General features: G+C 62.6%; 214 protein-coding genes, 1 tRNA gene and 1 pseudogene (2 of these 216 running past the window's edge). 120 read left to right on the top strand and 96 right to left on the bottom strand.

The features are described 5' to 3' along the window. Nucleotides 1-4, bottom strand: partial view of a DNA-processing protein DprA gene (gene dprA, locus ACIPZG_RS12310; RefSeq protein ID WP_400713898.1) — the 5' portion only. The gene continues 1,094 nt to the left of window position 1, outside the view; the window shows 4 of its 1,098 coding nt (coding positions 1-4); the start codon lies at nt 2-4; its stop codon lies beyond the left edge, outside the window. 206 nt (nt 5-210) lie between these two features. Here dprA and def point away from each other — a divergent pair, with 206 nt between their 5' ends. The 5 genes from def to ACIPZG_RS12285 are packed head-to-tail and all read left to right on the top strand — an operon-like array spanning nt 211 to nt 4,732. Further along, nucleotides 211-717, top strand: coding sequence for a peptide deformylase (gene def, locus ACIPZG_RS12305; RefSeq protein ID WP_008096558.1), 507 nt, complete (start codon nt 211-213; stop codon nt 715-717). 60 nt (nt 718-777) lie between these two features. After that, nucleotides 778-1,710: a methionyl-tRNA formyltransferase gene (fmt, locus tag ACIPZG_RS12300; RefSeq protein ID WP_400713895.1), complete on the top strand. Its 933-nt coding sequence runs from the start codon at nt 778-780 to the stop codon at nt 1,708-1,710. After that, entirely contained in the window at nt 1,707-3,017 is a 1,311-nt protein-coding gene (rsmB, locus tag ACIPZG_RS12295; RefSeq protein ID WP_400713893.1) for a 16S rRNA (cytosine(967)-C(5))-methyltransferase RsmB, read from the top strand. The genes fmt and rsmB overlap by 4 nt, the downstream gene beginning before the upstream one ends. 21 nt (nt 3,018-3,038) lie before the next feature. Further along, nucleotides 3,039-4,412: a Trk system potassium transporter TrkA gene (trkA, locus tag ACIPZG_RS12290; protein ID WP_400713890.1), complete on the top strand. Its 1,374-nt coding sequence runs from the start codon at nt 3,039-3,041 to the stop codon at nt 4,410-4,412. An 11-nt stretch (nt 4,413-4,423) separates the two neighbouring features. After that, on the top strand, nt 4,424-4,732 hold the full coding sequence (locus ACIPZG_RS12285) for a tetratricopeptide repeat protein (RefSeq protein ID WP_400713887.1): 309 nt from the start codon (nt 4,424-4,426) through the stop codon (nt 4,730-4,732). A 117-nt stretch (nt 4,733-4,849) separates the two neighbouring features. Here the strand turns inward: ACIPZG_RS12285 and ACIPZG_RS12280 are convergent, their stop codons facing one another. Next, on the bottom strand, nt 4,850-5,737 hold the full coding sequence (locus tag ACIPZG_RS12280) for a lysophospholipid acyltransferase (RefSeq protein ID WP_400638580.1): 888 nt from the start codon (nt 5,735-5,737) through the stop codon (nt 4,850-4,852). 41 nt (nt 5,738-5,778) lie between these two features. After that, entirely contained in the window at nt 5,779-6,330 is a 552-nt protein-coding gene (locus ACIPZG_RS12275; RefSeq protein ID WP_400638581.1) for a DNA-3-methyladenine glycosylase I, read from the bottom strand. An 83-nt stretch (nt 6,331-6,413) separates the two neighbouring features. Here ACIPZG_RS12275 and glyQ point away from each other — a divergent pair, with 83 nt between their 5' ends. The 4 genes from glyQ (at nt 6,414) to ACIPZG_RS12255 (ending at nt 10,775) form a co-directional block, all read left to right on the top strand. Continuing rightward, entirely contained in the window at nt 6,414-7,361 is a 948-nt protein-coding gene (gene glyQ / locus ACIPZG_RS12270) for a glycine--tRNA ligase subunit alpha (protein WP_008096545.1), read from the top strand. Further along, nucleotides 7,358-9,412 (top strand): glycine--tRNA ligase subunit beta, encoded by a 2,055-nt coding sequence (gene glyS, locus ACIPZG_RS12265; RefSeq protein WP_400713884.1) that lies wholly within the window; start codon nt 7,358-7,360, stop codon nt 9,410-9,412. The genes glyQ and glyS overlap by 4 nt, the downstream gene beginning before the upstream one ends. Before the next feature lie 3 nt (nt 9,413-9,415). Then, complete coding sequence (gene gmhB, locus ACIPZG_RS12260) at nt 9,416-9,943, top strand: D-glycero-beta-D-manno-heptose 1,7-bisphosphate 7-phosphatase (RefSeq protein WP_400713881.1); 528 nt, start codon at nt 9,416-9,418, stop codon at nt 9,941-9,943. A 61-nt stretch (nt 9,944-10,004) separates the two neighbouring features. Beyond that, the gene (locus tag ACIPZG_RS12255; protein ID WP_400713878.1) at nt 10,005-10,775 is read left to right on the top strand and encodes a lysophospholipid acyltransferase family protein; all 771 of its coding nucleotides are present in this window, start codon (nt 10,005-10,007) and stop codon (nt 10,773-10,775) included. A 286-nt stretch (nt 10,776-11,061) separates the two neighbouring features. Here ACIPZG_RS12255 and ACIPZG_RS12250 read toward each other — a convergent pair whose 3' ends face one another. Both ACIPZG_RS12250 and ACIPZG_RS12245 read right to left on the bottom strand, forming a co-directional pair. Continuing rightward, nucleotides 11,062-12,681, bottom strand: a complete 1,620-nt coding sequence (locus tag ACIPZG_RS12250; protein WP_400713875.1) for an MFS transporter — start codon at nt 12,679-12,681, stop codon at nt 11,062-11,064. 97 nt (nt 12,682-12,778) lie between these two features. Next, nucleotides 12,779-14,425 (bottom strand): GMC family oxidoreductase, encoded by a 1,647-nt coding sequence (locus ACIPZG_RS12245; RefSeq protein WP_400713872.1) that lies wholly within the window; start codon nt 14,423-14,425, stop codon nt 12,779-12,781. Nucleotides 14,426-14,654: 229 nt separating this feature from the next. On the opposite strand from ACIPZG_RS12245, the gene ACIPZG_RS12240 reads away from it, so the two are divergent. Further along, nucleotides 14,655-15,542, top strand: a complete 888-nt coding sequence (locus tag ACIPZG_RS12240) for a LysR family transcriptional regulator (RefSeq protein WP_400713869.1) — start codon at nt 14,655-14,657, stop codon at nt 15,540-15,542. Here ACIPZG_RS12240 and ACIPZG_RS12235 read toward each other — a convergent pair. The 3 genes from ACIPZG_RS12235 to ACIPZG_RS12225 are packed head-to-tail and all read right to left on the bottom strand — an operon-like array spanning nt 15,531 to nt 18,538. After that, complete coding sequence (locus ACIPZG_RS12235) at nt 15,531-16,349, bottom strand: sulfite exporter TauE/SafE family protein (RefSeq protein ID WP_400713866.1); 819 nt, start codon at nt 16,347-16,349, stop codon at nt 15,531-15,533. The genes ACIPZG_RS12240 and ACIPZG_RS12235 overlap by 12 nt on opposite strands. Further along, entirely contained in the window at nt 16,346-17,614 is a 1,269-nt protein-coding gene (locus ACIPZG_RS12230; RefSeq protein ID WP_400713863.1) for an FAD/NAD(P)-binding oxidoreductase, read from the bottom strand. Before ACIPZG_RS12230 ends, ACIPZG_RS12235 begins: the two co-directional genes overlap by 4 nt. Nucleotides 17,615-17,653: 39 nt before the next feature. Next, nucleotides 17,654-18,538, bottom strand: coding sequence for an MBL fold metallo-hydrolase (locus ACIPZG_RS12225; protein WP_400713860.1), 885 nt, complete (start codon nt 18,536-18,538; stop codon nt 17,654-17,656). Between the two features lie 221 nt (nt 18,539-18,759). Between ACIPZG_RS12225 and ACIPZG_RS12220 the strand changes: the two genes are divergently transcribed. Then, the gene (locus ACIPZG_RS12220) at nt 18,760-20,058 is read left to right on the top strand and encodes a sigma-54 interaction domain-containing protein (protein ID WP_400713857.1); all 1,299 of its coding nucleotides are present in this window, start codon (nt 18,760-18,762) and stop codon (nt 20,056-20,058) included. Nucleotides 20,059-20,129: 71 nt separating this feature from the next. Here ACIPZG_RS12220 and gyrB read toward each other — a convergent pair whose 3' ends face one another. Genes gyrB through dnaA form a run of 4 tightly spaced genes read right to left on the bottom strand, consistent with a single transcriptional unit; the run spans nt 20,130 to nt 26,348 of the window. Continuing rightward, nucleotides 20,130-22,550: a DNA topoisomerase (ATP-hydrolyzing) subunit B gene (gene gyrB, locus ACIPZG_RS12215; RefSeq protein WP_400713854.1), complete on the bottom strand. Its 2,421-nt coding sequence runs from the start codon at nt 22,548-22,550 to the stop codon at nt 20,130-20,132. Between the two features lie 4 nt (nt 22,551-22,554). Beyond that, on the bottom strand, nt 22,555-23,658 hold the full coding sequence (gene recF, locus ACIPZG_RS12210; RefSeq protein ID WP_176511753.1) for a DNA replication/repair protein RecF: 1,104 nt from the start codon (nt 23,656-23,658) through the stop codon (nt 22,555-22,557). A gap of 13 nt (nt 23,659-23,671) precedes the next feature. Continuing rightward, the gene (dnaN, locus tag ACIPZG_RS12205; protein WP_008092209.1) at nt 23,672-24,775 is read right to left on the bottom strand and encodes a DNA polymerase III subunit beta; all 1,104 of its coding nucleotides are present in this window, start codon (nt 24,773-24,775) and stop codon (nt 23,672-23,674) included. A 40-nt stretch (nt 24,776-24,815) separates the two neighbouring features. Next, the gene (gene dnaA / locus ACIPZG_RS12200) at nt 24,816-26,348 is read right to left on the bottom strand and encodes a chromosomal replication initiator protein DnaA (RefSeq protein ID WP_400713849.1); all 1,533 of its coding nucleotides are present in this window, start codon (nt 26,346-26,348) and stop codon (nt 24,816-24,818) included. 584 nt (nt 26,349-26,932) lie between these two features. Here dnaA and rpmH point away from each other — a divergent pair. From rpmH to ACIPZG_RS12085, 23 genes are all read left to right on the top strand, one after another. Next, nucleotides 26,933-27,067, top strand: a complete 135-nt coding sequence (gene rpmH / locus ACIPZG_RS12195; RefSeq protein WP_003253163.1) for a 50S ribosomal protein L34 — start codon at nt 26,933-26,935, stop codon at nt 27,065-27,067. 13 nt (nt 27,068-27,080) lie between these two features. Continuing rightward, nucleotides 27,081-27,485, top strand: a complete 405-nt coding sequence (rnpA, locus tag ACIPZG_RS12190) for a ribonuclease P protein component (protein WP_008092213.1) — start codon at nt 27,081-27,083, stop codon at nt 27,483-27,485. Then, complete coding sequence (gene yidD / locus ACIPZG_RS12185) at nt 27,478-27,723, top strand: membrane protein insertion efficiency factor YidD (protein WP_078477749.1); 246 nt, start codon at nt 27,478-27,480, stop codon at nt 27,721-27,723. Before rnpA ends, yidD begins: the two co-directional genes overlap by 8 nt. A 2-nt stretch (nt 27,724-27,725) precedes the next feature. Further along, entirely contained in the window at nt 27,726-29,408 is a 1,683-nt protein-coding gene (gene yidC / locus ACIPZG_RS12180; RefSeq protein ID WP_400713846.1) for a membrane protein insertase YidC, read from the top strand. Between the two features lie 86 nt (nt 29,409-29,494). Next, nucleotides 29,495-30,865, top strand: coding sequence for a tRNA uridine-5-carboxymethylaminomethyl(34) synthesis GTPase MnmE (gene mnmE, locus ACIPZG_RS12175; protein ID WP_400713843.1), 1,371 nt, complete (start codon nt 29,495-29,497; stop codon nt 30,863-30,865). 439 nt (nt 30,866-31,304) lie between these two features. Next, on the top strand, nt 31,305-33,197 hold the full coding sequence (mnmG, locus tag ACIPZG_RS12170) for a tRNA uridine-5-carboxymethylaminomethyl(34) synthesis enzyme MnmG (protein WP_008092217.1): 1,893 nt from the start codon (nt 31,305-31,307) through the stop codon (nt 33,195-33,197). Continuing rightward, nucleotides 33,194-33,844: a 16S rRNA (guanine(527)-N(7))-methyltransferase RsmG gene (gene rsmG, locus ACIPZG_RS12165; protein ID WP_400713840.1), complete on the top strand. Its 651-nt coding sequence runs from the start codon at nt 33,194-33,196 to the stop codon at nt 33,842-33,844. Before mnmG ends, rsmG begins: the two co-directional genes overlap by 4 nt. An 18-nt stretch (nt 33,845-33,862) precedes the next feature. Then, nucleotides 33,863-34,654 (top strand): ParA family protein, encoded by a 792-nt coding sequence (locus tag ACIPZG_RS12160; RefSeq protein WP_008092220.1) that lies wholly within the window; start codon nt 33,863-33,865, stop codon nt 34,652-34,654. Between the two features lie 9 nt (nt 34,655-34,663). Continuing rightward, nucleotides 34,664-35,536, top strand: coding sequence for a ParB/RepB/Spo0J family partition protein (locus tag ACIPZG_RS12155; RefSeq protein WP_008092222.1), 873 nt, complete (start codon nt 34,664-34,666; stop codon nt 35,534-35,536). A gap of 149 nt (nt 35,537-35,685) precedes the next feature. Continuing rightward, on the top strand, nt 35,686-36,093 hold the full coding sequence (locus tag ACIPZG_RS12150; protein WP_008092225.1) for a F0F1 ATP synthase subunit I: 408 nt from the start codon (nt 35,686-35,688) through the stop codon (nt 36,091-36,093). Nucleotides 36,094-36,109: 16 nt separating this feature from the next. Continuing rightward, a complete protein-coding gene (gene atpB / locus ACIPZG_RS12145) occupies nt 36,110-36,979 on the top strand; it encodes a F0F1 ATP synthase subunit A (RefSeq protein WP_400713837.1) in 870 nt (289 codons plus the stop codon). A 143-nt stretch (nt 36,980-37,122) separates the two neighbouring features. Then, nucleotides 37,123-37,380, top strand: a complete 258-nt coding sequence (gene atpE / locus ACIPZG_RS12140) for a F0F1 ATP synthase subunit C (protein ID WP_003097235.1) — start codon at nt 37,123-37,125, stop codon at nt 37,378-37,380. A gap of 56 nt (nt 37,381-37,436) precedes the next feature. Next, nucleotides 37,437-37,907 carry a F0F1 ATP synthase subunit B gene (locus ACIPZG_RS12135; RefSeq protein WP_008092228.1) on the top strand — a complete coding sequence of 157 codons (471 nt, stop codon included), beginning with the start codon at nt 37,437-37,439 and terminating at the stop codon, nt 37,905-37,907. A 12-nt stretch (nt 37,908-37,919) separates the two neighbouring features. Next, nucleotides 37,920-38,456, top strand: coding sequence for a F0F1 ATP synthase subunit delta (locus ACIPZG_RS12130; RefSeq protein ID WP_400713834.1), 537 nt, complete (start codon nt 37,920-37,922; stop codon nt 38,454-38,456). Nucleotides 38,457-38,477: 21 nt separating this feature from the next. Continuing rightward, the gene (gene atpA / locus ACIPZG_RS12125) at nt 38,478-40,022 is read left to right on the top strand and encodes a F0F1 ATP synthase subunit alpha (protein WP_400713831.1); all 1,545 of its coding nucleotides are present in this window, start codon (nt 38,478-38,480) and stop codon (nt 40,020-40,022) included. 48 nt (nt 40,023-40,070) lie between these two features. Further along, nucleotides 40,071-40,931, top strand: a complete 861-nt coding sequence (atpG, locus tag ACIPZG_RS12120) for a F0F1 ATP synthase subunit gamma (protein ID WP_008092234.1) — start codon at nt 40,071-40,073, stop codon at nt 40,929-40,931. A 27-nt stretch (nt 40,932-40,958) separates the two neighbouring features. After that, entirely contained in the window at nt 40,959-42,335 is a 1,377-nt protein-coding gene (gene atpD / locus ACIPZG_RS12115; protein WP_008092236.1) for a F0F1 ATP synthase subunit beta, read from the top strand. Nucleotides 42,336-42,378: 43 nt separating this feature from the next. Continuing rightward, nucleotides 42,379-42,798: a F0F1 ATP synthase subunit epsilon gene (locus tag ACIPZG_RS12110; protein ID WP_008092237.1), complete on the top strand. Its 420-nt coding sequence runs from the start codon at nt 42,379-42,381 to the stop codon at nt 42,796-42,798. A 122-nt stretch (nt 42,799-42,920) separates the two neighbouring features. After that, nucleotides 42,921-44,288: a bifunctional UDP-N-acetylglucosamine diphosphorylase/glucosamine-1-phosphate N-acetyltransferase GlmU gene (gene glmU / locus ACIPZG_RS12105; protein WP_400713828.1), complete on the top strand. Its 1,368-nt coding sequence runs from the start codon at nt 42,921-42,923 to the stop codon at nt 44,286-44,288. A gap of 201 nt (nt 44,289-44,489) precedes the next feature. Continuing rightward, entirely contained in the window at nt 44,490-45,266 is a 777-nt protein-coding gene (locus tag ACIPZG_RS12100) for a DeoR/GlpR family DNA-binding transcription regulator (RefSeq protein WP_400713825.1), read from the top strand. A 2-nt stretch (nt 45,267-45,268) separates the two neighbouring features. Then, nucleotides 45,269-47,104: a glutamine--fructose-6-phosphate transaminase (isomerizing) gene (gene glmS, locus ACIPZG_RS12095; protein ID WP_400713822.1), complete on the top strand. Its 1,836-nt coding sequence runs from the start codon at nt 45,269-45,271 to the stop codon at nt 47,102-47,104. Between the two features lie 220 nt (nt 47,105-47,324). Beyond that, nucleotides 47,325-49,613: a 5-methyltetrahydropteroyltriglutamate--homocysteine S-methyltransferase gene (gene metE, locus ACIPZG_RS12090; RefSeq protein WP_400713819.1), complete on the top strand. Its 2,289-nt coding sequence runs from the start codon at nt 47,325-47,327 to the stop codon at nt 49,611-49,613. A 38-nt stretch (nt 49,614-49,651) separates the two neighbouring features. Further along, a complete protein-coding gene (locus tag ACIPZG_RS12085; RefSeq protein ID WP_400713816.1) occupies nt 49,652-50,200 on the top strand; it encodes a histidine phosphatase family protein in 549 nt (182 codons plus the stop codon). Here the strand turns inward: ACIPZG_RS12085 and ACIPZG_RS12080 are convergent. Together ACIPZG_RS12080 and lpdA are read right to left on the bottom strand one after the other, a co-directional pair. Then, complete coding sequence (locus ACIPZG_RS12080) at nt 50,161-51,210, bottom strand: ABC transporter substrate-binding protein (protein ID WP_400713813.1); 1,050 nt, start codon at nt 51,208-51,210, stop codon at nt 50,161-50,163. The two genes, ACIPZG_RS12085 and ACIPZG_RS12080, sit on opposite strands and share 40 nt — an antisense overlap. A 104-nt stretch (nt 51,211-51,314) precedes the next feature. Further along, on the bottom strand, nt 51,315-52,715 hold the full coding sequence (lpdA, locus tag ACIPZG_RS12075; protein WP_400713810.1) for a dihydrolipoyl dehydrogenase: 1,401 nt from the start codon (nt 52,713-52,715) through the stop codon (nt 51,315-51,317). A 202-nt stretch (nt 52,716-52,917) separates the two neighbouring features. Between lpdA and cfaB the strand changes: the two genes are divergently transcribed. Then, nucleotides 52,918-54,102, top strand: coding sequence for a C17 cyclopropane fatty acid synthase CfaB (gene cfaB, locus ACIPZG_RS12070; RefSeq protein ID WP_400713807.1), 1,185 nt, complete (start codon nt 52,918-52,920; stop codon nt 54,100-54,102). 39 nt (nt 54,103-54,141) lie between these two features. Here the strand turns inward: cfaB and cls are convergent, their stop codons facing one another. Continuing rightward, nucleotides 54,142-55,581: a cardiolipin synthase gene (gene cls, locus ACIPZG_RS12065; protein WP_400713804.1), complete on the bottom strand. Its 1,440-nt coding sequence runs from the start codon at nt 55,579-55,581 to the stop codon at nt 54,142-54,144. A 131-nt stretch (nt 55,582-55,712) separates the two neighbouring features. Between cls and ACIPZG_RS12060 the strand changes: the two genes are divergently transcribed. After that, nucleotides 55,713-56,240: a DUF3617 domain-containing protein gene (locus ACIPZG_RS12060; RefSeq protein WP_400638638.1), complete on the top strand. Its 528-nt coding sequence runs from the start codon at nt 55,713-55,715 to the stop codon at nt 56,238-56,240. Between the two features lie 3 nt (nt 56,241-56,243). On the opposite strand, the gene folE2 is transcribed toward ACIPZG_RS12060, so the two are convergent. Continuing rightward, on the bottom strand, nt 56,244-57,131 hold the full coding sequence (gene folE2 / locus ACIPZG_RS12055) for a GTP cyclohydrolase FolE2 (protein ID WP_400713801.1): 888 nt from the start codon (nt 57,129-57,131) through the stop codon (nt 56,244-56,246). Between the two features lie 135 nt (nt 57,132-57,266). Here folE2 and zigA point away from each other — a divergent pair, with 135 nt between their 5' ends. Both zigA and ACIPZG_RS12045 read left to right on the top strand, forming a co-directional pair. Next, a complete protein-coding gene (gene zigA / locus ACIPZG_RS12050) occupies nt 57,267-58,457 on the top strand; it encodes a zinc metallochaperone GTPase ZigA (RefSeq protein WP_400713798.1) in 1,191 nt (396 codons plus the stop codon). 101 nt (nt 58,458-58,558) lie between these two features. Further along, nucleotides 58,559-59,536 (top strand): CobW family GTP-binding protein, encoded by a 978-nt coding sequence (locus ACIPZG_RS12045; RefSeq protein ID WP_400713795.1) that lies wholly within the window; start codon nt 58,559-58,561, stop codon nt 59,534-59,536. Here ACIPZG_RS12045 and ACIPZG_RS12040 read toward each other — a convergent pair whose 3' ends face one another. Continuing rightward, nucleotides 59,537-59,929 (bottom strand): DUF3301 domain-containing protein, encoded by a 393-nt coding sequence (locus ACIPZG_RS12040; RefSeq protein WP_008092261.1) that lies wholly within the window; start codon nt 59,927-59,929, stop codon nt 59,537-59,539. Nucleotides 59,930-60,049: 120 nt separating this feature from the next. Between ACIPZG_RS12040 and pdxY the strand changes: the two genes are divergently transcribed. Continuing rightward, nucleotides 60,050-60,922 carry a pyridoxal kinase PdxY gene (gene pdxY / locus ACIPZG_RS12035; RefSeq protein WP_400713792.1) on the top strand — a complete coding sequence of 291 codons (873 nt, stop codon included), beginning with the start codon at nt 60,050-60,052 and terminating at the stop codon, nt 60,920-60,922. Here pdxY and ACIPZG_RS12030 read toward each other — a convergent pair. Then, on the bottom strand, nt 60,919-61,404 hold the full coding sequence (locus ACIPZG_RS12030; RefSeq protein WP_400713789.1) for an acyl-CoA thioesterase: 486 nt from the start codon (nt 61,402-61,404) through the stop codon (nt 60,919-60,921). The genes pdxY and ACIPZG_RS12030 overlap by 4 nt on opposite strands. Nucleotides 61,405-61,746: 342 nt before the next feature. On the opposite strand from ACIPZG_RS12030, the gene ACIPZG_RS12025 reads away from it, so the two are divergent. Then, nucleotides 61,747-63,507, top strand: coding sequence for a cation:proton antiporter (locus ACIPZG_RS12025; RefSeq protein WP_400713786.1), 1,761 nt, complete (start codon nt 61,747-61,749; stop codon nt 63,505-63,507). Between the two features lie 135 nt (nt 63,508-63,642). Here the strand turns inward: ACIPZG_RS12025 and ACIPZG_RS12020 are convergent, their stop codons facing one another. From ACIPZG_RS12020 to zwf, 5 genes are all read right to left on the bottom strand, one after another. Continuing rightward, entirely contained in the window at nt 63,643-64,050 is a 408-nt protein-coding gene (locus ACIPZG_RS12020; RefSeq protein WP_400713783.1) for an SMI1/KNR4 family protein, read from the bottom strand. 114 nt (nt 64,051-64,164) lie between these two features. Further along, entirely contained in the window at nt 64,165-65,025 is an 861-nt protein-coding gene (locus ACIPZG_RS12015; protein WP_400713780.1) for a Tim44 domain-containing protein, read from the bottom strand. Between the two features lie 164 nt (nt 65,026-65,189). After that, the gene (gene uvrD / locus ACIPZG_RS12010; RefSeq protein ID WP_400713777.1) at nt 65,190-67,373 is read right to left on the bottom strand and encodes a DNA helicase II; all 2,184 of its coding nucleotides are present in this window, start codon (nt 67,371-67,373) and stop codon (nt 65,190-65,192) included. A 139-nt stretch (nt 67,374-67,512) separates the two neighbouring features. Next, the gene (locus tag ACIPZG_RS12005; protein WP_400713774.1) at nt 67,513-67,830 is read right to left on the bottom strand and encodes a hypothetical protein; all 318 of its coding nucleotides are present in this window, start codon (nt 67,828-67,830) and stop codon (nt 67,513-67,515) included. Nucleotides 67,831-67,918: 88 nt separating this feature from the next. Next, complete coding sequence (gene zwf / locus ACIPZG_RS12000; protein ID WP_400713771.1) at nt 67,919-69,361, bottom strand: glucose-6-phosphate dehydrogenase; 1,443 nt, start codon at nt 69,359-69,361, stop codon at nt 67,919-67,921. Between the two features lie 103 nt (nt 69,362-69,464). On the opposite strand from zwf, the gene hexR reads away from it, so the two are divergent. Continuing rightward, a complete protein-coding gene (gene hexR / locus ACIPZG_RS11995) occupies nt 69,465-70,331 on the top strand; it encodes a transcriptional regulator HexR (protein WP_008092286.1) in 867 nt (288 codons plus the stop codon). A 154-nt stretch (nt 70,332-70,485) separates the two neighbouring features. Then, a complete protein-coding gene (locus ACIPZG_RS11990) occupies nt 70,486-70,704 on the top strand; it encodes a PA3496 family putative envelope integrity protein (RefSeq protein ID WP_008098220.1) in 219 nt (72 codons plus the stop codon). Here ACIPZG_RS11990 and ACIPZG_RS11985 read toward each other — a convergent pair. Next, on the bottom strand, nt 70,646-71,608 hold the full coding sequence (locus ACIPZG_RS11985; protein WP_008098222.1) for a LysR family transcriptional regulator: 963 nt from the start codon (nt 71,606-71,608) through the stop codon (nt 70,646-70,648). The genes ACIPZG_RS11990 and ACIPZG_RS11985 overlap by 59 nt on opposite strands. 188 nt (nt 71,609-71,796) lie before the next feature. Here ACIPZG_RS11985 and ACIPZG_RS11980 point away from each other — a divergent pair, with 188 nt between their 5' ends. After that, nucleotides 71,797-73,212, top strand: coding sequence for an acetyl-CoA carboxylase biotin carboxylase subunit (locus ACIPZG_RS11980; RefSeq protein ID WP_008098223.1), 1,416 nt, complete (start codon nt 71,797-71,799; stop codon nt 73,210-73,212). Nucleotides 73,213-73,223: 11 nt separating this feature from the next. Continuing rightward, entirely contained in the window at nt 73,224-75,035 is a 1,812-nt protein-coding gene (oadA, locus tag ACIPZG_RS11975; protein ID WP_008098225.1) for a sodium-extruding oxaloacetate decarboxylase subunit alpha, read from the top strand. Nucleotides 75,036-75,149: 114 nt separating this feature from the next. On the opposite strand, the gene ACIPZG_RS11970 is transcribed toward oadA, so the two are convergent. Genes ACIPZG_RS11970 through ACIPZG_RS11960 form a run of 3 tightly spaced genes read right to left on the bottom strand, consistent with a single transcriptional unit; the run spans nt 75,150 to nt 76,917 of the window. Continuing rightward, entirely contained in the window at nt 75,150-75,821 is a 672-nt protein-coding gene (locus ACIPZG_RS11970) for a GNAT family N-acetyltransferase (protein ID WP_400713768.1), read from the bottom strand. A gap of 7 nt (nt 75,822-75,828) precedes the next feature. Continuing rightward, nucleotides 75,829-76,275 carry a GNAT family N-acetyltransferase gene (locus ACIPZG_RS11965; protein ID WP_400713765.1) on the bottom strand — a complete coding sequence of 149 codons (447 nt, stop codon included), beginning with the start codon at nt 76,273-76,275 and terminating at the stop codon, nt 75,829-75,831. A 12-nt stretch (nt 76,276-76,287) separates the two neighbouring features. Continuing rightward, on the bottom strand, nt 76,288-76,917 hold the full coding sequence (locus ACIPZG_RS11960) for an FMN-binding negative transcriptional regulator (RefSeq protein WP_400713762.1): 630 nt from the start codon (nt 76,915-76,917) through the stop codon (nt 76,288-76,290). Between the two features lie 90 nt (nt 76,918-77,007). On the opposite strand from ACIPZG_RS11960, the gene ACIPZG_RS11955 reads away from it, so the two are divergent. Continuing rightward, nucleotides 77,008-78,534, top strand: a complete 1,527-nt coding sequence (locus ACIPZG_RS11955) for a PLP-dependent aminotransferase family protein (protein WP_400713759.1) — start codon at nt 77,008-77,010, stop codon at nt 78,532-78,534. A 135-nt stretch (nt 78,535-78,669) separates the two neighbouring features. On the opposite strand, the gene ACIPZG_RS11950 is transcribed toward ACIPZG_RS11955, so the two are convergent. The 4 genes from ACIPZG_RS11950 to aspA all read right to left on the bottom strand — a co-directional run bounded on the left by ACIPZG_RS11950 (nt 78,670) and on the right by aspA (nt 83,607). After that, the gene (locus ACIPZG_RS11950; RefSeq protein WP_400713756.1) at nt 78,670-79,773 is read right to left on the bottom strand and encodes a polyamine ABC transporter substrate-binding protein; all 1,104 of its coding nucleotides are present in this window, start codon (nt 79,771-79,773) and stop codon (nt 78,670-78,672) included. After that, nucleotides 79,773-80,816: a histone deacetylase family protein gene (locus tag ACIPZG_RS11945; protein ID WP_400713753.1), complete on the bottom strand. Its 1,044-nt coding sequence runs from the start codon at nt 80,814-80,816 to the stop codon at nt 79,773-79,775. Before ACIPZG_RS11945 ends, ACIPZG_RS11950 begins: the two co-directional genes overlap by 1 nt. Before the next feature lie 216 nt (nt 80,817-81,032). Further along, nucleotides 81,033-82,025, bottom strand: a complete 993-nt coding sequence (locus tag ACIPZG_RS11940) for an AraC family transcriptional regulator (RefSeq protein ID WP_008097256.1) — start codon at nt 82,023-82,025, stop codon at nt 81,033-81,035. 157 nt (nt 82,026-82,182) lie between these two features. Continuing rightward, nucleotides 82,183-83,607: an aspartate ammonia-lyase gene (gene aspA / locus ACIPZG_RS11935; protein ID WP_043273933.1), complete on the bottom strand. Its 1,425-nt coding sequence runs from the start codon at nt 83,605-83,607 to the stop codon at nt 82,183-82,185. A 182-nt stretch (nt 83,608-83,789) separates the two neighbouring features. Between aspA and ACIPZG_RS11930 the strand changes: the two genes are divergently transcribed. The 5 genes from ACIPZG_RS11930 (at nt 83,790) to ACIPZG_RS11910 (ending at nt 87,456) form a co-directional block, all read left to right on the top strand. Then, the gene (locus ACIPZG_RS11930; protein WP_400713750.1) at nt 83,790-84,704 is read left to right on the top strand and encodes a LysR substrate-binding domain-containing protein; all 915 of its coding nucleotides are present in this window, start codon (nt 83,790-83,792) and stop codon (nt 84,702-84,704) included. 231 nt (nt 84,705-84,935) lie between these two features. Beyond that, entirely contained in the window at nt 84,936-85,427 is a 492-nt protein-coding gene (gene purE, locus ACIPZG_RS11925) for a 5-(carboxyamino)imidazole ribonucleotide mutase (RefSeq protein WP_400713747.1), read from the top strand. A 10-nt stretch (nt 85,428-85,437) separates the two neighbouring features. Further along, a complete protein-coding gene (locus ACIPZG_RS11920; protein ID WP_400713744.1) occupies nt 85,438-86,520 on the top strand; it encodes a 5-(carboxyamino)imidazole ribonucleotide synthase in 1,083 nt (360 codons plus the stop codon). A 108-nt stretch (nt 86,521-86,628) separates the two neighbouring features. Next, the gene (locus ACIPZG_RS11915; RefSeq protein WP_400638657.1) at nt 86,629-86,874 is read left to right on the top strand and encodes a GlsB/YeaQ/YmgE family stress response membrane protein; all 246 of its coding nucleotides are present in this window, start codon (nt 86,629-86,631) and stop codon (nt 86,872-86,874) included. Between the two features lie 48 nt (nt 86,875-86,922). Then, nucleotides 86,923-87,456 carry a DUF3299 domain-containing protein gene (locus tag ACIPZG_RS11910; protein WP_008097242.1) on the top strand — a complete coding sequence of 178 codons (534 nt, stop codon included), beginning with the start codon at nt 86,923-86,925 and terminating at the stop codon, nt 87,454-87,456. Nucleotides 87,457-87,577: 121 nt separating this feature from the next. On the opposite strand, the gene ACIPZG_RS11905 is transcribed toward ACIPZG_RS11910, so the two are convergent. Next, a complete protein-coding gene (locus ACIPZG_RS11905; RefSeq protein ID WP_400713741.1) occupies nt 87,578-88,474 on the bottom strand; it encodes a D-hexose-6-phosphate mutarotase in 897 nt (298 codons plus the stop codon). A gap of 71 nt (nt 88,475-88,545) precedes the next feature. After that, nucleotides 88,546-88,944: an acyl-CoA thioesterase gene (locus ACIPZG_RS11900; protein ID WP_003253317.1), complete on the bottom strand. Its 399-nt coding sequence runs from the start codon at nt 88,942-88,944 to the stop codon at nt 88,546-88,548. Nucleotides 88,945-89,299: 355 nt separating this feature from the next. On the opposite strand from ACIPZG_RS11900, the gene ACIPZG_RS11895 reads away from it, so the two are divergent. The 8 genes from ACIPZG_RS11895 (at nt 89,300) to ACIPZG_RS11860 (ending at nt 99,707) form a co-directional block, all read left to right on the top strand. Next, nucleotides 89,300-90,589, top strand: coding sequence for an MFS transporter (locus tag ACIPZG_RS11895; RefSeq protein ID WP_400713738.1), 1,290 nt, complete (start codon nt 89,300-89,302; stop codon nt 90,587-90,589). A gap of 204 nt (nt 90,590-90,793) precedes the next feature. Beyond that, complete coding sequence (locus ACIPZG_RS11890; protein ID WP_008097234.1) at nt 90,794-91,792, top strand: phosphate ABC transporter substrate-binding protein PstS; 999 nt, start codon at nt 90,794-90,796, stop codon at nt 91,790-91,792. Between the two features lie 139 nt (nt 91,793-91,931). Then, entirely contained in the window at nt 91,932-94,220 is a 2,289-nt protein-coding gene (locus ACIPZG_RS11885) for an ABC transporter permease subunit (protein WP_400713735.1), read from the top strand. A 17-nt stretch (nt 94,221-94,237) separates the two neighbouring features. Next, nucleotides 94,238-95,908 carry a phosphate ABC transporter permease PstA gene (gene pstA / locus ACIPZG_RS11880; RefSeq protein WP_400713732.1) on the top strand — a complete coding sequence of 557 codons (1,671 nt, stop codon included), beginning with the start codon at nt 94,238-94,240 and terminating at the stop codon, nt 95,906-95,908. Nucleotides 95,909-95,980: 72 nt separating this feature from the next. Beyond that, nucleotides 95,981-96,814 (top strand): phosphate ABC transporter ATP-binding protein PstB, encoded by an 834-nt coding sequence (pstB, locus tag ACIPZG_RS11875; RefSeq protein ID WP_008097229.1) that lies wholly within the window; start codon nt 95,981-95,983, stop codon nt 96,812-96,814. Nucleotides 96,815-96,877: 63 nt separating this feature from the next. Beyond that, entirely contained in the window at nt 96,878-97,648 is a 771-nt protein-coding gene (gene phoU / locus ACIPZG_RS11870; protein WP_400713729.1) for a phosphate signaling complex protein PhoU, read from the top strand. Between the two features lie 93 nt (nt 97,649-97,741). Further along, nucleotides 97,742-98,629 (top strand): response regulator, encoded by an 888-nt coding sequence (locus tag ACIPZG_RS11865; protein WP_400713726.1) that lies wholly within the window; start codon nt 97,742-97,744, stop codon nt 98,627-98,629. A gap of 175 nt (nt 98,630-98,804) precedes the next feature. Continuing rightward, nucleotides 98,805-99,707, top strand: coding sequence for a M23 family metallopeptidase (locus ACIPZG_RS11860; RefSeq protein ID WP_400713723.1), 903 nt, complete (start codon nt 98,805-98,807; stop codon nt 99,705-99,707). A 6-nt stretch (nt 99,708-99,713) separates the two neighbouring features. Here ACIPZG_RS11860 and ACIPZG_RS11855 read toward each other — a convergent pair whose 3' ends face one another. The 3 genes from ACIPZG_RS11855 to phoB form a co-directional block, all read right to left on the bottom strand. Continuing rightward, nucleotides 99,714-101,054 (bottom strand): hemolysin family protein, encoded by a 1,341-nt coding sequence (locus ACIPZG_RS11855; RefSeq protein ID WP_400713720.1) that lies wholly within the window; start codon nt 101,052-101,054, stop codon nt 99,714-99,716. Between the two features lie 218 nt (nt 101,055-101,272). Then, entirely contained in the window at nt 101,273-102,580 is a 1,308-nt protein-coding gene (gene phoR / locus ACIPZG_RS11850; RefSeq protein WP_400713717.1) for a phosphate regulon sensor histidine kinase PhoR, read from the bottom strand. 47 nt (nt 102,581-102,627) lie between these two features. Then, a complete protein-coding gene (phoB, locus tag ACIPZG_RS11845) occupies nt 102,628-103,317 on the bottom strand; it encodes a phosphate regulon transcriptional regulator PhoB (RefSeq protein WP_003253341.1) in 690 nt (229 codons plus the stop codon). Nucleotides 103,318-103,491: 174 nt separating this feature from the next. Here phoB and ACIPZG_RS11840 point away from each other — a divergent pair, with 174 nt between their 5' ends. Beyond that, nucleotides 103,492-103,863: a hypothetical protein gene (locus ACIPZG_RS11840; protein WP_043273100.1), complete on the top strand. Its 372-nt coding sequence runs from the start codon at nt 103,492-103,494 to the stop codon at nt 103,861-103,863. 94 nt (nt 103,864-103,957) lie between these two features. On the opposite strand, the gene ubiA is transcribed toward ACIPZG_RS11840, so the two are convergent. Next, nucleotides 103,958-104,848 carry a 4-hydroxybenzoate octaprenyltransferase gene (ubiA, locus tag ACIPZG_RS11835; RefSeq protein ID WP_400713714.1) on the bottom strand — a complete coding sequence of 297 codons (891 nt, stop codon included), beginning with the start codon at nt 104,846-104,848 and terminating at the stop codon, nt 103,958-103,960. After that, on the bottom strand, nt 104,848-105,405 hold the full coding sequence (locus tag ACIPZG_RS11830; RefSeq protein WP_400713711.1) for a chorismate--pyruvate lyase family protein: 558 nt from the start codon (nt 105,403-105,405) through the stop codon (nt 104,848-104,850). Before ACIPZG_RS11830 ends, ubiA begins: the two co-directional genes overlap by 1 nt. A 131-nt stretch (nt 105,406-105,536) precedes the next feature. On the opposite strand from ACIPZG_RS11830, the gene ACIPZG_RS11825 reads away from it, so the two are divergent. The 4 genes from ACIPZG_RS11825 to ACIPZG_RS11810 all read left to right on the top strand — a co-directional run bounded on the left by ACIPZG_RS11825 (nt 105,537) and on the right by ACIPZG_RS11810 (nt 107,902). Beyond that, nucleotides 105,537-105,704 carry a rubredoxin gene (locus tag ACIPZG_RS11825; RefSeq protein ID WP_008091623.1) on the top strand — a complete coding sequence of 56 codons (168 nt, stop codon included), beginning with the start codon at nt 105,537-105,539 and terminating at the stop codon, nt 105,702-105,704. A gap of 38 nt (nt 105,705-105,742) precedes the next feature. Then, complete coding sequence (locus tag ACIPZG_RS11820; RefSeq protein ID WP_400713708.1) at nt 105,743-106,891, top strand: NAD(P)/FAD-dependent oxidoreductase; 1,149 nt, start codon at nt 105,743-105,745, stop codon at nt 106,889-106,891. A gap of 188 nt (nt 106,892-107,079) precedes the next feature. Then, nucleotides 107,080-107,379, top strand: coding sequence for an HU family DNA-binding protein (locus ACIPZG_RS11815; RefSeq protein ID WP_008091621.1), 300 nt, complete (start codon nt 107,080-107,082; stop codon nt 107,377-107,379). Nucleotides 107,380-107,527: 148 nt separating this feature from the next. Beyond that, the gene (locus ACIPZG_RS11810; RefSeq protein WP_400713705.1) at nt 107,528-107,902 is read left to right on the top strand and encodes a helicase; all 375 of its coding nucleotides are present in this window, start codon (nt 107,528-107,530) and stop codon (nt 107,900-107,902) included. Between the two features lie 119 nt (nt 107,903-108,021). On the opposite strand, the gene ACIPZG_RS11805 is transcribed toward ACIPZG_RS11810, so the two are convergent. The 6 genes from ACIPZG_RS11805 to exbB form a co-directional block, all read right to left on the bottom strand. Beyond that, nucleotides 108,022-109,425: an HDOD domain-containing protein gene (locus tag ACIPZG_RS11805; protein ID WP_400713702.1), complete on the bottom strand. Its 1,404-nt coding sequence runs from the start codon at nt 109,423-109,425 to the stop codon at nt 108,022-108,024. Between the two features lie 78 nt (nt 109,426-109,503). Continuing rightward, nucleotides 109,504-111,582 carry an ATP-dependent DNA helicase RecG gene (gene recG, locus ACIPZG_RS11800; RefSeq protein ID WP_400713699.1) on the bottom strand — a complete coding sequence of 693 codons (2,079 nt, stop codon included), beginning with the start codon at nt 111,580-111,582 and terminating at the stop codon, nt 109,504-109,506. 3 nt (nt 111,583-111,585) lie between these two features. Then, complete coding sequence (locus ACIPZG_RS11795) at nt 111,586-112,512, bottom strand: hydrogen peroxide-inducible genes activator (RefSeq protein WP_008091613.1); 927 nt, start codon at nt 112,510-112,512, stop codon at nt 111,586-111,588. 94 nt (nt 112,513-112,606) lie between these two features. Then, on the bottom strand, nt 112,607-113,341 hold the full coding sequence (locus ACIPZG_RS11790; RefSeq protein ID WP_008091610.1) for an energy transducer TonB: 735 nt from the start codon (nt 113,339-113,341) through the stop codon (nt 112,607-112,609). Continuing rightward, complete coding sequence (gene exbD, locus ACIPZG_RS11785) at nt 113,338-113,766, bottom strand: TonB system transport protein ExbD (RefSeq protein WP_008091608.1); 429 nt, start codon at nt 113,764-113,766, stop codon at nt 113,338-113,340. Before exbD ends, ACIPZG_RS11790 begins: the two co-directional genes overlap by 4 nt. Before the next feature lie 3 nt (nt 113,767-113,769). Continuing rightward, the gene (gene exbB, locus ACIPZG_RS11780) at nt 113,770-114,741 is read right to left on the bottom strand and encodes a tonB-system energizer ExbB (protein WP_400713696.1); all 972 of its coding nucleotides are present in this window, start codon (nt 114,739-114,741) and stop codon (nt 113,770-113,772) included. Between the two features lie 190 nt (nt 114,742-114,931). Here exbB and ACIPZG_RS11775 point away from each other — a divergent pair, with 190 nt between their 5' ends. Beyond that, nucleotides 114,932-115,789: an SDR family oxidoreductase gene (locus ACIPZG_RS11775; RefSeq protein WP_400713693.1), complete on the top strand. Its 858-nt coding sequence runs from the start codon at nt 114,932-114,934 to the stop codon at nt 115,787-115,789. A 63-nt stretch (nt 115,790-115,852) separates the two neighbouring features. Here the strand turns inward: ACIPZG_RS11775 and ACIPZG_RS11770 are convergent, their stop codons facing one another. The 5 genes from ACIPZG_RS11770 to ACIPZG_RS11750 all read right to left on the bottom strand — a co-directional run bounded on the left by ACIPZG_RS11770 (nt 115,853) and on the right by ACIPZG_RS11750 (nt 120,603). Then, nucleotides 115,853-116,575 (bottom strand): hypothetical protein, encoded by a 723-nt coding sequence (locus tag ACIPZG_RS11770; RefSeq protein ID WP_400713690.1) that lies wholly within the window; start codon nt 116,573-116,575, stop codon nt 115,853-115,855. Nucleotides 116,576-116,630: 55 nt separating this feature from the next. Further along, the gene (locus ACIPZG_RS11765; protein ID WP_003253379.1) at nt 116,631-117,011 is read right to left on the bottom strand and encodes a RidA family protein; all 381 of its coding nucleotides are present in this window, start codon (nt 117,009-117,011) and stop codon (nt 116,631-116,633) included. A gap of 23 nt (nt 117,012-117,034) precedes the next feature. Continuing rightward, a complete protein-coding gene (spoT, locus tag ACIPZG_RS11760; RefSeq protein WP_008091596.1) occupies nt 117,035-119,143 on the bottom strand; it encodes a bifunctional GTP diphosphokinase/guanosine-3',5'-bis pyrophosphate 3'-pyrophosphohydrolase in 2,109 nt (702 codons plus the stop codon). A gap of 59 nt (nt 119,144-119,202) precedes the next feature. Further along, complete coding sequence (gene rpoZ, locus ACIPZG_RS11755; protein ID WP_008091595.1) at nt 119,203-119,466, bottom strand: DNA-directed RNA polymerase subunit omega; 264 nt, start codon at nt 119,464-119,466, stop codon at nt 119,203-119,205. A gap of 264 nt (nt 119,467-119,730) precedes the next feature. Next, nucleotides 119,731-120,603: a LysR family transcriptional regulator gene (locus tag ACIPZG_RS11750; protein ID WP_400713687.1), complete on the bottom strand. Its 873-nt coding sequence runs from the start codon at nt 120,601-120,603 to the stop codon at nt 119,731-119,733. 246 nt (nt 120,604-120,849) lie between these two features. On the opposite strand from ACIPZG_RS11750, the gene ACIPZG_RS11745 reads away from it, so the two are divergent. The 3 genes from ACIPZG_RS11745 (at nt 120,850) to ACIPZG_RS11735 (ending at nt 124,600) form a co-directional block, all read left to right on the top strand. Then, nucleotides 120,850-122,193 (top strand): glutamine synthetase family protein, encoded by a 1,344-nt coding sequence (locus ACIPZG_RS11745; RefSeq protein WP_400714084.1) that lies wholly within the window; start codon nt 120,850-120,852, stop codon nt 122,191-122,193. A gap of 4 nt (nt 122,194-122,197) precedes the next feature. Then, nucleotides 122,198-122,977, top strand: a complete 780-nt coding sequence (locus tag ACIPZG_RS11740) for a gamma-glutamyl-gamma-aminobutyrate hydrolase family protein (protein WP_400713685.1) — start codon at nt 122,198-122,200, stop codon at nt 122,975-122,977. A gap of 84 nt (nt 122,978-123,061) precedes the next feature. Beyond that, nucleotides 123,062-124,600: an APC family permease gene (locus ACIPZG_RS11735; protein ID WP_400713682.1), complete on the top strand. Its 1,539-nt coding sequence runs from the start codon at nt 123,062-123,064 to the stop codon at nt 124,598-124,600. 35 nt (nt 124,601-124,635) lie between these two features. Here ACIPZG_RS11735 and gmk read toward each other — a convergent pair whose 3' ends face one another. Both gmk and ACIPZG_RS11725 read right to left on the bottom strand, forming a co-directional pair. Then, nucleotides 124,636-125,256, bottom strand: coding sequence for a guanylate kinase (gmk, locus tag ACIPZG_RS11730; RefSeq protein WP_400638682.1), 621 nt, complete (start codon nt 125,254-125,256; stop codon nt 124,636-124,638). A 13-nt stretch (nt 125,257-125,269) separates the two neighbouring features. Beyond that, nucleotides 125,270-126,133 (bottom strand): YicC/YloC family endoribonuclease, encoded by an 864-nt coding sequence (locus ACIPZG_RS11725; protein WP_400713679.1) that lies wholly within the window; start codon nt 126,131-126,133, stop codon nt 125,270-125,272. A 228-nt stretch (nt 126,134-126,361) separates the two neighbouring features. Between ACIPZG_RS11725 and rph the strand changes: the two genes are divergently transcribed. Next, the gene (rph, locus tag ACIPZG_RS11720) at nt 126,362-127,084 is read left to right on the top strand and encodes a ribonuclease PH (protein WP_008091585.1); all 723 of its coding nucleotides are present in this window, start codon (nt 126,362-126,364) and stop codon (nt 127,082-127,084) included. Between the two features lie 23 nt (nt 127,085-127,107). Further along, nucleotides 127,108-127,476: a DUF4870 domain-containing protein gene (locus ACIPZG_RS11715; protein ID WP_008091583.1), complete on the top strand. Its 369-nt coding sequence runs from the start codon at nt 127,108-127,110 to the stop codon at nt 127,474-127,476. 125 nt (nt 127,477-127,601) lie between these two features. Here ACIPZG_RS11715 and ACIPZG_RS11710 read toward each other — a convergent pair whose 3' ends face one another. Beyond that, nucleotides 127,602-128,381 (bottom strand): exodeoxyribonuclease III, encoded by a 780-nt coding sequence (locus tag ACIPZG_RS11710; protein WP_008091582.1) that lies wholly within the window; start codon nt 128,379-128,381, stop codon nt 127,602-127,604. Nucleotides 128,382-128,461: 80 nt separating this feature from the next. On the opposite strand from ACIPZG_RS11710, the gene pyrE reads away from it, so the two are divergent. Further along, nucleotides 128,462-129,103, top strand: a complete 642-nt coding sequence (pyrE, locus tag ACIPZG_RS11705) for an orotate phosphoribosyltransferase (RefSeq protein ID WP_008091580.1) — start codon at nt 128,462-128,464, stop codon at nt 129,101-129,103. Nucleotides 129,104-129,245: 142 nt separating this feature from the next. Here pyrE and argB read toward each other — a convergent pair whose 3' ends face one another. The 4 genes and pseudogenes from argB to coaBC form a co-directional block, all read right to left on the bottom strand. Then, a complete protein-coding gene (gene argB / locus ACIPZG_RS11700; protein WP_008091578.1) occupies nt 129,246-130,151 on the bottom strand; it encodes an acetylglutamate kinase in 906 nt (301 codons plus the stop codon). Nucleotides 130,152-130,181: 30 nt separating this feature from the next. Next, nucleotides 130,182-131,558: pseudogene (locus ACIPZG_RS11695) on the bottom strand (phosphomannomutase/phosphoglucomutase); the annotation flags it as partial. Nucleotides 131,559-131,689: 131 nt separating this feature from the next. Further along, nucleotides 131,690-132,145, bottom strand: coding sequence for a dUTP diphosphatase (gene dut / locus ACIPZG_RS11690; RefSeq protein WP_008091574.1), 456 nt, complete (start codon nt 132,143-132,145; stop codon nt 131,690-131,692). Between the two features lie 5 nt (nt 132,146-132,150). Continuing rightward, entirely contained in the window at nt 132,151-133,362 is a 1,212-nt protein-coding gene (gene coaBC / locus ACIPZG_RS11685) for a bifunctional phosphopantothenoylcysteine decarboxylase/phosphopantothenate--cysteine ligase CoaBC (protein WP_008091572.1), read from the bottom strand. A gap of 128 nt (nt 133,363-133,490) precedes the next feature. Between coaBC and radC the strand changes: the two genes are divergently transcribed. After that, nucleotides 133,491-134,171 carry a DNA repair protein RadC gene (radC, locus tag ACIPZG_RS11680; RefSeq protein WP_400713674.1) on the top strand — a complete coding sequence of 227 codons (681 nt, stop codon included), beginning with the start codon at nt 133,491-133,493 and terminating at the stop codon, nt 134,169-134,171. Nucleotides 134,172-134,301: 130 nt separating this feature from the next. On the opposite strand, the gene ACIPZG_RS11675 is transcribed toward radC, so the two are convergent. Then, complete coding sequence (locus tag ACIPZG_RS11675; RefSeq protein WP_400713671.1) at nt 134,302-135,891, bottom strand: ABC transporter substrate-binding protein; 1,590 nt, start codon at nt 135,889-135,891, stop codon at nt 134,302-134,304. 360 nt (nt 135,892-136,251) lie between these two features. On the opposite strand from ACIPZG_RS11675, the gene rpmB reads away from it, so the two are divergent. Both rpmB and rpmG read left to right on the top strand, forming a co-directional pair. Then, nucleotides 136,252-136,488 carry a 50S ribosomal protein L28 gene (gene rpmB / locus ACIPZG_RS11670; protein WP_008091535.1) on the top strand — a complete coding sequence of 79 codons (237 nt, stop codon included), beginning with the start codon at nt 136,252-136,254 and terminating at the stop codon, nt 136,486-136,488. Nucleotides 136,489-136,498: 10 nt separating this feature from the next. Further along, nucleotides 136,499-136,654, top strand: coding sequence for a 50S ribosomal protein L33 (gene rpmG, locus ACIPZG_RS11665; RefSeq protein ID WP_003253507.1), 156 nt, complete (start codon nt 136,499-136,501; stop codon nt 136,652-136,654). Nucleotides 136,655-136,798: 144 nt separating this feature from the next. Here the strand turns inward: rpmG and ACIPZG_RS11660 are convergent, their stop codons facing one another. Beyond that, nucleotides 136,799-137,158, bottom strand: a complete 360-nt coding sequence (locus ACIPZG_RS11660) for a cupin domain-containing protein (RefSeq protein ID WP_008091526.1) — start codon at nt 137,156-137,158, stop codon at nt 136,799-136,801. A 196-nt stretch (nt 137,159-137,354) separates the two neighbouring features. Here ACIPZG_RS11660 and ACIPZG_RS11655 point away from each other — a divergent pair, with 196 nt between their 5' ends. After that, a complete protein-coding gene (locus ACIPZG_RS11655) occupies nt 137,355-138,848 on the top strand; it encodes an aldehyde dehydrogenase (protein WP_400638689.1) in 1,494 nt (497 codons plus the stop codon). 139 nt (nt 138,849-138,987) lie between these two features. Beyond that, nucleotides 138,988-140,127: an MFS transporter gene (locus ACIPZG_RS11650; protein WP_400638690.1), complete on the top strand. Its 1,140-nt coding sequence runs from the start codon at nt 138,988-138,990 to the stop codon at nt 140,125-140,127. 21 nt (nt 140,128-140,148) lie between these two features. Here the strand turns inward: ACIPZG_RS11650 and ACIPZG_RS11645 are convergent, their stop codons facing one another. Together ACIPZG_RS11645 and ACIPZG_RS11640 are read right to left on the bottom strand one after the other, a co-directional pair. Then, on the bottom strand, nt 140,149-141,699 hold the full coding sequence (locus ACIPZG_RS11645; protein WP_400713668.1) for a phospholipase D family protein: 1,551 nt from the start codon (nt 141,697-141,699) through the stop codon (nt 140,149-140,151). A 60-nt stretch (nt 141,700-141,759) separates the two neighbouring features. After that, complete coding sequence (locus ACIPZG_RS11640) at nt 141,760-143,190, bottom strand: PLP-dependent aminotransferase family protein (protein WP_400713665.1); 1,431 nt, start codon at nt 143,188-143,190, stop codon at nt 141,760-141,762. Between the two features lie 178 nt (nt 143,191-143,368). Here ACIPZG_RS11640 and ACIPZG_RS11635 point away from each other — a divergent pair, with 178 nt between their 5' ends. Continuing rightward, nucleotides 143,369-143,599: a DUF1127 domain-containing protein gene (locus ACIPZG_RS11635; protein WP_400713663.1), complete on the top strand. Its 231-nt coding sequence runs from the start codon at nt 143,369-143,371 to the stop codon at nt 143,597-143,599. A gap of 116 nt (nt 143,600-143,715) precedes the next feature. Here ACIPZG_RS11635 and ACIPZG_RS11630 read toward each other — a convergent pair whose 3' ends face one another. Further along, entirely contained in the window at nt 143,716-145,008 is a 1,293-nt protein-coding gene (locus ACIPZG_RS11630; protein WP_400713660.1) for an NAD(P)/FAD-dependent oxidoreductase, read from the bottom strand. Between the two features lie 166 nt (nt 145,009-145,174). Here ACIPZG_RS11630 and ACIPZG_RS11625 point away from each other — a divergent pair, with 166 nt between their 5' ends. Further along, nucleotides 145,175-145,528 (top strand): YkgJ family cysteine cluster protein, encoded by a 354-nt coding sequence (locus ACIPZG_RS11625; RefSeq protein ID WP_400713657.1) that lies wholly within the window; start codon nt 145,175-145,177, stop codon nt 145,526-145,528. Nucleotides 145,529-145,530: 2 nt separating this feature from the next. On the opposite strand, the gene dadR is transcribed toward ACIPZG_RS11625, so the two are convergent. Beyond that, nucleotides 145,531-146,019, bottom strand: a complete 489-nt coding sequence (gene dadR, locus ACIPZG_RS11620; protein ID WP_003258963.1) for a transcriptional regulator DadR — start codon at nt 146,017-146,019, stop codon at nt 145,531-145,533. Between the two features lie 156 nt (nt 146,020-146,175). On the opposite strand from dadR, the gene dadA reads away from it, so the two are divergent. From dadA to ACIPZG_RS11595, 5 genes are all read left to right on the top strand, one after another. Beyond that, entirely contained in the window at nt 146,176-147,480 is a 1,305-nt protein-coding gene (gene dadA / locus ACIPZG_RS11615; RefSeq protein ID WP_400713654.1) for a D-amino acid dehydrogenase, read from the top strand. Between the two features lie 113 nt (nt 147,481-147,593). Further along, nucleotides 147,594-148,667 carry an alanine racemase gene (gene alr, locus ACIPZG_RS11610; protein WP_400713651.1) on the top strand — a complete coding sequence of 358 codons (1,074 nt, stop codon included), beginning with the start codon at nt 147,594-147,596 and terminating at the stop codon, nt 148,665-148,667. Nucleotides 148,668-148,777: 110 nt separating this feature from the next. Then, nucleotides 148,778-149,326 (top strand): cupin domain-containing protein, encoded by a 549-nt coding sequence (locus ACIPZG_RS11605; protein ID WP_016489803.1) that lies wholly within the window; start codon nt 148,778-148,780, stop codon nt 149,324-149,326. Nucleotides 149,327-149,480: 154 nt separating this feature from the next. Continuing rightward, nucleotides 149,481-149,885 carry a cytochrome c5 family protein gene (locus ACIPZG_RS11600; RefSeq protein WP_043274129.1) on the top strand — a complete coding sequence of 135 codons (405 nt, stop codon included), beginning with the start codon at nt 149,481-149,483 and terminating at the stop codon, nt 149,883-149,885. A gap of 165 nt (nt 149,886-150,050) precedes the next feature. Beyond that, nucleotides 150,051-151,910: an acetyl-CoA hydrolase/transferase C-terminal domain-containing protein gene (locus tag ACIPZG_RS11595; protein WP_400713648.1), complete on the top strand. Its 1,860-nt coding sequence runs from the start codon at nt 150,051-150,053 to the stop codon at nt 151,908-151,910. 94 nt (nt 151,911-152,004) lie between these two features. Here the strand turns inward: ACIPZG_RS11595 and ACIPZG_RS11590 are convergent, their stop codons facing one another. Together ACIPZG_RS11590 and rep are read right to left on the bottom strand one after the other, a co-directional pair. Further along, on the bottom strand, nt 152,005-152,577 hold the full coding sequence (locus tag ACIPZG_RS11590; RefSeq protein ID WP_400713645.1) for a xanthine phosphoribosyltransferase: 573 nt from the start codon (nt 152,575-152,577) through the stop codon (nt 152,005-152,007). A gap of 71 nt (nt 152,578-152,648) precedes the next feature. Then, nucleotides 152,649-154,658: a DNA helicase Rep gene (rep, locus tag ACIPZG_RS11585; protein WP_400713642.1), complete on the bottom strand. Its 2,010-nt coding sequence runs from the start codon at nt 154,656-154,658 to the stop codon at nt 152,649-152,651. A 295-nt stretch (nt 154,659-154,953) separates the two neighbouring features. On the opposite strand from rep, the gene ACIPZG_RS11580 reads away from it, so the two are divergent. Continuing rightward, the gene (locus ACIPZG_RS11580) at nt 154,954-156,618 is read left to right on the top strand and encodes a putative bifunctional diguanylate cyclase/phosphodiesterase (RefSeq protein ID WP_400713639.1); all 1,665 of its coding nucleotides are present in this window, start codon (nt 154,954-154,956) and stop codon (nt 156,616-156,618) included. Nucleotides 156,619-156,736: 118 nt separating this feature from the next. On the opposite strand, the gene ACIPZG_RS11575 is transcribed toward ACIPZG_RS11580, so the two are convergent. After that, nucleotides 156,737-158,125: a NorM family multidrug efflux MATE transporter gene (locus ACIPZG_RS11575; RefSeq protein ID WP_400713637.1), complete on the bottom strand. Its 1,389-nt coding sequence runs from the start codon at nt 158,123-158,125 to the stop codon at nt 156,737-156,739. Between the two features lie 155 nt (nt 158,126-158,280). Here ACIPZG_RS11575 and ACIPZG_RS11570 point away from each other — a divergent pair, with 155 nt between their 5' ends. After that, the gene (locus tag ACIPZG_RS11570) at nt 158,281-159,207 is read left to right on the top strand and encodes a LysR substrate-binding domain-containing protein (RefSeq protein ID WP_400713634.1); all 927 of its coding nucleotides are present in this window, start codon (nt 158,281-158,283) and stop codon (nt 159,205-159,207) included. A gap of 123 nt (nt 159,208-159,330) precedes the next feature. Here ACIPZG_RS11570 and ACIPZG_RS11565 read toward each other — a convergent pair whose 3' ends face one another. Continuing rightward, entirely contained in the window at nt 159,331-160,725 is a 1,395-nt protein-coding gene (locus ACIPZG_RS11565) for a VOC family protein (protein ID WP_400713631.1), read from the bottom strand. 224 nt (nt 160,726-160,949) lie between these two features. Next, nucleotides 160,950-161,840, bottom strand: coding sequence for a LysR family transcriptional regulator (locus tag ACIPZG_RS11560; RefSeq protein WP_400713629.1), 891 nt, complete (start codon nt 161,838-161,840; stop codon nt 160,950-160,952). Between the two features lie 136 nt (nt 161,841-161,976). Between ACIPZG_RS11560 and ACIPZG_RS11555 the strand changes: the two genes are divergently transcribed. Beyond that, nucleotides 161,977-163,467, top strand: coding sequence for an aldehyde dehydrogenase family protein (locus tag ACIPZG_RS11555; RefSeq protein WP_400713627.1), 1,491 nt, complete (start codon nt 161,977-161,979; stop codon nt 163,465-163,467). A 167-nt stretch (nt 163,468-163,634) separates the two neighbouring features. Then, the gene (locus tag ACIPZG_RS11550) at nt 163,635-164,921 is read left to right on the top strand and encodes an NAD(P)/FAD-dependent oxidoreductase (RefSeq protein ID WP_400713625.1); all 1,287 of its coding nucleotides are present in this window, start codon (nt 163,635-163,637) and stop codon (nt 164,919-164,921) included. Between the two features lie 95 nt (nt 164,922-165,016). Here the strand turns inward: ACIPZG_RS11550 and ACIPZG_RS11545 are convergent, their stop codons facing one another. The 5 genes from ACIPZG_RS11545 to ACIPZG_RS11525 all read right to left on the bottom strand — a co-directional run bounded on the left by ACIPZG_RS11545 (nt 165,017) and on the right by ACIPZG_RS11525 (nt 169,183). Continuing rightward, a complete protein-coding gene (locus ACIPZG_RS11545; protein ID WP_400713623.1) occupies nt 165,017-166,444 on the bottom strand; it encodes a mechanosensitive ion channel domain-containing protein in 1,428 nt (475 codons plus the stop codon). A 132-nt stretch (nt 166,445-166,576) separates the two neighbouring features. Then, nucleotides 166,577-167,077, bottom strand: a complete 501-nt coding sequence (locus ACIPZG_RS11540; protein ID WP_008090508.1) for an outer membrane beta-barrel protein — start codon at nt 167,075-167,077, stop codon at nt 166,577-166,579. Between the two features lie 40 nt (nt 167,078-167,117). Beyond that, nucleotides 167,118-167,801 (bottom strand): DUF3313 domain-containing protein, encoded by a 684-nt coding sequence (locus ACIPZG_RS11535; protein ID WP_400713621.1) that lies wholly within the window; start codon nt 167,799-167,801, stop codon nt 167,118-167,120. Nucleotides 167,802-167,912: 111 nt separating this feature from the next. Further along, a complete protein-coding gene (locus tag ACIPZG_RS11530; protein WP_400713619.1) occupies nt 167,913-168,392 on the bottom strand; it encodes a hypothetical protein in 480 nt (159 codons plus the stop codon). Further along, on the bottom strand, nt 168,392-169,183 hold the full coding sequence (locus tag ACIPZG_RS11525; protein ID WP_400713617.1) for a transcriptional regulator: 792 nt from the start codon (nt 169,181-169,183) through the stop codon (nt 168,392-168,394). Before ACIPZG_RS11525 ends, ACIPZG_RS11530 begins: the two co-directional genes overlap by 1 nt. Before the next feature lie 352 nt (nt 169,184-169,535). Between ACIPZG_RS11525 and ycaC (ACIPZG_RS11520) the strand changes: the two genes are divergently transcribed. The 3 genes from ycaC (ACIPZG_RS11520) to ACIPZG_RS11510 all read left to right on the top strand — a co-directional run bounded on the left by ycaC (ACIPZG_RS11520) (nt 169,536) and on the right by ACIPZG_RS11510 (nt 172,690). After that, nucleotides 169,536-170,165, top strand: coding sequence for an isochorismate family cysteine hydrolase YcaC (gene ycaC, locus ACIPZG_RS11520; RefSeq protein WP_400713614.1), 630 nt, complete (start codon nt 169,536-169,538; stop codon nt 170,163-170,165). A gap of 116 nt (nt 170,166-170,281) precedes the next feature. After that, entirely contained in the window at nt 170,282-170,572 is a 291-nt protein-coding gene (locus tag ACIPZG_RS11515) for a hypothetical protein (RefSeq protein WP_400713611.1), read from the top strand. Nucleotides 170,573-170,848: 276 nt separating this feature from the next. Then, nucleotides 170,849-172,690, top strand: a complete 1,842-nt coding sequence (locus ACIPZG_RS11510; protein ID WP_400714081.1) for an amidohydrolase — start codon at nt 170,849-170,851, stop codon at nt 172,688-172,690. A 142-nt stretch (nt 172,691-172,832) separates the two neighbouring features. On the opposite strand, the gene ACIPZG_RS11505 is transcribed toward ACIPZG_RS11510, so the two are convergent. Beyond that, entirely contained in the window at nt 172,833-173,744 is a 912-nt protein-coding gene (locus tag ACIPZG_RS11505; protein WP_008090523.1) for a LysR substrate-binding domain-containing protein, read from the bottom strand. Nucleotides 173,745-173,877: 133 nt separating this feature from the next. Here ACIPZG_RS11505 and ycaC (ACIPZG_RS11500) point away from each other — a divergent pair, with 133 nt between their 5' ends. The 3 genes from ycaC (ACIPZG_RS11500) (at nt 173,878) to ACIPZG_RS11490 (ending at nt 175,248) form a co-directional block, all read left to right on the top strand. Next, nucleotides 173,878-174,507: an isochorismate family cysteine hydrolase YcaC gene (gene ycaC, locus ACIPZG_RS11500; RefSeq protein ID WP_400713608.1), complete on the top strand. Its 630-nt coding sequence runs from the start codon at nt 173,878-173,880 to the stop codon at nt 174,505-174,507. A 299-nt stretch (nt 174,508-174,806) separates the two neighbouring features. Further along, nucleotides 174,807-174,950 (top strand): type II toxin-antitoxin system RelE/ParE family toxin, encoded by a 144-nt coding sequence (locus ACIPZG_RS11495; protein ID WP_400713605.1) that lies wholly within the window; start codon nt 174,807-174,809, stop codon nt 174,948-174,950. Between the two features lie 13 nt (nt 174,951-174,963). Then, a complete protein-coding gene (locus tag ACIPZG_RS11490) occupies nt 174,964-175,248 on the top strand; it encodes a HigA family addiction module antitoxin (protein ID WP_400713603.1) in 285 nt (94 codons plus the stop codon). Nucleotides 175,249-175,251: 3 nt separating this feature from the next. Here the strand turns inward: ACIPZG_RS11490 and ACIPZG_RS11485 are convergent, their stop codons facing one another. Then, nucleotides 175,252-177,039, bottom strand: a complete 1,788-nt coding sequence (locus ACIPZG_RS11485; RefSeq protein WP_400713600.1) for a monovalent cation:proton antiporter-2 (CPA2) family protein — start codon at nt 177,037-177,039, stop codon at nt 175,252-175,254. A 124-nt stretch (nt 177,040-177,163) separates the two neighbouring features. Further along, complete coding sequence (locus ACIPZG_RS11480) at nt 177,164-178,654, bottom strand: YifB family Mg chelatase-like AAA ATPase (protein ID WP_400713597.1); 1,491 nt, start codon at nt 178,652-178,654, stop codon at nt 177,164-177,166. Between the two features lie 253 nt (nt 178,655-178,907). Here ACIPZG_RS11480 and ACIPZG_RS11475 point away from each other — a divergent pair, with 253 nt between their 5' ends. Further along, on the top strand, nt 178,908-180,932 hold the full coding sequence (locus ACIPZG_RS11475; protein WP_400713594.1) for a DUF4034 domain-containing protein: 2,025 nt from the start codon (nt 178,908-178,910) through the stop codon (nt 180,930-180,932). A gap of 11 nt (nt 180,933-180,943) precedes the next feature. Here ACIPZG_RS11475 and ACIPZG_RS11470 read toward each other — a convergent pair whose 3' ends face one another. Continuing rightward, nucleotides 180,944-181,372 (bottom strand): molybdopterin-binding protein, encoded by a 429-nt coding sequence (locus tag ACIPZG_RS11470; RefSeq protein WP_400713591.1) that lies wholly within the window; start codon nt 181,370-181,372, stop codon nt 180,944-180,946. 28 nt (nt 181,373-181,400) lie between these two features. Then, nucleotides 181,401-181,664 (bottom strand): accessory factor UbiK family protein, encoded by a 264-nt coding sequence (locus tag ACIPZG_RS11465; protein ID WP_008091866.1) that lies wholly within the window; start codon nt 181,662-181,664, stop codon nt 181,401-181,403. A 364-nt stretch (nt 181,665-182,028) separates the two neighbouring features. Between ACIPZG_RS11465 and glnK the strand changes: the two genes are divergently transcribed. From glnK to sutA, 3 genes are all read left to right on the top strand, one after another. Next, entirely contained in the window at nt 182,029-182,367 is a 339-nt protein-coding gene (glnK, locus tag ACIPZG_RS11460; protein WP_002555808.1) for a P-II family nitrogen regulator, read from the top strand. Between the two features lie 47 nt (nt 182,368-182,414). After that, nucleotides 182,415-183,746: an ammonium transporter gene (locus ACIPZG_RS11455; protein ID WP_400713588.1), complete on the top strand. Its 1,332-nt coding sequence runs from the start codon at nt 182,415-182,417 to the stop codon at nt 183,744-183,746. Nucleotides 183,747-184,174: 428 nt separating this feature from the next. Next, a complete protein-coding gene (sutA, locus tag ACIPZG_RS11450; protein WP_008091863.1) occupies nt 184,175-184,504 on the top strand; it encodes a transcriptional regulator SutA in 330 nt (109 codons plus the stop codon). A 165-nt stretch (nt 184,505-184,669) separates the two neighbouring features. Here the strand turns inward: sutA and ACIPZG_RS11445 are convergent, their stop codons facing one another. From ACIPZG_RS11445 to ACIPZG_RS11420, 6 genes are read right to left on the bottom strand one after another with little or no spacing between them, the layout of a single operon-like run. Further along, nucleotides 184,670-185,365 carry an HAD family hydrolase gene (locus ACIPZG_RS11445; protein ID WP_400713585.1) on the bottom strand — a complete coding sequence of 232 codons (696 nt, stop codon included), beginning with the start codon at nt 185,363-185,365 and terminating at the stop codon, nt 184,670-184,672. Beyond that, entirely contained in the window at nt 185,362-186,261 is a 900-nt protein-coding gene (xerC, locus tag ACIPZG_RS11440; RefSeq protein ID WP_400638716.1) for a tyrosine recombinase XerC, read from the bottom strand. Before xerC ends, ACIPZG_RS11445 begins: the two co-directional genes overlap by 4 nt. Continuing rightward, a complete protein-coding gene (locus ACIPZG_RS11435; protein ID WP_008097786.1) occupies nt 186,261-186,971 on the bottom strand; it encodes a DUF484 family protein in 711 nt (236 codons plus the stop codon). Before ACIPZG_RS11435 ends, xerC begins: the two co-directional genes overlap by 1 nt. A gap of 13 nt (nt 186,972-186,984) precedes the next feature. Further along, on the bottom strand, nt 186,985-187,815 hold the full coding sequence (gene dapF / locus ACIPZG_RS11430) for a diaminopimelate epimerase (protein ID WP_008097788.1): 831 nt from the start codon (nt 187,813-187,815) through the stop codon (nt 186,985-186,987). 4 nt (nt 187,816-187,819) lie between these two features. Next, entirely contained in the window at nt 187,820-189,067 is a 1,248-nt protein-coding gene (gene lysA, locus ACIPZG_RS11425) for a diaminopimelate decarboxylase (RefSeq protein ID WP_400638717.1), read from the bottom strand. A 9-nt stretch (nt 189,068-189,076) separates the two neighbouring features. Further along, on the bottom strand, nt 189,077-189,280 hold the full coding sequence (locus ACIPZG_RS11420; RefSeq protein ID WP_400638718.1) for a lipoprotein: 204 nt from the start codon (nt 189,278-189,280) through the stop codon (nt 189,077-189,079). Nucleotides 189,281-189,468: 188 nt separating this feature from the next. Here ACIPZG_RS11420 and cyaY point away from each other — a divergent pair, with 188 nt between their 5' ends. The 3 genes from cyaY to rnk all read left to right on the top strand — a co-directional run bounded on the left by cyaY (nt 189,469) and on the right by rnk (nt 190,558). Next, nucleotides 189,469-189,801, top strand: coding sequence for an iron donor protein CyaY (cyaY, locus tag ACIPZG_RS11415; protein WP_400638719.1), 333 nt, complete (start codon nt 189,469-189,471; stop codon nt 189,799-189,801). Nucleotide 189,802: 1 nt separating this feature from the next. Beyond that, nucleotides 189,803-190,015 (top strand): DUF1289 domain-containing protein, encoded by a 213-nt coding sequence (locus ACIPZG_RS11410; RefSeq protein ID WP_008097795.1) that lies wholly within the window; start codon nt 189,803-189,805, stop codon nt 190,013-190,015. Between the two features lie 132 nt (nt 190,016-190,147). Continuing rightward, the gene (gene rnk / locus ACIPZG_RS11405) at nt 190,148-190,558 is read left to right on the top strand and encodes a nucleoside diphosphate kinase regulator (protein WP_400713582.1); all 411 of its coding nucleotides are present in this window, start codon (nt 190,148-190,150) and stop codon (nt 190,556-190,558) included. Nucleotide 190,559: 1 nt separating this feature from the next. Here rnk and ACIPZG_RS11400 read toward each other — a convergent pair whose 3' ends face one another. The 3 genes from ACIPZG_RS11400 to ACIPZG_RS11390 all read right to left on the bottom strand — a co-directional run bounded on the left by ACIPZG_RS11400 (nt 190,560) and on the right by ACIPZG_RS11390 (nt 194,234). Continuing rightward, the gene (locus ACIPZG_RS11400; protein WP_400713579.1) at nt 190,560-193,424 is read right to left on the bottom strand and encodes a class I adenylate cyclase; all 2,865 of its coding nucleotides are present in this window, start codon (nt 193,422-193,424) and stop codon (nt 190,560-190,562) included. 192 nt (nt 193,425-193,616) lie between these two features. Continuing rightward, the gene (locus tag ACIPZG_RS11395) at nt 193,617-193,862 is read right to left on the bottom strand and encodes a TIGR02647 family protein (RefSeq protein WP_008090821.1); all 246 of its coding nucleotides are present in this window, start codon (nt 193,860-193,862) and stop codon (nt 193,617-193,619) included. A gap of 69 nt (nt 193,863-193,931) precedes the next feature. Then, a complete protein-coding gene (locus ACIPZG_RS11390) occupies nt 193,932-194,234 on the bottom strand; it encodes a hypothetical protein (RefSeq protein WP_008090823.1) in 303 nt (100 codons plus the stop codon). A 111-nt stretch (nt 194,235-194,345) separates the two neighbouring features. On the opposite strand from ACIPZG_RS11390, the gene ACIPZG_RS11385 reads away from it, so the two are divergent. Further along, nucleotides 194,346-195,008, top strand: a complete 663-nt coding sequence (locus ACIPZG_RS11385) for a glutathione S-transferase (RefSeq protein WP_400713576.1) — start codon at nt 194,346-194,348, stop codon at nt 195,006-195,008. A 119-nt stretch (nt 195,009-195,127) separates the two neighbouring features. On the opposite strand, the gene argH is transcribed toward ACIPZG_RS11385, so the two are convergent. Then, the gene (gene argH / locus ACIPZG_RS11380) at nt 195,128-196,522 is read right to left on the bottom strand and encodes an argininosuccinate lyase (protein WP_008099466.1); all 1,395 of its coding nucleotides are present in this window, start codon (nt 196,520-196,522) and stop codon (nt 195,128-195,130) included. A gap of 309 nt (nt 196,523-196,831) precedes the next feature. On the opposite strand from argH, the gene ACIPZG_RS11375 reads away from it, so the two are divergent. From ACIPZG_RS11375 to ACIPZG_RS11345, 7 genes are all read left to right on the top strand, one after another. After that, complete coding sequence (locus tag ACIPZG_RS11375; protein ID WP_008099465.1) at nt 196,832-197,575, top strand: LytTR family DNA-binding domain-containing protein; 744 nt, start codon at nt 196,832-196,834, stop codon at nt 197,573-197,575. A 202-nt stretch (nt 197,576-197,777) separates the two neighbouring features. After that, entirely contained in the window at nt 197,778-198,719 is a 942-nt protein-coding gene (hemC, locus tag ACIPZG_RS11370; RefSeq protein WP_400713573.1) for a hydroxymethylbilane synthase, read from the top strand. Next, nucleotides 198,716-199,483: a uroporphyrinogen-III synthase gene (locus ACIPZG_RS11365; protein ID WP_400713570.1), complete on the top strand. Its 768-nt coding sequence runs from the start codon at nt 198,716-198,718 to the stop codon at nt 199,481-199,483. Before hemC ends, ACIPZG_RS11365 begins: the two co-directional genes overlap by 4 nt. Before the next feature lie 45 nt (nt 199,484-199,528). Then, complete coding sequence (locus tag ACIPZG_RS11360; protein WP_400713567.1) at nt 199,529-200,629, top strand: uroporphyrinogen-III C-methyltransferase; 1,101 nt, start codon at nt 199,529-199,531, stop codon at nt 200,627-200,629. Beyond that, nucleotides 200,626-201,864, top strand: coding sequence for a heme biosynthesis protein HemY (locus ACIPZG_RS11355; protein WP_400713564.1), 1,239 nt, complete (start codon nt 200,626-200,628; stop codon nt 201,862-201,864). The genes ACIPZG_RS11360 and ACIPZG_RS11355 overlap by 4 nt, the downstream gene beginning before the upstream one ends. Nucleotides 201,865-202,086: 222 nt before the next feature. Next, nucleotides 202,087-202,590, top strand: coding sequence for a disulfide bond formation protein B (locus ACIPZG_RS11350; protein WP_400713561.1), 504 nt, complete (start codon nt 202,087-202,089; stop codon nt 202,588-202,590). 230 nt (nt 202,591-202,820) lie between these two features. Continuing rightward, nucleotides 202,821-203,291: an Rsd/AlgQ family anti-sigma factor gene (locus tag ACIPZG_RS11345; RefSeq protein WP_008099451.1), complete on the top strand. Its 471-nt coding sequence runs from the start codon at nt 202,821-202,823 to the stop codon at nt 203,289-203,291. An 8-nt stretch (nt 203,292-203,299) separates the two neighbouring features. Here ACIPZG_RS11345 and ACIPZG_RS11340 read toward each other — a convergent pair whose 3' ends face one another. Next, nucleotides 203,300-203,965, bottom strand: a complete 666-nt coding sequence (locus tag ACIPZG_RS11340) for an FKBP-type peptidyl-prolyl cis-trans isomerase (protein ID WP_400713558.1) — start codon at nt 203,963-203,965, stop codon at nt 203,300-203,302. Between the two features lie 223 nt (nt 203,966-204,188). On the opposite strand from ACIPZG_RS11340, the gene ACIPZG_RS11335 reads away from it, so the two are divergent. Then, a complete protein-coding gene (locus tag ACIPZG_RS11335; RefSeq protein ID WP_400713555.1) occupies nt 204,189-205,262 on the top strand; it encodes an AlgP family protein in 1,074 nt (357 codons plus the stop codon). On the opposite strand, the gene ACIPZG_RS11330 is transcribed toward ACIPZG_RS11335, so the two are convergent. Further along, nucleotides 205,238-205,720 carry a TIGR02444 family protein gene (locus tag ACIPZG_RS11330; RefSeq protein WP_400713552.1) on the bottom strand — a complete coding sequence of 161 codons (483 nt, stop codon included), beginning with the start codon at nt 205,718-205,720 and terminating at the stop codon, nt 205,238-205,240. The genes ACIPZG_RS11335 and ACIPZG_RS11330 overlap by 25 nt on opposite strands. Before the next feature lie 50 nt (nt 205,721-205,770). On the opposite strand from ACIPZG_RS11330, the gene ACIPZG_RS11325 reads away from it, so the two are divergent. Beyond that, nucleotides 205,771-207,681, top strand: coding sequence for an ATP-binding cassette domain-containing protein (locus ACIPZG_RS11325; protein WP_400713549.1), 1,911 nt, complete (start codon nt 205,771-205,773; stop codon nt 207,679-207,681). Nucleotides 207,682-207,884: 203 nt separating this feature from the next. After that, nucleotides 207,885-208,517 (top strand): LysE family transporter, encoded by a 633-nt coding sequence (locus ACIPZG_RS11320; RefSeq protein WP_400713546.1) that lies wholly within the window; start codon nt 207,885-207,887, stop codon nt 208,515-208,517. Nucleotides 208,518-208,631: 114 nt separating this feature from the next. On the opposite strand, the gene ACIPZG_RS11315 is transcribed toward ACIPZG_RS11320, so the two are convergent. Together ACIPZG_RS11315 and ACIPZG_RS11310 are read right to left on the bottom strand one after the other, a co-directional pair. Next, a complete protein-coding gene (locus ACIPZG_RS11315; protein ID WP_400713543.1) occupies nt 208,632-209,384 on the bottom strand; it encodes a slipin family protein in 753 nt (250 codons plus the stop codon). 2 nt (nt 209,385-209,386) lie between these two features. Then, entirely contained in the window at nt 209,387-210,733 is a 1,347-nt protein-coding gene (locus ACIPZG_RS11310) for a nodulation protein NfeD (protein WP_400713540.1), read from the bottom strand. A 97-nt stretch (nt 210,734-210,830) separates the two neighbouring features. Between ACIPZG_RS11310 and ACIPZG_RS11305 the strand changes: the two genes are divergently transcribed. The 3 genes from ACIPZG_RS11305 to ACIPZG_RS11295 all read left to right on the top strand — a co-directional run bounded on the left by ACIPZG_RS11305 (nt 210,831) and on the right by ACIPZG_RS11295 (nt 212,305). Further along, entirely contained in the window at nt 210,831-211,289 is a 459-nt protein-coding gene (locus tag ACIPZG_RS11305; RefSeq protein WP_008099435.1) for an aminoacyl-tRNA deacylase, read from the top strand. Between the two features lie 62 nt (nt 211,290-211,351). Next, nucleotides 211,352-211,594 carry a DUF2789 domain-containing protein gene (locus ACIPZG_RS11300; protein WP_008099433.1) on the top strand — a complete coding sequence of 81 codons (243 nt, stop codon included), beginning with the start codon at nt 211,352-211,354 and terminating at the stop codon, nt 211,592-211,594. Between the two features lie 72 nt (nt 211,595-211,666). Next, nucleotides 211,667-212,305, top strand: a complete 639-nt coding sequence (locus tag ACIPZG_RS11295; RefSeq protein ID WP_400638735.1) for an NADH:ubiquinone oxidoreductase subunit N — start codon at nt 211,667-211,669, stop codon at nt 212,303-212,305. A gap of 6 nt (nt 212,306-212,311) precedes the next feature. Here ACIPZG_RS11295 and ACIPZG_RS11290 read toward each other — a convergent pair whose 3' ends face one another. The 3 genes from ACIPZG_RS11290 to ACIPZG_RS11280 all read right to left on the bottom strand — a co-directional run bounded on the left by ACIPZG_RS11290 (nt 212,312) and on the right by ACIPZG_RS11280 (nt 214,925). Then, entirely contained in the window at nt 212,312-212,749 is a 438-nt protein-coding gene (locus tag ACIPZG_RS11290; RefSeq protein WP_400638736.1) for a CBS domain-containing protein, read from the bottom strand. 238 nt (nt 212,750-212,987) lie between these two features. Beyond that, nucleotides 212,988-214,715: a dipeptidase gene (locus tag ACIPZG_RS11285; protein ID WP_400713537.1), complete on the bottom strand. Its 1,728-nt coding sequence runs from the start codon at nt 214,713-214,715 to the stop codon at nt 212,988-212,990. Between the two features lie 133 nt (nt 214,716-214,848). Then, a tRNA-Arg gene (locus ACIPZG_RS11280) sits at nt 214,849-214,925 on the bottom strand. 231 nt (nt 214,926-215,156) lie between these two features. Between ACIPZG_RS11280 and ACIPZG_RS11275 the strand changes: the two genes are divergently transcribed. From ACIPZG_RS11275 to ACIPZG_RS11255, 5 genes are all read left to right on the top strand, one after another. Beyond that, nucleotides 215,157-215,906, top strand: coding sequence for a GntR family transcriptional regulator (locus tag ACIPZG_RS11275; RefSeq protein ID WP_008096638.1), 750 nt, complete (start codon nt 215,157-215,159; stop codon nt 215,904-215,906). After that, entirely contained in the window at nt 215,903-217,627 is a 1,725-nt protein-coding gene (locus ACIPZG_RS11270) for a fumarate reductase/succinate dehydrogenase flavoprotein subunit (RefSeq protein WP_400713534.1), read from the top strand. The genes ACIPZG_RS11275 and ACIPZG_RS11270 overlap by 4 nt, the downstream gene beginning before the upstream one ends. A 132-nt stretch (nt 217,628-217,759) precedes the next feature. Further along, complete coding sequence (locus ACIPZG_RS11265; RefSeq protein WP_400638742.1) at nt 217,760-218,005, top strand: ferredoxin family protein; 246 nt, start codon at nt 217,760-217,762, stop codon at nt 218,003-218,005. A gap of 24 nt (nt 218,006-218,029) precedes the next feature. Beyond that, nucleotides 218,030-218,995 carry a HEAT repeat domain-containing protein gene (locus ACIPZG_RS11260; protein ID WP_400713531.1) on the top strand — a complete coding sequence of 322 codons (966 nt, stop codon included), beginning with the start codon at nt 218,030-218,032 and terminating at the stop codon, nt 218,993-218,995. Continuing rightward, a complete protein-coding gene (locus tag ACIPZG_RS11255) occupies nt 218,995-219,270 on the top strand; it encodes a DUF971 domain-containing protein (RefSeq protein WP_400713528.1) in 276 nt (91 codons plus the stop codon). The genes ACIPZG_RS11260 and ACIPZG_RS11255 overlap by 1 nt, the downstream gene beginning before the upstream one ends. 109 nt (nt 219,271-219,379) lie before the next feature. Here the strand turns inward: ACIPZG_RS11255 and ACIPZG_RS11250 are convergent, their stop codons facing one another. Both ACIPZG_RS11250 and ACIPZG_RS11245 read right to left on the bottom strand, forming a co-directional pair. Then, nucleotides 219,380-220,243, bottom strand: coding sequence for an ABC transporter ATP-binding protein (locus ACIPZG_RS11250; RefSeq protein WP_400713525.1), 864 nt, complete (start codon nt 220,241-220,243; stop codon nt 219,380-219,382). Further along, entirely contained in the window at nt 220,240-221,838 is a 1,599-nt protein-coding gene (locus tag ACIPZG_RS11245; RefSeq protein WP_400713522.1) for an ABC transporter permease, read from the bottom strand. Before ACIPZG_RS11245 ends, ACIPZG_RS11250 begins: the two co-directional genes overlap by 4 nt. Nucleotides 221,839-222,135: 297 nt before the next feature. Between ACIPZG_RS11245 and ACIPZG_RS11240 the strand changes: the two genes are divergently transcribed. Further along, on the top strand, nt 222,136-223,179 hold the full coding sequence (locus tag ACIPZG_RS11240) for an ABC transporter substrate-binding protein (protein WP_400713519.1): 1,044 nt from the start codon (nt 222,136-222,138) through the stop codon (nt 223,177-223,179). A 37-nt stretch (nt 223,180-223,216) separates the two neighbouring features. Continuing rightward, a protein-coding gene (locus ACIPZG_RS11235; RefSeq protein WP_400713516.1) for a TauD/TfdA dioxygenase family protein crosses the window boundary here: on the top strand, nt 223,217-223,678 show its 5' portion. The gene runs 444 nt beyond the window's last position; only the first 462 of its 906 coding nucleotides appear in the window; the start codon lies at nt 223,217-223,219; its stop codon lies beyond the right edge, outside the window.

The following is a 223,678-nucleotide window of genomic DNA, read 5'->3' as shown; positions in this document are numbered from 1 at the left end:
ACATGGGGATCATCCTTGATCGAAAGAGGGCCAATTACGTGGCACAACCTGTGGATAACTGTGTGGGTAACAGTTTGAAAAGCTGTCCATGAATTGGACGCTATCAAGCCCATAGACACCCTAGTCGAGCTTGCCAGGTGCCGAAATCGTCGATTCCCTTTATTATGTGTGCTCAGTTTTCAACCGAACGCACAGTGACTGCCTGACCTTATGGCCATCTTGAACATTCTCGAATTCCCGGACCCGCGCCTGCGCACCATTGCCAAACCGGTGACGGAGTTCGACGACGCCCTGCGTCAGCTGATCGACGACATGTTTGAAACCATGTACGAAGCCCCGGGCATCGGCCTGGCCGCTACCCAGGTCAACGTGCACAAGCAGGTTGTGGTCATGGACCTGAGCGAAGACCGCAGCGAGCCGCGCGTCTTCATCAACCCCACGGTCGAAGAGCTGACCCACGACATGGGCCAGTACCAGGAAGGCTGCCTGTCGGTGCCTGGCTTCTACGAGAACGTCGACCGCCCGTTGCGCGTGCGGGTCAAGGCCCAGGACCGCGACGGCAAGCCGTTCGAGCTGGAATGCGAAGGCCTGTTGGCGGTGTGCGTGCAGCACGAGTTCGATCACCTCAACGGCAAGCTGTTCGTTGACTACCTGTCGCAACTCAAACGCGACCGGATCAAGAAGAAGCTGGAAAAGCAGCACCGCCAGCAAGCCTGATCCCTACCTTCCAGAAGGCTTGCTCCGGCAAGCCTTTTTCTTTTTTGAAGCGAGAACTCCATGCGCATCGTCTTTGCAGGCACTCCAGAGTTTGCCGCCGAACACCTCAAGGCCCTGCTCGACAGCCCTTACGAGATCGTGGGCGTCTATACCCAGCCCGATCGCCCCGCCGGCCGAGGCCAGAAGCTCATGCCGAGCGCGGTCAAGGCACTGGCCGTGGCCCATGACATCCCGGTGTTCCAGCCGCCAACCCTGCGCAACGAAGACGCCCAGGCTGAACTCGCCGCGCTCAAGCCGGACCTGATGGTGGTGGTCGCCTACGGCCTGATCCTGCCCCAGGTGGTGCTGGACATCCCGCGCCTGGGCTGCATCAACAGCCACGCCTCCCTGCTGCCACGCTGGCGCGGTGCGGCGCCGATCCAGCGCGCCGTGGAAGCCGGCGACGCCGAGAGCGGCGTGACCGTGATGCGCATGGAAGCGGGCCTGGACACAGGCCCCATGCTGCTCAAGGTGGTCACCCCGATCAGCGCCGACGACACCGGTGGCAGCCTGCACGACCGCCTCGCCGAAATGGGCCCGCCTGCCGTGGTGCAGGCCATTGCCGGCCTGGCCGACGGCAGCCTGCAGGGCGAGGTACAGGACGATGCCCTGGCCACCTACGCACACAAGTTGAACAAAGACGAAGCGCGCATCGACTGGAACCGTCCAGCCGTGGAGCTTGAGCGCCTGATCCGTGCCTTCAACCCCTGGCCGGTGTGCCACAGCACGCTCGATGGCGAGAGCGTGAAGGTCCTCGCCGCCAACTTGTCCACAGGCAAGGGCGCCCCAGGCGAGATCCTCTCCTCCAGCAAGGACGGCCTGGTGGTCGCCTGCGGTGACCAGGCCCTGAGCCTGACCCGCCTGCAACTGCCCGGTGGCAAGGCGCTGGCCTTCAGCGACCTGTTCAACAGCCGCCGCGAGAAGTTCGCCAATGGCAAGGTGCTGGGCCAATGAACCCACGCCTCGCCGCCGCCCGTGCCTTGGCCGCTGTACTCAGCGGCAAGGCCTCGCTGAACAGCTCGCTGCCAGCGCAACTGGACAAGGTCGATGAACGCGACCGTGGCCTGACCCAGGACCTGGCATTCGGCACCGCCCGCTGGCAGCCACGCCTCGACCTGCTCGCAGAACAGCTGCTGCAAAAGCCGTTCAAGGCCGCCGATGCCGATGTGCAGGCACTGCTGCTGGTCGGCCTGTACCAGCTGTTCTACACGCGCATCCCGGCCCACGCCGCCATCGGCGAAACCGTCGGCTGCGCCGACAAGCTGAAGAAGCCGTGGGCCAAAGGCCTGCTCAACGCCGTGCTGCGCCGCGCCCAGCGTGAAGGCGAGGCGCTGCTCGCTGGCATGGAGCGTGACCCGGTGGTGCGCACTGCCCACCCGCGCTGGCTGCAGAAGTCGCTGAAAGCCTTCTGGCCGGAGCAGTGGGAAGCGATCTGCGCCGCCAACAACGCTCACCCGCCGATGATCCTGCGGGTCAACCGCCGCCACCACAGCCGCGACGCCTACCTGGCGCTGCTGGCCGAAGCGGGCATCGGCGCCAGCGCCTGCCAGTACAGCCGCGACGGCATCGTCCTGGCCGAGGCCAGCGATGTACGTGGCCTGCCGGGCTTCGCCGAAGGTTGGGTCAGCGTGCAGGACGAAGCCGCGCAGCTGTCCGCCGACCTGCTCGAACTGGCCCCCGGCCAGCGCGTGCTCGACGCCTGCTGCGCCCCGGGCGGCAAGACCTGCCACCTGCTCGAAGCCGAAGCGGGCCTGGCGCACCTGGTGGCCATCGACCTGGAGGCCAAGCGCCTGACCCGCGTGCGGGAAAACCTCGACCGCCTGCAGCTGGATGCCGAGTTGATCGCCTGCGATGCCCGCGACACCGCCAGCTGGTGGGACGGCAAGCCGTTCCAGCGCATCCTGCTCGACGCCCCGTGCTCGGCCACCGGCGTGATCCGCCGCCACCCGGACATCAAGCTGACCCGCCAGGCCGATGACATTCCGGCCCTGGCCGCCTTGCAAGGCGAGCTGCTCGATGCCCTGTGGCCGACCCTGGAAGTCGGCGGCATGCTGCTGTACGCCACCTGCTCCAGCCTGCCGACCGAGAACACCGAAGTGATCGGCGCCTTCCTCGCCCGCACCCCAGGTGCCCGTGAGCTGGACCTGGCCACCGAAGCCGGCCTGCGCCAGCCCCACGGCCGCCAGTTGCTGGCCCAGGAGGGCGGCCACGACGGCTTCTACTATGCCAAGCTGATCAAGATTGCCGCCTCGCGCGGGTAAGCCAACGTTAGGGAGTAACGGATGAAGATCATCATCCTCGGCGCAGGGCAGGTGGGCGGGACGCTGGCGGAGCACCTGGCGAGCGAAGCCAACGACATCACCGTGGTCGATACCGACGGCGAGCGCCTGCGCGACCTTGGCGACCGCCTCGACATCCGCACCGTGCAGGGCCGTGGCTCGCTGCCAACGGTGCTGCGCCAGGCCGGTGCCGACGACGCCGACATGCTGGTGGCGGTGACCAACAGCGACGAAACCAACATGGTCGCCTGCCAGGTGGCCTATTCGCTGTTCCACACCCCGACCAAGATTGCCCGGGTGCGCGAGTCGGCTTACCTCACCCGCGAGGAGCTGTTCGACAACGACCATATCCCGGTGGACGTGCTGATCAGCCCCGAGCAGGTCGTGACCAACTACATCAAGCGCCTGATCGAGCATCCCGGCTCACTGCAGGTGATCGACTTCGCCGAAGGCAAGGCGCAACTGGTGGCGGTCAAGGCGTACTACGGCGGCCCACTGGTGGGCCAGCAATTGCGCCAGATCCGCGCGCACATGCCCAACGTCGACACCCGCGTGGCAGCCATCTTCCGCCGCGACCGGCCGATCACCCCACGTGGCGACACCGTGATCGAAGCTGACGACGAAGTGTTCTTCATCGCCGCCAAGAAGGACATTCGCGCCGTGATGGGCGAACTGCGCCGCATCGACGAAACCAACAAGCGCATTGTCATCGCTGGCGGCGGGCAGATCGGCGAACGCCTGGCCGAAGCCATCGAGAGCCGCTACCAGGTGAAAATCATCGAGATGAACCCGGCCCGCTGCCGGCACCTCTCCGATACTCTGGAAAGCACTGTGGTGCTACAGGGCAGCGCCTCGGACAAGGACCTGATGCTCGAAGAGAACATCGCCGACGCCGATATTTTCCTGGCCCTGACCAACGACGACGAAGCCAACATCATGTCGTCGCTGCTGGCCAAGCGCCTGGGCGCGGGCAAGGTAATGACCATCATCAACAACCCGGCTTATGTCGACCTGGTACAGGGCGGTGATATCGATATCGCCATCAGCCCGCAGCTGGCCACCATCGGTACCTTGCTGGCGCATGTTCGCCGGGGCGATATCGTCAGCGTGCACTCGTTGCGCCGCGGGGCGGCGGAGGCCATCGAGGCGGTGGCGCATGGTGATGCGAAGTCGAGCAAAGTGGTCAGCAAGGCCATCGAGGACATCGCCCTGCCGCCCGGCACCACCATCGGTGCGATCATCCGCGATGAACAAGTGCTGATCGCCCATGACGACACGGTGATCGAGTCGGGGGACCATGTGATTCTGTTCGTTGTGGATAAAAAGCATATTCGGGATGTGGAGAAGCTGTTCCACGTCGGCTTGAGTTTCTTCTAGGAGAAGAGGGCATGCGCGAATCGCTGGAGAAGATGCTGGCCAAGGGTGTGGATAACCCATTGCTGAGGTTCGGCTTGGGCAAGGCCTGGCTGGATGAGGGCAATGGTGCTGAAGCGGCTGTGCACCTGGCGCGCTGTGTGGAGCAGGACCCGAAATATTCGGCGGCGTGGAAGCTGCTGGGCAAGGCCTATCAGTTGCAGGGTGACCTGGCAGCGGCGCGCAAGGCCTGGGAAGACGGGATCGTGGCGGCGCAGGCCCATGGGGACAAGCAGGCCGAGAAGGAGATGGCGGTGTTTCTCAAGAAGTTGAACAAAGGCTGAGATTGCTGGGGCTGCTTTGCAGCCCTTTCGCGACACAAGGCCGCTCCTACAGACGACCGTGATCCTTTGTAGGAGCGGCCTTGTGTCGCGAAAGGGGCGCAAAGCGCCCCCAAATCCTCAATACCAGCGCGCCTCACCAGCAGGGCGCTTCTTGAAGCGCTTCATGCTCCACATGTACTGGCTCGGATATTCGCGCACATACCGCTCGACCACCTTGCTCATGGCCGCCGCCGACACGTTCACATCCGTGCTGTACATCTCCTCCGGCGCCGCCTCCAGGAACACCTTGAAGCCCGAACCATCCGGCAGCCGCAGCGCATGCAGGAACACCCCCACCGCCTTGCCCCCGGCCAGCATGTTCGGCACGAACTTGCTGGTCAGCGCCTGAGTCCCCAGGAACGGCACGAACACCCCGGCAGACTCGGCCGGCTCCGGGTCGGCCGGAATCCCTACCTGCCCACCGCGGCGCACTTCCTTGATCACGCTGAGAATGCCTTCCTTGGTCGAAGGCGCCACACGGTTGCCCATCTGCACACGCTGCTCGCGCAGCAGGTCATCCACTGCCTTCAGCTTGGGCGGGCGGTAGAAGATGATCGGTTTGCACTGACTGCAGTAGAAGTGGTTGAGCACTTCCCAGTTGCCCAGGTGGCTGGTGATACCGACCACACCCTTGCCCGAGGCCAGGGCCTGCTCCAACACTTCCAGACCGTGAACCTCCTTGACCAGCTCCAGCGAACGCTGCGGCGGCCAGATCCAGGCGCAGGCACTTTCGGTAAAGGACTTGCCGATATCTTTCAGTGCACGGCCTACCAGTTGCTCACGCTCGGCCGGGTCCATCTCCGGGAAGCACTTGGCCAGGTTGATGCGCACGACGTTGCGCGACCCATTGGGGATCTTCCACATCAGCCAGCCGATCCCGGCACCAACGCGCTGTACAGCGCCCCAGGGCAGCTTGGCAAACAGACGCAGCACCCCGACCATCAGGGCGCCCTTGAACTTTTCCACAGGCGAATTCCTTATTTCAGCAAGGCGCGCATTGTAACCCCTCAGCGCAGCAAGGCGGCGTAGCGATCGCAATCGGTGGTGTGGTCCATGACCATCCCGGTGGCCTGCATGAAGGCGTAGCAGATGGTCGGGCCAACAAAGGTGAAGCCGGCTTTCTGCAAAGCCTTGCTCATTGCCTTGGCCTCGTCGGTGACCGCCGGCACATCGCTGCGGCTGTTGAAGTGATTGATCTTCGGCGCGCCACCCACGAACGACCACAGCCATTCGGCAGGGTTATCCACAGCCAGCCAGGCCTGGGCATTGCGCCGCACGGCCTTGAGCTTGAGGCGGTTGCGAATGATGCCGGCATCGAGCATCAACTCCTCGACCCGTTCGTCGCTCATCTGCGCCAGCTTGTGCGGGTCGAAGCCGTGCAGTACCTCACGATAACGCTCGCGTTTGCGCAGCACGGTGATCCATGACAACCCCGCCTGGAACCCTTCGAGCAAAAGCATCTCGAAGAGCAACGCCGGGTCACGCTGTGGCGTTCCCCATTCCTGGTCGTGGTAGGCCTGGTACAACGGATCGTCGGTACACCAAAAGCAGCGTGGCATAAGGCTCCAATGAGTAGAGGGCGAGGCGAATCAGGTTATACTCCCGCTCTTTACATCCGCATCCCCAGATACAGGTGAATTTCGTGAGCCAGCCTACGCCAGCCGTGCGTACCTTCCAAGACCTGATCCTCGCCCTGCAGAACTACTGGGCAGACCAAGGTTGTGTGGTGCTTCAGCCCTACGATATGGAAGTAGGCGCCGGCACATTCCACACCGCTACATTCCTGCGCGCCGTGGGTCCAGAAACCTGGAACGCCGCCTATGTGCAGCCTAGCCGTCGCCCTGCCGACGGGCGGTATGGCGAAAACCCCAACCGCCTGCAGCACTACTACCAGTTCCAGGTGGTGCTCAAGCCGAACCCGGCCAACTTCCAGGAGCTGTACCTCGGCTCGCTGAAAGCCATCGGCCTGGATCCGCTGGTCCACGACATTCGCTTCGTCGAAGACAACTGGGAATCGCCGACCCTGGGCGCCTGGGGCCTGGGCTGGGAAATCTGGCTCAACGGCATGGAAGTGACCCAGTTCACCTACTTCCAGCAAGTGGGCGGCATCGAGTGCTACCCGGTCACCGGTGAAATCACCTACGGCCTGGAGCGCCTGGCCATGTACATCCAGGGCGTCGACTCGGTGTACGACCTGGTATGGGCTGACGGCCCGTTCGGCAAGGTCACCTACGGCGACGTGTTCCACCAGAACGAGGTGGAGCAGTCGACCTACAACTTCGAGCATGCCAACGTCGACAAGCTGTTCGAACTGTTCGACTTCTATGAAAGCGAAGCGAACCGACTGATCAAGCTGGACCTGCCGCTGCCGACTTATGAAATGGTGCTGAAGGCCTCGCACACCTTCAACCTGCTGGACGCCCGCCGCGCCATCTCGGTGACCGAGCGCCAGCGTTACATCCTGCGCGTACGTACCCTGGCCCGGGACGTGGCGCAAAGCTACCTGCAAGCCCGCGCACGCCTGGGCTTCCCGATGGCTACCCCTGAACTGCGTGACGAAGTGTTGGCGAAGCTGGAGGCTGCACAATGAGTGCTCAAGATTTCCTGGTTGAACTGGGCACCGAAGAGCTGCCACCCAAAGCCCTGTCCACCCTCGGCGACGCCTTCCTGGCCGGCATCGAGAAAGGCCTGCAGGCCGCTGGCCTGAACTACACCGCCAAGCAGGTGTACGCCGCGCCACGCCGCCTGGCCGTGCTGATCCGTCAGCTCGACGTGCAGCAGCCGGACCGCAGCATCAATATCGATGGCCCGCCCATGCAGGCGGCCTTCAACGCCGAAGGTCAGCCGACCCAGGCCGCCCTGGGCTTCGCCAAGAAGTGCGGCGTCGAGCTGTCGGAGATCGACCAGAGCGGCGCCAAGCTGCGCTTCTCCCAGCACATTGCGGGCAAGGCTACCGCCAGCCTGCTGCCGACCATCGTCGAAGACTCGCTCAACGACCTGCCGATCCCCAAGCGCATGCGCTGGGGCGCCAGCCGTGAAGAGTTCGTGCGTCCGACCCAGTGGCTGGTGATGCTGCTTGGCGACCAGGTGATCGACTGCACCATCCTGTCGCAGCAGGCCGGCCGTGAATCCCGTGGCCATCGCTTCCACCACCCGGAAAACGTGGTCATCACCACGCCGGCCAACTACGCCGAAGACCTGCGCAAAGCCTACGTGCTGGCCGACTTCGCCGAGCGCCGCGAGCTGATCAGCAAGCGTACCGCCGAGCTGGCCCTGCAGCAGGAAGGCACTGCCATCGTGCCGCCAGCGCTGCTGGATGAAGTGACTGCCCTGGTCGAGTGGCCGGTGCCGCTGGTGTGCTCGTTCGAGGAGCGTTTCCTCGAGGTGCCGCAGGAAGCCCTGATCACCACCATGCAGGACAACCAGAAGTACTTCTGCCTGCTGGACAGCGAAGGCAAGCTGCTGCCGCGCTTCATCACCGTGGCCAACGTCGAGAGCCGTGACCCCAAGCAGATCGTGCAGGGTAACGAGAAGGTCGTGCGCCCACGCCTGACCGACGCCGAGTTCTTCTTCAAGCAAGACAAGAAGCAGCCGCTGGAGACTTTCAACGAGCGTCTGAAGAACGTGGTGTTCCAGGCTCAGCTGGGCACGGTCTACGACAAGGCCGAGCGCGTTTCCAAGCTGGCCGCGTTCATTGCCCCGCTGATCGGCGGCGACGCCCAGCGCGCTGGCCGTGCCGGCCTGCTGTCGAAGTGCGACCTGGCCACCGAGATGGTCGGCGAGTTCCCTGAGATGCAGGGCGTTGCCGGTTACTACTACGCGCTCAACGATGGCGAGCCCGAAGACGTCGCGCTGGCCCTGAACGAGCAGTACATGCCGCGCGGTGCTGGCGCCGAGCTGCCGCAGACCCTCACCGGTGCGGCCGTGGCCATCGCCGACAAGCTCGACACCCTGGTCGGCATCTTCGGCATCGGCATGCTGCCAACCGGCAGCAAAGACCCGTATGCCCTGCGCCGCGCCGCCCTGGGCGTGCTGCGTATCCTGATCGAGAAGCAACTGGACCTGGACCTGACCGGTGCGGTCGAGTTCGCGGTCAAGCAGTTCGGTGCCAAGGTCAAGGCCGCCGGCCTGGCCGAGCAGGTGCTGGAGTTCATCTTCGACCGCCTGCGTGCGCGCTACGAAGACGAAGGCATCGACGTGGCCACCTACCTGTCGGTACGTGCCTTGAAGCCGGGCTCGGCCCTGGACTTCGACCAGCGCGTGCAGGCCGTACAGGCCTTCCGCAAGCTGCCGGAAGCCGAAGCCCTGGCGGCGGTGAACAAGCGCGTGTCGAACCTGCTGAGCAAGGCCGAAGGCGCCATCGCCGAGCAGGTCGAGCCGAAGTACTTCGACAACGCCAACGAGTTCTCCCTGTACTCGGCCATCCAGCAGGCCGACCAGGCCGTGCAACCGATGGCTGCCGCACGCCAGTACAGCGAGTCGCTGGCCCGCCTGGCCGCCCTGCGTGATCCGGTCGACGCCTTCTTCGAGGCGGTGATGGTCAACGCCGAGGACGCCAAGGTACGCGCCAACCGTTATGCCCTGCTCAGCCGCCTGCGCGGCCTGTTCCTGGGCGTTGCCGACATTTCGCTGCTGGGGTAAGCCTTGAAACTGCTGATTCTCGATCGTGACGGGGTGATCAACCAGGACTCCGACGCCTACATCAAGTCGCTGGAGGAGTGGATCCCGATACCCGGCTCGATCGAAGCGATCGCGCAGTTGAGCAAGGCGGGCTGGACGGTGGCCGTGGCCACCAACCAGTCCGGCATTGCCCGTGGCTATTACTCGCTGGCAACCCTCGAGGCCATGCATGCGCGCTTGCGCGCGCTGGTGGCTGAGCGAGGCGGCGAAGTAGGCCACATCGTGTATTGCCCGCACGGGCCGGACGAAGGCTGCGATTGCCGCAAGCCGAAGCCTGGCATGCTGCGGGCGATTGCCGAGCATTACCAGGTTGGCCTGCAAGGCGTCTGGTTCGTCGGCGACAGCAAAGGTGACCTGGAGGCCGCCCTGGCCGTCGGTGCACAACCCGTGCTGGTGAAAACCGGCAAGGGCGAGCGGACCCTGGAAAAAGGGGTCGCGCAAACTACACTGATTTTCGACGATCTGGCTGCTATCGCCAGAGAACTAATTTAAACAATGCGCCTTCGGGCGCATTTTTCTCAGGCGGGCGAGCCCCGCAACGGTACATGCCACTATGTCGATCCTGCAGGCGATCAGAGTCTTTCTTTTTTACCTGCTGCTGGGCACCAGTTCGCTGCTGTGGTGCTCGCTTAGCTTCTTCGTTGCACTTTTTCTGCCATTCCCCAAACGCTACAAGTTCATCAACGTGTACTGGTGTCGCTGCGCATTGTTCCTGACGCGCACCATTCTCGGCATCGACTACAAGATCACCGGTGCCGAGAACGTGCCGAACGAGCCCTGCGTGATCCTCTCCAACCACCAGAGTACCTGGGAGACCTTCTTCCTCTCGGCGTACTTCTCGCCCCTGAGCCAGGTGCTCAAGCGTGAACTGCTGTACGTGCCGTTCTTCGGCTGGGCAATGGCCATGCTGCGGCCGATCGCGATCAACCGCGACAACCCCAAGGAAGCCCTGCGCCAGGTTGCCAGCAAGGGTGACGAGCTGCTCAAGCAGAAGGTGTGGGTATTGATCTTCCCGGAGGGTACCCGTGTGCCGTTCGGCACCGTGGGCAAGTTCTCCCGTGGCGGTACTGCGCTGGCGGTGAATGCAGGGTTGCCGGTGCTGCCGATTGCGCACAACGCGGGCAAGTTCTGGCCGAAGACTGGCTGGGGCAAGCGTGCTGGCACCATCGAGGTCGTGATCGGTGAGCCGATGTACGCCAACGGTACTGGCCCACGTGCCATCGCCGAGCTCAATGACCGTGCTGCGGCCTGGAACGAAGCGACCCAGCGGGCCATGGGTTCGCTGCCGCCAGTGGATGAAAAACCGCAGGAGCAGATGGCCTGACCATCTGTGGATAACGTGTTAACAGTTTTTGGACTAAATGCCGCAAGTGATCGCTAAGTGTTTGAATTAGCTGTTTATTTCTCTGTATGACATTTTTCTGAAAATCGTGCATAAGTTTTTTCGAGGCATAAGAAAACCGGCTTTTACAGCCGGTTTTTTTATGGGGTGTAGGAGCGGCCTTGTGTCGCGAAAGGGCTGCAAGGCAGCCCCGACGATTTCAGCAATGGCTGATAATTTGGGGCCGCTCCGCGCCCCTTTCGCGACACAAGGCCGCTCCTACAAAGCATTAGATCTTGTCGATATCCACATCCTTGGTTTCTTTCAGGCAGAAGATCCCCACCACCAGGCTGATCCCGGTCACCAGCACCGGATACCACAGCCCATAGAAGATATCCCCGGTATACACCACCAGCGCAAACGACACGGTCGGCAGGAAGCCCCCGAACCAGCCGTTACCAATGTGATAGGGCAGCGACATCGAGGTGTAGCGAATGCGCGTCGGGAACAGTTCGACCATCACTGCCGCCAGCGGCCCGTAGGTCATGGTAGCGATCAGGATCATCGCCACGATCAACACCACCACCATCACCTGGTTGACCTGCGACGGGTCTGCCTTCGCCGGGTAACCCGCCTGCTCCACCGCCGCACGCATGGCCGCTTCGTCGAAGCCGTTGATGGTCTTGTCGCCAATGTTCACGACCACCTGGCTACCGGCAACTTCCACCGAGTTGTAGGGCAGGCCCTGTTTGACCAGGAAGGTCTTGACCTTGTCGCAGGGGCTGTCGAAACGCGCCTTGCCTACGGGGTCGAACTGGAAGGTGCAGCCTTGCGGGTCGGCGGTGACAACGATCGGCGCCTCGCGGCTGGCGGCGTCGATCTGCGGGTTGGCGTAGTGGCTCAGCGCCTTGAACAGCGGGAAGTACAACACCGTGGCCAACAGCAGGCCGAGCATCAGGATCGGCTTGCGACCGATGCGGTCGGACAGCCAGCCGAAGAACACGAAGAACGGCGCCCCGATCACCACGCTGATGATCAGCAAGGTGTTGGCCTGGGCCGGGTCCATCTTGAGCATCTGGGTCATGAAGAACAGCACATAGAACTGCGCCGTGTAGAAGGTCACAGCCTGCCCGGCGTTGATGCTGAACAGGGCAGTGAGCACCACCTTGAGGTTCGGCCAGGAGGTGAACGACTCACGGATCGGCGACTTGCTGATCTTGCCCTGGGCCTTCATTTTCACGAAGGCCGGCGACTCGTGCATGCTCATGCGGATCCAGGTGGAAATCGCCAGCAGCACGATCGACAGCAGGAACGGCAGGCGCCAGCCCCAGGTTTCGAACTGGTCGCCGCTGATGTAGCGGCTGCCCAGCACCACCAGCAACGACAACAGCAGGCCAAGGGTAGCGGTGGACTGAATGAAACCGGTGTGGAAGCCGCGCTTGCCAGGTGGCGCATGTTCCGCCACGTAGGTCGCGGCGCCTCCGTATTCCCCGCCCAACGCCAGGCCCTGGAGCATGCGCAACACCACCAGAATGATCGGTGCCGCGATGCCGATGCTGGCGTAGGTGGGCAACAGGCCGACCGCGAAGGTGGACAAGCCCATCAGCACGATGGTCACCAGGAAGGTGTACTTGCGGCCGATCATGTCACCCAGTCGGCCGAATACCAACGCGCCGAAAGGGCGAACCAGGAAGCCGGCGGCAAAGGCCATCAAGGCGAAGATGAAGGCGGTGGTGTCGTTCACCCCAGCGAAGAACTGCTTGCTGATGACCGCTGCCAGGGCGCCATAGAGAAAAAAGTCATACCACTCGAAAACCGTCCCGAGGGATGACGCGAAAATGATCTTGCGTTCTTCACGACGGCTGGGGCTGCTCGCCGTCGCCCCCTGCTCTTGGATGTAATCCGACATCGTTGCTGTCCTCGGCCCACAGGCCACAGTGATTATTCTTTTTGTTCCACTGTCGGCAGCCTCTGACCACAAGCCGCCGGTACTGCACGCACCCGGGTCAGGGCGTCGGTATCGCGTCTTCGTTTAGGTAGGTCTGGGTAGCCGCTCCTTTTAGGATCAGTTGCGCCGCCTTCTCGGCGATCATGAGGGTGGGGGAACAGGTATTGCCGGAGGTGATCTGCGGCATGATCGAGGCGTCCGCCACGCGCAGGCCGGGTATGCCATGCACACGCAGCTGGTTATCCACAACGTCCAGCGCGCCGCTGCCCATGCGGCAGGTGCCCACCGGGTGGAAAATGGTGGTGCCGATCTGGCCTGCGGCTTCGAACAGTTCTTCTTCCGTCTGCAACGCTGGGCCCGGCAAATACTCCTCGGGGGCGAACGCGGCGAGGGCAGGGGCCTGAACGATGCGCCGGGTGAGGCGAATGGAATCGGCGGCGACGCGCAGGTCCTGAGGGTCGCTCAGGTAATTGGGATCGATCAGCGGGGCGCTGTTCATGTCAGCGCTGGCGATGTCGATACGTCCGCGGCTCGCCGGGCGCAGATTGCATACCGAGGCGGTAAAGGCCGGGAAGCGGTGCAGCGGCTCGCCAAAGCGGTCCAGGGACAGCGGCTGGACGTGGTATTGCAGGTTGGCCGTGGCCTGCTCGGGGCTCGAGTGCACGAAGGCGCCCAACTGGCTTGGCGCCATGGCCAACGGGCCGCTGCGGTCATACAGGTAGCGCAGGCCCATGCCCATCTTGCCCCACAGACTGTTGGCCATCTGGTTGAGGGTGCGGGTGTTGCGAATCTGGTAGATCAGACGCAGCTGCAGATGGTCCTGCAGGTTGCCGCCGACACCGGGCATGTCGTGGCGCACGCCAATGCCCAGGCTTTCCAGCAGCGTGCGCGGACCGATACCCGAGCGCTGCAGGATGCCAGGCGAACCCACGGCGCCGGCACACAGGATGATCTCGCGGCGCACGGCAAACTCATGCCAGGCGCCTTGCCAGCGTGCTTTCACCGCCCGTGCGCGGGTGTTGTTCAACAGCACCTGGTCGACCTGCACATCGGTAAGCACGGTGAGATTGGCGCGGTCTTTTATCGGCCGCAGGAATGCCTTGGATGCATTCCAGCGCACACCGCTGCGCTGGTTGACCTGAAAGTATCCACAGCCTTGGTTGTCACCCGTGTTGAAGTCGTCGACCTTGCCAATGCCGCTCTGCTCGGCGGCATCACGGAAGGCATCGAGGATTGGCCAGCTGTAGCGCTGACGCTCGACCCGCCACTCACCGCTGCCGCCATGGTGCTCGCTGCTGCCGGCAAAGTGACTTTCGCTGGCCTTGAACAGCGGCAGCACATCCTTCCAGGCCCAGCCATCGTTGCCTTGCTCGGCCCAACGGTCATAGTCGGCGGCTTGGCCGCGCATGTAGATCATGCCGTTGATGGAAGAGCAGCCACCCAGCACCTTGCCCCGTGGATAACCCAGGCTGCGACCGCCCAGGCCGGTTTGTGCCTGAGTCTTGAAGCACCAGTCGGTGCGGGGGTTGCCGATGCAATAGAGGTAACCGACCGGGATATGAATCCAGGGGTAGTTGTCGCGGCCGCCCGCTTCGAGCAGCAATACCCGGCAAGAGGGGTCGGCGGACAAACGATTGGCCAACAGGCAACCGGCGGGACCGGCACCTACGACCACGTAATCGAAGACAGAATCGGCTGACGGCATGTGCAACCTCGCGCCTGATTATTGTTCTTGTCGTCCTACATCTTATTGATTAATTTCGCTGAGGAAACACGAGATTTCGCGCAGCCGTTGTGCGTTTTAGCACAGCGGTAAGCCTGTACTGGCCCTCTCGCCGGCAAGCCGGCTCCCACAGAGAAGGGGTGTGGTTTTCTCCCTGTGGGAGCCGGCTTGCCGGCGATGGGGCCAGAACGAACAGCACAAAGGGATCAGCATGTTCGACTGGAATGATCTGCGGTTTTTCCTCGAGTTACAGCGCAGCGGCCGCTTGCTCACCGCCGCCAAACGCCTCAACACCACCCACAGCACCGTCGCCCGGCATATCGAAAGCATCGAGAAAAGCCTCGGCACACCGCTGTTCGTGCAACATGCCCAAGGCTACGAACTGACCTCCTCAGGCCAGGCCCTGCTCAAGCATGCCGAAGCCATGGAGAACGTTGCCCTGCTGGCGCAGGAAGAAATCACCCAGGCCATCACGCCACTGGGCAAGATACGTCTGGGGGTTACCGAAGGCATCGGCATCATGTTCTTCACCCCGCGCATGAGCGAGCTGTTCGAACGCTACCCGGGCCTTGAGGTAGAACTGGTTGCCGTGCCACGCTTCGTCAGCATCCTGAACCGCGAAGCAGAGATCAGCATCCATCTGGAACGGCCCAACGCCGACCTGCTGATCACCCGAAAACTCACCGACTATCGCCTGGCGCTGTATGCCAGCCAGGCGTACCTGGACCGCGCCCCACCGCTGCGCAACCGCGAGGACCTGGCCCGGCACAGCTGGATCGGCTACGTCGATGACCTGCTGTTCAGTCAGGAGCTGCTGTTCCTCAACAGCTTCTGCCGGGCGCCCAACGTGGCCTTTCGCAGCACCAGCGTGATCGCCCAGCAAACCGCTGCCCGCGCCGGGCTGGGTATCGCCGTGCTGCCCAACTACATGGCCCACCGCGACCCCACGCTGGTCCGCGTCCTGCCCAGCGAAACCATCCAGCGCAGCTACTGGATCTGTACCCGTCGCGAGCTGCACAAGTCGGTGCGCCTGCGGGTGGTCTGGGACTACCTGCTGGCGCTGTGCGCGGCAGAGCAAGGCGAATTGCTAGCCGAGTAGCGCCTTGCCCGCCAGTAGCAATGCCGCCGACCAACCGGCCACGGCAAACATCTGCTGCAATCGCGGCCCGGCGAGTTTGGCGGTCAGCGGCCGGGCTACCAGCAAGCCGAGCACCGCGCCGATGGCGAACGGGGCGCCAACCCGCCAGTGCATCACCCCCGCCAGGCTGGCGCTGACCACGCTGCCCATGGAGACCAGGGCGATCACTGCCAGCGATGTGCAGACGATGCTCGTCATGCGCAAGTTGGTGTAGCGATTCAAGGCAGGAATGATCACGAACCCGCCGCCCACCCCCAGCAAGCCGGACAATAGCCCGGACAACGCGCCCGTGAAGGCCAAGGCTCGCGCGCACGGCAACGTCCAGCGCAAGCGACCCTGCAATGGGTTGAGCACGCAGGGCGCGATGAGCCGGTGCGCATCAACGGTTTCACCGCGCAGCTCCTTGGCCGCCTTGCGCCAGATGCGCAGGCAGGCATAAACCAGCACGGCGGCGAAGACCAGGGCCAGGGGCGTGTTGGGCAAGCGGTGGGCCAGCATCAGCCCGAACGGCGCTGCAACGATACCGATCAGGGCGATGAACAAGGCGGCGCGATAACGCACCAGCCCCTGACGCAAACCCAGTACCGCGCCCACGGCCGCCGCCAGCCCCACCGCCAGCAGCCCGATCGGCGCCGCTTCGACCATCGACAGACCCAGGCCGAACACCAGCAGCGGCACCGCCAGGATGCCGCCGCCAGCGCCGGTCAGCGCCAGCACCGCACCGATGATGGCGCCGAGACCGGCGCCCAGCAGTTGATGTTCGATCACTGACGGGCCTCGACCAGTGGCTGTGGACGCGCCATCCATTCACGCCCCTTGAGCATGCCTTGCCAGTACAGCGGTGGCAGCACCCGCGCCTTGAGCAACCAGGCCAGGCGGGTAGGCTTGCGGCCATCGAGCAGCCAGCGCGGGAAGCTTGGCGCGACCTTGCCGCCGTAGGTGAACTCGGCCAGCACGATCTTGCCGCGCTCGACAGTCAGTGGGCAGGAACCATAGCCATCGTACTGGGCCAGGGTAGGCAGCCTGCCCAGTGCCACCAGCACATTGTTGGCCACCACCGGCGCCTGCTTGCGCGCCGCGGCAGCGGTCTTGGCATTGCTGGTGTTGGCCACGTCACCCAAGGCATGGACATTGGAGAACTTGCGATGGCGCAGGGTCTGCGGGTCGACATCGACCCAGCCAGCGGCATCGGCCAACGGGCTTTGGCGAATGAACTCGGGGGCAACCTGCGGCGGTACCACGTGCAGCATGTCGAAGGCTTCAGTGCGGGTTTCGCGGGTGCCGTCGGCGAGGGTACGGGCGAACGTCGCGCGCTTGTTGGGGCCATCCACCTCGACCAGACGGTGACTGTAGTTCAAGTCGACACCGTATTTGTCGATGTAGGCCATCAGCGCAGGCACATAGTCGGGGACACCGAACAGCACCGCCCCGGCATTGAAGAAGCTGGCTTTGACATTGCCCAGCTGGCCGTGGCGCAGCCAGTGATCGCAGGACAGGTACAGCGCTTTCTGCGGCGCGCCAGCGCACTTGATCGGCATGGGCGGCTGGGTGAACAGCGCTCGGCCCTGCTTGAGGTTTTGCACCAGCTGCCAGGTATAGGGCGCCAGGTCGTAACGGTAGTTCGAGGTCACGCCATTGCGGCCCAGGGTTTCGCTGAGCCCGGCAATGGCCTCCCAGTCAAGCTTGAGGCCCGGGGAGACCACCAGCTGTTCATAACTGATGGCGCGGCCGTCTTCGAGCATCACCAGCTGGCCCGACGGGTCGAAGCCCTGGACCCGTGCCTTGACCCAATGCACACCACGCGGGATGGCCGAAGCCATGGTGCGGGCGGTGCTCGGTGCGTTGAACACACCCGCGCCAACCATGGTCCAGCCAGGCTGGTAGTAGTGCACATCGGCAGGGTCGATAAGGGCGATATCCAGTGAAGGGTCGCGGCTGATGAGGCTCGAAGCGGTGGCGATACCGGCGGCACCGGCACCGACGATGACCACTTTATGGTGATCGGTATGGGTTGAGGACAACAAGGCAGGCATGAAGGTATTTCCTGAATTTCTGATAATGGGGCAGGGCGGTCAGAGCTTGTTCAGCGGGATCTTCAGGTAGCTCACACCGTTCTCCTCGGGTTCGGGAAAATGGCCGCTGCGCATGTTCACCTGCACCGAGGGCAGGATCAGTACAGGCATGTCGAGCGTCTTGTCGCGGGCTTCGCGCATGGTCACGAAGCTGTCCTCGTCGATGCCTTGATGGATGTGGATATTACTGGCGCGCTGTTCGGCCACGGTGGTGACGTAGCGCATGTCACGCCCACCTGGCAGGTAGTCGTGGCACATGAACAGCTGGGTCTGGTCAGGGAAGGCCAGCAGTCGGCGGATGGAACGATACAGGGTGCGGGCATCGGCACCGGGGAAGTCGCAACGCGCCGTGCCGTAGTCGGGCATGAACAGGGTGTCGCCAACGAATAGCGCTTTTTCCCCCGCATCCTCGAACAGATAGCTCATGCAGGCAGGTGTGTGACCGGGGGTGTGCAGGGCACGGGCGTGCAGGTTTCCGACACGGAAGCCTTCTTCGTCCTCGAGCAGCACATCGAACTGGCTACCGTCACGAGCAAAGCCGGGTTCAGCATTGAACAGCGACCCGAAGACTTTCTGCACCTGCGTGATGTGGGCACCAATGGCGGTATGGCCACCCAGTGTTTCCTTCAGATAAGCCGCTGCGGAAAGGTGGTCGGCATGTACATGGGTTTCCAATACCCACTGCACCTCGGCACCCAGCGCCTTGACCCGGGCAATCAGCAAGTCGGCGGAGTCTGTGCAGGTGCGCCCGGACTTGGGGTCGTAGTCCAGGACACTGTCGATCAACGCGCACTTGCGCGTCTCGCCGTCCATGACCAGGTAGCTGATGGTCGAGGTCGCCTTGTCGAAGAAGGCTTCCACGTGAAGGTTGTTGCCGATGATCATCACGTTCTCCAATTTATCTACCGCGCCTTGTAGAGGCGTAGGCAGTGCCGGGAGGTTTATCAAGATGCATGCCAGGGTTTTTCTGCTCGAAAGGCCAATGAAAACGGCCGGTCCTGGCGTATGCCTTGCCCATATGGCAGCTGCACTGGCAGTCGACTGTCAGCTAATGGCAGTGTTTGGCAGTCCTTGTTACCCTGCAGCGGTCATTCCTCGGTGCCGTCATGCCTGAATCCCACTCCCTCATCCTAGCGTTGGTTTCCTACCTCGAACACGATGCGCAGCCTACGATCGTGCTGGATACCGACTACAACATCCTCGCGGCCAACGCGGCCTACCGCCGACTGTTCGGCCGTGACCAGCAGGCGCCACTGGGCGAGAAGTGTCACCGCGTGTCCCATCACTACGCTGTGCCTTGCGATCAGGCCGGAGAGCATTGTCCGATGCGCAAGGCCTGGGACAGCAAGGTGCCGGAACGTGTCCTGCACATCCACCACACACCACGCGGCCCGGAACACGTGGATGTCGAGCTGCGCCCCATCCTCGATGAACAGGGCAGGGTGGTGGCATTCGTCGAGCGCCTGACCACCGTTACCCTGGCCTCGGCACAACCTCAGCAACAAGGCCTGGTGGGACGGGCGCCAGCCTTCAAGGCAGCACTGGCCAGCCTGCAGCGTGCGGCTCCGGCGCAAATCCCGGTATTGCTCCAGGGTGAGTCGGGCACCGGTAAAGAACTGTTCGCCCGCGCGATCCACATGGGCAGCCCACGGGCCAACGGCCCCTTGGTGGTGGTCGACTGCACAGGCTTGACCGAGTCGCTGTTCGAGAGCGAATTGTTCGGCTACGAGAAAGGCGCCTTCACCGGTGCCAACCAACGCAAGATCGGCCTGGCCGAAGCGGCCCATGGCGGCACGTTGTTCCTCGACGAAATCGGTGAAGTGCCATTGGCCATGCAGGTCAAACTGCTGCGCTTGATCGAGTCCGGCAGCTTCCGCCCGGTAGGCAGCCTGCGCACCGTGCACTCGGACTTCCGCCTGGTATCGGCGACACACAAACCCTTGAAGCAGATGGTGGCGGAGGGCACTTTCCGTGAAGACCTGTATTACCGCATCAGCGGCTTTCCCATTCGCTTGCCCGCCTTGCGCGAGCGTGTGGAAGACCTGCCATTGCTCGCCCAGAGCCTGTTGCAGCGCATGCCTGGCAAACCCGCATCCAGGCTGAGCGTTGAAGCGCAGCAGCATCTTCAATTGCATCCCTTCCCGGGCAACATCCGCGAGCTGCGCAACATTCTGGAAAGGGCCCACTTGTTCGCCGACGACGGGCTGATCCGGCCAGAGCATTTTCCGGAAGACGTCGGCCCTGAACACGCTCGCGGGTTCAGCAAAGGACGCGGGCGCAATGAGTTGGGTGAGCTGGCGCAGGCGCTCGAACAGTTTCAGGGGTCACGCAGCGAACTGGCCCGTCACCTCGGCATGAGTGAACGCACCTTGTATCGGCGCTTGAAGGCGTTGGGCTTGTCGTAGCTTTCATGGATCAGCCGCCATAAAAAAACCCGCTTACGCGGGTTTTTTTATGGCGGTCTATCTACACCCGATCAGAAGTCCAGGTTCGATACCGACAGCGCATTGCTTTCAATGAACTCACGGCGCGGTTCTACCGCATCACCCATCAGGGTGTTGAAGATCTGGTCGGCAGCGATCGCATCTTCAATGGTGACCTTCAGCATACGGCGGACGGTTGGGTCCATGGTAGTTTCCCACAGCTGATCCGGGTTCATCTCACCCAGCCCTTTGTAGCGCTGGATGGTGTGGCGCTTGGTGGTCTCGTTCATCAGCCAGTCCAGGCCTTCCTTGAACTCGACGATGGCCTTGCGGCGCTCACCACGCTGAACATAGGCGCCTTCGCCCAGCAGGCTGGACAGCTTGGCACCGATGTTGACCACGGTACGGTAGTCGTTGCTGCCGAAGAAGTCGCGGTTGAAGGTGATGTAGCTCGCCAAGCCGTGGGAGGTAATTTCCACTTCCGGCAGCCAGACATTACGCTCTTTGTCTTCGCGCAGGCTGGCCTTGTAGGCCAGGCCCGACTTCTGGCTGTTGTTCAGGCGCTCTTGGAAGCTCGCCAACCAGGCCTGCATGACGGCGTGGTCGCCCAGGTGCTCCAGGGTCACTTCCGGCAGGTAGATGAAGTGCTCGGTCAGCTCTTCCGGGTACAGTCGCGACAGACGCTTGAGGGTCTTCATCACGCTGCGGAACTCGTTGACCAGGGCTTCCAGTTGCACACCGGAAACGGCTGGCGCCGATTCGTCCAGGTGCAGGCTGGCGTCTTCGAGGGCCGACTGGGTCATGTATTCTTCCATGGCCTCGTCGTCCTTGATGTACTGCTCCTGCTTGCCTTTCTTCACCTTGTACAGCGGTGGCTGGGCAATGTAGATGTAGCCACGCTCGACCAGCTCCGGCAGCTGACGGAAGAAGAAGGTCAGCAACAGGGTACGGATGTGCGAACCGTCGACGTCAGCATCGGTCATGATGATGATGTTGTGATAACGCAGCTTGTCGATGTTGTACTCTTCACGACCGATACCGCAGCCCAGCGCAGTGATCAGCGTGCCGACCTCCTGGGACGAGATCATCTTGTCGAAACGGGCTTTCTCGACGTTGAGGATCTTGCCCTCCAGCGGCAGGATCGCCTGGGTACGACGGTTACGACCTTGCTTGGCCGAGCCACCTGCGGAGTCGCCCTCCACCAGGTACAGTTCGGAAAGGGCAGGGTCCTTCTCCTGGCAGTCCGCCAGTTTGCCCGGCAAGCCGGCGATATCCAGCGCGCCTTTGCGGCGAGTCATTTCACGTGCTTTACGCGCCGCTTCACGGGCACGGGCAGCATCGATCATCTTGCCGACAACGGCCTTGGCTTCGTTGGGGTTCTCCAACAGGAAGTCGGCAAAGTACTTGTTCATTTCCTGTTCCACGGCGGTTTTCACCTCCGAGGAAACCAGCTTGTCCTTGGTCTGGGAACTGAACTTCGGATCCGGCACTTTTACCGAGATGATCGCGGTCAAGCCTTCACGGGCATCATCACCGGTGGTGGCGACCTTGTTCTTCTTGGCCAGGCCTTCCTGCTCGATGTAGTTGTTGAGGCTACGGGTCAGGGAAGAGCGGAAGCCAACCAGGTGGGTACCGCCATCGCGCTGCGGAATGTTGTTGGTGAAGCACAGCAGGTTTTCGTTGAAGCTGTCGTTCCACTGCAGCGCTACTTCGACACCAACGCCATCGTCACGCTGAACATTGAAGTGGAACACCTGGGAGTTGACCGGGGTCTTGTTGGTGTTCAGGTATTCAACGAACGCACGCAGGCCGCCTTCGTATTTGAAGTACTCTTCCTTGCCCGAGCGCTCGTCCTTCAGCAGGATGCCAACGCCGGAGTTGAGGAAGGACAGCTCACGGATACGCTTGGCCAGGATGTCCCAGCTGAAGTGGATGTTCTTGAAGGTTTCTGCCGAAGGCTTGAAATGGATGTGGGTACCGGTGGTTTCACTGTCGCCCACCACGGCCATCGGTGCCTGCGGCACACCGTGCACGTAGGTTTGTTCCCAGATCTTGCCGCTACGGCGAACGGTGAGCACCAGCTTTTCAGACAGGGCATTGACCACCGACACGCCCACGCCGTGCAGGCCGCCAGAGACCTTGTACGAGTTGTCGTCGAACTTACCGCCGGCGTGCAGCACAGTCATGATGACCTCGGCTGCCGAAACGCCTTCTTCTTTATGCACGTCAACCGGAATGCCGCGACCGTTGTCGCGCACACTGATCGATTCGTCCGTATGAATGATTACGGTGATGTCATCGCAGTGCCCCGCGAGGGCTTCGTCGATCGAGTTGTCGACCACCTCGAAGACCATGTGGTGCAGGCCGCTACCATCATCGGTGTCGCCAATGTACATGCCGGGGCGCTTGCGCACGGCATCCAAACCTTTCAGCACCTTGATGCTGGAGGAGTCGTACGTTTGATTTTCGCTCATGCCTTCACTCCCGATGGTCGTGGGTCTGGGTGATACGGCCCTGTTCCACGTGGAACAAAGCAACTGGCGTTTCCGTTTGCCAGCCTTCCCTCAGTAATTCGTGATCTACACAGGTGATGAACACCTGGCAGCGTAATTCTTCAAGCAAGCGGCACAATGCGCGGCGGTGCTGGTCGTCCAGTTCCGACGGCAAGTCATCCACGAGATAAATACAGTGACCGCGGCGAGCCTGGCTGACGAGGTGGCCCTGGGCAATGCGCAATGCACACACCACCAGCTTTTGCTGACCGCGCGACAAAATGTCCGCTGCGTTGTTGGCAGCCAGACGAAGACGCAAATCAGCACGCTGCGGGCCGGCCTGGGTATGGCCCATCTGCTGATCACGAAGGAGAGAGGAGGCGAGGACTTCTTGCAGTTCCCGGTCCTTGTCCCAGCCTCGGTAGTAGCTCAGGGTCAACCCGTCCAACTCGACCAGTTCGCTCAGGGTTCGCTCGAAGACGGGCTTCAAGGCCTTGATGTAGTTGCGACGGTATTCATCTATTTCCGCGCTGGCCAGGCACAATTCCCGGTCCCAGGCGGCTTGCGAAGCTGGGTCAAGTGTACCATGACGCAACCACGAGTTCCGCTGCCTCAGCGCCTTCTGCAGACGTTGCCAAGCAGGCAGGAATCGGGGTTCCACGTGGAACACTCCCCAATCGAGGAACTGCCGACGTATTTTCGGCGCTCCTTCCAACAGCCGAAAACTGTCTGGGTTGATGAGCTGCAAGGGCAGTAGTTCAGCCAGTTGCGCTGCGCTCCTTGCATTCTGCCCATCGATGCGGATGGTGAACTCTCCCTGCCGTTCCCGTGAAACACCGAGGTTGCTGGTGCCGCCCTCGGCCAGCTGCACTTCGCCAAATACGGTGCACGCCGGTTGCTCGTACTGAATGACCGGGTTCAGGCGGGTGCTGCGGAACGAACGGGCCAGGCCGAGCAGGTGCACAGCTTCAAGCACGCTGGTCTTACCGCTGCCGTTGGCGCCGTAGAGGATATTGATGCGGGGAGAGGGTGTGAGTGTCACCGGGTGCAGGTTGCGCACCGCGGTGACCATGATACGTCGAAGGGACATTAGGCCTGCTACGTTACAGGCGCATCGGCATGACTACATAGGAAGAATCGTCATTGCCCGCTTCCTGCAGCAGCGCACTGCTGTTGGAGTCGGACAGAATCAGACGAACTTGCTCGGTAGTCATCACGCCCAACACGTCCAGCAGGTAGCTGACGTTGAAGCCGATTTCCAGCGAGCTACCTTCGTAGTCCACGCTGATCTCTTCTTCAGCTTCTTCCTGCTCAGGGTTGTTGGCCTGAATCTTCAGTTGGCCAGCCGCCAGTTGCAGACGGATACCGCGATACTTTTCGTTGGAGAGAATCGCGGTACGGCTGAACGCTTCACGCAGTGCCTGACGATCGCCCAGCACCAGCTTGTCGCCGCCCTTGGGCAGCACGCGCTCGTAGTCCGGGAACTTGCCGTCGACCAGTTTCGAAGTAAAGGTGAACTCGCCGGTGGTCGCGCGAATGTGATGCTGACCCAGCACGATGCTGACCATCCCCTCAGGGTCGGTGAGCAGACGCGCCAGCTCCAGGATACCTTTGCGCGGCACGATGACCTGGTGACGCTCATCCTGCTCGATCGCTGCGCTCATCGAGCACAGGGCCAAGCGGTGGCCGTCGGTGGACACCGCACGCAGGGTGTTGCGCGACACTTCCAGCAGCATGCCGTTGAGGTAGTAGCGCACATCCTGCTGGGCCATGGCGAAGCTGGTGCGCTCAATCAGGCGGCGCAGTTTGCTTTGCTCCAGGTTGCAGGTCAGCGAGCCCGGGCCTTCTTCCACGGTCGGGAAGTCATTGGCCGGCAGGGTCGACAGGGTAAAGCGGCTACGGCCGGCCTTGACCAACAGCTTCTGCTCATCAACCTTGATATCGATCAGAACGTCGTTTGGCAGGCTCTTGCAGATGTCCATCAGCTTACGCGCCGGGACAGTGATTTCGCCGGGCTCAGCCGGCTCTTCCAGTTGCACGCGGCCTACCAGTTCGACTTCCAGATCGGTACCGGTCAACGACAGCTGCTGGCCTTGTACGACCAGCAGTACGTTGGACAGGACCGGCAAGGTCTGGCGGCGCTCGACGACACCGGCGACCAGTTGCAGGGGTTTCAACAGGGCTTCGCGTTGAATGGTGAAATGCATGGTCTAGTCCCTTGCCTTCAGTTAGCTGGGCTGACGGCCATCAGGTCGTTAGCGTGCGCAGCAGGTTCTTGTAGTCCTCGCGGATGTCCGCGTCGGATTCCTTCAATTCATTGATCTTGCGGCAGGCGTGCAGCACGGTGGTGTGGTCACGGCCGCCAAACATGTCGCCGATCTCCGGCAGACTGTGGTTGGTCAGCTCCTTGGACAACGCCATGGCCACCTGACGCGGGCGCGCAACAGAGCGCGAGCGGCGTTTGGACAACAGATCGGCGATCTTGATCTTGTAGTACTCGGCCACGGTGCGCTGAATGTTATCCACACTCACCAGCTTGTCTTGCAGCGCCAGCAGATCCTTGAGCGATTCGCGAATCAGCTCGATGGTGATATCGCGACCCATGAAGTGCGAGTGGGCGATCACCCGCTTCAGGGCGCCCTCCAGTTCACGCACGTTGGAGCGAATACGCTGGGCGATGAAGAACGCCGCGTCGTGCGGCAGCTCGACCTTGGCCTGGTCGGCCTTCTTCATCAGGATCGCGACACGGGTTTCCAGTTCCGGCGGCTCCACGGCCACCGTCAGGCCCCAGCCGAAGCGCGACTTCAGACGCTCTTCCAGGCCTTCGATTTCCTTCGGGTAGCGGTCGCTGGTGAGAATCACCTGCTGGCCACCTTCGAGCAAGGCGTTGAAAGTGTGGAAAAACTCTTCCTGCGAGCGCTCCTTGCGGGCAAAGAACTGGATGTCGTCGATCAGCAAGGCGTCGACCGAGCGATAGAAACGCTTGAACTCGTTGATTGCGTTGAGCTGCAGCGCCTTGACCATATCCGCTACGAAGCGCTCGGAATGCAGGTAGACCACCTTGGCATTCGGGTTCTTCTTCAGCAGGTGGTTACCCACAGCGTGCATCAGGTGCGTCTTGCCCAAACCCACACCGCCATAAAGGAACAGCGGGTTGTAGCCATGCTTGGGGTTATCGGCCACCTGCCAGGCAGCGGCGCGGGCCAACTGGTTCGACTTACCTTCGACAAAGGTTTCGAAAGTAAAGGTGCGGTTCAGGTAGCTGGTGTGCTTGAGCGCGCCTTCGACCTGGACGGTGCGCTGTTCGGTGCGCCCGCTCGCGGCCGGCGCCGAGTTGCTTTCGGCCATGGAATCGAAGCTGTCACGTGATGACGACTCTGCGCTGTCATTGACCAGCACAGGTTCAGCCACGGCGGCGGTGACCGGCTCGGCAAAGGCGGCTGGCGCAGCGGTAGGTTGCGGCTGGCTTTGTGCAAGAGACGCTGCCACTGCGGCACTGACCGGGGCGTTGGGTGCGGCACGTGGTGCGGAGCTACGACGGCTGCCTATTAATAAGGAAAGGGCAGGCGCGATGCCGCTGCCGTTCTCACCCAACAGTTCGAGCAGACGGCCGAGGTACTTTTCATTCACCCAATCGAGAACGAAACGGTTAGGCGCATAGACGCGCAACTCGTCGCCTTCGGCTTCGACCTGTAGCGGACGGATCCAGGTGTTGAATTGCTGGGCAGGCAGTTCATCGCGCAGAAGCTCCACGCACTGCTGCCAAAGTTCCACTGACACGGATATCCCCTGAGTTTGAAAGCCGGATGAGGCAAAAACAAACCGCCATTGTACCGGTCGAGCGTTCAGTTATCCACATGTGGAAACATTCTGAGCTATGACAAATCAGCCATTTAGCGACCAAAACACCTCAATCGCCCGGTGGATAAGCCCTGTGGATAACCGCACTTGAGGGCTATGCACAACCCTAGGTCGAGCCCTGTTGATAACTCCCCTGTGGATAAGCAGCGATTTCATCCACACGTTTTGCCCACGCGCAGCACAGGCGCCGCACCCCTTGTGGACAAGGTTTTGAAATTCTGTACAGCCCAAAAATAAAGGGCTGCAGAAGGTTATCCACAGATACTTATCCACTTAAGAGTTATAAGTTCTTCAGAAAAGCTTTTTATATGTCTCTTCTTTTTTTCATTTTGTCGTCCGTTTGTCTGCACGAGCAAGCCTCGCCTGGACGAGCGTCGGGTTTGTACCTTCCATAAGGAAAGGCTGGTTGGAAATTGACCTATTGGCTTGCTTTCTCTAGAATCGCCGATCTCTTAAAAAGGGGGCCATCCCGGCCCGTCGTCGACAAACCCAGGTAACACGCCATGAAACGTACTTTCCAACCAAGCACCATCAAGCGCGCTCGCACCCACGGCTTCCGTGCCCGTATGGCTACCAAGAACGGCCGCGCTGTTCTGTCGCGTCGTCGCGCCAAAGGCCGTAAGCGTCTGGCCATTTGATTTTTCGGCACAGGTGGTGAGTCAGGACTTCAGTCGGGAAAAGCGACTGCTTACACCCCGGCATTTCAAAGCGGTCTTCGACTCCCCAACCGGCAAGGTTCCAGGGAAAAACCTGCTGATCCTTGCTCGCGAGAACGGTCTCGATCATCCGCGCCTCGGCCTGGTAATCGGCAAGAAGAGCGTCAAGCTCGCCGTTCAACGCAATCGCCTCAAGCGCTTGATGCGCGATTCCTTCCGTCTCAACCAGCACCTGCTCGCTGGCCTGGACATAGTGATCGTCGCGCGCAAGGGATTGGGTGAGATAGAAAACCCGGAATTGCACCAACACTTTGGCAAGCTCTGGAAACGCCTGGCACGCAGCCGGCCCACTCCAGCGGCAAACGCCGATTCCGCAGGGGTAGACAGTCAAAATGCGTAAACTGGCCCTCGTTCCGATCCAGTTTTACCGTTACGCCATCAGTCCCCTGATGGCCAGCCACTGTCGTTTCTACCCCTCTTGCTCCTGTTACGCTTACGAAGCCATTGAAAACCATGGTCTTTGGCGTGGCGGGTGGCTAGCCGTTCGTCGCCTGGGGCGTTGTCATCCGTGGAACGACGGCGGTTTCGATCCCGTTCCCCCCGCTCCTTCCTCCCGAACTTCTTCGATAGCCGAGTAATCATGGATATTAAACGCACGATCCTGATCGCCGCCCTGGCAATCGTGTCCTACGTCATGGTCCTGAAGTGGAACGATGACTACGGGCAGGCTGCCTTGCCGACTCAGAATACTGCTGCCAGCACTGTTGCTCCGGGCCTGCCAGATGGCGTACCGGCCGCTAACAACGGCGCCAGCGCCGATGTTCCGAGCGCCAACGCCGAGTCGACCCCTGCCGAACTGGCACCCGTTGCACTCAGCAAGGATCTGATCCGGGTCAAGACCGATGTCCTGGAACTGGCTATCGATCCAGTCGGTGGTGACATCGTCCAGCTGAACCTGCCGAAGTACCCACGCCGTCAGGACCATCCGAACATTCCGTTCCAGCTGTTCGACAACGGTGGTGAGCGGGTGTACCTGGCCCAGAGCGGTCTGACCGGCGCCAACGGCCCGGATGCCCGTGCCACTGGCCGTCCTCTGTACGCCGCCGAGCAAAAGTCCTACCAGATGGCTGATGGCCAGCAACAACTGGTGGTCGACCTGAAGTTCAGCGACAACGGTGTGAACTACATCAAGCGCTTCAGCTTCAAGCGCGGTGAGTACGACCTGAACGTCAGCTACCTGATCGACAACCAGAGCGGCCAGGCCTGGAACGGCAACATGTTTGCTCAGCTCAAGCGTGACGCCAGTGGCGACCCGTCTTCGAGCACTGCTACCGGCACCGCGACCTACCTGGGCGCTGCCCTGTGGACAGCTGGCGAGCCGTACAAGAAAGTGTCGATGAAAGACATCGACAAAGGCAGTTTGAAAGAAAATGTGTCCGGCGGCTGGGTCGCCTGGCTGCAGCACTACTTCGTGACTGCGTGGATCCCTGCCAAGTCGGACAACAACGTCGTCCAGACCCGCAAGGACAGCCAAGGCAACTACATCATCGGCTACACCGGCCCGACCATCAGCGTACCTGCTGGCGGCAAGGTCGAAACCAGCGCCATGCTGTACGCCGGTCCGAAGATTCAGTCCAAGCTCAAGGAATTGTCCCCAGGCCTGGAACTGACCGTCGACTACGGCTTCCTGTGGTTCATCGCCCAGCCGATCTTCTGGCTGCTGCAACATATCCACAGCCTGCTGGGTAACTGGGGCTGGTCGATCATTGTCCTGACCATGCTCATCAAGGGTCTGTTCTTCCCGCTGTCGGCTGCCAGCTACCGCTCGATGGCGCGTATGCGTGCCGTAGCGCCGAAGCTTGCCGCACTGAAGGAACGCTTCGGTGACGATCGCCAGAAGATGTCCCAGGCGATGATGGAGCTGTACAAGAAAGAGAAGATCAACCCGCTGGGCGGCTGCTTGCCGATCCTGGTGCAGATGCCGGTATTCCTGGCCCTGTACTGGGTACTGCTGGAAAGCGTCGAGATGCGTCAGGCCCCATGGATGCTGTGGATCACCGACCTGTCGATCAAGGATCCGTTCTTCATCCTGCCGATCATCATGGGCGCTACCATGTTCATCCAGCAGCGCTTGAACCCGACGCCGCCGGATCCGATGCAGGCCAAGGTGATGAAAATGATGCCGATCATCTTCACCTTCTTCTTCCTGTGGTTCCCAGCCGGTCTGGTGCTGTACTGGGTTGTGAACAACTGCCTGTCGATTTCGCAGCAGTGGTACATCACCCGCCGTATCGAAGCAGCGACCAAAAAAGCTGCTGCTTGACGGGCTACTGCGCTAGCCTGTGAATAAAAACGCCCCTTCGGGGGCGTTTTTGCTATCTGTCGTTTTTGTCGTAGAGGCTTTCGAGCATGAACACTGTGCGTGAAACCATCGTCGCCATCGCTACCGCCCAAGGCCGCGGCGGCGTAGGCATCGTCCGCCTGTCCGGGCCACTGGCGGCCAAGGCCGGTCAACTCATCACCGGCCGCACGTTGACGCCGCGCCATGCCCACTACGGGCCGTTCCGCGACGAGCAGGGGCTGGTGCTGGATGAAGGCATTGCGCTGTTCTTCCCGGGCCCCAACTCGTTTACCGGCGAAGACGTGCTCGAGCTTCAGGGCCATGGTGGTCCGGTGGTCCTGGACATGCTCCTGCAGCGCTGTGTACAAGTCGGTTGCCGTCTGGCTCGCCCTGGCGAGTTCAGCGAACGTGCATTTCTCAACGACAAGCTCGACCTTGCCCAGGCCGAGGCCATCGCCGATCTCATCGAAGCCAGCTCCAGCCAGGCCGCGCGCAATGCCTTGCGTTCGCTGCAGGGTGAATTTTCCAAGCGTGTGCACAACCTGACCGAAGCGCTGATTGCGTTGCGGATCTACGTCGAGGCCGCCATCGACTTCCCGGAAGAGGAAATCGACTTCCTGGCTGACGGCCATGTGCTGTCGATGCTCGATATCGTGCGCAGCGAGTTGTCCACAGTGCAGCGCGAAGCCGGGCAGGGTGCCTTGCTGCGTGACGGCATGACGGTGGTGATAGCAGGCAGGCCCAATGCGGGCAAGTCGAGCTTGCTCAATACACTGGCTGGCCGTGAAGCGGCAATCGTCACCGATATCGCAGGCACCACCCGGGACATCCTCCGCGAACATATCCACATCGATGGCATGCCGTTGCACGTGGTCGACACCGCCGGTCTGCGTGATACCGATGACCATGTGGAAAAAATCGGCGTGGAACGGGCGCTCAAGGCCATTGGCGAAGCCGACCGTGTGTTGCTGGTGGTGGATTCCACTGCGCCCGAAGCCAGCGACCCATTTGCGTTGTGGCCGGAGTTCCTGGACCTGCGCCCTGACCCTGCCAAGGTCACGCTGATTCGTAACAAGGCCGACCTCAGTGGCGAGCGCGTAGGGCTGGAACAGTGCGACGACGGCCATGTGACGCTTACCCTGAGCGCCAAGGGCGACGACCAGGGCCTGCAGCTGCTGCGCGACCACCTCAAGGCCTGCATGGGCTACGAGCAGACGGCGGAGAGCGGCTTCAGCGCACGCAGGCGCCACCTGGATGCACTGCGCCAGGCCAGTGACCACCTGGAGCACGGTCGCGCCCAATTGACCCTGGCTGGCGCTGGTGAGCTGTTGGCTGAAGACCTGCGCCAGGCACAACAGGCCCTGGGCGAAATCACCGGTGCGTTCAGTTCCGACGACCTGCTGGGCAGGATTTTCTCCAGTTTCTGCATCGGCAAGTAGTCCACAACCTGCAAGACCAAGGCCGCTCCTACAGGGAGCGGCTTTTTTTTGCCCGCAGGAGCCCTGTGGAAAACTCGCCTTCAGCTCAGTTGATAAGCACGCTTTTTTTCTGAGGACAAAGTGGCCTGTGGGTAAATAGGCATTTAATCCACAGGCTAAAAGACGTTATCCAGAACCCTCAAGGCACTCCAGACACAGGGTTTAATTTCTCTCTACACAGCGGATTATATGGCGTACAGAACCTTATCCACAGATAAGTGTGTGCATAAGAATAAACATAAAAACAAAGCTTTTTTAAATTTCTCTTCTTTGATTTCTGTTGTCTGCCACTCATCCACAGCTGGTCAAAATTTGCGCAAAAGGTTTCTTTAAAGGGGGGTAAGTCCCTATACTTGTCGGCTTACCTTCTCTATTCGCAAAAACAGGCACGAGGTGCGTGGTGGATTTCCCTTCCCGTTTTGAAGTGATCGTCATCGGCGGCGGCCATGCCGGTACCGAGGCTGCGCTTGCGTCTGCACGCATGGGTGTGAAAACCCTGCTGCTGACCCACAACGTGGAAACCCTCGGTCACATGAGTTGCAACCCCGCCATCGGCGGTATTGGCAAAAGCCATCTGGTCAAAGAGATCGATGCGCTCGGCGGCGCCATGGCATTGGCTACCGACAAGAGCGGTATCCAGTTCCGCGTCCTGAACAACCGCAAGGGGCCGGCCGTGCGCGCCACCCGTGCACAGGCAGACCGCGCCATCTACAAGGCAGTGGTGCGCGAGATCCTGGAAAACCAGCCGAACCTGTGGATATTCCAGCAGTCGTGCGACGACCTGATCGTCGAGCAGGACCAGGTCAAAGGCGTGGTCACGCAAATGGGCCTGCGCTTTTTCGCCGAACAAGTGGTATTGACCACCGGTACCTTCCTCGGTGGCCTTATCCACATTGGCCTGCAGAACCATTCCGGCGGCCGCGCCGGTGATCCACCTTCGATCGCCCTGGCTCACCGCATGCGTGAACTGCCGCTGCGTGTCGGCCGACTGAAAACTGGCACGCCACCGCGTATCGACGGGCGCTCGGTGGATTTCTCGGTGATGACCGAACAGCCAGGCGACACGCCGATCCCGGTGATGTCGTTCATGGGCAATGCGCAGATGCACCCGCGCCAGGTCAGCTGTTGGATTACCCACACCAATGCGCGCACCCACGAGATCATCGCCTCGAACCTCGACCGTTCGCCGATGTACTCCGGTGTGATCGAAGGCGTGGGCCCGCGCTATTGCCCGTCGATCGAAGACAAGATCCATCGCTTCGCCGACAAGGAAAGCCATCAGGTGTTCATCGAGCCGGAAGGCCTGACCACCCATGAGCTTTACCCCAACGGTATTTCCACTTCGCTGCCGTTCGACGTGCAGCTGGAGCTGGTCCGCTCGATCCGCGGTATGGAAAATGCCCACATCGTGCGCCCGGGCTACGCCATCGAGTACGACTACTTCGACCCGCGTGACCTCAAGTACAGTCTGGAGACCAAAGTCATCGGCGGCCTGTACTTCGCTGGCCAGATCAACGGCACTACCGGTTACGAAGAAGCCGGCGCCCAGGGCCTGCTGGCCGGGACCAACGCCGCGCTGCGCGCGCAGGGCCGTGAAAGCTGGTGCCCACGGCGCGACGAGGCCTACATCGGCGTACTGGTCGACGACCTGATTACCCTGGGTACCCAGGAGCCCTACCGCATGTTTACTTCGCGTGCCGAGTACCGGCTGATCCTGCGCGAAGACAACGCCGACCTGCGCCTGACCGAAAAAGGCCGTGAACTGGGCCTGATCGACGACGCGCGCTGGGCCGCGTTCTGTGCCAAGCGCGACGGCATCGAGCGTGAGGAACAGCGCCTGAAGTCGACCTGGGTACGCCCGAATACCCCGCAAGGCCAGGCCGTTGTGGATAAGTTCGGTACCCCGCTGAGCCACGAGTACAGCCTGCTGAACCTGCTCGCCCGTCCGGAAATCGACTACGCCGGGCTGATTGAAGCGACCGGCGGTGATGTCATCGACCCACAAGTGGCCGAACAGGTCGAGATCAAGACCAAGTACGCCGGCTACATCGACCGCCAGCAGGATGAAATCGCCCGCCTGCGCGCCAGCGAAGACACCCGTTTGCCTGTGGATATCGACTACACCACGATTTCCGGCCTGTCCAAGGAAATCCAGAGCAAGCTGGGGCAGACCCGCCCGGAAACCCTGGGCCAGGCTTCACGTATCCCCGGCGTCACGCCGGCGGCGATTTCCCTGTTGCTGATTCATCTGAAAAAACGCGGCGCTGGCCGCGAATTGGAGCAAAGCGCTTGAGTTCCCTGGTCACCCCGCAGCACGCAGAAGAGTTGTCCACAGGCGCGCGCCAGCTCGGCATCGAGTTGACCGCGCAGCAGCACGAATCGCTGCTGGGCTACCTGGCCCTGTTGATCAAGTGGAACAAAGCCTACAACCTCACCGCCGTGCGTGACCCGGACGAGATGGTGTCGCGCCACCTGCTCGACAGCCTCAGTGTCATGTCGTTTATCCACAACGACCGCGAAAGCTGGCTGGATGTGGGCAGTGGCGGTGGCATGCCGGGTATTCCCTTGGCTATCCTGCATCCGCACAAGCAGGTGACGGTGCTGGATGCCAATGGCAAGAAGACGCGTTTTCTGACCCAGGTGAAAATGGAGCTGAAACTGGACAACCTCACGGTTATCCACAGCCGGGTCGAGGCCTTCCAGCCCGCGCAGCCGTTCAGCGGCATCATCTCCCGCGCCTTCAGCAGCATGGAGAACTTCACCAACTGGACCCGCCACTTGGGCGACACCGGGACGCAATGGCTTGCAATGAAGGGGCTGCATCCTGCCGATGAACTGGTAGCATTGCCCGCAGACTTCACAGTGGAAAGCGAACAGGCCCTGACCGTTCCAGGTTGCCAGGGCCAGCGCCATCTGCTGATACTGCGCCGCAAGGCATGACTGGGAACACACGCACCAATGGCTAAGGTATTCGCAATCGCGAACCAGAAAGGTGGAGTGGGCAAGACCACCACCTGTATCAATCTTGCAGCATCGCTGGCCGCGACCAAGCGTCGTGTGCTGCTGATCGACCTCGATCCGCAGGGCAACGCCACCATGGGCAGCGGTGTGGACAAACACGAACTCGAGCATTCGGTCTATGACCTGCTGATCGGCGAATGCGACCTAGCCCAGGCCATGCACTACTCCGAGCACGGCGGCTTCCAACTGCTGCCGGCCAACCGCGACCTGACCGCCGCGGAAGTGGTGCTGCTGGAAATGCAGGTCAAGGAGAGCCGCCTGCGCAATGCCCTGGCGCCGATCCGCGAGAACTACGACTACATCCTGATCGACTGCCCGCCGTCGTTGTCCATGCTGACGCTGAACGCCCTGGTCGCTTCCGATGGCGTGATCATCCCGATGCAGTGCGAGTACTATGCACTGGAAGGTCTCAGCGACCTTGTGGATAACATCAAGCGCATCGCCGCCCGTCTGAATCCGCAGCTGAAGATCGAAGGTCTGCTGCGCACCATGTTCGACCCGCGCCTGAGCCTGAACAACGATGTTTCGGCGCAGCTCAAGGAACACTTCGGCGAGCAGCTGTACGACACGGTCATTCCGCGCAACATCCGCCTGGCGGAGGCACCGAGCTTCGGCATGCCGGCGCTGGCCTACGACAAGCAATCGCGTGGCGCACTCGCCTACCTGGCCCTGGCCGGGGAACTGGTTCGCCGTCAACGCCGTCAATCACGCACTGCACAAACAACTTAAGGAATCCGCATGGCCGTTAAGAAACGGGGTCTCGGACGTGGGTTGGATGCACTGCTCAGTGGTCCTTCCGTCAGCGCGCTCGAAGAGCAGGCTGTGAAGATCGACCAGAAAGAACTGCAACACCTGCCGGTCGAGCTGATCCAGCGTGGCAAGTACCAGCCGCGCCGCGACATGGATCCGGAGGCGCTGGAAGAGCTCGCGCACTCGATTCGCAGCCATGGCGTGATGCAACCGATCGTGGTCCGCCCGATCGACGGCAACCGCTTCGAGATCATCGCTGGTGAGCGCCGCTGGCGTGCCACCCAGCAGGCCGGCCTCGACACCATCCCGGCGATGGTTCGTGAAGTGCCGGACGAAGCTGCCATCGCCATGGCGCTGATCGAGAACATCCAGCGCGAGGACCTCAATCCGTTGGAAGAGGCCTTGGCCCTGCAGCGCCTGCAGCAGGAGTTCGAACTGACCCAGCAACAGGTGGCGGATGCCGTGGGCAAGTCGCGGGTCACCGTAGCCAACTTGCTGCGCTTGATTTCGCTGCCTGAAGCGATCAAGACCATGCTCGCTCACGGCGACCTGGAAATGGGCCATGCACGTGCATTGCTCGGTCTTGAAGAAGATCGGCAGGAAGAAGGGGCGCGACATGTTGTCGCACGTGGCCTCACCGTGCGCCAAACCGAGGCACTGGTGCGCCAGTGGCTCAACGGCAAGCCTGATCCGGTCGAACCGAGCAAACCTGATCCGGACATCGAGCGCCTTGAACAGCGGCTTGCAGAGCGCCTGGGCTCGCCCGTGCAGATACGCCATGGCAACAAGGGAAAAGGCCAGTTGGTTATTCGTTATAACTCGCTCGACGAGTTGCAGGGCGTCCTTGCTCACATCCGCTGAAACAATTCCCGTTGTAGCGCGCAGTCGGAAATCACTACCCAAGAGTTGAATAGGGGTTAATCCACCCCTATACTCTGCGCGCATTTTGTCGGCACAAATTATGCCAAGTCATAACTGACTTGTTGGTCGACTTCCGAGGAGCAGTTGTGATGGAAATCCGCACGCCAAACCGCCTGCCTTTCCATCGCTGGGCGGTTTTTCCGGTACTGCTGGCTCAATTCGTCGTACTACTGCTGGCAACCTTGGTGTTGTGGCAGTGGAAAGGGGCGGTCAGTGGATATTCAGGCCTTTGCGGAGGTTTGATTGCCTGGCTGCCCAATGTGTATTTCGCCTGGAAGGCTTTTCGCTTCAGCGGGGCCCGAGCGGCACAGGCCATCGTCAAGTCGTTTTACGCAGGCGAGGCAGGCAAGATGATTTTGACGGCAGTGCTATTTGCACTGACCTTCGCAGGAGTGAAGCCACTGGCGCCGTTAGCAGTATTCGGCGTCTTCGTGTTGACCCTTTTGGTCAGCTGGTTCGCGCCCCTGCTGATGAATAAAAGACTTTCGAGACCTTAGGGCGTTTGAGGCAACCATGGCAGCAGAAACCGCTTCGGGCTATATCCAGCACCACTTGCAGAACCTGACCTACGGTCAACTACCAGACGGCAGCTGGGGCTTTGCCCATTCGGCTGCAGAAGCCAAGGCAATGGGCTTCTGGGCGTTCCACCTGGACACCCTCGGTTGGTCCGTCGCGCTGGGTCTGATCTTCCTGTTCATTTTCCGCATGGCGGCCAAGAAGGCGACTTCCGGTCAACCTGGCGGTCTGCAGAACTTCGTGGAAGTCATGGTGGACTTCGTCCACGGCAGCGTGAAGGATTCCTTCCACGGCCGTAGCCCGGTGATTGCACCGCTGGCGCTGACCATCTTCGTCTGGGTATTCCTGATGAACGCCATCGACCTGATTCCGGTCGACTGGATTCCTCAGCTGGCCATCCTGATCTCCGGTGACCCGCACATTCCGTTCCGCGCCGTGTCGACCACCGACCCGAACGCGACCCTGGCCATGGCCTTCTGCGTGTTCGCCCTGATCATCTTCTACAGCATCAAGGTCAAGGGCCTGGGCGGCTTCATCGGTGAGCTGACCCTGCACCCGTTCGGTAGCAAGAACATCTTTCTGCAGATCCTGCTGATTCCGGTCAACTTCCTGCTGGAATTCGTCACCCTGATCGCCAAGCCGATCTCGCTGGCACTGCGTCTGTTCGGCAACATGTACGCCGGCGAGCTGGTGTTCATCCTGATCGCGGTGATGTTCGGCGCCGGCATCCTCTGGCTCAGCGGCCTGGGTGTGGTGCTGCAGTGGGCGTGGGCTGTGTTCCACATCCTGATCATCACCCTGCAAGCTTTCATCTTCATGATGCTTACCATCGTCTACCTGTCGATGGCTCACGAAGATAACCATTAAGACCGCCTGGCGTGTCTGATAGCCTTCCCCGCTCGTTTGGGGGGAGGGCTTAAAAAGTCCGCAAGGGCAGCTGTACCAAACGATTTGTTTTACCGCTTCAAACTAAAAACCTAACCAATACGACGTAAAAGTCGGGAGGAAAGATGGAAACTGTAGTTGGTCTGACCGCTATCGCTGTTGCTCTGCTGATCGGCCTGGGTGCTCTGGGTACCGCCATTGGTTTCGGCCTGCTGGGCGGCAAGTTCCTGGAAGGCGCTGCTCGTCAGCCTGAAATGGTTCCGATGCTGCAGGTCAAAATGTTCATCGTTGCCGGTCTGCTCGACGCCGTAACCATGATCGGTGTTGGTATCGCTCTGTTCTTCACCTTCGCGAATCCGTTCGTTGGTCAGATCGCCGGCTAATCACTCGTATTCACGAGTTGATGGCTGTATGAATTAAGACCGAGCGAGGTGTTGGCGTGAACATTAATGCAACCCTGATTGGCCAATCCGTTGCTTTTCTGATTTTTGTACTCTTCTGCATGAAGTATGTATGGCCTCCGGTCATCACTGCTCTGCACGAGCGCCAAAAGAAGATTGCTGACGGCTTGGACGCTGCCAACCGCGCAGCTCGCGACCTGGAGCTGGCCCAAGAGAAAGTGGGTCAGCAACTGCGTGAAGCTAAAGCACAGGCAGCCGAAATCATTGAGCAAAGCAAGAAACGCGCTGCTCAGCTTGTCGAGGAAGCCCGTGATCAGGCCCGCGTCGAAGCTGACCGTGTGAAGGCTCAGGCTCTGGCCGAGATCGAACAGGAACTGAACAGCGCTAAAGACGCCCTGCGTGCCCAAGTGGGTGCTCTGGCCGTTGGCGGTGCTGAAAAGATCCTTGGCGCCACAATCGATCAAAACGCGCATGCGGAGCTGGTTAACAAACTGGCCGCTGAAATTTAAGCGAGGGCGATCATGGCAGAACTGACCACGTTGGCCCGACCTTACGCTAAGGCTGCCTTTGAGCATGCCCAGGCCCATCAGCAACTGGCCAATTGGTCAGCCATGCTCGGCCTGGCTGCTGCGGTGTCGCAAGACGACACCATGCAGCGCCTGCTCAAGGCCCCGCGACTGACGAGCGCAGAAAAGGCCGCCACGTTCATTGACGTGTGCGGTGACAAGTTCAATGCACAGGCACAGAATTTCATTCATGTTGCCGCGGAAAACGACCGTCTCCTGCTTCTGCCGGAGATTGCCGCCCTGTTCGACCTGTACAAGGCCGAGCAAGAGAAATCCGTGGACGTGGAAGTCACCAGTGCCTTCACGTTGAACCAAGAACAGCAAGACAAACTCGCCAAGGTTCTCAGTGCACGGTTAGGCCAGGAAGTGCGCCTGCACGCGTCGGAGGATGCCAGCCTGATTGGCGGCGTCGTCATCCGCGCTGGTGACCTGGTTATCGATGGCTCTGTTCGCGGCAAAATCGCGAAACTGGCCGAAGCATTGAAATCTTGAGTTTGAAGGGGCAGCAGAGCAATGCAGCAACTCAATCCTTCCGAAATTAGTGAAATCATCAAGGGCCGCATCGACAACCTCGATGTGAGCTCCCAAGCCCGTAACGAAGGTACCGTCGTTTCGGTTTCCGACGGTATCGTGCGGATCCACGGTCTGGCCGACGTAATGTACGGCGAAATGATCGAGTTCCCGGGCGGCGTCTACGGCATGGCACTGAACCTGGAGCAAGACTCCGTAGGTGCAGTGATCCTGGGTGCCTATGACACCCTCGCCGAAGGCATGAGCGCCAAGTGCACCGGCCGCATCCTGGAAGTTCCGGTTGGTAAGGAACTGCTGGGTCGCGTCGTCGACGCACTGGGCAACCCGATCGACGGCAAAGGTCCACTGGGCAACACCCAGACCGACGCGGTCGAGAAAGTAGCTCCAGGCGTGATCTGGCGTAAGTCGGTAGACCAGCCTGTACAGACTGGCTACAAGTCCGTTGACGCCATGATCCCTGTCGGCCGTGGCCAGCGTGAGCTGATCATCGGTGACCGTCAGATCGGCAAGACCGCCATGGCCATCGACGCCATCATCAACCAGAAAGACTCCGGTATTTTCTGTGTGTATGTTGCTGTCGGCCAGAAGCGTTCCACCGTTGCCAACATCGTTCGCAAGCTGGAAGAAAACGGCGCCCTGGCCAACACCATCGTGGTTGTTGCCAGTGCTTCGGAATCCGCCGCGCTGCAATTCCTGGCGCCATACGCCGGTTGCACCATGGGCGAGTTCTTCCGTGACCGCGGTGAAGACGCCCTGATCGTTTACGATGACCTGTCCAAGCAGGCCGTTGCCTACCGTCAGATCTCCCTGCTGCTGCGCCGTCCACCAGGACGTGAAGCGTACCCAGGCGACGTGTTCTATCTCCACTCCCGTCTGCTGGAGCGTGCATCGCGCGTTTCGGAAGAGTACGTCGAGAAGTTCACCAACGGCGCAGTGACTGGCAAAACCGGTTCCCTGACCGCTCTGCCGATCATCGAAACCCAGGCTGGCGACGTTTCCGCGTTCGTTCCGACCAACGTGATTTCCAACACCGACGGTCAGATCTTCCGGGAATCGGCCATGGTCAACTCGGGCATCCGCCCTGCAGTGAACGCCGGTGTTTCGGTATCCCGCGTAGGTGGTGCCGCTCAGACCAAGATCATCAAGAAGCTGTCCGGTGGTATTCGTACCGCGCTGGCTCAGTACCGTGAACTGGCTGCATTCGCCCAGTTCGCTTCCGATCTGGACGAAGCGACCCGCAAGCAGCTGGAGCATGGTCAGCGCGTAACCGAGCTGATGAAGCAGAAGCAGTACGCGCCAATGTCCATCGCGGACATGGCCCTGTCGCTGTACGCCGCTGAGCGTGGTTTCCTGACTGACGTAGAAGTCTCCAAGATCGGCAGCTTCGAGCAAGCACTGATCGCCTTCTTCAACCGTGATTACGCCGAACTGTTGGCGAAGATCAACGTGAAGGGTGACTTCAACGACGAAATCGACGCAGGCCTGAAAGCCGGTATCGAGAAGTTCAAGGCCACCCAGACCTGGTAAGCCGCAGCGGGGGCTCAGGCCCCCGCTTGCTAACCTGATAGGTGATACATGGCAGGCGCAAAAGAGATTCGCAGTAAGATTGCGAGCATCAAAAGCACGCAAAAAATTACCAGCGCCATGGAGAAAGTGGCGGTCAGCAAGATGCGCAGAGCTCAAATGCGCATGGCTGCTAGCCGTCCTTACGCGGAGCGTATCCGCCAGGTGATCGGTCATCTGGCCAACGCCAACCCGGAATACCGCCACCCGTTTATGATCGAGCGCCCTGTAAAGCGTACCGGTTATATCGTGGTGAGCAGTGACCGTGGTCTGTGCGGTGGCTTGAACACCAACCTGTTCAAGGCCCTGGTCAAGGACATGAACGTCAACCGCGAACAGGGCGTCGAAATCGACCTGTGCGTGATCGGCAGCAAGGGTGCGACTTTCTTCCGCATCTTTGGCGGCAACGTCGTAGCCGCGATCAGCCAACTGGGCGAAGAGCCATCGATCAATGATCTGATCGGCTCCGTCAAAGTGATGCTGGACGCCTACCTGGACGGCCGTATCGATCGCCTCTCCGTGGTGTCGAACAAGTTCATCAATACCATGACCCAACAACCGACGGTCGAGCAATTGGTACCGTTGGTGGCAACCCCGGATCAGGATCTCAAGCATCACTGGGATTACCTGTACGAACCCGACGCAAAAGAGCTGCTGGACGGCTTGATGGTGCGTTACGTGGAGTCGCAGGTGTACCAGGCGGTGGTCGAGAACAACGCTGCTGAACAAGCGGCCCGGATGATCGCCATGAAGAACGCCACAGACAACGCCGGTGATTTGATCAAAGAGCTTCAGTTGATCTACAACAAGGCGCGTCAGGCTGCGATCACCCAGGAGATCTCGGAAATCGTCGGCGGCGCTGCCGCGGTTTAACGGTTCACATATTCAGAGGATCCAGCTATGAGTAGCGGACGTATCGTTCAAATCATCGGCGCCGTCATCGACGTGGAATTCCCACGTGACGTCGTGCCGAGTGTATACAACGCGCTGAAAGTACAAGGCGCGGAAACCACCCTGGAAGTTCAGCAGCAGCTGGGCGACGGCGTGGTTCGTACCATTGCGATGGGCTCCACCGAAGGCCTCAAGCGCGGTCTGGATGTCGTCGACACCGGCGCTGCCATTTCCGTTCCTGTTGGTAAGGCCACTCTCGGCCGTATCATGGACGTTCTGGGCAACCCGATCGACGAAGCCGGCCCGATCGGCGAAGAAGAGCGTCGCGGTATCCACCAGCCAGCGCCTTCGTTCGCTGACCAGGCAGGCGGCAACGACCTGCTGGAAACCGGCATCAAGGTTATCGACCTGGTTTGCCCGTTCGCCAAGGGTGGTAAAGTTGGTCTGTTCGGTGGTGCCGGTGTCGGCAAGACCGTAAACATGATGGAACTGATCCGTAACATCGCCATGGAACACAGCGGTTACTCCGTGTTCGCTGGTGTGGGTGAGCGTACTCGTGAGGGTAACGACTTCTACCACGAGATGAAGGACTCCAACGTTCTCGACAAAGTAGCGCTGGTCTACGGTCAGATGAACGAGCCACCAGGAAACCGTCTGCGCGTAGCGCTGACCGGCCTGACCATGGCTGAGAAGTTCCGTGACGAAGGTAACGACGTTCTGCTGTTCGTCGATAACATCTATCGTTACACCCTGGCCGGTACCGAAGTATCCGCACTGCTGGGCCGTATGCCTTCGGCAGTAGGTTACCAGCCGACCCTGGCTGAAGAGATGGGCGTTCTGCAAGAGCGCATCACCTCCACCAAGGAAGGTTCGATCACCTCCGTCCAGGCCGTATACGTACCTGCGGACGACCTGACCGACCCGTCGCCAGCGACCACCTTCGCCCACTTGGACGCCACCGTCGTTCTGTCCCGTGACATCGCCTCCCTGGGTATCTACCCAGCGGTCGACCCACTGGACTCGACTTCCCGTCAGCTGGACCCGAACGTGATCGGCAACGAACACTACGACACCGCTCGTGGCGTTCAGTATGTTCTGCAGCGCTACAAAGAGCTGAAGGACATCATCGCGATCCTGGGTATGGACGAACTGTCCGAAAGCGACAAGCAACTGGTAGCCCGCGCTCGTAAGATCCAGCGCTTCCTGTCGCAGCCGTTCTTCGTGGCCGAAGTCTTCACCGGTTCGCCAGGCAAGTACGTGTCTCTGAAAGACACCATCGCTGGCTTCAGCGGCATCCTCAAAGGTGACTACGACCACCTGCCAGAACAAGCGTTCTACATGGTCGGCAGCATCGACGAAGCGATCGAGAAAGCCAAGAAACTGTAATTCCTGCGCCCCGCAAGGGGCGCTATCAGGTTGAGGCAAGCAGATGGCTATGACAGTCCATTGCGATATCGTCAGCGCGGAAGGAGAGATCTTCTCCGGCCTGGTCGAGATGGTGGTTGCGCACGGTAACCTGGGTGATCTTGGTATCGCTCCAGGCCACGCGCCGCTGATCACCAATCTGAAGCCTGGTCCGATCACGCTGACCAAGCAGGGTGGCGCCCAGGAGGTGTTCTACATCTCTGGTGGTTTCCTCGAGGTTCAGCCGAACATGGTCAAGGTGCTTGCCGATACCGTGCAACGTGCTGGAGACCTGGATGAAGCTCAGGCTCAGGAAGCCCTCAAGGCTGCCGAGAACGCCCTGAATCTGAAAGGCGCGGACTTCGACTACGGCGCCGCCGCCGCACGTCTGGCCGAGGCTGCAGCTCAGCTGCGCACCGTCCAGCAAATGCGCCGGGGCAAGTAATCGGCCGACGGCTGATCACTTCCGTAGCGATTGAGTAAAAGGGTAGCCTCGGCTACCCTTTTTCTTTTTCCGATTTTCCCTCCCGGTCATTTCACTGACCACCCAGGATTGGTAGCCAGTCAATGTCACTCGATATCGTTATTCTCGCCGCCGGCCAAGGTACCCGCATGCGCTCGGCGCTGCCCAAGGTGCTCCACCCGGTAGCTGGCAACTCCATGCTTGGCCATGTTATCCACAGCGCACGTCAGCTTCAGCCTCAGGGAATCCACGTGGTCATTGGCCACGGTGCCGAGTTGGTGCGTGAGCGCCTGGTCGCCGACGACCTCAACTTCGTCATGCAGGACAAGCAGCTGGGTACAGGCCATGCCGTTGCCCAGGCGCTGCCGGCCATTACCGCCGACACAGTGCTGGTGCTATACGGCGATGTTCCGCTGATCGAGGTGGAAACCTTGCAGCGGCTGCTGGCCAAGGTCAGTGACACCCAGCTGGGTCTGCTCACCGTCACGCTGCAGGATCCGACCGGCTACGGCCGCATTGTGCGTGATGGCGCCGGGCAGGTAACGGCGATCGTTGAGCACAAGGACGCCAGCGAAGCGCAGAAGGCGATCAAGGAAGGCAACACCGGCATCCTCGCCCTGCCTGCCGCGCGCCTGGCCGACTGGATGGGCCGCTTGTCGAACAACAATGCCCAAGGCGAGTACTACCTCACCGACGTCATCGCCATGGCTGTCGCCGATGGCCTGGTGGTTGCTACCGAACAGCCGCACGACCCGATGGAAGTGCAGGGCGCCAACGACCGCCGCCAGCTGTCCGAACTCGAGCGTCACTACCAACTGCGTGAGGGCCGCCGCCTGATGGCCCAGGGTGTCACGTTGCGGGACCCTGCGCGCTTCGACGTGCGTGGTGAAGTCACCGTTGGTCGCGATGTACTGATCGATATCAACGTGATCCTCGAAGGCAAGGTGGTGATCGAGGATGACGTACAGATCGGCCCCAACTGTGTGATCAAGGACAGCACCCTGCGCAAAGGCGTGGTGATCAAAGCCAACAGCCATCTCGAAGGCGCGGTGATGGGGGAAGGCAGCGATGCCGGTCCGTTCGCTCGCTTGCGCCCGGGCAGTGTGCTCGATGCCAAGGCCCATGTGGGTAACTTTGTCGAACTGAAGAACGCGCACTTGGGCGAAGGGGCCAAGGCTGGCCATCTCACCTACCTGGGCGATGCAGAAGTCGGCGCACGTACCAACATCGGTGCTGGCACCATCACCTGTAACTACGACGGGGCTAACAAGTTCAAGACCGTTATGGGTGAAGACGTGTTCATCGGTTCCAACAACTCGTTGGTGGCGCCTGTGGATATCAAGGACGGTGCGACGACGGCGGCCGGCTCGACTATTACCCAGACCGTTGAAGCGGGTGAGCTGGCGGTGGCACGTGCGCGCCAGCGCAATATCTCGGGGTGGAAACGTCCGGAGAAAATCAAGAAGAGCTGAGTTATACACAGCTGATTCGAGAGAAGCCGACTTATGAGAATAGGTCGGCTTTTTTATTGGCTACGCGGACCCTCTCGCCGGCAAGCCGGCGAGAGGGCCAGAGCAGGCAAAAATTATCCACAGGTCATCGCCAGCTTGACGAAACCTCGATCTTAGGTTTTGATTGCAACCATTATCTTTCGAATCGAAACTTAAGCGCTAATGTCGAAACGAAACACCCCTCAACGCCGCCACAACATCCTGGCCATGCTCAGCGAGCAGGGTGAGGTCAGTGTGGATGCGCTTGCCAAGCGATTCGAAACGTCGGAAGTGACGATCCGCAAGGATCTGGCTGCGCTCGAAGCCAATGGCCTGTTGCTGCGTCGTTATGGCGGCGCAGTACCCGTGCCGCAGGAAATGCTCGGTGAGTCCGCGCAGCCCGTGTCTGCCTACAAGAAGGCCATTGCACGTGCTGCCGTCGGGCGCATCCGCGAGCACGCACGCATCATCATCGACAGCGGCAGCACCACGGCAGCCATGATTCCGGAACTGGGCCGCCAGCCGGGCCTGGTGGTGATGACCAATTCGCTGAACGTGGCGCGCGCCATCAGCGAACTCGAACACGAGCCCGTGCTGCTGATGACCGGCGGCACCTGGGATCCTCACTCCGAATCGTTCCAGGGCCAGGTCGCAGAGCAGGTACTACGCTCTTACGATTTCGACCAGCTGTTCATTGGTGCCGATGGCATCGACCTCACCCGCGGCACGACCACCTTCAATGAACTGCTCGGCCTGAGCCGGGTGATGGCCGAGGTGGCGCGGGAAGTGATCGTGATGGTCGAGTCCGACAAGGTCGGGCGCAAGATCCCCAACCTCGAGCTGCCCTGGGGCAGCGTGCACACCCTCATTACAGACGAACGCCTGCCTGCAGCGGCACGCGAACATATTCAAGCCCGCGGCATCAACCTGATCTGTGCCGCGATCAGCCAGGAGCAATAATCATGTGTGGAATCGTTGGTGCCGTAGCCGAGCGCAATATCACCGCTATCCTCATCGAAGGCCTCAAGCGTCTTGAGTACCGTGGCTATGACAGCGCCGGCCTGGCGGTCTACACCCAGCAGGGCGAACTGCAGCGCCTGCGCCGCATCGGCAAGGTCGCCGAGCTGGAAGCTGCCAATGCCGCCGAGCCGCTGGTTGGCCAGCTGGGCATTGCCCACACTCGCTGGGCCACCCATGGCGCGCCGACCGAAGGCAATGCCCACCCGCACTTCTCCGGCAACGAAGTGGCAGTGGTGCACAACGGCATCATCGAAAACCACGAAGCGCTGCGTGAAGAGCTCAAAGGCCTGGGTTATGTGTTCGCCTCGCAGACCGACACCGAGGTCATCGTCCACCTTATCCACCACACCCTGAAGACCATCCCTGACCTGGCCGATGCCCTCAAGGCCGCGATCAAGCGCTTGCACGGCGCCTATGGCCTGGCGCTGGTCAGCGTTAAACAGCCCGATCGCCTGGTGGCCGCGCGCAGTGGCAGCCCGCTGGTAATCGGCTTGGGCCTTGGCGAGAACTTCCTGGCGTCCGACCAATTGGCCCTGCGTCAGGTCACCGACCGCTTCATGTACCTGGAGGAGGGCGACATCGCCGAGATTCGCCGCGATCAGGTGAAGATCTGGGACCAGGCCGGCAATGCCGTGCAGCGTGAAACCGTGCAGTACCACGAAGGTGCCGAAGCGGCCGACAAGGGCACCTACCGCCACTTCATGCTCAAGGAAATCCACGAGCAGCCGACCGTGGTCCAGCGCACCCTGGAAGGCCGCCTGGGCAATGACCACGTGATGGTCCAGGCCTTCGGCCCACAAGCCGCCGAGCTGTTCGCCAAAGTGCGCAACGTGCAGATCGTCGCCTGTGGTACCAGCTACCATGCCGGCATGGTCGCCCGTTATTGGCTGGAGAGCCTGGCGGGTATTCCTTGCCAGGTCGAAGTGGCCAGCGAATTCCGCTACCGCAAGGTCGTGGTTCAGCCAGACACCCTGTTCGTGTCGATCTCTCAGTCGGGCGAAACCGCCGACACCCTGGCTGCCCTGCGCAATGCCAAGGAGCTGGGCTTCCTGGGCAGCCTGGCGATCTGCAACGTTGGCATCAGCTCGCTGGTGCGTGAATCCGACCTGACCCTGCTGACCCTGGCCGGCCCGGAAATCGGCGTGGCCTCGACCAAGGCGTTCACCACCCAGCTAGTATCGCTGATGCTGCTGACCCTGGCCCTGGGCCAGGTGCGCGGTACCCTGGAAGCTGGCGTCCAAGCCGAACTGGTGGAAGAGCTGCGTCGTCTGCCGTCTCGCCTGGGCGAAGCGCTGGCCATGGACGCTACCGTCGAGAAGATCGCCGAGCTGTTTGCCGACAAGCACCACACCCTGTTCCTCGGCCGTGGCGCCCAGTATCCGGTGGCCATGGAAGGTGCACTCAAGCTCAAGGAGATTTCCTACATCCACGCTGAAGCCTACCCGGCAGGTGAGCTGAAGCATGGCCCGCTGGCGCTGGTGGATAACGACATGCCAGTGGTGACCGTTGCACCGAACAACGAGTTGCTGGAGAAGCTCAAGTCGAACCTGCAGGAAGTGCGTGCACGCGGCGGCGAGCTGGTGGTGTTCGCTGACGAGCAGGCCGGCATGAGCAATGGCGAGGGTACCCACGTGGTCAAGGTGCCGCACATCTCAGACGCCCTGGCTCCGATCCTGTACACCATTCCGCTGCAGCTGCTGTCGTACTACGTTGCCGTGCTCAAAGGTACCGACGTTGACCAGCCTCGTAACCTGGCGAAGTCGGTGACTGTGGAGTAAATCGCGTAGTCGTTTGCCGATCGATGGTCTTTGCCTAAAGGACTGTTGAACACAATGGGAGCCGTCCGCGGCTCCCTTTGCGTTTCTGAAATTGGCGTGCCCGATCTAGGTTGATCATGAGAAATACTACGGTTGTGATCAAATAAAATGAGTTTGTCTCAATCACGCTGAGTCCTGACAATTCCCTTCATCGAATCTTTCGTAATAAGGACAGGACACCATGGCATTGGCGCACAACCTCGGCTTTCCACGCATCGGTCGTGATCGCGAGCTGAAAAAAGCCCAGGAAGCATTCTGGAAGGGCGAGCTGAGCGAAGCCGGTTTGCGCGCTGTTGGTCGTGAGCTACGTGCCGCCCACTGGCGGGCGCAGAAGGACGCTGGCATCGAGCTGCTGCCCGTCGGTGATTTCGCCTGGTACGACCAGGTGCTGACCCACTCGCTGACCTTCAGTGTGATTCCACAGCGTTTCCGTGGCCACGAAGGTGCGAAGCCAACGCTGCAAACCCTGTTCAGCATGGGCCGTGGCGCTGTGGATAACTGCTGCGGTGGTGCCCACGCCCAGGAAATGACCAAGTGGTTCGACACCAACTATCACTACCTGGTACCTGAGTTCACTGCTGACCAGCAGTTTGCCCTGAGCTGGGAGCAACTGTTCGAAGAGGTCGACGAAGCCAAGGCCCTCGGCCATGCCGTCAAGCCGGTGGTGATCGGCCCGCTGACCTACCTGTGGCTGGGCAAGACCAAGGGTGCCGAGTTCGACAAGCTGGAACTGGTCGAGCGTCTGCTGCCGCTGTACGACGAAATCTTCAACCGCCTGGCTGCCCAAGGTGTGGAGTGGGTACAGATTGACGAGCCGATCCTGGTGCTGGACCTGCCTCAGGAGTGGAAGAACGCCTACGAGCGCGTCTACAACATCCTGCAGCGTGCACCGCTGAAAAAGCTGATCGCCACCTATTTCGGTGGCCTGGAAGAAAACCTGGGTCTGGCGGCGAATCTGCCGGTGGACGGCCTGCACATCGACCTCGTGCGTGCCCCCGACCAGTACCCGACCATCCTCGACCGCCTGCCCGCCTACAAGGTGCTGTCGCTGGGGCTGGTCAATGGGCGCAACGTCTGGGCCACCGACCTGGAGAAAGCCGTTAGCGTGCTGCAGGATGCAGCCGAGCGCCTGGGCGATCGCCTGTGGGTTGCGCCGTCCTGCTCGCTGCTGCACAGCCCGGTCGACCTGGCCCGTGAAGACCAGCTCGACGCAGAGCTCAAGAGCTGGCTGGCCTTTGCTGTGCAGAAGTGCGAGGAAGTGGCCGTGCTGGCCAAGGCCGTCAACCAGCCGGGCGCTGCCGATGTTGTTGCCGCCCTGGCACATAGCCGCGCCATCCAGGCCAACCGCGCCACTTCGCCGCGGATCCACAAGGCAGCGGTACAAGCGCGTCTGGCGGCTATCAAGCCCGCCGACAGCCAGCGTCAATCGGCCTTCGAGCAGCGCATTGCAAAGCAGCGCGCCGGCCTCGACCTGCCGGCCTACCCAACCACTACCATCGGTTCCTTCCCACAGACTTCGGCGATCCGTCTGGCGCGTCAGTCGTTCAAGCAGGGCAAGCTGACCGAGGGCGACTACGTCGAAGCCATGCAGAGCGAAATTCGCCATGCCGTAGAGATTCAGGAGCACCTCGGCCTGGATGTGCTGGTGCACGGTGAAGCCGAGCGTAACGATATGGTCGAGTACTTCGCCGAGCAGTTGGACGGCTACGTCTTCACCCGCTTCGGCTGGGTACAGAGCTATGGTTCCCGCTGCGTCAAACCAGCGGTCATCTACGGTGACCTGAGTCGCCCCAAAGCAATGACCGTGGAGTGGATCAAATACGCCCAGAGCCTGACTGACAAGGTGATGAAGGGCATGCTGACCGGCCCGGTGACCATGCTGATGTGGTCCTTCCCACGCGAAGATGTGAGCCGCGAAGTGCAGGCGCGCCAGCTGGCGCTGGCCATTCGCGACGAGGTGGTCGACCTGGAAGCTGCTGGCATCAAGATCGTGCAGATCGACGAAGCGGCATTCCGCGAAGGCCTGCCGCTGCGCAGGAGCGCCTGGGCTCACTACCTGGACTGGGCAACCGAAGCCTTCCGCCTGTGCGCGTCCGGTGTGCGTGACGAAACCCAGATCCACACCCACATGTGCTACAGCGAGTTCAACGACGTGATCGAGTCGATCGCCGCGATGGACGCGGACGTCATCACCATCGAGACCTCGCGTTCGGACATGGAGCTGCTGGAGGCCTTCGAGAAGTTCGACTACCCGAACGAGATCGGCCCGGGCGTCTACGACATCCATTCGCCGCGGGTGCCGACCAGGGACGAGATCATCAAGCTGCTGAGCAAGGCCGCCCAGCGTATCCCTGCCGAGCGCCTGTGGGTCAACCCGGACTGCGGCTTGAAAACGCGCGCCTGGCCGGAGACAGAAGCGGCACTGGTGAACATGGTCGCCGCCGCCCGCGCACTGCGCGCCACGGTTTGATATACCTTGTCGAGATCCAAGCTCATCAAGGTTCACCCATGAAGGCCACCCATCTCACGCTGATCAGCCACGCCCTGACCGAAGCGCAGCGGACAGGGCGATTTCATGCCGATGAGGACGGGGTTCAGCTCACAACCGCTCAGCCCTTGGTCCTGCCCAAGGGCTCGATTGGCCTCACCGCCCCTGAGCTGCGCGCCACGCAAACGGCAGCGCTGTTGGGGCTGCGGCCTACCGTGGAAACCGCTTTGCGGGACTGCGATTTCGGGCGATGGAAAGGTGTGTCGCTGAAGGCGCTACAGCGAGATGAGCCTGAGCTTTTGCAGGCGTGGTTGAACGATCCTCAGTCAGCGCCGCATGGAGGCGAGTCGATTGCCGACGTTTGCCGGCGCGTGGCTGACTGGCTGGAAGGCTTCACGGCACCCGGCCATTGGGTCGCCGTGACGCACCCGATGATCCTCCGGGCGGCGATGCTGCATGTGCTGCAATGCCCATTGGCGGCTTTTCATCGCATCGACGTGCAACCGCTGTCGCCGTTGCATCTTGGCCATTACGGCATGTGGCGAGTCAAACTGACGTCCGCTGACTGATCGGCGGGCGCCGTGCCGGTGGCGAAAGCGCTCGAGAGGGTTTCGAGGCCACGGAACAGGCGGATGCCAGCCTGCATGGCATCGGCATCGAGGATGACGATGCGCCCTTGCTTCACCGCTTCCATTTGCCGGGTCACCGGGTCGTTGCGCAAGAATTCGAGCTTCTTCTGGTGGTCGTCGGCGGGGAAGCGGCGGCGGTCCATGCGGGCGATGATGATCCAGGTCGGATTGGCCTTGGCCAACGTTTCCCAGCCGACCGTTGGCCATTCCTCATTGGACGCGACGACATTGCGCACGCCAAGGGTCTGCAGCATGAAATCAGCCACGCCCTCGCGGCCGGCGACGTAGGGGTCGGTGTCGAGGTCGGCGCTGGAGAACCAGAACAGTGCGGAGGTTTTCGACAGGTCCTTGTCTGCGAGCTGCTGCCTGGCATGATCCAGGCGGGCTTTGAGATCGGCATTCAGCGCGGCGCCACGGTCCTGTACGTCAAAAATCTCTGCCAGCTGGCTGACACTTTTGTAGACGGAGTCGATGCGAAACGGTTGTGTACGGGTGCCGTCGGCGCCGACCAGGTTGTCCTTGCCTTCGCAGTCGGAAGGCAAGAGGTAGGTCGGGATGTTCAGCTCATTGAATTGTTGGCGCGTGCCGACCGCGCCCTGGGGGCCGACCATCCACTCGAACTGCACGGTCACCAGCTGGGGACGCTTGTTGACAACGGCCTCGAAGCTCGGCTCGTTGTCGGCGAGGCGCTCGACCTTGTCGTTCTGCGTCTTGAACTCCGGTAGCACGTTGTTGAACCACAGCGAGGTGCCCGCGAGGTTGCCGCCCAGGCCCAAGGCATACAGGAGCTCGGTGCCGGCCTGGCCGATGGTGACGGCGCGCTCTGGCGCCTGCGCAAAGGTCTGCGGTACACCACAGTTGTCGATCGTCAGCGGGTAGTGGCTGGCGCCAGCCTGGGCGAAACCGGAAAGACTCAGCGCGGTGAGCAGTGCAGCGAAGCGGGGCAGCATGGGGCGATCTCTGGACAGGGCGGCAGCGGCCATTGTCGGCATCGCGAGGGGGGCTGGCAACCTGACGCCCCCTCGGGGAGCGTCAAGCTGCAGCTTGGTCGAGGTCAGATCTGCATGGCCATGCCTTGCACATTCATCGCTGCCTGGCGCAAGGCCTCGGAGCGGGTCGGATGTGGGTGACAGGTGAGGGCGATGTCCTCGGCGGAGGCCGAGAATTCCATGGCCACGCAGAACTCGCCGATCATCTCGCTGACGCTCGGGCCTACCAAGTGCACGCCCAGCACCTCATCGGTGTTGGCATCGGCGATGACCTTGGCGAAGCCTTCGGTCTCGTGGTTGATCTTGGCCCGGCTGTTGGCCGTGAACGGGAACTTGCCGACCTTGTAGGCACGGCCCTCGGCCTTGAGCTGCTCTTCGGTCTTGCCGACCGTGGCCAGCTCCGGACGGGTGTAGATCACCCCGGGAATCAGGTTGTAGTTCACCTCATGCGGCTTGCCAGCGATGCGTTCGATGCACGCCACCGCTTCGTCCTCGGCCTTGTGCGCCAGCATCGGGCCGGAGGTGACGTCGCCGATTACCCAGATGCCCGGGACCGAGGTGCGATGGTGCTGGTTGTCGAGCATGCCGCGCTTGTCGGTCTCCAGTCCCACGCTTTCAAGGTTCAGGCCCTTGGTGTAAGGGCGGCGACCGATGGCGACCAGTACATAGTCGGCTTGCAAGGTTTCTGCAGTACCACCCGCGGCCGGTTCCAGGGTCAGGCTCACACCGTCGGCCGTCGCACTGGCCTGCGTCACCTTGCTGCCGAGCTTGAAGGTCATGCCTTGCTTGGCCAGCGCTTTTTGCAGGGTCTTGGCGGTCTCTTCATCGGTGCCAGGGCAGATCCGGTCGAGGTACTCGATCACGGTGACCTGGCTGCCCAGTCGGCGCCATACCGAACCCAGCTCCAGGCCGATGACGCCGGCGCCGATCACCACCAGGTGCTTGGGCACTTGCGGCAGGGCGAGAGCGCCGGTGGAATCGATGATGCGCTGGTTGTCGATGGTCACGCCGGGCAGGGGGGTCGGCTCGGAGCCGGTGGCGATGACGATGTCCTTGGCCTGCAGCGTCGTTTCGCTGCCATCCTCGGCCTTGACGACTACCTTGCCGACGCCGTCCAGGCGGCCCCAACCCTTGACCCAGTCGACCTTGTTCTTGCGGAACAGGTACTCGATGCCCTTGGTCAGGCCGGTAACGCTCTCGTCCTTCTGTTTCATCATCTGGGCGAGGTTCAAGGTGGGCTTCACTTCGATACCGAGGTGGGCGAACTCGTCACCGCTGGCAGCCTCGTACAGTTCGGAGGCATGCAGCAACGCCTTGGACGGCATGCAGCCGACATTCAGGCAGGTACCGCCCAGGGTCGAGCGACCCTCCACACAGGCGACGCTGAGGCCAAGCTGCCCGGCGCGAATCGCCGCGTTGTAGCCGCCAGGGCCGCCACCGATGATCACCACGTCATAGGATTTCATGGGTTTCTACTCCAGATGAGGAAGCGCGAGAGGGGCACAAGGTTAAGCTGAGCGAGGCAGATTGTATACAATCTCGGTTAAGATCATTCGGTTCTAGACCATGGTCTTGTTTAGCGGAAAGCTTGCACGAATGAACTACTCTGATTCGGTGGCGTTCGAAATTACACAGGCGCCATGCCAAACATGGAAAGGAGGATCGTTCATGCTCGCGCAACTTCCGCCGGCATTGCAGAGTCTTGACCTGCCGCTGCGCCTTAAACTTTGGGACGGTAACCAGTTTGACCTGGGGCCTAGCCCGCAGGTCACCATCCTGGTCAAGGAGCCTCAGCTGATCAATCAGCTGATGCACCCGAGCATGGACCAGTTGGGCACCGCTTTCGTCGAGGGCAAGCTGGAGCTGGAAGGCGATATTGGCGAAGCCATTCGGGTGTGCGACGAGCTCAGCGAAGCGCTGCTGACCGATGAAGAAAAGGCCCCTCCGCAGCGCGTGGCTCATGACAAGAGCACCGATGCCAAGTCCATCTCTTACCACTACGACGTTTCCAACGCGTTCTACCAACTCTGGCTCGACCAGGACATGGCCTATTCCTGTGCCTACTTCCGCGAGCCGGACAACACCCTCGATCAGGCGCAGCAGGACAAGTTCGATCACCTGTGCCGCAAGTTGCGCCTGCAGGCAGGTGACTATCTGCTGGACGTGGGTTGCGGATGGGGTGGGTTGTCACGGTTCGCCGCGCGCGAGTATGGCGCCAAGGTCTTTGGTATCACCTTGAGCAAAGAGCAGCTGAAGCTGGGACGGCAGCGGGTCAAGGCTGAAGGATTGGCCGACTTGGTCGACCTGCAGATCCTCGACTATCGCGACCTGCCGCAGGATGGTCGTTTCGACAAAGTGGTCAGCGTGGGCATGTTCGAACATGTCGGGCATGCCAACCTGGCGTTGTATTGCCAGAAGCTGTTCGGTGCCGTGCGTGAGGGGGGCGTGGTGATGAACCACGGCATCACCGCCAAGCATATCGACGGCCGACCGGTCGGGCGAGGTGCGGGCGAATTCATCGACCGCTATGTATTCCCCCATGGAGAGCTGCCGCACCTGTCGATGATCAGTGCAAGCATCTGTGAAGCGGGGCTGGAGGTGGTGGACGTGGAGAGCCTGCGCCTGCACTACGCCAAGACCTTGCACCACTGGAGTGAGAACCTGGAGAACCAGCTGCACAAGGCAGCGGCGCTGGTGCCGGAGAAAACCCTGCGCATCTGGCGGCTCTACCTGGCGGGCTGTGCCTATGCATTCCAGAAGGGGTGGATCAACCTGCATCAGATTCTGGCGGTGAAGCCTTACGCCGATGGGCACCATGATCTGCCCTGGACACGTGAAGACCTCTATCGCTGAAAGCAATGAACGGGGGCCGCAATAGCGGCCCCCGTCGCGTTACAGGATCGGTGAAATCAGCCGCGCGATACGCATCCCCAGTTGCTGGAGGCGATGGGTGTCGAGGCTGTCCTCTGCGGTAATTTCCCTGGACTGCTCGAAGTCGGCCAGCAGCATCGTCTCGACGTGATCGGCGAACGCCCGGTCGACCGTCAGCAAGGTAATCTCGAAGTTGAGCCGGAACGAACGGTTGTCCAGATTGGCGCTGCCAATCGCACTGACCTCGTCATCCACCAACACCACCTTCTGATGCAGAAAGCCCGGCTGGTAGCGGAACATGCGCACGCCTGCGCGTACTGCCTCGAAGGCGAACAGGCTGGATGCGGCATAGACGATCCGGTGATCCGGGCGGGCCGGTATCAACACCCGCACATCCACCCCGCGAAGCACGGCCAACCGCATGGCAGCGAACACAGCTTCGTCAGGAATGAAATACGGGCTGGTGATCCACACTCGCCGGGTCGCGGAATGGATGGCTTCAAGGAAGAACAGCGAGCAGGTTTCCTGGGGATCGGCAGGCCCGCTGGCCAGCGCCTGGCAGAGCACACCGTCGTCGGGGTAAGTGTCCGGCAGTATCAGCGGTGGCAACTGCCGGGTGGCCCAGTACCAGTCCTCGGCGAACGACTCTTGCAGGCACGCCAGCACGGGCCCGCTGATCTGCACGTGGGTGTCCCGCCAGGGAGAAAGGCGCGGGTGGCTGCCGAGGTATTCGTCCCCTACGTTATGCCCGCCAATGAAGCCGGCCAGACCATCGACCACGACGATCTTGCGATGGTTGCGGAAGTTCACCTGGAAGCGGTTGAACAATCCACGGCGGGTCGCGAAGGCATGAATCTGTACGCCACCTTCTCGCAGTACCTGGCTGTAGCTGGCAGGTAGGGCATGGCTGCCCACCCGGTCATACAACACGAACACCTGCACACCTTCGGCGGCCTTGCGTAACAGCAATTGCTGCAGGGCCTTGCCGAGGTTGTCGTCGTGGATGATGAAGAACTGCACGAGTACCACTTCACGGGCCTGGGCAATGGCGTCGAAGATGGCATCGAAGGTGGCCTCGCCATCGATCAGCAGCTTTACCTGGTTGTTGGCCAGGCAGGGCATGCGGCCGAGTTTTGGCATGGCGCGCAACGCGGCGTAGCTCTGCGACTCGCGGGCAGTGAGTGCCTCTTCTACCCAGGGCCGCCAATTGAGGTTGGCCATGGCCACGTGCATTTCCTGGTTGGCCTGGCGCCTGGCCTGGATGTAGGCGAAGAACGAGCGAGCGCCGAAGATCAGGTAGGGAATCAGCGTGAAGTAGGGGATGAAGAACAGCGACAGTGCCCAGGCAATTGCGCCCTGGGCGGTGCGCACGGTGAACACTGCATGCAGCGCCGCGATGGCGCCAAGCAAATGAATGATGCCGAGCACGTAGCCGAAGAAGTAGGGGCTGTGGTAATCCATACGCATCCTGCTTGCCGAATACACAGCGGATAACAGAACACGTTCCAGACCCGCCTTGCAACCTGAAAGCGGATTTGGCGTCTAAGGTTCAGCCCGGCCCGTTGACCGGCTTTTTCGAGGAGCGTTGGTTCATGAAGATTCGTCTGCCACTGTTGGCACTGGCCCTTGGCCTGAGCAGCCCGCTGGTGCATGCGCAGATGTTGCAACCCGGCCTGTGGGAGCTCACTACCAGCAATATGCAGGTCGATGGCAAGCCGTTGCCTGACATGCAGTTCATGCTGGGGCAGCTTAAGAACCTGCCGCCCGAGCAACGCGCAATGATGGAAGGAGTACTGGCCAAGCAAGGCATCACGGTCGGGGGGAATGGCGTGCGCTCGTGTCTGACACCGGAGCAGGTGCAGACCAACGACATTCCGTTGCAGGATCCGAAGTCTGGCTGCACCCAGAAAATTACCGACCGAACCGGGAATGTCTGGAAGTTCGAGTTCAGCTGCCCCAAGGCCCAGGGTACCGGCCAGGCCACCTTCCTGAGCGACAAGGAATTCACCACGCAGGTCAGCGGTAACTTCAATGCTTCCGGTGTGCAGCAACAGGGCAGCATGAATACCCGGGCCGTCTGGCTCGGCAGTGATTGTGGAACCGTCAAACCCCGCAGCTGATCTCTACCATTGCCACTGGCTGCTGGCGACTGCGTCGTGGGCATGCAGGCTTTCTGCATGTTCCACGCGGAGGGTGAAGCCTGTGGTCCAGGTCAGTGCCCGCAGCGCTCGATGAAGGCGTCGGGCCGCATCTTCGCAGAACATCAGATTCTGTCCATTGGCCAAGGCGAAGGCCTGTTCGTCTGCGCGTTTCACAGCCGTCTGAACGGCGGTACCCAGGCTAACTTCAATTGTGTCGATCAACTCGGTTACCGGTAAAGCATCCAGGTTGTCCTGCAGGCGTAACTTGATGCTGGCCTGGCTCCGTTGGCTGTGCGGCGTCGCCACTATGCCTTGGCTACTGCCCAGCCATGTCAACACCGCATCTCGATTCAATTCATCCTCCTTAAAATCTTGCTCGAACTGACGCTGAATCAACTGCCGGGCTAAGGCTGCAGAGCAAGGGCAGGTGGAGGAGTAAGGCACACGCACGGATAGTTCCACGTGGAACATTTCGTTTTCGAGCTTGGCATCCACACCCACCTGATAGCGCTTCCAGCCGGCCAAAGGGCTGACCAGCGCTGGCCGTTTCAGTAAATGCTCGAAGTTCAGTCGCAAATGGGCCGCTGTAGAAAGCCCCTCATGGCTGGCGAGAAACGCCTCTAGCAAACCACGCAGGGCAAGAGGCGTCAGGGCTTGATGTTCCAGACGCTCCAGCGCCAGGTAGAGCCTGGACATATGAATGCCCCGCGATTTGCCATCTATCAAGTTGACCCCGGCATCGGCCATAGCCGCCACTTGGCGTCCTTCTACCTGAATGGGCAGGGCGATTGCGCACATGCCGACCCAGTCCAGAGGCGTGGTGTGCAGCTGTGATTGTGCGGCGATGTCGGGGAGCGTCAGGCTGTTCATGGCAATACCAGGCGATGGGATGTTTAGCGGCATCCTCGAAACCCTCCGACGAATACGGCTTGGCGAAATTGTATTGTTACTTTATAACATTATGCAATGCATCGTTCGAATGCGCCTGTCTGAAGAGGTCTCGCCATGCCCAATCGTCTTCCCGTCACTGTGCTTTCCGGTTTCCTCGGCGCCGGCAAGAGCACCTTGCTCAACCATGTGCTGCGCAACCGTGACCATCTGCGGGTCGCGGTGATCGTCAATGACATGAGTGAAATCAACATCGATGCCAGTGAGGTTCAGCGCAACGTCAGCCTGAACCGTGCCGAGGAAAAACTGGTGGAGATGAGCAATGGCTGCATCTGCTGCACCCTGCGTGAGGACTTGCTGGAAGAGGTGGCGCGTTTGGCTGGGGAAGGCCGCTTCGATTACTTGCTGATCGAGTCCACCGGTATCGCCGAACCATTACCAGTCGCCGAGACTTTCACCTTCCGCGACGAGCAGGGTCGTAGCCTGTCCGACCTGGCGCGCCTGGATACCATGGTGACAGTGGTCGATGGGGTGAACTTCCTGCGCGACTATCAGGCGGCCGACAGCCTGGCGAGCCGTGGTGAAACCTTGGGTGACGACGATGAGCGCTCGATCAGCGACCTGCTGATCGAGCAGGTCGAGTTCGCTGATGTGCTGCTGCTGAGCAAGATCGATCTCATCAGTCGTCACGAGCGTGAAGAGCTCACGGCCATTTTACGTAGCCTCAATGCGCGCGCTCAGATCGTGCCGATGGTGATGGGCCAGGTGCCGTTGGGGCGGATTCTCGACACGGGGTTGTTCGACTTCGAGCAGGCTGCGCAGGCGCCAGGCTGGTTGCAGGAACTGCGCGGTGAACATATGCCGGAAACCGAGGAGTACGGCATCGCGGCGAGCACCTGGGTAGCACGCAGGCCCCTGCACCCACAACGCTTCTTCGATTTCATCCACAGCGAATGGCAGAACGGCCGTTTGCTGCGTTCGAAAGGTTTCTTCTGGTTGGCCAGCAAATACCAGGAGGCCGGCAGTTGGTCACAGGCGGGCGGCATGATGCGCCATGGCCTGGCCGGCCGCTGGTGGCGATTCGTGCCGCGTGAGCAGTGGCCACAGGATGAACAAGGTCAGGCGGAGATCCTCAGGCACTGGACTGGCGAGAGCGGTGATTGCCGTCAGGAGCTGGTGTTCATCGGGCAAGATATCCACTTCGAAAGGTTATCCACAGAGCTGGATGCCTGCCTGCTGAGTGATGACGAGATGGCGCTGGGCCCGAAGGGCTGGCTGCGCCTGGCGGATCCGTTCGGGCCATGGTAAATCGGCAGCCTGTGGGTATGTGGATATGTATAAACCTATCCTGGCCTTGACTGGCCGGCGTGACGGGGCATAGTGGGGACAAATCCCCCGAAAGTGATCGCATGCTGCAGAACATCCCCACCCATGTCATCGCCGGCCCCCTGGGTGCTGGCAAGACCAGCCTGATTCGCCAGCTGATGGCTCAACGCCCGGCCGCTGAGCGTTGGGCGGTGTTGGTCAATGAGTTCGGCCAGATCGGCCTCGATGCGGCACTACTGGCCCATGACCAGGACGGTATTGCCATCGCCGAGGTGGCGGGGGGATGCCTGTGCTGCGTGAACGGCATGCCGTTTCAGGTCGGTTTGGGTCGGCTGCTGCGCAAGGCGCGTCCTGATCGCGTGTTCATCGAACCTTCAGGGCTTGGGCACCCCTTGCAGCTGCTCGATCAGCTGGGCCGTGCTCCTTGGCTTGGAGTGCTGGCAGTGCAGCCACTGGTCATGGTCGTGGACGCCCAGGCGCTGGCGCGAGGGGAGCCCCTTTGCGAGGCTCAACAACAGGCATTGGACGCTGCTGCACGGGTCGTCCTGAACAAAAGCGAGGCTGTTGATGAAAAATGTAAGCTGTTGATAAGTAAGGGGATTTCTGAAAAAAAGGGGTTGTGGACAAATCACGGACGGATCGCTTTTCAGCAGCTTCCAATTTCATCCACAAGTGAAATTGATGCCTTTTCTGTTGATAACCTCCCTGTGGATATAGATATCCCCAGCAGGCCGACAGGTGGTTTGTGGGCAGATCCACGCGTGCCAATCTGTTCAGCCCAGGACGGGGAGGGAGGTTGGAGCATCGGCTGGCGCTGGCATCCCTCACAACGTTTTGATGCACAGCGTCTGGGTAGCTTCCTCGAAGCCTGGGCATGGCGCCGGGCCAAAGGTGTTGTCCACAGCCTCGAAGGTTGGCAATCGTTCAATGGCCTGAATGGCACCCTGCCAGATTGGCAGTCCAGTGAATGGCGCCGTGACACCCGCATCGAGCTGATCTTCGATCAACCGCAGCCCCAGCAAGCACTGCAGCGGGCACTGGATGAATGCCGGGTTTGCTGATCATTTGCTCCAGCGATTGTGCTCCTGGCGCCACTGCTGCATTTCGATCACGTTATCGGCCCGAGGCGGCGTCTTGATCTCGAACGGGTAGGGCGCCAGTTCGATCTGCACGCTGTGGGCACCGAACTGGGTCACCGTACCGGGGTGGCGTTGTTCGCCGGTTACGGTGAACTCGAAGGCATACACACGTGCCAGGCGCTTGCGGCCATTGGCGTCGCGAATGAAGGCGATGCGCTTGAGCGCGACGGCATCGTCAAGCAGTTCCAGGTCCAGTTTGGCGCAGTGTTGCTTGACCCGCTCCAGGGCTTTCTCGCGTAGCCCATGGTTGTGCCATAACCAGGCGCCAGCCGTGGCCACCAGCATCAGGACGAAGAGATTCTCCAGGGTCAACATTTGCGTATGCTCCAAACAGGTCGAACCAGCTTAACTGCGTCTCTGGCCTGTCGTACAGGTGGCAATCGAGTTCATACTGCGCAACGCACAGTCCTTGAAACAGATTTGGAAACCTTGCGCATGAAACGTACCCCGCACCTGCTCGCCATCCAGTCCCATGTGGTGTTCGGCCACGCCGGAAACAGCGCCGCGGTGTTCCCCATGCAGCGTATCGGGGTCAATGTCTGGCCGCTCAATACCGTGCAATTCTCCAATCACACTCAGTATGGCCAGTGGGCGGGCGAAGTGCTTGCGTCAGCGCAAATTCCTGCGCTGGTGGAAGGTATTTCCAACATTGGCGAACTTGGCCATTGCGATGCCGTGCTGTCCGGCTATCTGGGCAGCGCCGAACAGGGGCGGGCGATCCTGGCCGGGGTAGCGCGGATCAAGGCCGTGAATCCGAAGGCGCTGTACCTGTGCGATCCCGTCATGGGCCACCCGGAGAAGGGCTGTATCGTTCCCCAGGAAGTCAGCGAGTTCCTGCTCGACGAGGCGGCGGCACAGGCTGACATCCTCTGCCCTAACCAGCTGGAACTGGACAGCTTCTGCGGCCGGCGTGCGCAATCCCTGGAGGATTGCGTCAGCATGGCGCGCAGCCTGCTCGAGCGCGGCCCGCAAGTCGTGCTGGTAAAGCACCTGGCCTATCCGGGGCGGGAGCAGGACATGTTCGAGATGTTGCTGGTGACCCGCGACCAGAGCTGGCACCTGCGCCGCCCGCTGCTGGCGTTTCCGCGTCAGCCGGTGGGGGTGGGCGACTTGACCTCGGGCTTGTTCCTGGCGCGCGTGCTGCTGGGCGACAGCTGGCAACAGGCATTCGAATTCACTGCGGCGGCGGTGCATGAGGTGCTTCTGGAAACCCAGGCCTGCGCCAGCTACGAACTGCAGCTGGTGCGGGCCCAGGATCGCATCGCCCATCCGCGTGTGCGCTTCGAGGCGCAGCGCCTGGCGTATTAAATCGAATCGGTCTTCAGGTCCTGATAGCGCTTTTCCAGTTCCTGACGGATCTGGCGGCGCTGTTGGCCCTGAAGGAAACGGCGCTTTTCTTCACTCGATTGCGGCTGGAGCGCAGGGACCTGTACTGGGCGCCGATTGTCGTCGACCGCGACCATGGTGAAGAAGCAGCTGTTGGAATGGCGCACCGAGCGTTCGCGAATGTTCTCGGTGACCACCTTGATGCCCACTTCCATGGAGGTGTTGCCGGTGTAGTTGACCGAGGCCAGGAAGGTCACCAGCTCGCCGACATGTACAGGCTCGCGGAAGATCACTTGGTCGACCGACAGGGTGACTACATAGCTACCCGCATAACGGCTGGCGCACGCATAGGCCACTTCGTCGAGGTACTTGAGCAAGGTGCCGCCATGTACGTTGCCAGAAAAGTTGGCCTTGTCCGGGGTCATCAGGACGGTCATGCTCAGCTGGGCGTTTCCAGGTTCCATAGTGTGCTCACGGTGAGGTTTCGCTGAATCGGGCCAATCGGGGTCGTTATCTGCTGACACTTCTGTTCCCCTTTCGAAATTTGCCTTCTGATACGGGACGATGGCTGACGCGCCATGGTCACGCCTATTACGCCATCGCAGGCCGTTAACCGGCCGATCTGTTTCTACATATTGCGCCGGCATTTTGCGGCGGGGTGCGATGTTAACCTGACTACGCCCATGCAACATGGGCTTTCCGGCATTCAATACAGTATGTACTTGCTGCTCGCTCGGGTTTGCCTGGCAGAGGAGCGGTCTGCCTGGTCATCCAGATAATGGGCATCGAGAAAGGAGAATCGCGCCATGCATGCCATCAGCTTCATCCAGGACTTGGCAGTGATCATGCTGGTCGCCGGGGTGGTGACGATCCTCTTCCATCGCCTCAAGCAGCCTGTTGTATTGGGCTACATCGTCGCCGGTTTCATCATCGGCCCTCACACTCCGCCGTTCGGCCTGATTCACGACGAAGACACGATCAAGATCCTGGCCGAACTGGGTGTGATCTTCCTGATGTTCTGTCTGGGGCTTGAGTTCAGCCTGCGCAAGCTGTTCAAGGTGGGGGCCACGGCGTTCATTGCGGCGTTCCTGGAAATCGTCCTGATGATCTGGATCGGCTTCGAGATCGGCCGCTGGTTCGGTTGGAGCACCATGGATTCGCTGTTCCTGGGCGCCATTCTGGCCATTTCCTCGACCACCATCATCGTCAAGGCGCTCAACGACCTGAAGATGAAGAACGAGCGTTTTGCCCAGCTGATCTTTGGCGTTCTGATCGTCGAGGACATTCTTGGTATCGGCATCATTGCCTTGCTTTCGGGCATCGCGGTCAGCGGAACGGTCAGCTCCGGGGAAGTGTTCTCCACCGTGGGCAAGCTGTCGCTGTTCATGATCGTCGCGCTGGTCATCGGCATTCTGCTGGTGCCGCGGCTGCTGGCCTATGTGGCAAAGTTCGAGAGCAACGAGATGTTGCTGATTACCGTGCTGGGCCTGTGTTTTGGTTTCTGCCTGCTGGTGGTCAAGCTTGAGTACAGCATGGTGCTGGGCGCTTTCCTGATCGGTGCGATCATGGCCGAGTCGCGTCAGCTATTGAAGATCGAGCAACTGATCGAGCCGGTGCGTGACCTGTTCAGCGCCATTTTCTTCGTCGCCATTGGATTGATGATCGACCCGCAGGTGCTGCTCGATTATGCCTGGCCGATCGTGGTCATTACCCTGGCGGTGGTGTTGGGCAAGATGCTCTCCTGCGGCATGGGCGCCTTCATCGCCGGTAACGACGGGCGAACTTCGTTGCGTGTGGGCATGGGGCTGTCACAGATTGGCGAATTTTCATTCATCATCGCGGCATTGGGCATGACCCTGCAGGTGACCAGCGACTTCCTCTATCCGGTCGCCGTGGCGGTTTCGGCCATCACCACGCTGCTGACGCCGTACCTGATCCGCGCCGCCGACCCGCTGTCCCTGAAGCTTGGCAAGGTGATGCCTAGCCGGCTTTCGCGGGTTCTGTCGCTCTATGGTGAGTGGCTGCGCAGCATTCAACCGCAAGGTGAAAGTGCCATGTTGGCCGCGATGATCCGACGCATCCTGTTGCAGGTAGGGGTCAACCTGGCACTGGTGATCGCGATTTTCTTCAGCGGCGGCTATTTCGCTGGCCGTATCGGTGATTGGCTCAATGAATGGGTCAGTGATGTGAGCCAGCAGAAGGCAGTGATCTGGGGGGCGGCACTGTTGCTGTCACTGCCGTTCCTGATTGCGGCGTACCGCAAGCTCAAGGCGCTGTCGATGCTGCTGGCGGAGATGGGGGTCAAGCCGGAAATGGCAGGTCGTCATACTCAGCGTGTGCGCCGCGTGGTCGCCGAAGTGATTCCACTGTTGTCGCTGCTGGTGATATTCCTGCTGCTCTCGGCCCTGTCAGCAAGCATCCTGCCGACCAACGAGTTGTTGCTGATCATTGCGGTTGTGGCGGCGGCGGTGGTGGCACTGTTGTGGCGCTGGTTCATCCGCGTGCATTCGCGTATGCAGATCGCCTTGCTGGAGACGCTGGAAAACAGCCGCGATCATACCCACTGAGGGCTTGCCCTCTGCGCGAGATTTCATCGAAGTCCGAGGGGATGGAGCGGTAGCGATGTCGCCAGGCGCAGAAAGCCTGGCGATTCTACGAGAGTGGATGGCTGATGGCCATTACTTTCTGCGGTTGGTTCTCAATCAGCTTTCCAGCCAGACATCCCGCGCCCAGTGCCACACCGATTCCCAGCTGTCTTCGCCGACGGCTTCTTCGTCGCCATCCCACAGCACCACGGTGCCGTCTTCCTCGACGCAGTAGTAGTTGTCGCCGTCCTGGCACAGCGGGATCAGTTCACGCGGAACACCGGCGTCCCAGGCATTGGCTGCCACGTCGGGCAGGTAGGTGTGCGATTGCGGATCGGTAACGGTCACCGGCTCCAGCGTGCCATACACCACATCGCTGACGGTCAACAGGAACTCTTTGAACACGAACGGAATGTTGATGAACAGCTGTTCCTCGATCTCAACCAGTTGGTCTTCGTCGGGAAGCTCCAGCGGCACCGGTACGGGTTCATTGGCTTCACGGAGTTGTTCGATCACTTCTTCCACGGTTCACATCCTCTACCTTGATGACAACGCTGCGCGTTATACCCTAGTAGGCCGCTCTGGCAAAAGCAAAAACCCCGGGACAGGCCCGGGGTTTTTTGTGCAAACGTGCGACGGTTAACCGTTCTGACGGATACCGGCGACCAGCCAGGGCTGGTTCTCGCCCTTGGCGCGAACCATGTGCCAGCTTTCGCTGAAGGCTTCGCCCTGGTCGAAGCGCGAGGTCTTCGACAGGCCACGGAAGGTCAGGGTAGCGTCGGTACGGTCCGAGCGATCGTCGACACCGTCCAGCTGCACATCGAGGTTATCGATGTAGGTGGACTGGAAGCCGTCACCCAGGTCAGCGCGCTCGCGCTTGAGGAACTCGAGCATTTGCGGCGTGACGAACTCGGCGATCTTGTCCATCTCGTTGGCATCCCAGTGCTGCTGCAGCGACTGGAAGTGGTTGCGAGCGGCAGCCAGGAAGCTCTGCTCGTTGAACCAGGCCGGGGCGTTGATCACCGGAGCAGCTGCAGCTGCAGCTGCAGGTGCGGCCGAGCCACCGAAGACCGACGGCTGCGCAGGCTGGGCATGGACTTCACGCTGGAACGGCGCATGGCCCGGTGCGGCCATTTGTGGCTGCTGCTGGCGGCGGCGCGCGGCGATGAAGCGGAACACCAGGAAGGCAATGAGCGCGACGATCAGGAAGTCCATGATCTGGAAGCCCTCGAAGCCGTCACCCATGAACATGGACGCCAGCAGGCCACCGGCGGCGAGGCCGGCCAGTGGACCCAGCCAGCGCGAAGCACCGCTGGCGGCGGCCGGTGCGCGGCCTGGAGCGGTCGGCGCGGCTGCAGGCGTGGTGGGCGTGGCCTGGCGGGTCTGGTGGATAGGCGCGGAGCCCGAGCTCTTGCCGCCGCCGAAGCGCTTGGCGTTGGCGTCCAGGCTCAGCGTCAGGCCGACGCAGAGCGCCAGTGCGATGCTAAGAAAACGTTGCATAAGTGGGATATCCCCTGTTGTGGATTGCACGCGCGTCATGGTGCACAGGTTCCCGGGCACATGACCAGCGACATAATGTTTCGAGCTTTTGCCTGGATGTTACAAGCCTGGCTGAGCCGGCCCCTGTGGGAGCCGACTTGCCGGCGATAGCGGCATTGAAGGCCTCAAATGGCTTCGAGCTTGGCATACCCCAGCATCAGCCACTTGCTGCCTTCGGCAAAGTTCACCTGCACCCGTGCCTGGGCGCCGGAACCTTCGAAGTTGAGGATAACCCCTTCACCGAACACCGAATGCTGCACGCGCTGGCCGAGATTGAACGCAGTCTGCGGAATGCTGGCGTTGGCGAACAGGCTGCTCGTGTTGCTTTTCGAGCCACCGAACGGGCGACTGACGCTATTGGACAAGCGCACTTCCTGAACCAGCCCCGACGGAATCTCCCGTACGAAACGTGACACCTTGTTGTAGGTCTCGCTGCCATAAAGGCGGCGCGTTTCGGCATAGGTCATGATCAGCTGGCGCATGGCACGGGTGATGCCCACGTATGCCAGGCGGCGTTCCTCTTCCAGACGGCCGGGCTCTTCCAGGCTCATCTTGTGCGGGAACAGGCCTTCTTCCATGCCCACCAGGAACACGTAGGGGAATTCCAGGCCCTTGGCACTGTGCAGGGTCATCAGCTGGATGCTGTCTTCGTGCTCGTCGGCCTGGGCATCGCCCGCTTCCAGCGAGGCGTGGCCGAGGAAGGCCGACAGCGGCGAAAGCTCGGCGTCGTCTTCGCTGGCCTCGAAGTTGCGCGCGGCGCTGACCAGTTCCTCAAGGTTTTCTACCCGTGCCTGGCCCTTTTCGCCTTTTTCTTCCTGGTGGTAGATGATCAGCCCGGACTGCTCGATGACCGTTTGGGTCATCGTGTGCAGAGGCATGTCGGCGACCTTGCCGGCCAGGCTTTCGATCAATTCGATGAAGGCACCCAAGGCACTGGCTGCACGGCCTTTGAGTGCCTTGGCAGCAATCAGCTGACACATGGCTTGCCACATCGACAGCTGGCTGTGGCGGGCATGTTCGCGGATGGCCTCGACGGTTTTCTCGCCAATGCCGCGGGGTGGCACGTTGATCACCCGCTCCAGCGCTGCATCGTTGCCACGGCCTTCGAGCAGGCGCAGGTAGGCCATGGCGTTCTTGATTTCGGCGCGTTCGAAGAAGCGCTGGCCGCCATAGATGCGGTAGGGAACGCGTTCGCGCAGCAGGGCCTCTTCCAGCACCCGCGACTGGGCGTTGGAGCGGTACAGGATGGCGATGTCGCTGCGTGCGTTGCCGTCTTTGATCAGGCTCTCAATGGTCTCCACCACATAACGTGCTTCGTCGTGCTCGTTATAGGCGGCGTACAGCGTCAGCGGCTCGCCTTCGCCCAGATCGGTCCACAGCTCTTTGCCCAGGCGCCCACTGTTGTTGGCGATCAGGGCGTTGGCGGCCTTGAGGATGCCACCGGTGGAGCGGTAGTTCTGCTCCAGACGGATCATTTCGGCGTCGGGGAAGTCGGCGGTGTACTGGTGGATGTTTTCGATCTTGGCACCGCGCCAGCCGTAGATCGACTGGTCGTCGTCGCCTACCGCCATCAGGCTGTCGCCCCCGCCCGCGAGCAAACGCAGCCACGCGTATTGCACGGCGTTGGTGTCCTGGAATTCGTCCACCAGCACATGACGGAAGCGCCGCTGGTAGTGCTTGAGCAGGTCGGGGTGATCGCGCCAGAGGTCCAGGGCACGCAGCAGCAGCTCGGAGAAGTCGATGACGCCGGCGCGTTCGCAGGCCTGTTCATAGGCACTGTAGACGTCGCGCATGGTCATCAGGAACAGGTCGCCGCTGGCCTGGATATGCTGTGGTCGCAGCCCCTCGTCCTTTTGCCCATTGATGAACCACTGCGCCTGGCGCGCAGGCCATTTCTGCTCGTCCAGGCCGAGCTCGCGCATCACTCGCTTGATCAGCCGCTGCTGGTCATCGCTGTCGAGGATCTGGAAGTTCTGCACCAGGCGGGCTTCCTGCCAGTGCGCTCGCAGCAGGCGGTGCGCCAGGCCGTGGAAGGTGCCGACCCACATGCCCGCCGGGTTGATACCCAGCAGCTGTTCGATCCGCTGGCGCATCTCGGCGGCCGCCTTGTTGGTGAAGGTCACCGACAGGATCGAATGCGGCGAGGCCTGCTCGACCTGGATCAGCCAGGCGATGCGGTGCACCAGCACGCGGGTTTTACCGGAACCGGCGCCCGCAAGCACCAGCTGACGACCGAGCGTGGCCGCGACGGCCTGGCGTTGGGCATCGTTGAGGGAATTGAGCAGGAGGGAGAGGTCATCTGTGTGCATCCGGCCATTCTAGGGGGAGGCCGGTTACGGGGCAAACACCTACTGTATAAATATTCACCTTAAGGCACTGTCGCTCATCGGTTTGTTACAACGCGCCATGCCAGATCGACACCTGATGCCGATCTGGCATGGCCAGCCGTCAGTTGACGGCTACGCGGTGCCCGATCTCAACCATTTGCGACCCTTCGGCAGAAATGATTTCCAGTCTTTTCCACGAACAGGCGCCTTCGCGCCGGAAGGTCACCGGCTTCTCGGTCAATACCTGAAGAGCCGGCTCGCCATTGTCCACCAGTGTCAGCTGGAGCACTTCCCAGCCTCCCCGATGGCGGATCTTGGGTTCTACCAGAACAGGTTCGATGCCCGGGTGGGCAACGGTCACGGTTCCCTGTACTTCGAAGCAGGTTGGCTGGCCTGGCACATCGTTGTTGTACGCGTAGAGGTTTTCGATTTTGCTCATGATCAATGCCCTTGCAGTAGAAAGTAGCGCCGTCTGGCGCCGCGCTACTTTCATTGCTGCAAAGGGAGCACTGGAATCGGGCAGGCTTTCAGCTGTACCAGTGCCTGCCGTGCCCGGCCAACAGGCTATTGGCCTGCTCGGGGCCATTGCTGCCGGCTGCATAGTGGCGGGGCGGCTGGAAGTGCTCATCCCATCCTTTGATGATGGCGTCGATCCAGGCCCAGGCGGCTTCCACTTCATCGCGTCGCATGAACAAGGTCGAGTCCCCTTCCAGAACATCCAGCAACAGGCGCTCGTAGGCTTCCCAGCGACGTGTCTGGCTGAACACCTGGGCCAGGTTGAGGTTGAGGTCCACCGGCTCCAGGCGCATGCCCTTGCCCGGGCTCTTGGTCATCATGCGCAGGCTGATGCGTTCATCCGGCTGTAGCTGGATCAGCAATTGATTGACCTGGCCACCACTGAACAGCTCATGGGGCACGGGTTTGAACTGTATGACGATCTGAGAGGAACGGCGCGCCATGCGCTTGCCGGTGCGCAGGTAGAAGGGCACGCCAGCCCAGCGCCAGTTGTCGATATGCGCCTGCACGGCGATGAAGGTTTCAGTATCGCTGTCGTTGTCCACGTCCTTTTCGAAGTAGTAAGCCGGCACTTCCTGACCACCGATGTAGCCGGCGCCATATTGGCCACGCACGGTCTTGTCCTGCACGTCCTGGCCGTTTATCGGCTTCAGCGCGCGCAGAATCTTCACCTTTTCGTCGCGCACGGCCTCGGCTTCGAACTGCGCAGGAGGCTCCATGGCCACCAGGCACAACAGCTGCAGCAAGTGATTCTGCAGCATGTCGCGCGTCGCGCCGGCTCGGTCGTAGTAGCCGCCGCGGTTTTCTACGCCCAGCGTTTCACAGACGCTGATCTGTACATGGTCGACCTGGCCGTTGCGCCATACCGGTTCGAGCAGGGCATTGGCGAAGCGCAGGGCCATGAGGTTCTGCACGGTCTCCTTGCCCAGGTAGTGGTCGATGCGAAATACCTGGCGCTCCTCGAACACGGTGCCGATCGCTTCGTTGATGGCGATGGCCGATTCCAGCGAGTGGCCAATGGGTTTTTCCAGGACGATGCGTGCTTCGCTGTCGGCAAGCCCAGCGATGCGCAGGTGCTTGGCAATGGGCACGAACAGGTTGGGGGCGGTGGCCAGGTAATAGATGCGGGTGAGCCCGCCGGGCTCGCCGAGGTAGCGTGCCAGGCGGCCGAAGTCGGCGCTCTGCGACGCGTCCATGGGAAAGTAGTCGAGGCGTGCGGAAAAACGCCGCCACACATCTTCTTCGAAGTCATTGCGGGCGACCTGAGCCCGGCAATGGCGTTCGGCGAGCTTGAGGTACTCGTCTCGCGAAAAATTACGTCGGGCCAGGGCAATGATGCGCACGGCAATGTTCAGACGCTCCTCGCGATATAGGTGATAGAGCGCCGGCAGCAGCTTGTGCAGGGCCAGGTCACCGGTGCCACCGAACACCAGAATGTCGCAAGGAATAGTCAAACCACCACTCTCCACGTTCGTTTAACTGGGCGGGTTGACGTCCATGTAGTATAACTACAAGAAAGCTACATCCCGGCCAGCCGATCATAACCGAGTCCAGCCCGTGAATCTGTTGCAACATATCGCCCAATCGCGCCACCTGCTGCGCAAATCGGAACTCAAAGTCGCGGACCATGTGCTGCTGGACCCGGCTGCCGTCATGCACAGTTCCATGGCCGACCTGGCGCACAGCGTGGGCATCAGCGAGCCGACCATCGTGCGCTTTTGCCGGGCGATCGGTTGCTCGGGCTTCCAGGACCTCAAGCTCAAGCTGGCGCAGAGCCTGGCGGCGGGCGCCAGCTTTGGTCAGTTCGCCATTCACGAAGACGATTCGGTCGCCGACTACAGCCTGAAGATTTTCGACACGACGCTGCACACCCTGATGGAAGTGCGCGAGCAGCTTGACCCGCACGCGTTGCAGCAGGCCGTGAGCGCCATGGCTCAGGCCCAGCGTGTGGAGTTCTACGGTTTTGGCGCGTCAGGTGCGGTGGCCGCCGATGCCCAGCACAAGTTCTTCCGCCTGCTGCTCAACGCTGCCGCTTATTCCGACCCGCACATGCAGGCGATGTCGGCGGTAACCCTGAAGCCGGGTGACGTGGCCGTGTGCATTTCCCAGTCGGGGCGCTCCAAGGACTTGCTGATCACTGCCAACCTGGTGCGTGAGAGCGGTGCCAACCTGATTACCCTGTGCCCGAGCCAGACGCCGCTGGCGGAACTGTCGACCGTCAACCTGGCGATCGATGTGCACGAAGACACCGAGATCTACACCCCGTTGACCTCGCGTATCGCCCACCTGGTGGTGATCGACGTGTTGGCCATGGGCGTGGCCATGGCGCGCGGGCCGAGCCTGGTCAATCACCTCAAGAGCGTGAAGCGCAGCTTGCGCAGCCTGCGCCTGTCGCCAAAATCGATCAAGGCGATGGATGACTGAACGCACGCTACATGCTTTGCAGTCGCTGGTTTCCCCTGTGGGAGCCGGCAAGCCGGCTCCCACAAAATTTCATGTTTTTGTCACCGTTCCACAGCCAAACGGTAAACCACTGGAGCCAGTCTGAAACTCCCGCACTCGATCAGGGAGACAGACAATGACTCGTGACTTCGATGGCTCTTACCAACCCAGCGCCAAGACTCGCAAGCAGCAGGAAAAGGATCAGCGTCGCATGGAGTATCGCCGTGCGATCGAAAGCTACTGCGACCAACGCCAACTGCTACGCGAACTGGCAGATTACCCCGAGTTGCAAGAACTCACGGTGTGGCAGGCGTCGGCGGCAACTTCCCCGAAAAACGTTCAACAATCGCGCTGATCAGCGCACGTTCGCTGCGGATGAACGCCAGAAATGCCAAGGCTACCGGCGATTGCCGCTTGGCTTTCGACTGCACCACGCACCAGCTGCGGTACAACGGCAGTTCCTCCACCGGCAACTCCTGGAGCATGCCTGTGGCCAGCTCCATGTTCACGGCATGGCGGGTCAGCAAGGCGATGCCCAGCCCTGCAATCACGCATTCGCGCTGGGCGTCGGCCGAGGCGACTTCAAGCGTCTGGGTAAAGTGCACGCGCTTGTCCTTGAAGTACTCCTCGCACGCCTTGCGGGTGCCCGAACCCTGTTCACGGACCAGCAAGGTATGAGGCTCCAGGTCCTGCAGGCGCAAATTGTCGAGCTTGCCCAACGGGTGGTCAGGTGGCGCCACGGCGACGATCGGGTTGTTCAGGAAAGGCAGAAACTCCAGGCCCATGTCCTGCGGCACCATGGACATGATGATCAGGTCGTCGCGGTTGTCCGAGAGGCGCCGAATCGCCTGGGCACGGTTGACCACGGTCAGGGTCAGGTTGACCTCCGGGTGACGTTGCTTGAAGGCGGCGAACAGGTGTGGCACGAAGTACTTGGCGCTGGATTCGATGGCCAGCTTCAACTGACCTTGCAATGAGCCCTGCATGTCCGACAACTGCATGTCGAGGCTATCCAGGCGCCCGAAGATGTCCCGGCTGGCCCGCTGCAGCGCTTCGGCCGCTTCGGTCAGGTACAGCTTCTTGCCCACGTACTCGAACAGCGGCTGGCCGACCAGCTCTTCGAGCTGGCGGATCTGTAGACTTACGGCGGGTTGTGTCAGTGCCATTTCTTCCGCGGCGCGGCTGTAGGAACGTAAATCACACACCTCGTTGAAGATCTGCAATTGACGCAATGTCATACGCATCAGGGACTTACGCATTTTTTTCAGGCTCCGGCAAAACCTTGTTACTCAACTATAAGCCTTTGCTAATACTGCCCCTAACAAATATTGATTTTTGTTTATCGACCTACAGCGCTAGGGTGAATGTGCGACTGGCCAGCAACATCTGGTCACGCGCCGACCGGTAGAACCGGCTCGTCTGTTCCTACGGCTTTGGGAAGACTCCAGTGATAAAAAAAATCCTGATCGCCAACCGGGGTGAAATCGCAGTTCGGATCGTGCGTGCCTGCGCCGAGATGGGCATTCGCTCTGTCGCGATCTATTCCGACGCCGACCGTCACGCCTTGCACGTCAAGCGCGCCGACGAGGCCTACAGCATTGGCGCCGAGCCTCTTGAGGGTTACCTGAACCCGCGCAAGCTGGTCAACCTTGCTGTGGAAACCGGCTGTGATGCCCTGCACCCGGGTTACGGTTTCCTGTCGGAAAACGCTGAGCTGGCAGAGATCTGCGCCGAGCGCGGGATCAAGTTCATCGGCCCGGCCGCCGACGTCATTCGCCGCATGGGCGACAAGACCGAAGCGCGTCGCACCATGATCCAGGCCGGTGTACCGGTAACCCCGGGCACCGAAGGCAACGTTGCCGACATCCATGAAGCCCTGAGCGAAGGCGAGCGCATCGGTTACCCGGTGATGCTCAAGGCCACCTCTGGCGGTGGCGGTCGCGGCATTCGCCGCTGCAACAGCCGCGAAGAGCTGGAGCAGAACTTCCCGCGGGTCATTTCCGAGGCTACCAAGGCCTTCGGCTCGGCCGAAGTGTTCCTGGAAAAGTGCATCGTCAACCCCAAGCACATCGAGGCGCAGATCCTCGGTGACAGCTTCGGCAACGTGGTGCACCTGTTCGAGCGCGACTGCTCGATCCAGCGCCGTAACCAGAAGCTTGTCGAAATTGCCCCGAGCCCACAGCTTACCCCCGAACAGCGCGCCTACATCGGCGACCTGGCGGTGCGTGCAGCCAAGGCGGTGAACTACGAGAACGCCGGTACCGTGGAGTTCCTGCTCGCCGATGGCGAGGTGTACTTCATGGAGATGAACACCCGGGTGCAGGTGGAGCACACCATCACCGAAGAAATCACCGGTATCGACATCGTCCGCGAGCAGATCCGTATTGCCTCGGGCCTGCCGCTGTCGGTCAAGCAGGAAGACATCCACCACCGCGGTTACGCGTTGCAGTTCCGTATCAACGCCGAAGACCCGAAGAACAACTTCCTGCCGAGTTTCGGCAAGATCACCCGTTACTACGCCCCCGGTGGCCCGGGCGTGCGTACCGACACGGCGATCTACACCGGTTACACCATTCCGCCGTTCTACGACTCCATGTGCCTGAAACTGGTGGTGTGGGCGTTGACCTGGGAAGAAGCCATGGACCGCGGCCTGCGGGCCCTGGACGACATGCGCGTGCAAGGGGTGAAGACCACCGCCGCGTACTACCAGGAAATCCTGCGCAATCCGGAATTCCGTAGCGGCCAGTTCAATACCAGCTTCGTCGAAAGCCATCCTGAACTGACCAACTACTCGATCAAGCGCAAACCCGAAGAGCTGGCCCTGGCCATCGCCGCCGCCATCGCCGCCCACGCAGGCCTGTGAGGAACCTTATAATGTCCAAGAAAATTCACGTAACCGACACGATCCTGCGCGACGCCCACCAGTCCCTGCTGGCCACCCGCATGCGTACCGAAGACATGCTGCCGATCTGCGACAAGCTCGACAAGGTCGGCTACTGGTCGCTGGAAGTCTGGGGCGGCGCCACCTTCGACGCCTGCGTGCGCTTCCTCAAGGAAGACCCGTGGGAGCGCCTGCGCAAACTGCGCAATGCACTGCCCAACACCCGCCTGCAGATGCTCCTGCGCGGACAGAACCTGCTGGGCTACCGCCACTACAGCGATGACGTGGTCAAGGCGTTCGTGGCCAAGGCTGCAGTCAACGGCATCGACGTGTTCCGCATCTTCGATGCCATGAACGACGTACGTAACCTGCGTGTGGCCATCGAAGCGGTCAAGGCTGCCGGCAAGCACGCCCAAGGCACCATCGCCTACACCGTCAGCCCCGTGCACACCATCGACGCCTTTGTAGCTCAGGCCAAGCAGATGGAAGCCATGGGTTGCGATTCGATCGCGATCAAGGACATGGCCGGCCTGCTGACGCCGTTCGCTACCGGCGAGCTGGTCAGGGCGCTGAAAGCCGAGCAGTCGCTGCCGGTGTTCATCCATTCCCACGACACCGCCGGCCTAGCCGCCATGTGCCAGCTCAAGGCTGTGGAAAATGGCGCCGACCACATCGACACCGCCATCTCCAGCTTCGCCTGGGGCACCAGCCACCCGGGCACCGAATCGATGGTCGCGGCGCTCAAGGGCAGCGAGTTCGATACCGGCCTGGACCTGGAACTGCTGCAGGAAATCGGTCTGTACTTCTACGCTGTGCGCAAGAAGTACCACCAGTTCGAAAGCGAGTTCACCTCCGTGGATACCCGCGTGCAGGTCAACCAGGTACCGGGCGGGATGATTTCCAACCTGGCCAACCAGCTCAAGGAGCAGGGCGCTCTCAACCGCATGAACGAAGTGCTGGCTGAGATCCCACGGGTTCGCGAAGACCTCGGCTTCCCGCCGCTGGTGACCCCGACCTCGCAGATCGTCGGCACCCAGGCGTTCTTCAACGTGCTCGCCGGTGAGCGCTACAAGACCATCACCAACGAGGTGAAGCTGTACCTGCAAGGCGGTTACGGCAAGGCGCCAGGTGTGGTCAGTGAGCAACTGCGCCGCCAGGCGATCGGCAGCGAAGAAGTGATCGACGTGCGTCCGGCCGACCTGCTCAAGCCAGAAATGGCCAAGCTGCGTGCCGACATCGGCGCCCTGGCCCGTTGCGAAGAAGACGTCCTGACCTTCGCCATGTTCCCGGACATTGGCCGCAAGTTCCTCGAAGAACGCGAAGCCGGCACCCTGACCCCTGAAGCCCTGCTGCCGATCCCGGAAGCCGGCGCTGTCGCAGCCCATGGTGGCGAAGGCGTACCTACCGAGTTCGTGATCGACGTCCACGGCGAAACCTACCGCGTCGACATTACCGGCGTGGGCGTGAAGGCCGAAGGCAAGCGCCACTTCTACCTGTCGATCGACGGCATGCCGGAAGAAGTGGTGTTCGAGCCGCTCAACGAGTTCGTCGGCGGCGGCGGCGGCAGCAAGCGCAAGCAGGCCAGCGCCCCGGGCCACGTCAGCACCAACATGCCGGGCAACATCGTCGATGTGCTGGTCAAGGAAGGCGACATGGTCAAGGCCGGCCAGGCCGTGCTGATCACCGAAGCGATGAAGATGGAAACCGAAGTGCAGGCGGCCATCGCCGGCAAGGTCGTGGCCATCCACGTGGCCAAGGGCGATCGCGTGACGCCGGGTGAAATCCTGATCGAGATCGAAGGCTGACAGAAGCCTTCATCTGCAAGCGGTTTACCTCTGGGGAGCGGATGCTCCCCTTTTTTTGTGCTGATTTTACTGGCCCTATCGCCGGCAAGCCGCAGATAGGGCCAGTAGGAGCACTCAGTCTTTGCGGCAAGCTTCCAGCGTCCGCACCTGCCCCTCAGGCTGCTGGTTCTCCTCGCTCAACCACCGCTCGAACCCCGCCGCCACCTGCGGCCATTCATCATCGGTAATTGAATACCACGCCGTATCCCGGTTGTGGTCCTTGACCACCAGGTGCTTGCGAAACACCCCTTCGAACTGGAAGCCGAACCGCTCCGCTGCGCGCTTGGAGCGGGCATTGGCGTTGTTGCACTTCCATTCCAGCCGGCGGTTGCCCAGCTCGAAACCCAGTTTGCCCAGCAGGTACACCGCTTCGGTGCTCTTGGGCGTGCGCTGCATGGGGGCGCCGAAGGCGATATGGCCAATTTCGATGCGGCCGTGGTCGGGCACGATCGACATCAGCGTGAGTACGCCCTGGGCCTGGCCGCTGGCGCGGTCGAGGACCGTGAAGTACAGCGGGTCGTGGCCTGCGGCATTGCCCTCGAGCCAGCGGTCGAAGGCGGCGCGCTCGGTGAACGGGCCGTAGGGCAGATAGTCCCACAGGACCGGATCGCAAGCCGGGCCCTGCAGTGCGTCCCACAGATCATCGCCGTGGCGCGCCGGGTCGAGCTTCTCCAGGCGAATGAAACGGCCTTCGAGCGGCTCTGCCCTAGGCGTTGCAGCCGGTTTCCAGTTCAGTGCGTCAGTCATGTTCAGCCTACAGCCCTTTGCGGAATTGGATGAAGCCTGGGCGCTCGGCAACCTGTTCGTACAGGCTGATGGCGGTGGCATTGGTTTCGTGGGTCAGCCAGTGCACCTTGATGCACCCAGCGGCCTTGGTCGTGGCATAGACGTGTTCGATCAACTGGCGGCCGATGCCCAGGCCGCGCTGGGCGCTGTCCACGTACAGATCCTGCAGGTAGCACGCGTTCTCGATGCTCCAGTTGGAGCGATGGTAGATCCAGTTGACCATGCCCACTGCCTTGCCATCGACCCAGGCCAGGGCCGAGTTCGTCGGTTCGCTGGAATCGAGCAGGCGCTGCCAGGTGCTGGCGCTGACGGCCTCGGGCAACTCGGTTTCATAAAAGCGTAGATAGGCCTGCCACAGGGCGAGCCAGGCAGCATGGTCGTTGGCGCCGACAGGGCGCAGGGTGACGCTGGGCATGGGGCTTTTCCTTCAGAGCTGGCGCATCTGCGCCGCGAGTTGGTTGTCGAGGTAATCGGGGCTGCTGCTCAGGCCGTCGCGTACGCCGGCGATGTCTTGCGCCGAACGGTTCTGGCTGAGCTTGCGCGCGCCTTGCAAGCGGGCGATGGGCAGGCGGATACCGACGATGGCGCGGAGCATGCCGTCGAGATAATCGCGGGGCGCATCGGCCACTTTCCACGGCTCATTGCGGTCTTGTTCATGGCGCTCGGTCAGTCGGCTGACGATGTCCAGCAGCGGCGCGGCTTGGTGAATCACTTCGACGGGGCCGTAGGCGTGCACGGCCAGGTAGTTCCAGGTCGGCACCACCTTGGGGTTCTCGGCCTTGCTGGGATAGTAGCTGGGGCTGACGTAGGCATCGGCGCCTGGGAACACCAGCAATGCTTCACCCCCCTGTTCAAGGTCCTGCCATTGGCGATTGGCACGTGCCAAGTGAGCGTAGACGGTGCCGAATTCACCTTCAGCCGCGTCGACCAGCACCGGCAGGTGGGTGGCCAGCAAACCCTGCTCGCCGTGGCTGACCAGCACGGCCAGGCGGGTGTCGAGCATGTGCTGGTGCAGGCGGTGCAGGTCGTGTTCCTGGTGAGGTTTGCTGTTGTACATGCGCAGGTTCCTTGTCGAATGACTCCATCCTAGGCAGGCTATTGGCTCGGAGTAAGATCCATTAACGGCTATTTTCATAGGTCCAATGCCATGAGCGAGCGTCCTCTCCTGTCGCCTTTCGACCCTGCCGGGATCGTTCTCGACCGCCGTCGCGGATTGAGTCAGCAGCTGTATCAAGCCTTGCGCGCGCGCGTGCTGGATGGGCGGCTGGGCAGCGGCACGCGGCTGCCGGCCACTCGCGACCTGGCGGCTACCCTGGCGCTTTCGCGCAACAGCGTGGTGCGTGCCTACGATCAGCTGTATGCCGAGGGCTACATCGAAAGCCGGGTAGGGGATGGCACCTATGTCAGCCGACACGCAAAACTATCCACACAACTATCCACAGGGTTATCCCGGGGTTTATCAACAGGGTTATCCACAAATTCGCCGGAAAACACTGAGGATTTATCCAGCAAAACCCCGTCCAGCGAGCCCTTGGAGCGTCTGAAAAGTAACCATCTACCGCTGCCCAGAAGTGGTGCGCCGCGCGCTTTTCGCGTGGGAATTCCAGCGTTCGACCTGTTCCCGTTTGACGTCTGGGCCAAGCTGCAGGCGGGTTTCTGGCGCAATCCCGACCCTGCACAGCTGGGTTATGGTGACCCAGCAGGCGAGCGGGCACTGCGCGAACTGATTGCGGCGTACTTGCGCCGCTCACGTGGCCTGTCCTGCACGGCTGAACAAATTGTGATCACCAGTGGCGCACAGCAGGCCATCAGCCTTTGTGCACAGTTGCTGTTGCAGCCGGGCGACGGCGTGGCTGTGGAAAACCCAGGCTACAGGGCTGCCGGTCATACCTTCGCCGTGGCTGGCGGCAAAGTGATCGGCATACCCGTGGACGAGGAAGGCATGGATTGCAGCCGCCTGGAGCCGCTACAGGATTGTCGGCTCGCCTATGTCACCCCCGCTCACCAGTACCCGACCGGGGTGACCATGAGCCTGGCCCGGCGCCTGGCGTTGCTGGCCTGGGCCGAGCGTGGCGATGGCTGGATCATCGAGGACGATTATGACGGTGAGTACCGCTACAGCGGCGCGCCGTTGGCCCCGTTGGCGGCGTTGGACCGTCAGGGGAGGGTGTTGTATGTCGGCACCTTCGGCAAGATCGCTTTCCCGTCGCTGCGCCTTGGCTACCTGGTGCTGCCGGCGCGGCTAGTACAGGCCTTCAGTCAGGGCAGGGCGCTGGCGATGCGGCATTCCGAGGTGGGTACGCAGTGCGTGATGGCCGAGTTCATGGCCCAGGGACACTTCCAGCGGCATATCCGGCGCATGCGGCGGGCGGCATTGAGCCGGCGCAATGTGCTGAAAGCCGGTTGGCCTGTGGATGTGCCGGGGCTGGGCGGGATGCCGGAAGTGGCAGCGGGGCTGCACGTGAAGGTGGATGTGGATAGCTTTGCGCGCGAGCAGGAACTGGTTGCGCGGGCTGAGGCGGTGGGGGTGGAGGTCAATCCGCTGAGCAGCTACTGGATGGAAGACAGCGCGGTGCCTTTGGATAAGCGCGCAGGGCTGGTGCTGGGGTTTGCGGCGGTGCCGGAGGGGGAAATGGCCGAAGCCTTGATGCGGTTGCGCAAGGTCTGGAAGTAGGAGCGGCCTTGTGTCGCGAAAGGGCTGCGAAGCAGCCCCAGGATTTCAGCAGCCTGCAAAATCTGCTGGGACTGCTTCGCAGTCCTTTCGCGACACAAGGCCGCTCCTACAGGGATCGCACAGATTGATGCAGCATCAGGTCCCGGACTTGATCCTGGTCCACGCCCGCGTCCGTGCCCGCTCTGCGTCACGCGACAATGGCTTGAGCGTATACAGCTTGGTCATGGCCTTGGCGGTCGGGTACAGGTTCGGGTTGTTGCGAATCGCCGGGGCGACTTTATCGGTCGCATCCTTGTTCGGGTTCGGATACCCGACAAAGTCGCTGATCGGCGCAATCACTTCCGGGCGCAGCAGGTAGTTGATGAAGCTATGCGCATCCTCCGGGTTGGCGGCATTCTTCGGAATTGCCAGCATGTCGAACCAGATCGGCGCGCCTTCCTTGGGCAAGCGCATGTCCACCACTACGCCATTCTTCGCGTCCCGCGCGCGGTTGGCGGCCTGGGAGAAACTGCCGGAATAACCGACGGCCACGCAGATGTCACCGTTGGCGATGTCAGCCATGTACTTCGAGGAGTGGAAGTACGTGATGTGCGGGCGGATCTTCAGCAGCAGGGCTTCGGCCTTCTTGTAGTCGTCCGGCTTGCCGCTGTTGGGGTCCAGGCCCAGGTACTGCAGGGCCAGCGGCAGGATCTCCGAAGGTGAGTCGAGCAGCGCCACGCCGCATTGCTTGAGCTTGGCGATGTTCTCTTCCTTGAAGATCAGATCCCAGCTGTCCACCGGCGCGTTGCCGCCCAGCACTGCTTTGACCTTGTCCGGGTTGAAGCCAATCAGCACGGTGCCGTACATGTAGGGCACGGCGAACTTGTTACCGGGGTCGTTGGCCTCGATCAGCTTCATCAGCGCCGGGTCCAGGTGCTGCCAGTTCGGCAGTTTGCTGCGGTCCAGCGGCTGGAAAACGCCGGCTTCGATCTGCTTGGCGAGGAACACGTTGGACGGCACCACCACGTCATAGCCGGAGTTACCGGTCAGCAGCTTGGCTTCCAGCGCTTCGTTGGTGTCGAAGATGTCGTAGATCAGCTTGACGCCGCTGTCCTTCTGGAAGTCGGTCAGCGTCTGCGGGGTGATGTAGTCGAACCAGTTGTAGACCCGCAGGGTGCGCTGTTCAGCCTGGGCCTGCAGGGCGCCGGTGAGCAGGGTGGCAGCGATGAACGGGGCGAGCAGACGCTTGAGTCGGACCATTACCGGGCTCCTGGCTGGGCGCACTGGAAGCCTTCCAGCACGTTGACGGCGTTGATGCCGATTTCTTCCACAGCGTAGCCACCTTCCATCACGAACAAGGTCGGCTTGCCCAGTTGCGCGATGCGCTTGCCCATTTCCAGGTAGTCCGGGCTGTCCAGCTTGAATTGGGAGATCGGGTCGTCCTTGAAGGTGTCCACGCCCAGCGAAATCACCAGGACATCGGCATCGTAGTCGGCGATGCGCTGGCAGGCGGCTTCCAGGGCGGCGCTCCAGGCGGCCCAGTCACTGCCGGCGGGCAATGGGTAGTTGATGTTGCAGCCCTCGCCGGCGCCCTCACCGGTTTCGTCGGCATAGCCCAGGAAGAACGGGAATTCGGCCTGCGGATCGCCGTGGATCGAGGCGAAGAACACGTCGCTGCGCTGATAGAAGATGTCCTGGGTGCCGTTGCCGTGGTGGTAATCGACATCGAGGATGGCCACTTTCGCACGGCCTTGGTCGAGGAAGGCCTGGGCGGCGATGGCGGCATTGTTCAGGTAGCAGTAGCCGCCCATGACTTCTGCAGCGGCGTGGTGCCCTGGTGGGCGGCACAGGGCGAAAGCCGAATGCGCGCCCTGCTGGATGGCGGCCTGGGCGGTGAGGGCAACCTGCGCGGCACTGTAGGCGGCCTGCCAGGTGCCGGCGGTGATGGGGGCGCCGGCATCGAAGCTGTAGTAACCCAGTTCGCCGTGCAGGCCGGTCGGCTTGACCTGGCGCAGGGTGCGCGCTGGCCAGGTGAAGGGCAGCAGATCGCCCTCGTGCCCCAGCGCCGCCCAGCGCGCCCAGGCGCCCTCGAAGAAGTCGAGGTAGTCGGCGCTGTGGATGCGTTGCAACGGTGCGCGGCCGAAGTCGGTCGGGCCTGCGACCTCGCCGAGGTTGCGCTTTTTCACTTGGTCGAGCACATGGTCGGCGCGCGAAGGCATTTCGAAGCAGGGCATCAGCTTGCCGTCGATCAGCTCGCAGCGGCCGTGGTGCAGGCGGTGGTCATCGGAATAGATTGTCAGCATTTTGTTGTTCTCTGGGGGGACAGGCGTGGGCCCATTTTCATGGGCGACCCGCAGGGGGAGAACGACGCAAACGGCCAAAAGGGGATCGATGTGGCCAAGGTCGCTGGCCGGTACCGGCCTCATCGCCGGCAAGCCGGCTCCCACAGGTACCCCGCCAGCCTCAAGAGCGGCGCTATCCCTGTGGGAGCCGGCTTGCCGGCGATAGGGCCAGTACAGTCAGCCGCGGAAATGGCTTGGCGCTACACCACTCCAACGCTGGAACGCATGCCGAAAACTGGCCGTCTCACTGAAACCCAAGGTCTCGGCAATCCGATAGATCGGCATCTGCTCATCAGCCAGCAACTGCTTGGCCCTTTCAAAGCGCAGGTCATCGAGCAGCTGTTGATAACTGCTGCCCAGTGCCTGCAGGTGCCGGCGCAAGGTTCGCGACGAGCAGTTCATCTGCCGCGCCAGCCCTTCCAGGCCCGGCGCGGCATCCAGTTGCTGCAGCAACAGCTGGCGAATCCGTCCTAGCCAGGCCTGGCGCCCAGTGAATTCAAGGTTCAGCCGTCGGCAACGCTCGCTCATGGCCTTGTGGGTAATCGGGTCGGCCAGCGGCAAGGGGGTGTCGAGCCAGCGCCGCTCGAAGGCAAATGCATTGTCTTTGTCGGCGAAGCTCAAGGGGCACTCGAATGCACGGGTATAAAGTCCGTGATAGCCGGGTTGAGCGTGTTCGAAGCGGGCGCCGAGCAACGGCAGTGGGCGACCGAGCAGATCGTCACAGATGACTTTCAGTGAAACCAGGCAGAACTCGGCATTGAAGGCGGCCAGTGCCGGGCTGTCACCATAGTCGCTGGCGCTGAACCAGACCCGTTGGCCATCGTCGATCAGGCGTAGCTGGAAGACTGTTCCCAGCAGTGCCGGATACTGCAGCGCCACGCGCAAGGCGTCACCCAAAGTGGCACTGGAGAGCAGCGCGTAACCGAGCATGCCGTAGCACGACACATGCATGCGCCGGCCCAGTTCCAGGCCGATGTCCTCGCGCCGCGCCACGGCATTGGCGCACACCTGCAGCTCTTGCTGGGTGGTGATGCGTGCATCGGCATGCCCAAGGTCTTGCGGGCCAATGCCGCTGCCGGCCAGCAACGCCGCCGCTTCGCAACCGTCTTCCTGAAACAGGTTGAGGATCAGCGAAACCGCGTTCAGGGTGGTCAGGTGGCTATGCAGCATGCTCGGTAATCCCGTTTGCCTGGGAGGCATTATGGAGCAAGTTGTGTGCCGGGCAGCGGCGGGCATAAAAAAAGGGCCCGGAGCGTGCGCTCGGGCCCTTGAAAGGTTGAGAGGTGTCTAGTCCCTCGACCTGGTGAGACTGTTTGCAGCGGTCGGGTTACGCCTTCAGCGGAACCAGACGTGGAGCGATCATGTTTTCCGGACGCAGGATGTCGTTGAGCATCGCTTCGTCCAGCAGCTGTTCTTCGCGCACCAGTTCCAGGACGCCGCGGCCGGTTTCCAGGGCAACGCGAGCGATACGGGTGGCGTTTTCGTAGCCGATGTACGGGTTCAGGGCGGTGACCAGGCCGATCGAGTGCTCGACCAGTTCACGGCAGCGCTGTTCGTTGGCGGTGATGCCGACGATGCAGTGCTCGCGCAGCATGTCCATGGCGCGTTGCAGCAGGCGGATCGAGTCGAAGATCTTGTAGGCGATCAGCGGCTCCATCACGTTCAGCTGCAGCTGGCCACCTTCGGCGGCGACGGTCAGGGCCAGGTCGTTGCCCATGATGGCGAAGGCCACTTGGTTGACCGCTTCCGGGATAACCGGGTTGACCTTGCCTGGCATGATCGAGCTGCCTGGCTGACGCGCTGGCAGGTTGATCTCGTTGATGCCGGTGCGCGGGCCGCTGGACAGCAGGCGCAGGTCGTTGCAGATCTTCGACAGCTTGACCGCGGTACGCTTGAGCATGCCGGAGAACAGCACGAAGGCACCCATGTCGGAGGTGGCTTCGATCAGGTCGGCAGCCGGTACCAGCGGTTGGCCGCTGATGGTGGCCAGGCGCTGTACGGCCAGGGCCTGGTAGCCCGGGTCGGCGTTGATGCCGGTACCGATGGCGGTACCGCCCAGGTTGATTTCGGTCAGCAGTTCCGGCGCCAGCGAGCGCAGGCGCTGCAGGTCTTCGGTCATGGTGGTGGCGAAGGCGCGGAATTCCTGGCCCAGGGTCATCGGCACGGCGTCCTGCAGCTGGGTGCGGCCCATCTTCAGTACGTGGTCGAACTCTTTACCCTTGGCAGCGAAGGCCTGGATCAGGCTGTCGAGGCTGGCCAGCAGGGCGTCGTGACCCAGCAGCAGACCCAGACGGATGGCGGTCGGGTAGGCGTCGTTGGTCGACTGTGCCATGTTCACATCGTTGTTCGGGTGCAGGTACTGGTACTCACCCTTCTGGTGACCCATGGCCTCCAGCGCGATGTTGGCGATGACTTCGTTGGCGTTCATGTTGGTAGAAGTACCAGCACCGCCTTGAATCATGTCCACCACGAACTGCTCGTGGTAGTCGCCCTTGATCAGTCGTGCGCAGGCTGCGCTGATCGCGGCGTGCTTGGCATCGCTCAGGTGCCCCAGCTCACGGTTGGCGTCAGCAGCTGCCTGCTTGACCATCGCCAGGCCGACTACCAGTTTCGGGTAGTGCGACAGCGGAACACCGGAGAGGTGGAAGTTGTTGGCAGCGCGCAGAGTCTGGATGCCGTAGTAGGCATCGGCAGGGACTTCAAGGGTACCAAGCAGATCTTTTTCGACGCGGAACGATGCAGCGGAGGACATGATGGATATCATCTCGATTTTGACCCGGCACATGCCGGAATGGCGCCAATCCTAGGCCTGAAGGGGATTTTGCGGCCAATGCTGATGCACGCTAACCTATGCACAAACGGCATAGTGATTCGTGTGACGCTAATTGACAAACGAGCGTGTTCCAATTTGGTGCACGCCGGGAGACCTGCTTCATGAACCTCGAAAGCAAGTGGCTGGAAGACTTCAGTGCCCTGGCCGCTACCCGCAGTTTTTCCCAGGCGGCGGAGCGCCGTTTCGTGACTCAGCCGGCCTTCAGCCGGCGGATTCGCAGCCTGGAGGCAGCCCTTGGGCTGACCTTGGTGAATCGTTCCCGCACCCCGATTGAATTGACCGAGGCGGGGCAGCTGTTTCTGGTAACGGCACGGACGGTTGTCGACCAGTTGGGTGAGGTTCTTCGCCACCTGCATCACCTCGAAGGCGGGCAGGGCGAGGTGATCCAGGTGGCCGCTGCACACTCCCTCGCATCGGGCTTTTTCCCACGTTGGGTTGCTCAGTTGCGCAACGAAGGTTTGAACATCGCCACCCGCCTGGTTGCGACTAACGTCGGAGATGCCGTGCATGCTTTGCGTGAGGGCGGATGCGATTTGATGCTGGCTTTCTACGATCCCGATGCAGCGCTGCAGATGGACGCCGAAATTTTCCCGTCGCTGCACATGGGCACCACCGAAATGCTGCCGGTGTGCGCCGTGGGTGCCGACGGTAAGCCCTTGTTCGACCTCGAAGGCGATAGCAGTGTGCCGTTGCTGGCTTACAGCGCCGGTGCGTTCCTCGGCCGTTCGGTCAACCTCCTGCTGCGCCAGCGCAGCCTGCGCTACACCACGGTTTACGAAACTGCCATGGCCGACAGTCTCAAGAGCATGGCCCTGGAAGGCATGGGCATTGCCTGGGTGCCGCATCTGTCGATGCGTGGCGAGCTGGCGCGGGGTGAGCTGGCCATTTGCGGGGGCAGTCAATGGCATGTGCCACTGGAAATACGCCTGTACCGTTGCGCCCTGGTGCGCAAGGCCAACGTCCGGCTGTTGTGGCGCAAGCTGGAGTCCAGTGCTCAGGTTGAAGGGGTTGTTTGAGGCGTTGAAGAGAAAGCCATGCACCCCCAAAAAAACTTGTCCCGCGAGACAGCTTGCCTTTGATCTGCCAATGTGCATACAGGGCTGGGCGGTTTACTCATCCATACGCTATAATCCCGCGCCTTCGGCCAACCTGGTCGATTCAGAATCCGTATGACAAGCCACGCCGGTCCACCTGCGTGGCTTGTTGCTTTTAGCGCGCCAGAAGGCGCTTGCAGGAGAGGCTCGACGATGAGTGCACTGGTTGGCGTGATCATGGGCTCCAAGTCCGATTGGTCCACCCTTAGCCACACCGCCGATATGCTGGAAAAACTCGGCATTCCCTACGAAGTGAAGGTGGTTTCCGCCCACCGCACCCCGGACTTGCTGTTCCAGTACGCCGAAGAGGCAGAAGGGCGTGGCATCGAGGTGATCATTGCCGGTGCCGGTGGCGCTGCCCACCTGCCAGGCATGTGCGCCGCCAAGACCCACCTGCCGGTGCTGGGCGTGCCGGTGCAGTCCTCGATGCTGTCGGGTGTCGACTCGCTGCTGTCGATCGTGCAGATGCCGGCAGGTGTGCCGGTTGCCACCCTGGCCATCGGCCGTGCGGGCGCGGTCAACGCTGCGCTGCTGTCGGCGAGCATCCTCGGCGCCAAGTACCCGCAGTACCACGTCGCGCTGAAGCAGTTCCGTACGGAGCAGACCGACACCGTGCTGGACAATCCTGATCCACGCCAGGCTTGAGGCTGACTCCATGAAGATCGGTGTAATCGGTGGCGGCCAACTCGGCCGCATGCTGGCCCTGGCGGGTACTCCGCTGGGCATGAACTTCGCCTTCCTCGACCCGGCGCCAGACGCCTGTGCCGCGCCCCTGGGGGAACACCTGCGGGCCGACTACAGCGACCAGGATCACCTGCGCCAGCTGGCCGACGAAGTTGACCTGGTAACGTTCGAGTTCGAAAGCGTCCCGGCCGAAACCGTGGCTTTCCTTTCGCAGTTCGTCCCGGTCTACCCGAGCGCCGAGGCGCTGCGCATCGCCCGCGACCGTCTGTTCGAAAAGAGCATGTTCCGCGACCTGGGCATTCCGACCCCGGCCTTCGCCGACATTCTTTCGCAGCAGGACCTCGATGCCGCGGTAGCCAGCATCGGCCTGCCGGCGGTGCTCAAGACCCGTACCCTGGGCTATGACGGCAAGGGCCAGAAGGTCCTGCGCAAACCTGAGGATGTGGTCGGCACCTTCGCTGAGCTGGGCAGCGTGCCCTGCCTGCTGGAAGGCTTCGTGCCGTTCACCGGCGAAGTATCGTTGGTGGCCGTGCGTGCCCGCGATGGCGAAACCCGCTTCTACCCGCTGGTGCACAACACCCACGAGAGCGGCATCCTGCGCCTGTCCGTGGCCAGTGAGGCGCACCCGCTGCAGGCGCTGGCCGAAGACTACGTCGGCCGTGTGCTCAAGCAGCTGGACTACGTTGGCGTGATGGCGTTCGAGTTCTTTGAAGTCGACGGTGGCCTGAAGGCCAACGAAATTGCCCCGCGTGTGCACAACTCCGGGCACTGGACCATCGAAGGGGCCGAGTGCAGCCAGTTCGAGAACCACTTGCGCGCCGTTGCCGGCCTGCCATTGGGCTCGACTGCCAAGGTCGGCGAAAGCGCGATGCTCAACTTCATCGGTGAAGTGCCAGCAGTGGACAAGGTCGTTGCCATCGACGACTGCCACCTGCACCACTACGGCAAGGCCTTCAAGGTCGGGCGCAAGGTCGGCCACGCCACCCTGCGTTGCCAGGACATGGCTACTCTGCGCTGCAAGATTGCCGAAGTAGAGGCGCTGATCAGCAACTGATCGCGCTTTCGTTCGAACTTCTGCAAGCGGCTTGCCCTCAGAAATGGCAACAAGTCAAAGCGCTGTCTAGGCTTTGGCTTGTTCCATCTTCATCACAGAGGGGTTGCCATGGGCATCATCGGAACTATCTTCATCGGTCTCATCGTTGGCCTGCTGGCCCGCTTCATCAAGCCGGGCGACGACAGCATGGGCTGGATCATGACCATCCTGCTGGGTATCGCCGGCTCCCTGCTCGCCACCTATGGCGGCCAGGCGCTGGGGATCTATCAGGCAGGCCAGGCGGCGGGCTTCATTGGCGCGCTGATAGGCGCGGTGATCGTTCTGGTGATCTACGGATTCATCAAGAAGCGCTGATTACTGGTTAGAATGCCCGGCAATTCAACCGAGTTGCCGAGCATTTTCATGCGTGCGTTTTTCCTCATCCCCTTGCTGCTTGCCAGCACCCTGGCCCATGCCGAGCTGCCTGAAACCGACTGGTTGGAGCTGATGCCCGAGTCGGACCAGCAGGCGCTGGAGCAAATGCCCGAAATCGATCACGACTCACCCGAGGCCATGGGCACCTTCACCGACAAGGGTGGCCTCAAGCAGAGCAAAGGGCTACCGGCGGTGATGTACTCGACCAAGACCGTGGCGGCCATGAATGGCAAGGACATCCGCCTGGGCGGTTATCCGGTGCCGTTGGAAAGCGATGCCAAGGGCAACAGCACGCTGTTCTTCCTGGTGCCTTACCCAGGCGCCTGCATTCACGTACCGCCGCCGCCGCCGAACCAGTTGGTGCTGGTGCGTTATCCGAAGGGGCTGAAGATCGACGATATCTACACGCCGCTGTGGGTCAGCGGGACGTTGAAGGTGGAGAAGGTCAGCAATGACCTGGCGGATGCGGCCTATGCGCTGGAGGCGGGGAAGGTGAGGGTGGTGGAAGACGCTGACCTTTGAGGTATTGGGGCTGCTTTGCAGCCCTTTCGCGACACAAGGCCGCTCCTACAGGGATAGCGCTCGCCTGTAGGAGCGGCCTTGTGTCGCGAAAGGGCCGCGCAGCGGCCCCAGGGACCTCCTGTCAAAGTGCTTCGCTGGCCACGATCACGTTCAGCGCATGGCTCGCCCCAGGCCGCAACGCCACCACGTCATCCCAGACATTCGCCGTCTCGATGCACAGCATCCGCTGCCAGCCATCATCGGCCATGTCCGCCAGTTCCTTGGCCCGCTCGGTCCACGGGTTCCAGATCACCGCCGAACGCGAGCCACTGCTGGTCAAGGTGATGCGTCGGCTCCAGTGTGGGTCGACGATGCTCAGCGTGGTCGGTGTATCGAGGTAGATTCGGTCGGTCTCACCGGCAAAGGTCAACGCACCTTGTTGCTGGCGCTGCTCCCAGTCGGCCAGGGTTTCGATGTACGCCAGCCCCTCGACGCCCTCGACCCGCGCCTGGCGTACGTCGCTGACCGCGAAGTAACTGTGCAGAGCCTGGCTGATGGTCACAGGGGTATTGCCCATGTTGCGGCTGGTCAGGCTCAGTTCGAGCGCATCGCCCAGCACCACCAGCAGCTTCAATTCAACGTCATGCGGCCAATCCGCCAGGTCGCCCTGGGCTTCGGGCAGGCCGAATTCGATGCGCAGTTCGCTGCCCGACTCCTCGATGCCCAGCAATTGCCAGTCACGCGTGCGCGCCAGACCATGGGCAGGCGCCTGCTCACCGCGGAACATGGATTGAACCGATTGCGGGTTGCGCTGCAGGTTGCCAAACCACGGCCAGCACACCGGCACACCGGCGCGCACCGACTTGCCCTGGCGGAAGATGGCCTGGTCGCTCAGCCACAGTAGCGGTGGCTCGCCAACACGCTGGTAGCTGAGGATCTGCGCACCCTGCTGGGCGATCAGTAGTTCGGCGCGGTCGCTGCTGATGCGCCAGCAGTTGAGTTCGCCGTGTTGCTCGGTTTCGACCTTGAAGGTAGCCATTGCGCTCTTCTCATTGATTGTCCGTGGGTCTTCGACCCGATGACCTGCAATGAGTTTAACGCTCGCATGGCTCAGCGACGAGGCACCGAACGGGTACGGCCACTGCCATCGATGGCCACGAACACGAACACCGCTTCGGTGACCTTGCGCCATTCGCTGGACAACGGGTCATCGCTCCACACTTCCACCATCATCTGGATCGAGCTGCGGCCGATTTCCAGGGTCTGGGTATAGAACGACAGTTGCGCGCCCACGGCTACAGGCACCAGGAAGGCCATGCGGTCGATGGCTACCGTGGCCACCCGGCCACCTGCAACGCGGCTGGCCATGGCTGTGCCGGCCAGATCCATCTGGGCAACCAGCCAACCGCCGAAGATGTCGCCGAAACCGTTGGTCTCGCGTGGCAATGCGGTGATCTGCAAGGCCAGGTCGCCTTGCGGGATGGGATCTTCTTGTTCGAGTTCAATCATGCGGTGGGGCCTCTGACCCGTGACGCTTTCGTTGGTGTGGCGAGGGAAAACGATCCAGCTGTAAAAGATACTACGCCGATATCGCTTCGCTGGACGGCCATAGGGAAATTCTGCGAAACCGTCTGACATCAAGACCGGCGATTTCGCACAATATCCCAAGGGCGACAGCAACCTTTTCCTACGAACGGCCAGTATATATAGCCAAACGACCAGCGACGACCGCGTATTCATGAATATCTATAGGGATTTTGTGTCGCTTTCGGCGTAGCTCGGCAATTTGCTATCTTCGCCAGTTCGCCCAATCCAGAAGCCGCGTTGCAAGCGGCCTGCATGACCTACAAGAGAACAACCAGCGATGACCTCCGTGCCGAGCAGTATCGAGCAGCCTTCGCGGCCGCTGACCCGCAGTGACTACAAAACCCTCTCACTGTCCGCCCTGGGCGGAGCCCTGGAGTTCTACGACTTCATCATCTTCGTGTTCTTCGCCACCGTGGTCGGCAAGCTGTTCTTCCCGGCCGACATGCCCGAATGGCTACGCCTGATGCAGACCTTCGGCATCTTCGCCGCCGGCTACCTGGCGCGGCCGCTGGGCGGCATCGTCATGGCGCACTTCGGCGACTTGCTGGGGCGCAAGAAGATGTTCACCCTGAGCATCTTCATGATGGCCCTGCCGACCCTGATCATGGGCCTGCTGCCGACTTATGCACAGATCGGCATGTGGGCGCCGATCCTGTTGCTGCTGATGCGCGTGATCCAGGGCGCGGCGATTGGCGGGGAAGTGCCGGGGGCCTGGGTGTTCGTCTCCGAACACGTGCCTGCACGCAATACCGGGTATGCCTGCGGCACCCTGACCGCCGGCCTGACGGCGGGCATTCTGCTGGGTTCGCTGGTGGCGACGCTGATCAACACCGTCTACACCCCTGAAGAAGTGGCTGACTACGCCTGGCGTGTGCCGTTCCTGCTGGGTGGTGTGTTCGGGTTCTTTGCCGTGTACCTGCGCCGCTGGCTGCATGAAACTCCGGTGTTCGCCGAGATGCAGCAGCGCAAGGCGCTTGCCGAGGAGCTGCCCCTGCGTGCGGTGCTGCGCGATCACCGTGGGCCGATCATCCTGTCGATGCTGCTGACCTGGATGCTGTCGGCAGGCATCGTGGTGGTCATCCTGATGACCCCGGCGCTGCTGCAGAGCATCTATCACATCAGCCCGACCGACTCGCTCAAGGCCAACAGCCTGGCCATCGTGCTGCTGAGCCTTGGCTGCGTTGCCTCGGGTAGCCTCGCCGATCGTTTCGGTGCAGGGCGCGTGTTCGTCATCGGCAGCCTGATGTTGCTGGTGAGCTCCTGGACCTTCTACCACAGCCTGCCGACCCACCCGGAGCTGCTGTTCCCGCTGTACGCCGTAACGGGTCTGTGCGTGGGCGTGATCGGTGCGGTGCCTTATGTGATGGTCAAGGCATTCCCGGCGGTGGTGCGCTTCAGTGGGCTGTCGTTCTCCTACAACGTGGCTTATGCGATCTTCGGCGGTCTTACGCCGATGGTGGTGACTGCGCTGCTCAAGGTCAGCCCGATGGCACCGGCCTACTATGTTGCCGGCTTGTGCGCCGTCGGTCTGATCGTCGGCCTCTATCTGCTCGCCAATAAACGCTAAGGCCTCGACCGCCGAACCCTGTGGGAGCCGGCTTGCCGGCGATGGGGCCAGACCTGTCCTGCAACATTTTGAAAGGCCATCCTGGGCTACCAGTGATGGCCTTTCATCCAATTGTCATATTGAAGTCATATCGTGTTCATGCGGCCTGCAGATACTGGGCCCCGATCCATCTAACACCCCCAATATTCCTGCTAGGAGCAAGGCATGAAACTGAAGCGTTTGATGGCGGCCCTCACCTTTGCCGCCGCTGGCGTTGCGACCGCCAACGCGGTAGCCGCTGTCGACCCTGCGATCCCGACCTACACCAAGACCACCGGTGTTTCGGGCAACCTCTCCAGCGTCGGTTCCGACACCCTCGCGAACCTCATGACTCTGTGGGCCGAGGCCTACAAGAAGGAATACCCGAACGTAAACATCCAGATCCAGGCTGCCGGTTCCTCCACCGCGCCACCCGCGCTGACCGAAGGCACCGCCAACCTCGGCCCGATGAGCCGCAAGATGAAGGACGTCGAGCTGCAGGCCTTCGAGCAGAAGTACGGCTACAAGCCGACCGCCATCCCGGTCGCCGTTGACGCCCTGGCTGTCTTCGTCCACAAGGACAACCCGATCAAAGGCCTGACCATGGCCCAGGTCGATGCGATCTTCTCGTCCACCCGCCTGTGCGGTGGCAAAGCCGACGTCAAGACCTGGGGCGACCTGGGCGTGACGGGCGACCTGGCCAACAAGCCCGTGCAGCTGTTCGGCCGCAACTCGGTATCGGGCACCTACGGCTACTTCAAGGAAGAAGCCCTGTGCAAAGGCGACTTCAAGCCTAACGTCAACGAACAGCCTGGCTCGGCTTCGGTCGTGCAGTCGATCAGCTCTTCGCTGAACGGCATCGGCTACTCGGGCATCGGCTACAAGACCGCCAGCGTGAAGACCGTGCCTCTGGCCAAGAAAGAAGGCGGCGAGTTCATCGAAGACAACGAAGCCAACGCCCTGAACGGCTCGTACCCGCTGTCGCGCTTCCTGTACGTCTACGTCAACAAGGCACCGAACAAGCCTCTGGCGCCGCTGGAAGCCGAGTTCGTCAAGCTGGTGCTGTCGCAAGCGGGCCAGCAGGTCGTGGTGAAGGATGGCTACATCCCGCTGCCGGCCAAAGTGGTCGACAAGACCCTGGCTGACCTGGGCCTGTCCCACGCCGGTAACGTTGCAAAGAAGTAACTAACTGAGGAAGAGGCCGGTGCCAATGCCCGGCTTCTTCCAAGCATTCTTGGTCCGAAGCCAGGGCTCCTGAGCGGCGGGCTTTTTTGCGTCAACGCACTGTCATGTTTTTGTCATACGGGACCGCTAGGGTGTGCGCATGAATGATCTGGCCAACTCCACAATGACCCAAAATTCTCCTCCCGTGCGCATTGATTTCAATACGCCGGAGTTGCAACGCAAGCGCCGCATGCGCGCCCTCAAGGATCGCTTCACCCGCTGGTATGTACTGGTGGGTGGGCTTGCCGTGCTGGCAGCCATCACCCTGATCTTCTTCTACCTGGCCTATGTGGTGCTGCCGTTGTTCCAGGGCGCCGAACTGACCAGCAAGAAGGCCCTGGAGCCCACCTGGCTGCAGCAGGATGCCGGTAAGCCGCTGTTGATCGCCCTTGAAGAGCAGAACCTGGTCGGTATGCGCGTTTCGGATAAGGGTCAGGCGCTGTTCTTCGATACCAAGACCGGTAACGAACTCAAACGCGTCGACCTGCCGTTGTCGGCAGGAACGCAAGTAACCTCCATCAGCACCGACCAGCCGGGTAGCCCGATGGTGGTGCTGGGCCTGTCCAACGGCAAGGCGCTGGTGTTCCACCACACCTACAAGATCACCTACCCGGACAACAAGAAAACCATCACCCCTGGTATCGACTACCCGTATGGGCAAGAGCCGTTCGCGCTCGACGACCAGGGCCGTGCGCTGGAACATGTCAGCGTCAACGTCAATGGCGATACCCTGATGCTGGCCGGTTCCACCGGTGCGCACCTGCAGGTGCTCGAACTGACGCGCACCGAGAACATGATGACCGATGAGGTCACCACCGAGCAGAATCGCATCGAGCTGCCACAGATGACCGAGGTGGTGAAGAACATCTTCATCGACCCGCGTCAGCAGTGGTTGTATGTGATCAACGGCCGCGCCACCGCTGATGTCTTCAGCCTGCGCGACAAGAGCCTGAATGGTCGCTACAAGCTGTCCGACAGCGCCGATACCGAAATCACTGCCACGGCCCAGCTGGTCGGTGGTATCTCGCTGATCATCGGTGACTCCAAGGGCGGCCTGGCCCAGTGGTTCATGGCCCGCGACCCGGATGGCGAGCAGCGCTTCAAGCAGATCCGTACCTTCCAGATGGGCAAGGCACCAATCGTGCAGATCGATGCCGAGGAGCGTCGCAAGGGCTTCATCGCCCTGGACGCCGAAGGCAAGCTCGGTGTGTTCCACAGCACCGCGCACCGCACCCTGCTGGTCGAGCCCGCGGCCGAAGGCGCCGGCGTGCTGGCCCTGTCGCCACGTGCCAACCGCATCTTCATCGAAGAAGGCGGCAAGCTGCTGCCGCTGAGCCTGAAGAACCCGCACCCTGAAGTGTCCTTCAGCGCGCTGTGGGGCAAGGTCTGGTACGAAAACTACGACGAACCCAAGTACGTCTGGCAGTCGACCGCTTCGAACACCGACTTCGAACCCAAGCTGAGCCTGTCGCCACTGACCTTCGGTACCCTGAAGGCAGCGTTCTACGCAATGATCCTGGCAGCCCCGCTGGCCATTGCCGCGGCCATCTACACCGCCTACTTCATGGCCCCGAGCATGCGCCGCAAGGTCAAGCCGGTGATCGAGCTGATGGAAGCGATGCCGACGGTGATCCTCGGTTTCTTCGCCGGCCTGTTCCTCGCGCCGTACCTGGAAGGGCACCTGCCGGGCGTGTTCAGCCTGTTCGTGGTCATGCCGGTTGGCATCCTGCTGGCGGGCTTTGGCTGGAGCCGCCTGCCGGAGTCGATCCGACTGCGCGTCCCGGATGGCTGGGAAGCGGCCATCCTGATCCCGGTGATCCTGTTCATTGGCTGGTTCGCCCTGTACATGAGCCCGTTCCTGGAGACCTGGTTCTTCGGCGGTGACATGCGCCTGTGGATCACCAACGACCTCGGCATCACCTACGACCAGCGCAACGCACTGGTGGTCGGTATCGCCATGGGCTTCGCGGTCATCCCGAACATCTACTCGATTGCCGAAGACGCCGTGTTCAGCGTGCCGCGCAGCCTGACCCTGGGCTCCCTGGCCCTGGGTGCGACGCCGTGGCAGACCCTGACCCGCGTGGTCATCCTCACCGCCAGCCCGGGTATCTTCTCGGCGCTGATGATCGGCATGGGTCGTGCGGTGGGCGAGACCATGATCGTGCTCATGGCCACCGGCAACACCCCGGTGATGGAGTTGAACCTGTTCGAAGGCATGCGCACCCTGGCGGCCAACGTGGCGGTGGAGATGCCTGAATCGGAAGTCGGCGGCAGCCACTATCGCGTGCTGTTCCTCGCCGCGCTCGTGCTGCTGATGTTCACCTTCGTCATGAACACCTTGGCCGAGCTGATTCGCCAGCGTCTGCGCAAGAAATACTCGTCGCTTTGATAGAAAGGTAGAGATCCGTGAAAAAGGATTCCCTCAAAGGCTGGTTCAAGAGCGGCGCCCCAGGCGTCTGGATCAGCGGTGGCGCGGTCGCCATGGCGGTCATCATGACCGTCGGCCTGCTGGCTGTGATCGCCGTGCGCGGCCTTGGCCACTTCTGGCCGGCCGACCTGGTCCAGGCCACCTACAAGGTGCCGGGCCAGGCTGATCATGTGGTCATCGGTGAAGTGGTACAGAAGGAAGAAGTACCGCGGGCTCGCCTGAAGGGTGCCGGCCTGCCGGTACCGGACGAAGGCCCGGAGTTCATGACCCGCGAGCTGATCAAGGTAGGTAACCGCGATCTCAACGGCAGCGACTTCACCTGGGTGGTCGGCGAGTGGCTGGTGGACGAGCAGCGTCCGGCCGACCTGATCGCCCTGGAGCGCCGCGAGTGGGGCAACTTCTACGGCTACCTGGTCAGCGTCAAGGAAGAAGGCCGCGTGGTCGCCGAAGGCCCTGCCGCCTGGAACGAACTGCAGACGCGCCTCAAGCGTGCCAACCAGCTCAACGCCGAACTGCAGACCCTGGAAAAGAAAGACATCGGTGCCATCAACCATGGCCTCGAACGCCTGCGCCTGCACAGCCGCAAGCTGGAGCTGGACGGCAAGCTGGACGCCGCCGCCCAGGCCGACATGGAAACCGAGCGCGCCGAGCTGAACAGCCGCTACAAGGCCATCGAAGAGCGCCTGAGCGGCCTGCACCAGGCCTTTGCCCGAGACAGCCTGGTGGCGCGTGACGGCAACGGCCGCGAAGTAGAGATCAACCTGAGCAAGGTGGTGCACGCCATCCAGCCGAACGCCATGTCCGGCTTCACCAAGATGGGCAGCTACTTCGCCAAGGTCTGGGAATTCCTCAGCGACGACCCGCGTGAAGCGAACACCGAAGGCGGTATCTTCCCGGCCATCTTCGGCACCGTGATGATGACCCTGATCATGGCGGTGATCGTCACCCCGTTCGGCGTGCTGGCCGCGGTCTACCTGCGCGAATACGCCAAGCAGGGCCCGGTGACTCGGCTGATCCGTATCGCCGTGAACAACCTGGCGGGCGTCCCGGCGATCGTCTACGGCGTGTTCGGCCTGGGCTTCTTCGTCTACGTGCTGGGTGGCTCGATCGACCGGCTGTTCTTCCCTGAAGCGCTGCCAGCACCGACCCTGGGTACCCCGGGCCTGCTGTGGGCGTCGCTGACCCTGGCGCTGCTGGCGGTGCCGGTGGTGATCGTCGCCACCGAGGAAGGCCTGGCGCGTATTCCGCGCACCGTGCGCGAAGGCTCGCTGGCGCTTGGCGCGACCAAGGCCGAGACCCTGTGGAAGATCGTCCTGCCGATGGCCAGCCCGGCCATGATGACCGGCATGATCCTCGCCGTGGCCCGCGCCGCCGGCGAAGTGGCACCGCTGATGCTGGTGGGTGTGGTGAAGCTGGCGCCGTCGCTGCCGGTGGACGGCAACTACCCTTACCTGCACCTGGACCAGAAGATCATGCACCTGGGCTTCCACATCTACGACGTCGGCTTCCAGAGCCCCAACGTCGAGGCCGCGCGGCCGCTGGTATACGCCACCGCGCTGTTGCTGGTGATGGTGATCGCCACCCTCAACCTCTCGGCGGTGTGGATCCGTAACCACCTGCGCGAGAAGTACAAGGCCCTCGACAGCTGAACCTGATTGCAAGCGTGCCGCCCGTGAGTCGGGCGGCCCTTTGAAACGAATTGATAGCGTATGGAGTTGACCATGCAGCAAGAATCCCACACCCACGGCATCGACATGTCTGCCCTGGGTCGCGACAAGCAAAGCCTGCGCCTGGCCGAAGAAACCGTGGCCATCGAAGTCCCCGGCCTGAGCCTGTTCTACGGCGACAAGCAGGCGTTGTTCGACGTCAGCATGAATATCCCCAAGCAGCGCGTGACCGCCTTCATCGGCCCGTCGGGCTGCGGTAAGTCGACCCTGCTGCGTACTTTCAACCGCATGAACGACCTGGTCGACGGTTGCCGCGTGGAAGGCGCCATCAACCTGTATGGCAACAACATCTACCGCAAGGGCGAAGACGTTGCCGAGCTGCGCCGCCGCGTGGGCATGGTGTTCCAGAAGCCCAACCCGTTCCCCAAGACCATCTACGAGAACGTGGTGTACGGCCTGCGCATCCAGGGCATCAACAAGAAGCGCGTGCTCGACGAAGCGGTCGAGTGGGCGTTGAAGGGCGCGGCCCTGTGGGACGAGGTCAAGGACCGTCTGCACGAATCGGCGCTGGGCTTGTCCGGCGGCCAGCAGCAGCGTCTGGTGATCGCCCGCACCATCGCCGTCGAGCCTGAAGTGTTGCTGCTCGACGAACCCTGCTCGGCACTGGACCCGATCTCGACCCTCAAGGTCGAAGAGCTGATCTACGAGTTGAAATCCAAGTACACCATCGTCATCGTCACCCACAACATGCAGCAGGCCGCGCGCGTCTCCGACTACACCGCGTTCATGTACATGGGCAAACTGGTCGAATTCGGTGATACCGACACCCTGTTCACCAACCCGGCGAAGAAACAGACCGAAGACTACATCACCGGTCGCTACGGCTAAGCAGCCTTGCCAGGGAACGACACGAACCACTTGAAGCTTGCAGCTGCTTCGCGGAGCCAGACGATGATCAACAAAGAAAGCCTTACACACCACATTTCCCAGCAGTTCAACGCCGAACTCGAAGAGGTGCGCAGCCACCTCCTGGCCATGGGCGGCCTGGTCGAGAAGCAGGTCAACGATGCCGTCACCGCGCTGATCGAGGCCGACTCGGGCCTGGCCCAGCAGGTGCGTGAAGTCGATGAACAGATCAACCAGATGGAGCGCAACATCGACGAGGAGTGTGTGCGCATCCTCGCTCGCCGCCAGCCGGCGGCTTCCGACCTGCGCCTGATCATCAGCATCTCCAAGTCGGTGATCGACCTGGAGCGCATCGGCGACGAATCGACCAAGATCGCCCGCCGTGCCATCCAGCTGTGCGAGGAAGGCGAGTCGCCGCGTGGTTACGTCGAGGTGCGCCACATCGGCGACCAGGTGCGCAACATGGTGCGCGATGCGCTCGACGCCTTCGCCCGCTTCGATGCCGACCTGGCACTGTCGGTGGCCCAGTACGACAAGACCATCGACCGTGAGTACAAGACAGCGCTGCGCGAGCTGGTGACCTACATGATGGAAGACCCGCGTTCGATCTCGCGGGTGCTGAGCGTGATCTGGGCCCTGCGTTCGCTGGAACGTATCGGCGACCACGCACGCAACATCTCGGAGCTGGTGATCTACCTGGTTCGCGGCACCGACGTGCGCCACCTGGGTCTCAAGCGCATGAAGGCAGAAGTCGAAGGCACTGCCGGCTTCGATGCTGAAATCGCTAATGTTCCGGCTGAACCGGACGATAAATAAGACTGCTCCCGAGCATCGACGCCCGGCCTTGGCCGGGCGTTTTCGTTTGTGCTTGAGCAGCAGGCAAGCACCCGCGATTCAAGAGGAGTATCGATGAGTAAAGTGAATGTGCTGGTGGTGGATGACGCCCCGTTCATCCGTGACCTGGTCAGGAAGTGCCTGCGCAATGCCTTTGCGGGCATGGTCATCGAAGATGCGGTGAACGGTCGCAAGGCCATGGCCATGATGGCCAAGGAGCCCTTCGACCTGGTCCTGTGCGACTGGGAAATGCCGGAAATGTCCGGCCTGGAGCTGCTCACCTGGTGCCGCCAGCAGCCCGAGATGAAACAGCTGCAGTTCATCATGGTGACCAGCCGCGGTGACAAGGAGAACGTGATCCAGGCCATCCAGGCCGGGGTTTCCGACTTTGTCGGCAAGCCGTTCACCAATGAGCAGCTGTTGACCAAGGTGAAGAAGGCCCTGAGCAAGATCGGCAAGCTGGAGAGCGCGATGGGCGGCGCCCCGGCGCGGGTGAACTCGGCGTTCGCCAATGACTCGCTCAGCGCCCTGACCGGCGGCAAGGTGGAAGCGGCCAAGGTGGCAGCCCCGGCCAAGCCGTTGCTCAATGCGCCAGTGCCGCAAACCGCCGCGTCCGCCGCGCAGTCCGGGCGGGGTCAAGGCCAGTTGCGCCTGGCAAGCGGTATCCAGCCCTGCGTGATCAAGGCGCTGAGCCTCAAGGAAGCGCTGCTGGTGGTACGCCGCAGCGCAGCATTGCCACAGGTGCTCGAAGGGGCGGTGCTGGACCTGGAGCAGGGTGAGAGCGCCGAGGTAGCTCGCTTGAACGGCTACCTGCATGCCGTCGCAGCGCTGGAGCCCAAGCCTGAAAGCGACTGGTTGCAACTGACCTTCAAGTTCGTCGACCAAGACGCGCAGAAGCTCGACTACCTGTCGCGGCTGATTGCCCGCGGCACTGCCCAGAAGCATTTCACGCCCGGGGCCTGAGCGGGCCCTATCGCCGGCAAGCCGGCTCCCACAGGGACAGTGCTGATCTGCTCTGTGTGGGAGCCGGCTTGCCGGCGATGAGGCCCTTGCAGACAACCACCCGACCAACTGCCATACCACTCCCGGATCGCGCTGCTAGGCTTCGACAGATCGCAACTGTCAAAAAGCCACTATCATGCCCGCCGCCGCCCGCTTGCTGCTGTTCTGTGCGTTGCTCTCGGCCTCGGCATCGAGCCTTGGCGTGACGCTCTACAAGACCGTCGACAACTTCGGCGTGGCCTCGTACTCCGACCGTTACAGCCCAGGGGCGAAATCCTTCGAGCTGAACGAGCCCATGCTCGAGCGCATCGATGGCCAGGTGCGCCTGCAGGCCGAGACCTTCCCCGGCGGCGTGCGCTTTCTGGTGCGTAACGAGCTGTACGTGCCGATGCAGGTCGAGTTGCGCATCGACCAGCTGGCCAATGCCTTTGGTGGCAACAAGCCGCGCAGTATTCGCGCGGTAGTGGGGCCACGCTCTACCAAGGTGCTGAGCTCGGTGCTGGCGGCTCCGGGTGGCAAGCTGCAATACGCCAGCAGCTTCCAGTACGCCATGGGTGACCCCGGCCAGCGCTCGCAGGCCTATCGTTATCCCTTCCCGTGGAAGGGCGGGCCGTTTCGCCTGACTCAAGGCCCCAACGGGCGCTTCAGCCACTTCGGCCCCAAGGGCCGCTATGCCATGGACATCGCCATGCCCGAGGGCACACCGATCATCGCGGCGCGCGGCGGCAGGGTGGTGAAAGTCGAGAACGATCAGAGTGGACGCGGGAGCAACCCGTCGGGCAACTTCGTGCGCATCCTGCACCCGGACGGCACCATGGGCGTCTACCTGCACCTGATGCGTGGCTCGGTGGTGGTGGCGGAGGGGCAGCAGGTGGCGCTGGGGCAGGCGCTGGCCAAGTCCGGCAATACCGGCAACAGCACCGGCCCGCACCTGCACTTCGTGGTGCAGCGCAACGTCGGCCTGGCGCTGGAGTCGATACCGTTTCAGTTCGACCGGCCAATCGGCGGGTTGCCGGACTTTACCGCCGGCAACCCGTGAGGCAGGTCAATCGAGCTTGAGCACCTTGGCCAGCACGATCTTCGGCCCTTTCATCTTCTTGATGATGATGCGCAGGCCTTCGACTTCCAGCACTTCCTCTTCTTCAGGCACGCGCTTGAGGGTCTCGTAGATCAAACCGGCCAGGGTTTCCGCCTCGATGTGGTCGAGGTCGATACCCAGCAAGCGCTCGACCTTGAACAGCGGCGTATCGCCGCGTACCAGCAGCTTGCCGGGCTGGTAGGCGAGGATGCCGCGCTCGGTCTTGCGGTGCTCGTCCTGGATGTCGCCAACCAGCACTTCCAGCACGTCTTCCATGGTCAGGTAACCGATCACGTTGCCGTCGGCTTCCTCTACCAGCACGAAGTGCGCGCCGCCCTTGCGGAACTGCTCCAGCAGCTGGGCCAGCGGCATGTGCCGGGTAACGCGCTCCAGCGGCCGGGCCAGGTCTTCGAGGTCGACGGTTTCGGGCAGGTGCTCGAGCTCGGCCAGCTCCAGCAGCAGGTCCTTGATGTGCAGCAGGCCGGTGTACTCCTCGCGCTCGGCGTCGTACAGCGGGTAGCGGCTGAACTTGTGACGGCGCACCAGGGCGAGGATTTCCTTCAGCGGTGCGTGGGCATCGATGCTGACCATGTCCTCCCGCGAGTTGGCCCAGTCGACCACTTCCAGCTCGCCCATTTCCACGGCCGAGGCCAGCACGCGCATGCCCTGGTCGCTTGGATCCTGACCACGGCTGGAGTGCAGGATCAGCTTGAGCTCTTCGCGGCTGTAATGGTGCTCATGGTGCGGGCCTGGCTCACCCTGGCCTGCGATGCGCAGGATGGTGTTGGCGCTGGCGTTGAGCAGGTAGATGGCCGGGTACATCGTCCAGTAGAACAGGTACAGCGGCACGGCCGTCCACAGCGACAGCAGCTCGGGCTTGCGGATGGCCCAGGACTTGGGCGCCAGTTCGCCGACCACGATGTGCAGGTACGAGATCACGAAGAAGGCGACGAAGAACGACACGGCCTTGATCAGCTCGGGGGTGTCCACGCCCAGGTAGGCCAGCAGCGGTTCGAGCAGATGGGCGAAGGCCGGCTCACCGACCCAGCCCAGGCCCAGCGAGGCGAGCGTGATGCCCAGCTGGCAGGCCGACAGGTAGGCGTCGAGCTGGTTGTGCACCTTGCGCAGGATGCTGCCGCGCCAGCCGTGAAGCTCGGCGATGGACTCGACACGCGTGGAGCGCAGCTTGACCATGGCAAACTCGGCGGCAACGAAGAAGCCGTTGAGCAGCACCAGGAACAAGGCAAAGAGAATCATGCCGAAATCGGCGAAGAGCGAGGTGAGGCTGATACCAGGGGAAGGGTCCATGATGGAGTTTTTACGGGGTCCGTCTTTGAGAATGGTCGAAAAGAAAGTGCCAGCGTTTGCTGGCACAGGGGATCCAATGTAGCGGCTGGGGCGATAAAAGCAAAGGGTGGTGGTGCTATGGGGCCGCTTTGCGGCCCAATCGCCGGCAAGCCGGCTCCCACAGTTCAAGGGCGGTGGGAGCCGGCTTGCCGGCGATCGGGCTGCGCAGCAGCCCCAGCTCACCCCTTGTCGTTAGCCAGTTGCGAGGGCGCAAAGTGGCAAGTAAAGGTACTGCCATGCCCTGGCACGCTGCTGATCTCCAGCTTGCCCCGGTGACGCATCAGCACATGCTTGACGATCGCCAGCCCCAACCCGGTGCCACCGGTGTTGGACGCGCGGCTGGAGTCGACTCGATAGAAGCGTTCGGTCAGGCGCGGCAGGTGCTTCGCGTCGATTCCGACCCCCGAGTCCTGCACCGACAAGTGCGCGCCTTGGGCGTCGGCCCACCAGCGGATGCGGATGCTGCCTTCGTCCTGGGTGTACTTGACCGCGTTGAACACCAGGTTGGAAAAGGCACTGCGCAGTTCCGACTCGCTGCCCTTCAACTTGATCCCGGGCGCAGCTTCCAGGGTGATGCGCTGGTTACGCGGCCCGGACAGTGCCTGGGCATCGTTGTAGATCGCCTGCAGCAGGGCATCGACGGCGACCGGCTGGTTGTCCGAGGGGTAGTCGGTGGCTTCCAGCTTGGCCAGCAGCAGCAGGTCGTTGAGCAGCGTCTGCATCCGTGAGCCTTGCTGGTTCATCTGTTGCAGCGCCCGGCCCCAGCGCGGGTTCACGTCTTCGACGTTGTCCAGCAGGGTTTCCAGGTAACCGGTGATGACCGTCAGCGGCGTGCGCAATTCGTGGGAAACGTTGGCCACGAAGTCCTTGCGCATCTGTTCGAGCTGGTGAATGCGGGTGACATCACGCACGAGCATCAGGTGCTCGTTGTTGCCGTAGCGGGTCAGGTGCAGCTGGACACGCAGGCGATCGTTGATCGGCGAAGGGATTTCCAACGGTTCGGCGTAGTTTTCCGACTCGAAGTACTCTTTGAAGCGCGGGTGGCGTACCAGGTTGGTCACTGGCTGGCCGCCATCTTGCGGAGTCTTGAAACCGAGCAAGGTTTCAGCGGCGCGGTTCCACCATTCCAGGTTGCCATCGCTGTCGAGCATGATCACCGCGTCACGCAGTGCGGCGGTGGATTCCTGCACCCGATCGATCACTGCCTGCAGGCGCCCGCGCACACGTTGGTCACGGCGCTGCAGGTGGTAGATGCTGTCGAACACTTCACCCCACAGGCCGTAGCCGTCAGGCGGTGCTTCGTCGGGCTGGTGGTTGCGTAGCCAGTCATGCAGGCGCAGCAGCTGTTTGAGGGTCCAGCCCAGGTAGAGCGCCAGGCCGATGGCCAGGCTCCAGCCGTAGTAACCGCTGACCAGGCCGCCGATCAGGCAGACAGTGATCAACAACAGCAGGTGGCGAATCAGGGTCGCGTGCCAGTTCTGGTTCAATTGACGGTCCTTGTACAACGACGTGCAGCTTGGCGCTGGGGGCTCGATCAGCTTTTGGTCGAGAAGCGGTAGCCAGTGCCGCGCACGGTTTGTACCAGATTTTCATAGGCTTCACCCAGTGCCTTGCGCAGGCGCCGGATGTGCACGTCGACGGTGCGTTCCTCGACATACACGTTGCCGCCCCACACCTGGTCGAGCAATTGGCCACGGGTGTAGGCGCGTTCCTGGTGGGTCATGAAGAACTGCAACAGGCGGTATTCGGTAGGGCCCATTTCGGCAGGCTTGCCATCGATGGTCACGCGGTGGCTGATCGGGTCGAGCAGCAGGCCACCGACCTCGATCGGCGCTTCGCTGTCGCTCGGGCCGGTGCGACGCAGCACGGCTTTGAGGCGGGCAACCAGCTCGCGCGGGGAAAACGGCTTGGTGATGTAGTCGTCGGCACCCACTTCCAGGCCCTGAATCTTGTTGTCTTCCTCGCCCTTGGCGGTGAGCATGATGATCGGGATGTCACCGGTCAGCTCGTCTCGCTTGAGGCGGCGCGCCAGTTCGATGCCGGAGGTGCCGGGCAGCATCCAGTCGAGCAGGATCAGGTCCGGCTTGCGGTCGACGATGATCGCATGGGCCTGCTGGGAATTCTCCGCTTCCAGGCAGTCATAGCCGGCCATTTCCAATGCAACGGCGATCATCTCGCGAATAGGCGCTTCGTCGTCGACGATCAGAATGTTCCTGCCAACCATGCTCAAAACCTCTCCTGGGAAATCGTGTCTGGCCCGCATTAGATAACGGAATTATTGCAGCTGTGTGACAGGGCGTTGGCCGTTCTGGCGACATTGCGTGACTGGGCTAGGCTACACAGGGCCGTTGCGACGGCAACCTGAACTCATTCCACCCCCGAAACAATGGTGATTCCAATGACACGACACACGCTGAGCTGGATGGCCCTTTTTGCTGCACTGGCGCTTCCGGGGGTAGCGTCTGCCCACCATGCCATGGAGAAGGATGGCATGTGGGTCGATCACGCTGGCATGACCCTGTACACCTTTGACAAGGATTCAGGTGGCAAGTCGGTATGCAATGACGAGTGTGCCAAGAACTGGCCGCCGTTGATGGTCAAGAAGGACGATGAAGCGCCGAAGGACAAATGGACCCATGTGACGCGAGACGATGGTTCGATGCAGTGGGCCTATGACGGCAAGCCGCTGTACACCTTCATCAAGGACAAGAAAGCCGGAGACAAGACCGGTGATGGCGTGAAGGACGTCTGGCATATCGCCAAACCGTGAGATTGCCGGGGCCGCTTTGCGGCCCATGCGCCGGCAAGCCGGCTCCCACATGTACTGCGGTGGCTCTGTGGGAGCCGGCTTGCCGGCGATGAATTCAGCGCAGGGCGTAGTCCAGCACCACGCTGATGAAGATCAGCAACCCCGCCCAGTGATTGTGCAGAAACGCCTTGAAGCACGACTCCCGGTCCAGCTTGCGCGTCGACCAGAACTCCCACGCAAAGCACAGCACCGCCCCCAGCAGCCCGAGGTGGAACCAGCCCCCCAGCTCGAAGCGGCTGCCTGCCAGCAACAGACAACCCAGTGACAGCAGCTGCAAGGTCAGGATGATCACTCGGTCAGCGTCGCCGAACAGGATCGCCGTCGATTTCACACCGATCTTCAGGTCATCGTCGCGATCCACCATGGCGTAGTAGGTGTCATAACCCACCGTCCACAACAGGTTGGCGATGTACAGCAGCCAGGCACTGGCCGGCAATTCGCCGCCCGCGGCGGTGAACGCCATGGGAATGCCCCAGGAATACGCGGCGCCCAACACCACCTGCGGGTAGTAGGTGTAGCGCTTCATGAACGGGTAGCAGAACGCCAGGGCCACCGCGCCGAGCGACAGCCACACGGTCTGGCTGTTGGTGCACAGCACCAGCAGGAAACTCACGGCCACCAGAATGGCGCACAGCGCCAGCGCTTCGCGCGGTCTGACCCGGCCGCTGGCCAATGGGCGGTCGGCGGTGCGTTTGACGTGGCCATCGACCTTGCGGTCGGCGAAGTCGTTGATGCAGCAGCCGGCGGCACGCATCAGCACCACGCCGAGGCCGAAAATCAGCACGTTGGCCAAGGTTGGCGAACCTTGCCCGGCAATCCATACGGCGGTCAGGGTCGGCCACAGCAACAGGTAGATGCCGATAGGCCGGTCCATGCGGCTGAGCTGGACAAAGTCCCAGGCGCGCGGGTGCACGCGGTTGAGCGACTTGAGCAGTTGCAGGTACATCAGCGGTTGTCCTCCTTGGCCGCTTGCCACAGTGCCGGCAGGAATACCTCGGCCACCAGCAGGTCGAGGCCGTTGCGTTCGAAGCGCGAGCGGCGCCCCCACAAGCCTTCATGGGCCGCTTCGGCAGGCAGCCAGGGCTGTGGATAAGTGCACACTTCGATGGGGTGGCGGATGAACGCCTGGTCGCAGAATAGCAACTCGCCCAGCGAACGGCTGCCAAGGGTTTCCAGGTCCAGACCGCCGCGCTCCAGCGCACTGCGGCTGGCCACGCTGCGGGCGAATACCCAGGGTTGGCCATGGCCGCGCAGGTACACTTCGCGCACCCAGCCCTCAGCGCCCGGAGCGATGCGCAGTGCCTGGCATTCGTCATCGCGCAGCGGCTGCCAGCCCTCGAACAGTGGGGTAACGCTGAAGTGATCGTGGGACAGGTGGGTCAGCCGGCGAGTCAGGGAGCCTTCGTCGAACAGCCAGTCAAGGGTAGGCTGGTCGATATCGGTCGCCAGCTGTGAATACGGCAGCCACGCGACAGCGGCTGCTTGCGGGGATTCGTACGACACGTCGGTATGCTTTGTTACAGCCAGAGAGGCGGCGAGCTTAGCATGATTGCCCCGACTGCTTGCATAATGCCCGCGAAAGGGCCTTGAGCCCGTATGACAAAGCCTGAGCCTGTACCGAGGAACGACACCCCATGAAGAAGTGGCAATGTATTGTCTGTGGCCTGATCTACGACGAGGCCGAAGGTTGGCCGGATGACGGCATCGCCCCCGGCACCCGCTGGGAAGATGTGCCGCAGGACTGGCTGTGTCCCGACTGCGGTGTCGGCAAGAGCGACTTCGAAATGATCGCCATCGGCTGATCCCCAACCTGTTTGCACATACGAGAGGAAAGCACGACATGACGTCCCCCGTGGTAATCATCGGTACTGGCCTGGCGGGCTATAACCTGGCCCGTGAATTTCGCAAGCTCGATGGCGAGACGCCGCTGCTGCTGATCACGGCCGATGACGGTCGCTCCTACTCCAAGCCGATGCTCTCCACAGGTTTCGCCAAGCAAAAGGACGCCGACGGCCTGTGCATGGCCGAGCCGGGCGCCATGGCCGAGCAGCTCAAGGCCGAAGTCCGCACCCATACCCGCATCAGCGGCATCGACCCCGGCCACAATCGCCTGTGGATCGGTGAAGAGGCCGTCGAGTACCGCGACCTGGTGCTGGCCTGGGGCGCGCAAACCGTGCAGGTGCCGATCGAAGGCGATGGTGCTGATTGGGTTTTCCCGATCAATGATCTGGAGGATTACGCACGTTTCCGTGCCGCGGCCGCTGGCAAGCAGCGTGTGTTGATCCTCGGTGCCGGATTGATCGGCTGTGAATTCGCCAATGACATGAGCCTGGGCGGTTTTCAGGTCGATGTGGTGGCCCCCTGCGAGCAGATCATGCCGACCCTGCTGCACCCAGCCGCGGCCGCTGCGGTGCAAGCCGGGTTGCAAGGCTTGGGGGTACGTTTCCACCTCGGCCCGGTGCTGACCCTTCTGCAGCAGGAAGGTGATGGGCTCGAAGCGCACCTGTCCGACGGCAGTGTGATCGCCTGTGACCTGGTGGTATCCGCGATTGGCCTGCGTCCACGCACGGACCTGGCCGCGGCCGCCGGGCTGCAGATCAATCGTGGCGTGGCGGTGGACCGCCAGTTGCGCACTTCCCACGGCAATATCTATGCGCTGGGCGATTGTGCCGAAGTCGAGGGCATCAACCTGCTCTACGTGATGCCGCTGATGGCCTGCGCCCGTGCCTTGGCCCAGACCCTGGCCGGCAACCCGACAACTGTCAGCTACGGGCCGATGCCAATCACCGTCAAGACGCCGGCTTGCCCCCTGGTAGTGTCACCTGCGCCTCAGGGCCGTGAAGGCACCTGGCAGGTGGAAGGGCAGGGCAGTGACCTGAAAGTGCTCTGCCACGCTGCTGACGGCCAACTGCTGGGTTACGCCCTGACGGGCAGCGCCGTCATGGAAAAACTGGCGCTCAATAGGCAGTTGCCCGCCCTTATGGCGTAAACGGCGGGCGTTCTGTCGGATTTATCCTGTTGTTGATCACACAATGGCCGCCCTGATACTGGCGCGGCCTCGGTGGGCGTGCCATTCTCACTTCCGTCTGCCGCAGATTAGAGCCTGCGGTGCCTTGAACGCTGCTTCAATGGCAGCACGGCAATAACAACAAGAAATCCCGTCAAAGAGGCTTCACTATGCGTAAACCAGAACTCGCCGCCGTCATCGCCGAAAAGGCCGATCTGACCAAGGAAAAGGCCAACCAGGTGCTGAACGCGATTCTCGACAGCATCACCGGTGCCCTGGACAAGGACACCGTCACGCTGGTCGGTTTCGGTACCTTTGAAAAACGCCATCGTGGTGCCCGCACCGGGAAAAACCCGCAAACCGGCCAGCCGGTGAAAATCAAGGCCAGCAACACCGTTGCCTTCAAGCCTGGCAAGAACCTGCGCGACAGCGTCAACACACCTGCCAAGCCGGCCAAGAAAGGCAAGTGATCGATTCCTGACATCCCCAGTGTCAGCACAACGGGCGCCTTCGGGCGCCCGTTGTGCGTTCTGCAGGCAACGTGCGGCGAACTTGCATAATTAGTTCAGGAAAAGGATAAACTGCGCGCTTCAGTCATATTTCATTCGAGGCGCGTTGATGAAGTTCCGCTTTCTTCTCTGGGCCATGGGACTGCTGATGGCCAGGGCCAGCCGCAACAACCCGGCGTTTCAGCAGCAACTCAAAGACAAGGACCTGGTGTTCCAGATGCAGACGCTGGACGGCAGGGTCGCCCGGCACTTCATCGTCAGTGACCAGCGCATCAGCAGCAAAGGCGGTGTGCACGCGCAGCCGGCCTTCGCGATTGCCTTCAAGGACGCGGCTTATGGCTTCGCCACGCTGCAGGCGGGCAACAAGCAGCTGGCGTTCATGCAGGGGATTCAGGACAAGAGCATCCAGATCAAGGGCAATCCGGCGCTGGTGATGTGGTTCCAGGGGCTGATGAAGTACCTGAAACCGAAGAAGAAGGGCTGATATCGCCGGGGCCGCTTTGCGGCCCTTTCGCGACACAAGGCCGCTCCTACAAAAGCACCGCGTTCCCCTGTAGGAGCGGCCTTGTGTCGCGAAAGGGCTGCAAAGCAGCCCCAACGGCCTTAATGCGGTGCGTTGAACTGCGAAGCCAGCTCACGCAACAAGGTCTCGGCCTCCAGCACCTTGTTCACCGCGTCCTCGGCCTTCTCCCGGGTGATGCCAAGGCGCTCGAGCAGTTCATCAGGAATCGCTTCCTGCGGCCCCGAGCCAATACCCCGCGTGCGCAACAGGCGAGTCGCCAGGCACACCAGGTTCGGATACGCGGCGTATTCACCGTCATACGTAGGGTCGTGCTGGAAACGCAGCGCGGTGGACAGCTCTTCAGGCATATCCCACAGCTTCATCAGCCAGGCGCCGATCTGTTCGCGGCTGATACCCAGCAGGTGCTGCTCGACGAAGGTGTGGCACAGATGCGGGTTGACCTCCAGGTGCCGGCAGATCAGCGAGAAGTGCGGCGGGAACACATGGGCCAGCAACAGGTAGCCAAAATTGTGAAGCAAGCCTGCCAGGTAGGTCAGGCCGGCCTCTGGGCGTTCGGCGCGCGGCATGGCGCGGGTCAGCCCCTCGATGATTGCCGCGGTGTAGATCGACTGCTGCCAGTAGGGCGTAGCTTGCTGCGGATGATCCTTGGGCAGGCTCAGGGTCTTGCCCAGCGCCAGGCCCAGGGCCAGGTTGATCACCAGGTCGAAGCCCAGCACGCGAACGATGGCATCTTCCACCGAGCGAATCTTGCCGGGTGAGGCGTAGTAGGGCGATGCGGCCCAGCTGACCACCTGGGCGGCCAGGGCGGGGTCGGTTTCGACCACGCCGGTGATGTCGTCGATGCTGGCGTTAGGGTCGACGCGCAGCTTGATGATCTTCTGCGCGGTGTCGGCCAGCGGTGGGATCTCGATGGTTTCTTCCAGGCGCTTCTGGATGCGGCGGGCGGTGAACGCCTGGACGGCCTGGGTAATTTCCCTGGAGTCGTCGTCTGGCCGGTCGAGATTAGGGCGAATCTCCCTGACCGGTTGACCGAAACCGCCGGCGCTGGCCTTGGCCAGCATGCGCTTGTAATCGTCACGCTTGATTTCCAGCAACAGGCCCGCCTCGCCAGACTGGATCAGCAGGTGTTCGGCATCGAGCAACTTGCCTTCGTAGAGGCATGGCGAACTGGTCAGTGCCGGAATGCCAGGCAGGGCCTTGAGCTGGTGCTTGTCGAGCATCTGCTTGAGGCGTGCGACGGGTACGGCCTTGAGCTTGCGGCCGGTCAGCTCTTCCAGGCGATTGAGGTCGAGCAGCTTGGTCTGTGGGAACAGGACCATCAAGGCGCCGATCTCGTCGTCGAGCAGGATCGCCTGCACGCGTGCGGCGGCTGGCAAGTGCGGATGATCTGGCACCTCGCGGTACGCCACGCCCAGTTTTTCGAGCAACAGCCGGATGACAGACGGGGCGTGCGGGGTTGCGGTGTCCAGGGCAACTTCAGTCATGGTCTGTATCCACAAATTCTTTGAAACGCGAAGTATAACCAGCCTGATCGCAAAGCTGGATCCATTCTGGGACAGGCGTCACACCTGGCCATATTGCTGGCCGTGACGCAGCCAGCGGTCGAGCAATGGGCTGACATGCTCCGGCCAGCGCGCCAGCAGGGCCTGGGCGGCGTCGCGCACCGCCGGCAGCAGGTCGGCGTCGCGCATCAGGTCGGCGACCTTGAACTGCAGCAGGCCGGTCTGGCGCGTCCCGAGCATTTCGCCTGGGCCGCGCAGCTCCAGGTCCTTTTCGGCGATGATGAAACCATCGTTGGTTTCCCGCATGATCCCCAGGCGTTCGCGACCGATCTGCGACAGCGGTGGGTGATACAGCAGCACGCAGTGGCTCACCGCGCTGCCCCGGCCAACCCGGCCGCGCAGCTGGTGCAACTGCGCCAGACCCAGGCGCTCGGGGTTCTCGATGATCATCAGGGTGGCATTGGGCACGTCGACGCCCACTTCGATCACCGTGGTGGCCACCAGCAGTTGCAGGTTGCCTTGCTTGAATTCGGCCATCACCGCGGCTTTTTCCGCGGGCTTCATGCGCCCATGGATCAGGCCTACGCGCAGCTCGCCCAACGCACTGCCGAGGTCTTCATAGGTGCTTTCGGCGGCCTGGCAGGTGAGTTCCTCGGATTCTTCGATCAGGGTGCATACCCAGTAGGCCTGGCGGCCTTCGGCACAGGCGGCGCGCACCCGCTCGACCACCTCGAAGCGGCGACTGTCAGCCACCAGCACGGTATTTACCGGTGTACGGCCTGGCGGCAGTTCATCGAGCACCGAGGTGTCGAGGTCGGCATAGGCGCTCATGGCCAGGGTGCGCGGGATCGGTGTGGCGGTCATGATCAACTGGTGCGGGCACAGTTCGCCGGCCACGCCCTTTTTGCGCAAGGCCAGGCGCTGCTGAACGCCGAAACGGTGCTGTTCGTCGATGATCGCCAGGGCCAGGTGCTTGAACTGCACCTCTTCCTGGAACAGCGCATGGGTGCCGACCACCATCGGCGCACCCTTGGCGATTTGCTCCAGGGCGCTGGCGCGGGCCTTGCCCTTGAGCTTGCCGGCCAGCCAGGCGACTTCGAGGCCCAGCGGTTCGAGCCAGCGCTTGAAGGTGATGTAGTGCTGTTCGGCGAGAATCTCGGTGGGCGCCATCAGCGCCACCTGGTAGCCGGCTTCCAGGGCCTGCAGCGCGGCAAGGGCAGCGACCACGGTCTTGCCGGCGCCGACATCGCCTTGTACCAGGCGCATCATCGGCTCGGCCTGGCTCAGGTCATAGGCGATTTCGTTGGCCACCCGCTGCTGCGCACCGGTGGGCTGGAAGCCCAAGTTCGCCAGGTACTGCGCCTGCAGGCGCTTGGCCTTGGGCAGCACCGGCGCGCGCAGGCTGCGCAGGCTCTCGCGCAGGCGTTGCTGCGACAGCTGGTGGGTCAGCAGCTCTTCGAAGGCCAGGCGATGCTGGGCCCAGTGCTGGCCCTCGGCAAGCTCGTCGAGGTCGGCATCGGCCGGTGGGTTGTGCAGGTAGCGGATCGCATCGTCCAGCGGCGCCAAGTGGTAGTCGCGGGCCAGTTCGTCGGGCAGCCAGTCCGGCAGGCTGCGCGGGCCAAGCATGCCCAGGCTCTGCTGGCAGAGCAGGCGCAGGCGCTGCTGGGTGAGCCCTTCGGTGGACGGGTAGATAGGCGTCAGGGTCTGCTCGACCGGTGGCGCTGGCTCGTCGCCGTTGAGCGCGCGGTACTCGGGGTGGTAGATCTCCAGGCCCGAGGCACCTGGGCGCGCCTCGCCGTAGCAGCGCAGGTGAGTGCCGCGTTTGAGGCCCTCCTTCTGCGCATTGCTGAAGTGATAGAAGCGCAGGCTGAGCACGCCGCTGCCATCGCCCAGGCGCACCACCAGGCTGCGGCGCTTGCCCATGGTCACATCGGTACCGCTGACCACGCCTTCGATCACCGCATCCTGCCCTGGGCGCAGTTGGCCAATGGGTACCACGCGGGTGCGGTCCTGGTAACGCAAGGGCAGGTGGAACAGCACGTCTTGCAGATTCTCCAGGCCTACCTTGGCGAGTTTTTCCGCCATGGCTTCGCCAACGCCCTTGAGCGCGGTGACCGAGACCTTCGACAGCTCACTCATGGATCAGGCCGATTGTTCCACGGGCGGCTTGGCCACCGAGCAAAGGCGAATCGAGTCGGCGAGGATCTCGATGGCCTTCGGCCGCGGGAAGCTGGCGCGCCAGGCGATGGCCACGGTACGGAACGGTGCCGGTGCTGTCAGTGGGCGAACTTCGATCACCCCTGGCGCGTAGTGGTGGCTGTGCACCGCAGACAGCGGCAGGATCGACACGCCCAGGCCGGAGGCGACCATGTGGCGGATGGTTTCCAGCGAGCTGGACTCGACCGTGGTGTGCTTGGCGCCCTCACCGCCCTTGTTCAGCGTCGGGCAGGCTTCCAGAACCTGGTCGCGGAAGCAGTGGCCCTCGCCGAGCAGCAGCAGGCTCTTGTCGTTGAGCATGGCGGTGTCGATGGTCTTTTTCGCCGTCCAGGGGTGGTCGGCGGGCATCAAGGCACAGAATGGCTCATCGTACAGCGGAAGGGTCAACACGTCGGCTTCGTTGAAGGGCAGGGCGATGATCACCGCGTCCAGTTCGCCGTTGCGCAGTTTCTCGCGCAGCACGTGGGTGAAGTTTTCTTCGATGTACAGCGGCATCTGCGGCGCCACGCGGTGCAGCTGCGGGATCAGGTGCGGGAACAGGTAGGGCCCGACCGTGTAGATCGCACCGACCTTGAGTGGGGCGGTCAGCTGGTTCTTGCCGGCCTGGGCCAGCTCGCGGATACCTTGGGCTTGTTCCAGAACCTTCTGCGCCTGGGCGACGATGCTCTCGCCGACCGGGGTCAGGCGTACCGCGCTCTTGCTGCGCTCGAAGATCAGCACACCAAGCTCGTCCTCCAGCTTTTTCACGCCGACCGACAGGGTCGGCTGGCTGACATGGCAGCGTTCGGCGGCGTGGCCGAAGTGCTGCTCCTGGGCGAGGGTGACGATGTAGCGAAGTTCTGTGAGGGTCATAACGTGCGTCCATGAAGTTGCGGGCCCAGCATAGCGGCTGCAATCGATAGACGCACGTTATCAGACTTGCTGATTTGTGACAGAAACAAAAGTATCAGCGACGGTCCAGCGAGTAGACGAACGGTGCCACGACCTCGATCGTGCCATTGTTCAGTAGCTCCGGTGGCGGCTTGGGTACCGTGCCGGCCCGGCGGATCATCTCCAGGGTCGCCCGGTCCAGTGCTGCACTGCCGGAACCACCGGCCATGGAGTAGGAGACCACCTTGCCTTCGGCGTCGACCACGAAGCGCAGGCGGTTGATGCCCTGCAGGCCACGGCGGCGCGCGTCTTCCGGGTAACGCTTGTACTTCGCCAGGTGGCGCAGCAAGTCGCTTTGCCAACTCGGCAATGCTTTGCTGTTGGAAGCGATGCTCGGCGCCGGTGCCGCCGACTTCTGCGGTGGCGTGTTGCTTGGCGGCGTATCGACCACTTCTTCCTTGGCCGGTGGCTCGTCCTTCGGCGGCTCAGGCTTTTTCTCAGGCTTGGGCGGCTGTGGCTTGGGCTTGGGCTTCGGTGGCTTGGCGATGGCGATTTTCGGTTTCGGCGCCTCTACCAGCTTGGGCAACGGCGGTTCTTCGACCGGTGCCGGCGGCTGTGGGGCGGCCTTGGGTGGTGGTGGCGGTGCGGGCTCGGGCAGAGGTGCCAGCTCGACCATCATGGCTGCCGGGGGCAGCTCGATGGCCTGGGGCACCGACCAGTTGAGCGTCAGCAGCACAGCGACTACGTGCACGCCCAGCACGATCGCCAGGCTGCCACCGTAGCGCGCCATGTTTGAGCGCGGTTTCGTCATTTCTTGGCTGCCGTCTCGAGACCTACCAGACCGACCTTGAGGTAGCCGGCCGCGCGCATGTTGTTCATCACTTCCATCAGGTCACCGTAATCCACGCCCTTGTCGGCCTGGAAGAAGATGGTGGTTTCCTTGTCACCCTTGGTCTTGGCATCGAGCATCGGGCCAAGCTGTGCGGGGGCAGGTACCTGATCGTCGCCGACATACAGCTTCTGGTCGGCCTTGACGCTGACGAACACCGGTTTCTCGGGCCTCGGCGCCGGCTTGGCGGTCGAGGCCGGCAGGTCGACCTTGATGTCGACCGTGGCCAGGGGGGCGGCGACCATGAAGATGATCAGCAGCACCAGCATCACGTCGATGAACGGCGTGACGTTGATTTCGTGGTTTTCGGCGAGGTCGTCGCCACCTTCGTTGAGATGCAGGCCCATGGCTTACCCCACTTTCACCATGTGCGGGGTAGCGCGTTCGCTACCCTGGTGGTCCAGGTCACGGCTGACCAGCAGCAGGACCTGCGCCGACGCGTCGGACACCTGCGCCTTGTAGCCGGCGATGGAGCGAGCGAAGACGTTGTAGATGACCACGGCCGGGATCGCGGCGACCAGGCCCAGGGCGGTGGCCAGCAGGGCCTCGGCAATACCAGGGGCTACGACGGCCAGGTTGGTGGTCTGGGTTTTGGCGATGCCGATGAAGCTGTTCATGATGCCCCACACGGTACCGAACAGACCCACGAACGGCGCGGTGGAACCAATAGTCGCCAGTACGCCGGTGCCGCTGCTCATGTTACGGCCGCTGGCATGCACCAGGCGCTCCAGGCGGAAGCTGACGCGTTCCTTGATGCCTTCTTTCTCGCGAGCGTTGGCCGACAGGCGCATCTCTTCGAGGGCGTCGTGGACCAGGGTGTGGGCCAGGGTGCCTTCCTTGTTGGAGACGTCGCTGGCTTCCTTGAGGGTGGCGGACTTCTTCAGCTGGGCGATCTCGACACGCAGGCGGCGCTTGGCGCCCATCAGCTCGAAGCCTTTGGCGATCCAGATGGTCCAGGTGATGATCGAGGCGATGGCCAGGCCGATCATCACGGCCTTCACCACCACATCGGCGTTCTTGTACATGCCCCACGGGGACAGGTCGTGGGCCATGCCCAGGGAGGTGTCCTCAACCAGCGCTTCGGTAGCTGGGTCCACGACGACCGGTGCATCGGCCGCAGCTGCGGCTTGGGCGGCGGCAGCAGGCGCCTGACCTTCGGCGGCTGGGGTAGCCGGAGCGGTGGCGGCGGCCGGAGCGCTGGCATTGGCGGTTGGCTCATCGGCCATGGCCACTGGGGCCAGCACCAGGCTGAACATCAGCGCGGCGATGGCGCGCCAGGCGCGCGACGGGGTTGGCGAAGCGGAAGGTTGAGTACGTGTCATGCTGGCCGGACCTGATGAAGAAAAAAGTGAGCGTTCTCCAAGGCCTCGAGATAGGCCGAGAACAGATAGGCCCGCATTATTGCAAGTAATTCTTGTTAACAAAAGTAATCTCGTTGCTTTTTTCGCCTATGGTCTAGCCGCCTATCGAGTAATCCATATAGTCTGACCCTTTGGGAAAAGGACTATTTCGATGTCAGACCTTTCCGCTGTGATTGTGGGTTGTGGTGATGTAGGCAGTCGCCTGGCCCAGCAACTGCTGGCCTCTGGCTGGCAGGTGAGCGGCCTGCGGCGCTCGGTCGAGCAGCTCCCGCAGGGTGTTTCAGCTATCGCCGCCGATCTTTCGGATGCGCGTATCCCTAAGGCCTGGCCACAGCGTTCGCCTGATTACCTGGTGTATTGCGTCGCGGCCAGCCAGCACGATGAGGCGGGATATCAAGCGGCTTATGTCGACGGTATGCGCCATGTGCTGGCGTGGCTGGCGGCGCGTGGGCAGCACCCGCGGCGCTTGCTGTTCGTCTCCAGCAGCAGTGTGTTTGCGCAAAAGGACGGGGAGTGGATCGACGAGACCGCTGCCACCGAGCCGGAGGGCTATTCCGGGCGCGTGATGCTGGAGGCCGAACGGCTGGCGCTGGAAAGTGGCATCCCGGCCAGTGTCGTGCGTTTGACCGGGATCTATGGCCCCGGCCGCGAGTGGTTGCTGAGCCAGGTGCGCCAAGGGTATCGAGTGGCTGAAGAGCCGCCGCTGTATGGCAATCGCATCCATGCCGAGGACGCTGCAAGCCTGCTGGCGTTCCTGCTACAGGCCGACGCCGATGGCGTGGCGCTCGACGATTGCTATATCGGTGTGGATGACGACCCGGCGCCGCTGGCCGATGTGGTGGCCTGGCTGCGGGCATACATGGGCGTTACCGAGTGGTCGGATGAGCAGCGGGTGCGACGGACTGGCAGCAAGCGCTGTAGCAATGCACGGGTGCGGGCGTTGGGTTGGGTGCCGGCATATCCGAGCTACAAGGAAGGTTATGCGGCCATTCTGCAAGATAGAGGCTGAGTCTAACGGCCCTATCGCCGGCTTGCCGGCGATAGGGCCAATGAAATCAGCCCAGACCTGAAACTAGCGCTCCAGCACCCACTGACGATTACCGGCAGCCAATTGTGGCATCTCATCCGGCTTCGCACGGTTCACCGCCTGGAAAATCTCCAGCTTGTCACCCTCGCGTTTGAAGATGAACGGTGCGCCCCGCTGGTTGCGCTCCAGCCACAGGCTGTCGTTGCTGCCACCCATGCTGGCGCAGTCGCCGGCCAGGCACAGGGCGTAGCGGTCCGGGCCCGGCAAGCCGGTCACGCTGCCGTTGTCGGCGAAGTGCACCTTGCTACCGGTGCCCTGGCCTTCGACAATCTTCCACTCACCGCCCAGGTACGCCTGGTACAGCGCTTTCTCGAAGCTGCCGCCCAGTGGCGCATTGCCCGGTTGCTTGGCGCGCACGAAGGTCTGTTCGACGCCAGACGAGTCGGTGGTTTTCAGTTCATTGCCATCGAGTGCCAGCTGTTCGGTCTGGCCGCCCTGGAAGGTGGCCTGCCATTGTTTGTCGTTGGCGCTCAACTGGCCGTCGGCGGCCTCGAAACCATTGCTGAAGCTGGCTTGTTGATTGGCCACGTCGAGCTTCCACTCGAATACCGGGCCATGCTCGTTCAGGGCTTGGCGCAGGTTGCCACTTTTGGTGGCGGCCTTGATGGCATTCTGGTTGATCCAGGTGCCGTTGAAATCTTCGGGTTTGTGGCTGGCGCAACCGCTCAGAAGCAGGGCTGCCAGCGCGAGGGGCAGTGCTTGACGCATGATGGGGTAACCTTGAACAGGAAGGTGACGGGCAGGGCGCCCGTCACCAGCGGCATCACTCGATGACCAGGATGGCGTCCATTTCGACCTGGGAGCCTTTCGGCAGCGCGGCAACACCGATGGCGGCGCGGGCTGGGTAAGGCTGCTCGAAGTAACGGCCCATTACCTCGTTGACCTTGGCGAAGTGGCTCAGGTCGGTGAGGAAGATGTTCAGCTTGACGATGTCCTTGAACGAACCGCCAGCGGCTTCGGCAACGGCCTTGAGGTTCTCGAACACCTGTACGGTCTGGGCTTCGAAGCCTTCGACCAGTTCCATGGTTTTCGGGTCCAGCGGGATCTGGCCGGACATGTACACGGTATTGCCAGCTTTGATCGCTTGCGAGTAGGTACCGATGGCGGCTGGGGCCTTGTCACTGTTGATGACGGTCTTGCTCATGATGACTCCTTGCGGTTGGCGGACTACGTACGCATGCGGGTGATGCGGACCACGCCGGTCAGCGTACGCAGCTTCTTGATCACACGAGCCAGGTGCACGCGGTCGTGCACGCTGACCACCAGTTGGACAACGCTGATACGACCGTCGCGTTCATCCATGCTGATCTTCTCGATGTTGCCGTCGGCGGCATTGACGCTGCTGGCCAGCAGCGCGATCAGGCCGCGCTGGTGCTCGAGCTCGACGCGCAGCTCGACATTGAATTCGCCGGTGATGTCCTTGGCCCAGGAGAGTTGCACGCACTTCTCTGGGTTGTGGCGAATTTCACTGATATTGCGGCAGTTCTCCAGGTGCACGACCATGCCCTTGCCGGCAGACAGGTGGCCGACGATCGGGTCGCCAGGGATCGGTGTACAGCACTTGGCGTAGCTCAGGACCAGGCCTTCGGTGCCGCGGATCGCCAGCGGGCCTTCCGGGGCCGGCAGCTGCTCGCCTTCGGCCGACAGCAGGCGACGGGCGACCACATAGGCCATGCGATTGCCCAGGCCGATGTCTTCGAGCAGGTCTTCGATCAGTTCCAGGCGGTATTCGGCCAGAATGCCCTGGATGCGCTCCTGAGGGATCTGTTCCAGGCTGCTGTCGAATCCGGTCAGCACCTTGTTCAACAGGCGTTCGCCAAGGCTGATCGACTCGGAGCGGCGTTGCTGCTTGAGCGCGTGGCGAATATGCGTGCGCGCCTTGCCGGTGACCACGAAGTTGAGCCAGGCCGGGTTCGGCCGCGCACCAGGGGCGCTGACGATCTCGACCGTCGAACCGCTCTGCAGTGGTTCGGACAACGGCGCCAGTCGCCGGTTGATGCGGCAGGCGATGCAGCTATTGCCGACGTCGGTGTGTACCGCGTAGGCGAAGTCGACGGCGGTGGAGCCTTTGGGCAGCTCCATGATCCGCCCTTTCGGGGTGAAGACGTAGACCTCGTCCGGGAACAGGTCGATCTTCACGCTCTCGATGAATTCCAGCGAGTTGCCGGCGCGCTGCTGCAGCTCAAGGATGCCCTTGACCCACTGACGTGCGCGGGCATGGCTGCCCTTGGGCTGTTCGTCGTCGTTGGACTTGTACAGCCAGTGCGCGGCGATGCCATTGTTGGCCATCTCTTCCATTTCGCGGGTGCGGATCTGGATTTCGATGGGCACACCGTGCATGCCGAACAGGGTGGTGTGCAACGACTGGTAGCCGTTGGCCTTGGGAATCGCGATGTAATCCTTGAAGCGGCCGGGCAGGGGCTTGTACAGGTTGTGTACGGCGCCGAGCACGCGGTAGCAGGTGTCGACCTTGTCGACGATGATGCGGAAGGCATACACGTCCATGATCTCGTTGAAGGCGCGACGCTTGCCGCGCATCTTCTTGTAGATGCCATAGAGGTGTTTCTGCCGGCCGCTGACCTCGCCCTGGATGCCGTCGGCAGCCAGGCAGTTGGCCAGCGAGTGTTCGATCTTGGCGACAATTTCCTTGCGGTTGCCGCGTGCGCTCTTGACTGCCCGGTGGATCAGCGACGAGCGCATCGGGTGCATGGCCTTGAAACCGAGGTCCTCGAATTCAACGCGCACGGTGTGCATGCCCAGGCGATTGGCGATGGGGGCGTAGATTTCCAGGGTTTCCTTGGCGATGCGCCGGCGTTTTTCGCCGGACAGCACTTCCAGCGTGCGCATGTTGTGCAGGCGGTCGGCCAGCTTGACCAGGATCACGCGAATATCGCGGGCCATGGCCATGGCCATCTTCTGGAAGTTTTCGGCCTGCGCTTCGGCCTTGGTCTCGAAGTTCATCTGGGTCAGCTTGCTGACCCCATCGACCAGTTCGGCAACCGTCTCGCCAAACTGCTGGCTGAGGGCTTCCTTGGCGATGCCGGTGTCTTCGATCACGTCGTGCAGCATGGCCGCCATCAGGCTCTGATGGTCCATGTGCATGTCGGCGAGGATGCTGGCCACGGCCAGCGGATGGGTCACGTAGGGCTCGCCGCTACGGCGGCGCTGCCCATCGTGCGCCTGTTCGGCGTAAAAGTAGGCCCGGCGAACCAGGTTGACCTGTTCGGGGCCCAGGTAGGTCGACAGCCGTTCGGCTAAGACTTCTATGCCCGGCATGGTTTCACCTCTTGCCGAGGAAGAGGGCCTTGTGCCGCGCGACGTCGACCAGGCATGGATCAGACAGCCTCGTTGTTCTCGTCCTCGAACGCGGCGAAGACCGGATCCTCGGTGACGATCTCTTCGGCGGCGATGAACTCAGGGGTGACGATACCTTCGGCGATCTCGCGCAGGGCGACCACGGTCGGCTTGTCGTTTTCCCACGCTACGCGCGGCTCTTTGCCGCCGGTAGCCAGCTGACGGGCGCGCTTGGTCGAGAGCATGACCAGCTCAAAACGGTTATCCACGTGTTCCAGGCAGTCTTCAACAGTTACGCGGGCCATGGTCTTCCTCAGTAGCAAATGCGATGGGCGTGCAGCCCAATATGGGCAGGCGGACTCGATAGTTTAAAAAATCACCAGCCAATAGGGAAGCGCTGTTTTACCGGGTGGACCTGCGGTGGCTGCATCGCTGGCAAGCCAGCGCCCACAGTTGCCAAGAACACTGCGATACCCATGGGAGCCGGCTTGCCGACGAAAGGGCCGCAACAGACACCTTGAATGCTTGAACTCGACGATAACGTTTCCGGCCCCGGAAACACAACACCCTTACAACATGGCATCCCGCAACCGCGGCGTCAGCTCCTCGAACAACGTCTGCACCGAGCGCAATGCCCGGCAATCCGGCCGTGTCAGCAACCACAGCTGGGTATCGCAACCGGGCAAGGGCCCGCTCAGCGCCTCGACGCCAGGCAAGGCATCGACCATATAGTCAGGCAACGCCGCCACCCCAAGCCCGGTACTCACCAGCTGGGCGATGGTCGACATGCTGCTGCATTGATAACGCGGGCTCAGTCCGGGGTACTGTTGGTTGCGCCAGACCACCGTGGGGTGGTCCTGCATCGAGTCGTCCGGTGCAATCCACGGCACGCTGCCGGCTGATTCGGTCAGGCGTTCGCGCCACTGGAGCTGACCGCAGATCACATAGGACGTGGAGCCCAGGCAGCGCCCGACCAGATGCTCTGGGGGGGTATTGGTCAGCCGCAGAGCGATATCGGCATCGCGTCGGCTGAGGTTGGCGAACGTGTTGGAGGTGCCCATCTCCAGCGACAAGGCCGGGTAATTCGGCATGAAGTCCGCCAACGCCGGCAGCAGTAGACTGTGCATCACCGCTTCGGTACAAGTCAGACGAACGGTGCCGCTGACCACTTGTTCACCGCTGCTCATGGCAATGCGCGCGGCATCCAGCGCCTGCTCGGCGCGTTCGGCCTGCTCGGCCAGGGCCTGGGCGGTATCGGTCGGCAGGTAGCCTTTGCGGCTCTTGACGAAGAGCGCGGTGCCGAGCGCCGACTCGAGGCGACGGATCGAACGGAACACCGTGGAAACGTCGACTTTGAGCAGCTCGGCGGCCTTGGCCAACGAGCGACCACGTTCCAGGGCCAGGACCAGGGAGAGGTCGGCGTGGGTAATCTGATATTGCATTGATGCACGCTCTGCTTGCCGAATTGCCAATGTCTGTTGCGTTGCGGCCATTTTATAGTGAAACGGCCCCCGGGAATCAATGCGCCCGGTCGGGTAACCAGTCCCCACGATGGGAAAAGTGAAAAGAACAACAGCTGCAACCATCGTCGCCCGTGTGGCGCCAGCCGTATCCCCACATCGCCGCAGCACCTTCAAAGGATGTACACCATGACGTCGGTTAACCCGTGCGCCAGTTCTTCCAGCGAGATGAAAGACTTCCTCCAGGCCCATCCGGACACCCAGTACGTCGATCTGCTGATCTCCGACATGAACGGCGTGGTACGTGGCAAGCGCATCGAGCGGGCTAGCCTGCACAAGGTGTACGAAAAGGGTATCAACCTGCCGGCGTCGCTGTTCGCGCTGGACATCAACGGTTCGACCGTCGAGAGCACCGGGCTTGGCCTGGACATCGGCGATGCTGACCGCATCTGCTTCCCGATCCCCGGCTCGCTGTCCGACGAGCCTTGGCAAAAGCGCCCGACCGCCCAGTTGCTGATGACCATGCACGAGCTGGACGGCGCCCCGTTCTTCGCCGACCCGCGTGAAGTGCTGCGTCAGGTGGTGAGCAAGTTCGACGACCTGGGCCTGGATATCTGCGCCGCGTTCGAACTGGAGTTCTACCTGATCGACCAGGACAACCTCAACGGTCGCCCGCAGCCACCGCGTTCGCCGATTTCCGGCAAGCGCCCGCAGTCGACCCAGGTCTACCTGATCGACGACCTCGACGAATATGCCGACTGCCTGCAGGACATGCTGGAAGCGGCCAAGGAGCAGGGTCTGCCGGCCGATGCCATCGTCAAGGAAAGCGCCCCGGCGCAGTTCGAAGTCAACCTGCACCACGTTGCTGATCCGCTCAAGGCCTGCGACTACGCGATCTTGCTCAAGCGTCTGATCAAGAACGTCGCCTACGACCATGAGATGGACACCACCTTCATGGCCAAGCCCTACCCGGGCCAGGCGGGCAACGGTCTGCACGTGCATATCTCGCTGCTGGACAAGAAAACCGGCAAGAACATCTTCAGCAGCGATGACCCGCTGCAAAGCGATACGCTGCGCCATGCCATCGGCGGTGTACTGGAAACCATGCCGGCGTCGATGGCCTTCCTGTGCCCGAACATCAACTCCTACCGCCGCTTCGGTGCGCAGTTCTACGTGCCCAATGCGCCGAGCTGGGGCCTGGACAACCGCACCGTGGCGGTTCGCGTGCCGACCGACAGCAGCGAAAACGTGCGCATCGAGCACCGCGTGGCCGGCGCCGATGCCAACCCGTACCTGATGCTCGCGGCGATCCTCGCCGGCATCCACCATGGCCTGACCACCAAGGTCGAGCCGGGCGCGCCGATCGAAGGCAACTCCTACGAGCAGTTGGAGCAGAGCCTGCCGAACAACCTGCGCGACGCCCTGCGCGCACTGGATGACAGCGAAGTCCTCAACCAATACATCAGCCCGGACTACATCGATATCTTCGTCGCCTGCAAGGAAAGCGAGCTGGCCGAGTTCGAAGTGTCGATCTCTGACCTCGAGTACAACTGGTACCTGCACACGGTGTAAGCCCATGAGCGCAAAAGCTGTCCCCTTGATCGGTATCAGCGCCTGCCGCCAGCAGGTTGGGAAGAACTCCTCGCACACGGTTGGCGACAAGTATGTCGAGGCGGCAGGGTTTGCCGGGCTACCGCTAATCCTGCCGGCGCGTGACGGGGGCAGCGACACCCGGGCGCTGCTGGACCCGCTCGATGGCATTCTTTTTACCGGCTCGCCTTCAAATATCGAGCCGCATCATTACAATGGCGCCCCCAGCGCGGAAGGTACCCGGCACGACCTCGCGCGTGATCGGTTGACCTTGCCGTTGCTGCAGGCCGCGATTGCCGCCGGCGTGCCGGTATTCTGCATTTGCCGTGGTTACCAGGAGCTGAATGTGGCCCTGGGTGGCAGCCTGCACCAGCGCGTGCAGGAGCTGCCCGGTTACCTGGATCACCGTGAACCGGAAGAGGCGCCCCTGGAGGTGCAATACGGCCCTCGGCACCTTGTCAGCGTGACACCTGGCGGGATGTTCGAGCGCTTGGGCCTGGCAGCGCAGTTCGAGGTCAACTCGCTGCACAGCCAGGGCATCGACCGTCTGGCCCCATCTCTGCGGGTCGAAGCACGGGCGCCGGATGGCCTGATCGAAGCGGTGTCGATGCCTGACGCCCCGGGCTTCGTGCTCGGTGTGCAGTGGCACCCGGAATGGCGTTTCGCCGAAAACCCGGTTTCGCGGAGCCTATTCCAGGCGTTTCGCGAGGCCTGCAATGCATACGCTGCACGGAAGGAGCGTGACACGAAAGTCCTGGATGACTAACCCCGAATCGCAAGCTTTCGATGAGTGAAAGCGCCTTGCTTGCAGGGCCTGTGACAACAATTCCAATAGTTACGGCATTTTCTCATGAGCAATTACACAGAAGCCGGCCGCCCACCCGACGCGGCCGACTCGGGCAGTACTCAACGCAGCAAAGGCCTGGCCAAGGGCCGTCTTGGCCTGTTGGCCAGCGTGGTGCTGGGCATTTCCACCATTGCCCCGGTCTACACCCTGACCGGCGCCCTCGGCCCCACCGTGCGGGAGGTCGGTGCTCACCTTCCAGCCGTCTTCATCGTCGGCTTCCTGCCGATGCTGCTGGTCGCCCTCGGTTACCGCGAGCTGAACTCTGCAGAGCCGGACAGCGGCACGTCGTTCACCTGGTCGGCCCGCGCTTTTGGGCCAATGATCGGCTGGATCGGCGGCTGGGGGCTGGTGGTCGCGACCACCATCGTGCTCTCCAACCTGGCAGGGGTGGCGGTCGACTTCTTCTACCTGTTCCTCGCCCAGATCACCGGCAACCATGAGCTGTCGGCTTTGGCCGACAACCTGTTGGTCAACATCAGCACGTGTTGCGTGTTCATTGCCTTGGCGGTGTGGATCTGTTGTCGCGGCATGACCACGACCATGACCGTTCAGTATGGCCTGGTGGCCTTGCAGCTTCTGGTCTTGATCGGCTTTGCCTTCGCCGCGTTCAGCGAAACCACCGCGCCGCCACCGCTGGCGTTCGATCTGGCCTGGTTCAACCCGTTCGGCGTCGAGTCGTTCTCGGCCTTTGCGGCCGGATTGTCGTTGTCGATCTTCATCTTCTGGGGTTGGGACGTGTGCCTGACTGTCAGTGAAGAGTCGATCGGCAGCGAGGAAGTGCCGGGCAAGGCGGCGACCTGGACTGTTCTGCTGATTCTCGGCCTGTATCTGCTCACCGCCATCGCTACCCTGCAGTTCGCCGGGATCAGCGAGGACGGCCTGGGCCTGAACAACCCGCGTATCCAGGAAAACGTCTTTGCCCACCTGGCCGGTCCGGTCATGGGGCCGCTGGCGATCCTGATGTCCATCGCGGTGCTGGCCAGTACGGCCGCCTCTCTGCAGTCGACCTTTGTCTCGCCGGCGCGCACCCTGCTGGCGATGGGTTACTACGGCGCGGTGCCGCAGAAGTTTGCCAGCGTCTGCCCACGTTCACAGACGCCGCGTTACGCGACTATCTGTGCAGGTGTGGCTGCAGGCGTGTTCTACGTGACCATGCGTACCCTGAGCGAGAACGTGCTGGCTGACACCATCACCGCGCTGGGCATGATGATCTGCTTCTACTATTCGCTGACAGCGTTTGCCTGTGTCTGGTACTTCCGCAACAGCCTGTTCGACAGCCTGCGCCACTTCTTCATGCGTGGTCTGTGCCCGCTGGTGGGTGGGGTGATCCTGTCGGTGATCTTCGTGCGTACGGCGATCGACAGCGCCTCGCCAGACTTCGGCAGTGGCTCGCATGTGGGTGGGCTGGGCCTGGTGTTCGTGATTGCAGCGATCATCTCGGTACTGGGGATCGTGCTGATGCTGCTGTCGCGGATGCGCGCGCCGGCATACTTCCTGGGGGCTACCCTGCGTCAGCAGGCGACCTTGCAGCTGCAGGAATAATTGAAAGGGGCTGCAAAGCGGCCCCTTTCGGTCTATCAGGAGAGAAGTTCTTTCAGCAGCCCGCTGTTTCGCTGCTGCTGCTTCTTCAGCAGCAACCGGTTGGCCACGAACACCGCCTTCAACTCCTCCAGTGCCACGCCGAAGTCATCGTTGATGATGACGTAGTCGTATTCGTCGTAGTGCACCATCTCGCTGACTGCTTCCTTCATGCGCCCGGCGATGATCTCTTCGCTGTCCTGTCCACGTCCGTCCAGACGTTGACGCAGGGCCTCCTGGCTCGGCGGCAGGATGAACACCGACAACGCCTCGGGCATCAGCTTGCGCACCTGTTGGGCACCTTGCCAGTCGATCTCCAGGATCAGGTCAAAGCCCTGGTCGAGGGTCTGCTGCAGCGCGCTGCGCGAGGTGCCATAGAAGTTGCCGAACACTTCGGCGTGCTCAAGGAAGTCGCCCTGCTCGATCAGTGCCTTGAATTCCTCGTGCACCACGAAGTGGTAGTTGACCCCGTGCTGCTCGCCCGGGCGCATGGCGCGGGTGGTGTGCGAGACCGAGACGCGGATCTGCTGGTCGTCCTTGGTCAGGGCGGTGACCAGGCTGGTCTTGCCGGCGCCCGACGGTGCCGAAACGATATAAAGGGTGCCGCTGCTGTGGTTCATGGTAGGGGAGGCCTTACTCGATGTTCTGTACTTGTTCACGCATCTGTTCGATCAGCACCTTCAGGTTGACCGCTGCTTGCGTGCTGCGGGGGTCAAAGGCTTTGGAGCCCAAGGTGTTGGCTTCGCGGTTGAGCTCTTGCATCAGGAAGTCCAGGCGCCGGCCAGCGGCACCACCGGACTTGAGCACCCGGCGTACTTCGTTGACGTGGGTGCTGAGGCGGTCCAGCTCTTCGGCGACGTCGCTCTTCTGTGCCAGCAGCACCATCTCCTGCTCCAGGCGCTGCGGGTCGAGCTCGGCCTTCAGGTCGCCAAAACGGTCGATGATCTTCTGCCGCTGTGCGGCGAGCATCTGCGGCACCAGGGCGCGCAGGGTGGTGACCTCGCTGGCCATGTTGTCCAGGCGCTCGTTGATCAGCCGGGCCAGCTCCTGGCCTTCGCGCAAGCGCCCGGCCTTGAGTTCGGCCAGCGCCTCGTCGAACAGCGCCACGGCTTCGGCATTCAGCGCCTGCGGGTCGCTGGCATCGGCCACCAGCACACCTGGCCAGGACAGCACTTCCAGCGGGTTGAGCGGTGCCGGTTGCCTGATCAGGCCGGCCACCTCTTCGGCGGCGGCGACCAGCTGCGCGGCGCGCTCACGGTCGACTTTCAGCGGTTTGCCGTTGCTGTCTTCGTGCAGGCGCAAGGTGCATTCGACCTTGCCTCGCGACAGACCCTGGCGCAGGCCCTCACGCACGGCGCTTTCGAGGTCGCGCAGGGCGTCCGGCAAGCGCAAGTGGGGTTCCAGGTAGCGGTGGTTGACCGAGCGCAGTTCCCAGACCAGGGTGCCTTGGCTGCTTGCGCGCTCGACACGAGCAAAAGCGGTCATGCTGTGCACCATGGGAGTACCTCGCGTAGATGGAGTGAACGGGGGAAGCCTTACGGCTGCAAGGCGCAGGATTGTAGCGCAGTGGGGGCCATGGCGCCCAATCCAGCCATGTTACAGAGCAAGGCTGAAACGATGGGAAAAGGCGACAGGCTGTCCCGGGGCGCGACAATAGGCATGTCTTCGCCGGGCAGCGGGCTCTATAATGCTGGCAGATTCAAAATCCCAGTACAGGTATCCCAGATGAAACGTCCAAGTGGTCGCGCCGCCGATCAGCTCCGCTCGATCCGCCTCACCCGCAACTACACCAAGCACGCCGAGGGGTCGGTACTGGTCGAGTTCGGCGACACCAAGGTCGTCTGCACGGTCAGCGTCGAGAATGGTGTTCCCCGCTTCCTCAAAGGCCAGGGCCAAGGTTGGCTGACCGCCGAATACGGCATGCTGCCGCGTTCCACCGGCGAGCGTAACCAGCGCGAAGCCAGTCGTGGCAAACAGGGTGGCCGCACCCTGGAAATCCAGCGCCTGATCGGCCGCTCCCTGCGCGCTGCGCTGGACATGAGCAAGCTGGGTGATATCACCCTGTACATCGACTGCGACGTGATCCAGGCCGATGGCGGTACCCGCACTGCATCGATCACCGGCGCCATGGTCGCCCTGTGCGATGCCCTGGCGGTGATCAAGAAACGTGGTGGCCTGAAGGCCGGCAACCCGCTCAAGCACATGATCGCTGCCGTTTCGGTGGGCATGTACCAGGGCGAAGCGGTGCTCGACCTGGACTACCTGGAAGACTCCGCCGCCGAAACCGACCTGAACGTGGTCATGACCAGTGCCGGTGGCTTCATCGAGGTACAGGGCACTGCCGAAGGCAAGCCGTTCCAGCCTGAAGACTTCAACGCCATGCTGGCGCTGGCGCAAAAGGGCATGGACGAGATCTTCGAACTGCAGAAGGCCGCACTGGCCGACTGAACCCAGCCAGGGAGGTGCGGGGCATGAGCGATCCTCAACTGTCGGTCACCCCGCCCAATGCCGATGTGCGGCAATGGGCGATGTTCTGTCACCTCAGCGCGCTGCTTGGCCTGGTGGTGCCCCTGGGGCACCTGCTGGGCCCGCTGGTGCTGTGGCACCTGAAGCGCGAGCAAGACCCTTTCATCGATGCCCAGGGCAAAGAGGCGCTGAACTTTCAGATCAGCGTGACCGTTGCCGGGTTCGTCTGTTTCTTGCTGATGTTCGTTTTCATCGGGCTGGTGCTGTTCGCCATGCTGATGGTGGCGGTGCTGATCCTGATCGTCATTGCGGCGGTCAGGGCCAATGAAGGGAAGCCTTATCGGTATCCCTTGATCTGGCGGCCGATCAAGTAGATTTTCTGTGTCCCCAATCGCCGGCAAGCCGGCTCCCACAGGTACTCCACTGGCCTTGAGGCCTGCGCTGTATGTGTTAGAGCCGGCTTGCCGGCGATTAGGGCTGCAGGGCAGCCCTCAGGGGATCAGATGGTCAACGTCCAGTCATAGTCGACAATCAACGGCGCATGCTGCGAGAAGCGCGGCTGACGCGGCAGGCGAGCGTTGCGCACGAAGCGGCGCAGGCCTGGGGTCAGAATCTGGTAGTCGAACCGGTAGCCCAGGTTGAGCATCTCGGCCTGCTCGTTGTCCGGCCACCAGCTGTACTGGTCGCCTTCGCGGCTGACTTCGCGCAGGGCATCCACGTAGCCCATGTCGCCGGTAATCGCATCCATCCAGGCACGCTCGGGCGGCAAGAAGCCCGGCGACTGCTGGCTGTCACGCCAGTTCTTGATGTCGAGCTTCTGCTGGGCCACGTAGAATGAGCCGCAATAGATGTACTCGCGGCGTTTACGGCGCTGCTTGTCCAGGTACTTGGCGAAGTCGTCCATCAACTTGAACTTCTGGTTCAAGTCTTCGTCGCCGTTCATGCCCGAAGGCAGCAGCAGGCTGGCAATACTGACTTTGTCGAAATCTGCTTGCAGGTAACGCCCGTAGCGGTCGGCTGTCTCGAAGCCCAGGCCGGTGATGACTGCCTTGGGCTGCATGCGCGAGTAAAGTGCCACGCCACCTTGGGCGGGCACCTCCGCATCGCAGGCATAAAGGAAATAGCCATCGAGCTGGAAAGCTGGGTCGTCGAGTTCAAAGGCCGAGGCGCGGGTATCCTGAAGGCAGATGACGTCGGCATTCTGGGCTTGCAGCCAGCTGAGCAATCCACGCTCGGCCGCAGCCTGAATGCCATTCACGTTCACACTGATGATCCGCATAAATGGCCCCAAAAATCTCGTGCGTGTATGATACCCGAGCTCAACCCATTTAGCTAAATCCGTGGTGTCCGGGACTTTCCATGCAGCCGTATCAGCGCGACTTCATTCGTTTTGCCATCGATCGTGGGGTTCTGCGTTTCGGTGAGTTCACTCTGAAATCGGGGCGTACCAGCCCGTATTTCTTCAATGCAGGCCTGTTCAACACCGGTTCCGCCCTGGCGCAACTGGGTCGTTGCTATGCGGCAGCCATCGTCGACAGCAAGATACCGTTCGACGTGCTGTTCGGCCCTGCCTACAAGGGTATTCCCTTGGCGGCCACTACCGCCGTGGCCCTGGCCGATCAGCATCAGCTCGACGTGCCATGGTGCTTCAACCGTAAGGAAGCCAAGGATCACGGCGAAGGTGGCAGCCTGGTCGGCGCACCGCTGGCCGGTGACGTGTTGATCATCGACGACGTGATCACTGCCGGTACCGCCATTCGCGAGGTCATGCAGATCATCAACGCCCAGCAGGCCAAGGCCGCAGGCGTGCTGATCGCGCTGAACCGTGAAGAGCGCGGCAACGGCGAGCTGTCGGCGATCCAGGAAGTGGAGCGGGACTTCGGCATTCCGGTCGTCAGCATCGTTTCGCTGACTCAGGTGCTGGAGTTCCTGGCCGATGACCCGCAGCTCAAGCAGCACCTGCCGGCTGTGGAGGCCTATCGGGCGCAGTACGGGATCTGATTCCGGCCTGGTAAACAAAAAAGGCGACCTTTGCGGGTCGCCTTTTTTGTTTGTGTTGCCTTTATCGGCCCTATCGCCGGCAAGCCGGCTCCCACAGGGTTCGGTGCGATCCTTGTGGGGCGATGAGGCCAGTGCAGACCAATCAGCGAGGCTTGCGATTGCTGATCAGGGTGCCCACACCGCTGTCGGTGAAGATCTCCAGCAGCACCGCATTCGGCACGCGGCCATCGATGATGTGCGAGCTGTTCACTCCGCCCTGGACCGCTTCCAGCGCGCACTTGATCTTCGGCAGCATGCCGCCGTAGATGGTGCCGTCGGCGATCAACTCGTTGACCTGTTCGGTGGTCAGGCCGGTGAGAACCTCACCCTGCTTGTCCATCAGGCCGGCGATGTTGGTCAGCAGGATCAGCTTCTCGGCTTTCAGTGCTTCGGCCACCTTGCCGGCCACCAGGTCGGCGTTGATGTTGTACGACTCACCGTTGGCGCCCACGCCGATCGGCGCGATCACCGGGATGAAGTCGCCTTTCACCAGCATGTTCAGCAGGTCGGTGTTGACGCTGACCACTTCGCCGACATGGCCGATGTCGATGATTTCCGGCTGGGTCATCTCCGGCGTCTGGCGGCTCACGGTGAGCTTGCGGGCGCGGATCAGCTCCGCGTCCTTGCCGGTCAGGCCGATGGCGCTGCCGCCGTGGCGGTTGATCAGGTTGACGATGTCCTTGTTGACCTGGCCACCGAGGACCATTTCAACCACGTCCATGGTCGCCGCGTCAGTCACGCGCATGCCGTCGATGAAGTGGCTTTCGATCGACAGGCGCTTGAGCAGGTCGCCAATCTGCGGTCCACCGCCGTGCACGACCACCGGGTTGATACCCACGGCCTTCATCAGCACGATGTCACGGGCAAAGCCGGTCTTGAGCTCCTCGCTCTCCATCGCGTTGCCGCCGTACTTGATCACCAGGGTCTTGCCGACAAAGCGGCGGATGTAAGGCAGTGCTTCGGACAAAACCTCGGCTACATGGGAAGCGGCATCGCGATCGAGGGTCATGCAGGGCTCCTGTCAGGAACAGATAGTCGGTCAGAACGGCAGTTGCAGCTCAGGGGCAACCCGCAGCAACTGGGCACGGAAAACATCCTTGATACGTTGCAACTCGGCGTCGTTTTCGGCCTCGAAGCGCAGTACCAGCACCGGGGTGGTGTTGGAGGCGCGGACCAGGCCCCAGCCGCGGGCATAGTCGACCCGCACACCGTCGATGGTGGTCAGGTTGGCTTCGCCCCAGTCGGCGTCGCGTTGCAGAGCATCAATGATGCTGAATTTACCCTCGTCGGTCACATCAATGTTGATTTCCGGCGTGGAAATATCGTCTGGGAACGCGGCGAACAGGCTTTCGGCGTCCTGCCCTGCCTTGCTGAGGATCTCCAGCAGGCGTGCGGCGCTGTAGATGCCGTCGTCGAAACCGTACCAGCGCTCCTTGATGAAGATATGCCCACTCATCTCGCCAGCCAGCAGCGAACCGGTCTGCTTCATCTTCTTCTTGATCAGCGAATGGCCGGTCTTCCACATCAGTGCGCGGCCACCGTGCTGTTCGATCAGCGGGGTCAGGCGGCGGGTGCACTTGACGTCGAAGATGATCTCGGCACCAGGGTTGCGCGACAGCACGTCCTGGGCGAACAGCATCAGCAGGCGGTCCGGGTAGACGATGTTGCCAGTGTTGGTCACCACGCCCACGCGGTCGCCGTCACCGTCGAAGGCCAGGCCGATGTCGGCACCGATTTCCTTGACCTTGGCGATCAGGTCTTCGAGGTTTTCCGGCTTGCCCGGGTCCGGGTGGTGGTTGGGGAAGTTGCCATCCACTTCGCAGAACAGCGGAATCACTTCGCAGCCCAGGGCTTCGATCAGTTGCGGTGCGATCACGCCCGCAGCACCGTTGCCGCAGTCCACCACCACCTTGAGCTTCTTGGCCAGCTTGACGTCGGCGACGATCTGCTGGAAGTAGCGCTCGAGGATCTCGACCTTCTGCACGCTGCCTTCAGCGCGGGTCAGGTCGTTGGTTTTCAGGCGGGTCAGCAGGGCCTGGATCTGTTCGTTGGCCAAGGTGTCGCCAGCGATGACGATCTTGAAGCCGTTGTAGTCCGACGGGTTGTGGCTGCCGGTGAGCATCACGCCGGACTTGCCGGCGAGCACGTTGGCGGCGAAGTACAGCGCCGGGGTCGGCACAAGGCCGACATCGCTGACGTGGCAGCCGGCGTCGACCAGGCCCTTGATCAGCTGCTCGACCAGCATCGGGCCGGACAGGCGGCCGTCGCGGCCAACCGAGATCTGCGGCTCGCCCTGGGCGAGGGTCTGGGCGCCGATGGCGCGGCCGATCCAGTACGCGGTTTCGGCGTGCAGGGTTTTGCCGACCACGCCGCGAATGTCATAGGCGCGGAAAATGCTGTCAGGCAGTGCGGGGACCAGTTGGGCCATATCGTTCATCTCTGGAAACTCCATAATCAAAGGCTTTCTGGGCTGGCGCAAACTGAACGCTTGGACGGTGGTTTCGTCAGAGAGTTCGCCATCCTTGGCCTGAACGTTCGTGAGCTGGTTCAGTGGCTGCCGGAATGGCCGAAGCCACCGGTGCCGCGCTGGCTCTCGTCGAATTGCTCGACGATGTCGAAATGCGCTTGTACCACAGGCACGAGAACAAGCTGCGCGATGCGCTCGCCGACGGCGATGGTGAACGGCGTGTTGCCGCGGTTCCAGCACGACACCATCAGCTCACCTTGGTAGTCCGAGTCGATCAGGCCGACCAGGTTGCCCAGCACGATGCCGTGCTTATGGCCCAGGCCGGAGCGCGGCAGGATCATCGCCGCCAGGCCTGGGTCGCCGATGTAGATCGACAGGCCGGTGGGGATCAGCAGGGTCTGGCCTGGCTCGAGGACAGTGTCCTCCTTGAGCAGGGCGCGCAGGTCCAGGCCGGCGGAGCCGGGGGTGGCGTACTGTGGCAGGGGGAATTCGGTGCCCAGGCGTGGGTCGAGGATCTTGGCTTGAAGAGCGTGCATGTAACTTATTGAACCTGATTGAGTCGTTCGGCGATGAAGGCGACCAGTTGCCGGGCGATCTTGCCCTTGCTGGTCTGCGCGAAGAGGGTCTGGTGCTGCTGGCGGTCGATCACGGTCAGGGCATTCTCCTCACTGTTGAAGCCGATGCTGGGGTTGGCCACATCATTGGCGACGATCAGGTCGAGGTTCTTGTCCTTGAGCTTGCGCGTGGCGTAATCGAGCAAGTGTTCGGTCTCGGCGGCGAAGCCGACGCTGAACGGGCGGTCGTCGCGGCCAGCGAGGGTGGCAAGGATATCGGGATTACGCACCATCTGCAGCAGCATGCCGTCGCCGGTCGTAGGATCCTTCTTCAGCTTTTGCGTGGCGACGACCTCTGGGCGGTAGTCCGCGACCGCTGCCGAGGCGATGAACAGGTCACACGGCATGGCGGCTTCACAGGCTGCGAGCATGTCCCGCGCGCTGACCACGTCGATCCGCGTGACCCGGTCGGGGGTCGGCAGGTGCACAGGGCCAGTGACGAGGGTCACCCGAGCCCCGGCTTCGGCGGCCGCTTCGGCTAGGGCGAAGCCCATCTTCCCGGAGCTATGATTGGTGATGTAGCGCACCGGATCGATGTTTTCCTGGGTCGGGCCGGCGGTAATCAGCACGTGCTTGCCGGTCAGCGCCTGGCGCTGGAAGCTTTCGGCGGCACACCAGGCCAGGTCGGTGGCTTCGAGCATGCGGCCCAGGCCCACGTCGCCACAGGCCTGGCTGCCGGAGGCCGGGCCGAATACCTGGATGCCACGGCTCTTGAGCAGTTCGAGGTTGGCCTGGGTGGCAGGGTCGCGCCACATGGCCTGGTTCATGGCGGGCGCCACGGCCACGGTGGCATCGGTGGCCAGCACCAGGGTGGTCAGCAGGTCGTCGGCCATGCCTTGGGCCATGCGCGCCATGAGGTCGGCGGTGGCGGGGGCGATGAGTACCAGGTCGGCCCACTTGGCCAGTTCGATATGACCCATGGCCGCTTCGGCGGCGGGGTCGAGCAGATCCATGTGCACCGGGTGGCCGGACAGCGCCTGCAGGGTCAGCGGGGTGATGAACTCAGCACCACCACGGGTCATTACGACGCGCACCTGCGCGCCGTGCTCCAGGAGTCGGCGAATCAGCTCGGCACTCTTGTAGGCGGCAATGCCACCCCCTACGCCGAGAACGATGCGCTTGCGATACAGCCGCTGCATAGGCTTGCCTTTTTCCAGTGAGAGCGGGCGGCGACGAAAACACTGCCTGCGGCAGAACGTCGCATGTACGAGGCGAAATAGATTAACACAGGGCCGAAACGTGCCGTAGTGGGGTCAAAGGAGCAAGCATGAATATCAGGGAATGGCCGGCCGATGAGCGGCCGCGAGAGAAGTTGCTGCTGCGCGGGGCGGCTGTGTTGTCGGATGCCGAACTGGTCGCCGTGTTGCTGGGCTCGGGGGTTGCCGGCCGCAACGTGCTGGACCTGGCGCGTGGATTACTGGTGCGTTTTGGTGGCCTCAGGCCGTTTCTGGAGGCTGATCGTGAAGCCGTCCTGCGCGAGCCTGGCTTGGGGCCGGTGAAGTACGCCCAGCTGCAGGCACTGCTGGAGATCGGCCGGCGTTACCTGGATGAGGGCATCGAGCGCACAGCGGCTCTGGAAAGCCCCGCGGCGGTGCGGCGTTATCTCAAGGCCATGCTGCGCCACGAGGCCAGCGAAGTATTCGGCTGCCTGTTTCTGGACAGCAAGCACCGACCGCTGGCTTTCGAGATCCTGTTCAGGGGGACGATCGACCGGGCCAGCATCTACCCGCGCGAAGTGGTGCGCCGTGCGTTGATGCATAACGCGGCGGCCCTGATTCTGTGCCACAACCACCCTTCGGGTAACAGCGAACCCAGCCAGGACGATGTGCACATGACGCTCTCATTGAAGCGGGGGTTGGGGCTGATCGATGTACGGGTGCTCGATCACATCATCGTCGGCGACGGTGAGCCCCTGTCGATGGTCGAGCAGGGGTGGATTGTGGCTTGAATGTGCTGTCAGTACTGGCCCTATCGCCGGCAAGCCGGCTCCCACAGGGGCTGCACAGGGTTCGAGGCCTGTGGGGGCTTCTGTGGGAGCCGGCTTGCCGGCGATAGGGCCGGGCCTGCAACGCGTGAATTCAGCGGGTCACAGAGACCTTGCTGAAATCCAACCGCCCAAACGGGCTCACCTGATACCCCTCGACCCCCTGCCGCAGCAAGGTCGCCGCCGTCGGATGCGCCAGCGGCACCCACAGCGCCTGCTGCTGGATCAAGGTCTGCGCCTGCTGGTACAAGCGGCTGCGCACGCTCTGGTCGTTGGTGGTGCGCCCGGCACTGATCAACTGGTCCAGCCGGTTGTCGCAGAACCGCGCGAAGTTGGTCCCCGACTTGACCGCCGCGCAGGAAAACTGCGGGCTGAGGAAGTTGTCCGGGTCGCCGTTGTCGCCGGCCCAGCCCATGAACAGCAGGTCATGCTCGCCGGCCTTGGCGCGGCGGATCAGTTCGCCCCACTCGATCACGCGAATCTCGGCCTTGATGCCGATCTTGCCCAGGTCGGCCTGGAGCATCTGTGCGCCAAGGCTCGGGTTGGGGTTGAGCAGGCTGCCCGAAGGGCGGGTCCAGATCGTGGTGCTGAAGCCCTCTGCCAGGCCGGCCTTGGCCAGCAGCGCCTTGGCCTTGTTCACGTCCAGCGGGTAGCCGGGCAGGTCCTTGGCGTAGCTCCAGGTGTTGGGCGGGTAGGGGCCATTGGCCGCGGTGGCGGTGTCTTCGAACACAGCCTTGAGGTAGGCCTGCTTGTCGAAGGCCAGGTTGATTGCCTGGCGCACCTCGGGTTTGTCCAGCGGCGGGTGTTCGCTGTTGATGGCGACGAAGGCGGTCATGAAGGCCGGGGTGCTGGCGACCTTGAGGTTGCTGTCCTTGCCGGCTTCGGCAATGTCCAGGGGCTTGGGCGACAGGGCCACCTGGCATTCACCACGCTTGATCTTTTGCAGACGCACGTTGGCATCGGGGGTAATGGCGAAGATCAGCGGGTCGGCCTCGGGCTTGCCGTCGAAGTAGTCGGGGTTGGCGCGGTAGCGCACCACGGCGTCCTTCTGGAAACGCTGGAAGACGAACGGGCCAGTGCCGATCGGTTGGCTGTTGAGCTTCTCCGGGGTGCCGGCCTTGAGCAGGTTGTCGGCGTACTCGGCGGAGTAGATCGAGGCGAAGCCCATGCTCAGGGTGGCCAGGAACGTGGCGTCGGCGTGGCTCAAGGTGAAGCGCACGCTGTTCGGCTCCGGCGCCTCGATCGATTTGATCAGGCTGCCCAGTTGCAGCGATTGGGCGTGTGGATAACCGCCCGGGGCCGTTTTGTGCCAAGCGTGGGCGGGGTAGAGCATGCGCTGGAAGCTGAACAGCACGTCGTCGGCATTCAGCTCGCGAGTCGGCTTGAAGTAGGGCGTGGTGTGGAATTTGACGCCCTCGCGCAGCTTGAAGTCGTAGACCACGCCGTCAGCCGACACTGTCCAGCTCTGTGCAAGGCTCGGAACCACCTTGCCCTGGGCTGCGTCGAACTCGACCAGGCGGTTCATCAGCACGTCGGCCGAGGCATTGGTAGTGGTCAGCGAGTTGTACTGGACCACATCGAAGCCCTCGGGGCTGGCTTCGCTGCAGACGCTCAGCGGTGCAGCCTGGGCGAGGCCGGCTGCAAGCAGAGAGGTGAACAATAAGGAAAGGGCGGCGGCACGCATCGTGACTCCTTGGCTGTCAGTGGCCCAACTGCCAGTGCAGTCTGGAAACGTCCTACCCTAGTGCGCACTGTAGGAAATGGCCACCCTCTTTTTCAGTGGATCGGCGACGAGCGGTCGACAGTTCGCCGGACTAGTCGCTATGCTGCTCGCGCGCCATTTGCAGCAAGCAGATGCTCATATTCTGTTGTTGTGGCGTAGTCTTTCTGGTATAAAGCAGCGCTCTTTTCTAGGGGCTCGGCCTGTCGCATCAGCGGATCCGGTCGATAAGACCTCCAGAATCACGGCGCCTGGCGCCAAAGACTGAGAGATTAAGCGGCCAACCCATGCCGGGTTGGGCATGTGGTTTTAGAGGGCTGAGTCATGTCGAGAGTCTGTCAAGTTACTGGTAAGGGTCCAGTAACCGGGAACAACATTTCCCACGCAAACAACAAAACCCGTCGTCGTTTCCTGCCGAACCTGCAGCACCACCGTTTCTGGGTTGAATCCGAGAACCGTTTCGTGCGTCTGCGCGTTTCTGCCAAGGGCATGCGTATCATCGACAAGCGCGGCATCGATGCCGTTCTGGTTGACATCCGTCGCGCTGGCGCCAAGGTCTAAGGAGAACATCATGCGTGAATTGATCCGTCTGGTTTCGAGTGCCGGTACCGGCCACTTCTACACCACCGACAAGAACAAGCGCACCACTCCGGACAAAATCGAGATCAAGAAATACGATCCGGTTGTTCGCAAGCACGTGGTGTACAAGGAAGCCAAGATCAAGTAATTGATCGGCGACCTGAAAAAACCCGCATCCGAAAGGAGGCGGGTTTTTTTTTGCCTGCGAGGGCCTCATCGCCGGCAAGCCACTCCCACAGGGACAGCACTGCCCTCAATAGGGGTTGTGGGAGCTGGCTTGCCAGCGATGAGCTTACTTCTGCTCGAACATCACATAGATCTTGCGGCAGGGTTCCAGCACTTCCCAGGTGCCCTTGAAGCCGGCCGGGATCACGAACCGATCACCGGCACGCAGGGTTTTCGCACCGCCATCCTGATCGCGCAGCACCGAAACACCCTGGACGATCTCGCAGTATTCGTGCTCGGTGTAGTTCACTGTCCACTGCCCGACCTCACCTTCCCACACGCCCGCGGCGAACTGGCCGCACGGGCTGGAATAGTGGTTGTAGACCGCTTGGTCCGGCTCGCCCTTGAGGATTTTCTCTGCCGCTGGGCGGTAGCGTTCGGCTTCGGTGAGGACCTGGGCGAAGTCGATGATGTTGGCGATATCCATGGTGCGGCTCCTGTTGTTGTTTAATAAAATGAACATCAGTAGGCTTTTGAGCCATTCGTGTCAAATATATTGATAGTTTACCCGGCCTGGTTTAGGGTATCGCTTGCCGGTGTGCGCGTGTCGCCCGGCCCGAATTCTGACAACGCCTGTGAGTCCTCAGTGCGGCGTTGCACCTAAACAAGAGGAGGAGTTTCGTATGACCACCCTGACTCGTGCAGACTGGGAACAACGTGCCCAGCAATTGAAGATCGAAGGGCGTGCCTTCATCAACGGCGAATACACCGACGCCGCATCCGGTGAGACCTTCGACTGCCTGAGCCCGGTCGACGGACGCTTCCTGGCCAAGGTCGCCAGCTGCGACGTGGCCGACGCCAACCGCGCCGTGGAAAACGCCCGTGCCACCTTCGATTCCGGTGTCTGGTCGCAACTGGCTCCGGCCAAGCGCAAAGCCAAGCTGATCCGTTTTGCCGACCTGCTGCGCAAGAACGTCGAAGAGCTGGCCCTGCTGGAAACCCTGGACATGGGCAAGCCGATCGGCGACTCGTCGACCATCGACGTGCCGGGCGCAGCCAATGCCATCCACTGGACCGCTGAAGCCATCGACAAGGTCTACGACGAAGTCGCCCCGACCCCGCACGACCAGCTCGGCCTGGTCACCCGCGAAGCGGTGGGTGTGGTCGGCGCTATCGTACCGTGGAACTTCCCGCTGCTGATGTCCTGCTGGAAACTCGGCCCGGCCCTGGCCACCGGTAACTCGGTGGTGCTCAAGCCGTCCGAAAAATCGCCGCTGACCGCCATCCGTATCGCCCAGCTGGCCATCGAAGCCGGTATCCCGGCGGGCGTGCTCAACGTGCTGCCAGGCTACGGCCACACCGTGGGCAAGGCCCTGGCCCTGCACATGGACGTCGATACCCTGGTGTTCACCGGTTCCACCAAGATCGCCAAGCAGCTGATGGTCTATGCGGGCGAGTCGAACATGAAGCGCATCTGGCTGGAAGCCGGCGGCAAGAGCCCGAACATCGTCTTCGCCGACGCCCCGGACCTGCAAGCTGCTGCAGAAGCGGCCGCCAGTGCCATCGCCTTCAACCAGGGCGAAGTCTGCACCGCCGGTTCCCGCCTGCTGGTCGAGCGTTCGATCAAGGACAAGTTCCTGCCCATGGTGATCGAGGCCCTCAAGGGCTGGAAGCCAGGCAACCCGCTGGATCCGCAGACCACTGTCGGCGCGCTGGTCGACACCCAGCAGATGAACACCGTGCTGTCGTACATCGACGCGGGTCACCAGGACGGCGCCAAGCTGGTGGCCGGTGGCAAGCGTACTTTGGAAGAGACTGGCGGTACCTACGTCGAGCCGACCATCTTCGACGGCGTGACCAACGCCATGAAGATCGCCCAGGAAGAAATCTTCGGCCCCGTGCTGTCGGTGATCGCCTTCGACACCGCTGAAGAAGCCATCGCCATTGCCAACGACACCCCGTATGGCCTGGCCGCTGGCATCTGGACTTCGGACATCTCCAAGGCCCACAAGACCGCCCGTGCCGTGCGCGCTGGCAGCGTCTGGGTCAACCAGTACGACGGTGGCGACATGACCGCGCCGTTCGGTGGCTTCAAGCAGTCGGGCAACGGCCGTGACAAGTCGCTGCATGCACTGGAGAAGTACACCGAGCTGAAAGCGACCTGGATCAAGCTGTAATCCAGAGGGGCCGCTTCGCGGCCCATTCGCGGGACAAGCCCGCTCCCACAGGTACCCCGCTGATTTCAAAACAGCGGGGTACCTGTGGGAGCGGGCTTGTCCCGCGAATGGGCCCCCGAAAATCCAACAGGGAGGTCACATGCGCTGGGGTACCTACTTCGCCGTACTGGCATCGGTGTTGAGCGTCGGGCTCGCGCTCGGCGTGAGCATGCCGCTGGTGTCCCTGCGCCTGGAGGCCTGGGGCTATGGCAGCTTCGCCATCGGGGTGATGGCTGCCATGCCGGCACTGGGCGTGCTCCTCGGTGCCAGCCTGGCCAGCCGCCTGGCCGGCTGGGTAGGTGTGCCCTCGGCGATGCGCCTGTGCCTGTGGGGCGGCGCCCTGTCGATCGGCCTGCTGGCATTGCTGCCGAGCTACCCCTTGTGGCTGGCGCTGCGCTTGCTGATCGGCATGTCGCTGACCGTGGTGTTCATCCTCGGTGAAAGCTGGATCAACCAACTGGTGGTCGAGCAGTGGCGCGGCCGCCTGGTGGCGCTGTATGGCAGCAGCTACGCCCTGAGCCAGCTGGCCGGGCCGCTGGTGCTGGGTTTTCTTGGCTCCGACGACGATTTCGGTTTCTGGGCCGCGACCGGCCTGTTGCTGTGCGCCCCCTTGGTGCTGCTCGGGCGCGGTGGTGCGCCTAGCACCGAGGCCTGCAGCGTGACCTTCAGCGACTTGTTCGCTTTCTGCCGACGCCTGCCGGTGATCGCCTGGGCGATTGCCTTGTTCGCGTCTTTCGAGGCGATGATTCTCACCTTGCTGCCGGTGTACTGCCTGCAGCAAGGCTTTACGACCGAAGTCGCCCTGTTCATGGTCAGTACCGTGGTGGTGGGTGATGCTGTGCTGCAATTGCCCATTGGCGCGCTGGCCGACCGCATGTCGCGGCGCAGCTTGTTCACCGGCTGTGCCGTGACCTTGCTGTGCTCCAGTTTGGCGATTCCGTTGCTGTTGCAAACGCCAGCGATCTGGCCGTTGTGGGTGCTGTTCGGGGCCAGCGCCGGTGGCTTGTTCACCTTGTCGCTGGTGTTGATCGGCGAACGCTACCGGGATGATGAACTGGTGCGCGCCAACGCCCATGTGGCGCAACTGTGGGGCATTGGCTGCTTGCTCGGGCCGTTGCTGGCAGGGGCGGGGAGCCAGTGGGTCAGCGGGCATGCGCTGCTGTGGCTGATGGCGGCGGGGGCGGCGGGGCTGGTGCTGCTGACTCGCCGGCGTGGGGCGTTCGAGCCGGCTTCTGCCTGAAGCCGGCGATGAGGCCCTCGACTACAACATTTTCTCCAACCCGACCGCCTTGCTGATCCAGGCATTGAACCGCCGCCACAGCCCGCCAGGCTCCGACGTCAGCATGTGCCGCTGGCCATTGTCCTCCGTCGCCCAGACCAGTTTGTCATTCACCAGTCTGACCTGATAACTCAGTGCCGGCGCCATACCCTGCATGGCCAGTTCGCGCGTGTATTCAGCCAGCTCCGGGCTGTCCACCAGCACGCCTACCTCGGTGTTCCACAGCACCGACCTGGGGTCGAAATTGAACGAGCCAATGAAGGTCTTGCGCCGGTCGAAGACGATTGCCTTGCTGTGCAGGCTCGAGTCCGAACTGCCGTGGAAGCTCATGCGCCCGGCACCGGGGTCACCCGGCTGGCGGCGCAGCTCGAACAGTTGCACGCCATGTTCCAGAAGCGCCCGGCGATAGGGTGCATACCCGCCATGCACCGCCGGCACATCGGTGGCTTCCAGCGAGTTGGTCAACAGCTTCACCGAGGTGCCTGCGTCGGCACGGCCCGTCAGGTACAGCAGCCCGGTCTCACCCGGCACGAAGTAGGCCGAAACCAGTATCAGTTCGCGGTGTACGGCGGTCAGGTCCGGTGCCAGCTGTTGGCTCATCAGCAATTGCGGATCCGGCTCGTCGTCTGCCAGCACCTTGCTGGGTGAATCCCACAGCGCCTGGCTGTGGGCCCAGATCAGCTCGTTGCGCCAGACATCCAGACGTGGCTGTGATTGATAGGCCATCAGGCGGTCATACAACGCCTTGCGTTGCACCCGCGCCTCGGCCAGCGACACTTCCAGGCGCTGGCGGCTGGCACGCAGGTCGGCAGCGTCCGGCAGACGCCAGAGGAAGTCGCCGATCGGCCGGCTCAGGGCGCTGTTCCAGTACTGGTCGAAACCGTGGCCCAGCTGCTCGGCCACGGGGCCCACGCCCAGCAGGTCGATGTCGGTGAAGTTGAGATTGGGTTCGGCATCGAAATACTCATCGCCCAGGTTGCGTCCGCCGACGATGGCCATGCTGTTGTCGACCAGGAACAGCTTGTTATGCATGCGCCGGTGTTGCAGCGACAGGTTGAACAAGCGACCCACGGCGCGCGTGGCGCCTGTGCTGCGCCCCAGTTGCAGCGGGTTGAACACGCGAATCTGGATGTTGGGGTGGGCGTCGAGGGTGCCCATGATGACGTCGAGGCCGTCGCTGGTGGTGTCATCGAGCAGGATGCGTACCCGCACGCCACGGTCGGCGGCACGCAGCAGCTCATGGACCAAGGCCCGAGTGCTCAGGCCGTCATGGACGATGTAGTACTGCAGGTCGATGCTCGCCTGAGCGTTGCGGATCAGCTCGGCGCGGGCACGGAATGCCTCGTTGCTGTTGGGCAGCAGACGGAAACCCGAGCGCCCGCCATAGGGCGCGGCCTGGCGCTGCACCGAGCGGCCGAACGCCGAATCGCTGGCAGGCAGTGCCTGGCTGACTTCGCGGGGCATGTCGATGCTGGCGCAGCCTGCAAGGCCGAGCAGCACCAGCAGCAGAGGCACGGCTTGCTGGAGTGTCAAGGGTGGATCGTCCTGTACAGCAAAGGCCTGAGGGGTTGGACCGTGGCGGGCGGCGCAAAGTTACGCCTGGCCGGTATCTTCATCCAGTAGACGAAGGGCGGCTTCACCTACCTTGCGCACGGCGGCTTCGATCTGCGGCGTCGGCCGCGAGGCGAAGTTCATGCGCAGGCAGTGTCGAAACTTGCCCGAGGCCGAAAAGATGCTGCCTACCGCGATCTGCACGCCCTGCTCCAGTAAAGCCCGATTCAGCCGCAGCGTGTCGAAATGTTCGGGCAATTCCACCCACAGCATGAACCCCCCTTGGGGCCGGCTGACGCGCGTGCCGGGCGGGAAATAACGAGTTACCCAGTCGCTCATCAGGTCACGCCCACGCTGATACTGGCTGCGCATGCGCCGCACGTGGGGATGGTAGTGGCCGCCGGCGATGAAGTCGGCGATGGCCAGTTGCGGCTGGCCAGCGGTGCTGCCGGTGCTGATGTACTTCATGTGCAGCACCCTCTCCAGGTAGCGGCCGGGCGCTACCCAGCCGATACGCAGGCCAGGCGCGAGTGTTTTCGAGAACGAGCTGCACAGCAGCACCCGGCCGTCTTCGTCTAAGGACTTGAGGGTGCGTGGGCGGGGGTAGGTGTAGGCCAGGTCGCCGTACACATCGTCTTCGAGAACCGCCACGTCGTAGCGCTGGGCAAGGCTCAGCAGGGCCTTCTTGCGGGCCTCGGGCATGATGTAGCCGAGTGGGTTGTTGCAGCTCGGGGTGACCTGGATGAGCTTGATCGGCCACTGTTCCAGGGCCAGTGCCAAGGCTTCGAGACTGATGCCGGTGATCGGGTCGGTGGGAATCTCCAGCGCCTTCATGCCCAGGCCCTTGAGGGTCTGCATGGCGCCGTGGAAGCTGGGTGAATCCACCGCAACGATGTCCCCCGGCTCGCAGACCGCGCGGATGCTGCACGACAATGCCTCGTGGCAGCCGGTGGTCACCACCAGGTCGCTCGGGTCCAGACGGCAGCCGGAATCCAGCATCAGGCGGGCGATCTGTTCGCGCAGGGCAAGGTTGCCGTGGATGTTGTCGTAGTACAGCCCTGGCATGTCCTGTCGGCGACTCAGTTGCGCCAGGCTGCGCAGCAAGGGCTTGAGGGTCGGGCTATCGACGTCGGGCATGCCGCGGCCGAGCTGGATCACTTCCGGGCGCGGGGTGCTGCGTACCAGTTCCAATACCTGTTCCCACTGGGAGATATCCACAGGGCGCTGGGCCGGTCGGCTGACGGCGGGAAGGGCAGGGAGCTGGCGGTGGTCGCTGACGAAATAGCCGGATTTTGGTCGCGGCGACACCATGCCGCTGTCTTCCAGCGTACGGTAGGCCTGCTGCACTGTGCTCAGGCTGACGCCATGTTCCACGCTCAGGGCGCGCACAGAAGGCAGGCGCTGGCCGGGGCGGTAAAGGCCCTGCTCGATGCGCGCACCGAGCAGTTCGGCGAGGTTGAGGTAAAGGGTCACGGCATACTCCTGGGCAATCGTGGGGCTTCGACCAGTACAGTTGCGCCGAAAATACAGCATTCAGCTGGCTCATCGCCAATTCTGTATGGGAATAATAAGGCGCTATTGGATCTGTATTGCCAGGGTTGCCGACGGGCATGCTTTCCCCACGGTATCAATTGAGTGGGAGAACGCAGCGATGGGTGGCATGAGCGATGTGCGCTTGCAACTGATGGCCGATGAGCTAGAAGCCGAGCAGCGGACCAAGGTTTTCAATGCACCAGCAGGGCTTGGCCGTTGGGGCTTGATGGTGCATCGCTGGAACACCCGCAAGGCCTTGCTGCAGCTGGACGATGGCCAGCTGCGCGATATTGGCCTGACCTGGGAGCAGGCCCGTGAAGAAGGGCGCAAGCCTTTCTGGAGGGATTGACCTATGTAGGAGCGGCCTTGTGTCGCGAAAGGGCCGCGAAGCGGCCCCCGAACGTTTGCAGCGCGTCAAATATTGCTGGGGCTGCTTTGCAGCCCTTTCGCGACACAAGGCCGCTCCTACACCAGCTCCTTGAGACGATGCCAGAGCATCCCCAACGCCAGCAGCGGCGAGCGCAAGTGCTTGCCGCCGGGGAAGGTGATGTGCGGCACCTTGGCGAACAGGTCGAAGCGCCCGCTCTGCTGGCCGCTGATCGCCTCGCCCAGCAGGCGCGCGGCCAGGTGGGTGGCATTGAGGCCGTGGCCCGAATAGGCCTGGGCGTAATAGACGTTGGGCTGGCTGGCCAGGCGGCCGACCTGCGGCAAGCGGTTGGCGCCGATGCCGATCATGCCGCCCCATTGGTATTCGATGCGAACGTCGGCCAGTTGCGGGAACACCTTGAGCATCTTCGGCCCCATGTAGGCGGCAATGTCCTGCGGGTCGCGGCCGGAATAGTGGCAGGCACCGCCGAACAGCAGGCGATGGTCGGCGGACAGGCGATAGTAGTCCAGGGCGACGCGCTGGTCGCACACCGCCATGTTCTGCGGCAGCAATTGGCGGGCGCGTTCTTCCCCGAGCGGTTCGGTGGCGATGATGTAGCTCCCGGCAGGCAGCACCTTGCCGCCCAGTTCGCGGTTGAGGTCGTTGTGGTAGGCGTTGCAGCACAGCACCAGGGTCTTGGCCCGCACGCTGCCCTGGGCTGTGTGGACCTTCACTTGCGGGCCATAGTCGATGCGGCTGACTTCCGATTGCTCGAACAGCCGCACACCGAGCCGACTGGCCAGGGCCGCTTCGCCGAGTGCCAGGTTGAGCGGGTGCAGGTGTCCGGAGCCCATGTCGATCAAACCGCCGACATAGCGGTCGGAGCCGACCACGCTGTGGATGTCGTCCTTCTGCACCAGGCGCAGTTCGTGGCGGTAGCCCAGGCCGCGCAGTTCTTCGGCATCCTCGGCAAAACCTTGCAGCTCACCGGGTTTGTTGGCCAGGTCGCAGTAACCCCAGGTCAGGTCGCAGGCGATGGCGTGACGCTCGACCCGTTCGCGGACGATTTCCACGGCTTCCAGGCCCATCAGCTTCAGGCTGCGCACGCCTTCTTCACCGATCACCGGGAGAAACTGCTCCAGGCCATGGCCGACACCACGGATCAACTGCCCGCCGTTGCGCCCGCTGGCGCCCCAGCCGAGTTTGCGCGCTTCCAGCAGGATGACCGAAAGGCCTCGCTCGGCCAGCTCGATGGCGGTATTCAGGCCTGAGTAGCCGCCGCCGACGATGCACACGTCGGCGCTCTGGGCGCCCTGCAGATAAGGATGATCGGGGTGTGGCGCGCTGCTGGCGGCGTAGTAGGAGGCGGCGTGCTGCGCGCTGTGGATCATTGGGCGGGTCCTGGGTATTGGGGCAGAAGGGGGAGGATAAGCTGGGGTTTTGTGGTGGGGCAACAGGCCTCATCGCCGGCAAGCCGGCTCCCACAGATCGTGTGGGAGCCGGCTTGCCGGCGAATGGGCCTATAATCCAGCCACATTCTTTGCCCTGTACCCCGCCATGTCCTGCAACCGCCACAAGATCCAGTTCCTGCGCGAACTCATCCCATCCTTCGAGTGCGAGCCCGGCTGCCACGACTGCTGCGGGCCGGTCACCACGTCGACTGAAGAAATGGCCCGCCTGCCGCGCAAAACCCAAGCCGAACAGGACGCTGCGCTGGATCACCTGGATTGCGTGCACCTGGGCCCCAATGGCTGCACGGTCTACGAAGAGCGCCCGATGATCTGCCGTCTGTTTGGTACCACACCCAGCATGGCCTGCCCCCGTGGCCGAGGCCCTGAGCAGATGCTCGAGCCGCAGGCCGAGCAACTCGTTCACCGGTTCATTGCCACGACCCGCCAGGTGCTGGTCTGACTTCAGTCCGGAATCGGCAGGCAAAGGCTTTCTTTCACTTCCTCCATCACGATGTAGCTCTTCGATTCGCGCACGTGCGGCAGCTTCAGCAGGATGTCGCCGAGCAGCTTGCGGTACGACGCCATCTCCGAAATACGCGCTTTCACCAGGTAGTCGAAGTCACCTGAAACCAGGTGGCATTCCAGTACATGGGGCAGCTTGAGCACCGCGCGGCGGAACTCCTCGAAGGTATCGCCCGACTTGTAGTCCAGGCTGATTTCCACGAACACCAGCAGGCTGCCCTTCAGGTGCTGCGGATTGAGCCGGGCGTTGTAGCCCATGATGATGCCTTCGCGCTCCAGGCGGCGTACGCGCTCGGTGCAAGGGGTGGTGGAAAGCCCAACTTTCTCGCCCAGTTCGGTGAAGGAAATGCGCCCGTCATTCTGCAGGATCCGCAGGATGTTGCGGTCGATCTTGTCCAGTTCACGCTTGCTCTGGTGCTGGGTTCTCATAGGGGATGCCCCTCCGTGAAAGGCGTTTTTGCCGAGAATTCTCGCCAAATATAGGCTTTTATATAGTGAATTGCACTGGCTTTGAATTCATATACTGCGCGCATCCATGCCATATCAACAAAATTTTGCGGTGCGCCGCGTGCGAGGGATGAAACGATGCGAGTTCTGGTACTTGGTAGCGGTGTAATCGGAACCGCCAGTGCCTATTATCTGGCCCGGCAAGGTTTCGAAGTGACCGTGGTCGACCGCCAGCCGGCGGTGGCCATGGAGACCAGTTTTGCCAACGCTGGCCAGATCTCGCCCGGCTATGCCTCGCCCTGGGCTGCCCCTGGCGTGCCGCTGAAGGCTATCAAGTGGCTGCTGGAGCGCCACGCCCCCCTGGCCATCAAGCTCACTGGCGATGTCGACCAGTACCTGTGGATGGCGCAGATGCTGCGCAACTGCACCGCCAGCCGTTACGCGGTGAACAAGGAGCGCATGGTGCGTCTGTCCGAGTACAGCCGCGACTGCCTCGACGAACTGCGCGCCGAAACCGGCATCGGCTACGAAAACCGTAGCCTCGGCACCACCCAGCTGTTCCGCACCCAGGCTCAATTGGATGCCGCGGCCAAGGACATCGCCGTGCTCGAACAGTCGGGCGTGCCTTACGAACTGCTCGACCGCGACGGCATTGCCCGCGTCGAACCTGCCCTGGCTGGCGTGAAAGACATTCTGGCCGGTGCCCTGCGCCTGCCCAACGACCAGACCGGCGACTGCCAGATGTTCACCACCAAGCTGGCCGAAATGGCCATCAAGCTGGGCGTCGAGTTCCGCTTCGGTCAGGACATCCAGCGCCTGGACTTCGCCGGCGACCGTATCAATGGCGTGTGGATCGACGGCAAGCTGGAAACCGCCGACCGCTACGTGCTGGCGCTGGGCAGCTACTCGCCGCAGATGCTCAAGCCGCTGGGCATCAAGGCGCCGGTGTATCCGCTCAAGGGTTACTCCCTGACCGTACCGATCACCAACGCCGACATGGCCCCGACGTCGACCATTCTCGACGAGACCTACAAGGTCGCCATCACCCGTTTCGACAACCGCATTCGTGTCGGCGGCATGGCTGAAATCGCCGGTTTTGACCTGTCGCTGAACCCGGCCCGGCGCGAAACGCTGGAGATGATCGTCAACGACCTTTATCCTCGCGGCGGCGACCTGAGCCAGGCCGACTTCTGGACCGGCCTGCGCCCGGCCACTCCGGACGGTACGCCGATCGTGGGTGCCACCGCGTTCCGCAACCTGTTCCTCAACACCGGTCACGGCACGCTGGGCTGGACCATGGCCTGTGGCTCCGGTCGCCTGCTAGCCGACCTGATTGCGCGCAAGAAGCCGCAGATCAGTGCCGAAGGCCTGGACATTTCCCGTTATGGCAACAGCCGGGAAGCGGCCAACCAGGGTCAGACCGCGCCTGTACATCAGCAGTAAGGCGTCTGTTCCGGCCCCATCGCTGGCAAGCCGGCTCCCACAAGTGTGAGAGCCGGCTTGCCGGCGATGAACCCAACACTGTTTTCAATCCGAACCACCATAAGGCTGCCGCCATGCGCCCCGCCCGTGCCCTGATCGACCTCCAAGCCCTCCGTCACAACTACCGTCTGGCCCGTGAACTGACCGGCGCCAAAGCCCTCGCCGTGATCAAGGCCGATGCCTACGGCCACGGTGCCGTGCGTTGCGCCCTGGCGCTGGAGGCCGAAGCCGACGGCTTTGCCGTGGCCTGCATCGAGGAAGCGCTGGAGCTGCGCGCAGCCGGCATCAAGGCCCCGGTGCTGTTGCTCGAAGGCTTTTTCGAAGCCAGCGAACTGGCACTGATTGCTGAGCATGACCTGTGGTGCGTCGTACATTCGCTGTGGCATCTCGAGGCCATCGAGAAAACCCAGGTGAGCAAGCCGCTCACGGTCTGGCTCAAGCTCGACAGCGGCATGCACCGGGTTGGCCTGCACCCCAAGGATTATCACGACGCCTACCAGCGCCTGCTGGCCAGCGGCAAGGTTTCGCGCATCGTGCTGATGAGCCACTTCGCCCGCGCCGATGAACTGGATGCCGACGCCACCGCCCAACAGATCGCCGTGTTCGATGCCGCCCGCCAAGGGCTGGCCGCTGAATGCAGCCTGCGCAACTCGCCCGGCGTGCTGGCCTGGCCGCAGGCCCCGAGCGATTGGGTGCGCCCCGGCATCATGCTGTATGGCGCCACGCCTTTCGAGGTCGAACAGGCCCAGGCCGAGCGCTTGCAGCCGGTCATGACCCTGCAATCGCGGGTGATCAGCGTGCGTGAACTGCCAGCGGGCGAACCGGTAGGCTATGGCGCCAAGTTCATCAGCCCGCGCCCGACCCGCGTGGGCGTGGTCGCCATGGGGTATGCCGACGGCTACCCGCGCCAGGCGCCCACCGGCACGCCAGTGATGGTTGCCGGCAAGCGCAGTCAGCTGATCGGCCGCGTCTCCATGGACATGCTGTGCATCGACCTGACCGATGTGCCCGAGGCAACCATCGGCAGCCCGGTCGAGCTGTGGGGCAAGCAGGTACTGGCCAGTGAGGTGGCCATGCACGCCGGCACCATTCCTTACCAGATCTTCTGCAACCTGAAGCGGGTGCCGCTGGACTATTACGGCGAATAAGGCGCCGAAGCGGACAGTGTGCGGGGCGGTGTGTTGTAAATACTGAACGGCATTGCCATGATATCGTTCACATCCACCCCGTCATCTCACCGTTTCAGGAGGCTCCAGCTTTGGACGTCGGCGAACGACTGCAAGCCATCCGCAAGCTCAAGGGCCTGTCCCAGCGTGAACTCGCCAAGCGTGCGGGTGTGACCAATAGCACCATCTCGATGATCGAGAAAAACAGCGTAAGCCCCTCGATCAGTTCGCTGCGAAAGGTGCTGAGCGGTATCCCCATGTCCATGGTCGAGTTCTTCTCGGTCGAGCTGGAACCTGAAAGCCCCACCCAGATCGTCTACAAGGCCCATGAGCTGATAGACATTTCGGACGGTGCGGTGACCATGAAGCTGGTGGGCAAATCGCACCCCAACCGGGCGATCGCATTTCTCACCGAGGTTTATCCCCCGGGTGCCGACACCGGTGCCGAAATGCTCACCCACGATGGCGAGGAAACCGGCATCCTGCTCGAAGGCCGGCTCGAACTGGTGGTGGGCAACGAGATCTTCATCCTCGAAGAGGGTGACAGCTACTACTTCGAAAGCACCCGCCCGCACCGCTTTCGCAACCCGTTCAACCAACCCGCACGGCTAATCAGCGCGGCCACGCCGTCGAATTTTTGATCCAGCGCAGTGCATTGTTTCGGCAATACCCCTTTCCCGAGTGGGGTCGTTTCACGGCCTCCAGGTTGCCGCTATACTTTTCAACGCTCGCATTACCGTGGCCGCGGGCATGATTAGCCACCATGAGGGTGTTCGCGTGAACCAAATCAAGAAGATGCTGGCCGTACCAGCAGCCGTACTCGCCCTTTGGGCACTGGGCGCAACCGCAGCGACCAACGATGACATTGCCAAACGCCTGGAGCCGGTTGGCCAGGTGTGCGTCCAGGGGCAGGAGTGCAAGGGCATGGAAGTGGCCGCCGCGGCGAGTGGGGGCGGAGCCAAGACGCCGGATGAAGTCATCGCCAAGCATTGCAATGCTTGCCATGGCAGCGGCCTGCTGGGCGCGCCGAAGATTGGCGACACGGCGGCGTGGAAAGAACGTGCCGATCACCAGGGCGGGCTCGATGGCATCCTGGCCAAGGCCATTACCGGGATCAATGCCATGCCGCCGAAGGGCACCTGTGCGGATTGCTCGGATGACGACCTGAAAGCGGCGATCAAGAAAATGTCCGGGCTGTGAGTCACAGCTGAATACCACAGGGCCCGCCTTTTTTGGCGGGCTTTGTTTTTGTGTCGCCCGTACCGGCCCTATCGCCGGCTTGCCGGCGTTAAGGCCGGGACAGGCAACAAACCAGCCCCGCCATGTGTCCAACCCCTGAACCCGCGCAAGACTCAGGAGGCCCCGATGCATCTCTGTTCCATCGATCAGGCAGTCGAGCAAGTCCTGTCGCGCCTTCCAGCCCATATCCACATGGGCCTGCCGCTGGGCCTGGGCAAACCCAACGCCTTCGTCAACGCCCTCTACGCCCGGATACGCGAACTGCCCGAGCGCGAGCTGACGATCTACACCGCCCTCAGCCTCGGCCGCCCGCCGCTGGGCAACGGCCTGCAACGGCGCTTCCTCCAGCCCTTCGTCGAACGCGTGTTCGCCGACTACGAAGAACTCGACTACCTCGCTGACCTGCGCAACGACAACCTGCCACCGAACATCCGCGTCGAGCAGTTCTTCATGCAGCCCGGCAGCCTGCTGCACAGCGAATCCGCGCAGCAGGACTACGTCAGCAGCAACTACAGCCACGCAGCCCGCGACATCAATGCCAAGGGCCTCAACCTGGTTGCCCAGCTGGTCGCCGCTACGCCGGAAAAGCCCGTTCACCTGAGCCTGGCGTGCAACCCCGATATCACCCTCGACCTGCAGCCCATGATCGCCAAGCGCCGGGCTGCCGGTGAAACCATTCTCATGCTCGGCCAGGTTCACACCGAGCTGCCCTACATGCCCGGCGACGCGGAACTGCCGATCGACGCGTTCGACCTGCTGATCGATGAAGCGGAGCAGCGGCGCCTGTTCTCTACTCCGAACATGCCGGTCACCACTCAGGACCATTGCATCGGCCTGCATGCCAGTACCCTGGTGCGCGACGGTGGCACCCTGCAGATCGGCATTGGTGCCATGGGCGATGCCGTCGCCGCCGCGCTGCTGGCGCGTCACGCAGACAACGCGGGTTACCGCGCATTGCTGGACGACTTGGAGGTAGCCCCGTGGCAGGCATTGATTGCCCGTGAAGGCGGGCTGGAGCCCTTCGTCCAGGGCCTGTACGGCTGCAGCGAAATGTTCGTCAACGGTCTGCTGGCGCTGGCCGAAGCCGGCGTGGTGCGACGCCCGGCGGACGAGCAGGGCGTGCTGGTGCACGGCGGTTTCTTCCTCGGCCCGCAGGCGTTTTACCAGCGCCTGCGCGACATGTCGCTGGAGCAGCGGGCACAGTTCATGATGACGCGCATCAGCTTCATCAACGAGCTGTACGGGCAGGAAGAACTCAAGCGCCGTCAGCGCCGCGATGCCCGTTTCATCAACACGGTGTTCGGCATGACCCTGCTTGGCGCAGGGGTGGCCGATCAGCTCGAAGATGGGCGTGTGCTCAGTGGTGTGGGCGGGCAGTACAACTTCGTCGCCCAGGGGCACGCGTTGGAGGGCGGGCGTTCGATCCTGCTGCTGCGCAGCTGGCGGGAGGCCGGTGGCGAGATGAGTTCCAACCTGTTCTGGCAGTACGGCCACTGCACTATTCCCCGGCACCTGCGCGATATCGTGGTGACCGAGTACGGCATCGCTGACCTGCGCGGGCAGACTGACAGCGAGGTGATTGCGCGGTTGCTGGCGGTCAGTGACTCACGTTTTCAGAGTGAGTTGATCGAGCAGGCCAAGAAGGCCGGCAAGCTGGCCAGAGACTTTGAGCTGGATGGGCGATTCACTGACAACACGCCTGAGCGGTTGGAAGCCATTCGGGCACGGCATGCACGGTTGTTCCCGGAATACCCGCTGGGGACGGATTTCACGGCAGAAGAGCGGGATCTGTTGCGGGCGCTGAACTGGTTGAAGAGCAAGTTCAAGCTGAGCGAGGTGCTGGAGCTGGGCAAGGCAGCCCTGGATGCGCCGGGGCCTGAAGGGTATCTGGCACAGCTGGCACGGATGCAGCTGGATGACCCGAAGGGCTTGAAGGAGGAGCTTTACCAGCGGTTGCTGCTTGCTGGATTGGCGGCGACCCGGTAAGAAAGTGGAGCCCCATTCGCGGGACAAGCCCGCTCCCACAGGAGCCATGGATATCCTGTGGGAGCGGGCTTGTCCCGCGAAGCAGGCGCCGCGGTTACTCGTTGAAAGTGACCACGCCACCTTCCAGCGACTTCACCCGGGCCAGCGATTCAACGCGGTAGCCCTGGCTGTCCAGCTCGGCACGGCCGCCCTGGAACGACTTTTCGATGACGATACCCAGGCCGGCCACGGTGGCGCCGGCCTGCTTGATGATCGAGATCAGCGCTTGCGACGCCTTGCCATTGGCCAGGAAGTCGTCGATCACCAGCACGCGGTCGCTGCTGTTGAGGTGACGCGGCGAGATGGCCACGGTGTTCTCGGTCTGCTTGGTGAAGGAATACACCGTGGCAGTCAGCAGGTTCTCGGTCAGGGTCAGCGACTGGTGCTTGCGCGCGAAGATCACCGGTACGCCCAGCTTCAGGCCGGTCATCACTGCCGGGGCGATGCCCGAAGCTTCGATGGTGACAATCTTGGTCACGCCGGCGTCGGCGAACAGGCGGGCGAATTCGTCACCGATCAGCTGCATCAGCGCCGGGTCGATCTGGTGGTTGAGAAACGCGTCGACTTTGAGAACCTGATCGGAAAGCACGATGCCTTCTTCGCGAATCTTCTGCTGCAGTGCTTCCACTGTTGTTTCCTCGATGTAGCAAAGGTGGCCGCGTCCCGGAGGTAGCGGCAAAGTTAAAGAGTAATGGTTGATCAGCGTTTGAGCATTGCCCGGATATCGGCCAAGGCGTTGTTGCCGCGCGCGGCTTTCACTTCCACGGGCGCATCGTCCAGGCCTTCCCAGGCCAGGTCGTCCGGCGGCAGTTCGTCAAGGAACCGGCTGGGCGTGCAGTCGATGATTTCGCCGTACTGCTTGCGCTTGGCAGCGAAGGTGAAGGCCAGGGTCTGGCGCGCGCGGGTGATGCCCACGTAGGCCAGGCGGCGTTCCTCTTCGATGGTATCGGCTTCGATACTCGAGCGGTGGGGGAGGATTTCCTCCTCCATGCCCATGATGAATACATAAGGGAATTCCAGGCCCTTGGACGCGTGCAAGGTCATCATCTGCACGCCCTCGGCGTTTTCTTCCTCTTCCTGCTGACGCTCGAGCATGTCACGCAACACCAGCTTGCCGATGGCGTCCTCGATGGTCATGTCACCCTCTTCGTCCTTCTCGAGGGTGTTCTTCAGTGCTTCGACCAGGAACCAGACGTTGCTGATGCGAAACTCCGCCGCCTTGTCGCTGGCGGTCTGCTGGCGGATCCAGTTCTCGTAGTCGATGTCGCGGATCATCTCGTGCAGCGCGGCGATCGGGTCTTCCAGGGCGACCTTGTGGCGGACCCCGTCGAGCCAGTGCTTGAAGCGCTGCAGGCGCTCGGTGTAGCGGGCGTCCAGGTGTTCGCCCAGGCCCAGCTCCTCGCTGGCGGCGTACATCGAGATGCCGCGCTCGGTGGAGTAGTTGCCGAGCTTTTCCAGGGTGGTCGAGCCGATCTCGCGGCGCGGCACGTTGATGACCCGCAGGTAGGCGTTGTCGTCGTCCGGGTTGACCAGCAGGCGCAGGTAGGCCATCAGGTCCTTGACCTCCTGGCGGCCGAAGAAGCTATTGCCGCCCGACAGGCGATAGGGCACCTGGTGGTGCTGCAGCTTCAATTCGATCAGCTTGGCCTGGTAGTTGCCCCGGTAGAGGATGGCGAAGTCGCTGTACGGGCGGTTGGTGCGCAGGTGCAGGGTGAGGATTTCCATGGCCACGCGTTCGGCCTCGGCTTCCTCGTTCTTGCAGCGGATCACGCGGATCTCGTCGCCCACGCCCATCTCGCTCCACAGCTGCTTCTCGAACGCGTGCGGGTTGTTGGCGATCAGCACGTTGGCGCAGCGCAGGATGCGGCTGGTCGAGCGGTAGTTCTGCTCGAGCATGACGATCTTCAGGGAGGGGTAGTCCTCCTTGAGCAGCATCAGGTTCTCTGGGCGGGCGCCCCGCCAGGCGTAGATCGACTGGTCGTCGTCGCCTACCACGGTGAACTGGTTGCGCATGCCGATCAGCATCTTCACCAGCAGGTACTGGCTGGCGTTGGTGTCCTGGTATTCGTCCACCAGCAGGTAGCGCACGCGGTTCTGCCAGCGTTCGAGCACTTCGGGGTGCTCCTGGAACAGCTTGACCGGCTGCAGGATCAGGTCGTCGAAGTCCACCGCGTTGAACGCCTTGAGCGTGCGCTGGTAGTGGGTGTAGACGATGGCGGCGGTCTGCTCGCGCGGGTTGCGCGCTTTTTCCAGGGCCTCGGGGGGAAGAATCAGGTCGTTCTTCCAGGCACCGATCATGTTCTTGATCTCGTCGATGCCGTCGTCGCCGGAGTATTCCTTCTGCATGATGTCCGACAGCAGCGCCTTGATGTCGGACTCGTCGAAGATCGAGAAGCCTGGCTTGTAGCCCAGCTTGTCGTGCTCCTTGCGGATGATGTTCAGGCCCAGGTTGTGGAAGGTGCACACCGTCAGGCCACGGCCTTCGCCCGGGCGCAGCAGGGTGCCGACCCGCTCTTTCATCTCGCGCGCGGCCTTGTTGGTGAAGGTCATCGCCACGATGTACTGGGCGCGGATGCCGCAGTTCTGGATGAGGTGGGCAATCTTTCGCGTGATTACGCTGGTCTTGCCGGAGCCTGCACCGGCGAGCACCAAAAGAGGGCCGCCGACGTAGTCACGGGCTTCCTGTTGCCTGGGATTGAGTCGGGACATGCTAGAAACCGGGGGTCGCCAGAAAATAGCCGCGCATTCTAACAGGCATGGGGCGGTTGTGGCGCGACCGTCTGACGTCTGAGTCAACGTTTTCTGCACGCATATCATTAGTCAAACTAATGCTATTCATGGAAAAAATCGGATTTGCTGGAAGAGCGACTTTCGCGCAGGATGCACGTCGAAATGCGTCGGTGCGCTTGGGCAAGGGATCTGTCTAAAAGTGAAAATCATTTTCATTTATGCAGTAGCATACCCGACCTCCCCCGTGTCACCGACCCTGCCCTAAGGAGCCCGCTTGTCCACGCCTGTCGAACCTCTGCGTTTGCTGTTGTTGGCTGATGAGCCGGAATGGGCAGCCTTGTTGCGCGAGTGCCTGCTGCCGCTGGGCGACCTGGCGGTATTGCTGACCGCGCCGAACTGGGCAGCGGTCGATAGCCTGTTCAGCAATGACCGCCAGGCCGTGATCCTGGCGACACCGGCCTTGCAGCCGGCGCCGGGCCGTTGCGACTTGCCGACCATCCTGCTGCTCGACCATGAGCCTGTGCTACCGCCTACCGGGGTCAGCGACTGGTTGGTGCTTGACCAGCTCAATAGCGACGCCCTGCGCCGTTCCCTGCGCCATGTGCGTGAGCGCGGTGTGCTGGTCGACACCCTGCAGCGCCTGGCCGAACAAGATCCTCTCACCGGCATCGCCAACCGCCAGGGCTTTCAGGCCCTGCTGACCGCGCGCCTGGCCGAGAACGAAGGCCGCGGTATTGCGCTTGGCCACTTGGACCTGGACAACTTCCGCCACGTCAACGATGCACTCGGCCACCAGGGCGGCGACCGCCTGATCCTGCAGGTGGTGTCGCGGCTCAAGCAGCAGCTGGAAGCTGGCGATCAGCTGGCGCGCCTGGGCAGCGATGAATTCGCGTTGTTGATCGACACCCGTCGTGATGCCAACCGTGCCGAGTGGATCGCCGATCGGATCGTCGAGGCCTTGGCCGAGCCTTACTGGATCGACGGCGAAAGCCTGCTTCTCGGCTGCAGCCTGGGCATTGCCCATGCCCGCGCCCAAGGCGGCGCCGACCCGCTGATGTGGCATGCGCACATTGCCATGCGCCAGGCCAAGAGCAGCCAGGGCTGCACCTTCCATGTCTTCAACGAGCGGATCAACCGTAACGCCCGCAGCCTGGCGGATCTGGAAAGCGAACTGCGCCGCGCCTTGCGCCGCGATGAACTGGAGCTGCACTACCAGCCGCGGCTGAACCTGGCCGACGGGCGCATTGTCGGCCTGGAGGCTCTGGTGCGCTGGCGCCATGCCGAGCGCGGCCTGCTTCCGCCGAGTGAATTCGTACCGCTGGCCGAACAGAGTGGGTTGATCGTGCCGCTGGGCTACTGGGTCATCTCGCGGGCCCTGCGCGACATGCAGGCCCTGCGCGAGAGCGGTCTGGCGCCCTTGCACATGGCGGTGAACTTGAGCTTCCGTCAGTTCCAGGACAGCCAGTTGCTGGCGACCCTGAGCCGGCTGATCATCGAGCACGGTGTCGATGCCCGCTGGCTGGAATTCGAACTGACCGAAACGGCGGTGATGCGCCGCAACGAGCTGGTGCGCCAGACCATGGATGCCTTGGGGCGCCTGGGTGTGCGCTTCTCGCTGGACGACTTCGGTACCGGGTTCTCCTCGTTCGTGCACCTGAACAGCTTGCCGATCACCTTGCTCAAGGTAGACCGCAGCTTCGTCGCCGAAATGGAGATGCGCGAGGAGAACCGCAAGCTGGTGCATGCCATGATCAACCTGGCGCACAACCTCAACCTGGAGGTGGTGGCCGAAGGTGTGGAGAGCCCGGAGCAACTGGCTTTGCTGCGCGGCTTTGGCTGTGATCAGGTGCAAGGGTTCCTGGTCAGCAAGCCGCTGCCGGTGGGGGAGCTGGTGGAGTATCTCCTGGAGATTGCCAGGCCACAGTTGGTTAGCGTTTAGAAATGCAGGGGAGGGCTTCGCCCTCCTTTCGCGACACAAGGCCGCTCCTACAGGTGGACGCGAAACCTCTGTAGGAGCGGCCTTGTGTCGCGAAAGGGCTGCAAAGCAGCCCCGGCAATCATGCAGACGCCGCCACTTTCCCAGTCAACCCCGCCTTGCCCAGCATCCGCTTCATCCGCCATTCGAAGCCCAGGGTCAGCGCCACCGACGCACACGCCAGCCCCAACGCCAGCCCCCACCAAACGCCGACAGCACCGCCCCCCAGGGTAAAGGTGAACAGCCAGGCACTCGGCGCCCCGACCAGCCAGTAACAGCACAACCCGATCAGGAACGTGGTCTTGGCATCTTTCAGCCCACGGATCGAGCCCATGGCGATGGTCTGCACGCCATCGAACAGCTCGAACCAGGCCGCCACCATCAGCAACTGCACCGCCAGCTGGAAGATAGCCGCGAACGCCGGGTCGTGGCGGTCGATGAACAACCCCACCAGCGCCTCCGGCAGCAGCCAGAACAAGGCAGCGAAGCCGAACATGATGCTCGCGCCGAAGCCGATCCCCACCCGCCCGGCGCTGCGCGCCGCCAGCAGGTTGCCGGCGCCGAAGTACAGCCCCACCCGCATGGTCACCGCATACGAAAGGCCGGTCGGTACCATGAAGGCGGTGGAGACGATCTGCAGGGCGATCTGGTGAGCCCCCAGCTCGGTGCTGCCAAGCACGCCCATGCACAGGGCGGCAAAGGCGAACAGGCCGACTTCCACCATGTAGGTGCCACCAATCGGCAGGCCCAGCCGCCACAGCTCGCGCAAGGCCGGCAGGGAAGGGCGCGACAGGCCCTTGCGCAGCGGGTAGGCGTCATAGGCCGAGTGCCAGCGGATGTACAGCGCCAGGGCGATGGCCATGCCCATCGACACCACCGCCGTGACCATGCCGATGCCCATCAGGCCGAGTTTGGGCAGGCCGAACATGCCTTCGATCAGCGCATGGTTGAACAGGTAGTTGAGCACCGTGCCGACCAGGCTGATGATCATCACCGGCGTCGAGCGGCCCAGGGCACTGGTGAAACCACGCAGGGCCATGAAGGTCAGGTAGCCGGGCAGGGCCAGCGGCAGCAGGGTGAGGAATTCGGCCGCGGCGGCGACGTTGTCCGGCTGTTGGCCGAACAGCAGCAACACCGGTTCCAGGTTCCACAGCACCAGGGCTGCCACCAAGGCCAAGCCCCAGGCCAGCCACAGGCCGTTCTGCGCCAGGCGGGTGGCACCTTCGATGTCATTGGCACCCTTGCGGATTGCCACCAGCGTACCGACTGCGGCGATCACACCCAGGCAGAAGATCGACACGAACGAATAGCCGGCCGCGCCAAGGCCACCACCGGCCAGGGCTTGCGGGCTGATGCGGGCCATCATCAGGGTGTCGGTTAGCACCATCAGCATGTGCGCCAACTGCGAGGCGATCAGCGGCCCGGCCAGGCGCAGCAAAGCCTTGAGTTCTGTGGTGGGCGCGACGTGCATTGGGGTGTCCTTGTGCCTGACTCGGTGAGCGAGGGTGGATTCTGAGGCTTTGGTCAACTTTGCACAAAAGGATAAAAGCGATAGTTGGCATGAGTTGGACTCATGCATATATGATTTTGGGCATTCCTTCCTTGCCCCCGTATGCCAGGTGCCCCATGTCCCGTCAGCTCCCGCCGCTCTATGCGCTACGTGCATTCGAGGCCGCCGCTCGGCTGAGCTCGTTCACCCGTGCCGGTGCCGAGCTGTCGATCACCCAGAGCGCGGTCAGCCGGCATATCCGTACCCTCGAAGACCATTTCGCCTGCCGCCTGTTCGTGCGCAGCGGTCGCAGCCTGCAGCTGACCGAAGCCGCGCGGGTGTTGTTGCCCGGCGTACGTGAGGGCTTCGCTGCCCTGGAGCGCGCCTGCGATACCTTGCGCGGTGAAGATGACATCCTGCGCATGAAGGCGCCTTCGACCTTGACCATGCGTTGGTTGCTGGCGCGCCTGAGCCAGTTCCGGCACTTGCAGCCGGGCAATGAAGTGCAACTGACCAGCGCCTGGATGGACGTCGACCATGTGGATTTCAACCAGGAGCCGTTCGATTGCGCGGTGCTGCTCAGTGACGGCGTGTTTCCGCCGGATTGGGAAGTGCGCCGGTTGTTTTCCGAACTGTTGATCCCGGTAGGGGCGCCTGACCTGCTCAAGGATGGCCCGTGGGACGAACGTCGGTTGGCCGGCATCGAGCTGTTGCACCCGACCCCAGACAAGCGTGACTGGCGCGAATGGCTGGAACGGATGGGCCTGACCGATAAGGTTTCGCTCAAGGGGGGGCAGGTGTTCGACACCTTGGAATTGGGGATGATCGCGGCGGCCCGTGGTTACGGGATTTCCATGGGCGACCTGCTGATGGTTGCCGAAGATGTGGCCCAAGGGCGCTTGAGCCTGCCCTGGCCGACGGCGGTGCCCAGCGGCATGGATTACTACCTGGTGTGGCCGCGGACCCGGCCGGGTGGGGAGCGGTTGCGGCGGTTGAGTGCGTTTCTGCAGGAAGAGGCGGCGGCGATGAACCTGCCGGATGTGCAGATTCTGCCAGCGCTTTGACTGTCTGTGTGGGCCTCTTCGCGGGACAAGCCCGCTCCCACAATGATAGATGTGGCCAGGACCATTGTGGGAGCGGGCTTGCCCCGCGAATGGGGCGCAAAGCGCCCCCGGCAACCCTGAGCCTTACATCGCCCCCAGGTTCAACGCCTGCGCACACGCCTGCAACGACCGCCGCTCGCTCTGCGCATAAAGCGCCAGCTCATCCTGCACCTGCAGCCCCAAGGCCGCCTCGAACGCGTCGCGGTTGGCGTTGCTGCCATATTCCGCCTGGGCATCGTCACCCAGGTTGGACTGGAAGATGCCCGCCGCGCTCACCGGCAGGAAGTCTTCGTACACCAGTGCTTCGAAGTGCACATGGCCAGCGGCGATCAAGCCTTCCAGGGTGGTCGGGCGGTCCTGTTGGTCACGTGCAGCCCGCCCCTGCTCGGTGGCGAAGTAACGGAAGTAGGCCAGGCCCTGTTCACGCATCTGCGCCAGGTCATCCGGGAATTCGGCAAAGTGTTCCTGCAGCAGCGCCATGTAACGCTCGGCATTGGCCTCGGCCGGGGCGCCGCCGAGGGCTGCGCGGGTGGCATCGAGCAGGCGGTCATACAGCTGGCGGCCTTTGGGTGTCAGGGCGGCGCCACGCTGCTCGATTTCACCGAAGCGCGCGGTATGGCTGCCCTCGCTGCCGTGCTGGTCACTGAAGGCGACCTTTTCCTGCAGCGCCTTGAAGCTGGTCTGGCGCAACAGGATGGGATGACGCCGGGTGGGCGGCCCTTCGACCACGGCCTTGGGCGGGATGCCCTTGGCCGGCATGCCGAGCTGGATCGCGTCGATATCCAGGGTGCGTGGGGTCAGGTGGTTGATGTGCGGGCCTTTGAACGCCACTACGTCGGCGATCAGGCGGTGCTGGTCGTGCAGTTGCTGGTACTGCTCGGCAGTGACGGTGGCGTCATGGTGCCAACGGAAGGTGTGCAGGGCTTCCTGTACGAAAGCCTCGGCATCTGTGGCGTTCAAGCCACCGTCGCGTTCGCACTGGGCAATCAGTTCGAGGGCGCGGGCAGTGAAGATCTTGCGCTTGGCCAGGATGGCGTGCGCCAGCTCGCGAAGTGGCGGGTTGTCGATCAGCTCCAGGCGCAGCAGCGAGGTGAACACGCGAAACGGGCTGACATGCAATGACTGTTCATGCACGGCGCGGAAGGCCGTGGAGTGCACCGGGACGCCGGCGGAGCTGAGGTCGTAGTAGCCGACCGGCTGCATGCCCATGACCGCGAACAGGCGGGCGATGGTGGCCAGCTCCTCGGCGGTGCCGACGCGGATGGCGCCATGGCGCTCCTGGTCGAGCCGCTCGACTTCGCCGGTCCAGCGCAGCGCCTCGGCCACCTGGGGCTGCTGGGCCATGACCTGCTGGTTGATTTCGCTCACCAGCTCCAGCAGCGTGCCGTACAGCGGCACTTCCTGTTTGTACATGAGCGACATGGCGGCAGAGAACTGCGCGCGGATGCTGTCGGGGCTGACGAAATCGTGGGCGGGCATCGCTAGCTTCCTGGTTGGGTTCGGACGCTTACATGAAAGCGGGGAATGCACTATGGCCACAAGCGAAAAAAAGTGGGTCTGTCATTCCTTTTTTGATCGACCTCTGAGGCCATTGGGGCTGCTGCGCAGCCCTTTCGCGACACAAGGCCGCTCCTACAGACGCCGCGCTCCCTTGTAGGAGCGGCCTTGTGTCGCGAAAGGGCCGCAAAGCGGCCCCAGCACCCTCAAGCCTCAAGCTGCTCGCGAATCCACCCCACCAACGCCCGCACCTTGGGCACCTCCGCCGCATGCTCGGCATACGCCAGGTAATGCGCCCCAGCACTGTTCATCGCATGATTCCAAGGAATGACCAAGCTTCCTTCGGCCAGCTCCTTGGCCACCAGATAACGCGGCACCAAAGCCACCCCACAGCCAGCTTGCGCCGCGCTCAAGGCCATGTAGAACGTATCGAACCGCGGCCCGTGGTAAGCACTGACGCTGTGCAAGTCCAACTCCAGGAACCACTCATGCCAGGCCTCAGGCCGCGAAGTGCTTTGCAACAGCACCAGCTCAGCCAGCTCCCCGGCATCCTTGAGCTCACGCCCGGCCAGCAGCTCCGGCGCGCACACCGGCACCACCTCTTCGCGGAACAGCTCAAGGCAGGTCGCCCCCGGCCAGGTGCCCTGCCCATAGAAGAACACCACATCCGCCGAGCCCTGCAGCAGGGCAAATGGCTCCATCTCGTTGCGGATGTCCAGGTGAATGTTCGTGTGGCGCTTGCCAAAGCCCTTGAGGTGCGGGATCAACCAGCGCACGCCAAAACTCGGCTGAGTGGCTACCTTCAATATCTCGGTCTGCTCACCGTAGGTCAGCACGTAGCGGCTGGACATGTCCACCTGGGTCAGGATCTTGTTGACCTCGGCCAGGTACAGGCTGCCCGCCGGCGTCAGCTGCAGGCGCCGGCGGATGCGCAGGAACAGGTGGTGGCGCAGCATGTCTTCAAGCTGCGCCACCTGCTTGCTGACCGCGCTCTGGGTCAGGTGCAGTTCTTCGGCGGCGCGGGTAAAGCTCAGGTGACGGGCTGCAGCTTCGAAACACTGCAGGGCGGTCATGGAGGGCACCAGGCGTTTGGACATAGCGGTCTCTGTGGCTCGAATCATTACCTGACGGAATGATATGCGGAATAAAGGTCGTTTGTTGCACTGGTGTGATCGGATTAATACTGATCCACATCATTTTTCCACCCCATCACCCGATGTAGGAGAAGCACAAATGGTTGCTGGATTGCTCGAGCGCCTTGGCGTTGCCGCCACGGCTTACACCCAGGGCGACTACCCTGTTCACACGCCGATCGACGGCAGCCAGATCGCCTCGGTGAAACTGCTCGGCAAGGCCGAGACCACCGCCCGCATCGATCAGGCCCAAAGCGCGTTCGAAGCCTGGCGCAGTGTGCCGGCTCCGCGCCGTGGCGAGCTGGTACGTCTGTTCGGCGAAGTGCTGCGTGAGCACAAGGCCGACCTCGGCGAGCTGGTTTCCATCGAAGCCGGCAAGATCACCCAGGAAGGCCTGGGCGAAGTGCAGGAAATGATCGACATCTGCGACTTCGCCGTCGGCCTGTCGCGCCAGTTGTACGGCCTGACCATCGCCTCCGAGCGCCCAGGCCACCACATGCGTGAAACCTGGCACCCGCTGGGCGTGGTCGGCGTGATCAGCGCCTTCAACTTCCCGGTAGCCGTATGGGCGTGGAACACCGCCCTGGCCCTGGTGGCTGGCAACTCGGTGGTGTGGAAGCCATCGGAGAAGACCCCGCTGACCGCCCTGGCTTGCCAGGCCCTGTTCGAAAAAGCCCTGAAAGCCTTCGGCGATGCCCCTGCAGGCCTGGCGCAGCTGGTGATCGGCGGCCGCGAAGCCGGTGAGGCGATGGTCGACGACCCGCGCGTGCCGCTGGTCAGCGCCACCGGCAGCACCCGCATGGGCCGTGAAGTAGGCCCACGCGTGGCAGCCCGCTTCGGCCGCAGCATCCTCGAACTGGGCGGCAACAACGCCATGATCCTGGCCCCGAGTGCCGACCTGGACCTGGCCGTTCGCGGCATCCTGTTCTCCGCCGTTGGCACCGCCGGCCAACGCTGCACCACCCTGCGCCGTTTGATCGTGCACCGTTCGATCAAGGACGAAGTGGTTGCCCGCGTGAAAGCCGCCTACGCCAAGGTGCGCATCGGCGACCCACGCAAGGACAACCTGGTCGGCCCGCTGATCGACAAGCAATCGTTCGACGCCATGCAGGGCGCCCTGGCCAAGGCTCGCGACGAAGGCGGCCAGGTATTCGGTGGCGAGCGTCAGTTGGCTGACCAGTACCCGAACGCCTTCTACGTGTCGCCGGCCATCGCCGAGATGCCCGCGCAAAGCGACGTGGTTCGTCACGAAACCTTCGCGCCGATCCTCTACGTGCTGGCCTACGACGACTTCGAAGAAGCGCTGCGCCTGAACAATGAAGTGCCGCAAGGCCTGTCGTCGTGCATCTTCACCACCGACCTGCGCGAAGCGGAACGCTTCCAGAGCGCTTCGGGCAGCGACTGCGGCATCGCCAACGTCAACATCGGCACCAGCGGCGCCGAAATCGGCGGTGCATTCGGTGGCGAGAAGGAAACCGGCGGTGGTCGTGAATCCGGTTCGGATGCCTGGAAAGGCTACATGCGTCGCCAGACCAACACCGTGAACTACTCGCGCGAGCTGCCGCTGGCGCAGGGTATCGTGTTCGACTGATGATGCATGGCCGGGGGCTCTGCCCCCGGTTCGCGGGGCAAGCCCGCTCCCACAGGATCTCCACTGCCCTTCAGGTTTGTGTGGTCCCTGTGGGAGCGGGCTTGTCCCGCGAATGGGCGGCAGCGCCGCGCCAACCGCAACAAGAACAATATCGCTGGAGCCGGGCCATGTCCGAACTGCGTCAACAATGCTTGTGGGAATTCGTCAGCCAACCAACCGTTGCCACCCAGGCCCTGGCCGGTGAGCACAAGGCCGATGTCTGTGTCATCGGCGGCGGCATTACCGGCCTGTCGGCGGCCATCCACCTGCTCGAACAGGGCAAGTCGGTGATTCTGCTGGAGGCTTGGCAAATCGGCCACGGCGGCTCCGGACGCAACGTCGGCCTGGTCAACGCCGGCACCTGGATCCGCCCCGACGACGTCGAGGCGACCTTGGGCCAGAAGCAGGGCAGTCGCCTGAACAAAGTGCTTGGCGATGCTCCGGGCGAAGTCTTCGCCATGATCGAGCGTCTGGGCATCGACTGCCAGGCTCAGCACAAAGGCACCCTGCACATGGCGCACAACGCCACCGGCATTGCCGACCTCGAAGCCCGCCATGAACAGTGGCGCCGCCGCGGTGCCGACGTCGAGCTGCTGACCGGCGCCCAATGCCAGGAATACTGCGGTACCGACAAGATTTCCGCCGCGCTGCTCGACCGCCGCGCTGGCACCATCAACCCCATGGGTTACACCCAGGGCCTGGCCTCAGCCGTGGCTCGCCTGGGTGGCAAGCTGTTCCAGCAGTCTTCCGTCGAGGGCCTTGAGCGCGACGGCGACGCCTGGCGGGTGAAGACCGCACGCGGTTCGGTGCGCGCCGACAAGGTGGTGATCTCCACCGGTGCCTATACCGAAGGCGACTGGAGCAACCTGCAGAAGCAGTTCTTCCGTGGCTACTACTACCAGGTGGCCTCCAAGCCGTTGCACGGCGCGGCCGCCGACAAGGTGCTGCCGCACGGGCAGGGCTCGTGGGATACCCGCACGGTGCTCAGCAGCATTCGGCGCGACGACCAGGGTCGCCTGTTGCTTGGCAGCCTTGGCCGGGTCGACAACAAGCCGGCGTGGTTCGTGCGCAGCTGGGCTGATCGTATCCAGAGCCATTACTACCCGGAGCTGGGCAAGGTCGAGTGGGAGATGCACTGGACCGGTTGCATCGACTTCACCCCTGACCACCTGATGCGCCTGTTCGAACCGGCGCCGGGCCTGGTGGCCGTGACTGGCTATAACGGGCGAGGCAACACCACGGGCACGGTGATCGGGCGCGCCTTTGCCGAGTTCCTGCTCAAGGGGGAGGCGGACAGCCTGCCGATTCCGTTCTCGCCGATGACGGGCGTCAGCGCACCTTCGTTGCGTACTGCGTTCTATGAGTCCGGGTTCTCGCTGTACCACGCGGGGCAATGCCTGAGGGTTGTGCTGTAACCGCGGGTCCTATCGCCGGCAAGCCGGCTCCCAAGTTCGGTGCGGTCCTTGCGGGAGCCGGCTTGCCGGCGATAGGGCCAGTCCAGACACTGAAGCTACTTGTGCAACCAGCTGAGGAAGCCGCCTTTCTTGATCGCGGTCGGCTTCTGCAGCAACAGTGACTCCCGGCTCTGGCGCCTGAACCGCTGCAACTTGTTCAGCGCCGCCTGCACCTCGCCCCGTTGCACCAGGCAACTGCGCACCTGTTCCTTTTCAATGCGGTACAGCACGCATCCCGTCAGCGTGCGGAACTCGGCGAACGAATCATCCTCGTCGAGGATGCCCTCGATCCCCAGCACCTCGCCCGGCCCCATGCGGCCCGCTTCCAGCAGCTTGTCGCCATCACGCACCGAGGCCGACACCACGCCACTGCCGATCACCAGCAAGTGGTCGGACTGCTCGCCAACGCCCAGGATCACCTGGTCGGCCAAGTACTCCACGGCCGTCATGCGCTGGCTCAACGCGTCTCGCTCCTGCTCGGTCAGCGAGCGGAACACCCGCACCTCATCCAGCACTTCGCGCTGACGGCTGCGTGGCGGCAGGGCCAGATCGACGTTCCACATCACGCCGCTGGCCTCAAGGTGCCGATGGGCCAGGTCGAACAACTGGTTGCGCGTTTCACCCTTGGCGCCCATGTCGGCGACGAAGCCGCTGGCTTCGTACTCCACCGACTCCAGTGTCGAGGTCTTGACCGTGACCTTGGGCTTGGGTGTGGCAAGAATCGCGCTGGTGCCCTGCAAGGCTTTTTCCAGCGCATCGAATACCCGCCTGGGGCGGACCTTGGCCGGCACCACCACGCTGATCGATACCCCGTGCACGTCGGCCGGGCGGCTGTGGTTGAGCAACCGGGCCTTGGCCGCCACCGAGTTGGGGATCACCGCCAGGCTGCCACTGCCCGTGAGCAGGCGCGTGGCGCGCCAGTCGATGTCCAGCACCTTGCCTTCGGTGCCGTCGATGGAGATCGAGTCGCCGATCTGGTACGGCCGCGTGGTGTTCAGCACGATGCCGCTGAACACGTCGGCCAGGGTGCTTTGCAGTGCCAGGCCGATGACGATGGCCATCACCCCGGAGGTGGCCAGCAGGCCCTTGACCGGCAGTTGCATCACGTAGCCTGCGGCAGCTACCACCGCGGCCAGGAAGATCAACGCCCCCAGCACATCCTGTAACAGCCTCCCGCCATGACTGCCACGTGCGCCCAGCAGCAGGCCGAAGACCACCGTCACCGTGCGTGCGCCAAACAGCCACCAGCCGATCGCCAGCACGGTGGCCATCAGGTTGCGTGACACATCGTCGGGCCATGGCGGTGGTTGCAATGGGCTCATGCCGGCGGCAATCAGTACCCAACTGAACAGCAGGAAGCACGCAACCCGCGCGCCGATACGCCAAGCCCGGCGCTGGACCGGGATGAGTTGCCAGAGGATCAGGTCGAGCAGGATCAGGCAGGTGCCGATCAGCAAGGGGGAGTGCTGGAGGAGTGCGAACATGCGCGTCTCGTCACGGTGGGCTGTAGCTAGTAAAGAGCAGGTTCGCTGCAATTACTACTGGCTTGGCGTGTGACGCGCAGAGGGTGAGGCGGGGGGAAGCGGCTCGCTGCGCAAACAGGAGCCGCAGGGGCATCAGAACATGAAGTAGACGCTGGCGCTGGTCTGGTCCAGATCGATGTCACCCACTTTGAGGACTTCCTGCTCCAGGCGCACGCCCAGGTTGCGCAGAATGTCGACCTCGACACCCAGCCCGTAGGTCATGTCCAGGTCGCTGCTGTCGCCAGCGATATCGTGGTCGGCATCCCAGGCATGCACACCCATGCTGCCAAACACGCGCACACGTTTACCGATCGGCATGCCCAGGTGAGCGGCGGCCTGTACCGAGTGGCCATCGAAGTTACCTTCGTCGCCGCCGAAGTGGCCCAGGTCGACCCAAGCGCCTTCGAAGGACAGGTAAGGGTTCAGGCGGTAGCCGACAAACGCTTTGTAGGCATTGTCGTCATCGCTGATTTGGTGCTCATCGATTTCGACCTTGGTCACACCACCGCCCACGTAGAAACCACGGTCATCGGCGAAGGCGTTGAAAGTGCTGAACATGCACAGGGCAGCAAGAAGCGGTTTTGCGAATTTCATCAGTCATCCATTGGCTTTGAGTAATGAGGAGAGGGCCAGGTCAGGCCGGTTTCTTAGGCTGGAACTCCCGGTCCAGGCGTTCCCGAATCTGCTGCGCAGCGCTATCCAGGGCGGGATAGATGTCGTCGACGACCGGCGCCGCGGATTGCTCGATGTTCCTGCCGTCTGCGCGGTCCAGGGCACGGCCAAGCATCTCGCCTGTCAGGCTGTCGCTGACTTCGCTCTGGAAGAACAGATACAGGGTTTCATCGCGAACCCCGGTGGCATGCAGGGAGAGGCCGATCAACATCCCGATGGGAATGTATTCGGTGACATTGGGATCACGCGGTGCGCGTTTGATATTGGCAATCGAAACGTTGAGCGTGAGGGCCTTGGCCGTGGGCTTGTCTACTACGCGATAACCGGCGCCGGTGAGTTGCTGTTCCAGCTGACGACGGAAGTGCGAGCGCAACTGGTTGGCATCGCCTTCGAACTTGGCCAGTCGTGGATCGTCACTGTCGAGCGAAAAGGTTTTCGGCAAATTGATGAACACGACCTTGTCATGCTTTGCAGAAAACGGTGCAGCGGACGATTTCCAGGCGACTGCCTTGTCATCGTGTTCGATGACCTGCAGTGAAGTGCTGGCTTGTTCCGTTGTCGTTAGCTCGGTGTCGATGCTGGGTGCCATCGAGCAGCCGACCAACGTTAGCGAGAGTAAAAAAGCAGCGAGCAGTTTGAACGGCATGATGATTCCTGTAGACGTCACGTTGAGGTGACTGGCGTCTCCCCAACTTGCGCTGCGGGTGAAGAAAACAGGAATCAAAAATTGTCATTTGTGCTTGGCGGCTGCCGCAGATCACCGGTGGTTCATGCAGCGCAGGCGATCAACCTCAAGGATGTAGTAGCACAGCGCGTCACCGCGGGTGGGTACCACCACCAGGTTCAAGATGGAGCCCAGGCGGAAATACTGGCGGGAAAAAAGCAGATCCGAATGGCGACTGACGTCGAACAGCTGCTCCTCGCTGCTGGCTTGAATATCTTCGACCTTGATCTTTATTCGCCAGCGTGAGGCTTCAACCAGTGACGCGCCCACGGCAATATGCCGTTCCTTGTCACCCAGGCGCTCAAGCATGCTGAGGACTGCACTGGGTTCGCTGATCGTCAGCCTTTCCTTGAAGTCCAGTATGTCGCCACCCATAAAGTGATGGCCTTGGGATCGATAGGGCTGACTGTTTTCGTAGGGCACGGATCGGGTCATGAACAATGCCGCCAGGCAGGCCGCAACGATCACCGTGATAATGAGTGCATGTCGCCATGCCGCGTGATGATGGCTCATCATTCACCTCCTAGACACTTGCCAAACATGCTGATGAGCCGCGCCTCGCTAAAGGCAAACTCCACGTTGTAGGCCTTCCCGGATTTCTGAATACAGGACAGATTGGTGCGCGAGCCGGTACGGCTGACAAACACCTCGCCTTGTAACTGATGTGACCAAATACCCGAACTCAAAACATCGGCCTTGAGTGCGTCTACTTCTTGTTTGCTTTTACCAACAGCAGTGATTGATAATTCACCTTGTTTGATCGAGGCGACTTCCACGTCATGAGGCAGTTCATGCGCGGCATACAATTGCCATACGGTAAAGCCTGCAAACGCCGCTGCTGCCAGATAGCCTATTCGAACCCATTTGCCCAGGCGTTGCTTGTCAGCTGGCTGGCCAATTTCGACGGATGTGTTCGAGGGGGGTTCAGCGCTCGACTGCTCGGCTGACGGCCCTGTCTCTTCGGCGGGCGAGGCCAGTTGATCGCTGTTGAAGCGATAGCCGCGTCGCGGCACAGTGATCAGCAGGTCGTGATCCTTGTTATCGCCAAGGATGTTCCTGAGCATGAAGATGGACTGATTGAGGCTGCCTGCCGAGACGACCCGGTCATCCCAGGCGAATGCCATGATGGCCTCGCGCGAGCAAACGGCCCCAGGTTCAAGCAGCAGCAGTTCGAGTATCCGGGCGTCCGCTCGGGCCAGGGTTATTTCTTCTGGCGGGCTATCTGAGTGGTTTATGAGTAGCGTGTAGCGGTCAGGATCGAACTCCACAAGGGCGCTATTTTTTAATCGAAAATAGTAGCTCATGAAACACTTCGCGCGTTGTGAAAATAGCGGGCCATTATAGGGAGGATAACTAATGGTGCAACTCGACGAAGCGTACTTGTATTGGGTTGGTTGAATTAATAAACTATTGGGGCTCAATTATTTCAAAGTTGAAATATATTGTCGGCTCGTGAATATTTCGCACTACGGCGCGAAAGGCGCCCCCTTCGAGTACGAAGCGCCTTTGTCCGGTCAGCGCTCGGCGATCGTTCAGAAAATAGAACGCTAGAGTCGAATTTCGCCATCTACCGCTCCAAAGGTGATGATTTTAATGTGTGTCCATCAACGGGAAACACCCCACACACATTGAGTCACCCCTTTAGGAGCTGCGCCCATGACCTCGTTCAAATACAACCGCCTGAACAAAGACGACGCCGCTGTGCTGCTGGTCGACCACCAGGCAGGCTTGCTGTCTCTGGTCCGTGACATCGAGCCGGACGCATTCAAGAACAACGTGCTGGCCCTGGCCGACCTGGCCAAGTTCTTCAACCTGCCGACCATCCTTACCACCAGCTTCGAGCAAGGCCCGAACGGCCCGCTGATGCCGGAGTTGAAAGCGCTGTTCCCGGATGCGCCGTACATCGCTCGTCCTGGCCAGATCAACGCCTGGGACAACGAAGACTTCGTCAAGGCAGTGAAGGCCACCGGCAAGAAGCAGCTGATCATTGCCGGTGTGGTGACGGAAGTCTGTGTAGCGTTCCCGGCCCTGTCGGCGCTGGAAGAAGAGTTCGAAGTGTTCGTGGTGGCTGATGCGTCCGGCACCTTCAACGCCATGACCCGCGACGCGGCCCATGACCGCATGAGCCAGGCCGGTGCGCAGATGATGACCTGGTTCGGCGTGGCCTGTGAGCTGCACCGTGACTGGCGCAACGACGTCGAGGGGCTGGCGGCGCTGTGCTCCAATCACATTCCGGACTACCGTAATCTGATCACCAGCTTCAACGCCTTCAACGCCGGCAAGTAAGCCGAAACGCCAGGGCACCGACCGTCGGTGCCCGCCAGGCGCAGCACACTTATCCACACCTGGGCCCGTCCGCCGTTGCACGGTGGATGCGGGCACGCTCATCCCAAGGAACGCCGATGAACACTGCATTCCATGACGACCGTAACGTGGTGAACCAGGTCATCCAGCACAAGGTTCGCGCCAATTCGCAGCCACCGCGCTGGAAACAGGCCGTGCTGACCTACCTGGTGATCTGCCCGATGACCCTGATCATCCCGCACCTGTTGGCACCGCTGTTCGTGCGCTTCCCGCCAATCGGCGGAACGATCACCAGCAACCTGATCGTCAACCTGTTCGTCATCCTGCCCGTGGTGTTCTTCATCATGCCGTGGGTAACCCGCCGCTGCGCCAACTGGCTGCGCAGCTGAGCCACCGTTCATGGCAGCACGACTGCTGTGTGTTGCTAGGCTTCAACCGCCCCACCGCAAATCAACCCAACACCATGCTTGAACCGGCATGCTCTGCAGTAGCGCCTGCGCCGCTGCACCCAGACGGAGAAGACCATGTCCCAGGACCCCAACGACAACAGCCGTCGCCAGTTCCTCGCCGCCAGCACCGTGCTCGGCGCCGCCGGCGCGCTCTGGTCCGCATTGCCCTTCGCCGGCGCCGCCGGTTTCGCCCAAGCCACCACCCAAGGAGGATCCATGACCGCAGACCTGATTCTGTTCAACGGCAAGCTGCACACCGTCGACCGTGAAAAGCCCACGGCCACTGCCGTCGCCATCAAGGACGGCCGCTTCATTGCCGTGGGCAACGACGCCGAGGCCATGGCCCACAAGGGCGCCGCGACGCAGATCATCGACCTCCGGCAGCGCACGGTGATTCCGGGCCTGAACGACTCGCACCTGCACCTGATCCGCGGTGGCCTGAACTACAACCTGGAGCTGCGCTGGGAAGGCGTGCCGTCGGTGGCCGACGCCCTGCGCATGCTCAAGGACCAGGCGGCGCGAACGCCTACCCCGCAGTGGGTGCGCGTGGTCGGTGGCTGGAACGAGTTCCAGTTCGCTGAAAAACGCATGCCCACCCTGGAAGAAATCAACCAGGCAGCGCCCGATACCCCGGTGTTCCTGCTGCACTTGTACGACCGTGCGCTGCTCAACCGCGCCGCGCTCAAGGCCGTGGGCTACAGCAAGGACACGCCCAACCCGCCGGGCGGCGAGATCCAGCGCGACAAGTTCGGCAACCCGACCGGCATGCTCATCGCCCGCCCCAACGCGATGATTCTCTATGCGACGCTGGCCAAGGGGCCGAAGCTGCCGCTGGAATACCAGGTCAACTCGACCCGCCAGTTCATGCGCGAACTCAACCGCCTGGGCCTGACCAGCGCCATCGATGCCGGCGGCGGTTACCAGAACTACCCTGACGACTACCAGGTGATCCAGGAACTGGCAGACCAAGGCCAGCTGACCGTGCGCATTGCCTACAACCTGTTCACCCAGAAGCCCAAGGAAGAACTGGCCGACTTCAAGAACTGGACGTCCAGCGTCAAGCTGCACGCCGGCAACGATTTCCTCCGCCATAACGGCGCCGGCGAAATGCTGGTGTTCTCGGCGGCCGACTTCGAGGACTTCCTCGAACCGCGGCCGGACCTGCCGCAGACCATGGAACAAGAGCTGGAGCCGGTGGTGCGCCATCTGGTCGAGCAGCGCTGGCCGTTCCGCCTGCACGCTACCTACAACGAATCGATTTCGCGCATGCTCGACGTGTTCGAGAAGGTCAACCGCGACATCCCGTTCAATGGCCTGCCATGGTTCTTCGACCATGCCGAGACCATTACCCCGCAGAACATCGAGCGCGTGCGCGCACTGGGCGGCGGTATCGCCATCCAGGACCGCATGGCGTTCCAGGGTGAGTACTTCGTCGACCGCTACGGCGCCAAGGCCGCCGAGCACACCCCGCCGATCAAGCGCATGCTCGACATGGGCGTGCCGGTGGGGGCGGGTACCGATGCGACACGCGTATCCAGCTACAACCCGTGGACCTCGCTGTACTGGTTGGTCAGCGGCAAGACCGTTGGCGGCATGGCGCTGTACCCGGAGGGCTTGAGCCGCGATACCGCCCTGCAACTGTTCACTCAGGGCAGCGCCTGGTTTTCCAGCGAGCAGGGCAAGAAAGGTCAGATCAAGGTCGGCCAGCTGGCGGACCTGGCGGCGCTGTCGCTGGACTTCTTCAGCGTCGAGGAAGAGGCGATCAAGGGCATCGAGTCGGTGCTGACCCTTGTCGATGGCAAGGTCGTGTATGGCGCCGCCGAGTTCGACAAGCTCGGGCCGCCACAGGTGCCGGTGCTGCCGGAGTGGTCGCCGGTGGCCAAGGTGCCGGGGCACTGGCGCGTGGGCACGCCGTCGTTGGCAGCGATGGCGCACCAGTGTGCCGGGCCTTGTGGGGTGCATGCACATAGCCATGAGAAGGCGCGGCATTCGACAGTGCCGGTGAATGACTTCCAGGGCTTCTGGGGGGCGTTGGGCTGTTCGTGCTTTGCGTTTTGAGGTGAGGTGAAGAAGGGGCCCTCAAGGCCCCTTTTTGTTGTCTGTTGTGGCCCCATCGCCGGCAAGCCGGCTCCCACAGAAAAACCTGACCCTGCGGTGAACCTGTGGGAGCTGGCTTGCCGGCGATGGGGCCAGTACTGGCTCACGCCATGTCGCTGACAGCGAACTCCTCGGCCAGATGATCGATCAGCGAACGCACGGACGGCAGCAACCCACGCCGCGACGGGAAAATCGCATGAACGATGCCACAGCGCGGGTGCCAGCCCGGCAGCAATTCCACCAGCCGGCCCTGCGCCAGATCCTCGCGCACCGCGACCCTTGGCAAATGCGCGATGCCGACACCCGCCACCACGAAGTGACGCAGCGCGAACAGGTCATCGGTGACCATGCGCGGCGTATGCGGGATCACCAGGCTGTGGCCGGTAGCCTCGCCCTGGAACAACTCCCACTGGTATTCGCGCTGGGCGCCGCCCCAATGAACGCTGGGCAGGGTGCCGAGCAGCTGCGGGTCGAAGCCTGCCGGCAACTGCTCCAGATACTGCGGGTGCCCCACCAGGCACTGGGTGCTGTTGCTCAGCACCTTCATCACCATGTCGGTGTTCTCCAGCGGCGGGAAGCGCACGCGCAGCGCCAGGTCGAAGCCTTCATGCAGCAGGTCGACGCGGCGGTTGGTGCTCTCGATGAACAGCTCCACCTGCGGGTACTTGAGCATGTAGCGGGTCAGCATGGGCCCGACCCAGGCGTTGAGCAGGGTGGTCGGGCAGCTGATGCGCACCAGGCCGCGGGGTTCGCTGCGGTTGCGCTCGATGATCTCCGCCGCCCCCTCGGCTTCCACGCGCATGGCCAGGCACCGGTTGTAGTAGGCCTGGCCGATCTCGGTCAACGAGCAGTGCCGGCTGGTGCGGTGCAGCAGCCGCACGCCGAGACGATCCTCCAGGTCGGCGATACGCCGGCTAAGCTTCGACTTCGGCATGTCCAGCGCCCGCCCGGCAGGGGCGAAGCCACCATGTTCGACTACCTGGGTGAAGTAGTACAGGGAGTTCAAATCTTCCAATGATCGTTCTCCAGATGGAACGCTAAGGGCAATTTTCGCAGTCTACCGCAGCAAAGGTGATGATTTTAATCTTTCTCCATCAACGCGAAACAACTCACTACTGAAAGAAACCAAACCCTTAGGAGCACCGACCATGAGCAACTTCAAATACAACCGCCTGAACAAAGACGACGCCGCCGTGCTGCTGGTCGACCACCAGGCTGGCCTGCTGTCCCTGGTCCGTGACATCGAGCCGGACAAGTTCAAGAACAACGTGCTGGCCCTGGCCGACCTGGCCAAGTTCTTCAACCTGCCGACCATCCTTACCACCAGTTTCGAGCAAGGCCCGAACGGCCCGCTGATGCCGGAGTTGAAAGCGCTGTTCCCGGATGCGCCGTACATCGCTCGCCCTGGCCAGATCAACGCCTGGGACAACGAAGACTTCGTCAAGGCAGTGAAGGCCACTGGCAAGAAGCAGCTGATCATCGCCGGGGTAGTGACCGAGGTGTGCGTGGCGTTCCCGGCGCTGTCGGCGCTGGAAGAAGAGTTCGAAGTGTTCGTGGTGGCCGATGCGTCCGGTACCTTCAACGCCATGACCCGCGACGCAGCCCATGACCGCATGAGCCAGGCCGGTGCGCAGATGATGACTTGGTTTGGCGTGGCTTGTGAGCTGCACCGCGACTGGCGCAACGATGTCGAGGGGCTGGCGGCGCTCTGCTCCAACCACATTCCGGATTATCGGAATCTGATCACCAGCTACAACGCGTTGACTGCTGGTCAGTAATAGTCCGGTAGTTGTAAGTGAAAAGGCCGGCTCCCAATGGGGGCCGGCCTTTTTCATTGCCTGTACCGGCCCTATCGCCGGCAAGCCGGCTCCCACAGGTACGACGCTGCTTCGAATGCAGTGGAGTAGCTGTGGGAGCTGGCTTGCCAGCGATAGGGCCATGGCAGACTGCATCAATCTCTTGCTTGAAAACTTTAAGAATCATCCCACGCTGATAGCGGACGGCGTCACCGCGCAAAATCAAATCCCTGAGAACAGACTGGTCAATCCGGCTCGAGGTCGCGCAAGCGCCTTCAAACATGGATCGCCCTGGATATCGCCTGCATTTGCTGCGTGGCAAGCTGGATGGGTTTTGGGCGGTGAACGTGTCGGGCAACTGGCGTCTGGTGTTCCGCTTCGTTGGTACCGACGTGGAACTTGTCGATTATCTGGACTACCACTAGGACGCTGAAATCCATGCCTATGTACAATCCGCCCCATCCCGGTGAGTCTTTGCGCGAAGACGTTCTGCCTGCAATAAGCATGACTGTCTCGGGCCTGGCGCGTCACCTCGGCTATTCGCGGGGGCAGCTTTCCACCGTACTCAATGGTCGTGCCGCCATATCCGCTGACCTGGCTTACCGTCTTGAACTGGCAGGTCTCGGCGATGCTCGGCAGTACCTTGCCGAGCAGGCGGCTTACGATCTCTGGCAGGCCGCTCACCGCGAACATCCTCAGATTGCGCGGCTGGTGTTTGCCTGAAGCTCAATCCGCATCCGAATCAAACAACCGCTCCAACTCCAACCGCGCCTCCTTCGCCGTCTGCATCACCTTGGCGCGGTCATTGCGCACCTGCCCCTGAGCCACCAACACCTCTTCATCATGCTGGGTAAAGCGCTCGATCCGATCCGCCGCCTGCGCAACGCTCAGCCCCAGGCCGACCAGCGCCCGGCGGGTCATCTCCAGGCTCGAATAGAAGGTCTCGCGAATCGGCTCGGCGCCGACGTCCACCAGCTTGTGCACATGCTGGCGGTTGCGCGCGCGGGCCAGCACCTTGAGGTGCGGATACAGGCGCTTGACCCGTTCCGCCGTGCGCGTGGTCACCTCGGGGTCGTCGGTGGTGATCACCAGGTACTCTGCCTCGCCCACCTTGGCCGCATGCAACACTTCGCTGCGCAGCGGGTCGCCGTAGAACACCGGGGCCTGTTCGAACATGCGGGTCATCTCGATGGCATCCACCGAGGTTTCCAGCGCAATGAACGGGATCTTCTGCGCGCGCAGGATGCGCGACACGATCTGTCCCATGCGGCCCATGCCGATGATCACCACGCGCGGTGTGCCCGCGTCGATGGCCTTGTACTGCTCGGGCACCTCACGCGTGGGTTGCGGGCGCTTGAGGGCGCGGGCGCAGCCGAGCATCAGCAACGGGGTGATGGCCATCGACAGGGTGATGGTCATCAGCAGCAAGTCGTAGGTCTGGGTATCGAACAGTCCCTGGTCCTTGCCCAGCTTGAACACCACGAAGGCAAATTCACCACCGGCCGCCAGCACCATGCCCAGGCGCAGCGCGCTGGCGCTGGTCAAGCCACCCGCCAGGCGACCGACACCAATCAGCAGTATCAGCTTGACCGCCACCAGCAGCAGGGTCAGCCCCAGCAAGACCAGTGGCATTTCCAGCAGCAGGCTCAGGTTGGCGCCCATGCCGACGCTGATGAAGAACAGGCCCAACAGCAGGCCCTTGAACGGTTCGATCTGCGATTCCAGCTCATGCCGGTATTCCGAGTCGGCCAGCAGCAGGCCGGCGAGGAATGCACCCAGCGCCATGGAGATGCCGGCTTCCTCCATCAGCCAGGCGGTACCGATCACCACCAGCAGCGCGGTGGCGGTGGATACCTCTGGCAGACCGGTGCGGGCCACGGTACGGAATACCGGACGCAGCAGATAGCGGCCGCCGACGATGACAATGGCAATGCTGGCGAACACTTTCAGGCCGTGTTGCAGGCTGTCGCCGTGGCTGGTGTCCGGGCCGCTGGCCGCCAGCAGGGGAACCAGCGCGATCAGCGGGATTGCCGCTATGTCCTGGAACAGCAGGATGGCGAACGCCAAGCGGCCATGGGGTGCGTTGAGTTGTTTGCTCTCGGCCAGGCTTTGCAGGCCAAGGGCGGTTGACGACAGTGCCAGGCCCAGGCCAAGCACCACGGCGGCCGGCAGCGATTGCCCGAAGCCGAACAAGGCGATGGCACCGATCACCGCGCCGGTCAGCAGGACCTGCGCGGTACCGACGCCGAACACTGACCTGCGCATCAGCCACAGGCGTTTGGGCGACAGCTCCAGGCCGATGATGAACAGCAGCAGGACCACGCCCAGCTCGGAGATGTGCGCGACGCTTTCAGTGTCGCGGATCAGGCCTAGCGCCTGCGGACCAATGGCCACGCCGGCGAGCAGATAGCCGATCACGGCACCCAGCTGCAGGCGTTTGGCCAGGGGGACGGCGAGGACGGCGGCGAGCAGGAAGATCACCGCGGTTTGCAGAAGGCTGCCTTCGTGTGGCATTGGCTCGTACTCCATGAGCTGCCGGGGCAGCGTTAGAACAGTGTGGAGGACAATTCTGGGGATTGTGGCAGGCCCAGACAATCTGCTGGTCGGGAGAAACATTGTCCCATCGTAGGTGACAGTTTCAGGGGCTCGCGGGGCGGTACTGCAGCGCCTCGGCCAGGTGGGCCCTGGCAATCGAACCGGCCCCTTCGAGATCAGCCAGGGTACGCGCAACCTTCAGCAAACGGTGCGCCGCGCGCAAGGACAGGCTCAATCGCTCGCAGGCCCTTTCCAGCCAGGCCTGATCCGCAGCTTGCAGCGGACAATGGCGGCGCAACCCCTCAAGGTCCAGAAACGCATTGGCACAACCTTGTCGCCGCTGCTGCACCTCACGCGCCGTGGCCACTCGGGTCGCCACATCGGCACTGGTCTCGCCGCTGGGACGGTTGTCGAGCGTGGTGGTTTCGCGGGCCACGGTCAGGTGCAGGTCGATGCGGTCCAGCAAGGGGCCGGACAGTTTGTTGCGGTAGCGCTGGATCTGCTCAGTGCTGCAGCGGCAGCGGCCAGTGGGGTCGCCGAGGTAGCCGCACGGGCAGGGGTTCATCGCTGCCACCAGCTGAAAACGCGCGGGGAAGCGCACTTTGTCGCGTGCCCGCGCGATCACGATTTCGCCGGACTCCAGTGGCTCGCGAAGCACTTCCAATACGCGTCGTTCGAACTCCGGCAGCTCATCCAGAAACAGCACGCCATGATGCGCCAAGGTGATTTCGCCGGGTTGAGGCCGGCTGCTGCCACCCACAAGGGCAGGGCCCGAGGCTGAGTGGTGGGGATGACGGAAAGGCCGTTGCGGCCAGCTGCTCAGGGGCGCTTGCCCGCTTACCGATTGGATCGCTGCTACCTCCAGGGCTTCATGCTCATCCAGCGGTGGCAACAGCCCAGGCAGGCGGCTGGCGAGCAAGGTCTTGCCCGTGCCTGGGGGGCCGGTAAAAAGCAGGTTGTGCGCCCCGGCCGCCGCCAGCAGCAAGGCGCGCTTGGCCGCTACCTGACCCTGTACCTCGCTCAGGTCAGGGTACGGCCGGTTCTGCAGGACCAGGCCATTGGCGGAAAAGGGTGGCAGCGGTACCTGACCGTTGAGGTGCGCCACCAGCTCCAGCAGGTGCCCCACCGCATACACCAGCAACCCGCCCGCCAGGCTCGCTTCCTCGGCGTTCTCCCGTGGCACCACCAGCGCCCGCCCTGCTTCCCGCGCCGCCAGGGCTGCAGGCAGCACACCCTGCACCGGGCGCAGTTTGCCGGAAAGCGCCAGTTCGCCCAGGCACTCGATATCCGCCAGGCCCGCCAGCGGCACTTGGGCGTCGGCAGCAAGAATGCCCAAGGCGATCGCCAGGTCATAACGGCCGCCGTCCTTGGGCAGGTCGGCGGGCGCCAGATTCTGGGTAATGCGCCTTTGCGGGTAATTCAACCCGGAGTTGACGATGGCGCTGCGCACCCGGTCCTTGCTTTCCTTGACCGTGGTTTCCGGCAAACCGACCAGCGTGAGATGGGGCAGGCCGTTGGCCAGGTGGGTTTCGACGCTGACCGCAGGCGCCTGCACGCCAACCTGGGCGCGGCTGTGGACGAGGGCAAGGGACATGGACGCTCCGCTGTCACTGATGAGGGCACCGCTTCCTGCGGCTTTGGCAATCATAGTGAGCAGGAGACTGGGCCGCGCAAGAAGAGTGCGTCGTCGTTTTTCAAGCCAGTGATTTTCCCTGTCTTTTTACATAATCTGGCAAAAATGGATCCAATATCTTTGCGAAGCGCCGAGCTATGGCTTAGTGTTCAAGGGTTACTACCGTTGCCACCGGACGACAACGTGATCCATAAATGGACTTAAGGTACTGCCCGTGCAAACGCTCACTCGCGCCCGCCAACAGATTCGTGAACGGGTGCAGGCCAATGAATTCGCTGAACTCAGCCGCTACATCGATAGCCTTCAAGTGCGCTGGCAGCAGGCGCCGCCCGGCGACTGTCCCGCGTACATGGAGGCGGTCCAGGGGCATATGCTGGTCGACTGGGATGTCGGCAGCAGCAAGGCGCTGACACAGCTGCTCAAGGCGTGGATAGACGCCTGTCCCAAGGCCTACCATCCACAGGTTGCGATGGGCTTTCACTGCTTCAACCGGGCGTGTCACATCCGTGGCAGCGCTGCCGACGATGCCGTCTCGCAAGAGCGCAGGCTGGCTGCAGAGCAGGCCTGTGAAATGGGCGCGGCGCACTTCCTGCGGGCCATGGAACGCAGCCCGCAACCCGTCGCTGCTGCTATCGGGATGCTGCAGATCAGTGCGCATTTCCATGAGCCGGGCTGGCTGGTCGAACTGTTTCGCGGCCAGGTAGCGCGCTTCCGTCCCAGCGCACATGCTGACGTGGAAGTGCAGGAGGCAGCGGCACCCTTGTTGGTCAAGCATGGCCTGGCACCGCTGGTGGAACTGCCGCAGGCATTGCCAGGTTGCCTCGATGCGCGCCGGCCTGACGGGGAGGGCGCCAAGGACTACTGGCTTCGTCATGCGCTGGCCTGGAGGCCTGGCTGCTACGAGGCGATCGAAGCCTATGCTCGCTACCTGACGCCGCGCTGGGGCGGCAGCTTTGACGCGATTGACCAACTCGTCAGCGGTCCGCTGTGCCAGTACTGGAGCGAGCGGCAGCGCAATGCGATCCGCTGGTTGGCTGTGGAAGAGGCGTTCTGGCTGCCGCGAGCCGTCCAGTCGCCACAGATCGCGGCATGGCAGCAAACCTTCGAGGCGTGGACGCAACATGACCTCAGGGCCAGGGAACGTGCCACGTTGCTGGCCTTGCGCGGCGCGTTGCGCTACGCCTCGCTGCAGGATTACTCCGGCGCGCTGCTCGACTTCGTCGCCAGCGTCGAGCTTTACCCTGACCATGGTTTCGTGTCGAGCATCGGTGAGCCTTTTTACAGCTTTGCCTGCCTCGTGCTGTTCCACGGCGGCGAGGGCGCCACAGCGGCCTTTCGCGATGCCATCGAGCGCCTGTGTGAAAGCCGCATGCAGGCAGCCGCTTGCGCACTGCGGGCCGTGGGGCACCAGTTCGGTTTGTGGGGTTTCCGACAATCCGCCGAACAGGCGCGCGTCTGGTTGCACGCTGCGGTAAATCGCCAGTGCGGGCGCGAGGGCCTTGGCTTCGATGTGCTCGAAGTGCCGCGCTTGCTTTGGGCCGCGAACCTGCACGAGGCAGCGTATTTCCTCTACCAGCAGTGCGCCGAGCGCAACTTGCCAGACGCCGCCGCCGCGCTCTATGAGCTGCACTGCGGCCGGCTGGCCAATACCCCCGAACACTACCGGGATGCCGCATCAGCGGAGCATTGGTTGTTGTGTGCCGCGCAGTCAGGCAGCCAGATGGCCAAGTACGACCTGGCCTGCCAACGCCTGCGTGGCGGCGAAGCGTTGCATGAGCGCAGTGCGATGCTGGCGGTCAGGCGCTTGTTGCTCGATTGCCTGGGCAACGAACAACTCGATGCCCTTGCGCGCTTGCAACTGGGCATCCTGCAACGTACATACGGCGATGCGCGCGAACGTGCAGAGGCGGTCGCCTATCTGCTGGAGTTGGTCGAGTTCCCGGATGCGCAAGTCGCCGGGCGTGCCTGCGCGGAGCTTGGACTTGCCTGGATGCACGGGCAGGGTACGCGCAAGCAGAGCCGCTTCGCCGCCATTGAATGGGTGAATCGTGCGGTCGCGCTGCGGCCGGGTGATCTTGTCATCGAGCACATACGCGCGCAGATACTGAATTCGCACAGCGTAGTGAAGACCTTGATCACTGTCTGCGGTGCGACGTTGTTCCGGGGCGATCTGGATGCAAGGGAGCTGCCGCCCAAGGCCGGCAGTGCGGAACAGGACTGCCAGCGGGCTTCTGCTTGAGCGCGAACTTTCTAGGGCTTGGCGCCGAGGATGATGTGCGACGCCTTGATCAACGCCGTGGCTTTCACACCGGGGGCCAGGCCCAGCTCCTGCACCGCTTCGCGGGTGACGATGGAGAACACTTCGGTGCCGCCCGCCAGCTTCAGTACCACTTCGGCATTGACCGCGCCGTCGCCGACCCGCAGCACTTCGCCTTGCAGGGCGTTGCGCGCGGAGAGCTTGTAGCCATCGGCATCGGTCATCAGCACTACCCATGGCGCCTTGACCAGCGCGACGGCTTGCTTGCCGACGTTGATGTTGAGGTTGTGCAGGCTGGCCATGGTCACGACTGCCACCAGCTTTTCGCCGCCTGACAGGGTCAGTTCGACTTCGGCATTGACCGCGCCAGGCTGAACGGCGCTGACGGTACCTTCAAAGACGTTGCGGGCACTGACTTTCATGTGAACCACTCCTTTAACTGACGGGTTTTTATTCCTGTGCAGCCGGCGCCATCCGGGCTTCCAGCTCGGCAACTTGTTTTTCCAGGGCCTCCAGGCGTGCGCGGGTGCGCGCCAGGACCACCATCTGGCTGTCGAATTCTTCGCGGCTAACCAGGTCCAGCTTGCTGAAGGCACCTTGCATCAGCACTTTGAACTGGCTTTCCAGTTCTGCGCGGGGCTGGGCGGTATCACTGCTGAAAAGGCGCGAGGCCTGGTCGCTCAGGGCGTCGAGAAGGGCTTTGGGCGCGAGCATGTGCGGCTGTCCACTGAATCGGAGAAATGGCTCGCAGTGTAGCACGGGGAAAATCTGCCTTTGATTGCACATTTTTCGAGCAGCCCGCGAGGCTGGCGCGCACCGAAGTTGTGCATCTTTTCAATGCTGGCGACTGGCCAATTCCGACCATTTAACGCAACACCTTGTTTTCCCGCGCTTTGCTGGAACTGGCAAGGTTTCTGCAACGCCCATTGCGAGCCATGCACTGATGCAGTTCTTTGTGACCAAGCAGTGCGCACGCGGAGCCGGATACCGACGACGCGTTACAAAGCTAACCGCTGCGCTTAGACTTGAGACGGGTTTGTTTTCCTGGGGCAAGTCCACCAAATCGGGAGAGAGTTTCATGAAGCTAGTCACAGCCATCATCAAGCCGTTCAAGCTGGACGACGTACGCGAGTCGCTGTCGGAAATCGGCGTGCAAGGCATTACCGTCACGGAAGTCAAAGGCTTCGGGCGGCAGAAGGGCCACACCGAGCTGTATCGCGGTGCGGAGTACGTGGTCGACTTCCTGCCCAAGGTGAAGATCGACGTGGCCATCGACGACAAGGACCTCGATCGCGTGATCGAAGCGATCACCAAGGCGGCCAACACCGGCAAGATCGGTGACGGCAAGATCTTTGTGGTGAATCTGGAGCAGGCGATCCGCATCCGTACCGGCGAAACCGATACCGACGCGATCTAAGCGCCGAAAAAAGCCTCACCAAACCCAACGCCCCAGGAGAAAACAACATGACTCTGCGTAAGATCGCAGGGCTAGGAGCCCTATTGTCCCTCGTAATGCCGGGCCTTGCCCTGGCAGAGGAAGCTGCCCCGGTGCTGAACTCCGGCGACACCGCCTGGATGCTCACGGCCACGGCGTTGGTGCTGTTCATGACCATCCCTGGCCTGGCCCTGTTCTACGGCGGCATGGTGCGTTCGAAGAACGTGCTTTCGGTCATGATGCAGTGTTTCGCCATCACCGGCCTGATGAGCATTCTCTGGGTCATCTACGGCTACAGCATGGCCTTCGATACCACCGGTATGGAAAAGGGCGTGCTCAACTTCAATTCCTTCGTCGGCGGCTTCTCCAAGGCGTTCCTCAGCGGCGTCACGCCATCGGGACTGACATCGGCCACCGCCCTGTTCCCTGAGGCCGTATTCATCACCTTCCAGATGACCTTCGCCATCATCACCCCGGCGCTGATCGTCGGTGCCTTTGCCGAGCGCATGAAGTTTTCCGCGATGCTGGTGTTCATGGGCATCTGGTTCACCCTGGTCTACGCACCTATCGCGCACATGGTCTGGAGCGGTGACGGCGCGCTGATGTGGGACTGGGGCGTACTCGACTTTGCGGGCGGCACCGTGGTGCACATCAACGCCGGTATCGCTGGCCTGGTCTGCTGCCTGGTGCTGGGCAAGCGCAAAGGCTATCCGACCACGCCGATGGCCCCGCACAACCTGGGCTACACCCTGATGGGCGCGGCCATGCTGTGGATCGGTTGGTTCGGCTTCAACGCCGGTTCTGCGGCGGCGGCCAACGGCACTGCCGGTATGGCCATGCTGGTCACTCAGATCGCCACTGCTGCCGCCGCGCTGGGCTGGATGTTCGCCGAGTGGATCGGCCACGGCAAACCCAGTGCCCTGGGCATCGCCTCTGGTGTGGTTGCCGGCCTGGTCGCCATCACTCCGGCGGCGGGTACCGTGGGCCCGATGGGCGCTTTGGTGATTGGTCTGGTCTCTGGCGTGATCTGCTACTTCTGCGCCACCAGCCTCAAGCGCAAGCTGGGTTATGACGACTCGCTCGATGCCTTCGGCGTGCACGGCGTCGGCGGCATCATCGGCGCCATCCTCACCGGTGTGTTCGCGGCACCGGCGCTGGGAGGCTTCGGCGCGGTCACCGACATCGGGGCGCAGGTCTGGATTCAGGCCAAGGGTGTGATCTTCACGGTGGTCTACACCGCTATCGTCACCTATGTGATCCTCAAGGTGCTGGATGTGGTGATGGGCCTGCGGGTCAACGAAGAAGTAGAATCGGTCGGTCTCGACCTGGCTCAACACAACGAACGCGGCTACAACCTGTAACTGCGACGCTGGAAAACGTGCCCGGCTTGCCGGGCATTTTTTTGTCTTTTTTTTGCCTTTTCCTGCAGTGCAAACGGTTTATCACTCACGTTCGCGACGCAGGCCAAAAACTTACAAGAAGCCAGGCATTGATGACGCTTTGCTTTTTCCACGGGCGCGCTAGAATGCGCGCCGAAGGGTGTTGGACGAGCAGTCCCCACGCTTTCCCAGCCTTTGCTAGGCTTGCCAGTAGCGTGTGGCCAGCAGGGGTTCAAGGATTTTCTCAGGCCCTGCCAGGAGCAGGGCCTGCTGGGTGCCGCCTCCCATCAGGAGCGCAGACCCAAGGGCAGTGGCCAACCCACGGCCAGTTGAATTTTCACTGGTGGCTGCCGGTCTACGGCTGCACTGGTCTATAACTAACCTGCTTTTCGCAAGTCATGAGGTAGAACATGAGCGACGACGATCTGGAAAATGATGACCTCGAAGTAGGCGACGAAGACGAGGGTGATGAAGGCCTCGAAGCGGCGGCTGACGACGGTGTCGAAGACGCTGGCGAAGACGACAGCAGCCCGGCCCCCGCGGCCAAGGGCAAATCCAAGGCGGCTGTCTCGGTAGACGAGATGCCGAGCATGGAAGCCAAGCAGAAGGAACGTGACGCCCTGGCCAAGGCCATGGAAGACTTCCTGGCGCGTGGTGGCAAGGTTCAGGAAGTCGAGGCCAACGTGGTCGCCGATCCTCCCAAGAAGCCGGACAACAAGTACGGCAGCCGCCCTATCTGAGTGGCTGATTGCAAAAAAGCCCGCCGTCGCTGCGGGCTTTTTTGTGCCTGATGGATTTGTGTTGCCTCTACCGGCCCATTCGCGGGACAAGCCCGCTCCCACAAGCCCACTATTGAGCCTGTGGGAGCGGGCTTGTCCCGTGAATGGGCCGCAGAGCGGCCCCTGTCAGCGCCAGCGCGAAATCACGTCGGGTAGCTGCGACAACCGTTGAATCTGCGCATCCGGCGCCTGTTCACCCGCCCACGCCTTGCCCTGCGGGTTGAACCACACCGCACGCAACCCGGCGCGCTGCGCCCCGCCAATGTCATCGCCGGGGTGGTCGCCCACATGCACCGCCGCGCCTGCTTCGACCTCGCCGCGCTTCAGCGCTTCAAGGAACGGCGCCGGATCCGGCTTGCCGATCCCCAGATCCTCCGCACACAGGGCAAACTTGAAGTAATCCGCCAACCCCAGGCGGCGCACATCGGCGTTGCCGTTGGTGACCACGCCCAAGGTGTAGTGATGGCGCAGAATCTCCAGCACCGGCTGCACCTCGGGGAAGACTTCGACCTGGTGCCGAGCATGCAGGAACACCTCGAACCCTTCGTTGGCCAGCTCCTGCGCGTGCTTCTCGCTGTAGCCGACCGCTTCCAGGGCATGGAACAGCACCCGCCGGCGCAGGGCACTGATCCGGTGCTTGAGACCGGGCTCGGCCTGCACCAGGCGTTCACGGATGGCGAACAGGTGCTCTACCGGCACGCCCCCGAGAATCGGCGCATTGGCCTGCAGCCAGTCGCGCAGCACGACTTCCGCGCTGGCGATCACCGGCGCGGTGTCCCACAGGGTGTCGTCGAGGTCGAAGGTGATCAGCTTGATGCTCATGAGTCAGTGCCCTTGCTGCGTTTGGCCCGAGGGTGGGCGCTGTCGTACACCGCGGCCAGGTGCTGGAAGTCCAGGTGGGTGTAGATCTGCGTGGTGCTGATGTCGGCGTGGCCGAGCATTTCCTGCACCGCGCGCAGGTCCTGGGACGATTCCAGCACATGGCTGGCGAAAGAATGGCGAAGCATGTGCGGGTGCAGGTGTTGGCCCAGTTCACGCTCGCCGGCTGCCTTGACCCGCATCTGGATGGCCCGTGGGCTGAGCCGATTGCCCTGGCGGGTGATGAACACGGCGTTGTCGCGTGGGCCACCGATGCCTCGCAGCTTGAACCAGGCCTGCAGCGCCTCGCGCGCCTTGCGCCCAACCGGCAGCACGCGCGCCTTGCCGCCCTTGCCCAGCACCTGGACCAGCCCGGCGCCGAGGTCGAGGTATTCGAGGTCGAGCTGGGTCAGTTCGGACAGGCGCAGGCCGGACGAATAGAACAGCTCGAGGATGGCCTGGTCACGGCGGGCGATGAAATCGTCGTCGACGCCGCCATCGAGCAACTGCAGGGCACGGTCGGTGTCCAGCACCTTGGGCAGCCGGCGCTCGCCCTTGGGCGCGCTCAGGCCGCTGGCCGGGTCGTGCTGGCACAGGCCTTCGCGATTGAGATAGCGATACAGACCGCGAACAGCCGACAACAGCCGTGCCAGGCTGCGTGAGGACTGGCCTTGGTGGTGCTGGCGGGCAACAAGCTGGCGCAGTTGCTGAATCTGCAGGTCGCTCCAGCCCGCGATGCCCTGGTTGTGGCAGTACGCGATGACTTTGTCGAGGTCGCGCCGGTAGGCCAGCAGGGTGTGTTCCGACACCTGGCGCTCGTTGCGCAGGTGTGCGCAATAAGCTTCCAGCTGGCGTTCCATCAGCGCACCGGACGCAGGGTCTGGGTCAGGCGCGGGACTACCCGGCCGAGCACTTCGGCGATGTAGCCGAGGAACAGCGTGCCGACGCTGCTCTTGTAGTGCTGAGGGTCACGGCTGCCGATCGCCAGCACGCCGTGCAGCCCTTGGTATTCCAGTGCGGCGACGGCGCTGGAGCCCACTTCGAGGCGTTGCTCCTCACCGAACAGGAAGGCCAGCTCTTTCTCGCGCAGGTTGCCGCTGACCGTCTTGCCGCCGCCCAGCAGCCCACCGATGGCCTGCTGGGCCTCGGCGTTGCTGACCCAGCGGCCGACCGGTGCGGCGTTGTCGCCGAACAGGATCAGGCTGACGAACGGCACCTGGAACTCCTGGCGCAGGCTGTCTTCGACCGCCATCACCACTTCTTCCAGGCTGCCAGCGTCGAGCAGGTCGAGGATCAGCCGGCGGGTCTTGTCGAACAGCCGGTCGTTGTCCCGGGCCACGTCCATCAGTTGCGACAGGCGATGGCGCATTTCGATGTTGCGGTCGCGCAGCAGCTTGAGCTGGCGCTCCACCAGCGACACGCTGTCGCCACGCTGGTGGGGGATGCGCTGTTCGACCAGCAGTTCGTCGTGTTCGGCGAAGAAGGTCGGGTGGGCGCGCAGGTAGGCGACCACCGCTTCGGCATCGAGCTCACTGGACTGCTGGGGTACAACCTGGGGCTGATCGGTCATGGCGGTTACTCGCTTAGAGACGAACCTGTCCTTCGTAGACGCGCACGGCTGGGCCGGTCATCAGCACAGGCTTGCCGGGGCCGGCCCATTCGATGTTCAGACGGCCACCGGGCAGGTCGAGGGATACCGGAGAATCCATCCAGCCTTGGCTGATGGCAGCCACGGCGGCGGCACAGGCGCCGGTGCCGCACGCCTGGGTCTCGCCCGCGCCCCGTTCCCATACGCGCAGGTTGGCGCGATGGCGGTCGATGACCTGAATGAAGCCGGCGTTCACCCGCTGCGGGAAGCGTGGGTGATTTTCGATCTTCGGGCCCAGGGTCTCCACCGGCGCGCTGCGCACGTCATCGACGCGCAGCACGGCATGCGGGTTGCCCATGGAAACGGCGGCAATCGAGTGGACCTGACCATCGACTTCCAGCGGGTAGTTCAGCGCCTGCTCATCGGCAACGAACGGGATCTCGGCCGGAACGAAGCGCGGTGGGCCCATGTCGACGCACACCTGGCCATCGTTCTGCACGTCCAGCACGATGATGCCGCTCTTGGTTTCCACGCGGATGCGTTTCTTCGCGGTCAGACGCTTGTCCAGCACGAAACGGGCGAAGCAGCGCGCGCCGTTGCCGCACTGCTCGACCTCGGAGCCGTCGGCATTGAAGATCCGGTAGCGGAAGTCCACTTCCGGATTGTTCGGTGCTTCGACGATCAGCAGCTGGTCGAAGCCGATGCCGGTGTGGCGGTCACCCCATTGCTTGGCGTGCTTGGGCTGGATGTGGGCGTGTTGACTGACCAGGTCGAGGACCATGAAGTCGTTGCCCAACCCATGCATCTTGGTAAAGCGCAGCAGCATGGGTTCACTCCGGCAGCAGGCTTTCGCCAGCGTACAGTTCGGCGACGGTCTCGCGACGGCGCACTTCGAAAGCCTGGTCGCCGTCGACCAGGATTTCTGCGCAACGGCCACGGGTGTTGTAGTTCGAGCTCATGACGAAACCATAGGCGCCCGCCGACTGTACGGCCAGCAAGTCGCCTTCGGCCAGGTTCAGCTGGCGGTCCTTGGCGAGGAAGTCGCCGGTCTCGCAGATTGGCCCGACCAGGTCGTAGGCACGGCCTTCGCCTTCGCGTGGAGTGACCGCGCTGACGCCCATCCAGGCCTGGTACAGGGCCGGGCGGATCAGGTCGTTCATCGCCGCATCGATGATGGCGAAGTCCTTGTGTTCGGTGTGTTTGAGGTATTCCACGCGGGTCAGCAGGGCACCGGCGTTGGCCACGATGTAGCGGCCCGGCTCGAACACCAGGGCCAGGTCACGGTCGCCGACGCGCTCGCGAATGGCCTTGATGTAGTCAGCTACCAATGGCGGCTCTTCATCGCGATAACGCACGCCGACACCGCCGCCGAGGTCCAGGTGGCGCAGGTGGATGCCACATTCGGCAAGGCGGTCGATCAGCACCAGCAGGCGGTCGAGGGCGTCAAGGAAAGGGTCGACGGTGGTCAGCTGCGAACCGATGTGGCAGTCGACGCCGACCACTTCCAGGTTAGGCAGCTGCGCGGCACGTACGTAGATGGCTTCGGCGTCGGCAATGGCGATGCCGAACTTGTTCTCTTTGAGGCCGGTGGAGATGTACGGGTGGGTACCGGCATCGACGTCCGGGTTGACCCGCAGCGAGATCGGGGCAACCTTGCCCATCTCGGCGGCCACAACCTGCAGGCGCTCGAGCTCGTCGGTGGACTCGACGTTGAAGCAGTGCACGCCGACTTCCAGGGCGCGGCGCATGTCTTCACGGGTCTTGCCGACGCCGGAGAACACCACGCGATCGGCCCGCCCGCCTGCGGCCAGCACACGCTCCAGCTCACCGCCGGAAACGATGTCGAAACCTGCACCCAGGCGCGCCAGGATGTTCAGCACGCCAAGGTTGGAGTTGGCTTTGACCGCGAAGCAGACCAGGTGATCGACACCTTGCAGGGCGTCGGTATAGCTGCGGTACTGGGCTTCGATGTGGGCACGCGAGTACACGTAGGTGGGGGTGCCAAAACGTTCGGCGATGGCCGACAGGGCCACGCCTTCCGCGAACAGTTGACCGTCGCGGTAGTTGAAAGCGTTCATGTGATTTCCTTACTCAGCAGGCGACTGCTCGGGCTCGATGGGCTGCTCGTCCTGCGGCTGTACCGCCGGCGCGTGCTGGTGCTGATGCGACTTGTGGCTGCCTTTGCCATCCTTGCCATCTTCAGGCAGGTACAGAGGGCCTTTCTGACCGCAGGCCGAAACGAGGCAGGCAACCGCGACCAGCGCCGCAAGTGAGGAAATCAGGCGCTTCATGGGTGAAATCCTTTGAAATATGCAGTATTGCGCCCGAGTATACCGAGCGACCGGCGGATTGCCTATGCAAGAGCCGGTCCGCCGGGCGGGCTATGCTTGTGGGCCAGCGGCTAACCTTTGCATTCAGCGCCAAGCGCCCGTATCTTGCCCGGCTTGCCTGTAATGCAGCCAATTTCGAGGTTCCTGCAATGAGTTTGAGCGAAGCGCGTTTCCATGATCTGGTCGACGCCACCCAACAGGCTTTGGAAGACCTGTTCGACGAGAGCGGCATGGACCTGGACATGGAGAATTCCGCCGGCGTCCTGACCATCAAGTTCGACAACGGTAGCCAGCTGATCTTCAGCCGCCAGGAGCCGCTGCGCCAGCTGTGGCTGGCCGATCGTTCCGGTGGCTTCCACTTCGACTACGACGAAGAGAGCGGCAAGTGGGTGTGCGAGAAGAGCGAAGAGCTGCTGGGCGAAATGCTCGAGCGCATCGTCTGGGAGCGAGCCGGCGAGAAGCTGGACTTCGACGAGATCTGACATGACTGCCCAGGCGCGGCCAGCCAAGCCGCTGTACAGCAACATCAGCCCCGCGGTGCCTTCGCCGTGCATCAGCGTCTGCCGGCTGGATGAGCACAAGGTGTGCACCGGCTGCCATCGACACGTCGAGCATATTCGTGAATGGCGCTCGGCCGACGATGAACGGCGCCGGCAGATTTGCCGTGAAGCCGAGGCCTTGCGCGCACGGGCTTGAGTATTTGCCCGTCTGTGGTAGTGTCGAGGCATGCGTCGCTGACGCCACAGTATTCACAAACCCCGCCCTTGGGCGGGGTTTTGCTTTATCTGCCCATCGAAAACCGCCTGTTAAAAGGAGCCTGACTGGATCATGAGCACCAAGCCTTCCCTCATCCTTACCCGATTGGACGTACAGCGTCTCGAGCGCCTGATCGACAGCCTCGACGAAAGTACGCCGGGTGTGATCGCCCTGCAGGAGGAGCTGGACCGCGCCGAGCAAGTGGTCAGCCATGAGGACGTGCCAGCCGGTGTGGTGACCATGAACTCGCGCGTGCACTGCCGCGAAGAGGCCAGCGGCAAGGACTACCACCTGACGCTGGTGTACCCGAAGGATGCAGGCGGCGAGGGCAAGGTCTCCATCCTGGCGCCCATTGGTTGCGCGTTGCTGGGCCTGTCGGTGGGCGAGCAGATCGACTGGCCGGCGCCGGGGGGCAAGACCCTGAAGCTGAAGCTGCTGGAAGTTGAATATCAGCCGGAAGCGGCGGGTGATTTCGACCTCTGATTCAAGGCTCCAGGGTTGCCTGCAACTGCGCCAACCCATCATTGAGCGCCTGCTCGAGCGCTCGCTTGTAGCGCAAGTACAGCAGGGTCGAACCCTGCTCATCCTCGAGCAGCTCTGACAGGTCCAGGTCGGTGATATAGCAGCGGTAGTGCCCGGCACTGCGGCGCTGGCCGAGGATCTGCCGGGCGACCACGGCATACAGCTCGTCACCATGTTCCAGTTCGGAAAACTCCTGCTGGTCGCAATATAGCGTGACATGCACTTCATCACCCGCGCCGGCCTGCAGAATGGCTTGCACCTCGTAGTACGGCTGGCCGTTGCCATCGCGTGGCGCTGGGCGGGCCTCGCTGCTGCGCGCCTTGCCTGGCCCTGAAGGCAGCAACTGGGCGTAGTGGATCTGCAGCGAAGCCTGCTGCACATAGTCCAGTGGCAAGCGCGCATCGCGGCGCATTACCACCGAGCGCAGAAAGCGCTGAATCGGTAGCAGCAGGTGGCTTTCGTCATGCAGCGGCAGACGCTGCTGCCACAGGGCGTTGTATTCATCCAGTACATAAAGGTCGGCCCAGCCGTCGAGCAGGCGGTAGAACACCTGGATGCAGTCGGGGCGGCCTTGTTCCAGCACCAGCGGCAGGTCGTGGTCCTGCAAGGCATTGGCATCCAGGTGCAGTGGGCTGTAGACGTTGCGCTCTTCACCCAGACAATCGAGCACGGCGGCATGCCCGCTCAGCGTCGTCAGGTTGACCTGCCCGGGCAGCAGCTCCAGCACATGGGTATGCTGCGCCACTTGCAGCAGGAAGCGGTAGTTGCGGCCCTGGTCGAGCAGCAGCTGCACGGTGTCGAAAATGTCCTCGACCCGCTGGCTGATGGCTTGCGCGCGGTTGTGGCAGAAGCAACGCACCCGCACCCGCGGGCGGTGGCTGCGCTGGCCGAGACTGTTGAGGAAGTCGCGCAGGCAGCGCAGCAGGGCGTGCTCGCCGTCGTAGCGCTGCACCAGCACTTCGTTCCAGCTGTTCAGGGTGATCTGGTCGAGCGTCAACACCAGATTTTCGCGAACGCCTGCGTAGCTCAGCGAGTCGGTGCGCTCGGTGGTCATCAGAATGTTCAGGTCGCGGTGGTGGCGCAACGGGTCGACGCCAACGTTGACCAGCAAGAGGATCTCGTCGGCCACGCTGGGTTGCAGCAGGCGCACTTCGCTGACCGGCTCCAGCGGCAGGGGGATGCTCTGCTGCAGGCTGCCGATCAGGTTGAACAGTTCGAATTCGCTGAGGTCGCTTTCGCCGGGGTGCAGCGCCAGGCGCGTGCTGCTGTCGATGACGCCGTTGCGGTGGGCCCAGGCCAGCAGTTCGAGCAGCTCGCGGCAGCGCTTGATCGGGCTGAAGTGCTCCCATTCGTGCACGCCCAGGTTGCCGTTGTACAGCCCCCAGTGGTGACTGCCGGGCTCTTTTCGGTTCGGTGACTGGACCAGGGTCAGGGTGTCTTCGGCGAGGTCTGGGGCAATGCTGGGGTTGATCACTTCGATCTTGCCGGCGCGGCGTTCGAAAGCGGCGTACAGGCGTCGGCCGAGGACATTCAGGTCGCGCTGGTCGGCGCGATTGCTGGTGTTCTGGTTTTGGGCAAACTGGCCGAGAAAGCGATAGCTATGGTTCAACTCGGCCACCAGTTCGCGGCGCTCGACCGCTACCTGGCGCACCTTCCATTGGCTGCGGCTGTCGAGCAGGGCCAACTGGCGTTGGTCCCAGCCCCATTCGTCCGCCAGGCGTTGCAGAAGCCGGCGTTGCCAGCCGTTGTTGCGGGTGCGGTCGAGGCCGCTGAGCTTCTTGTTGACCTTCAGGTACAGGCTGCGCCGTACCAGTTCCAGGCGCGTGGTTTCGCCGCGTTGCTGCAGGTAGTGTTCGATCCGCCGGTAGACCATGACATAGGGGTCGAGCTCGTCGAGGTCCAGGCGGTTGGCGAACACTGCCTGCTTGTAGTCCAGGCTCAGGCAGCGCACGGCGGGATGCTCGCTGGCGTACACCTCGGTCAGCAGCAGCTTGAGCAGCGACTTGTACGGCGAGTCGATGCCCTTGAACAGCTGCCACAACCCGGCCCCGACGAACTCGCCGGGCGGGATATGCGCCAGGTGGCCGAGGTCGACGGCATCGGTGCTGCGGATGAAGCGTTTGGTCAGCAAGGTGTCGCTGTAGCGCTGGTAGTTCTGCTCTTCGTAGACCGGTACCAACCACCACAGCGGCGTGCGCCCGGCCAGCCATATCGCGGTGCGGTAGAACTCATCGAGCAACAGGTAGTGCTGGGTCGTGCCGCAGTCGTCGGAACTGAGCTGGCCGTCGCGCTGGCCTTTGGCGAAGCTCTGCGGGTCGATCAGGAAAAAATGCGCTTCGGCGCCCAGGCTGGCCGCCCAGGTTTCGAGCAGCTGGCATTTGCGCTGCAGTTCTTCGCGCGGGCCTTCGGCCAGGCCAGGGGCGTGGCAGACCCACAGGTCCATGTCGCTCTGCTCGGCCTGGGCCAGGGAGCCGAGGCTGCCCATCAGGAACAGGCCGTGGATGGGTCGGTGGGGGTTACCCAGGCGCGTCTTGTAGCTGAACGAACGGGCCAACCGCTGGCCTTCGGCAACCAGATCGGCAGAGGGCTCGAAGCCTGATACGCCCGCTGGCGTGCTGCCGGAGACATAGCCGGGCAGCAGCGGATGGTTGACGTGGAACAGCAATGGCAGGAGGGTCAGCACCTGTTGCTGGCGTGTCGAAAGCCCCTCCATGGCGCGCTCGAGCCGGCCTTGGTTCAGCTGCAGGAATCGCGCACGCAGCTTCGCCAGCACCTTGCGGTCGATGCCGTCGTGCAGGTCTGGGCGGATTTCGTGGGGCTGGTTCATTGCGCACTCAGGGGCAGGCTGGGGAGCTGAGGCGAGTTTAACCTGAGTGGAGCACTCGGATAAGCAGCGTGTTGGTTTTTGACGCCATTTTTCTAGCGTCTGTGCGGGCCCTATCGCCGGCAAGCCGGCTCCCACATCGATCACCGCTGACCTTGTGGGAGCCGGCTTGCCGGCGATAGGGCCGGTACAGGTTTACGCAGGCTGCGGGGTCTTGAGAATGTTCAGCAGCAGTTGCACGCTCTCAGCCGCGTCGTGCCCCAGGCTGGTGAGGTATCCGCCATCGGGCTGGTCGGTCAACTGCTTCTCGTGCAGGCGTTTTGCCGCGGCGACAAGGGCGGGTGCTGCGTTCGCGTGAATCTTGATGCCTTCCTGGCTGCTGTCCAGGTTGAACAGGGCGAGTACTTCCAGTTCGGCGATCAGTTCGGGGGTGAAGGACATGGCGACTCCTGACTTCCAGACAAGGATGGCGGCACCGCCAGCGGTGCCTGATCCTGGAGTGTAGTCGGGTTATTCGTCCTCGCCTTGATCTGCCTCAGGTGGCAGCTCGGGAAGCGCGCGCAGGGCGGTTTCGTACCACTCGGCGTTGAATGGGCGATCCTCTGCGAGCATGTTGTCGATCTCGATGGCGAGTACATGGGCCATGAGATTGAGGATGTCTTCGCGCTCGTAACCGACCAGGCTCAGCTTGTTGAACGTGGCCTTGGCCGCCGGCGGTTCGCCGCTTTCGATCTGGTTCTCGATGGCCTGGGTCAGCGTTGCCTCGGCGAAGGCTTCGTCGTCGTCATTGTCGATGTCGGTGGGCTCGCTCATGGCGCTACTCCTGATGTGGGGGATACAGTTTGCCACGCCCGCGCTGGTCATGCCTTGCCGATCGGTCTATAAAAGCCGGGCCATCCCCCTACGGCCTGGAGGCTGTTACCCATGCTCAAGCTTCACGGATTCGCGGTCAGCAACTACTACAACATGGTCAAGCTGGCGTTGCTGGAAAAAGGCCTGCCGTTCGAGGAGGTCACGTTCTATGGTGGACAGGCGCCGCAGGCGCTGGAAATCAGCCCACGTGGCAAGGTGCCGGCGCTGGAGACCGAACACGGCTTTCTCAGCGAGACCAGCGTGATCCTCGACTATATCGAGCAGAGCCAGGGTGGCAAGGCGCTGCTGCCGGCCGACCCGTTCGAACAGGCCAAGGTGCGCGAGCTGCTCAAGGAAATCGAACTGTACATCGAGCTGCCGGCACGTACCTGCTATCCCGAGTCGTTCTTCGGCGCGTCGGTGGAACCGTTGATCAAGGAACGTGCACGGGCCGACCTGCTGGCGGGGTTTGCCACGCTCAAGCGCAATGGCCGCTTTGCACCTTATGTGGCGGGTGAAGAGCTGACACTGGCTGACTTGATGTTCTGCTTCTCGGTCGATCTGGCCTATGCAGTGGGCAAGAAAGTACTCAACGTCGACTTCCTCGCGGACTTCCCGGAGGCCAAGGCGTTGCTGGAGAAGATGCGCGAGAATCCGCACATGGCGCAGATCGTGGCGGACAAGGAGGCGTCGATGCCGGCCTTCCTGGAGATGATTCGCAGCGGCAAGCGCTGAGGGCAGGGGCCGCTTTGCGGCCCTTTCGCGACGCAAGGCCGCTCCTACAGGGAATCGCGTACCCCTGTAGGAGCGGCCTTGTGTCGCGATAGGGCTGCGAAGCAGCCCCAGGGTCTAGATCAGCGCGAAGCCAGCAAAGCCTTGCCGCGCACGACAGCTGCACGCACCTGCGCCGGCGCCGTACCACCAATGTGGTCACGCGCATTCACCGAGCCTTCGAGCGTCAGCACGGCGAACACGTCCTGCTCGATCTGGTCGCTGAACTGGCGCAATTCTTCCAGGCTCATCTCTGCCAGGTCCTTGCCGGTATCGACGCCATACTTCACTGCATGACCGACGATTTCGTGGCAGTCGCGGAACGGCAGGCCACGGCGTACCAGGTAGTCGGCAAGGTCGGTCGCGGTGGAGAAGCCGCGCAGGGCCGCTTCGCGCATGATCGCATGGCGCGGTTTGATCGCCGGGATCATGTCGGCAAAGGCACGCAGCGAATCGCGCAGGGTGTCGGCGGCGTCGAACAGCGGCTCCTTGTCTTCCTGGTTGTCCTTGTTGTAGGCCAGCGGCTGGCCCTTCATCAAGGTCAGCAGGCCGGTCAGGGCGCCGAACACACGGCCGCTCTTGCCACGCACCAGTTCAGGGACGTCCGGGTTCTTCTTCTGCGGCATGATCGAGCTGCCGGTGCAGAAACGATCGGGCAGGTCGACGAACTGGAACTGCGCGCTGGTCCACAGCACGAGCTCTTCGGAGAAGCGCGACAGGTGCATCATCGCCACGCTGGCAGCGGCGCAGAATTCGATGGCGAAGTCACGGTCCGAGACGCCGTCCAGCGAGTTGCCGGCCACGGCTTCGAAGCCCAGCAGCTTGCAGGTCAGTTCACGGTCGATCGGGTAGGTGGTGCCGGCCAGCGCGGCGCTGCCCAGGGGCATGCGGTTGGCGCGCTTGCGGCAGTCGACCAGGCGCTCGTAGTCGCGGCTGAGCATTTCGAACCAGGCCAGCAGGTGGTGGCCGAAGGTGACCGGCTGGGCTGTCTGCAGGTGGGTGAAGCCCGGCATGATGGTGTCGGCTTCACGCTCGGCCTGCTCCAGCAGGCCCTGCTGCAGGCGGGTGATTTCGGCCAGGATCAGGTCGATTTCGTCACGCAGCCACAGGCGAATGTCGGTGGCCACCTGGTCGTTGCGGCTACGGCCGGTATGCAGCTTCTTGCCGGTGATGCCGATACGGTCGGTGAGGCGGGCCTCGATGTTCATGTGCACATCTTCGAGGTCCACGCGCCAGTCGAAGTTGCCGGCCTCGATCTCGCCCTGAATGGTCTTCAGGCCGTCGATGATGGTGTCGCGTTCGGCATCGCTGAGCACGCCGACCTGCGCCAACATGGTGGCGTGGGCGATCGAACCCATGATGTCGTGGCGGTACAGGCGCTTGTCGAAATCGACCGAAGCGGTGAAGCGGGCGACGAAGGCGTCGACGGGTTCACTGAAGCGGCCGCCCCAGGACTGATTGGTCTTGTCGGTGCTCATGGATTCACTCGTTGAAGGCGTGAACGAAAAAGTGCCGCCGATAATAGCAGGGTTGGGCGTGCCGCCGAAGGACGCCGGTCGAGAGAAATCTGCGGCAAACCAGGGTAAAGGTGGGCGAAGCGGATATTCACCGATTGAACGGCAGTGTTCCACGGACCGTCTACAGTTGGACAAAGGACTGGCGGTGAATCTGCCGGCTCAGTGAATCTTTGGCCTTCGCACTGGTCTAGAGCGTGACCGCAGTGTCGCTCGACCTGCATCTGTCTACGCTATACCTGTGCGAGACTCACTCAGGAATCCAGAGCAATTATGAATGTCCTGATCGTTGATGATGAACCCCTGGCCCGTGAACGCCTGACGCGGCTCTTCGGGGAACTGGAGGGGTACACCGTGCTGGAGCCCAGCGCCACCAACGGCGAGGAGGCCCTGGCCCTGATCGAAAGCCACAAGCCCGATGTGGTCCTGCTGGATATCGGCATGCCGGGCCTGGATGGCCTGCAGGTCGCCGCTCGCCTGTGCGAGCGCGAGGCACCCCCGTCGGTGGTGTTCTGTACCGGTGACGATGAATACGGTGCCGAGGCGTTCAAGGACAGTACCCTCAGCCATGTAACCAAGCCAATCCAACCCCAGGCCCTGCGCGAAGCGTTGCGCAAGGCAGAGAAGCCCAACCGTACTCAGCTGGCGGCCTTGACCCGGCCAGGCAGTGAAGGCGGGGGGCCGCGCAGCCATATCAGCGCGCGCACGCGCAAGGGCATCGAGCTGATCCCTTTGCCGCAGGTGATCTATTTCATTGCCGACCACAAGTACGTGACGTTGCGCCACGAAGCCGGAGAGGTGCTGCTCGATGAGCCGCTCAAGGCTCTGGAGGACGAGTTCGGCGAGCGATTCGTGCGGATCCACCGCAACGCCCTGGTCGCCCGCGAGCGCATCGAACGCCTGCAGCGTACGCCGCTTGGGCATTTCCAGCTGTTCCTCAAAGGCCTGGACGGTGACGCCCTGACCGTCAGCCGACGGCACGTGGCTGGCGTGCGCAAGATGATGCAGACGCTCTGAACAGGTTCTGCGCATCTTTTGTAGGAGCGGCCTTGCCGGGGCGCCGGACCGGTCGGAAAGGGCTGCGCAGCGGCCCCAGAATTGATGCTTCAACTCACAGACCCCGGGGCTGCTGCGCAGCCCTTTCGCGACGCAAGGCCGCTCCTACAGGCACCGGCGGAGCTGTTATCATCGACAGCATTCCTAAGCATCGGGGCGTTCCATGTCCACTCGCGAAATCCGCATTGCCACCCGTAAAAGTGCCTTGGCCCTGTGGCAGGCCGAATACGTCAAAGCCCGCCTCGAGCAGGCGCACCCCGGCCTGCTGGTCACCCTGGTGCCCATGGTCAGTCGGGGCGACAAGCTGCTCGATGCGCCGCTGGCGAAAATCGGTGGCAAGGGCCTGTTCGTCAAGGAACTGGAAACCGCCTTGCTCGAAAACGAAGCCGACATCGCCGTGCACTCGATGAAGGACGTGCCCATGGACTTCCCCGAAGGCCTGGGCCTGTACTGCATCTGCGAGCGCGAAGACCCGCGTGACGCCTTCGTGTCCAACCACTTCGCCAGCCTCGATGCCCTGCCGGCAGGCAGCATCGTCGGCACCTCCAGCCTGCGTCGCCAGGCCCAGTTGCTGGCGCGCCGGCCCGACCTGAAAATCCATTTCCTGCGGGGCAACGTCAACACCCGCCTGGCCAAGCTCGATGCCGGCGAGTACGACGCGATCATCCTCGCCGCTGCCGGCCTGATTCGTCTCGGCTTCGAACAGCGCATCACCGCCTCCATCAGTGTCGACGACAGCCTGCCGGCTGGCGGCCAGGGCGCGGTAGGTATCGAATGCCGCAGCGCGGACAGCGAGATTCATGCCTTGCTGGCGCCACTGCACCATGCCGACACCGCCGACCGAGTAGTGGCCGAGCGCGCCTTGAACAAGCGTCTGAACGGCGGCTGCCAGGTGCCCATCGCCTGCTATGCAGTGCTGGAAGGCGAGCAATTGTGGCTGCGTGGCCTTGTCGGCCAACCCAGCGGTGGCACCCTGCTGGTGGCCGACGCTCGCGCCCCGCGCAGCAACGCCGAAGCCTTGGGTGTACAGGTTGCCGAAGACCTGCTGGGCCAGGGCGCTGAAGCCATTCTGAAGGAAGTCTACGGCGAGGCCGGGCACCCGTGAGCCCCTGGCGCCTCTTGCTGACGCGGCCTGCCGATGACTGTGCAACGCTGGCCCAGAGCCTGGCAGCCGCTGGCGTGGCCAGCAGTTGCCTGCCCTTGCTGGCGATCGAGCCGGTCGAGCTGGAGGATGCGCAGCGCCAGAAGCTGGCCGCACTGTCCAGCTATCAGGCACTGATCGTGGTCAGCAAGCCGGCCGCCAGGCTGCTCCTCGAGCGCGTCGCGCAAAACGGCCTGCAGCCCCCGCAGAAAGGCTGGTTCACCGTTGGCGAAGCCACGGCGGCGGTGCTGCGTGACGCGGGCTTGCAAGTGGCCTTTCCCAAACAGGGCGACGACAGCGAGGCTTTGCTTGCACTCCCGGCCCTGCGAGAGGCCATGGCGGTTGCCACTGCGCGCGTGTTGATCGTTCGCGGTGTCGGAGGTCGCGAACTGCTGGCCGAGCGTCTTGCAGAGCAAGGTGCTAGTGTCGATTATCTGGAACTGTATCGTCGCTGCCTGCCGGAGTACCCGGCGGGCACATTGCTGCGCCGCATCGAAGCGGAACGCCTCAATGGCCTGGTGGTCAGCAGTGGGCAGGGTCTTGAACACTTGCAGCAGCTGGCCGCCGCCGATTGGCCGCGGGTGGCGCGCCTGCCGTTGTTCGTGCCAAGCCCGCGCGTCGCCGAGCAGGCACGGGCCGCCGGGGCGCAACAGGTTGTGGATTGCCGTGGTGCCAGTGCCACGGCCTTGCTGGCAGCCGTGCAGCGCAGCGCTGCACCTGCCTCTTAAGGCGCTAAGCTCAGAGCGGAGTGCCCCCATGCAAAGGATGGATACGTGAGCGAAACTGTCTTGTCGAACAATGATCAGCCGTCGGCCCAGGAGCCGACGCAACCGGTTACCCCCCCATCTGCCAAACGCTCTGGCAGCGGCCTGGCCCTGCTGGCGTTACTGGTGGGCGCTGCCGGGGTTGCGGTGGGCGGTTGGGGTGTCTGGCAGGTGCGGCAGCTGCAAGGCAGTGAAGTGAACCAGGGCCAGCATCTGGAGGCGTTGAACCAGCGCGCTGCCGCGCTGCAGCAGCGCGAGCAGCAGATCAGCGCCCAGTTGGCCAGCCTGCCGGCCGCCAGCGAGCTGGAAGACCGCCGCCGCCTGGTGGCGCAACTGCAGAGCGACCAGCAACGCCTCAGCCAGCGCCTGGAAACCGTACTGGGCGAGAGCCGCAAGGAATGGCGCCTGGCCGAGGCCGAGCACCTGTTGCGCCTGGCCACCCTGCGCCTCTCGGCGTTGCAGGACATCACCAGCGCCAAGGCGCTGGTCGAAGGCGCCGACGAGATCCTTCGCGAGCAGAGCGACCCTGGCGCCTTCGCCGCCCGTGAGCAACTGGCGCGCAGCCTGGCGACACTCAACAGCACCCAGCAACCGGACCGCACCGGCCTGTTCCTCAAGTTGGCCGCCCAGCGTGACCTGGTACAGCAGCTCAGCGCCCAGTCGCCGGAGTTCGACAGCCATGCCGATGCGCTCGGCGCCCTGACTGCCGATGGCGATGGTGCCAGCCGGCTGTCGCAGTGGTGGGCCGAGATCTCCAAGTACTTCCAGATCGATTTCGACGCTGACGAGAATGTGCGGCCGCTGCTGGCCGGGCAGTCGCTCAACCAGCTACGCCTGGCCCTGAGCCTGACCATCGAACAAGCCCAGTGGGCTGCGCTCAACGGCGAGGCCAAGGTCTACACCCAGGCCCTGGATGACGCGCGCAGCGTACTGCTGGCCAACTTCAACGCGGACAACCCGCAGAGCAAGGCCATGCTCGACAGCCTCAACGCGCTGGCCGATCAGCCTGTCTCGGTGGTGACCCCTGACTTGAGCGAGAGCCTGGCAGCGGTACAGGCCTACATTCAGCGCCGCCACCTGCCCGCCGAAAACGAAGAGGGCAAGCCATGAAGCGTGTCTACCTGCTGGCGGTGCTGGCGATCGTGATCGCCGCGGCGCTGGGCATCGCGGTGGCCAAGCACAGTGGCTACGTGCTGATTTCCTATGGCGGCTTCCGCTACCAGTCCGGGCTGTGGGCAGCGCTCGCCGCGCTGGTCGCCATTGTCGCACTGGTGTGGCTGCTGCGTTACCTGGTGGGTCTGGTCCTGATTTCCAGTGGTGTGGTCAACCCGTGGTCGCGGCGCAACCGTAGCCGACGCGTGCGCATTGCCATCGAACAGGGCCAGCTGGACCTCGCCGAGGGCCGTTGGGCCAGCGCGCAGCGCCACCTGCACCGTGCCGCCGAAGCTGAACGCCAGCCGCTGCTGTACTACCTGGGCGCAGCGCGCGCGGCCAATGAACAGGGCCGCGTACAAGACAGCGACAGCCTGCTTGAGCGCGCCCTGGAGCGCCAGCCCCAGGCCGAACTGGCCATTGCCCTGACCCACGCACAGTTGCAGCTGGACCGTGGCGAAAGCGATGGCGCCCTGGAAACCCTGCTGGCCATGCAAGAGCGGCATCCGCAGAACAATCAGGTGCTGCGTCTGCTGCAGCGCCTGTACCTGGAACGTGGCGACTGGTCGGCCTTGATTCGTCTGTTGCCCGACCTGCGCAAGCACAAGGTGCTCCCGGTCAATGAGCTTGCCGCATTGGAGCAGCGTGCCTGGGGCCAGAACCTGAGCCTGGCGTCCACCCGTGGCGACGATTCGCAGAGCGCTCGCCAGTCACTGGAGCGTGCTTGGCAGCAATTGACCTCGGCGCAGCGCCAGGAGCCGCAGTTGGTACTGGCTTATGCCGAGCAGTTGCGTCAGGTGGGGGCCCAGGGCGAAGCCGAGCAGGTACTGCGCGGCGCACTCAAGCGCGAATACGAGAGCCATCTGGCGCGCTTGTATGGTTTGGTGCGCGGCGATGACCCGGCGCGTCAATTGCAAACGGCCGAAGCCTGGCTCAAGGATCATCCGGAGGACCCGAGCCTGCTGCTCACGCTCGGTCGCCTGAGCTTGCAGAATCGCCTGTGGGGCAAGGCCCGTGATTACCTGGAAAGCAGCCTGCGCATGGAGCGCAACCCGGAAACCTGTGCCGAGCTTGCCAGGTTGCTGGCTGGGCTAGGCGAGACTGAACGTAGCAACCAGTTGTTCCAGGAAGGGCTGGGCCTGCTCGATGAGCGCCTGCTGGCATTGCCATTGCCAGAAGGCGTGCGCGCATGACCGACCCCTGGGCCCGCGCAGCGGCGCGGGCCCAGGGTGCAGATAATTTCCCTAACGAATCAGGTTACATCTCCATCACCATTCCAAAGAATTCTCCTACGGTTCAGTTGGAGTTTTCCCCCTCCGCTCAGTGACTTCTCGCCGCTGTCTTGCCTTGAAACAAAGCGCGTCTTTCCTCTACCGTTTCAAGCCACTTCATTCACCACCGGACCTCCATCACCCATGTCGGCCCGTCTGCGCACGTTTTTTCTACCCACCTGCCTGGCCTCGTTGGCTGTGCTGGTCGCGTCCTTTTACCTGGAAGTGACCCTCGGGCTGATGCCTTGCCCGCTGTGTCTCAGCCAGCGTGTGCTGTTGGGCGTGTATGCCGCGATCTGCCTGTGCGCCGCTGTGCATGCGCCCGGCTCGGTGGGTGTTCGGCGGTATGCATGGGCAGCGCTGGCCAGTTCGTCCCTGGGAGCGCTACTGGCGGCGCGGCATGTCTGGTTACAGGGGGCCGACCTTGCCAGCCATGCTTGCCCAACCTCGATCTGTCCTCTGTTCGAACAGCCCTGGAGCGAAGTGGCCCGGCAGTTGCTGCTGGGTGGCCCGGACTGCAGCTCTCTGACCTGGAGCTTTCTTGAGCTCACCTTGCCCGAGTGGAGTCTGTTGACTTTCGTGCTGCTGGCGACGCTGCCCGTGGTCTTCCTGCTGGCGTATCGATTCCGCACCCTCGGCAAAACTTGACCCAGCGCAAGGCCTTGGCGCTAGCGCGACCAGTGGTGCTGCGCAGGGGTATTAAACGCTTGTATGAACTTTGTCTGCTGCGTACCTTGATGGTCAGCACGCGCGGGAATAATCTCCCAGCACGCATACTGAAAACACAACTGCTCGATGCCGTCCTGCTGATGTCACCTTTGTGCTGCATGTCGTGGTGCGAGGTGCAGCGGCATCTACCCAGAAGGGAAGAGATCGCCATGCTCGATAGTTGTCAGAACGCCCAGGAACGCTGGGGTGGGGTTCACAAGCTGATCGACCGCTGGCTCAAGGAACGAGAGGAGCTGGTTCAGGCTTTCCGCGCCTTGCGCGATGCCAAGCCAGCTTTTGCAGACAAGGACAAGAACCGCGATTTTTGCGCGGTGTTGGTCGATTACGTGTCAGCTTGGCATTTCGAAGTCAGCGAGCAACTGGTCACCGAGGCCAAGGCATTCGGTGACGAGAAGGCCTTGAAACTGGCTGAAGAAATCAACCCAAGGATCAACGACATCACCCAGATTGCATTGGCCTTCAATGACCACTGCGAGAAGGGCGAGTGCACGGATACCGAACGCTTCGCCGAGAAACTGGGCAAGCTCGGCAGCCTGCTGCACGAGCGCTTCGAGCTGGAAGACTGCCTGATCGAGGTGCTGCACACCGCGCACAAGGAAGAGGGCGTGGTCCAGGCCTGAGGCCTGTATCAGTCGCCGACCGCCAGCAGCTCGATCTCGAATACCAGTGGTGTGTAGGGCGCGATCAGGTCACCTGCGCCCTCGGCACCGTAGGCTTGGGCCGAAGGGATCACCAGGCGCCATTTCGAGCCCACTTTCATCTGCGGCAACGCCACCTGCCAGCCTTCGATCACCGAATCCAGGCTGAACCATTGCGGCTGCTGGTTCTGGTCGAATACCGAGCCATCCGGCAGCCTCCCGACATAGCGCACCTGCACCTTGCCGTTGGCTTTTGGCTGTGCGCCATTGCCGCTGCTCAGCTCACTGTAAAGCACACCTTCTGGCAGCTCATGCACGCCGGCACGTGCGCGTTCACTGGCCATGAATCGCGTTTCGACCGCTTGCAATTGCGTCGCTTCGGCCTGCTCGGCTGCGTTGCCCGCCTGCGCGTCATGCTGCTGCAGAATCGCTTGCATGCGTGCCTTGTCGAGCTTCAGTGGCTGGTTCTGATAGGACTGGCGCAGGCCTTCGACCAATGCCTCCAGCTGCAGCCCAGGGACCTCCTGGCGCAGGCGTTCGCCCAGGCTGGCGCCAAGGCTGTAGGCAAGGTCAGGGTCGCCGTTGGGGGCAGCTTCGGGGGTGGCCTGGGTGAAGGGCGCCACCAGGCACAGGCCTAATACAAGATAACGAGGCATGCTCAACTCCAGCTCAATGAGCGATGAAGTATGCCAGTCTCGTTGGGCAGCAATGCGTAATTATCAGCAGCGATTTGTTAAGCAACTACACTTGCACGGAGCTGCAAGATAACAACTTTGCCCAGGCATGCAACGCGGCGCGAGTGATACGGTCACATGCCCTAGCGGCAGTAGCAGCAGAAGCATAGTATGAGCCGCAAACTCGTCAGCCAGGAGGTAAACCATGTCGGCCAAAAAGAAGCCAGTAAGTACGCCGTTACACCTGCTCCAACAACTTTCGGGCAGCCTGCTCGAACATTTGGAAGATGCCTGCTCGCAAGCGCTGGCTGATGCGGAAAAACTGCTGGCCAAGTTGGAAAAGCAACGCGTCAAGGCCCAGGAGAAACTGCATAACGGTCGCCTGAAGTTGCAGGACGCGGCCAAGGCAGGCAAAGCCAAGGCACAGGGCAAGGCGCAGAAAGCCATCGGTGAACTCGAAGGGTTGCTCGATGCGCTCAAGGACCGCCAGACGCAGACCCGTACTTATATTCAGCAACTCAAGCGCGATGCTCAGGAAAGTCTGAAACTGGCCCAGGGTGTTGGCAAGGTGCGCGAAGCGGCTGGCAAGGCACTGGACCAGCGCGCGGTCGCGGCCAAATCGGCTAAACCTGCCGCTGCCAAGGCGGCGGCAAAACCCGCTGCCAAGGCACCGGCCAAGGCACCTGCTCGCGCTGCCGCCGCCAAGGCTCCAGCGCGAACCGCAGCTGCCAAGCCAGCTGCCGCCAAGGCTCCAGCGCGAACCGCAGCTGCCAAGCCAGCTGCTGCCAAGGCTCCAGCTCGCACTGCAGCTGCCAAGCCAGCCGCTGCCAAGGCACCCGCCAAAGCTGCTGCGGCTAAACCTGCTGCCAAGCCGGCCGCCGCCAAAGCCGCTCCGGCAAGAGCTGCTGCCGCTAAACCCGCCGCCAAGCCAGCCGCAGCCAAAACCGCTGCCGCCAAGCCGGCTGCAAAACCTGCAGCGGCCAAGCCAGCTGCGAAACCGGCCGCCAAGTCTGCTGCGGCTAAAGCGCCTGCCAAGCCGGCAGCCGCCAAGCCGGCAGCCGCCAAGCCTGTCGCAGCCAAGCCCGCTGCCAAGCCAGCAGCCAAGCCCGCTGCCAGGACTGCCGCCAAGCCAGCCGCCAAGCCGGTTGCGAGCAAGCCGGCCGAAGCCAAACCGGCTACTTCGACCGCCCCTGCACCGGTGACCAACTCGGCTGCCGCTCCGGCAGCACCTTCGGCACCCGCCAGTACCTCGACTCAGGCGCCTTCGTCGGCCTCCTGAAGCCCTGCGGCCGCGACGCGCAACTGTTCCAGCGCGTCGTGGCCACGGGCCTGGCCGGGTGCCAGCAAGACCAGCCAGTCGCCCGTACTCGCGTGCGCGTCTGCGGACCATTGCTCAGCGCACGCCTGCAAGCGCTCCAGCAACGTCCTCTCTGCTTGTAGTTCCAGCCCTTTCACTTGCTCTCTCAGCGCTGCCAGGTGCGGGTCGTGCTGCGCGGGCGTTCGCCATGCCTGGCGCAGGCTGCGCAGAGGCGTCACCACTTGCCGCTGCCAAGGTTCTGCAAGTGCGCGCAATGCGGCTGCGCGCGCAGGGCTTGGCGCGACGCCACGCGCCTGCAACCAGGTCGCACACAGCAGCAGGCAGACGTCGCCATCCAGTGCCTGCACGTGCAAACAGGCCGTTTCGACACCGGGCCGTGCATACAGGGCCAAGGCGTGATTCCACAGGTCGGTGTACATGATTCCACTCACGCTACGGGCCGAGGAAGCTGGTAGACTCCGCGACCATCATGATCAGACTATCCAACCTCACTTTACAGCGTGGTCCGCAGCGCTTGCTAGAAGGCGCCGAGATGACCCTGCACACCGGTCACAAGGCCGGCCTGATCGGCGCCAACGGTGCCGGTAAATCCAGCCTGTTCGCCTTGCTGCGCGGCGAGCTGTCGCCCGATGGCGGCGACTGCCAGCTGCCCGCTGACTGGCGCATCGCCCACATGCGCCAGGAGGTCGATACCCTCGATCGCCTGGCCGTGGACTATGTGCTCGACGGCGATGCACGCCTGCGCAAAGTCCAGGCCGAGCTCGCCGTGGCCGAGCAGGCCCACGACGGCACCGCGCTGGCGCGCCTGCACAGTGAGCTGGAAAGCGCCGACGGCTACACCGCCGATGCGCGTGCGCGCAAGCTGCTGGCGGGCCTTGGCTTCACCAATGAGCAGATGGACCGCCAGGTCGGTGACTTCTCCGGTGGCTGGCGGATGCGCCTGAACCTGGCCCAGGCATTGATGTGCCCGTCCGACCTGTTGCTGCTCGACGAACCGACCAACCACCTGGACCTCGATGCCATCCTGTGGCTCGAAGACTGGCTCAAGGGCTACCCCGGCACACTGTTGCTGATCTCCCACGACCGCGACTTCCTCGATGCCGTGGTCGACCATGTGCTGCATGTCGAGCAGCGCAAACTCAATCTGTACAAAGGCGGCTACAGCGCCTTCGAGCGCACCCGCGCCGAGCGCCTGGCGCAGCAGCAGCAAGCCTACGAGAAGCAGCAGGCCCAGCGCGCGCACATGGAAAAGTATATTGCCCGCTTCAAGGCCCAGGCCACCAAGGCCCGCCAGGCGCAGAGCCGGATCAAGGCCCTGGAGCGCATGGAGGAGCTGTCGGCGGCACATGTCGATTCGCCGTTCGACTTCGTCTTCCGCGAGTCGGCGAAGATTTCCAGCCCGCTGCTGAGCCTCTCCGAAGGCCGCCTCGGCTATGGCGACAAGGCCATCCTCGACAAGGTCAAACTGCAGCTGGTGCCGGGTGCGCGGATCGGCCTGCTGGGCCCTAACGGCGCCGGCAAGTCGACCCTGATCAAGAACCTTGCCGGCGAACTCGAGCCGCTGTCGGGCCGCCTGGTGCGTGGCGAGAACCTTGCCGTTGGCTACTTCGCCCAGCACCAGCTCGACTCGCTGGACGACAAGGCCAGCCCGCTGCTGCACCTGCAGCGCATTGCCCCGACCGAGCGCGAGCAGACCCTGCGCGACTTCCTCGGTGGCTTCGACTTCCACGGTGATCGCGTCGACGAGCCGGTGGTGAATTTCTCCGGTGGTGAGAAGGCCCGGCTGGCCCTGGCACTGATCGCCTGGGAACGGCCTAACCTGTTGCTGCTCGACGAACCGACCAACCACCTGGACCTGGAAATGCGCCTGGCGCTGACCATGGCGTTGCAGGAGTTTTCCGGTGCCGTGGTGGTGGTTTCCCACGACCGTCATCTGCTCAAGAGCACCACCGACGAGTTCCTGCTGGTGGCCGACGGCAAGGTCGACACCTTCGATGGCGACCTGGACGACTACAGCCGCTGGCTGGTCGAGTTCCGTCAGCGCAGTGCGCCGGCGAGCAATGCCCCGGTCAACCCGGACAAGACCGACAAGAAGGCCCAGCGTCAGGCTGCTGCAGCCTTGCGTCAGCAGCTGGCGCCGCACAAGAAGGTCGCCGACAAGCTGGAGACTGAGCTCAACCAGGTGCATGCGCAGTTGGCCGAGATCGAGACGGCGTTGGGTGACAGTGGATTGTATGAGGCGGCACGCAAGGATGAGCTGCGTGACCTGCTGGCGCGGCAGACCAAGCTCAAGCAGCGTGAAGGCGAGCTTGAAGAGGGGTGGATGGAAGCCCTGGAGACCCTCGAGAGCATGCAGGCTGAGCTAGAGGCGTTGTCCTGATCCATTGATGTCGTCGGTACTGGCCCTTTCGCGGGACAAGCCCGCTCCCACAGGTTCACCGCTGTACTCAAGAACAGCAGCGTACTTGTGGGAGCGGGCTTGCCCCGCGAAGAGGCCGGCAAAGACAGACAAGATTTCGCTGGTCATTTTTTCACCAACCGCTTAGCTTAACGTTTTGCAGCATATGTTGAGCGAGGTGTGTGATGTCGATGGAAGTGTGGTTGGGCTTCTTTGCCGCGTGCTGGGTGATCAGCCTTTCACCAGGCGCCGGGGCGATTGCCTCGATGTCCAGCGGCCTGCAGTACGGTTTCTGGCGCGGTTACTGGAACGCCCTGGGTCTGCAGCTGGGCCTGATCGTGCAGATCGCCATCATTGCCGCCGGCGTCGGCGCCATCCTCGCCGCTTCCGCCACCGCCTTCCAGATCATCAAGTGGTTCGGTGTCGCCTACCTGATCTACCTGGCCTACAAGCAATGGCGTGCGTTGCCGATGGACATGACCGAGGAATCGGGCGTGCGTCCGATCGGCAAGCCCCTGAGCCTGGTGTTCCGCGGTTTCCTGGTCAACGTCAGCAACCCCAAGGCGCTGGTGTTCATGCTCGCGGTGCTGCCGCAGTTCCTCAATCCGCATGCACCGCTGTTGCCGCAGTACGTGGCGATCACGATCACCATGGTCACCGTCGATATGCTGGTGATGGCGGGTTACACCGGGCTGGCGGCTCGGGTTCTGCGCATGCTGCGCACGCCCAAGCAGCAGAAGCGCCTGAACCGCACGTTTGCCGGGTTGTTCATTGGTGCAGCTACTTTCCTGGCGACTTTGCGCCGCGCGCCGGTCTGAGCGATTGTTGGGGCTGCTTTGCAGCCCTTTCGCGACACAAGGCCGCTCCTACAGGGTTCGCGAACGTCTGTAGGAGCGGCCTTGTGTCGCGAAAGGGCCTCGCAGAGGCCCCAGCTATTTCGGCCTCTCCACCATCCCCTTGAGCAAGTCCAGCGGCATCGGAAACACGATGGTCGAGCTCTTGTCCCCGGCAATCGACCCCAGCGTCTGCATGTACCGTAACTGCATGGCCCCCGGCTCCCGGCTCAGCATCTGCGCCGCCTGCATCAGTTTCTCCGAAGCCTGCAGCTCCCCTTCGGCATGAATCACCTTGGCCCGCCGCTCGCGTTCCGCCTCGGCCTGGCGGGCGATGGCGCGGACCATCGATTCGTTGAGGTCGACATGCTTGATCTCGAGATTGGCCACCTTGATGCCCCAGGCATCGGTCTGGGCGTCCAGCACCTGGCGGATGTCCAGGTTGAGCTGTTCGCGCTCGGCCAGCAACTCGTCCAGTTCGTGCTTGCCGAGCACCGCGCGCAGGGTGGTTTGCGCCAGCTGGCTGGTGGCGACCAGGAAGTCCTCGACCTGGATGATCGCCTTCTGCGGGTCGAGCACGCGAAAGTACAGCACGGCGTTGACCTTGACCGAGACGTTGTCGCGGGTGATCACATCCTGCGGCGGCACATCCAGCACCACGGTGCGCAGATCGACCCGTACCATCTGCTGGATCACCGGAATCAGCAGGATCAATCCCGGCCCCTTGACCTGCCAGAAGCGCCCCAGCTGGAACACCACGCCGCGCTCGTATTCGCGCAGGATGCGAAACGCCGAGAGCAGCAGCATCGCCAGCACGATCAGCACGGCGCCAAAACCCAATTGCATGAACATCGTCATTCCCCTTGCGCCGCTGCGGCGGCGCTCACTTCCAGCATGACCCCATGGCGTGCCGTGACCCGCACGTGCTGGCCAGTTTGCAGGGGTGTCGCGCAATGGACCTGCCACTGTTCCCCCTGGGCCTGCACAGAGCCGCAGAAGGGGTCTTCGGCGGTCACCTGGGTGACGGTGACCAGGCTGCCGACCAGGCCGGCATCGCCACTGACCAGTGCCCGCTGACGCGCCTTCATGGCCATGCCCAGCACGCCGCCGATCAACAGCGCCGAGAGCACGGCCAGGGTGGCGATCAGCGCCAGCGGGATGCCGAAGCCGGGCGCATCGGTGTCCACCAGAATCAGTGCACCGACCACGAAGGCAACGATGCCGCCAAAACCGACCACGCCGAAACTGGGCAGGAATGCTTCGGCGATCATGAAGGCGATGCCGAGCAGAATGAGTGCCACGCCGGCGAAACTCACCGGCAACAACTGCAGCGCATACAACGCCAGCAGCAGGCAGATGCCACCGACTACACCTCCGACCGCCGAGCCTGGGTTCATGAACTCGAACAGCAGGCCGTATACGCCGATCATGATCAGGATCAGCGCCACGCTGGGGTTGGTAATGACTGCCAGCAGGCGCGTGCGCCAGTCCGGCAAATGTTCGACGAGGGTGGCATCGCGGGTTTGCAGCGCGTGCGACTGACCGGCGGCGACGAGCGTCTTGCCGTCGAGCTGGCGCATCAGGTCGGGCAGGTCGTCGGCCACCTGATCGATTACCTTCAGGCGCAGCGCTTCACTGGCCGGCAGGCTGACCGCCTCGCGCACGGCCTGTTCCGCCCAGTCGGCATTGCGCCCCCGCAGCTGGGCCAGGCCACGGATGTAGGCAGCGGCATCGTTGACCTGTTTTCGGGCGAGGGTTTGCTCATCCTCGCTTGGTTTGGCCTTGTCGTCCTTTGGTGTGCCAGGTGGCCCACCGATCTGCACCGGCGTAGCGGCCCCGAGGTTGGTCCCGGGGGCCATGGCCGCCACGTGGCTGGCATACAGGATATAGGTGCCGGCGCTGGCCGCGCGGGCGCCGCTGGGCGCGACGAAGGTGGCCACCGGTACCGGGCTTGCGAGGATCGCCTTGATCATCTGGCGCATGGCGCTGTCCAGCCCGCCCGGCGTGTCCATGCGGATGACCACCAGCTGCGCGCCCTGGTCCTTGGCCTGATCCAGGCTGCGAACCAGGTAATCGGCGCTGGCCGGGCCGATGGCGTCGTCGATGCTCAGCACCCAGACCGTGCCGGGCGCTGCAAAGCTACTCGGTGCACAGCCAAGTAGCAGCAACAGCATCAACCAGCGGCAACAGCGAGCGAGCACCTGTCGTCACCTCGTGGGTTTCTATCATTGAAGTTTAGTCGTGGCTGCCGGGGTACGGCCTAAACTTGAACATTGGGGGCGAAACCGGAGGTGCATCATGCGTATGGCCAAGACCTTGCAGCAGCGCCTGGACCAGGCCAACTGCGACTACGACATCATTCCCCACCCACACTCGGCCACCAGCCTCGAATCGGCGCGCACGGCCGGGGTACCCGCAGAGCGGGTCGCCAAGTCGGTCATGCTCGACGACCGTCATGGCAACTACATCATGGCCGTACTGCCGGCCAACCGGCACCTGGACATGAGCAAGGTGCGCATGTCCGGCGCCTGGCAACTGACCCGCGAAAGCGGCCTGCCGAACCTGTTCGGCGATTGCGAGCGCGGCGCCATTCCGGCAATGGGTGACGCCTACCAGATAAAGATGCTGCTCGATTCGAGTCTTACCCGCCAGGGCGATGTCTACCTGGAGGCGGGTGATCACGATCACCTGATCCACATGAGCATGGAGCAGTACCTGAAACTGGTACCGCAAGCCGAAGTACGCGAGCTGTGCTGATGTGCACAAACCAATGCCGGGTTGGCGTCGTGGACGGCCTGCCCGGCACATGAGGAGGAACAATGGACGCACCGACCCATCACTTCGCCGAACTGTTCAAGCAACTGGGCCTGCCCGACGATCCGCAGAGCATCGACCAGTTCATCACCAGCCATTCACCGCTGAAAAACGAAATCAAGCTGGTGGATGCGCCGTTCTGGAACGACGCCCAGCGGGATTTTCTGAAGGACAGCATCATTGAAGATTCCGATTGGGCAGTGCCCTTCGATCAACTTAACGAAGCATTACGCCGCCCGCGAAAATAAAGCGCCGAGCGGCACCTGATGAGTGATTTGGCCGTTGCTATGCTCAGGAAAAACAAGAAGGGGATACGCGCTATGAAAGATCCCTACGCACCAGGTTTCTGGTGCTCCGTGACGATCCTGGGCACCCTGACGGCCGGTTATTTCTACGGTATCCGCCAAACCCAGCAGATGACCCAGGCTGTGCAGTTCCTGTACGCCGCGGCCGCGGTGACCGCGGCGGTCGCGCTGATGGGGCTGACGTGGATTGCCTGGCAGCAGTTGCACTTGAACAAACGTGAAGTGAGGCAGGGCCGAACGCTGCTGACCATCTGGAACACCAAGGTCGCGCTGCGCCGCGTCGAGACGGTGTTCGACCGCTATTTCTGGGGCAGCTACTGGCATTCCGGACGCACCTTCGAGGAGGTGATGGGCGAGCTCAAGGGCACGCCCCTGGAGCAGAGTCTGGATGCGCTTAAGCGCCAGTGCCGAGCACTCGACCGCGAGATCCACGACCACCACCACCATTGGCTGGCCAATGCCCGCGACCTCTCCAGCGTGGCCACGGCCATGGCGCGCGAGCGTTACCAGCTCGACTTGTGCGAACCGTCGAGCACCGGCCATGGCAATACGGCGGTGCTCAACCGCGACCTGGAAGTGCTGGTGTACACCTGGTCGGCGCGCCTGCGCAGCTTCGACCATCAGCTGGACGAGCTGGAGCGCGCTTACCACTAGCGGGGATCATTCGCCGCGAATGTACTGCTCCAGTTGCTGGATCAGGCTGGCCTGCTCCTTGATGGTTTCCTTGACCAGGTCGCCAATCGAGAGCAGGCCCAGCAATTCGCCATGGTTGACCACCGGCAGGTGGCGCAGGTGACGGTCGGTCATCAGGTTCATGCAGTACTCAAGGTTCTGCCTGGGTTCCACCGTGACCACCGGCGCGCTCATGATTTCCCGCACTGGCGTGGCTGCCGAAGAGCGGCCCTTGAGCACCAGCTTGCGGGCGTAGTCACGCTCGCTGACGATTCCCACCACCTGGTCGTTCTCCACCACGGGGAGCGCACCGACGTTTTTCTCCGCCAGCAGTTTCAGCGCGTCGAGCACCGAGTCATCCGGGCCGATGGTGTACACGGTCTGGTGCTGGGACTTGGTCTTGAGGATTTCTTCGACGTTCTTCATACGGGCCTCTGCAGGTGGAAAAACCGAGCTCTTGGAGTAAATAAAGCATCCGGCACGCCGGCCTGCACGGCAATGCAGGAAACGGCATCGAGTCCATTGAAAAACGTCATGGGCGATGTGCATCTGTGCCGCTCCTATCGCCAGCAAGTCGGCTCCCACAGGTAACCCACTGTCCTTGAGGCCTGTGGAGCCCCCCTGTGGGAGCCGGCTTGCCGGCGATAGGGCCGGTGCTGACGAATCAGAGCTTCGGCATCTGCCCGATCCGCACCACCATCTCGCTCACCACCTGCAGGTCGAGCATGAACTGTTCAACCGTCTTGAACTCGTTGTCGTTGTGCCCGGTGTACTTCACATCCGGCATGGCCAGACCGAACTGCACGCCGTTGGGCAAGTCATGCACCGAGGTCGCGCCGGCCGACGCACCGAACGCATGCTTCATGCCCAGGTTCTCGCTGGCAACGTCGAGCAGGGCCTTGACCCATTCACCCTCGGGGTTGCGATACATCGGCTCGTCGAGGCTGTAGTTGAAGGCCACCGAGGTGTGGCTACCGCGCGCCCACTGGCCCAGCTTGTCGGCCAGTTCGTCCTTGATCGTGGCCAGCGGCTTGCCTTTCGGGATGCGCAGGTTGACGGCCAGTTTCAGGCCTTTTTCATCCACGCCGACAAAGGTCAGCGAGGCGGTCAGCGGGCCCATGAACTCATCCTTGAAACCAATGCCAAGCTTGTTGCCCAGGTAGTCCAGGCCCCAGTTGTCGGCCGCAAAACGGGCGGCATCGGTGAAGTGGTTGCGCTTGAGAGGCACTTGCTGGCCCAGGCCGTTGATGAAGTCGAGCATGCGCGCCACCGGGTTGACCCCGGATTCCGGCTCGGAAGAGTGGGCCGAAACGCCGGTGACCGTGAGCAGTACCTTGTCGCCCTCGGCCTTGGCGTCGATCTTGAAGTCGTTGCCATTGCGCTGCACATAGTCGGCACCGGCTCTTTCGAGCTGCGCGGCCAATTGCGCCGGGTTGTCGCTTACCAGCGTGGCCACGGACGTGGTCGGAATCTGGTTGGTGGCCAGGCCGCCGGTCAGGTTGATGATTTCTGCGCCCTTGCCGCTGCCTGGGCGTTTGCTGAAGCTGGCCATGACCGTGCCGTAGCCTTTCTCGGCGATCACCACCGGGTAGCCGCCATCGAGCGCCAGGTTGTAGTCGGGCGTAGGGTTGCGGGCGAAGTAATAGGGGATGGCGTCACCGCTGGTTTCTTCGGTGGTGTCGATGAGCAGCTTGAACTGCCGGGCCAGTGGCAGCTGTTCGTCCTTGGCCACCTTCAGCGCATAAAGGGCGACGACAATGCCGTTCTTGTCGTCCTCGGTGCCACGGCCATACATGCGGTCGCCGACCAGGGTCACCTTGAAGGGGTCCAGGCGGGTGCCGTCTTCCAGCTTCCAGTTGTCAGGGTTGACCGGCACCACGTCGGCGTGGGCATGGATGCCGACCACTTCCTTGCCAGTCCCGAGGGAAATTTCATACACGCGGTTGTCGATGTTGCGGAAGGCCAGGCCAAAGCCTTCGGCCAGGGACTTGATCTTGTCGGCGATCTTGAGGAACTCGGGGTTCTCATGCTGCGGGACGCCCTCGACGTTGAACGTGGGGATGGCCACCAGTTCACGCAGGGTTTCGGTGGCGGCCTTGCCGTACTTGATGCGGGTGTACAGGCCCAGCAGGCGGTTGATCTCGTTTTGCTGGTCGGCGCTGAGGGGCTTTTTGGCGAGGTAGGCGTCGAGGGTTGCACCGAGGTTGTCGGCCTTGGCCAGTTCACTGCCCTTCAGTTTGCCGAGGAACGCTTTGAAGTTGGCCGGGTCAGCGCCGTCGTAGGCTTTGACGATAGCGGCGGACTGTTGCTGCGTAAGGTTGGCCTGGGCAGGCAGGCTGAGCAGACCCGCGCTGGCCAGCAGCACGGTTACGGAAAGTGTTTTCAGGAGCATGGGGGCGCATTCCTTCGCGATAGGTGAAAAGGTTGCTCACGCTATCACCAATGCCCCGCGGCACGGGAGTGCCAGAACGCGATATGTCGCACAAACGAAAAAGCCCCGGGCATGGGCCCAGGGCTTCTTGATATGGCGCACTCGGCGGGATTCGAACCCACGACCCCTGCCTTCGGAGGGCAGTACTCTATCCAGCTGAGCTACGAGTGCAACGCGCACGCATGATACCCATCTGATTCGATGTCGTCCATCGCCTTGATCTTCGGACTTTTTTCCGGCTTGTCCAGGCCTGTGGGAGCCGGCTTGCCGGCGATAGGGCCCGCCCGGCCACCACAAACCCCTCTATCCATATGCAATAACAGTATTTCCCCATCAATTCTTATGCCCGCTACTATCTCATCACAACTTGTTATAACAAGTAGCCGAATAGCGAAGGAACCCATGGCCGAACTGCTCCCCCTGTCCCCGGTACCGCTCTACACCCAGCTCAAGGAACTGCTGCGCGAGCGCATTCTCGACGGCACCTACCCGCCGCACAGCCGCATGCCTTCGGAGAGCGAGCTGGGCAAGGCGTTCGATGTCAGCCGCATCACCGTGCGCCAGGCGCTGGGCGACCTGCAGAAAGAAGGGCTGATCTTCAAGATCCACGGCAAAGGGACGTTCGTCGCCAAGCCCAAGGCGTTCCAGAACGTCAGCACCCTGCAGGGCCTGGGCGAGTCGATGACGCAGATGGGCTACGAAGTGATCAACCGCCTGCGCAGCTTCCGCCATGTACCGGCCACGGCACTGGTGGCGGCGCGGCTGCAGGTCGAGGAGGGCAGCCTGGTGACCGAGATCCGCCGGGTGCGACTGATCAACCGCGAACCTGTCTCGCTGGAGCTGACCTGGCTGCCCAAGGCCGTGGGCGAAAAACTGGAAAAAGCCGACCTGGTCACCCGCGACATCTTCCTGCTGCTGGAAAACGACTGCGGCATCCCGCTCGGCCACGCCGACCTGGCCATCGATGCCGTGCTGGCCGACAGCGACCTGACCCAGGCACTGGAGGTTGAAGAAGGCTCGCCGATCATGCGTATCGAGCGTCTGACCCACACCGCCGATGGCACGCCGTTGGACTTCGAACACCTGTACTACCGCGGCGATGCCTTCCAGTACCGCCTGCGCATCGATCGCCAGAAGGGGGGCAAGGCATGAGTATCCAGACCCAGGACTACGACATCATCGTCATCGGTGGCGGCACCGCCGGGCCGATGGCGGCTATCAAGGCCAAGGAGCAGGACAAAAGCCTGCGCGTGCTGCTGCTGGACAAGGCCAACGTCAAGCGCAGCGGCGCCATCAGCATGGGCATGGACGGCCTGAACAACGCGATCATCCCCGGCCACGCCACGCCCGAGCAGTACACCAAGGAAATCACCGTGGCCAATGACGGCATCGTCAACCAGGCCACCGTGCATGCCTATGCCACCCACAGTTTCGAGACCCTCGAGCAGCTCGACCGCTGGGGCGTCAAGTTCGAGAAGGACGAAACCGGCGACTACGCGGTGAAGAAGGTGCATCACATGGGCGCCTACGTGCTGCCCATGCCGGAAGGCCATGACATCAAGAAGGTGCTGTACCGCCAGCTCAAGCGTGCCCGCGTCGAGATCAGCAACCGCATGGTCTGCACCCGCGTGCTGCTCGATGGCGAAGGCGCCGCCGCCGGGGTGCTCGGTTTCGACTGCCGCAGCGGCGAGTTCCGCGTGGTGCGGGCCAAGGCGGTGATCCTCGCCTGTGGTGCCGCCGGGCGCCTGGGGCTGCCGTCGTCGGGCTACCTGATGGGCACCTACGAGAACCCGACCAATGCCGGCGACGGCTATGCCATGGCCTATCACGCGGGTGCCGAGCTGGCCAACCTCGAGTGCTTCCAGATCAACCCGCTGATCAAGGACTACAACGGCCCGGCCTGTGCCTACGTGACCGGCCCGCTGGGTGGTTATACCGCCAACAGCAAGGGCGAGCGCTTCATCGAGTGCGACTACTGGAGCGGGCAGATGATGTGGGAGTTCCACCAGGAGCTCGAAGGCGGTAACGGCCCGGTGTTCCTCAAGCTCGACCACCTGGCCGAGGAGACCATCCAGAACATCGAAGAAATCCTGCACAGCAATGAACGCCCCAGCCGTGGCCAGTTCCATGCCGGGCGTGGCACCGACTACCGCCAGCACATGGTCGAGATGCACATCTCCGAGATTGGCTTCTGCTCTGGGCATTCGGCCTCGGGGGTGTGGGTCAACGAGAGGGCCGAGACCAGCGTCAAAGGCCTGTATGCCGCGGGCGACATGGCGGCGGTGCCGCACAACTACATGCTCGGTGCCTTTACCTATGGCTGGTTCGCCGGTGTCAACGCCGCGCAATACGTGGCCGGGCGCGAGCTGGCCGAGGTCGATGTCGCCCAGGTCGAGCGCGAGCGCGAGCGGGTGTTCGCACCGCTGCAGCGGGAGCACGGCCTGCCCCCGGCACAGGTGGAGTACAAGCTGCGGCGCATGGTCAATGACTACCTGCAGCCGCCCAAGGTGACCAAGAAGATGGAGATCGGTCTGGCGCGCTTCGCCGAGATCGAGCGCGACCTGGACCAGATGAAGGCCAGTAATCCCCACGAGCTGATGCGGGCGATGGAAGTGGCGGTGATCCGTGACTGCGCCGAGATGGCCGCACGCGCCTCGTTGTTCCGCGAGGAAAGCCGCTGGGGGCTGTACCACCATCGGGTCGATTTTCCCGAGCGCAACGATGGCGAGTGGTTCTGCCATTGCCACCTGAAGAAGGGCGAGGACGGTGCGATGACCAGCTTCAAGAAACCCGTCGAGCCGTACCTGATCGCTTTGGATGCCGAGGAGCAGGCGGCCTATGACCGGTTGCGGGTCAAGGCCGATGCCGCGTGAAGCGGGGCCGCTTTGCGGCCCTATCGCCGGCAAGCCGGCTCCCACAAGGTCAGCGGTGATCGGTGTGGGAGCCGGCTTGCCGGCGATAGGGCCCTCAGCCCCACCGAAAATCAGAACAAAGGATCCCGTGAAATGGCCTACCAACCCCAAGAAATCTTCTTGCGCAGCAGCGCCCCGGTCACCATCGACGAAGACAAATGCATCGCCGAAAAGGGCTGCACCGTGTGCGTCGAGGTCTGCCCCATGGACCTGCTGGCCATCAACCCGGCCACGCAGAAGGCCTACATGGCCTTCGACGAGTGCTGGTACTGCATGCCTTGCGAAAAGGACTGCCCCACCGGTGCGGTAAAGGTCGACATCCCTTACCTGCTGCGTTGAACCCTTGCAACGAAGGACCGCGTCATGACTGAACGCAACACTGACAACCCCGACATCCTCGCCCTGCTGCCTCGCCTGGAAGCCACCGACGCTGGCGTGCGCCGCATCGCCCTGATCGAACTGGCCGACCTCGAAGACCCGGATGCCCTGCCGTGGCTCACCGATGCGCTGCTGGTCGACGCGGCCGACGAAGTTCGCAGCGAGGCCGCGCGGCTGCTCGAAGCCTGGGAAGACCCCGAGGTGGTGCAGGCCCTGTGCGCCGCGCTGGCCGATGCTGCCGAGCCCGTGCGCCAGGCCGCTGCGCAGAGCCTCAGCGAACTCAAGAGCCCCGAAGCCGGCCAACTGATCCTGCCTTGGACCAGTCACGCCGAGCCCTTCGTGCGCGCCAGCGCCCTGCGTGCCTTGCGCGAGCTGCGCCTGGAAGAGGCCGCCGCGCCTGCGCTGCTGGCGCTGGCGGATGACGACGCGGCCGTTCGGCGCGAGGCGGTGGGCATTCTTGGCTGGCTCAAGCACCAGCCTGCCTTGCCGGCGCTGGCCAGGCTGGCCGAGGTCGAGCCGGACACCGAAGTGCGCCGTGCGGCCATTGGTGCACTGGGTCTTGCCCGTGACAGCGCCGTGCTGCCGGCGTTGGTGGCGGCGCTGAATGATGCGGCCTGGCAAGTGCGCGAAGAGGCCGCCACTACCTTGGGTAAAGTGGGCCAGGAACAGGCCGGCCCAGCGCTGGTGAATGCGCTTGCCGATGACTTCTGGCAGGTACGTCTGCGAGCGTCGCGTTCATTGGGGCGCCTGCGCTATGGCCCTGCACTGGACGCGCTGGGCGAGCTGCTCGGCCATGGCATCGCCAACCTGCGCAAGGAAGCGGCGCTGGCGCTTGGCGAATTGGGTCAGGCGCGAGCCCTGCCGGTGTTGCAGGCGGCCGAGGCCGATAGCGATCCGGAGGTGCGCAAGGCGGTGCGCATTGCCTTGGCACAACTGCGCGGTGCTGTCTGATGAATGCGCCTGGGGCAATCCGCAACCTGCGCGGGCCTGGGCAGTTGCTGCTGCAGTGGCCAGATGGCGAGCGCACGCTCAGCCATGCCCGCCTGCGCGGCGCCTGCCCGTGCTCGCAATGCCGTGCGGCGCGGCTGGCAGGACGCATCGCCGTGGTGCCTGCCGAGGTTCGCATCGAGCGGATCGAGCCGCAGGGGTATGGGGTGCAGCTGGTGTTCAGCGATGGGCATGAGCGGGGCATTTATCCCTGGGACTACCTGCGCGATCTTGGCTGAAGCAACCGGCCCTATCGCCGGCAAGCCGGCTCCCACAGGAACCCCACAAGTCTTGAATTCTGTGGAGTACCTGTGGGAGCCGGCTTGCCGGCGATTGGGCCAGCGGCCGTCACAAGGCAATCAGCTCTGGCCTCAACCCTTCGACCCGACGCGCTGGCACCGGCAGGTACCCACCATCGCCGGTGATCTGGTGCAGCACCTTCTCCCGCAACCCATGCAGCGCCACCCCCGTGCGCAGCCGCGGGTGTGGCAAATCGATCTCGACCACCGACTTGATCCGCCCCGGGCGTGGCTCCAGCACCACCACCCGGTCAGCCAGATAAGTGGCCTCCTCGGCATCGTGCGTCACCAGCAAGGTCGTGATCCCGGCACGTTCGCGGATGGCCAGCAGCTCATCCTGCAGTTGCTGGCGAGTCAACGCATCCAGCGCGCCGAACGGCTCGTCCAGCAGCAGGATACGCGGGCTGGCCACCAGCCCACGGGCGATCGCCACCCGCTGCGCCATGCCGCCGGAAAGCTGGTGCGGGTAAGCCGACTCGAAGCCGACCAGGCCCACCAGCAGCACGAACTCATGCACGCGGCGGGCACGCTCGCCCTGGGTCAGCGGCTCGTTGACCAGGCCAAGGGCGATGTTCTGTTCCACCGTCAGCCACGGGAACAGGCGGTGCTCCTGGAACACGATGCCACGCTCGCTGCCAATGCCGCTGACGGCCTGGCCGTCGACGCGAATGCTGCCGCTGTAGTTGGTGTCCAGCCCGACCAGCAGGCGCAGAAGGGTCGACTTGCCGCAGCCGGAAGCGCCGACGATAGCGATGAATTCGCCTTCATTGATCGACAGGTTGAAGTTGCGGATGGCTTCAAAGGGTTGGCCATCGACGCTGAAGACCTTGCCGACGCCTTCGAAACTGACCAGCGCGGGCGTGGTGTCGGGTTGATTGGCCGCCAGCAGGTGCGACGTGTTGAAAGCGTTCATGCGGTTCTCCAGCGCGTGGCGCGCAATTCGAGGCGTTGTCCGAGGGTGCCGAGCAGGGCGCCGACCAGGCCGATCAGGACCATGGCGGCCATGACTTGATCCATGCGAAACAGCTGTTGCGCGCCAATCATCAGGCTGGCGATGCCGCCGTCCGACGGCATGAAGTACTCCGCGCCGATGGTGCCCAGCCAGGCATAGATCAGCGACAGGCGCAGGCCGGCGAAAATGGCCGGGGCCGCGCCGGGCAGTACCAGCAGGCGCAGGCGTTGCCACAGGTTCAGGCGCAGCGTGCGGGCGGCTTCGCCCAGTTGCGGCGAAAGGCTGGCGATACCGCGCTGGGTGGCGATCAGCAGGGGAAAGAAGGCGGCCAGGCCGACGAACACGTACTTGGCGCCTTCGCCCAGGCCGAACCAGGCGGTCAGCAGCGGCACCCAGGCGAACAGCGCCACTTGGCGCAATGCCGACAGGCTGGGCCCGAACACCCGCTCGGCGTTTCGTGACAGGCCCAGCAACAGGCCGGCCAGCAGGCCGGCGCCGCCGCCAAGCAGCAGCCCGGTCAGGGTGCGTTGCAGGCTCAGCAGCATGGCTTGCGGCAGCGAACCATCGGCCAGGCCGGCCAGCAGCGTGCGCACGACATCCAGCGGCGACGTCAGGATGTTCTGGTCGACCCAGCCAAGGCTGCTGCTGGCTTGCCACAGCGCCAGCAAGGCTGCCGGCAGCAGCAGGCTTTGCCAGCCTTTGGGCACGGGCCCGCGCTGCTGTTCGCCAGTGGCGGCTTGCGGCCAGTGCAACAGGCGCTTTTCCAGGATTGAAAAGCCGCGCTCCAGCAGCGCACCGACCAGGCCGATCACCAGGATGCACAGCAGCACCAGGTCGAGCATGAACAGCTGCCGGCCCCACACCATCAGGTAACCGATGCCTTCGCTGGAGGCCAGCAGCTCCACGGCCAGCAGCGAGGTCCAGCCGGTGGCCAGGGCCAGGCGTACACCGGTAAGGAAGGCGGGCAGGGCAGCGGGCAGCAACAGGCGCAGAAACAGCAGGTGGCGCGGCAGGCGCAGCGCGGCGGCGGCTTCGCGCAGCTTGGGCTGGGCGTCGCGCACACCGACCAGGGTGTGCAAGGTCACCGGCACCACCACGGCTTTTACCAGCACCACCAGCTTGAGCAGTTCGCCGATGCCGAAGAACAGCATGAACAGCGGGATCCATGCCAGGGTAGGGATCTGCGCCAGCGCCACGAAAGTGGGCAGCACCAGCGTCTGGGCGTTACGCGAAGTGCCCAGCCAGGTGCCCAACAGCAGGCCACTGCCGATGCCCGCCAGCAGTCCCCAGAACAGCCGTTGCAAACTTATCCACAAGTGCCCCCAGAGCTCACCAGAACCGAATTCCACAGCGCTCTGCCAGACCAGCGAGGGCGCCGGCAGGATCTGCTCGCTCATCCAGTGCAGCCGGCTCGCCACCACCCACAGCAGCGCGATCAGCACCGGAAGCACCCAAGCCAGAGCGCACCTGGCCCTGTAGGAGCGGCCTTGCGTCGCGAAAGGGCTGCGCAGCGGCCCCAGAAGCCTCCCCCAACCCTTACTCAGAATTCCATTCATCGGCCATCTCTCAAAGCGTTTCTAGGTTATGCACTTATGGAATTAAAAATTCGTTCAAGTGACTTTCAAGAGATAAGAGCATGCGCTCCCTGCATCCGAAACCCTTTGCGCATTGCGTTTTCCTCATATTTTCCATGCGTTTTTCGCAACCTGATCGCGGAGCCGCGTACTCCGTGCTTTATGTCTTCTGGTTACTAAAAAATGAAGTTTTGATCTTTGTAGGTTCTAACCAGACCTGCCTAGCTTCTGGCCAAAGCGCCGGCCATCGCCGGTGGCAGCCTGCCAAGGAGCCTTGCCATGAAAACCCCGCTGCGCCACCTGATCACCGCCCTCGGGCTGGTCAGTTTCTTCGCCCTCAGTGCCCAGGCGGCCGAGCCGGCCAAGCCCGAGAGCATCCGCATCGCCGTGCCCGACCTGAGCGCCGGCAGCAAGCACAGTGCCGGGGGTGTGGTCGATGTGCTGCGCGATCAGCAACTGCTGGAGAAAGCCTTCGCCAAGGACGGCATCCGCATCGACTGGCTCTTCTTCAAGGGCGCCGGGCCAGTGGTCAACGAAGCACTGGCCAATGGGCAGGCCGACTTCGCCTACCTGGGTGACCTGGCAGCCATCGTCGGCAAGGCCAATGGCCTCGACACCCGCGTGCTGACGGCCGGTGTGCGCGGGGTGAAAAGCTACCTGGGCGTGGTGCCGGGCTCCGGGATCAAGACCCTGCACGACCTCAAGGGCAAGCGCGTGGCGGTGTTCCGTGGCACCGCCAACCAGCTGTCGTTCGCCAGCGCCCTGGCCAGCCAAGGGTTGTCCGAGCGTGACCTGAAAGTGATCAACCTGGACTTCAACGCCGCCAACGCTGCCCTGGCCGCCAAGCAGATCGATGCCACCTGGGGCCTTTCCAGCCTGCTCTCATTGCGGGAGCGCGGCCTGGTCGAGCTGCCGGTCAACTCCCGTGACCTGGAAGGCGCCGGCAGCACCCAAGCTGTCCTGCTGGGCACCGGTGCGTTCATCGACCAATACCCCGAGCTGGTCCAGCGCCTGGTCACTGCCCAGCAGCAAGCCGCCGGCTGGCTGCGCGACGAACACAACCGCGAGGCCTACGTCGACCTGGTGGCGAGCAACGCCAACTGGCCGCGCAGCATCCTCGCCGACGACCTGGCCAATGAAGACCTCGCCCACTACTTCGATCCACGACTGGACGCCGAATTCGTCGCCCAGTTGCAGCAAGGCGTCGACCTGGCTGCCCGGGAGCGCCTGATCCGCCGCGGCTTCCAGGTATCCCAGTGGATCGAACCGCGTTTCCTCGATGCTGCCTTGCAACAGGAACAGGCCGTGCAGGCCGCCCGCTGAACCCCATGACCCGACAATGACCGCAAGGACCACGACCATGAGCAATGCCGCCCTGGCCACCGCGCCGCAAACCCTCGCACTCGATATCCGCCCTGTCGCCGGCCGCATCGGCGCCGAAATTCGCGGCGTCAGACTGTCCGCCGACCTTGATGCCGCCACGGTCGAGGCGATCCAGGCCGCCCTGGTCACGCACAAGGTGATCTTCTTCCGCGGCCAGACCCACCTGGACGATCTAAGCCAGGAAGGCTTCGCCAAGCTGCTGGGCGAGCCGGTTGCCCACCCCACCGTGCCGGTGGTCGATGGCACCAGCTACCTGCTCCAGCTCGACGGCGCCGAAGGCCAGCGGGCCAACTCCTGGCACACCGACGTGACCTTCGTCGATGCCTACCCCAAGGCCTCGATCCTGCGCAGCGTGGTGGCGCCGACTTCCGGCGGCGATACCGTGTGGGCCAATACCGCTGCGGCCTATCAGGAACTGCCCGAGCCGCTGCGGGAGCTG

The sequence above is a fragment of the Pseudomonas sp. NPDC089395 genome, assembly GCF_044749525.1.
Classification (GTDB): Bacteria; Pseudomonadota; Gammaproteobacteria; order Pseudomonadales; family Pseudomonadaceae; genus Aquipseudomonas.
The sequence above is the reverse complement of the archived record's forward strand: the minus strand, read 5'-3'. Positions and strand labels throughout refer to the sequence as shown.

Bases quoted from the DNA above. Each gene is read 5' to 3' on its own strand.
- rpmG (WP_003253507.1), top strand. From the start codon at position 136,499: ATGCGTGAATTGATCCGTCTGGTTTCGAGTGCCGGTACCGGCCACTTC.
- ACIPZG_RS11635 (WP_400713663.1), top strand. From the start codon at position 143,369: ATGGGTGGCATGAGCGATGTGCGCTTGCAACTGATGGCCGATGAGCTA.
- atpA (WP_400713831.1), top strand. From the start codon at position 38,478: ATGCAGCAACTCAATCCTTCCGAAATTAGTGAAATCATCAAGGGCCGC.
- ACIPZG_RS11270 (WP_400713534.1), top strand. From the start codon at position 215,903: ATGAGTATCCAGACCCAGGACTACGACATCATCGTCATCGGTGGCGGC.
- rsmB (WP_400713893.1), top strand. From the start codon at position 1,707: ATGAACCCACGCCTCGCCGCCGCCCGTGCCTTGGCCGCTGTACTCAGC.
- cyaY (WP_400638719.1), top strand. From the start codon at position 189,469: ATGAGTTTGAGCGAAGCGCGTTTCCATGATCTGGTCGACGCCACCCAA.
- atpD (WP_008092236.1), top strand. From the start codon at position 40,959: ATGAGTAGCGGACGTATCGTTCAAATCATCGGCGCCGTCATCGACGTG.
- ACIPZG_RS11250 (WP_400713525.1), bottom strand. From the start codon at position 220,243: ATGAACGCTTTCAACACGTCGCACCTGCTGGCGGCCAATCAACCCGAC.
- ACIPZG_RS11420 (WP_400638718.1), bottom strand. From the start codon at position 189,280: ATGAAGCGCCTGATTTCCTCACTTGCGGCGCTGGTCGCGGTTGCCTGC.
- ACIPZG_RS11650 (WP_400638690.1), top strand. From the start codon at position 138,988: ATGCGCTGGGGTACCTACTTCGCCGTACTGGCATCGGTGTTGAGCGTC.
- ACIPZG_RS12155 (WP_008092222.1), top strand. From the start codon at position 34,664: ATGGCCGTTAAGAAACGGGGTCTCGGACGTGGGTTGGATGCACTGCTC.
- rnk (WP_400713582.1), top strand. From the start codon at position 190,148: ATGAGCACCAAGCCTTCCCTCATCCTTACCCGATTGGACGTACAGCGT.
- ACIPZG_RS11390 (WP_008090823.1), bottom strand. From the start codon at position 194,234: ATGAGCGAGCCCACCGACATCGACAATGACGACGACGAAGCCTTCGCC.
- zigA (WP_400713798.1), top strand. From the start codon at position 57,267: ATGCCCAATCGTCTTCCCGTCACTGTGCTTTCCGGTTTCCTCGGCGCC.
- ACIPZG_RS12160 (WP_008092220.1), top strand. From the start codon at position 33,863: ATGGCTAAGGTATTCGCAATCGCGAACCAGAAAGGTGGAGTGGGCAAG.
- ACIPZG_RS12250 (WP_400713875.1), bottom strand. From the start codon at position 12,681: ATGTCGGATTACATCCAAGAGCAGGGGGCGACGGCGAGCAGCCCCAGC.
- ACIPZG_RS11795 (WP_008091613.1), bottom strand. From the start codon at position 112,512: ATGACCCTCACAGAACTTCGCTACATCGTCACCCTCGCCCAGGAGCAG.
- ACIPZG_RS11455 (WP_400713588.1), top strand. From the start codon at position 182,415: ATGACTCTGCGTAAGATCGCAGGGCTAGGAGCCCTATTGTCCCTCGTA.
- ACIPZG_RS11945 (WP_400713753.1), bottom strand. From the start codon at position 80,816: ATGCTGACAATCTATTCCGATGACCACCGCCTGCACCACGGCCGCTGC.
- ACIPZG_RS11545 (WP_400713623.1), bottom strand. From the start codon at position 166,444: ATGTTCGCACTCCTCCAGCACTCCCCCTTGCTGATCGGCACCTGCCTG.
- ACIPZG_RS11810 (WP_400713705.1), top strand. From the start codon at position 107,528: ATGAAGTTCCGCTTTCTTCTCTGGGCCATGGGACTGCTGATGGCCAGG.
- lysA (WP_400638717.1), bottom strand. From the start codon at position 189,067: ATGAACGCTTTCAACTACCGCGACGGTCAACTGTTCGCGGAAGGCGTG.
- ACIPZG_RS11245 (WP_400713522.1), bottom strand. From the start codon at position 221,838: ATGAATGGAATTCTGAGTAAGGGTTGGGGGAGGCTTCTGGGGCCGCTG.
- ACIPZG_RS11385 (WP_400713576.1), top strand. From the start codon at position 194,346: ATGCTCAAGCTTCACGGATTCGCGGTCAGCAACTACTACAACATGGTC.
- atpG (WP_008092234.1), top strand. From the start codon at position 40,071: ATGGCAGGCGCAAAAGAGATTCGCAGTAAGATTGCGAGCATCAAAAGC.
- ACIPZG_RS11955 (WP_400713759.1), top strand. From the start codon at position 77,008: ATGAGCGAGCGTCCTCTCCTGTCGCCTTTCGACCCTGCCGGGATCGTT.
- ACIPZG_RS11570 (WP_400713634.1), top strand. From the start codon at position 158,281: ATGTCCCGTCAGCTCCCGCCGCTCTATGCGCTACGTGCATTCGAGGCC.
- ACIPZG_RS11965 (WP_400713765.1), bottom strand. From the start codon at position 76,275: ATGCCCAGCGTCACCCTGCGCCCTGTCGGCGCCAACGACCATGCTGCC.
- radC (WP_400713674.1), top strand. From the start codon at position 133,491: ATGAATATCAGGGAATGGCCGGCCGATGAGCGGCCGCGAGAGAAGTTG.
- ACIPZG_RS11490 (WP_400713603.1), top strand. From the start codon at position 174,964: ATGCCTATGTACAATCCGCCCCATCCCGGTGAGTCTTTGCGCGAAGAC.
- ACIPZG_RS11940 (WP_008097256.1), bottom strand. From the start codon at position 82,025: ATGCTGCATAGCCACCTGACCACCCTGAACGCGGTTTCGCTGATCCTC.
- yidC (WP_400713846.1), top strand. From the start codon at position 27,726: ATGGATATTAAACGCACGATCCTGATCGCCGCCCTGGCAATCGTGTCC.
- ACIPZG_RS11560 (WP_400713629.1), bottom strand. From the start codon at position 161,840: ATGTCCAAACGCCTGGTGCCCTCCATGACCGCCCTGCAGTGTTTCGAA.
- argH (WP_008099466.1), bottom strand. From the start codon at position 196,522: ATGAGCACCGACAAGACCAATCAGTCCTGGGGCGGCCGCTTCAGTGAA.
- phoB (WP_003253341.1), bottom strand. From the start codon at position 103,317: ATGGTTGGCAGGAACATTCTGATCGTCGACGACGAAGCGCCTATTCGC.
- ACIPZG_RS11265 (WP_400638742.1), top strand. From the start codon at position 217,760: ATGGCCTACCAACCCCAAGAAATCTTCTTGCGCAGCAGCGCCCCGGTC.
- ACIPZG_RS11305 (WP_008099435.1), top strand. From the start codon at position 210,831: ATGCGTATGGCCAAGACCTTGCAGCAGCGCCTGGACCAGGCCAACTGC.
- ACIPZG_RS12040 (WP_008092261.1), bottom strand. From the start codon at position 59,929: ATGTTGACCCTGGAGAATCTCTTCGTCCTGATGCTGGTGGCCACGGCT.
- phoU (WP_400713729.1), top strand. From the start codon at position 96,878: ATGATCAACAAAGAAAGCCTTACACACCACATTTCCCAGCAGTTCAAC.
- ACIPZG_RS11820 (WP_400713708.1), top strand. From the start codon at position 105,743: ATGACGTCCCCCGTGGTAATCATCGGTACTGGCCTGGCGGGCTATAAC.
- trkA (WP_400713890.1), top strand. From the start codon at position 3,039: ATGAAGATCATCATCCTCGGCGCAGGGCAGGTGGGCGGGACGCTGGCG.
- ACIPZG_RS11375 (WP_008099465.1), top strand. From the start codon at position 196,832: ATGAATGTCCTGATCGTTGATGATGAACCCCTGGCCCGTGAACGCCTG.
- ACIPZG_RS11335 (WP_400713555.1), top strand. From the start codon at position 204,189: ATGTCGGCCAAAAAGAAGCCAGTAAGTACGCCGTTACACCTGCTCCAA.
- ACIPZG_RS11990 (WP_008098220.1), top strand. From the start codon at position 70,486: ATGACTCGTGACTTCGATGGCTCTTACCAACCCAGCGCCAAGACTCGC.
- ACIPZG_RS11340 (WP_400713558.1), bottom strand. From the start codon at position 203,965: ATGCCTCGTTATCTTGTATTAGGCCTGTGCCTGGTGGCGCCCTTCACC.
- glyS (WP_400713884.1), top strand. From the start codon at position 7,358: ATGAGTGCTCAAGATTTCCTGGTTGAACTGGGCACCGAAGAGCTGCCA.
- ACIPZG_RS11410 (WP_008097795.1), top strand. From the start codon at position 189,803: ATGACTGCCCAGGCGCGGCCAGCCAAGCCGCTGTACAGCAACATCAGC.
- rpoZ (WP_008091595.1), bottom strand. From the start codon at position 119,466: ATGGCCCGCGTAACTGTTGAAGACTGCCTGGAACACGTGGATAACCGT.
- ACIPZG_RS11725 (WP_400713679.1), bottom strand. From the start codon at position 126,133: ATGGTGCACAGCATGACCGCTTTTGCTCGTGTCGAGCGCGCAAGCAGC.
- metE (WP_400713819.1), top strand. From the start codon at position 47,325: ATGGCATTGGCGCACAACCTCGGCTTTCCACGCATCGGTCGTGATCGC.
- exbB (WP_400713696.1), bottom strand. From the start codon at position 114,741: ATGACACGTACTCAACCTTCCGCTTCGCCAACCCCGTCGCGCGCCTGG.
- cls (WP_400713804.1), bottom strand. From the start codon at position 55,581: ATGGATTACCACAGCCCCTACTTCTTCGGCTACGTGCTCGGCATCATT.
- ACIPZG_RS11600 (WP_043274129.1), top strand. From the start codon at position 149,481: ATGCTGGCCGTACCAGCAGCCGTACTCGCCCTTTGGGCACTGGGCGCA.
- glnK (WP_002555808.1), top strand. From the start codon at position 182,029: ATGAAGCTAGTCACAGCCATCATCAAGCCGTTCAAGCTGGACGACGTA.
- ACIPZG_RS11890 (WP_008097234.1), top strand. From the start codon at position 90,794: ATGAAACTGAAGCGTTTGATGGCGGCCCTCACCTTTGCCGCCGCTGGC.
- ACIPZG_RS11840 (WP_043273100.1), top strand. From the start codon at position 103,492: ATGACACGACACACGCTGAGCTGGATGGCCCTTTTTGCTGCACTGGCG.
- ACIPZG_RS11530 (WP_400713619.1), bottom strand. From the start codon at position 168,392: ATGAGCCATCATCACGCGGCATGGCGACATGCACTCATTATCACGGTG.
- ACIPZG_RS11470 (WP_400713591.1), bottom strand. From the start codon at position 181,372: ATGAAAGTCAGTGCCCGCAACGTCTTTGAAGGTACCGTCAGCGCCGTT.
- gyrB (WP_400713854.1), bottom strand. From the start codon at position 22,550: ATGAGCGAAAATCAAACGTACGACTCCTCCAGCATCAAGGTGCTGAAA.
- glmU (WP_400713828.1), top strand. From the start codon at position 42,921: ATGTCACTCGATATCGTTATTCTCGCCGCCGGCCAAGGTACCCGCATG.
- rep (WP_400713642.1), bottom strand. From the start codon at position 154,658: ATGTCCCGACTCAATCCCAGGCAACAGGAAGCCCGTGACTACGTCGGC.
- rpmH (WP_003253163.1), top strand. From the start codon at position 26,933: ATGAAACGTACTTTCCAACCAAGCACCATCAAGCGCGCTCGCACCCAC.
- ACIPZG_RS11540 (WP_008090508.1), bottom strand. From the start codon at position 167,077: ATGAAATTCGCAAAACCGCTTCTTGCTGCCCTGTGCATGTTCAGCACT.
- ACIPZG_RS11510 (WP_400714081.1), top strand. From the start codon at position 170,849: ATGACCGCAGACCTGATTCTGTTCAACGGCAAGCTGCACACCGTCGAC.
- ACIPZG_RS11775 (WP_400713693.1), top strand. From the start codon at position 114,932: ATGTCAGACCTTTCCGCTGTGATTGTGGGTTGTGGTGATGTAGGCAGT.
- rpmB (WP_008091535.1), top strand. From the start codon at position 136,252: ATGTCGAGAGTCTGTCAAGTTACTGGTAAGGGTCCAGTAACCGGGAAC.
- ACIPZG_RS12255 (WP_400713878.1), top strand. From the start codon at position 10,005: ATGTCGATCCTGCAGGCGATCAGAGTCTTTCTTTTTTACCTGCTGCTG.
- coaBC (WP_008091572.1), bottom strand. From the start codon at position 133,362: ATGCAGCGGCTGTATCGCAAGCGCATCGTTCTCGGCGTAGGGGGTGGC.
- ACIPZG_RS11565 (WP_400713631.1), bottom strand. From the start codon at position 160,725: ATGCCCGCCCACGATTTCGTCAGCCCCGACAGCATCCGCGCGCAGTTC.
- oadA (WP_008098225.1), top strand. From the start codon at position 73,224: ATGTCCAAGAAAATTCACGTAACCGACACGATCCTGCGCGACGCCCAC.
- ACIPZG_RS12015 (WP_400713780.1), bottom strand. From the start codon at position 65,025: ATGCAACGTTTTCTTAGCATCGCACTGGCGCTCTGCGTCGGCCTGACG.
- folE2 (WP_400713801.1), bottom strand. From the start codon at position 57,131: ATGAACAGCCTGACGCTCCCCGACATCGCCGCACAATCACAGCTGCAC.
- ACIPZG_RS11395 (WP_008090821.1), bottom strand. From the start codon at position 193,862: ATGTCCTTCACCCCCGAACTGATCGCCGAACTGGAAGTACTCGCCCTG.
- cfaB (WP_400713807.1), top strand. From the start codon at position 52,918: ATGCTCGCGCAACTTCCGCCGGCATTGCAGAGTCTTGACCTGCCGCTG.
- ACIPZG_RS11240 (WP_400713519.1), top strand. From the start codon at position 222,136: ATGAAAACCCCGCTGCGCCACCTGATCACCGCCCTCGGGCTGGTCAGT.
- ubiA (WP_400713714.1), bottom strand. From the start codon at position 104,848: ATGTACCTGCAACTGCTCAAGTCGCTCAACCGCGTGCACCCGCGCGCC.
- ACIPZG_RS11655 (WP_400638689.1), top strand. From the start codon at position 137,355: ATGACCACCCTGACTCGTGCAGACTGGGAACAACGTGCCCAGCAATTG.
- recG (WP_400713699.1), bottom strand. From the start codon at position 111,582: ATGAGTGAGCTGTCGAAGGTCTCGGTCACCGCGCTCAAGGGCGTTGGC.
- ACIPZG_RS11915 (WP_400638657.1), top strand. From the start codon at position 86,629: ATGGGCATCATCGGAACTATCTTCATCGGTCTCATCGTTGGCCTGCTG.
- ACIPZG_RS11625 (WP_400713657.1), top strand. From the start codon at position 145,175: ATGTCCTGCAACCGCCACAAGATCCAGTTCCTGCGCGAACTCATCCCA.
- purE (WP_400713747.1), top strand. From the start codon at position 84,936: ATGAGTGCACTGGTTGGCGTGATCATGGGCTCCAAGTCCGATTGGTCC.
- argB (WP_008091578.1), bottom strand. From the start codon at position 130,151: ATGACCCTCGATCGCGATGCCGCTTCCCATGTAGCCGAGGTTTTGTCC.
- ACIPZG_RS11550 (WP_400713625.1), top strand. From the start codon at position 163,635: ATGTCCGAACTGCGTCAACAATGCTTGTGGGAATTCGTCAGCCAACCA.
- ACIPZG_RS11885 (WP_400713735.1), top strand. From the start codon at position 91,932: ATGAATGATCTGGCCAACTCCACAATGACCCAAAATTCTCCTCCCGTG.
- mnmE (WP_400713843.1), top strand. From the start codon at position 29,495: ATGAACACTGTGCGTGAAACCATCGTCGCCATCGCTACCGCCCAAGGC.
- ACIPZG_RS11355 (WP_400713564.1), top strand. From the start codon at position 200,626: ATGAAGCGTGTCTACCTGCTGGCGGTGCTGGCGATCGTGATCGCCGCG.
- ACIPZG_RS11805 (WP_400713702.1), bottom strand. From the start codon at position 109,425: ATGACTGAAGTTGCCCTGGACACCGCAACCCCGCACGCCCCGTCTGTC.
- ACIPZG_RS11750 (WP_400713687.1), bottom strand. From the start codon at position 120,603: ATGCAATATCAGATTACCCACGCCGACCTCTCCCTGGTCCTGGCCCTG.
- ACIPZG_RS11525 (WP_400713617.1), bottom strand. From the start codon at position 169,183: ATGAGCTACTATTTTCGATTAAAAAATAGCGCCCTTGTGGAGTTCGAT.
- ACIPZG_RS11290 (WP_400638736.1), bottom strand. From the start codon at position 212,749: ATGAAGAACGTCGAAGAAATCCTCAAGACCAAGTCCCAGCACCAGACC.
- ACIPZG_RS11285 (WP_400713537.1), bottom strand. From the start codon at position 214,715: ATGCTCCTGAAAACACTTTCCGTAACCGTGCTGCTGGCCAGCGCGGGT.
- dadA (WP_400713654.1), top strand. From the start codon at position 146,176: ATGCGAGTTCTGGTACTTGGTAGCGGTGTAATCGGAACCGCCAGTGCC.
- aspA (WP_043273933.1), bottom strand. From the start codon at position 83,607: ATGTCCTCCGCTGCATCGTTCCGCGTCGAAAAAGATCTGCTTGGTACC.
- ACIPZG_RS11740 (WP_400713685.1), top strand. From the start codon at position 122,198: ATGAGCGCAAAAGCTGTCCCCTTGATCGGTATCAGCGCCTGCCGCCAG.
- def (WP_008096558.1), top strand. From the start codon at position 211: ATGGCCATCTTGAACATTCTCGAATTCCCGGACCCGCGCCTGCGCACC.
- ACIPZG_RS12240 (WP_400713869.1), top strand. From the start codon at position 14,655: ATGTTCGACTGGAATGATCTGCGGTTTTTCCTCGAGTTACAGCGCAGC.
- ACIPZG_RS11710 (WP_008091582.1), bottom strand. From the start codon at position 128,381: ATGCGGATCATCAGTGTGAACGTGAATGGCATTCAGGCTGCGGCCGAG.
- ACIPZG_RS12085 (WP_400713816.1), top strand. From the start codon at position 49,652: ATGAAGGCCACCCATCTCACGCTGATCAGCCACGCCCTGACCGAAGCG.
- lpdA (WP_400713810.1), bottom strand. From the start codon at position 52,715: ATGAAATCCTATGACGTGGTGATCATCGGTGGCGGCCCTGGCGGCTAC.
- ACIPZG_RS11735 (WP_400713682.1), top strand. From the start codon at position 123,062: ATGAGCAATTACACAGAAGCCGGCCGCCCACCCGACGCGGCCGACTCG.
- ACIPZG_RS11865 (WP_400713726.1), top strand. From the start codon at position 97,742: ATGAGTAAAGTGAATGTGCTGGTGGTGGATGACGCCCCGTTCATCCGT.
- pyrE (WP_008091580.1), top strand. From the start codon at position 128,462: ATGCAGCCGTATCAGCGCGACTTCATTCGTTTTGCCATCGATCGTGGG.
- sutA (WP_008091863.1), top strand. From the start codon at position 184,175: ATGAGCGACGACGATCTGGAAAATGATGACCTCGAAGTAGGCGACGAA.
- ACIPZG_RS11325 (WP_400713549.1), top strand. From the start codon at position 205,771: ATGATCAGACTATCCAACCTCACTTTACAGCGTGGTCCGCAGCGCTTG.
- ACIPZG_RS11960 (WP_400713762.1), bottom strand. From the start codon at position 76,917: ATGTACAACAGCAAACCTCACCAGGAACACGACCTGCACCGCCTGCAC.
- ACIPZG_RS11300 (WP_008099433.1), top strand. From the start codon at position 211,352: ATGGACGCACCGACCCATCACTTCGCCGAACTGTTCAAGCAACTGGGC.
- ACIPZG_RS11770 (WP_400713690.1), bottom strand. From the start codon at position 116,575: ATGCGTCAAGCACTGCCCCTCGCGCTGGCAGCCCTGCTTCTGAGCGGT.
- ACIPZG_RS11910 (WP_008097242.1), top strand. From the start codon at position 86,923: ATGCGTGCGTTTTTCCTCATCCCCTTGCTGCTTGCCAGCACCCTGGCC.
- ACIPZG_RS11790 (WP_008091610.1), bottom strand. From the start codon at position 113,341: ATGACGAAACCGCGCTCAAACATGGCGCGCTACGGTGGCAGCCTGGCG.
- pstB (WP_008097229.1), top strand. From the start codon at position 95,981: ATGCAGCAAGAATCCCACACCCACGGCATCGACATGTCTGCCCTGGGT.
- atpE (WP_003097235.1), top strand. From the start codon at position 37,123: ATGGAAACTGTAGTTGGTCTGACCGCTATCGCTGTTGCTCTGCTGATC.
- ACIPZG_RS12285 (WP_400713887.1), top strand. From the start codon at position 4,424: ATGCGCGAATCGCTGGAGAAGATGCTGGCCAAGGGTGTGGATAACCCA.
- ycaC (WP_400713608.1), top strand. From the start codon at position 173,878: ATGAGCAACTTCAAATACAACCGCCTGAACAAAGACGACGCCGCCGTG.
- exbD (WP_008091608.1), bottom strand. From the start codon at position 113,766: ATGGGCCTGCATCTCAACGAAGGTGGCGACGACCTCGCCGAAAACCAC.
- ACIPZG_RS11255 (WP_400713528.1), top strand. From the start codon at position 218,995: ATGAATGCGCCTGGGGCAATCCGCAACCTGCGCGGGCCTGGGCAGTTG.
- ACIPZG_RS11815 (WP_008091621.1), top strand. From the start codon at position 107,080: ATGCGTAAACCAGAACTCGCCGCCGTCATCGCCGAAAAGGCCGATCTG.
- ACIPZG_RS12245 (WP_400713872.1), bottom strand. From the start codon at position 14,425: ATGCCGTCAGCCGATTCTGTCTTCGATTACGTGGTCGTAGGTGCCGGT.
- ACIPZG_RS11855 (WP_400713720.1), bottom strand. From the start codon at position 101,054: ATGGACCCTTCCCCTGGTATCAGCCTCACCTCGCTCTTCGCCGATTTC.
- ACIPZG_RS11985 (WP_008098222.1), bottom strand. From the start codon at position 71,608: ATGCGTAAGTCCCTGATGCGTATGACATTGCGTCAATTGCAGATCTTC.
- ACIPZG_RS12275 (WP_400638581.1), bottom strand. From the start codon at position 6,330: ATGCCACGCTGCTTTTGGTGTACCGACGATCCGTTGTACCAGGCCTAC.
- ACIPZG_RS12110 (WP_008092237.1), top strand. From the start codon at position 42,379: ATGGCTATGACAGTCCATTGCGATATCGTCAGCGCGGAAGGAGAGATC.
- ACIPZG_RS12130 (WP_400713834.1), top strand. From the start codon at position 37,920: ATGGCAGAACTGACCACGTTGGCCCGACCTTACGCTAAGGCTGCCTTT.
- ACIPZG_RS12150 (WP_008092225.1), top strand. From the start codon at position 35,686: ATGGAAATCCGCACGCCAAACCGCCTGCCTTTCCATCGCTGGGCGGTT.
- ACIPZG_RS12225 (WP_400713860.1), bottom strand. From the start codon at position 18,538: ATGATCATCGGCAACAACCTTCACGTGGAAGCCTTCTTCGACAAGGCG.
- dut (WP_008091574.1), bottom strand. From the start codon at position 132,145: ATGCACGCTCTTCAAGCCAAGATCCTCGACCCACGCCTGGGCACCGAA.
- ACIPZG_RS12060 (WP_400638638.1), top strand. From the start codon at position 55,713: ATGAAGATTCGTCTGCCACTGTTGGCACTGGCCCTTGGCCTGAGCAGC.
- ACIPZG_RS11970 (WP_400713768.1), bottom strand. From the start codon at position 75,821: ATGACTGACGCACTGAACTGGAAACCGGCTGCAACGCCTAGGGCAGAG.
- ACIPZG_RS12230 (WP_400713863.1), bottom strand. From the start codon at position 17,614: ATGCCTGCCTTGTTGTCCTCAACCCATACCGATCACCATAAAGTGGTC.
- ACIPZG_RS11515 (WP_400713611.1), top strand. From the start codon at position 170,282: ATGAACACTGCATTCCATGACGACCGTAACGTGGTGAACCAGGTCATC.
- ACIPZG_RS12080 (WP_400713813.1), bottom strand. From the start codon at position 51,210: ATGCTGCCCCGCTTCGCTGCACTGCTCACCGCGCTGAGTCTTTCCGGT.
- glmS (WP_400713822.1), top strand. From the start codon at position 45,269: ATGTGTGGAATCGTTGGTGCCGTAGCCGAGCGCAATATCACCGCTATC.
- fmt (WP_400713895.1), top strand. From the start codon at position 778: ATGCGCATCGTCTTTGCAGGCACTCCAGAGTTTGCCGCCGAACACCTC.
- rph (WP_008091585.1), top strand. From the start codon at position 126,362: ATGAAACGTCCAAGTGGTCGCGCCGCCGATCAGCTCCGCTCGATCCGC.
- ACIPZG_RS12025 (WP_400713786.1), top strand. From the start codon at position 61,747: ATGCATGCCATCAGCTTCATCCAGGACTTGGCAGTGATCATGCTGGTC.
- ACIPZG_RS11275 (WP_008096638.1), top strand. From the start codon at position 215,157: ATGGCCGAACTGCTCCCCCTGTCCCCGGTACCGCTCTACACCCAGCTC.
- ACIPZG_RS11445 (WP_400713585.1), bottom strand. From the start codon at position 185,365: ATGAGCATCAAGCTGATCACCTTCGACCTCGACGACACCCTGTGGGAC.
- ACIPZG_RS11485 (WP_400713600.1), bottom strand. From the start codon at position 177,039: ATGCCACACGAAGGCAGCCTTCTGCAAACCGCGGTGATCTTCCTGCTC.
- ACIPZG_RS11435 (WP_008097786.1), bottom strand. From the start codon at position 186,971: ATGACCGATCAGCCCCAGGTTGTACCCCAGCAGTCCAGTGAGCTCGAT.
- ACIPZG_RS11465 (WP_008091866.1), bottom strand. From the start codon at position 181,664: ATGCTCGCGCCCAAAGCCCTTCTCGACGCCCTGAGCGACCAGGCCTCG.
- xerC (WP_400638716.1), bottom strand. From the start codon at position 186,261: ATGGAACGCCAGCTGGAAGCTTATTGCGCACACCTGCGCAACGAGCGC.
- hemC (WP_400713573.1), top strand. From the start codon at position 197,778: ATGTCCACTCGCGAAATCCGCATTGCCACCCGTAAAAGTGCCTTGGCC.
- ACIPZG_RS11350 (WP_400713561.1), top strand. From the start codon at position 202,087: ATGTCGGCCCGTCTGCGCACGTTTTTTCTACCCACCTGCCTGGCCTCG.
- ACIPZG_RS11575 (WP_400713637.1), bottom strand. From the start codon at position 158,125: ATGCACGTCGCGCCCACCACAGAACTCAAGGCTTTGCTGCGCCTGGCC.
- ACIPZG_RS12100 (WP_400713825.1), top strand. From the start codon at position 44,490: ATGTCGAAACGAAACACCCCTCAACGCCGCCACAACATCCTGGCCATG.
- uvrD (WP_400713777.1), bottom strand. From the start codon at position 67,373: ATGCACACAGATGACCTCTCCCTCCTGCTCAATTCCCTCAACGATGCC.
- ACIPZG_RS11920 (WP_400713744.1), top strand. From the start codon at position 85,438: ATGAAGATCGGTGTAATCGGTGGCGGCCAACTCGGCCGCATGCTGGCC.
- ACIPZG_RS11860 (WP_400713723.1), top strand. From the start codon at position 98,805: ATGCCCGCCGCCGCCCGCTTGCTGCTGTTCTGTGCGTTGCTCTCGGCC.
- ACIPZG_RS11315 (WP_400713543.1), bottom strand. From the start codon at position 209,384: ATGTTCATGCAATTGGGTTTTGGCGCCGTGCTGATCGTGCTGGCGATG.
- ACIPZG_RS11825 (WP_008091623.1), top strand. From the start codon at position 105,537: ATGAAGAAGTGGCAATGTATTGTCTGTGGCCTGATCTACGACGAGGCC.
- ACIPZG_RS11535 (WP_400713621.1), bottom strand. From the start codon at position 167,801: ATGCCGTTCAAACTGCTCGCTGCTTTTTTACTCTCGCTAACGTTGGTC.
- ACIPZG_RS11345 (WP_008099451.1), top strand. From the start codon at position 202,821: ATGCTCGATAGTTGTCAGAACGCCCAGGAACGCTGGGGTGGGGTTCAC.
- ACIPZG_RS11400 (WP_400713579.1), bottom strand. From the start codon at position 193,424: ATGAACCAGCCCCACGAAATCCGCCCAGACCTGCACGACGGCATCGAC.
- ACIPZG_RS11930 (WP_400713750.1), top strand. From the start codon at position 83,790: ATGAACCTCGAAAGCAAGTGGCTGGAAGACTTCAGTGCCCTGGCCGCT.
- alr (WP_400713651.1), top strand. From the start codon at position 147,594: ATGCGCCCCGCCCGTGCCCTGATCGACCTCCAAGCCCTCCGTCACAAC.
- ACIPZG_RS11595 (WP_400713648.1), top strand. From the start codon at position 150,051: ATGCATCTCTGTTCCATCGATCAGGCAGTCGAGCAAGTCCTGTCGCGC.
- dadR (WP_003258963.1), bottom strand. From the start codon at position 146,019: ATGAGAACCCAGCACCAGAGCAAGCGTGAACTGGACAAGATCGACCGC.
- ACIPZG_RS11660 (WP_008091526.1), bottom strand. From the start codon at position 137,158: ATGGATATCGCCAACATCATCGACTTCGCCCAGGTCCTCACCGAAGCC.
- ACIPZG_RS11950 (WP_400713756.1), bottom strand. From the start codon at position 79,773: ATGGTCCGACTCAAGCGTCTGCTCGCCCCGTTCATCGCTGCCACCCTG.
- ACIPZG_RS12030 (WP_400713789.1), bottom strand. From the start codon at position 61,404: ATGGAACCTGGAAACGCCCAGCTGAGCATGACCGTCCTGATGACCCCG.
- spoT (WP_008091596.1), bottom strand. From the start codon at position 119,143: ATGCCGGGCATAGAAGTCTTAGCCGAACGGCTGTCGACCTACCTGGGC.
- pdxY (WP_400713792.1), top strand. From the start codon at position 60,050: ATGAAACGTACCCCGCACCTGCTCGCCATCCAGTCCCATGTGGTGTTC.
- recF (WP_176511753.1), bottom strand. From the start codon at position 23,658: ATGTCCCTTCGACGTATCATGGTCACCGCGGTGCGCAACCTGCACCCG.
- ACIPZG_RS11260 (WP_400713531.1), top strand. From the start codon at position 218,030: ATGACTGAACGCAACACTGACAACCCCGACATCCTCGCCCTGCTGCCT.
- ACIPZG_RS11295 (WP_400638735.1), top strand. From the start codon at position 211,667: ATGAAAGATCCCTACGCACCAGGTTTCTGGTGCTCCGTGACGATCCTG.
- ACIPZG_RS12220 (WP_400713857.1), top strand. From the start codon at position 18,760: ATGCCTGAATCCCACTCCCTCATCCTAGCGTTGGTTTCCTACCTCGAA.
- ACIPZG_RS12005 (WP_400713774.1), bottom strand. From the start codon at position 67,830: ATGAGCAAAATCGAAAACCTCTACGCGTACAACAACGATGTGCCAGGC.
- ACIPZG_RS11330 (WP_400713552.1), bottom strand. From the start codon at position 205,720: ATGTACACCGACCTGTGGAATCACGCCTTGGCCCTGTATGCACGGCCC.
- dapF (WP_008097788.1), bottom strand. From the start codon at position 187,815: ATGCTGCTGCGCTTTACCAAGATGCATGGGTTGGGCAACGACTTCATG.
- ACIPZG_RS11480 (WP_400713597.1), bottom strand. From the start codon at position 178,654: ATGTCCCTTGCCCTCGTCCACAGCCGCGCCCAGGTTGGCGTGCAGGCG.
- ACIPZG_RS11900 (WP_003253317.1), bottom strand. From the start codon at position 88,944: ATGATTGAACTCGAACAAGAAGATCCCATCCCGCAAGGCGACCTGGCC.
- ACIPZG_RS11630 (WP_400713660.1), bottom strand. From the start codon at position 145,008: ATGATCCACAGCGCGCAGCACGCCGCCTCCTACTACGCCGCCAGCAGC.
- ACIPZG_RS11765 (WP_003253379.1), bottom strand. From the start codon at position 117,011: ATGAGCAAGACCGTCATCAACAGTGACAAGGCCCCAGCCGCCATCGGT.
- dnaN (WP_008092209.1), bottom strand. From the start codon at position 24,775: ATGCATTTCACCATTCAACGCGAAGCCCTGTTGAAACCCCTGCAACTG.
- ACIPZG_RS11715 (WP_008091583.1), top strand. From the start codon at position 127,108: ATGAGCGATCCTCAACTGTCGGTCACCCCGCCCAATGCCGATGTGCGG.
- yidD (WP_078477749.1), top strand. From the start codon at position 27,478: ATGCGTAAACTGGCCCTCGTTCCGATCCAGTTTTACCGTTACGCCATC.
- ACIPZG_RS11495 (WP_400713605.1), top strand. From the start codon at position 174,807: ATGGATCGCCCTGGATATCGCCTGCATTTGCTGCGTGGCAAGCTGGAT.
- atpB (WP_400713837.1), top strand. From the start codon at position 36,110: ATGGCAGCAGAAACCGCTTCGGGCTATATCCAGCACCACTTGCAGAAC.
- ACIPZG_RS11905 (WP_400713741.1), bottom strand. From the start codon at position 88,474: ATGGCTACCTTCAAGGTCGAAACCGAGCAACACGGCGAACTCAACTGC.
- ACIPZG_RS11555 (WP_400713627.1), top strand. From the start codon at position 161,977: ATGGTTGCTGGATTGCTCGAGCGCCTTGGCGTTGCCGCCACGGCTTAC.
- ycaC (WP_400713614.1), top strand. From the start codon at position 169,536: ATGACCTCGTTCAAATACAACCGCCTGAACAAAGACGACGCCGCTGTG.
- ACIPZG_RS11320 (WP_400713546.1), top strand. From the start codon at position 207,885: ATGTCGATGGAAGTGTGGTTGGGCTTCTTTGCCGCGTGCTGGGTGATC.
- ACIPZG_RS11895 (WP_400713738.1), top strand. From the start codon at position 89,300: ATGACCTCCGTGCCGAGCAGTATCGAGCAGCCTTCGCGGCCGCTGACC.
- gmk (WP_400638682.1), bottom strand. From the start codon at position 125,256: ATGAACCACAGCAGCGGCACCCTTTATATCGTTTCGGCACCGTCGGGC.
- ACIPZG_RS11745 (WP_400714084.1), top strand. From the start codon at position 120,850: ATGAAAGACTTCCTCCAGGCCCATCCGGACACCCAGTACGTCGATCTG.
- ACIPZG_RS12045 (WP_400713795.1), top strand. From the start codon at position 58,559: ATGCTGCAGAACATCCCCACCCATGTCATCGCCGGCCCCCTGGGTGCT.
- ACIPZG_RS11675 (WP_400713671.1), bottom strand. From the start codon at position 135,891: ATGCGTGCCGCCGCCCTTTCCTTATTGTTCACCTCTCTGCTTGCAGCC.